Raw genomic sequence first — 210,029 nt, 5'->3', positions numbered from 1 at the left:
CGGAGCGGAGGTTGTTGTCGTAGATGGTGCTCATGGGTGGATTCCTTCTTCTAAGTGGACGTTCCATGTGGCGGTTTCACCGGTTTTGTCTGTGTGCCCGGCGGCATTGGCACGGTCGGCGACGGGGATGCGGGCTGCTGCCTGTCGGTGGCCTTGCTCAATCAAGACGCCCTGCAAGTAGATACCGAGTGGCTGCCCCGCTGACTGAGCGCGGAACTCGTACGCTTTCGCAACTCGGCTGATCTTTGAGCTTGACCAGGTGACACCGACGTCGGCAACAAGTCGTGCGATCTCTGCCCTGAGGGCATGAATGTCCCGCTTCCCGGCGCTCGGTCCGCCGGATGTTGTGGTCGTCATCTACGCCGCACCGCCGTGAGTGGTGGCGGCTTCCTGTTGCTCGATCCACGCCAGGACGCTGGATCGGCGCCACACTCGCCGGCCGTTCAGCTTGAAGCTCTTTGGGCCGGTGCCGATGCTGTCCCAGTAACGATGAGTTCCTTCGGCCGCGCCGGTCAGGGCGGCGACTTCCTTGATTCTGATGATGGGGTCGATGTCTTCCATGTCCGAGTCACCTCTCGTGTGTGTCGTTGGCACGATTTGAGAGTACGCACAAATGCGGAGACTTGTCTACACGTCATGTGATTTCTGCGATACTGTTGGGTCCATGAGCGACTTGGAACAGGTGACCGACCGCAACTTCGCGGCCAACGTAAAGGCGAGACGGGAAGCCATGGGCCTCTCTAAGGCTGAGTTTGTTCGCCGTCTCGCTGACCTGGGGTGGGGTTCCGCTCACCAGACCACGCTGACGCGTATTGAGGACAGCGAACGTCCAGCGAGGCTGGGCGAGGCTCGGCTGATGGCCGCAGCTTTGGATGTGCCTCTAGGGACGCTGATGCAGAAGCCTGAAATCAACGATCTTGCAACCCATCTGGATGAGTCCGAGGAGGCGCTGAAGCGGCGTTCGGTTGAGTTCTCGCACGCGATGTTCGCCTATGAGATTGCCCGCCGCGACCTACTGGAAGCGCGCGAGCGAGCCAAGCAGGCGGGTCTCCCGCTAGCAGACGAACAGATCGGCCTGTCGGAGAGTTTTCCCGGCATGGTCGTGAGGAGCGTGCCATCACGGGTCGACAGGATCATCGACGATCCGAAGTTCCGCGGAGAGCTGTTCGCAGCGCGACACGCTGGCGATGAGATCACCGACGAAGAACGGTGGCTTATCAAGCTCGAGGACCGCCATGCAGACACGTAACCGGCGCTCTGGCGTCGAGGACCGTTGGACCCGCGCCGACGGCGAGCCGACCGCACGCCACGGCAAGGGGCTCCGATGGATGGGCCGCTACGTTGACGACGAAGGCCGCGAGCACACCAGGTCGTTCGCCCGGAAGATCGACGCCAAGACGTGGGTCGATGACCAGTCGGCAGCTCTAGTCAACGGGACGTACGTCGATCCGAAACGCGGCATCATCACCTTCTCCAGCTACTACCGCGAGTGGTCGCAACAGCAGGCTCACTGGACGCACGGGACGCGCGCGGCGATGAACCTCGCGGCGAACGGCGTCACGTTCGGCGACAAGGCATTCGCCAAGCTCGACGAGTCCGACGTGCAGCGATGGGTCAAGTCGATGGCCGACGACGGGCTCGAGGCGAGCACTATCCGCACCCGTTACGCCAACGTGCGAACGGTGATCCGGGCGGCCATGCGGGGACGCAACCGCTGTCTGTCGTTCGATCCGATGGATGATGTGAAACTCCCCCGCGCTACGGGCCGCATTCGGATTCCCACGCCCGCCGAGGTTCGAGCGCTGCTGTCGGCCGCGGGCCCGGAGTTTGAGGCGTTTGTCGCCCTGTGTGGGTTCGCCGGCCTGCGCCTCGGCGAGGCGGCGGCGCTCCGTGTGTCCGACGTGAAGTTTCTCGAGCTGGAGATCCACGTCGAGCAGCAGGTGCAGCGGGCGAACGGGAAGGCCGTCGAGATCCGTGCTCCGAAGTACGACAGCGTCCGCACCGTCGCGACGGACGAGGGCCTGATGCGGATCCTCGCGCGGCATGTCGCCGATCGCGTGCCGGGCAAGGATCCGAATCGGTGGATGTTCCCCGGCGAGGGTGAGCACCCGATGCACCAGAACAGCGTCGGCTACCGGTGGCGGAAAGCCCGTGTCGACGCCGGCCTCGACTGGGCGCCCCACCTGCACGACTTGCGGCACTTCTTCGCGTCCGGGTTGATCGCGTCGGGGTGCGACGTGGTGACGGTGCAGAAGGCGCTGGGCCACAAGTCCGCGTCGGTCACGCTGAACACGTACTCGCACCTCTGGCCGGACGCCTCGGACCGGACCAGGAAAGCGACCAAGACGCTGATGGCATCGGTGTTCGCGGAACGGCCTGCGAAAGCTACTGCGGACTGACTGCGGACTGAGACCCCTTCTACCGGGCCTGACCTGCAGGTCTACACATTGAAGCGGAACTCGACCGCGTTCCGTAAGTGTGTGTCATCATAGTACAGATGTGAGATGCATCACAGTTCATTGACGAGGGCGCGGAGGCTCAGAGTCGCCGGGTGTTTAGCTTCGCTACAGATGTGCGGCAGGGCCGTGAGGCTCGGCCACAGGAGGACGCGAGCCCTGGCGCGAGTCCTGACGCCAAGGACACCTGGTGATCATCACGATGGTGTCCTGCGCGGTGCTCCGCGTGGAGCTCCGCGTGGGTCTGCACGTCCCCATCCACAGGCGTTCTTGGCCTCAGTGCTGGCGGCTGTTCCCGGCAACTGGGAACACGCATCTTTGCAGGCACCGAGGCCGTTTGACGCTGTCGTGGACCGCGGTGTTCCCAGACGCTCTTCCAAGTGGGAACAGGCCCCTCGGGTGCATTCCTGCTGCATAGAGCGATATCTCTCTACGAGATTCCGGTCATGTTCCCACTGTTCCCACTTCTGACGGGTCCCGTGCCCGCGCCCGCGCCCGCGCACAGGCGCGCCTGCGGGGACCGCCGCAAAGTGGGAACAGTGGGAACAGCCCAGCCTCGAGTGCTCGTACCTGCGACGATGCCCTCCGTGGCTGTTCCCACCGAACTGGGTACAACAGCGGAGGAGCGATGCGGCGGCGATGCGAAAGTGCTGAGGCGCGCTGAGGCGCACGGCTTCACGCCGAATTGCGCTCGTCGGTGGCGGGAGGCGCTGAGCCGCGCTACGCTGGAGGCGTCCGCATGGTGAGCACTCGTTCACCATGGGCCACCATCCTTGGCCGCCTCGGACGTTGACCGGGCCGATTCTGGATCGTTCGGCGACGGTGGCTCTGCTGCTGTCCCGGAGTGCGCGACGGAGCACTCCTGCCGCCACTTGACTCGAGGCCGCATGACGGGCGCGACGACCGCGCCGCTGCTGCCGGGCCGGAGGGCCGATTGCCTCCGGGTGCACCATCCTGTGACGGGGTGGTACTGCACCGGAGGACTGTCCCGTGGGTACCAACGACCCGAACCATGCTGACGCCCTGCTGACCCTGCGCGAGGCGTCGGAACTCAACTACGGCGCTCCGTCGACGCTGCGCGCCTACATCGCCAGCGGGAAGCTGCCGGCCGTGAAAATCGGCGGCCGCATCCGCATCCGCCGCGCCGACCTCGAAGCCCTCACCGTCCCCGCCCGCGGCGGTGTGAGCACCGAGGAGGCGATCGCGTCGGCGGCGCGAGCGCTCGTGGCCACGGCGCCGCCCCTGAGCGCTGAGCAGCTCGACACGATCGCGGCCGCCTTCGCTGACGCCGTGGACCGAGAGCTGCACCGTGGGGCGGCGATCGCATGAGCGCAAAGAAAAGCCCCGCTGCTGGTAACAGCGAGGCTTCAAACGAGCATCAGGTGGCGGGCAACCACGTAGACGACTCTACCAGCCCCGGGCTGTCCGAGACGGCTCTGCGCAAGCAGGGGCTGCGCATGTACCTCGAAGGGCAGGACCGCACGGCGCTGCGCAAGCTCGCCCGGCAGGACCCGGACCGGGTGGCCGCCGGCGTGCTCGCCATGCAGAACGAGGTGATCGCCGTGCAGAACGCCCGCCTGCACGCCGGGGAGCGCGGGAGCGTGCACCCGAAGATCGCTCTTCGTAGTGACCTCGGGGTGTTCGAGGTCGTGATGCTCCTGGTGAACCTGCACTACGGGTGCCTGCTGACCGCGGAAGGCAAGGGCAAGCCGCTTCCCGCGATCTATGACGACAACGAGAACTCGAGGACCTACGGCACCTACCGGGTGGCGCCGGATGAGCTGATGGCGCTAGCGACGCGGTACGGCCAGGGCATGGACACGCGCGTGCTGCGGGAGGTCGTGAGCTCCCTCGGTCGTCTCGCCCCGCGGCGCAACGCGCTCACCGCGCCGAACCTGGTCGCGGTGAACAACGGCGTCTTCGACTTCGACACCAAGGTGCTGCACCCGCTCGACCCGGAGCACGTCTTCACGTCCAAGATCGGCGTGGACTACGTGGCGGGCGCGACCAATCCGATCATCGCGGAGCCCGACGGCAGCACGTGGGACGTGGCGTCCTGGATGGACGGGCTGTCGGACGATCCCGAGGTGGTCGACCTGCTCTGGAAGGCCATCGGCGCCCTGGCCCGGCCGCACGTGAAGTGGAACAAGGTCATCTGCTTCTACTCGACGCGGGGCAACAACGGCAAGGGCACGCTGCTCTCGCTGATGCGCACCCTGGTGGGTCCGGGGAACTGGATCAACCTGCCGCTGGTCTCCTTCGGCGCGCAGTTCGGCCTGGCGGAGCTGCTCGACGCCGGACTGCCTCAGGCAGTGTTGACCGATGAGAACCCGGTCGGCGTCTACGTCGAGCGGGCCGACAACCTCAAGGCTGCGATCACGCACGACGCGCTCTCGATTGAGCGCAAAGGCGTCGACAAGCTGTCTGTCGTGTGGAACGGCGTGATGGTCCAGTGCGTCAACGATCTGCCGAAGTTCCGCGACCGGACCGAGTCGCTCGTGCGCCGCATGCTGATGGTGCCCTTCGACAAGTGGTTCGGCAGCGTCGAGAACAAGCGCATCAAGGACGACTACCTCGAGCGCCCGGCGGTGTTGCAGTACGTCCTGCACCGAGTGCTGAACATGGAGCCGTACGACTCGCTCCCGGAGCCCGCAGCGTGCGCGCGGCTGAGGGTCGAGTTCTCGGAGAAGAACAACCCGGTCCTGGACTTCTGGACGGAGCACCTCTATCAGTTCACCTGGGACCTGCTGCCGTTCACGTTCCTGTACGAGATGTACAAGGCGTGGAGCAAGCGGACCAACCCCAGCGGCAAGGTGCTGAGCAGTCGGCAGTTCCGGGACGACCTGCTCAGCGCCATCACCAGCGAGGGCCTCGACGAGGTGTTCGCCTGCCACTCCGACCCTCGTCATAAGTACAGGACCGACGGCCGGATCAGCTGCTGGGCCGAGCCGCTGCTGGGCGCCTACCGGTTGGACTCGTGGATCGACGGTTGGAGCGGTGATCGAGTCCGCCCCGACAAGGTCAAGTCCACCGAGCGCGGGCTGCTGCGGCGTCCCGGGGCTTACATCCCCCACCGTAGAGCTCTTGGGCCGCAGCCCTCCCAGCCAGCGCCGGGCGCCAGCGGGGCGCCCGGATCAGGACCGACGTCACCCGACGACTTCCGGGGGGTGGAGTGATGAACCGCCGTCAGCGTCGGGCTCAGCTTCGTGGGCCGCTGCCCCTCGCCGAGTTCAGCGCCGAGCTGCGTAAGGCGGTCGCCGGGGACCCGAGCGGCGACCTGTCGATCAAGCAGTTCTGGGACGAGTTCAGCGCGGAGCGCGGGATCGCCGCGGCGCTCCCCACGGAGGGCGGGTTGGAGGTGCTCTACCGAGACCGATAGCCGCAGCCAGCAGAGAAGTTCACGACAACGATCATCAGAACCAAGGAGAAGAACATGACCAGCACCACCCGTACCGTGGCCGCCATCGACGCCGAGATCGCCGAGATCGAGGACAAGCGCGCGGCCCTGGCTACCCGGATGACCGCCCTCAAGCGCGAGCGCAAGGTGGCCGTCGAGGCCGAGCGCGTGCAGCGTGAGCGCGACCTGGGCGCGGCCCTGCTCGAGCACGCCGGTGACCGGGCGGCCTTCATGAAGGCCGCCGCGGCCCTGTACGCCGGTGTCGCGGAGAACGACGCCCCGGTGGCTCAGGACGGCCCCGAGCGTGTCGCGGAGAATCCCGCCGCCTGACCCGTCCAGACCCGCACCCCTGTCGCGAACTCCGCGGCAGGGGTGCTGTCGTCTGCGGAGCATTCTCACGACAGCCCGGTGTGCCTCCGACATGTCCTGTGTCCCGAGAATCAGCCTCCGAATAGCTCGGCCGAATAATGCGATTCCACGATTCATCCGTGGGGCCGATGATTCGCGCCTCGAACCGTGCGACCGCGGTCTAACCGATAGTGGTCGCATCAGGAACCGGTACCGGTCGTTTCAAGAACCAGTACCGGTCGGACTGCGGTCCGCAATCGGTCGCCTAGCAGTCGCTTAGCGGTTCTTGAAACGACCACTAACCGACCAGTAGTGGTTAGATACCGGTCGCCTGGATGAATGGCTAATCACAGATTCTCGCCGCCCTTCCCGTGGCTGTGGACGGGTGTGGATCACACGTTCTCGCACCCGCGGGCATCCAGGCCTCGGTGCCGCCTCGGCGCCTCGAGCCCGGCGGCGGCCACGCCGGCCTCCCCTGCGTCCGCTGCGTGGCCGTGGAGCACCGGGCCTGCCGCACGGCCGGCCCGGTGCGTGTACGCGCCGGCCACGGCACGCCGGAGCCGTTCCCCGGCTCAGGACGCTCAGGGCGCTCAGGAGCAGGTCGCTGACCTGCGGCTTCGCGTGCCGCGCTCGCGGTTAACCCTGCGTCACGGCACAGCGGGCCGCGACCTGGGGCTTCGCGGTCGCCGAGCCGCCTCGGCGGCGATCCGCGACCTGGGCGATCAACCGCGCCGCCGCAGGTGGGAGCGGTTTCGCCCGCGAGCAGGGCTGCGAGCGCCTGTGCCGACGGCGTCGGCGCTGGTCGGCGACGCGCTTATAAGGGCGAGTGACGCAGGAGCCCTCGCCCTCCGGCCCGCCGGGCCGCCCCTGGGGGTCCAGGGGGCGCGGAGCGGCCCCCTGGCAAGCCCCCCGCCGTGCGGTGTGTGAGCGGAGCGAACACACTCGCGTTTACGGCGGGGGATGCTTGCCGTCGTTGCGAGGCTCCGAATCAGGACGTAATGTCGTTGTTGATACAACGGGGCAACGGCGAGCGGAGCGAGCATGGCGGCGAAGGCCAGCGGGGACGGAAGGGCGGCGGCAGCCGCTCGTTCCGGCACGCTGTCCGAGGCCGCCACGGCACCGGTGGAGGCCGCGAAGCGATCGGAGCCGGTGCCCTCCGCGACCGTGGTCGCGGAGGCGGTGCGCCGCCGTGCGGCGGGCGAGAGCTTCGCGGCCATCGGCCGCGCGCTCGGGGTGCAGCCGCGGCGCGTCTCGTCCTGGTGCCGCGCAGCGGCGCCCGAGACGGTCGTGCGGCGCCCGCGGGCCACGACCCGCTCGAAGCCTGTGTCGATCCGGCTGCCGCTCGAGCTGCACCGGGCCGTCCTGCAGCGCGCGAGTGATGAAGTGATCACTAAGTCACTACTCGAAGTGATCGAGCTGGGACTACGCCGCTCTCGGGGCGCGGGCGCCGCGGTGCCCGACTCGACGCGACGCGCCCTGTCCGCGGAACTAATCGCTGCGAGTAATGCGGTGTCGTCGTTCGAGTCCCAGCTGCGCGCGGCCGGGCGGCTGCTGAACCAGATCGCGCGGTACCTCGGGACGTACCGCGAGCTGCCGGTCTCGATCACCGACGAGCTGGCCGCGGTGCGCGAGTCGGTGGACAAGCTGGCGGCGGGGATCGCCGAGCTGCGTGCCGCGGTGGACCGGGCGGTGGCGTGACATGGCGATCTTTAACGTCGCGGCCACCGGGGACTCGAACGCCCTCGGGCACTACCTCGACGGCGGCGGCCGGGCCCACGACGGGCACGGCGGCGACGGCAGCGGTCAGCGCAATCTCGCGGTGTCGGTGGTCGGGACCGGCTCGGTGCCGACGTTCCTCCGGGACGTGAAGCAGACCCGGCTGGATTATGGCAAGGACCATCTGAAGGTCGTGACATACCACGGTGTCTTGTCGTTCACGAACGAGGAGCTGGATCCGAGCAACCCCGAGCACGTCGCGCTGGCCCACGGCGTGGCCCGTGAGATCGCGCAACAGGGAGTCCCGGGGCATCAGGCGCGCATCTGGATCGAGGCCGACAATGGCCGAACGGTGATGCGCGGCGGCGTTCCAGTCCGGGAGAAGGGCAAGCTGCACGCTCATTACGAGTTCGCGAATGTCGCGGAGGCGGCCGGCACGATCGAGTGGGTCGACAAAAACGGTGTCGCGCGTTCCAAGAGCTACGAGGCGGGCCGGGCTTTCGACGGCGACATGAAGAACGTTCATCGCCTCCGCGCCGTGGTGGACGCGGTGGTTGCCGAGCGGCTCGGCTACGACAACGCCCGGTTCGTGATTGAGTGCCGCGAAGCAGCGAAGGGTCGCGGCGACCGGCCCGACAGTCGCGACTACGCGGACCGCGCCGACCCGGACGGTCCGGGCTACAGCAGCCACGACGAGGTTCGGGTGAAGCTCCGCGGCGCCCGTGCGCTCGCGACGGACTGGGACGACTACACCGCGCGCCTCGGCGCCGATGCGGTGTCGGTGCAGACCCATGGCAAGGGCGGTGCGAGCTACGCCTGGGTCGGCGACGACGGTGTGGAGCACCGCGCTCGTGCGAGGAAGCTCGGCAACGACTTCACCCGCGCGAGCGTCGAGGATCAGTGTCGCGAGAACAGCGCTGCCATCGCCCGGGGCGAGCAGCTCGTCGCGCCGGACCCGGACCCGCTGCCCGCTCCCCCGGACCCGGCGACGCGACCGCGCCCGGTGTTCCTGACGCCGGACGGTCGCCCGCCGTGGGAGCGCGACGGCGGCCACGAGGACTTCGCCGGGCGGGTGGCGGCTGCCGGCGGCACCTACGAGCAGCGTGCCCGCGCCGGCCTCGATGCGGCGCTCGACGACAGCTTTGTCGTTTCGCGGGACCACCTGATCGCCAAGGCCCCGGACCACGGCGTCGAGGTGGAGGGCCGCACTGGCGAGGTCGAGGTGAGCGTGGCCGCGATCGACGGCCAGGGCGCGGTGAGGTTCGAGGACAGGCAGCTCGGCGCGGGGTACGGCGCCGATGACATGGACGCGTGGATCAAGACGAAGGGCAGGACCAGGAATGACGACAGCCGAGGAACGACTGGCAGCGCTGCAGGCGGGCGATCCGACGACACCGGCGCCGGAGCCGGCGGAGTCGCTGTCAACGACGTTGACAGTGCTGGTGTCGCGGCTCGACGCGCAGCAGCGCTCCATCGAAAAGCTCGTGAGCGTGCAGAACTCGACGACGGACGCCGTGAACCTGTTGGTGGAGGCTCCGGCGCCGGTGGACCCGAGCGCGAAGGTCGCGGAGCTGAGCACGAAGATCGCGGAGCTGAGCAAGGCGGTCGAGGCGCTGGCGGCCAAGCCGGCACCGGAACCCCCCGCCGACGCCGGCTTGTCGGAAACCCAGCTCGAGCGGATAAGGGAAGCCGTCAGATCGGCGACTGAGCCCGTCGTCAGCGAGGACGGTCGGGTGCGCACCCCGGTCCGGACCGACAGCGAGCGCGAGGCGGCCAAGGAGCTGAGGGCGATGCTCGACCGGTCGGATGCGCTGACCCAGCGGGTCGAGGTCGTCACCGAGCGCCTGTCCTGGGACAGCGGCAGCTGGTTCAAGGCGGCGCTGCTGGGGCTGCCGTACGCGGTGGTGCTGGTGATGCTGCTCGCCCTCGTCGTGCCGGTGTCGGCGGTCTTCGGCATCCCCGCGTTGAGCGCGTGGGCGTGGGAGAGCTTCGGGGCCGCCGACTCGGCGTGGGGGCGCGGGGCGATCGTCGTGGCGGTGCTCGCCGTCATCGCCGGTGTGGGGTACGCGGTCTACCGGGGCGGCAAGTGGCTGGCGGGCAAGTACGAGGAGGCGATCCGATGATCGAGGAGTCGGAGTCCGTGAGCGCTCGCCTGGACCGGCTGCGGAACCGGATGCTGTGCAAGCGGTGCTCGAGACCGGCCGCCGCGAAGATCACGCACGGTGGCATCTGGGGCGGGCGGTCGCTGTGGGTACAGAGCCTTGCGTGCGGTGGGTGCTACGAGGCGATGGTCGCGGAGATCCGCCGTGACGACCGCGTTATCGACGTGACTTGGCTCGACCGGAGCTGAGTCGAGATAGAGGAGGTAGGACATGGCGGAACAGCGGGTTGACCCGAAGAAGACGAAAGAAATCCGGCGCTTGATGAACAGCGGCGACAAGGCCGTCGAGCACCGGTACGGGGAGGCGGTGAAGGACTCGCCCGAGTACCGCAAGGCCGCTGGCCAACGAGCGGCCGTGGCGGGCCGTGAGCGCCGGCGCGAGCAGCGCGCAGCCGGACAGGGCGCGCAGGCCCCGGCCAAGCCCTCGGCGCGGGACCGGGTGCTGGCCCAGGAGAAGCAGCGTCAGGAGCAGCGCGCCCGGCAGGGCGCCTCACGCGGCCGGTGACGGCAGAACCGAGCCCCGGTGACCATCACGGTCACCGGGGCTCTCTGCTGTGCTGCGTTAGGCCGCGGCGGGCGTGCTGGTCGCGGTGGCCGTCTTGAACGGGATCGTCGATATGTCGAACAGGTCCACGAGCAGCCCGGCCTCGCTGAGGGCAGGGCCGGTCGAGTCCGGGTGCGAGCCCCGGAGCAGGCGTCCGTGGTCGATGCTGTCGGGGATCAGCTCGGCGCCGTGCATCGTGTCCACGCGCTCGCTGGTCTGCGACTGGTTGCCCTTGTGGTCGACGGTGATCTTCTGCCACTCGCTCTGGCCGTGCGCCCAGGCGGCGGCCTTGAGGATCTCGGGCTCGGTGGTGCCGGTGCCGGCCAGGCACAGGATCGACGGGAACACCGCGCGCAGCTCGACCATCCCGGCCTCCCCGTACCGGCGTGCGAACTGGGTCGTGGACTGGACCGCGACCAGCAGTGCGAGACCCATGGCCCTCGATTCCGTGACGACCGTGGGGAGCTTTGACCAGGGTAAAGTATTGCAAAGTTCGTCAGCCACAACTAGCAATTGCGGAAGTGGAATCTTGCGGGTCTGGCCGCGGCGCCAGTGGTTGGAGATCGCGTCCACGGTGGCCACGGCGGCGCCTGCGGCGACGCCGTCGGCCGGGGCGACCATGAACAGGGTCGCGCACCCCTCCTCGAGCATCTCCGGAAGGAAGGGCACCTCGCCGGGGCGTCCACGGACCGTGGTGCGCAGCCAGGGCACCAGTCCGGTCTTCGCGGTGATCCGGACGGAGTCGCGGAACTTCTCCTCGCCGGTCATCGCCTCCTCGATCTCGTCGGCGAGGTCGTCGGAGCCCATCCTCTCGAGCCGGTCGATCGCATTGATCCAGCAGGGGGTCTCCGTGTCCTCCTCGGTGGGCGGCTGGATGCGCCCGACGGCGGACCGTGCCCACCTCACGCCGTCCTCCCCCGCGGCGCGGAGCACCCCGGCGAGCACCGCGATCGTGGCGCTCTCCCAGAACGAGTCGCCGCCGCTGTCCTTGCCCCCGCCGGACTGTCCCGCGGTGCCCGACTTGAACAGCTCGCCCGCGATGTCGAGCGCGTCGTCGTCATTGGCGATCAGCGCGACGGGGTCCGCGTACACGCGGATCACGCCGGGCGGCAGGACGTCGTCGGGCACCTGGCCGGACATGTCGAGAACGTAGGTCTTGTCGTGGCCGCCCCACTCGAGGCGCCGCTCCAAGCACAGGTCGATCAGGTCGGGCTTGGACGAGATGGCGACGGCGGGGCCGTCCCACATCAATAGCCCGGGTCCTAGTACCCGTCTCGACTTCCCGAGTCCCGTGAGCCCGGTCACCAAGCAGTGCGGGCCCGTCCGCGCGGGGCGGCCGTCGATGAACCCGCCGAACGGCGTCTGCTGCGGCTTGAACGGACCGGAGTCCTTGCGGTACAGGGCCATTGCCTACCCCTTGTCTGGCGGCTGCTCGCCGCCGTGGTGTCGGATCTGCATGGCGCGGCGGCCGGTCTCGGCCCGGCGCTCGCGGTCTGCAGTGGTCACGGCTTCGATGACGGCCTGGATGCCCGGGTCGTCGAGGTGGTCCAGGCCGTAGCGGACCAGGGCCCTCGACAGCAGGCCCGGGCCGATGCCGGCGGCCCCGGCGGACGCGCGGAGCTTCGCGGCGTCGGTCTCGCTAAGGGTGACAGCCACGCGCACTGTCCCCTCGTTCGCTCCTTCGCTCATCGAGCATCGTTCCTCCCTAGTCTCGTTGTATTCGTTACGGGACTATAGTAGCGTTGTATTTATTACCGATCAACCATTTCACACGGAGGTAGCCGCATGGGCAGGGGTCGAGAGAACGGGCGTCGTCGCAGCTCAGCGCTGACGATCAAGGCGGTGGTCGCCGGGCTGCTGTTCGTCGCCGGGCTGGTGCTCGGCGGCGCCGGGCGGGCCACGATCACCGCGCCGCCGTCGTGCGAGACCCCGGACGCGACCGCCCCGGCCGCTGCGGGGGCGATCCGGCATGGCTGATCCGCACAGCACCCGCGAGCGGTCGGCCTGGGTCCTGAGCCGCGCCGGCCGCGACCCCGGCGCGCGCCGCCGGGGCGAGAAGCTCGCCGCCCGCGCGCGGCGCATCACCCGCGACGAGGCCGGTGCAGGGGACGCGGGCGTGGCGGAGGTCGTCACGCGGGGCCGGTTCAGCAGGCGCTGGCACAAGCACGAGGACCGCCGGGTCGCGTGGGCCGTGGCCTACGGCCTGGTCGAGGCCGGGCGCGCGCTCGCCGTCGGCCCCGGCCTGGCGATCGGCTGGGCCGCGTACGGCGTGCTCTACAAGCTGGTGCCGACCCGAGGCCCCCTGCGGTGGCGGCGCCTGGCGGTCGTCGCCGGCGTGGTCGTCCCGCTGGTGCTCCTGGTGGTGCTGTCGATCGGCTGGTTCGGCGGCCCCGTGCCGTTCGCGGCCAAGTACGCCGCGCTGCAGGCGATGGTCGGCGCCGGCCGGGTCGCCTGGCTGGCCCGGGCGTACGGCTGGGAGGCCGTCACGGGCGGCAGCAGCGGCGGTGCGGGCACCGGCCCCGCGCGGCCCGCGCCGATCGTGGTCCGCACCCCGAAGCCGGAGGCGCCTCCCCAGCCTGTGCCGCCCACCGTCGTCGTGATGCGGGAGAAGTCGGACGGCTGATGTGGATGGCGGCGCTCGGCCTCTGGTGGGCCACCAGGGAGGAGGACGGGGATGGAGAGCTGGATGTGGGCGCTGCTGGCCGCGAGCTGCGGCAGCGCGTTGATCGGGATGACCTGGGCCGACGGTCGGTCCAGGCGAGGGAAAGGGAGTGACCGATGAGTGGGAGCAAGGGCGGCCTGAGCCGCACCGACCAGGCGATCGAGCGGTTCTTCGCCGCTATGGAGCGACTGTTCGACCGCGTCGAGGTCCTGCAGGAGCGCGCCACCGAAGCGTTCCGGGAGTTCGTGTATCGGCACCAGTGGGTGGCGGGGCTCATGCTGCTGGGGTTCGTCGGGCTGTACGTGTGGATGTTCTGGTACGGGTTCACGCACGAGCCGCCGGCGCGGCGGCCCGAGGAGGAGTGGCACCTGCCCGACTGGTCGGTCTCGACGTGGACCAGCATCGCGCTGGGCGTCGGCGTCGTAGTCCCGGCGCTGTGGGTCTGGTGGCGGCGGCAGGAGCACGGCAATGACTGATACACCGCAGGTCAGCGTGCACGTCCAGAGCGGCGCGGGCGAGATCGTCAGGCTCGTGGCGACCATGATGCTGGTCGGCGGCGCCATGAGCGTCGCCTGGGCGGTGGCGCGCACCGGATACGCTGAACTCGCAGGCAGCGGCCTCGCGGTGATGCTCGTGACCGCGGCCAAGCTGCTCTGGAAGCGCGGCATGATCGTCGTGCCCGAGCAGTCGGCCAGCGCCGACGGCCTGGCCGAGACCCGGTCGACGATGAAGCGCCTGACGGCCGAGTGGGCCGCGTTCCTGGGCCGGGCCTCGGTGCCCGCGATCGTGCTCCTGAGCATCGCCTACGCGATCGGGTTCCTGGCCCTCCGGGCCGGGGTCATCAAGTGCCTCACGGTCTTCTCGAACCCGTGGATCGCCGGTGGCGTCGGAGCCATCGTGGGTGCGTTCCTAGTGGCGCCCCGGCTGTTCCCCAGCATCGCGGCGGCCATGAAGTCCAAGCCTGCACCCGCCGCACCGGACCCTGCCCCCACTCCACCCACGTCCCCCGCACCGGCGCCTGCTTCGCCCGTGCAGCCGGCGCCGATCGTCGTGCGCCGCAAGACCCCGAAGGAGAACGAGAATGTCTGATCAGCCGCGCTACGTCGATGAGGACGGCAACCCGGTGGACCCGGGTTCGCTCGACGAGTACGAGACGGTGCCCGCGCCCGCCGCGGCGGGGCCTGCCGCACGGCCGGCCACGCCGGTGGGCGCCCCCGCGCCTGCGCGTGGTGGCACCGGCCCGAAGCTGCTCGGCGCGGTGGTCGTGACTGCGCTCGTGCTCGGTGCGGCCGGGGTCGGTGCGTACAAGGCCGGGTGGATCGCCCCCGGCAGCACCGTGGCGGCCGCACCGTCGGCCACGGCGACCAGCTCGGAGCCGTCGTCCGCGGCGGCCACGACGTCGGCCAGCGCGAGCAGCTCGGCACCGTCGAGCACGTCGGAGAACACCGCGCCGGTGGCCGTCGACAGCTCTAGGTACACCGGCGCCAAGTGGCCCTCGACCGCGTTGAGCGCGCCGTCGGTGCGCCTGCGGGTGACGGACTCGGTGAAGCTGCCGAGCAGCAGCGGGCTGTGGAACGCCAACGTGTCGCAGGCATTCGACAGATTCGCTCCGTGGTGCGACATCGCCGCGACCGCCCCGGGCCGGATCACGGTGCAGACCGTGGGCCGGGCGGCCGTGACGAAGCCCTGGGCGGAGTCGACGGTGGACGTCACCGGCGCGCCCAAGGTCGTGGGCGAGAACAGCGGCGAGAACGTCGACGACTCGTCGGAGCTGGTCAACGTGGACGGGAGCCCGGAGGGAGATACCGGCCCGGACAGCGGCAAGCCGGTGACGTACCGGGTGGAGGGCGGCGACGTCCCGGTGGCCGCCAAGGGCAAGCGCAAGAACTCGGTCAAGGTCTCGGTGATCAAGCGGGACGGCGCGACCAAGGACGTCGTGTGGCTGGTAGCCGGTGGGGTGCTGATGCGCGCTGTGGTCGAGGAGGTCGGCGGGAGCAGCGAGCCGAGCGCCGACGAGGGCACCGAGGCCAAGGACACGGAGGGGAACTAGCGCTGATACAGCGGAGCCCGGACCAGCATCGAGCTGGTCCGGGCTCCCTCGTGTTGCGGGCGGCTACGCGTTGCAGACGTCTATAGCGGACGCGGGGTTGAACGCTTGGTTCGCGGTCCCCACGAACAGCCTCCGGTAGGCCCGCTTCCCGTTGCACGTGCCGGGGTCGAACGCGATCAGCTGCACCGGATAGGTCTCGGGCGCACCGTCCATCACCGAGCCCATCGCGTTGTAGCCGGTGCCGCGCCCCTCGGCGCGCTCGCCGCCCCAGCTCGACCAGGCGATCCCGGTGACGCGGCCCGTGATCGAGCCGCCGTTGTAGACCTCCGCCGGACGCTCGGTGCCGTACCCGGTGCCGTTGGACGGCATGGAGCCCAGCACGATCGCCGCGCGGCTGGGCGCCTCGGTCTCCGCGGCCGTGGTAGCCGTGGTGGGCGACGGGGCTGCGCTCCCGGGGCCGGTGAAGGTCTCGGACCGCTCGTTGGACAGGAACACGCCGCTGAGGCTCTTGGTGTTCCAGCAAGTCAGGCCGGTGTAGGCCGACGCGCAGACCCACTCGCCGAAGTAGACGCTCTTCCCGTAGGCGACCGTGGGGATGGCGTAGCCCGTGCTCGGGGTGACGTTCATCCAGCCGGTGGTGCCCTGGGTCGTGCGGACCTCGCCCACGCGGTCGTTGATGAACGGGAACAGCCACTTGCCCTTGCAAACGCCACCCGCGACCGTGGTGCACCCGAACGGGCTGTTGCTCGCGTACTTCCGCACGCCGCACTGGCCCTGGTAGCCGGTGCCGTCGGCGACCTGGAAGTCGCACTTGATCCCGCCCGAGGGCGTGGAGAGGTGCGCGGACTTCACGCCGCCTGCCACGTAGGTCGGCAGCGGCTCAGCGTCCGCAGGCCGCGGCCCACCGGCGCCGGCGTAGGCGCCCGGGACCGGCGCGCCTGCCGGTGCCGCGGTGGTGGACGCTGGGGCCTGCGAGGCCTCCCCCTGGGTCGACTCGGCCGCCGAGACGGTCGCGCCGGCCACGGGCTCGGCTTGGCCGTCGCTGCAGCTCGTCAGGGCGAGGAGCACAGCTGCGAGCAGGGCGAGGACGGCTGCCACCGGGATCCGTGACGGTGCTGCAGCTCGACTCACCGTGCTCACGCCCACTCGAGCTTCATCTCGTAGAACCGCGGGCTCCCCTGCATGAGCCCCCAAGCCTTGAGCGGGTCCCATGCGTCGCCCACGACGGATACCATCGCGATCTTGTTGTCTTGCCCGCCCTTCGCCACGTCGGGCACCTTCTCGCTGCCGACCTCGACGTTGAAGTACCCCGAGCCCGCCTGCGCAGTGTCCTGCATCTGGCGCCTGTCGGTGCAGGTCTCCACCACCCGCACTGTCAGATCCTGTGAGACGAGGGCGCTGCCCTCCTCCGGGTGTCCGTAGACCCCGTCGGTGTAGTGGACGCACGCGTCCTTGCTCGTGAACTGGACGATCGTGCCCTCGCCCGGGTAGCTCATCACGTGCGGATCCGCTGCGACCATGGCCGCGAGCTTCGGGAGCTCAACGGATCGGGTGATGACGAGTTTGAGCCCGGTCTTGGTGTCGCCCTCCCTCCGGAACATGGCCTGCGTGAGGTGCTTGCGGTTGCTGATGGTGATGCCCGCCTCCTGCGGGGTGCGCGCCTTACTGGTCGCCGCGCCGCTGGTCGGGACGCCCGTCGTGGCCACACCGGCACCGGTGCTCTCGGGGGTGTCGTCCTTGGCGACCATCGCGATCACGAGCACCAGGACCAGCACCAGGAGCAGAGCGACGGCGCCGCCGAGGAGCACGACGATGTTCTTGTTGCGACCTGGCTGCTGCGGGGACTGCGGCGGCTGGCCGGGCGGGAACTGCGGTCCGCGCTGGTTCGGGTAGTTCATGGGATCCTCCATTCCACCCGACCAGCGGCAGCGCTGATCGGGCCTGGGTACACGTGGTGTCGACCGCGCACGGGCGGTCGTGAGCAATGGCGCGGCCCGCTCGAGGGCGGGGCGGCGCTAGTTGGTGGGGTGCTGCTCGGCGGCGAGCACGGCGTGATCCTGCTCGGCGCGCTCGTACAGGGCCGACGGGGTGGTGCCCATCGCTGAGGCCAGCTCCCAGAGGGCGTCGGAGCCGATGGCGCCGTCGCCCAGCTCGAGGCGGCTGATCGTCGCCCTGGACGTCGTGCTGGCCGCGGCCAGCTCGCCCTGGGTCATCCCGGCGTCTCGGCGGGCCGCACGGATCGCGCGGCCGAGCGCTGCCCGGCGCACGTCACGCACCGCCCGCTGAGCGGGCGTCAGGCGTGAGTTCGATGCGGGCATCCCCGAATCTTCGCACGTCGATCTTCTCCATGAACCTCCCCAGACTCGATGACGCAGTACTGCGGCAAAGGGTAACCGACGACACCTTCATGCGTTAGTCACATGAGTTATTCGCGCGGCATCCCGTGACGCCGCCGAGTCGGCTACCGGACACCGTCGCCGGGCTCGCGCCCGCGTCGTCATCGACCCTGTGACCAGCACGTTATGGCGGACAGCGTGGGAGCGCAAGGGATTCCGCGGGGTTCGATTTGGAGGCGGCTGCTACCCTCTACATCAGGCACGAACAGCACCTGAGGGTAATCATGGTCACAATTCTGTCGCGTGTCCCAGATGGTGAGAAGAAGAGCCCCGTACCGCGTTGGCGGCACGGGGCTCAGGTCACTCGAACGGGGGCTCGTCGTGCACCTCGGTCACGATACCGAAGGAGTGCAGCAGCTCCTTTGCTCGAGCGAGATCGACTGGGCCGCTTAGGCATCCCACGCACGCCGTGCACCCGTCGCGATCCGTGAGCTGCAACGTCTCGCGCTGGTGCATTGCGCACCAACGGATTTGGTAGATCACGGACGCCTCCTCAGGCCTCATGGAACACGAACACGGTGAACTCCGGCCCGTCGATCACGTTGTAGCCCTGCTCGAGGTCTCGAGCGTAGGCGGTCAGGTCGAAGTAGCCCTTGACCTCGTCGGGGACGTGGTCGAGCAGGCCGGTGCTGGCGAGGTACTCGTCGGCGTAGTCGCGGAAGCTCGACCACTCGCCGGCGTAGGCGTCCTCGAACTCCTTGACCAGCGAGGTCTCGGGATCGGTGATCCAGTCGCGGTCGAGCAGCCATGCATCGAAGGCCTGGCGCTGCCACTCGGGGACCAGCTCGAGGACCTCGGCCCACTCGGTAGCGGTCGCGGGGCTCATCTCGCCCCTGACCGGGATGCCCTCATGGTCCATCACCCACAGCTCCTCGTGTGTCTCGGCGGGGATCGGGCGGCCGTGCAGGGCCGACGTGGTCACGCCTGCGGCGTCGGCGGCCTTGAACCAGTCCCCGATCAGCCGACCCGCGTTGTAGCACTGCAAACAGCCGATCCACACGGCTGGCGCGGTGGACACCTGGCGATCGACCACGGTGATCGGCGTGCCCGTCACGACCTCCGCCGGCGTGAGGTAGCCGTCGTCGCCGGGGGCCAGGGCGTTGGCCTGGTTGTGCTGGTCAGCGGCCTGGGCGCGGGTCATGCCGCGCGCCCCGGGTGCGAGGACACGACGGGCGATCATGCGCTCGATCCACAGCTCGTCATCGGTGAAGGTCATGGCTGGAAGTCCCCCTGCATCGGATGGATGTGTCGTCCATCCACCCGGGCCCGGCTGCGCCGGGTGCAGGTCCTGAGCCTCCTCAGCGTGAACAGCAGGCCCCCAGCCGGTGCGGGTGGCCTGCCGACGTAGGAGGCCGGCCAGCTGCGCCGGGCCGCCCCTGCGAGGATTTGCAAGATAACCAGCACCCCAGAGGTGCGCCAGTTATGCTCACGTAAATAATTGCCAGCAAACAAGGCGGGGACAAATGAGCTTCTGGAAACAATGGAAAGACCTAACCCAACACACGGAAGGGGTAATAATCGCCCTAGGCCGCGAGAGGGAGATCTGGAACGGATTGAAACTAGACGATCCGAGTAACGTTGTTCTAACCGATCGGTCGCGGGGCCGGAATTACCAGACAAGCCTGGGAGAACACCTCGACGCGATCAACGATCGCAGCCTTCTGTACGGATCCATTTTGATTCATTCCTACGCCTTGTGCGAGGCGACCGCGTGCGACGTGTTGGGAATCGACTCGCGCGACGCCGGCGGCGTGGAATCATGGGCCGGGAGCCTGCTTACGGCGAACGGGAGGTCCTGGGAGAATCTCGATCACTTCGTGGACAGTCGTGGCCATGTAGAAAAGTTCGGAGGTAAGGCATTCCTCGTCGAGGCCGCAGTAGCAAGAAATTGCTGCGCGCATAAATCAATGATTTTAGACCAGCGTGCGGTAACTAGACTGAACGATTCAGGAAACACGGCCTATTCTGTGGGCGACGAAATCGGGTTGGACTATGACAGACTGTACGAATATAGAAATATCCTTCGCACTGTAATGCGAGTTGCGAACATTTGATCCCGGGTACAGGAGTTAGTAGCGCCGCAAGCCTTGGCGCCAATCCCTTTATTACTATAAGGGAGCCGAGATGTGACCTGCGTCACCTCGGATGCCTCAGCTCGATCCGCACGGACTCCTTGTCGAACCCCTTGCGCCCCCGCGGTGCCGGCAGCAGTGTGACCGTGATCAGCGCGTCGATGACCCGCCGCTGCAGCTCCAGGCCGCCGGTCAAGAACACGAGGTCCGGCTCCTTCCCGAGGAGCGGCAGCGCAGCGCCATCGGGGCGCCGCTGGGCGAGGCGCTGGCGCTCGAGGTCGTCGATCCGCTGCCGTGCGCCGTCGCGCACTCGTTTGAGGTCCGCGGCCTCGATCAGCTCGGCGCCGTAGTCCCTCTCCGCGCGCGTGATCCGCCCACGCTGCTCCTCGAGCGCGGCCTCGATGCCCGCGGCCTGGGCCGTGGGCCCGTCCCCGGCGGGGACGCCTCCGTGCTTGGAGAGCAGCTCCGCGCACCCGGTGCGCACCAGGGTGTCGATGTCACCGCCCGTGCGGTTCAGGTGACCGTTCGTGCGGCAGCGGTACCCGCGGGCGGTGCCGCGCACCGGCAGCCCGCAGACGCCGCAGAGGTACAGGCCCGAGCCGAGGTGCTTGCGGCCGGTGGTGCCGTGGTTGGTGACCCGCGTGGGGTCGTCGAGCTTCGCCTGCGCGGCCTTCCAGGTGTCCTCGTCGACGAGCGGCTCCCACTGGCCGAGCACGGGCCGGCCGTCCTCGTCCACGACGATCTGGTCCCGCCAGGCCCGGCGCCTGCCGCGCTTGGCGTCCTCCGGCCGCGCGGTGCCGTCCTCAATGCGCTGGCGGCGAGCGGCGTTCGCGGCCACGGCCGCCGAGCGGGCCTTGGTCTCGGTGTAGACCGAGTACCCGGCGTAGCGGGGGTTGCGGAGGATCTCGAGCACGCTCGACTCCGGCCACGCCTGGTCGGCAGGCGGGACCTCGCGGAGCTTCTGCTGCTTCTCCTTCGGGAGCTTGCGGTTCTCCCGGCGGCGGCGCTCGTTGCGCTCGAGGATGAGCGTGCGGCTGTGCCGCGGTGTCTTCGGCACGGCGGCATGGTGCTCGTCCGGCTCGCCGGACAGGGCACGGGCGATGCCGCGCAGCGTGCCCTTCTCGCCCAAGAAGGCGGCGTAGATAGCCCTGACCGCCGCGGCCTCGCTGTCGATCACGTCGCCGGCCAGGTCGTAGCCGATTGGGCGCACGCCCTTCGGAGGGCGGCCCTGACGGGCGCGCTGCTGGTGTGCCGCCTTCTGCCGCGCCGACTTCCGGTCGACCTCGCCGCGGGCCACGGCCGCCTTGATCCGCGCGTACATCCTGCCGCCGTCAGTGCTCAGGTCTGCGTCGCCGTTGGCTGTGACCAGGGCCAGGCCGCGCTCCTCGGCCGCGTCGATCCAGTCCTCGAGCTGCCGGGGCTGACGGGTGAGCCGGTCGAGATCGTAGCAGACGATCGCGGTGAACATGCCGGCGTGGTAGTCGGCGACCATGCGGTCGTACCTGGGCCGGACCTTGGTCTTGTCGGTGGCCGAGCGCGACTGATCGACGTAGGTCTCGACGACCGTCCAGCGTCGGTAGGCCGCGAGTTGTTCGCAGGCTTCACGTTGCCGGTCGATGGCCAGGCCGTCGCCCTCGCGGTCCTGACTGATTCGTAGATAGATGGCGCAGCGCGTTTCCGGCATGGCGCCATACTATCGCCCAGATGACCCCCTGTTACGGAACGCGAATCTACTGCGCTATACCCCGCCGCGGCCGCCCTTGCCGCCCTTCTTCCGAGAGTTCGCTGCTCGACGCGCGAAGGAATCGGAGCGGACCGCCTGCATGTCATAGTGCGCACGTTCACGTTCACGTAACCGGCGTACCGGGTCACGTTCCTCGATTGCCTCGTCGTAGGTCATTTCGGCGAGAGTGTCTACCACGGTAATGACAAGCACCTCGCCTGCAGCGGTGACCACGTGCTTCCCCTCGTCGCTCAGCTCCCAGCGGACTCCAGCCCGGTCGTGCTCCTTGATGAGCTTCACGGGCGTCGGCCGGTCACGTCGTACTCGAAGAGAGCCTTGTTGCTGTTGCGCTTGCGAATGACCTCGATCTTCACGTCGGTGTAGCCGAGTTCGCGGAGCATCGCGGCGTACCACTCGTGCGCGGGCACCTCGTGCTTGTAGAAGGTCGAGTTGCCGATGATGTAAGAGACCGCGCCCCCGGGCTTCACCTGCTTCGTGATGGCCTGGAAGTGCAGCCACATATCGTGGTGATACTTGTGGACGTAGGTCGCGAGCAGCGGACCATTCTTCTCCCCGTCTCGGCGGATACGGTCGCAGACCGCGGACATGGGGTCGTCGACAGGCGTGGCCGTCTCGGGGGTCCACGTGTTGAGTTTGCTGGTTGCTGTCCCCCAAGTCCCGCCGATCGCGCGCCAATCAAGATCGCCGGCGTCACTGGCCTGATCGAGGAATCGCAACCAGTACATGTACGGGCGCAGCTCGCGGATGTACGACATCCGGTTGACGTATGGGGGTGATGTGAGCACAAGATCGGCCGGGGCAAGCGCCGCCACACCGGTGCGCGAGTCACCGCTGTACACGGTCGCGGACCCGACGAGGTCGTAGCGCGCCGACTCCACAAGGGTTGCCACCTCTTCAGCGAACGTAGCGAACGTGCGCTCGGCATCGTCGAAGTCGAAGAGAGCGGGCTCTGCCGGTGAATCCTTGAACGACATGCTCTGGTGGTTGAAGGCTGCGTTCGAGCAGGAGATAAGTGAGCGGCAAAGCGCAACCTCCATCAGGTCTTTCACCTGACCGTCGTACCCGTCGATAGCGCGCCGGAGTGCCTTCAACGCATGCAGCGCGCCGGGCGACCACCACTTCTCGATCTTGAACAGGTTGGGCTGCCAAAGATCGTTGTCCTCGTTGTGCTTCCGTGCATCCGCAAGCACGGCTTGCGCGGCATCGGTGGTGGAGAACAACGTCTCTGCCGAATAGTGTCCAACCTTGGCGTTGCCGAGCCAGATGAGAAAGGGGTTCACGTCGACGCTCTGGCCAATGTGACCGAGTTCGGCCGCGGCCAGCGGAGTCGTCCCGGTACCAGAAAACGGGTCGGTGATGATCGATCCCTGGGGCAGGTCGGCCAGTCGGTCACGCACGACACGGACGCCGTAGGCAGGCGTGAGTCGCAACCAGCCGTGTCGCCCCTTCCCCATGTTGGCGCGGAATGTGAGGTGCTCGTTACGAGCCTGCGCCGCACGGTCGATCGTCATTTGGCCTCCAACAGCGTTCTCAGAACATCCTCGACACCCGCACGCAGGTCATCCGTGTTGCGCCGGAAGAAGCCCGCAAGGTCGTAACCAACGACCTGATCGACGAAGTCGAAGGTGCTTCCGAGGGGATCGTTGTTGCCTACCGTACCCATAAGCACTGACCAGTTCCCGGTGGTGTACCTCAGGCGGACAGCAGCATTGATCTGCGTGGACATGATCGCGAGGACGGGTAGGTACCCATGACCGAGCGCCTGCGCCGCGTTCGCAAGGTCCCCATTCTGACGCTTGCTGTCCGCCGACTTGTACCCCTGACGAACTTCGAAGACCGCACCCTTAAGTGGCGCTGTGATGTCGAGCCGCTGGCGTTGGCGATCGACCCAGGCTGCCACACGGTCGCGCGCGTCCGCGTCCCCAACGTCGGCGAGTTCCACACGACCGTCGAGCGAGAGCTTGCGCGGCTTGACCTTCGCCGGGTCCTGCCCCTCCTTCAGCTCCGGAACGATATCGTACGACCACATAACCTGGTCGGCGCCCAGCCCCAGTCGGTCGCGAAGAACCTGCCGGAAGAGCCTCTCGCACCCGATCCCCAGTTGGCGGTACACGGACGTCATCCCGCCCGCGGCCTTGTGAGCGGCGAACATGAGGGGCGAATCGAGACCCATCCAGTGGTATAGCGGGTCGGCGCCGTAGAGAGCGGTGAACCCGGCCAGATCCACCTCGTCGGAGCCGCCCATCTTGGGGAGGTACTCCGCTGACTTCTGCAGCGGCTCGAGGATCGTGTCGACATACAGGCGGTCATCCGAGTGATTCATGGTGGCGCTCACTTCTTGCTCGCAGATGGCACCCCGCTGCGGAACTCGACCACGTCACCGTCGGACATGACGTAGTCCTTGCCCTCCATGCGGACCTTGCCGGCGGCTTTCGCGGCGGCCATGGTGCCGTTGGCGTCGAGGTCGGCGAAGGAGACGATCTCGGCCTTGATGAAGCCCTTCTCGAAGTCGGTGTGGATCACGCCGGCGGCCTTGGGGGCGGTGTCGCCCTTGCGGATCGTCCAGGCGCGCGACTCCTTGGGGCCGGCGGTGAGGTAGGTCTGCAGGCCCAGGGTGTGGAAGCCGGCGCGGGCGAGCGAGTCGAGGCCCGGCTCGTCCTGGCCGATGGACTCCAGCATCTCGGCCTGGTCCTCGGGGTCGAGCTCCAGCAGCTCGGACTCGATCTTGGCGTCGAGGAAGACGGCGTCGGCGGGGGCGACGGCGGCGACGAGCTCCTCGCGGCGCGCGGCGTCGGTGAGCACGCCCTCGTCGGCGTTGAAGACGTACAGGAAGGGCTTCGCGGTCATCAGGTGCAGCTCGCGGACCGGCGCGGTGTCGAAGCCGGCGCCGAACAGGGTCTTGCCGTCGGTCAGGATCGCCTCCGCGGCCTTCACGGCCTCGAGCGTCTCGACGAGCTCCTTGTTCTTGCGCGCGTCCTTCTCGAGCCGGGGCAGCGCCTTCTCGATGGTCTGCAGGTCGGCGAGGATCAGCTCGGTCGCGACGGTCTCGATGTCGGCGAGCGGGTCGACCTTGCCGGCCACGTGCACGACGTCCTCGTCGGAGAAGACGCGCACCACCTGGCAGATCGCGTCGGCCTCGCGGATGTTGGAGAGGAACTGGTTGCCCATGCCCTCGCCCTCGGAGGCGCCCTTGACGATGCCGGCGATATCGACGAAGGACACGGTGGCGGGCAGGATGCGCTCCGAGCCGAAGATCTCGGCCAGGCGGTTCAGCCGCGGGTCCGGCAGGTTCACCACGCCGACGTTCGGCTCGATGGTGGCGAACGGGTAGTTCGCCGCCTCCACCTCACTGTTGGTGAGGGCGTTGAACAGGGTGGACTTGCCGACGTTGGGCAGTCCGACGATTCCGAGGGTAAGGCTCACGGGGCCTCATTCTACGTGGTCGCACGTGCGCCTCCCGACGGTGCGGGAGGTGCACTTCCCGACGGTGCAGGTCGCCCTCACCCAGGTCCGGCCCGCACCGTCGGAAAGCCCGTCGGTCAGCGGTAGAGGCTGCCCGCGATCTTGGGGTCGTCGACGTTGGTCTTGTCGTACCAGTAGAAGCCGGTGTCGATGGTCTTGGGCAGCGACTCGCCCTTGATCGCCTTCACCGCCGCCGCGACGGTCTCGCGGCCGATGCCCACCGGGTTCTGGGTGATGGCGCCGGCCATCAGGCCCGAGCGGATCGCGTCGATCTGCGCCGCGCCCGAGTCGAAGCCGATGATCTTGATCGCCGGCTTGTTCGCGCGCTGCGCCGCGTTGACGATGCCGGTGGCCGCGCCCTCGTTGGTGCCGTACAGGCCCGCCAGGTTGGGGTACGCCTGCATCATCGTGGCCGCCAGGTCGGCCGCCTTGGCCGGATCGCCGCCGTACTGGATGTCGACGATCCGCACGCCGGGCGCGTTCGCCTTGATCCACTCGGTGAAGCCGTCCCGCCGGTCGACGCCGGTCCGCGACGTCTGATCGTGCGCGACGACGCCGATCTCGCCGTTGCCGCCGATCAGGTCGACCATGCGCTTCGCGGCCTCGGCCGCCGCTGCCTTGTTGTCGGTCGACGCGGTGGTGACGGCGATGTCGCTGTCGACGCCGGAGTCGAAGGCGACGACCGGGATGCCCTTGTCCTTGGCCTGCTGCAGGATCGGCGCGACAGCGGCCGAATCGAGCGCCGCGATCGCGATGGCCGACGGGTTGCGGTCGAGCGCGGTCTGCAGGAGCTGCACCTGCTTCTCGACCTGCGTCTCGTTGTCGGGCCCCTCGAAGGTGATGGTCTTGCCGAGTTCCTTGGCCGCCTCCTCGGCGCCCTTGTTCACGGCCTTCCAGAACTGGTGCTGGTAGCCCTTCGAGATGATGGCGATCTCACCGTCGCCACCCGACGAGCCGCCGCTGGAGCACGCGGTCGCGGTGGTGACCATCGTGACCGCGGCGACGGTGACGGTCGCCGCCCGGAAGATGCGCCGCAGGGGCGTCGAAGCCTTGGTGAACACGCGTTTCTCCTTGGTTGGGTGGGAGGTGGTTACCGACGGGCGTCGGTGACTCAGGGTCGTTTGCGGACGATGTCGATGTAGACGGCGACGAGGATCACCACGCCGACCGCGATGGACTGCCATTCCTGCGGGATCGACATGATCCGCAGGCCGTTCGTGAGAACGCTCATGATGAGGATGCCGATCACCGTGCCGGTGACGGTGCCGCGACCGCCGGCGAGCGACGTGCCGCCGATGACGACGGCCGCGATCGCCTCGAGTTCCAGCCCTTGGCCGCCGGTGGGCTGGGCGGAGTTCAGCCGCGCGGCGGCGAGCACGCCGGCCAGGCCGACGAAGACGCCGGAGAAGGTGTAGACGATGACCTTCCAGTTCTTGACGTTCACGCCGGAGAGCCGGGTCGCCTCCTCGTTGCTACCGATCGCGTAGGCGTAGCGGCCCAGCTTCGTCTTCGCGAGCACGATGCCGGCGATCACCGCCATGAGCGCGAGCAGCACCACACTGAAGGGGATGCGGGCGCCGGGGACCAGCGACTTGTTGGCGATGGCGCTGAACCCCTCGACCGAGGTAAACCGGATCGGCTCGGTGCCCGAGATCACCAGCGACGCACCGATCGTCACCAGCATCATGGCAAGGGTGGCGATGAACGGCGGTATCCCGAGATACGCGACGACGAGGCCGTTGACGAGGCCGACGAAGGCGCCGAAGAGCACGCCGCCGATCACGCCGATCCACAGCGGCAGGTTCCAATGCACGAGGAAGACGCCGGTCATGATGCCCGACAGGATCATCGCCGTGCCGATCGACAGATCGATGCCGCCCGTGATGATCACGATGGTGGTGCCGAGCGCGAGCAGGCCGATCGTCACCGAGGCGACCAGGATGCCCGTGAGGTTGCTGGCGGTCAGGAAGTTCGGGCTCGCGAACGAGAAGAAGATCACGATCACGATCAGGCTGACGAAGGCGAGGAACTGCTGCATCTGCCCTCGGATCCAGGACGTCAGCGCGAACCCGCCGGCACTGTCGCTGTCGGGCGTGGGGGGCGCGGTGGTCGCGGTCATCACTTCACCGCCGTCTCGTGGAAGCGGGTGGCGTTCTCCATGATCGTCTCCTGGGTTGCTTCGTCGCTGTCGAGAATGGTGGCGAGGCGCCCCTCCCCCATCACCGCGATGCGGTGGGAGAGGCGCAGCACCTCGGGCAGGTCACTGGAGATCACCATGATCGCCTTCCCCGACGCCGCCAGTTGTTCGAGGAGCCGGTAGATCTCGTCCTTGGCGCCGACGTCGATGCCGCGGGTGGGCTCGTCCACGATGAGGATGTCGCAGTCGCGGGCCAGCCACTTGCCGATGATGACCTTCTGCTGATTGCCGCCCGACAGGTTGCGCACGGCCTGCCGGATCGACGGCGTCTTGACCCGCAACCGGGACACCATGTCGGTGGCGAGGGTGTTGAGCTCGCCGTCGCGGATCACGCCGAACCGCGAATGGGCGTCGAGCGACGAGAGCGCGATGTTGTCGCGGACCGTCTGGTCGACGACGGCGCCGAATCGCTTGCGGTCCTCCGAGAGGTAGCCGATGCCGAGGGCGGCAGCGGTCGCCGGGGAGTCGATCGTGCGCTCGGTGCCGTTCACCGCGATCCGGCCCGCGGTGATCGGGTCGGCGCCGATGATCGCGCGGGCCAGCTCGGTGCGGCCGGCGCCCATGAGCCCGGCGAAGCCGAGGATCTCCCCGCGGTGCAGTTCGAACGAGATGTCGTGCAGCGGATGCCTGCTGCTGAGCCCGTCGACCTTCAGGACCACCTCGCCGGGCGTCTCCGGCACCGTCGGGCGTTGCTCGTCGGCGACCTCGCGACCGACCATCATCTCGATGATCTCGCGCATCGGCGTCGTCGCCGTGGGCCGCTCGCCCACGTACGTGCCGTCGCGCAGCACGACGATGCGGTCGGAGATGCGGGGCAGTTCGTCCATCCGGTGCGAGATGTAGACGACGCCGGTCCGATCCGTGACGAACCGGCCGATCAGCTCGAACAGGGTCTGCACCTCGGCGTCGTTGAGCGCCGCCGTCGGCTCGTCGAGGATCAGGAGGCGAGCGTCCTCCGAGAGCGCGCGAGCGATCTCCACCATCTGCTGCTTACCCACGGTCAGGTCCCGGACCCGCGCATTGGGGTCGATGACCATGCCGAGCCGTTCGAGCAGGGCGGTGGTGCTGCGGACGGCGCCGCGGCCGTCGACGACGCCGAAGCGCGTGCGTTCCCGACCCAGGGTGATGTTCTGCGCCACAGTGAGATCCGGGACCAGCCCCAGCTCCTGGTGGATGATGCTCACGCCGAGCGACTGCGCCTGCCCGGGCGAGGTCAGCTGCACCGGCGCACCGTCGATCTCGATGGTGCCCTCGTCGGGCGATTCGACCCCGCTGAGCAGCTTCATGAGGGTCGACTTGCCGGCGCCGTTCTCGCCGACGAGCGCGATCCGCTCCCCCGGATACACCTCGAGGTCGACGTGATCGAGCGCGACGACGCCGGGGAAGCGCTTGGTCACGCCGCTCATGCGGATCAGCGGGACGCGTGCGGCCGATGCGCCCGGGCCCTGCGACATCGCTTCCACGCTCATGCACTCACCGCCCGATCCGGCGCCGACAGGCGGCGTCCTTGGTCCTTCGGTCAGGGTGGACAAGCGACCACCCTGTGTGCTGAGTCACATTAGACATCGGATGTTTGCATGTCAATAGTCGGCACACCGGCACGAAACGCGACGAAATGGCGAGCGCAGACGCAAACACATCAGATGTTCTCGTGTCATTGCTCGTCGGACCGCGCGCCGACGCCACCCTTCGCCCGCCCGCACCAACGCGAGCGATTCCGCGACGCCCGCGCCACCCGGATGAAACGATGATCCCTGCGAACCACCACCGTGGCGTAGACATCCAGGAGGCCTCGTGTCAGCTCCCACCGCTCCGTCGACCACGGAGACCGACGGCGACATCACCTACGTCCGGACGGACCCGGACCTGCCGCCCGTCGCCGTGATCGATCGCAGCCCGATCACCACCAAGCACAAGGTGATCTTCGGCGTGATCGCGCTCATCGGCGCCGGCGCGTGGGCGATGATCGCCCTCGCCCGCGGCGAATCCGTGAACGCCGTGTGGTTCGTGCTCGCCGCGATCTGCACCTACGTCGTCGGTTACCGCTTCTACGCCCGCCTCATCGAACTCAAGGTGGTCCGCCCGCGCGACGACCACGCCACGCCCGCGGAGGTGCTGGAGAACGGCACCGACTACCTGCCCACCGACCGGCGCGTGCTGTTCGGGCACCACTTCGCCGCGATCGCCGGCGCCGGGCCGCTCGTGGGCCCCGTACTCGCCGCGCAGATGGGCTACCTCCCGGGCACCATCTGGATCATCGTCGGCGCGCTGGTCGCCGGCTGCGTCCAGGACTACCTCGTGCTGTGGGTCGCGACCCGCCGCCGCGGCCGCTCCCTCGGCCAGATGATCCGCGACGAGCTCGGCCCCGTCGGCGGCGCGGCCGCGATCATCGGCATCGCGGCGATCATGACCATCCTCATCGCGGTGCTCGCGCTCGTCGTGGTGCAGGCGCTGGGCCACAGCCCGTGGGGCGTCTTCTCCATCGCCGCGACCATCCCCATCGCCCTGTTCATGGGCGTCTACCTCCGCTTCCTCCGCCCCGGCCGGGTCTCGGAGGTCTCGCTCATCGGCTGCGTGCTGCTGCTCGCCGCGGTGATCGGCGGCCGCTACGTGGGCGAGAGCAGCTGGGGCAAGGACCTGTTCACGCTCACCCCGGTCCAGCTGAGCTGGGCGATCATCATCTACGGCTTCGCCGCCTCCGTGCTCCCGGTGTGGCTGCTGCTCGCGCCGCGCGACTACCTCTCGACCTTCATGAAGGTCGGCACCATCGTGCTGCTGGCCATCGGCATCCTCATCGCCCGCCCGCTCATGGAGGCGCCCGCCGTCTCCGATTTCGCGACCCGCGGCGACGGTCCGGTCTTCGCCGGGTCCCTGTTCCCGTTCCTGTTCATCACCATCGCGTGCGGCGCCCTCTCCGGCTTCCATTCCCTGGTCAGCTCCGGCACCACGCCGAAGCTGCTGGAGAAGGAGGGGCAGATGCGGCTGATCGGCTACGGCGGCATGCTCACCGAGTCCTTCGTCGCGATCATGGCGCTGATCACCGCGTCGATCATCAACCAGCACTTCTACTTCGCGATGAACGCGCCGATCGCCAAGACGGGCGGCACCGCGGAGACCGCCGCCACCTACGTCAATTCGCTGGGCCTGAGCGGCGATCCGGTCACCGGCCAGCAACTGTCGCAGGCGGCGAAGGACGTCGGCGAGGAGTCCATCGTCTCCCGCACGGGCGGCGCCCCGACGCTGGCCTTCGGCATGTCAGAGGTGCTGCACCAGGTGTTCGGCGGCTCGTCCATGAAGTCCTTCTGGTACCACTTCGCGATCATGTTCGAGGCGCTGTTCATCCTCACCACGGTCGACGCCGGCACCCGAGTCGCCCGGTTCCTCGTCTCGGACGCCCTGAGCAACCTGGGCGGCCCCTTCCAGCGGCTCAAGGACCCGAGCTGGCGCGTCGGCGCGTGGGTCGCCTCGCTGCTCGTCGTGGCCGCATGGGGCAGCATCCTGCTCATGGGCGTGACCGACCCCCTGGGCGGCATCAACACGCTCTTCCCGCTGTTCGGCATCGCCAACCAGCTGCTCGCCGCCATGGCGCTCACGGTGGTCGTCGTGGTGGTGGTCAAGAAGGGCTACTACAAGTGGGTCTGGATACCCGCGATCCCGCTCGTCTGGGACCTCATCGTGACCATGACCGCCTCCTGGCAGAAGATCTTCAGCTCCGATCCGGCGGTCGGCTACTGGAAGCAGCACAGCAACTTCAAGGCCGCCGCCGAAGCCGGCAAGTCCTCGTTCGGCTCCGCCAAGACGCCGGAGGCCATCGACGCGGTGGTGCGCAACACCTTCATCCAGGGCACGCTGTCGATCGTCTTCGCGCTCATGGTGCTCATCGTCGTGATCATGGGCGTGTGGACCGTCTACCGCACGGTCTCCGGCAACGGCCGCCCGCTCACCGAGGAGGAACCGGTGCCCAGCAAGCTGTTCGCGCCGAGCGGCCTCATCCCCACCGCCGCCGAGAGGAAGGTGCAGGAGCAATGGGACGCCCTGGGAGTGACCCGATCATCCGGGCACTGAAGGCGGTCCGCTGGTACGTGGGCTCGGTCATGGGCGACAACCACTACCAGCGGTACGTCGAGCACCGTCGCGCGACGCATCCGGGCGAGCCCGTGATGACGGAACGCGAGTACTGGAAGGCGCGCCACGACGGCGCGACGGTGCAGGCCCGCTGCTGCTGAGCCCACCGCCACGGTGATGTCCGAAAGCCGCTAGCGCGGTCGCCTGTGCAATGCCAGAGTCGAAGGCGTGACCACCAGCTCACCCCACCTCGACTTCGACCGGTGCTACCGGGCGATCGCCGGGCGCGATCCCCGGTTCGACGGCCAGTTCTACACGGCCGTCGCCACCACCGGCATCTACTGCCGCCCGTCGTGCCCCGCGACCACCCCCAAGGCCGCGAACGTGAGCTTCCACCTCACGGCCGCCGCGGCGCAGGCCGCGGGCTACCGGGCGTGCCGGCGCTGCCTTCCCGACGCCGTACCCGGCTCGCCCCGGTGGAACCTCGAATCCGACCTCGCCGCGCGGGCCATGCGCCTCATCGCCGACGGGGTGGTCGACCGGTCCGGGGTGACGGGCCTGGCGGAGCGGCTCGGCTACAGCTCGCGACAGCTCACCCGGGTCCTCACCGCGGAACTCGGCGCCGGCCCACTGGCACTCGCGCGGGCGCACCGCGCCACCACCGCGCGGATCCTCATCACCGGCACGACGCTGCCCTTCTCCGACATCGCCTTCGCCGCCGGCTTCACGTCGATCCGCCAGTTCAACGACACGATCCGTGAGGTCTTCGCACGGACCCCGTCGGAGCTGCGGACGCAGCGCGGCCCCGATCCGGCGGCCCCGTCGACCGGGGAGCTGAGCCTGCGCCTCGCGCTGCGCGGCCCCTACGCCACCGGCTGGGTGCGGTGGTTCCTCGCCGCGCACGCCGTCGCGGGCCTCGAGCACGCCGACGGTGACCGCTACACCCGCGTCCTGAGCCTGCCGGGCGGGAACGGGATCGCCGGCATCGATCTGGGGCCCGCCCCGGACGGGTACGTCCGCGCCACTCTCTCGCTCGCCGCGATGAGCGACCTGTCGACCGCAGTCGCGCGGCTGCGGCACCTGCTGGACCTGGACGCCGACCCCACCGCCGTGGACGAGGCGCTGGCCGCCGATCCGCAGCTGGCGCCGCTCGTCGCCGCGACGCCGGGCATCCGGCTGTTCGGCACCGTCGACCCGGCGGAGCTACTGCTGCGCACCATGATCGGGCAGCAGATCTCCATCGCGGCGGCGGCCACGCACCAGGCCCGGCTCGTCGAGGCGCTCGGGGCGGAGGTCGACGACCCGTCGGGCAGGGTGCGGCGCGCCTTCCCCACCCCGGCCGCCGTCGCCGAGCGGGGCGGCGAGGTGCTCACCGGCCCGCGAACCCGGATCGCCGCGATCCTCAGCGTCGCGACCGAGCTGGCCGAGGGGCGGCTCGTGCTGCACGGCGGCATGCCCAGGGAGGAGGCGCGCGCGGAGCTGCTGCGGCTCAAGGGAGTCGGGCCGTGGACCGCCGACTACGTGGCGATGCGCCTGCTCGCCGACCCCGATACCCTCCTCGCGTCCGACCTCGTCGTGGCGAAGGGCGCGGAAGCCCTCGGGCTCGACATCACCGAGAACCGGTGGAGCCCGTGGGGCAGCTACGTCTCCCTGCACCTGTGGAACCACTCGCTCACCACCGACCGGAGGATCACGCCGTGACCGCCCACTTCGCCACCGTCTCCACGCCCGCCGGGCCCTTCACCGCCGTCGTCGACGCCGACGGGGCCGTCCTCGCCTCGGGCTGGACCGCGGACCCCGGCGACCTGCTGCCCGTCATCCACGCGACGCTGCGGCCCATCGCCGTCGACGAGCGCGCCGAGCTCGGCGCCGTCACCCGGGCCGTCGCGGCCTTCCACACCGGCGAGGTGACCGCGATCGACGACATCGTCGTGCGCCAGCGCTCCGGCGCCTTCGTCGAGCACGCCTGGGACGTGCTGCGCACCGTCGAACCCGGAAAGCCCGTGACGTACACGGAGTACGCCGACCTGTCCGGGCGCCCGGCGGCGGTCCGTGCCGCGGCAATGGCCTGCGCGCGCAACGCGGCGGCGCTGTTCGTGCCCTGCCACCGGGTACTGCGGCTGGACGGCTCCCTCGGCGGATTCCGGTGGGGACTCGCCGTGAAGGAGTGGCTGTTGGACCACGAGGCACATACGATCGCGACGTGAGCGAAGAGACGACGACCCCGCCGCCGGGCAAGAAGACCCGCAGCGAGGTCTACGGCGAGGCCGGCCGCTGGCTGGCCACCTGGAGCTGGCGAACCGTCGCGGTCGCGGCGATGCTGTTCGTACTCAGCTGGATCATCGGCGAGTTCTGGACGATCCTGCTGCCCGTGCTGCTGGCGATCCTGCTGTGCACCGTGCTGTGGCCGCCCGTGCGCTGGCTGCGCAGCAAGGGCCTGCCGCCCGCGCTCGCCACCGCGCTCGTCCTGCTGCTCTCCCTGGGCCTCCTCGGCGGCGTCATCGGCGCCATCGCGCCGTCCATCGGCGGGCAGTCCAAGGAGATCGCCGACCGCGCCGTCGAGGGCGTCGGCAAGGTGCAGAAGTGGGCGCAGGGCCCGCCGCTGAACCTGCAGGACGAGCAGATCAGCAAGTTCGTCACGTCGATCACCAAGAAGCTGCAGGAGAGCGCCGAGACCATCGCGTCGGGCGTCTTCACCGGCGTCAGCGCCGCCGGCTCCTTCGTGGTGGCGATCGTGATGGTCGCGATGCTGACCTTCTTCTTCCTCAAGGACGGCGACAAGTTCATGCCGTGGCTGCGACGCCACTCCGGCACGCCCGTCTCGGAGCACTTCGCCGAACTGCTCAGCCGCATCTGGACCACCCTGGGCGGCTTCATCCGCACGCAGGCGCTGGTCAGCTTCATCGACGCCCTGTTCATCGGCCTCGGCCTGGTGATCCTGCAGGTGCCCCTGGCCGGGGCGCTGGCCGTGATCACCTTCCTCGGCGGCTTCATCCCCATCGTCGGTGCCTTCGTCGCCGGCGCGCTGGCGGTGGTCGTGGCGCTGGTGACCAACGGTCCCGGTACCGCCCTGGCCGTCCTCGCCGTGGTGATCGCCGTGCAGCAGCTCGAGGGCAACGTCCTCTCCCCGATCCTGCAGTCCCGCTCGATGGAGCTGCACCCCGCGATCGTGCTGCTCGCCATCGCCTTCGGCAGCACCCAGTTCGGCATCATCGGCGCCTTCCTCGCGGTGCCCGTCGCCGCGGCCATCGCGGTGCTGTTCCGGTACCTCGGCGAGCTCGTCGACGAACAGACCGGCGAGACGCCACCGCCCGAGGAGGAACCGAAGCCCAGCTTCTGGGACAAGTTCCGGCGCAAGCCCGCGGCACCGGCGGCGGACCCGGCGAAGGACACCCCGGCCGAGACGGCCTGAAACTTGTCAGTGGGGGCGTCCATGCTGACGGCATGGACCTCTCGCATCTGATCGTCGCGCTGCTGGCGCTGCTGGTCGGCGGCGCCGTGGGGATCATCCTGGCCCGGTCCCTACCCGCGCCGCCCGGCCGGTCCGACGGTGCCGGGCCCACCCCCGACGCGGTGGCCGGGCCGGTGAACGCGCTGCTCGCGCCGCTGCGGCAGACCCTGGATTCGCTGGGCCACGAGTTCGCCGTGGCCGAGCGCAGCCGCGTCGCGGCGTTCGCGGGGCTGCGGGAGCAGATCGGCACCGTCGCGCGCACGAGCGAGGCCCTGCGCGCCGAGACCGCGACGCTGCGCTCCGCGATGAAGTCGTCCACGGTGCGCGGCCGCTGGGGCGAGTTGCAGCTGGAACGGGTGGTGGAGCTGGCCGGGCTGAGCCGGCACTGCGACTTCTCCACCCAGGTGGGCGGCACGGTCGGTGACGCGCGGGTCCGGCCCGACGTCGTGGTGCACCTCGCAGGCGGACGCGATCTGGCGGTCGACGCGAAGGTGCCGCTGGACGCGTACCTGCAGCTGCTCGAGGCGCCGCCGGCGCAGCACGCCGCCCTGCTCTCCGACCACGCCCGCCGGTTCCGCTCCCACGTCGTGCAGCTGGCGGGCAAGCGGTACTGGGAGGCCGTCGGCTCGCCGGAGCTCGTGGTGATGTTCGTGCCCGCCGAGGCCTTCCTCGACGCCGCGCTGCAGGCCGACCCCGAGCTGCTCGAATTCGCCCTCGACCGGAATGTGGTGCTCGCCACACCGACCACCCTCGTCGCGATGCTCCGCGCCGTCGCGCTGAGCTGGCGGCAACACGCCCTCGGCGAGGATGCGGCGCGGATCCAGGCCCTCGGCCGCGAACTGAACGAGCGATTCGACGTTCTGAACAGCCACTTCTCCTCACTGGGTACGGCGTTGGGCAGGACCGTCGAGGCGTTCAACGCCACCGTCGGCTCGTACAACTCGCGGGTGGGCGTCACCGCCCGCCGTCTGGCCGATCTGGATTCCATGCCCGACGGTGCGCGCGACGATCCGCTGGAGCTCGACCGCGCGCCGCGGGCCGTCCCCACGGCGGCAGATTCTCGGTTCTCACAGCCTTAACCGGTACGGTTCACCTGTGTCGAAGTTCCCACCGTCCCGCTCCCAGGTGCCCGTCGACGAGCGTTCCGTGCTCGCGACGGTGCCCGGACTGCCGTGGTGGGGCGCCGTCCTGACCATGCTGGTCTTCACCGCGGCGGGCGCCCTCGCCTCGGGGGAGTTCGCGGGCGCGAACGCCGGTGTGCTCGCGATGTCGGTCGGCGCGGTCGTCGCCGTGCTCGCCGTGCGCAACCGCGCGCTGTTCACCGCGATGGTGCAGCCCCCGCTCATCATCGCCACCGCGATCCCGCTGTACCGCTGGTTCTCCCTCCCCAGCCCGCGCAAGACCAGCCAGATCCTCACCGACGTGCTGTTCCCCATGATCTCGCTGTTCCCGTGGATGTTCTGGACCACCGTGATCGTGCTGGTCATCGGCGGCGCGCGCCTGCTGCAGTACCGCTCGCTCACCGCGAACGCCCGCAGCGCACAGCGCGGCGGAGCGACGTCGGGGACGAAGGCCTCGCTCGCCAAGGCCGGCGCCAAGGCGGGCGCCAAGGCGGGCGCCAAAGTCGGATCCAAGGCCGGTGCGGCGAAGCCGGAGACGGCGAAGCCCGCCCTCGCCGGCGCTGCGAAGCCCGCTGCAGGCGCTGGAGCCACGGGTGCCGCGGCCGGCGGGAAACGGCCCGCCGAGTCCGCCGGGCTGCCACTGGGCGAGCGGATCCGTGCGGCGTTCACCCGCCTGCGCCCCGCGCCCGCGGCGGGCGCGGTGGGCGCCGCTGCCCTCGTCGGCGACGGCGCCGACCGCTCGGAGCGGCACCAGAGCCGCTCCACCGAGCACCACTCGAGCCGCGCCGTCCGGGACCGGGCGGATCGGGCCGACCGTCGCGAACCCGCAGAGGCCGACGCCGCGGTCCGGGGCCGCAGCTCGGCCGCGCGCCGCGAGGACCCGCGCCGGGATCTCCGCCGCGACGAGGTGCGGCGCGACGAGCAGCGCCGGGACTCGGCAGCGCGCCTCGCGCGGACCCGCGAAGAGATCGCCGCGCGCGACGCCGGAGCACCCGCGACCCAGATCAACCGTGTCATCCGGCCCGACTCGGGGCAGATCCCGCGACCGCCGATGCCGAGGCGTCCCGGCGAAGACGACCGTCGGGCGGTACCGCGCGGCGCCCGGCCCCGCCCCGCCGTCGCGCAGGGCGACCGGCCGCGGCCCGGGATCCACGACTCACGGGAACTGCGGCACGACGACGAGCGTCGCCGGATCGGTGAGCCCCAGCCCCGGTGGCGCACTCCGCGGGGTCCTGAGGGACGCCCGGACGCCCCCGCCGCGCGCGCGGCGGCCCCCGCCGACTCGCGCGACTACCGGCGCGAGGCCGGCGACATCGACCGCGCCCGCGGCGTGGACCCCGCGGCGCCCCGCGCCGGGCGGGAGCGCTCGCAGATCCCGCGCGACGACTTCGCCTCGCTCCCCCGCATCTCCGGCAGCCGCGCCGCGCAGCCCGACCTCCCCAGCCTGACCGGCGAGGAGCGGACCGCGCGCCGGGGCGAGACACCGTCGAACCCGGGACGCTACGAGCACTACCGGCCCCCGCGCTACCGTCCGCAGAGCGAGGACTCGGCGGTGGAGACCAACTTCCGGGACGACTTCACGGAGCCCGCCGACGAGCCCCGGCAGATCCGCCGGCACCGCTACAAGGACTGACTCCTCCCACAGCACGCGAAAGGGCGCGCCACCGGATCCGGTGGCGCGCCCTTCGTCGTCGCGGGTGCGGTCAGGCCTTGGCGCGGGGACGCAGCTCGCGCGGAAGCGCGAAGACCAGCGTCTCGTTCGCAGTGGTGACAGCCTTGACGTCGTGGAAGCCCTCGCCGTCCAGGTACTCGACGACGCCCTTGACCAGGATCTCGGGCACCGACGCGCCGGAGGTGATGCCGACCGTCTCCACGCCGTCGAGCCAGGCGGGATCGATCTCGCGGGCGAAGTCGATGAGGTACGCGGCGCGGGCGCCGGCCTGCAGCGCCACCTCCACCAGTCGCACCGAGTTCGACGAGTTCCGCGAGCCCACGACGATCACCAGATCGCACTCCGGGGCCATCGCCTTCACCGCGACCTGCCGGTTCTGGGTGGCGTAGCAGATGTCGTCGCTCGGCGGATCCTGCAGCTTGGGGAACTTCTCCCGCAGGCGGCGGACCGTCTCCATGGTCTCGTCGACCGAGAGCGTGGTCTGCGAGAGCCAGACCAGCTTGTCCTCGTCGCGGACGGTGACGTTGTCGACCGCGTCCGGGCCGTCGACGAGCTGCACGTGCTCCGGCGCCTCGCCGGCCGTGCCCTCGACCTCCTCGTGCCCCTCGTGGCCGATGAGCAGGATGTCGAAATCGTCGCGGGCGAAACGCTTGGCCTCCTGGTGCACCTTGGTGACCAGCGGGCACGTCGCGTCGATGGTGCGCAGGCTGCGCTGCGCGGCGCCCTCGTGCACCGCGGGCGAGACGCCGTGCGCGGAGAACACGAGGAGCGAGCCCTCGGGCACCTCGTCGGTCTCGTCGACGAAGATCACACCCTTGTCCTGCAGCGTCTCCACGACGTGCCGGTTGTGCACGATCTCCTTGCGCACGTACACCGGGGCGCCGTGCTTCTCGAGGGCCTTCTCGACCGTTTCCACCGCACGGTCGACGCCCGCGCAGTAGCCACGCGGCTCGGCCAGCAGGACACGCTTGCCAGAACTCATGCCTCCAGGCTACGGCACCTGACGGTGTGCCGGTGAGCGCGATGAGGCACCCTGGACACATGAGCCGTTTACCGTTCGTGGTCCGCGTCGCCGTCGGGGCCGTCGCCCTCGCCGCCGAGAAGGGCCAGGAGTTCGTCGGGGGCGCCGTGAGCGCCCCGCTCACGCTGGGCAGCAAGTCCGCGCAGGCCTTCATCCACGTCCAGCAGGACCTCGCCGACCTCGCCGTCCGCGGCGACCGCGCGCTCGAGAGCGTCTTCCCCGCCAAGGAGGAGGAGCAGGCCGCCTGGGCGACCTTCGACGACGACGAGGACGTCGACGTGGACCTGCCCGCGGCGAAGCCCGCTTACGGCGAGGTGCGGCCGGCCACCGAGCCCGCCCTCTCCCCCGAGGCCGCGCAGGCCGACGCCGCGCAGGCCGACGGTGCCGCGAAGTCCACCTCGGTCGCCACCGCCCCGCCGGCCGCGGACGAGCAGCCGGCCGCCGAGGAGGCACCGTCGGGCGCCGGGCGGTACGCGCTGTACAGCTCCCCCGCCCCGGCACCGTCGGACGCGGCGGCGCCCGCCGAGACCCCCGACGACCTGCCCGCCGCGGTGCTCCGCATCGACTACCCCGAGCTCACCCTGGCGCAGCTGCGCGGCCGGCTGCCCGGCCTGACCACGCCCGAGGTGGAGTCGCTCGTCGAGTACGAGCGCGGCCACAAGGCGCGGCCGCCCTTCCTCACGATGCTCGAGAACCGCATCACGCGGTGACCGGACCGGCTTCCACCAACGCGCCCGCCGGCGGCGCGGGCGGCCCGTCGACCGCGGAGCACCCGTGGCCGGTGCGCGTGGTCTCCATGAAGATCGCGCAGTGGATCGATCGCCTCGGCGAGGTGTGGGTCGAGGGGCAGATCACCCAGCTCAACCGCCGCGGCGGGGGCACCGCCTTCCTCACACTGCGCGACCCGTCGGCGAACGTCTCGGTGCAGGTCACATGCCTGCCGGCGGTCCTCGACCGCTCCGAGGTGCCGCTCACCGAGGGCACGCAGGTCATCGTGCGCGGCAGGTTCACCTACTGGACCGGCCGCGGCAGCCTGTCGCTGCGGATCACCGAGATCCGTGCCGTCGGCGTGGGCGAGCTGCTCGCCCGCATCGAACGGCTCCGGCAGCTGCTGCACGCCGAGGGCCTGTTCGACCCGCGGCTCAAGCGGCCGCTGCCCTTCCTGCCCCGCACCGTCGGGCTGGTGACCGCGCGGGCGAGCGCCGCCGAGCGCGACGTGCGATCGATCGCCGAGGGCCGCTGGCCCGACGTGCGGATCCGCGCCGAGTACGCCACCGTGCAGGGCCCGACCGCGGCCCCCCAGCTGGTGGCGGCCCTGCGCGCCCTCGACGCCGACCCCGAGGTCGACGTGATCATCATGGCCCGCGGCGGCGGCAGCGTGGAGGACCTGCTGCCCTTCTCCGACGAGACGCTGTGCCGCGCCGTGCACGCCGCCCGCACCCCCATCGTCTCCGCGATCGGCCACGAGCCCGACAACCCGCTCTGCGACTTCGCCGCCGACGTGCGCGCCGCGACGCCGACCGACGCCGCGAAGCGCGTGGTGCCCGACGTGGTCGCCGAGCTGGAGCGGATCGCCGAGCTGCGCGGGCGCGCGGCGGCGGCACTGCGCGGGTGGGTGCGCCGGGAGGAGCACACGCTCGACGCGTTGCGGTCGCGACCGGTGTTCGCGCATCCGCTGCGCCTCGTCGACGACCGCGCCGACGATGTCGCGCGCCTGCTGCGCGACGTCCGGCGGGACGTGCGGCGCACCGTCGAACGGGAATCCGAGCGGACCGCGCACCTGGCCGCGCGGCTGACGTCGCTCGGTCCCGCCGCGACGATGGCGCGCGGCTACGCCGTGGTGCAGAAGGTGACGCCGGACGGCGAGAATCCCGTGGTCCGCGGCATCGACGAACTCGCGCCCGGCTCGCAACTGCGGGTCCGGCTGCCCGACGGTGCCGCGACCGCTGCCGTCATGGGCGTGACGAAGCTGGGCGCCACAGCGCCGAAGAAGGGCATGGTCCCGCTGGGCGGAGCCCGGCCCGAACAGGAGGAGAACCGTTGACCGAGCAGACACCGGTGGCCGAGCTGGGCTACGAGCAGGCCCGCGACGAGCTCGCGGTCGTGGTGAAGCTGCTGGAGCAGGGCGGGATCGACCTGGACGAGTCGCTGAACCTGTGGGAGCGCGGCGAGGCGCTCGCCAAGCGCTGCGAGGAGCACCTCGCGGGTGCACGGGAGCGCATCGAGAAGGCGATCGCCGCCGAGGAGTGAGCGGACGGGCCGCGCCGCCTACCGGGGCGGGGCGGGGGCCGGCGCCCCGGACCGCGGCAGCGGCTGCTGCGACTGGACCGCGGCGGCCAGCTCGGTGAACCGCGGCACGGTGCCGCCGCCGAAGACGACGAGGACGGCACCGTCGACCTGGAGGACCCAGGCGCTGCGGTTCTTGTCGTTCGGGCCGTAGACGTCCCAGGTCCGGCCCTCGACGGGGACCGTGCCGGAGGGCTTGGCCTTCGCGCCGTAGACGGACTCGAGCACCACGTCGGCGGGCGATCCGGACTGCGAGAGCTGCAGCGAGTTCTTCTCGGGCGTCACGTAATTGACGGAGAAGACCTTGCCGCCGACCACGTCGTCGTCGCGGGTGGCGGTGGCCTTCCAGCCCTCCGGCACACCGTCGACCACGCCCGCGCCGCCGGGCATCCGCACCGGGAAGCCGAGCGTGTCCGCCGACACCTGGTAGACGCCCTTCGGGTTGATCGGCTCGACGGTCTCGTCCTTGGGGTCGGCGCCGAAGCCCAGCTTGAAGTTGCCGGATGCGAACAGCACGATCAGGCACAGAGCGAGCAGCGGAACCATCGTGAGCACCATGTCGCGACGGTTCTGCAGGATCCGGGGTTTGTCAGCCACGCCGTCCAGTATCCCGCGCGCGACGTCCGGCGGTGGAGGCGGGCATGGCGCGACGGGCCGTGGCCCGACCGGCCCCGTCGCCGACCGGTAGGGCATGGAAGAATCGAGCGAGGCCCGCCGCGCCCACCCGCGCGCATCGAGATCCGGAGGAATCCATGTCCGATACCCACGCTGAGAAGAACCCCATCGCGCCGGACCGGAACCTGGCCATGGAGCTGGTCCGCGTGACCGAGGCCGGCGCGCTCGCCGCGGGCCGCTGGGTGGGGCGCGGCCAGAAGGAGTCGGGCGACGGCGCGGCCGTGGACGCGATGCGCCAGCTGGTCTCGACGGTGTCGATGAGCGGTGTGGTCGTGATCGGCGAGGGCGAGAAGGACGAGGCGCCCATGCTCTACAACGGCGAAGAGGTGGGCAACGGCTTCGGCCCGTCGACCGACGTCGCCGTGGACCCCGTCGACGGCACGACGCTCATGGCCAAGGGCATGCCCGGCTCGATCGCGGTGCTCGCGGTCGCCGAGCGCGGCGCGATGTACGACCCCTCCGCCGTGTTCTACATGAACAAGATCGCCGTCGGCCCCGAGGCGGCCGGCGTCATCGACATCGAAGCCCCGATCGCGGACAACATCGCGAAGGTCGCCAAGGCCAAGGGCATCAAGGTCACCGACGTCACCCTGACGGTGCTGGACCGCCCCCGGCACGAGCAGCTCATCGCCGACATCCGCGCGACCGGCGCGATCGTGCGCCTCATCTCCGACGGTGACGTGGCCGGCGCCATCGCCGCCGCCCGCCCCGAGGCCAAGACCGACATCCTCGTCGGCATCGGCGGCACCCCCGAGGGCATCATCGCCGCGGCCGCACTGCGCTGCATGGGCGGCGAGATCCAGGGCACCCTGGCACCGTCGAACGACGTCGAGAAGCAGCGCCTCGCCGACCTGGGCATCGACCCGACCCAGGTGCTCGGCACCACCGACCTGGTGCGCGGCGAGCACGTCTACTTCGCGGCGACCGGCGTGACCGACGGCGACCTGCTGCGCGGCGTGCGCTACCGCGCCGACGGCGCCACCACGCAGTCGATCGTGATGCGCAGCAAGTCGGGCACCGTCCGCACCGTGGACGCGACCCACCGCCTGACCAAGCTCAAGACCTACGCGCAGATCTTCGACTGAGAGTGATCTTCTCCTCGGGCCCTGGGAACATTCCCGGGGCCCGAGTAGGTTTCTAAGGTATGGCTAACAACGCTGACACCCCGGAGACCGAGTACCGCATCGAGCACGACACCATGGGCGAGGTCCGGGTGCCCGTGAACGCCCTCTGGCGCGCGCAGACGCAGCGCGCCGTGGAGAACTTCCCGATCAGCTTCCGCCCGCTCGAGCGCGCCCAGATCCGCGCGATGGGGCTGCTCAAGGCCGCCGCGGCGCAGGTCAACCAGGACCTGGGGCTGCTGGCGCCGGAGAAGGCCGCCGCGATCATCGCCGCCGCGCAGGAGATCGCCGACGGGCTGCACGACGACCAGTTCCCGATCGACGTCTTCCAGACCGGCTCGGGTACCAGCTCGAACATGAACGCCAACGAGGTGATCGCCTCGCTCGCCGCACGCGCCGGGGTCCAGGTGCACCCCAACGACGACGTGAACATGTCGCAGTCGTCGAACGACACCTTCCCCACGGCGACGCACGTCGCCGCGACCGAGGGCGCCGTCACCACTCTGATCCCCGCGCTGGAGCACCTGCAGGCGGCGCTGGCCACGAAGGCCTCCGCCTGGCGCACGACGGTGAAGTCGGGCCGCACGCACCTCATGGACGCGGTGCCCGTGACGCTGGGCCAGGAGTTCGGCGGCTACGCCCGCCAGGTCGAGGCCGGCGTCGAGCGGGTGCGGGCCACGCTCCCCCGCGCCGGCGAGGTGCCGATCGGCGGCACCGCCGTCGGCACGGGCCTCAACGCGCCGGAGCGCTTCGGTTCGCTCGTGGTGGCGGAGCTGGTGCGGCTCACGGGGGTCGAGGACATCCGGCTGGCGAAGGACAACTTCGAGGCGCAGGCCGCGCGCGACGGGCTCGTCGAACTGTCGGGCGCGCTGCGGACGATCGCGGTGTCGCTCACCAAGATCGCGAACGACGTGCGCTGGATGGGCTCCGGGCCGCTCACCGGGCTCGGCGAGATCGCGCTCCCCGACCTGCAGCCCGGCAGCTCGATCATGCCCGGCAAGGTGAACCCGGTGCTCCCCGAGGCCGTGACGCAGGTGGCCGCGCAGGTGATCGGCAACGACGCCGCGGTGGCGTGGGGCGGCGGCAACGGCGCCTTCGAGCTCAACGTCTACATCCCGATGATGGCGCGCAACGTGCTCGAGTCGATAACACTGCTGGCCAACGTCTCCCGGCTCTTCGCGGACAAGTGCATCGAAGGGCTGGTCGCGCACGAGGACCGGCTGCGGACGCTCGCCGAATCCTCGCCGTCGATCGTGACCCCGCTCAACTCGCTCATCGGCTACGAGGAGGCGGCGGCCGTAGCGAAGCAGGCGCTCAAGGAGGGCAAGACGATCCGGCAGACGGTGATCGACCGCGGCCTGATCGGCGAGAAGCTCACGCTTGAGGAGCTGGACCGCCGGCTCGACGTGCTGGCGATGGCCAACGTCGACCGGGTCAGGTGAGGCTCGCGGCGCCGATGGCGCCGTAGGGCGCCGGGGCGGGCGCGCACTCACCGTCGGTCGCGAGGGCGGAGACGGTGACCGACCGGGCACCGTCGAGCGGGATCGCGATGGTCTGCGGCGCATCGTCGCGCGCGAGGACAGCGGCGAGCTTGGTCGCGCCGTCGACGATGAAGGAGACGCGCACCCGCAGGTCGCGCGGGGTGTGCGGCTGGAGTCCGAGGACGCCCGTGAGCTTGGTGAACTCGCCGCCGAGCCGGTAGACGGCGGTCGCCGCAGTGCCCTCGCAGCCGATCCAGACGCCGGTCGCGCTGCGGTACGTGGTGCCCGCGAGGGTCGCGGTGAGGGCCTGGCCGGTGTCACCGACGGCGCTGGAGCTGGCGAGGCGGGCGTAGAGCGGCGTGCCGGTGGGCGTCGGACTGACGTCCTCCGTCGCCGTGAGCGACGAGGCCGTGGCCGTCTTCGCCTCCACGCTGTGCGAGCCCGGGTGCGCCTCGTTCGGCGGTGCCGCCTGCGCCCCGCAGCCGGCGATGGCGAAGGCGGCTGCACAGGTCGCTGCAGTGAAACTTGTTCTCAATCTCACCCGCTGAGGATAGCCCGTCGCCGGGCCCGTGGAACCGGTCAGCGACGATCGACGAGCACATAGGACGCGCCCGCGGCGGCCGCCGCCACGGCGAGCACCGACGGCCACGCGCCGATCTTCTTCGCCAGCGGATGCGACGCACCGAATCCGCCCAGGTAGACCGCCCCGAGCGCGGCCGCCGTGCCCGCTCCCGACTTCGCGTGCCAGCCCTGGGCCGCCGCGGCACCCGCCGCCGCGAGCACGACGCCGCCGAGCGGGCGGATCCCCGTCTCCCGAGCGATGTAGTAGCCGCCCACGAGACCCGCGGCGGCGATCGGGGCGGTGCCGATCCGGTCGATGATGTCGGTCATTCCTCGACAGTACCCACTACTGGGCGTAGTAGACCCGTGTCGCGCGGCGCACGACCGATTCCCTGCGGGTTTCGGCGACCGAATCGCAGGTCGGCGCCGCCGAAACCGCAGGGAACTGATCGAGGAGCTCTCAGCCGAACAACACCCGCCCGCCGGAGCCTGTCGCGGTAGGTTCTTCGCGGGGAGGTCAGCATGACACTGGTATCGGGCGAGATCTTCGCCGGCTACACGATCGTTCGACAGCTCGGCGCCGGCGGTATGGGCGAGGTCTATCTCGCGCAGCACCCACGATTGCCCCGGCAGGACGCGATCAAAGTCCTGCCCCCGCAGCTCGCCTCCGACGAGGTTTTCCGCCAGCGATTCCTCCGCGAAGCGGACCTCGCCGCGGGCCTGAACCACCCGAACATCGTCAGCGTGCTCGACCGCGGCGAGGATTCGGGCCGGCTGTGGCTGTCGATGCCCTACATCGACGGTATCGATGCGGCGGCCCGCCTCGGCCGGTCACCGAACGGCCTTCCGTTCGACGAGGTGATCGCCATCATCCGCGACACCGCCGCCGCGCTCGACTTCGCCCATCATCGCGGGGTACTTCACCGCGACGTCAAACCCGCGAACATCATGCTCGACGGGTCTCGCGCGCTCCTCACGGACTTCGGCATCGCTCGCGCCGCCGACGACGCGTCGGATCTGACCGCGACGGGCACCACCATCGGCTCCGTTGCGTACTCCGCGCCGGAACAACTCCGTGGGGAACCCATCGGACCTGCGGCCGACACGTACTCGCTCGCCGCCACCGCCTACGCCCTGCTCACCGGCCTCCGCCCGTTCGATCGCAGCAGCCCGGTGGCGGTCGTCGCGGCCGCGCTCGACGGCCAGGTCCCATCGGCGCATGCGGCCCGTCCCGACCTGCCACCGAGCATCGACGCGGTCCTCGCGCGCGGAATGTCCCGCGCGGCGCACGACCGTCCCTCGACGGCGGGCGGATTCGCTGCCGAACTGGCCGCGACGCGCTCTGGCGCGAGCGACTCCACCGTGCTCCGCCCGGCGCCCACGGGCCACCAGTACGACCGCACGATGATCGCGCCCACCCCCACGCCGCCACCGGCGTCGGCGCCGAACATCGCGGGAGCGCCGACGCCCGCAGCGAGTAGTCCACGTCGACGGTGGGCACTACCTGCCGCCGCCACGGCAGTCGTACTGCTCGGAGCAGCCGTCGCCGGAGCGGTACTCCTGACCCGCTCCCCCGAATCCGACATCCCTACCGCCGCTACAAATCCACCACCGAGCGCCACGGTATCGACCACTGCCGGACCGGCCACGGTCACGGCGGCACCGTCCACGGTGACGGTCCAGCCCACCGCGACGACGACGGCGCCGCCGCCGCGGCCCTCGGCGGATCTCGGGCTCGGCAAGCCCGTGAGCACGCCGGCGTGCGACGGCCGGTACATCCTGGCCCTCGTCTCGATCGAGGAGAGCAACCCGTCGCTGCGCGCCCTCGTCACCGCGCGCCTCACCGCCGAGCCCACCGCGCAGTACTTCTACAGCGGAGCCCTCAACTGCGGCTCGATCAACGCGGTCGATGCGAACGGCGAACGTTTCTACACCCCGTACATCGACTACGGCACCGACCTCGGGGCCGCCTGCTATGCGGTGCAGCACAGGAGTGGAGCGTACGTACGCACCCTCCGCAACGGCGTCGCGATCGGCACGAACCCCTGCGGGTAACTTGGACGGTATGAGCACGCCGCGCTGGTTCACGGACACCAAAGAAGGCCACAGCGAGTGGTACATCGAGCGCTTCCGGACGATGGCGCGCGAGGGCGCGGACCTCGCGGGTGAGGGTCGGCTCGTCAACGCGATGGTGGGCCGCGGTTCGCGGATCCTGGACGCCGGGTGCGGGCCGGGCCGGATCGGCGGCTACCTGCACTCGGTGGGCCACGACGTGACCGGAGTGGACGTGGACCCGAAGCTCATCGCCGCGGCGCAGGAGGATCATCCGGGCCCGCGGTGGCTCGTGCAGGACCTCGCGGAACTGGACCTCGACGGCACCTTCGACGCCATCGTCTGTGCGGGGAACGTGTTGGTCTTCGTCGCGGAGGGCACGGAGACGACGGTGCTCGCGAACTTCCGGAAGCATTTGACGCCAGAGGGTTTCGCGGTCGTCGGCTTCCACACCGACCGCGGCCTGAGTCCCGAGCAGCTGGACGCCCACGCCGCCGAAGCCGGCCTGCGGACCGACCTGCGCCTGTCCACCTGGGACGTCAAGCCCTGGCACGACGGCGCCGATTTCGCCGTGACGATCCTCCGCCCGGCCTGACGGAACGAGCGGCGCACCGTCGAACCCGACGGCGGTGCGCCGGACGGCCTACCGCTCCTTCGAGCGCACCCGGATCCCGCTGAGCGGCAAGGCGACCTCACCCGACGGATCGGTGAAGAAGTCGTTGCCCTTGTCGTCGACGACGATGAACGCGGGGAAGTTCTCGACCTCGATCTTCCACACGGCCTCCATGCCGAGCTCGGGGTACTCGATGACCTCCTGCGACTTGATGCAGTCGAGCGCGAGCCGGGCGGCGGGGCCGCCGATGGAGCCGAGGTAGAAGCCGCCGTGCGTGTCGCACGCCTGCGTGACCTGCTTCGACCGGTTCCCCTTCGCCAACATCACGAGAGATCCGCCCGCGGCCTGGAATTCATCGACGTAGCTGTCCATGCGGCCCGCGGTGGTGGGACCGAAGGAGCCGGACGCCATGCCCTCCGGCGTCTTCGCGGGTCCGGCGTAGTACACCGGGTGATCCTTGAGGTACTGCGGCATCGGGGCACCCGAGTCGAGCAGGTCCTTGATCTTGGCGTGCGCGATGTCGCGCGCGACGACCAGCGGTCCGGTCAGCGACAGTCGCGTCTTCACGGGGTACTTCGACAGCTCGGCGAGGATCTCGGACATCGGCCGGTTCAGGTCGATCTCGACGACCGCGCCGCCCTCGATGTCCTCCGCCACACCGGCATCCGGCATGTACTGCGCCGGGTCGGTCTCCAGCTGCTCCAGGAAGACTCCGTCCGCGGTGATCTTGCCGAGCGCCTGGCGGTCCGCGGAGCACGACACCGCGATCGCGACGGGCAGCGAGGCTCCGTGCCGGGGCAGGCGCACGACGCGCACGTCGTGGCAGAAGTACTTGCCGCCGAATTGCGCACCGATGCCGAAGGACTGGGTGAGCTCGAAGACCTTCTCCTCCAGCTCCTTGTCGCGGAAGCCGTGCGCCGAGATCGATCCCGTCTCGGGCAGCTCGTCGAGGTAGTGCGCCGAGGCGTACTTCGCGGTCTTGAGCGCGAACTCGGCGGACGTGCCTCCGATGACGATCGCGAGGTGGTACGGCGGGCAGGCCGCGGTGCCCAGCGAGCGGATCTTCTCGTCGAGGAACTTCAGGATGCGGTCCGGGTTGAGGATCGCCTTCGTCTCCTGGAACAGGAAGGACTTGTTGGCCGAGCCGCCGCCCTTGGCCATGAACAGGAATTTGTACTCCGGACCCTTCGGCCCCTGCTCGGTGGCGTAGATCTCCACCTGGGCCGGCAGGTTGGTGCCGGTGTTCTTCTCCTCGTACATGGTGATCGGCGCGTTCTGCGAGTAGCGCAGGTTGAGCTTGGTGTACGCGTCGTAGACGCCGCGGGAGACCCACTCCCCGTCGTCCACGCCGGTCAGCACGCCCTCGGACTTCTTGCCCATGACGATCGCGGTGCCGGTGTCCTGGCACATCGGCAGCACGCCGCCCGCGGAGATGTTGACGTTCTTGAGCAGGTCGAGCGCCACGAAGCGGTCGTTGCCCGACGCCTCGGGGTCGTCGATGATCTTCCGCAGCTGCTGCAGGTGCGCGGGCCGCAGGTAGTGGCTGATGTCGTGCATCGCCTCCGCGGTCAGCTGCTGCAGCGCCTCGGGCGCGACCTTGAGGAACTTCTGCCCGTCGACCTCGAAGGTCTCCACGCCCTCGGCCGTGACGAGCCGGTAGGGCGTCGTGTCGGGGCCGATGGGCAGCAGGTCGGAATAGATGAATTCGGGGCTGTTCGAAGTCACGTATCGAGAGTATTCCCCGGCGGATCGCCGGTCCGGGTTAGGTTGCCCTACCTGCGGCGACCCGGGCCCGACGGTGCCGTCACCGCAGGGCCGGGACCGCGAGGCCCACGGCGGCCACGACGCTGAGCCACAGCCGCGCCAGGTTCCACGTTCCCCAGGTGCGCGCGAACTCGGCCCATTCGACGGTGCCCGCCATCAGCCGCTGGTTCAAGGGGACGTTCACCGCGATGGTGAACACGAAGGCCGCGACCGCACAGAGCGCCCCCAGCCCGGCGGCGAGGGTCCGGGCGTCGAAGCCCTCCGCGATCACCAGCCAGACGGCGGCGACGACCGGCAGCAGCGCGCCCAGCATGAAGAGCGCGAGGAAGGGCGGCCGCTCGACCGCGACGTTCATCCGGCGCATTGCGTCGGCACCGTCGGGGGCGCCCCGCTCGGCCGTGATCACCGTGGCGTACGCGAAGTAGAAGCCGGCCAGCACCGCGCTGAGCAGGGCGGCCGATCCGAGGAGGAGTTTGAGTGTCATGGATCAAGGATCGCGCCCGAGCGTGGCGCGATCCATGGTTCAGACCCCGGATCGCATACGCATTCGTCTAACCTGACGGGGTGGACCCGCTGTTCCGGATGGTGTCCGGGCTCCGCGCCCAGGGCCTGTTCTCGCTGCGCATCTCGATGGTTCCGCCGTGGTCGGTGGACATCGACGACGGTGCGCCGCTGAGCGTGATCGCGGTCGACCGCGGCGCCGCCTGGATCGCCGGAGCGGACACCCGGATCCGGCTCGAGGCGGGCGCCGTCGCGCTGGTCGCGCACGGGCCGCACTACGTCGTCGCCGACGAGCCGGATCGCCCGCCGACCGTCCGGATCGAGGAGGGCGGCGCGTGCGTGCCGCTCACCGAGTCGATGCGCTCGACCACGCACCGCGGCCTGCTGACGTGGGGCAACCACGACGAGGGCCCGGATCAGCTGTTGGTCGGTACCTACGCCTCGGCCTCCCAGGTGGGCCGGCACCTCGTCGCGCAGCTCCCCGAGTTCACGGTGCTGCCGCCCGGCGAGGTCGACGAAGCGCTGATCGGGCTGATGCGCCGCGAGCTCGCGGATCCGCGCCCCGGCCACAGCTTCGTCATCGACCGGCTCCTCGACGTCGTCGTCTGCGCCGCGATCCGCTCCGCCGCCCGCACCGCCCCGACGGGGTGGCTGTCGGGCACCGTCGACGACGTGGTCGCGGGCGCGCTGGACCTCATCCACGAGTCGCCGGACGAGCCGTGGACGGTGGCCTCCCTGGCCGGCGCGCTGCACGTCTCCCGGGCCGGCCTGGCGGCGCGGTTCCGCGCCGGGGTCGGCGAGCCGCCCGGCCGCTACCTCACGCTGTGGCGGCTCACCCTCGCGGCCGACGCGCTGACCTCGTCGGACGACGGGCTCGAGGCGATCGCCCGGCGCGTGGGCTACGGCTCCGCCTTCGCGCTGAGCGCCGCGTTCAAGCGCCACCACGGCCTGAGCCCGTCGCAGTTCCGCGCCCGCGAGGCCGCCGTCAGCTGAATCCGAAGAGCGGCGGGAAGGCGAGGGCGACGACCGCCGCCCACGCCGCGTACGCGGGCAGCGTGCTCGTCTGCCAGCGCTCGATCGCGGCGAAGTCCCTGCTCCCCCGGACGAATCCGAGCCCCATCCGGGCCGCGCCCGCGAGGATCACCAGCAGCACCAGGTTCAAGCCCAGGACCGCGGCCTTGTTCGGCGACGTGCCGAACTCGGCGGTGCGGGTGACCATCGCGACGAGCACCACGAGGTCGACGGCGATCGCCGCGACGACCAGCGCCACCTGCAGCCGGTCGAAGACGTCCGGCCGGCGCCGCGGGTCACGGGCGGAGACCGCGTACAGCAGCAGCCCGACGACGAGCACGAGGACCACCGTCATCAGCACCAGCAGGTCGCGGTCGGCGCCGATCAGGCCCGGGCGCGACGCGAAGGCGCCGAGCACCACCACGAGCATGACCAGCGTGATCGGGGTGAAGATCCGCGTGAGCACGGGCGCGATGTTCTCGATCACCTCCTGCTTCGCCTGGACCAGCCACGCGGCCACCAGCACCGCGCCGCCGACGCACAGCGGCAGCGCCCACTCGGTGACCGGCGACTCCGCGTCCAGCCCGACGGCGCCCAGCGCCGCGATCGTCAGGCCCGTGATCGCGCCGCCGCCGAGGGCGATGAGCAGGAAGTAGATGACGAACTCGCCGGTGAACCGCACGAAGTCCATCCGCCGGGGCGCCGAACGCCACGCGCCGCCGGTGTAGGCGACGCCCACGCCGAACCACAGCACCACCGGCGCGGCGACGACGGCCAGGACCTCTGTGGAGCCGCCGGACTCGAACGGGTACGCGGCGAGGAGACCCGCCATCACCGCGAAGCCGCCGAGCACCACCGCCACGGCCCGCCGGGGCATCGCGCGCTTCCAGGCGAAGTACCCGACGAGGAAGGGCGCCACCGCGAACCCGACGAAGCGCGGCGCGGACTCACCGAGCAGGTGCAGCACCGCGAGCAGCGACAATCCCGCCGCGCCGCCGAGTGCGAGCACCACCGGCAGCTCGCCGCGCCGTGCGGATTCGTCCTCGGCGCTGCCCAGCACCAGTTGCTTCCACAGCCGCTCGGAGTGCTCGCGGGCGAACTCGTGCGCCACCGCGTCGGCGGCACCCATTCGCTTGACCGCGACGAGGAAGGACTCGTCGCCGTCGAGGCCGCGGGCCTCGAGGTCGGAGATCTGATCCCGCAGATGGGACTCGAGCTCGTCGACCTCGTCGGCCCGCATCCGGCGCCGGCCCTCCAGGTAGCCGCGCCACTGCCGGATCTGCGCGTCGACCGGGCCGGTCATGCGAGCCCCGGCTGCGGCGCACCGTCGGACCAGAGGCCGTCGAGGGCGGCACTCACGACCCGCCACTGGTCCCGACGGTCCGCGAGCGCCTCCCGCCCGGCGGGCGTGATGGCGTAGTGCTTGCGCTTGCGGCCGGTGTCGGCGACGCCCCACCGCGATTCGACGTGCCCGAGCCGCTCGAGGCGGTGCAGCAACGGGTAGAGCATGCCGTCGGACCACTCCAGCCGCCCGCCCGAGAGCTCCCGGATGCGGGTGAGGATCGCGTAGCCGTAGCTGTCGCCGCTGCTGAGGATGCTCAGCACCAGCGGGGTCGCCGACGCGGCGACCAGATCCTTATCGATGTGCATCGACCCTCCATACCTAGAACCACTAGGTACAGATATACCTTGCGGTTCTAGGTATAGCAACGGGGCACGTTCCGAAGCCGGGCTCCTGGGGCCGCACGGCGACGTATTTCCATCGTGGTCGTGCAGGAGGCCGGTTTCGGAACGGGCTACGCGCCGGGGGCGAACTCCTCCAGCATCTCGGTGACCAGGGCCGCGATCGGCGAGCGCTCGGAGCGGGTGAGCGTGACGTGCGCGAACAGCGGGTGGCCCTTGAGCTTCTCGATCACCGCGGCGACGCCGTCGTGCCGGCCGACGCGCAGGTTGTCGCGCTGGGCGACGTCGTGCGTGAGCACCACCCGCGAACCCGAGCCGAGGCGCGAAAGCACGGTGAGCAGCACGTTGCGCTCCAGCGACTGCGCCTCGTCGACGATCACGAAGGAGTCGTGCAGCGAGCGGCCGCGGATGTGCGTGAGCGGCAGCACCTCCAGCATCCCGCGCGACATCACCTCGTCCATCACCTCGGGCGAGGCGAGCCCGTCGAGGGTGTCGTAGACGGCCTGCGCCCACGGCCCCATCTTCTCGTTCTCGGAGCCGGGCAGATAGCCGAGGTCCTGGCCGCCGACCGCGTACAGCGGGCGGAAGACGACCACCTTGCGCTGCGTGCGCTTCTCCAGCACGGCCTCGAGCCCCGCACAGAGCGCCAGCGCGGACTTGCCGGTGCCGGCCTTGCCGCCGAGGGAGACGATCCCCACCGACTCGTCGAGCAGCAGGTCCAGCGCGACGCGCTGTTCCGCGCTGCGCCCGTGCAGCCCGAAGGCCTCCCGATCGCCGCGCACCAGCTGCAGCTGCTTCTCCGCGGTCACGCGGCCGAGCGCGCTGGACGTGCCGCCCAGCAGCCGCACGCCCGTGTTGCACGGCAGCTCCCGCGCGGCGTCGTGATCGACGACCCCGCCCGCGAACAGCGCGTCGATCACCTCGCGCGAGACCTCGAGCTCCTCCATGCCGGTCCAGCCGGAGGTCACCACGTCCTGCGCCCGGTACTCGTCGGCATCCAGCCCCACCGCGCCGGCCTTGACCCGCAGCGGGATGTCCTTCGAGACCAGCACCACGTCGCGGCCCTCGGCGCGCAGGTTCAGCGCGCAGGCGAGGATGCGGGCGTCGTTGGTCTCCGTGCGGAAACCGACCGGCAGCACCGTCGGATCGATGTGGTTGAGCTCGACCTGGACCGTGCCGCCGCCCGGGGTGGGGATCGGCTGGTCGAGTCGGCCGTGCTCGAGCCGCAGGTCGTCGAGCATGCGCAGGGACTCGCGGGCGAACCAGCCGAGTTCGGCGTGGTGACGCTTGCCCTCGAGTTCGCTGATCACCACGAGCGGGAGCACCACGTCGTGCTCGGCGAAGCGGGTGATGGCCCAGGGATCGGACAGCAGGACGGAGGTGTCGAGCACGTACGTGCGGGGGGTCTCACGGAAAGACACGGTGACGCTCCTAGCCTGCGCGGCGCCCACGCAAGCGTGTAGCTGCGGCCGGCCGGTCCAAACGCCCTCGGTGCGCGGTTTACGCCCCGACGACGAGGACCGGGGCCGGCCCTCTCGCGACGATGAGTCGAGTCACGGTTGGAACCTCCCGGGACGAACTGCTTCCCCGCAATCCGTCACCGCCAAACTAACGCCGAACGCGCCGCGCGGCCCGGAGGCTGCGCGGCGCGTTCGTGAACACTTCGTTACGGGCCGGGGACCGTTGTTACAGGGCGAGACCCCAGGTCGCGAGGAGCCCGTTGAGGATCTCGCGATCACGCTCGGGCGAGCTGATGCCGGCCTCGGTGACGATGCGGCGGGCCTCGTCCAAGCCGTCCGCGGTCTCGGCGCCGATCGGCGACGCGACGCGCGCCTGGCTCAGCAGGGCGTCCTTGACGTGGCCCTCGTTGACGTCGAGCGCGACGGTGAGCAGCTCAGTCCAATACTGCTGCTGCACGCGGTCGTCGTTCGCGACCTTGCGCAGGGTGGTGGCCAGGCCGGGCGGCGTGCCCTCGGCGTTCTCGGCGTAATCGGCGAGGCGGTCGAAGTAGTCGGCGGAGAGCGCCTCGTGCACGATCACCATGGCGATCTGCTCGGCGATGTGGATCTCGTCGCGGGTGCCCTCGTACTGCCGGTAGCCGCGGGTCACGGCCTCGAGGCGCCACATCTCCAGCTGCTCGACGTCGCAGGTGCGGCTGACCACGACGTGGTCGCGCAGCGCAATGCCGTGGCGGTTCTCCTCGGCGGTCCAGTGGCCGACGAACTTGCCCCAGTCCGACTCGATGAGGTGGTGCTGCGCCAGCAGGCGGTGGAAGGACGGCAGGTGGTCCTTGGTCAACAGGCCCAGGATGAGGCCGTTGCTGACCACCGCGTCGACCTTGACGTCGGTGGGGACGAAGTCCTCGCCACCGAGGAAGGCGTAGTTGCGGCCGTCGTCCCACGGGATGTAGTCGTGCGGCTGCCAGGCGTCGCCGGCCTCGACGTAGGCCGCGCGGATGTCCGGCAGCGCCTTGTCGATGGCGAGCGTCAGGTCGTCCTCTGAAGTGCTGGAAGTCACCCGGACACTGTAAGGCAGCGCCCACCCGGCCTTCAAACCACGGTGACGACGACCCCCGCGACCGCCACGACGCCGGGCGCGGTCGCGGTCACCTCGACGTAGCGGTCGGTCTGGGTGACCCGGCAGCCGTCCGAGGCGGACGCCGTCTCCTCGTCGGTCAGCCGCACCACCCCGGGCGGGCCGACGACGGTGTAGTCGCTCGCCCTTCCGAGGAGTTGCTCCGACCCGCCGACCTTCATCGTGATGGCCCGGGTGGCCGGGACCCCGTCGGGTCCGGTCGTGGGCGTCGAGGTCGCGCGACTGGTGAGGCCCTGTCCGTAGACGACGGCCGGATGCGCCCCGCTGTAGACGCGACCGCCGCACTCGACGTTCTCGTCGGAGGTGAACCGGGTGACCAGCAACACGACGACCGCCACGGCGGCCACAGCGACCACGGTCGCGATCCCGGCGATCACTCCCGTTCGCTTCATCCGACGGCTCCTCCCCCGGCGACGCCGGTCAGCGCGAGAGCAGGCCCCAGTCCTCGAGGCCCTCGTACAGCGGGACCTCGAGCGCCAGCGCGGAGACGCGGGCGCGCAGCGCGGCGGTGTCGGCGGCCTTGCCCTGCGCGAGCGCGGTGCCGATGATGTCGGCGACCTCGGTGAACTCCTTCTCGCCGAAGCCACGGCTGGCGAGGGCGGCGGTGCCGATCCGGAGGCCGGAGGTGACCATCGGCGGGCGCGGGTCGAAGGGCACGGCGTTGCGGTTGACGGTGATGCCGACCTCGTGGAGGAGGTCCTCGGCCTGCTGGCCGTCGAGGTCGCTGTTGCGCAGGTCGACGAGCACCAGGTGCACGTCGGTGCCGCCGGTCAGCACGGTGATGCCGGCGTCGGCGACGTCCTTGCCGTTCAGCCGGTCGGCGAGGAGCTTGGCACCGTCGAGCGTGCGCTGCTGCTTCTCGCGGAACTCCTCCGTGCCCGCGACCTTGAGCGCGACGGCCTTGGCGGCGATCACATGCATGAGCGGGCCGCCCTGCTGGCCGGGGAAGACGGCGGAGTTGAGCTTCTTCGCCCACTCCTGCTTCGCCAGGATGATGCCGGAGCGGGGGCCGCCGAGGGTCTTGTGGACGGTGGAGCTGACGACGTCGGCGTGCGGCACGGGGCTCGGGTGCAGGCCCGCGGCGACGAGGCCGGCGAAGTGCGCCATGTCGACCCACAGGTGGGCGCCCACCTCGTCGGCGATGGAGCGGAAGGCGGCGAAGTCGAGCTGCCGCGGGTACGCCGACCAGCCGGCGACGATCACCTTGGGCTTGGAGTCGAGGGCGATCTTGCGCACCTCGTCCATATCGACCCGGTGGTCCTCCTTGGAGACGCCGTAGAAGACGTTCTCGTAGAGCTTGCCGGAGAAGTTCAGGCGCATGCCGTGCGTGAGGTGGCCGCCGTGCGCGAGGTCGAGGCCCATCAGGGTCTCGCCCGGCTCCATGAAGGCCTGCAGCACGGCGGCGTTGGCCTGCGCGCCGGAGTGCGGCTGGACGTTGGCGAAGTCGGCGCCGAACAGCTCCTTGGCCCGGTTGCGCGCGAGGTCCTCGACGACGTCGACGTACTCGCAGCCGCCGTAGTAGCGGCGACCCGGGTAGCCCTCGGCGTACTTGTTGGTGAGCACGGAACCCTGCGCCTGCAGCACGGCGCGCGGCACGAAGTTCTCCGAGGCGATCATCTCCAGCGTGTCGCGCTGGCGCGCGAGCTCGCCGTTCATGGCGGCCGCGACCTCGGGATCGAGTTCGGCCAGGGACGCGGAGTTCACGCTGGAATCGCTCATGCGGTCATCCTAAGCCGCGAGCTCCCGCCGCAGCGCAGACGGGGTGAGGGGCTCGTCGAGCAGCCTTCCGAACTGGTCCAGCCGCGCCGGCCCGGAATCGGCGCGATCGAGCCAGGTGCCGAGCAGCGCGTAACCCTCGACGTAGGTGCTGATGTACGCCCGCCACAGCGGCGAGCCGACGAAGCGCAGCGACTGCCGCGCGCTCCGCTCTGCCATGAGGCCCCAGCGCTGCAGGTAGGCGGCCACGTCGTCCTCGCTCGCGGCGCGGTCGTGCAGCAGCAGCGCGGCGTCCTGCCGCACGTGCAGCAGGCCCGACGAGGCCGCCGCGATCCGCTCGGCGAGCTCCCCGTCGAAGGGCAGGCCGAGGTCGGCGTAGATCTCCTGCGCCCAGCGGCCCCAGCCGGGGCCGATCGCGGCGTGCAGCGCGTGGTCGGCCAGGCCCTCCGCCATGAGGCACTGCGGCGTGTTGACCAGGAAGATCGCCTGCTCCGGCTGGTTCTCCCCCGCGACCAGCAGCTGCTCCTTGCGGCAGTGCTCGGTGTGGTGGCCCGGGTAGGCCTCGTGCGCGATGAGGTGCGGCAGCGACGAGAGGTACTGCGGCAGGTCGCCGTTGACCGCGACCCGCGAGGTGTAGTCGCCGAGGTAGTAGTTGAAGCCGGACCAGGGCTTGTCGTGTTCGATCTCGAACCGCACGGTCTCCGCCTCGGGCAGCGGATAGCGCCCCCGCACGACGTCCCGCAGCGCGCCGGCCAGCGCGTCCACCACCTCGGGCACGCGCTCGGCGGGCACCAGGAAGCGATCGCGCTGGGCCTGCATGCGGGGCTGCAGCGGGCCCGTCCCGGGCAGGATCTCGTCGAGCGCGGCGTGCGCCGCCTCGTAGTCGGCGGTGTCGCCCATGGCGATGTCGACGTCGAAGTAGGCCTTCACCTCGTCGACGAAGCCGATCGGCGCACCGTCGAACTTGCGCGCCGAGCACTCGAGCGCGGCGACGTGCCCGGCCAGGAACTCGCGGCGCGGCGCGCTGAGCGCTGTGTCGGCGGCGACGTCGTGCAGCAGGGCGCGGGCCTCCGCGGCGAGGCGGGCGGGTTCGGGGGCGTCCTCGGCCTCCACCGCCCGACGGTGCGCCGGGTCGCCGAAGTAGGCGTCCACGAAACCGGATTCGATGCGGTCGAACCGCAGGCCCAGCCGCAGGTAACGGTCGGTGACGCTCAGCTCCTCCATGCGTGCCAGACTAGAGGGCATGTCTGACGCGGGGTGCCTCGTCCGGTGAGCGAACCGAGCCCGTACATCGAGCTCGACCGCGCTCAGTGGCGCGAGCTCCGGCAGTCGACGCCGCTGTCGCTGACCGAGGCCGACCTGTCCGACCTCCGCGGCCTGGGCGAGCAGATCGACCTGGCCGAGGTCGCCGAGGTCTACCTCCCCGTCTCCCGCCTGATCCACCTGCAGGTGGCGGCGCGGCAGCGGCTCTACGCCGCGACCGCGACCTTCCTCGGCGAGCAGCGGCACAACGCGCAGGTCCCCTTCGTCATCGGCGTCGCCGGCTCGGTGGCGGTCGGCAAGTCGACGACGGCCCGCGTGCTGCAGGCGCTGCTCGCGCGGTGGGACTCGCACCCCCGGGTGGACCTGGTGACCACCGACGGCTTCCTGCACCCGACGGCGGAGCTCGAGCGTCGCGGCATCATGCACCGCAAGGGCTTCCCCGAGTCCTACGACCGCCGGGCCCTCCTGCGCTTCGTGACCACGGTGAAGTCGGGCGCGGAGGACGCGACCGCGCCGATGTACTCGCACCAGCTCTACGACATCGTTCCCGGCGAGTTCATCCACGTGCGCCGGCCCGACATCCTCATCGTGGAGGGGCTCAACGTGCTGCAGACCGGGCCGCGACTCATGGTCTCGGACCTGTTCGACTTCTCCGTCTACGTGGACGCGCGGATCGAGGACATCGAGCGCTGGTACGTCGACCGGTTCCTCTCGATGCGGACCACCTCGTTCGCGGACCCGTCCTCGCACTTCCACCACTACGCCGGGCTCTCCGACACCGAGGCCCGCGACCGCGCGGAGGGCATCTGGGCGGGCATCAACCGCCCGAACCTGGTGCAGAACATCCTGCCGACCCGCCCGCGCGCGACGCTGGTGCTGCGCAAGGACTCCGACCACTCCATCAACCGCGTTCGGCTGCGCAAGCTCTGACGGTCCGCGCCCGGCGGCGCACCGTCGGGCCTACGATCGATCACCATGACCCGTCCCGGGGCCTCGCTGCCCGAACTCCTACTGCAGGCGGGCGCACGCGCGGACGTCGACGACGCCGATGCGCACGTCTACCGGGCCGCCCTGCGCGCACTGAGCCGCAACGGCACCCGTCTCACGACGGTGGAGAAGATCGCTACGGAGGCGGGGATGAGCCGGATGACCCTGTTCCGGAAGTTCGGCTCCAAGGACGAGATCCTGGCGGCGGCGCTGGCGTGGACGCTGGGACGACTGTTCGCCCAGACGGCCGAGGTGGTCGCGACGACCCCCGACGTCCCGACGCGGATCGAGGAGGTCTTCGTGCTGTGCTGTCGGGCGGGGCGCGGCCTCATGCCCTCGGATCCGCGGGAACGCGCGGAGCTGTTCGCAGACGAGCGCCTGGACACGGTGCGGCACGGCATCGGCTTCGTGCGCGCGATGATCGTCCAGGAGCAGGAGGCCGGGACGATGCCCGGGGACGCGACCGACGTCCGCGCCGACGCCCTCGTGCGGCTCACCACGGCGTGCTTCGCCGTCTCCCCCGCACCGTTCGATCTCGAGGACGACGACGCCGCGCGCGCTTACGCGCGCACGGCGCTCGTCCCCCTCGTGCAGTGATCAGCCGAACGGGCAGCCGGCGGACGACGACGTCGCCGTGCGCTCGCGCTGGAAGGCGGTGAAGTCCGTGTTGTCGCGAGCCTTCATCGCCCGCAACGCGCGGGCCTTGCCGCGCGCGTAGTAGGCCAGTGGCGTGTAGCCGACCCGCTCCGGGATCACCTTGTAGGCGTGACGGATCGCGGCGGAGACCGCGCGATAGGAGTACTCCTCGCGCCTGCTCCACGACACGCCGAGGATCTCGCGGACCTCGGGCCGCAGCACCCCGACCGTGAGCAGGTAGATGGCGCGGTTGTTGGCGATCCCGAGAGGCTTGAGCGCCGGCTCGATCGCCCGGAGGAACGGGCCCGCCTCGGGCGGCAGCGGCGGGTTGCCGTGGGCGAAGTCGTCGAGGAACTGCAGCGCGCCGGGATGCGCGACCAGCTTGGTGAGCATGTCCTCGTAGTAGCGGCCGAAGGCTTCCGGCTCCCACGGGACGGCGCCGTCCGGCACCTGGACGATGTCGGCGATCTTGCGGGAGTCGTCGAAGATCTCGAGGACGTCGGCGTCGGTCAGCGGACGACCCAGGCTGCGCGGCAGCGAGTCGATGCCCGTGATCGTTCCGGTGGCGATCACCCAGCCGTAGGCCTCCGGATTGAGCGCACTGATGTGCTTGCCCTCGGCGTTGCGCATCTGCAGCGGCTGGTGCTGCGCGCGGAGCCGGTAGCCCTCCTCGACGGCGGCGTCCTCGCCGAAGTACCAGCGCTGCACCGAGTCCATCGACCGGATCCCGCGCCCCACCGGATCGGTGTACGAGACGCTGAACTCCCCCACGATGTCGCCGATCACGGGATGCATCAGCTGCATCACGAACGCCGCGCCGTTGATCGGCAGGAACGCCCACTGACCGGCGACGGTGCCGCTCATCCCCAGCGGATCGACGAACTGCGATCGCGGCCCGTAGCGCTCGGGTGCACGAACGGTCTCGGTACGGCCCTCGGGCTCCGCCAACTGGGTCATGCCGCCTCCTCGTTGTTACGACTGTTGATTGAATCGTAACAGCATGTGGCGCGCGTCACCAGGGATTGGTGATAGATACTTTGCGATCGCCGCTCATTCGGGCGATCACCGCAGGCGAGGAGGGCCGTCAGGCGCCGAAGCGACGGTGCCGCGCGGCGTAGTCGCGCAGCGCGCGCAGGAAGTCGACGCGGCGGAACTCCGGCCAGTAGGCCTCCGTGAACCAGATCTCGCTGTACGCGCTCTGCCACAACAGGAAGCCGGAGAGCCGCTGCTCCCCCGACGTGCGGATCACCAGGTCCGGATCGGGCTGCCCCTTGGTGTACAGGTGCTGGTCGATCCCCTCGACGGTGACCGCGTCCACCAGTTCCTGGCCCGACATCCCGTCGGCGAGCTCGCTGCGCAGCAGGGACTGCACGGCGTCGACGATCTCCTTGCGCCCCCCGTAGCCGACGGCCACGTTCACGTGGGTGCCGGTGCGCCCCTTCGTGCCCTCGGCGGCGGCCGTGAGCCGGCGCGCGGCGTCGGGCGGCAGCAGGTCCATCGCGCCGACGATCTTCACCGACCAGTTCTTGTCCGGGCCCGAGATCTCCTCGACGACGTCGGTGATGATCTCCAGCAGCGCCGCGAGCTCGTCGGGGTCGCGCTGCAGGTTCTCGGTGGAGAGCAGGTAGATGGTGGCGAGCTCGATGCCGGCCTCGTCGCACCACTCCAGCATCTCGGCGATCTTCTTCGCGCCCATGCGGTAGCCGTGGCTCACGTCGCTGAACCCGGCGGCCCGGGCCCAACGCCGGTTGCCGTCGCAGAGCACCGCCACGTGGCGGGGGCGCTGCGCCCCATCGCGATAGGCGTTGGTGAGCTCGTTCACCAGCCGTCGCTCGTAGAGCGCGTAGGCCGGCGAGACGAGCTTGCGGGCCGCGTCCGTGGGCAGCGACACTGGCAGTTTGGGGGCACTCACCACGCCTGCAACCCTACAACCGGAACCTGAGACCCAGCCTCATTCGCGCGCGGTGGACGGCGCCCGCCGGGCGGGTGCCGTCCCCGGCACGGTCGGCGTCAGTCGTGCGCCGCGTAGATCGCGGCCGCCAGCTCTGTCCGCAGAGCCTGGAACTCGGCGGTCGCGGTGACCGACGGGTCGCGCACGGTGTCCGGCCCGTCGCCCGGCAGCTCGACCTTGCGGTCGATCACCACGCGTCCCGGGCGGGCGCTCATCACCAGCACGCGGGTGCTCAGGAACACCGCCTCCTCCACCGAGTGGGTGATGAAGACGATGGTCTTGCCCGCCTCCCGCCAGATCTTGAGCAGGTCCACCTGCAGCCGCTCGCGGGTCAGCGCGTCGAGCGCGCCGTAGGGCTCGTCCATGAGCACGATCGCGGGATCGTTGACCAGGACGCGGGCGATCTGCGCGCGCTGCTGCATGCCGCCGGAGAGCTCGTAGGGCCGCTTGTCGCCGAAGTCGCCGAGGCCCACGAGGTCCAGCAGCTTCTGCGCCTGCTCACGCCGCTCGGCCTTGCCCACGCCACTCACCTTGGGCCCGAACTCGACGTTGCCGCGCACCGTCAGCCAGGGGTACAGGGTGGGGGCCTGGAAGACCACGCCCCGGTCGGCCGACGGTGCCGTCACCCGCGCGCCGCCGACCTCGACGACGCCCTCGGTCGGGTCCTCGAAGCCGGCGACGAGCCGCAGCAGCGTCGTCTTGCCGCAGCCCGAAGGGCCGACGATGGAGACGAACTCGCCCGGCTCGATCGTGAGGTCCGTCGGCTGCAGCGCGATGGTCTGCCCGCTCGCGGTGTCGTAGGTCTTGCCGACCCCCGTCAGCTCGACGCGTTCGGTCCCGGTCACTTGGAAACCCCCTGTGCGGCGGCGGCGTAGACGCCGTCGGTGTAGTGCTGCGCCGGAGCGACGCCCTGGACCTGGCCCTGCTGGAGCAGGAACTCGGCGGTCCGGCGGATGTCGGCGCCGAGCTGCCCGCCGAGATGGTCGGGGCCGCCCTGCGTCTTCGCGTCGAAGTAGGCGTAGCCCTTGATCTGCGTGAGGACCTGGTCCAGCGGCACGCCGAGCTGGCCCGCGATGTGCTCGGCCGCCTTGTTCGGATCGGTGTTCAGCAGGTTCGCCGCCCAGCCCTGCGCGGCGGTCCAGATCTTGAGGAAGGCCGGGTTGTTCTTCACGAAGTCGCCGCGGGCGCCCTCGAGATCGTAGGTCGGCGCGCCCTGCTCGGCGACCTGGGCGCTCGTGGTGAGCACGGTGCCCTTGAGCTGGCTCAGCGTCGGCTCCCAGATGTACGTGGCGTCGATCTGCCCGCCGCCCCACGCGCCGCGGATGGCGTCCGGGGCCAGGTTGATGACCTGCGCGTCGGTGACGCCCGCCTTGTCCAGGGCGGTGAGCAGGCTGTAGTGCGCGGTCGACGCGAAGGGCACGGCGATGCGCTTGCCCTTGAGGTCGGCGACGGTCTTGATGCCGTCGCCGCGGGCGACGAGCGACTCCGCGGCCCCGATCCGGTCCTGGATCCAGATGACCTTCATGTCGATGTTCAGCGGCGCGCTGAGCGCCTTCGCGGCGGGCGCGCTGCCGAGCAGGCCGACGTCGAGGCTGTTGGCGCCGAACGCCTGGATCACGTCGCCGCCGGAGGCGAACTTGCTCCACACGACGTTCACGTTGGGCAGGCAGGTCTTGAGCAGGCCGGTGTCCTTGACGACGAGGTCGCCGTTCGGGATCTCCTGCCAGCCGATCCGGACGGTGCCCGTCACCGTCGGGTCCGGGTCGACGGGGCACGCCGTGGTCCCGCCGATGGAGCGGGACTGTTCGGCGCGGCCGGATTCGACGATGCAGCCGGTCAGGGTGAGGCCGACGGTGCCGACCACGAGCGCCGTGCGCGCGAGGCGCTTCAGGCGGTTCATGCCTTCCCCTTCCACGGGACGGCCAGCAGGCCGATCCACTTGATGAGCGAGTCCAGCAGCAGCGCGGTGACGCCGATGACGATGATGCAGGCGATCGTCAGCGGGGTGTTGAGCTGCTGGCCGGCGAGGTAGGCGAGGCCGCCGATGCCGGGGATGCCGTTGTTGAGCTCGGCCGCGACGACGGTGGTCCACGCGAAGCCGACGGCGATGCGGATGCCGTTGATGACCTCGGGCAGCGTCGCCGGGACGATGACGCCGCGGATGGTCTGCAGCCGGTTCGCGCCGAGCGCGCGGGCGGCGTTGATCTGATCGATGCTCACGCCCTGCACGCCGTTGACGGTGGAGATCGCGATCGCGGGGAAGGCGGCCAGGAAGAGCAGCCAGATCTTCGACGTGTCGCCGATGCCGAACCACACGATGAGCAGGCCGATGTAGCCCAGTGGCGGCAGCGCGCGCAGGAAGTTCAGGTAGGGCTCGATGATCGTGTTGATCGTCTTCGAGGTGCCCATGGCGAAGCCGAGCAGCGGGCCGATGATGATCGCGGCGCCGACGCCGGCGAAGATCCGCTGCAGGCTGGCGACCAGGTGCTCCCAGAGGAAGTAGTTCTGTTCGCCGAGCACCTCGCGCGGCACGCCCGGCGCCACCTGGTGCCACGTGCTCGCGCGCACCGCGGCGTCCCAGACGGCCTTCGGCGTGGGCAGGAAGGTCTCGTCGATCAGGCGCAGCCCGCTCACCAGCCACCAGGCGGCGACGAAGACGAGCAGCGCGATGATGCGGACGAGCCACGACCTGACCGCCAGCGGCAGCGGTTCGATGACGGCGTTCTTGACCCTCAGTAGCGGGGGCTCCCCGGCCATGAATTCCTCTCCGGCGCCCCAGTGGGCACACGAAAAGGAAACTCTGTCAGGCCGCGGTTCGCATCGGAACCGTTCGAATCGTGGTGATCGTTAGGTGCGGTGCACGTTGCGGGCGGCTATCTGTCGGGAGGCATCGGGGTGGCTCAGACGTTCCTCCGGTGCACATTGCGAGCGGCTACTTGGTCCCGGGGCATGATCTGGATCGAGTCGATGTTCACGTGCGGCGGGCGGGTGACGGTCCAGGTCACGGCGTCGGCGATGTCGTCGGCCGTGAGGTTGTCGACGCCCTCGTAGATCTTGTCGGCCGCGGCCCGGTCGCCGCCGAGCCGGACCACGGAGAACTCGGTCTCCACGAGGCCGGGATCGATCTCGATGACGCGGATCGGCTCGCCCTTGAGCTCGAGGCGCAGCACGCGGGTCACCGCGCGGGCGCCGTGCTTGGCGGCGTTGTAGCCGGCGCCGGTCTCGTAGGCCTCGAGCGCGGCGACGGACCCGATGGTCACGACGCTCGCGGCCGGCGACGCCCGCAGTTTGGGCAGCAGCGCCTGGGTGACGCGCAGGATCGACAGGACGTTGATGTCGTACATGCGGGACCAGTCGGCCTCGTCGGCGGTCTCGATCCGGTCGACGCCGAGCGCGCCGCCGGCGTTGTTGACCAGCACGTCGACCTTCTCGATCGCGTCGGTGAAGGTCTTCACCGAGTCCACGTCGGAGACGTCGAGTGGCAGCGCGGTGACGATCCGCTCGGGGTACTCGGCCTCGAGCTGCCGCTTGAGGTCTTCCAGCCGCTCCACGCGACGGGCTCCGATCACCACGTCGAACCCCGCGCGCACCAGGTGCCGCGCGGTGGCGGCCCCGATCCCGCTGCTCGCTCCGGTGACGACGGCGATTTCAGCCATGCGTGTTCTCCATTCCCACGTCGATGCGGTGGTGTTCCAGGTCGTGCAGGGCGTAGACGGCGAAGGACTCGACGGTGAACGCGGAGCCGTTGGAGCGCAGGCCCGTCCGCGCCCAGTCCTCCTCGCCGACGGTGGCGTAGGCCTGCGCGAACGCCGCCGCCGCGTCCGCGAGCTCGTCGGCGACGGTGCTCGGGTCCTGGGTGTCGTACTCGTCCTCGACCGCGGTCACGTCCTGATCCCAGTTCGCGAAGGTCGCGCCGTCGCGGGCGAGCATGAGGTTCAGCCGTTCGCGCATGATGAGGTGCACGTCGCGCAGGTGGCAGCCGTATTCGAGCACCGACCAGGTCTGCTCGTCGGGCCGGACCCGCGCATCGGGCCGCGCCAGCGCGGCGTCCCAGCCGACGGCCGACCGCGCGATGCGATCGGCGACGTCCTCGCGACGGACCGTCGACGGGTCGAATCCGCAGGCCGGGCAGGCCCGCTCGATGACCCACGTCCAGTCCTTGGTGTCCGGTGTGATCGCCACGGGATTCAATCTACTTCGGCCCCGGTTTCCTGTCGGATCCGCCCGCTATCGTCCGAGAGTGCTCACTGCGTGGGGAGACGAGAGCGGGTCCAGGCCCGACCTTGATCCGGGCGCGTACCTGCTCGCCGCGGCGTTGATCGAAGAGGCCGATCTGCCCGTCGTTCGATCCACGATGCTGGAACAGCAGGGCAACGAGGACAAGGTCCATTGGTACTCCCGGGACGCAGCTCGCCGATCGGAGCTGGTCGAGGTTGTGGCATCGCTGCCCGTCGCAGCCTTCTGCGTCGTCCATGAAGAGATCGGGGCGACCGATCGACGACACCGCCGAAAGTGCTTGGAGTTCCTGCTCCCACATCTCGCCGCGATGCCGTGCGCAGCGATGACCTTCGAATCACGGGCGAATCTGGACGCCAGCGACATCGCGACGCTGCAGCTACTGCGATCACGCCGGGCAATCGAGTCCAATCTGCGGATCAGTCACGTGGTCGGACGAGACGAGCCCGCACTCTGGGTGGCAGACGCAGTTTGTGGCGCGATCGTTCAGAGCCGCATCGGCCAGCCGAAACACCTGACTCGTCTGGGTGGCTCCGTCGAGGTGCACGTGATCTGAGCACGGCATCACATGCGCGAGCCGCAGGCCTCACCATACGGCGAGTAATCCTGCGGCTCACTTCCAACCCCACCGCGATGGGGCGGCTACATCTCCACGATACGACCACCGCGAGCAGCGTGCAACGCCGTTCCAACGGCTCACGATTTCGGGGTCTGCGCAGGTACACCTGCTCTGGCGCACGCGTACCGCGCTAGAACGCGAATTCGTGAGCCATCCCCTCAGCGCAGCGCGGCGGCGAGGTCGTGTAGCACCGAATCGGAGGTGGCGAAGTCCATGCACTTGTCGGTGACGGACTGGCCGTAGACCAGCGGGCCGGGGCCGGGCTGCTGCGCGCCGGCGACGAGGAAGGACTCGAGCATCACGCCGGAGATCCCCTTCTCCCCCGCGGCGAGGCGGCCTGCGATCTCGCGCGCGACCTCGGCCTGACGGACGTGGTCCTTGCCCGAGTTGGCGTGCGAGCAGTCCACCATCACCGACGGGGCGAGGCCGGCCTTCTCCAGCGCGCCGACGGCGGCGGAGACGGAGGCGGCGTCGAAGTTCGGCCCACCGCGGCCGCCGCGCAGGATGACGTGGCAGTTGTCGTTGCCGACGGTCTCGACCACGGCGGCGGCGCCCTCGTCATCGGTGCCGAAGAAGACGTGCCGGGCGGCGGCCGCCTGCACCCCGTCGATCGCGACGGAGACGTTTCCGTCGGTGGCGTTCTTGAAGCCGATCGGCATCGACAGCCCGGACGCGAGCTGGCGGTGCACCTGCGACTCCGTGGTACGAGCGCCGATCGCGCCCCAGGCGACGGTGTCGGCGATGTACTGCGGGCTGGTCGGCTCGAGGAACTCGCAGCCCACGGGCAGGCCGATCTCCAGGATGTCGAGCAGCAGCTGCCGGGCGGTGCGCAGGCCGCGGGGCACGTCGTAGCTCTCGTCCATGCCGGGGTCGTTGATGAGGCCTTTCCACCCGACGGTGGTGCGCGGCTTCTCGAAGTACACGCGCATCACGACGAGCAACTCGTCGGCCAGCTCGTCCGCGATCGGCTTGAGCCGGCGGGCGTAGTCGAGCGCGGCCTCGGGGTCGTGCACGGAGCAGGGGCCGACCACGACGAGGAGCCGCTGGTCACGGCCCGCGATGACGTCGGCGACCGCGGCGCGATCGGCCTCGACCTGCGCGGCCAGACGGGGTGCGAGCGGCAGCTCGTCGCGCAGCTGCGCGGGCGAGGGGATCGCGTGGAACGCCGAAACCCGACGGTTCGATGTCGACGCCGGTGTATCGAGTTCGATGGTCATGAGAAACCTTCCTGGTGGCGGCACCAGATCCCTTCCGGTGCCATAGAAAAAGGCAGCGAGTGATCTCGCTGCCTTCGGCTCCGGGTTCGTACGGTCGGGATTATCCGCGCATGCGCGCATCACCGCCGGCTCCACCCGGAGCCTCGGTAAAGCGCCAATACGCGTTCATACCCACGAGCCGAACATAGCACAGCTATCGCGCGATCTCTGTGGCGAGCGTCTCACCGTCGGTGACCGGCAGGGAGCAGACGGTGCCGTGGCAGACGTACGCCGCGGCCCGACCGTCGACGGGGCCGCGCCCCTCCAGCAGCGGATGCGAATCCTTAGCTCCGGCAATGACTACCGCGCCGCCTGGGGCGAGGCGGCGCGCCTCCGCCACCAGGGCGGCGGCGCCCGTCCCGTCGGCGACGGCGATCTGGAGCCCCGCCGCGGCCTGCTCGGCGACGGCGAGGTGGTGCCCCGCCCCGCGCGGCACCCGGCGGATCAGCTCCCCGGAGCGGGCCCGGGTGGCGGCGGCGAGCGGGGCGTAGCGCTCCCCGAGCAGCGCCTCGGCGTAGGTGAGGGCCTCGGCGACGATGCTCGCGCCGGCGGGGGTGGCGCCGTCCGCGGGGTCGCGCGGGCGGGTCAACAGCGTCTCGCCGTCCGACGGTGCGTCGTACCAGCTCCCGTCCGCCGCGGGGTCGGCGAAGCGCACGATCGCGGCGTCGAGGATCGCGGCTGCCGCTGCGGCCCAATGCGACTCGTCCGTGTCGGCGGCGCCCGCGTGCTGCGCCAGCGCGAGCAGGCCGGTGACGAGGGCGGCGTAGTCCTCCAGCATGCCGTCGGCTTCGCCGACCGCGCCGCCGAGTGAGCTGCGGCGCAGTCGCGCACCGTCCCAATGGGTTCCGAGGACGTAGCGCGCGACGGACGCGGCCTCGTCGACCCGGCCGGCCTCCGCCAGCGCGGTGATCGCGAGGCCGTTCCAGACGGTGACCACCTTGTCGTCGCGGCCGGGCTGCGGGCGCCGTGCCCGGACGTCGTAGAGCCGGCGTCGCACGTCGGCGAGGCGCACCGGGTCGGGCTCGCCCTGCAGCTGCAGCGTGGACGTTCCGTGCTCGAAGGTGCCGCCCGCGGTGACCGCGAAAACCTCGGCGGCCCAGGCGCCGTCGGCTTCGCCGAGCACCTCGACGAGCTGCGCCGGCGTCCACACGTAGGTGGCGCCCTCGACGCCGTGCCCGTCGACGACGGTGTCCGCGTCGAGCGAGGAGGCGAGCCCGCCACCGTCGACGCCGAGGTCGCGGATCAGGAAGTCGGCGGTCTCGTCGGCCACCCGCAGCGCCAGGGGTGAGCCGGTGCGGCGCCCGAGGTGGGCGTAGAAGCGGAGCAGAAGGGCGTTGTCGTACAACATCTTCTCGAAATGCGGCACCACCCAGTCGGCGTCCACGGCGTAGCGGGCGAAGCCGCCGGCGAGCTGGTCGTAGATGCCGCCGCGGGCCATCGCCTCGGCGCACCGCACGGCGACGCCGTAGGAGGCCGGGTCCCCGGTGCGCTCGTGGTGCCGCAGCAGGGCCTCGACGGTGGCCGACGGCGGGAACTTCGGCGCGCGGCCGAAGCCGCCCGACGGGTCCTCGTCGGCGCAGATCGCGCGCACCGCCCCGGCCAGGTCCTCGGCGGAGGGGGCGGCACCGTCGGGCAGGCCGGCGGAGGCCTGCCGCAGGTGCGCGGCCACCTGCCCGGAGACGCGGCTCACCTCGTCGCGCCGGTCGCGCCAGGTGTCGGTGATGGCCTCGAGGAGCTGCGGGAAGCTCGCCTGCCCGTTGCGAGGCTCCGGCGGGTAGTAGGTGCCGCAGTAGAAGGGCTCGCCGGACGGGGTGAGGAAGCAGGTCATGGGCCAGCCGCCCTGGCCGGTCATGGCGACGGTGGCGTTCATGTAGATCGCGTCGAGGTCGGGGCGCTCCTCGCGGTCGACCTTGATGCACACGAAGCCGGCGTTCATCTGCGCCGCGATGGCCTCGTTCTCGAAGGACTCGTGCGCCATCACGTGGCACCAGTGGCACGCGGCGTAGCCGATGGACAACAGGACGGGCACATCCCGCTCCGCCGCCTCCGCCAGCGCGGCCTCGCTCCACTCCTGCCAGTGCACGGGGTTGTCCGCGTGCTGGCGCAGGTAGGGGCTGGTCGACTCGCCGAGACGGTTCATGATTTCCATCATGCCCTCAGGCTCCCCGGAGCCGAACCCCTGCAGCCCCGAGGCCACGGCTCACCCCTTCACCGCGGTCAGCCCCGCCGCCGGACCGCCAGAACCTGACCGGTCCGGGCCACGTGCACTTCCTGATCGGAGTACAGATCGACCTGCACGAAGACGAGCGACTCCCCCTCCTTCGTCACGGACCCTCGCGCGACGAGGAACTCGCCCTTGCCCGCCTTCAAGAAGTACGTCGTCGATTCGACGGTCGTCCACAGATCACCGTCGTTCAAGCTGAGCGCGGCGGTCACCGCTCCGACCACGTCGGATGCGCCCATGATCGCGCCGCCATGCAGCCCGCCTCCCATGGTCGACAACTCCCCGCGATAGGGCAGTCTCGCCTCGACGCTCCCATCGGAGATGGACGTGAACTCCATCCCCAAGGTCCGGGCGAACGGCACCATGTCGAGGATCTGGTCGGACGTGAACTTCATGGTCGAGCTCCTTCGTTGCGGACGATCTCGCCGACGCCTACTCCACCCCCACACCGGTAGGTTTACATCTGTATGCTTACACCTGTCAATGACTCCGACGACCTTATCCACTACGGAGAAGCGCACATGGACACCGACCGGACGCAGCGCCCACGATCACCGCGCGGCGAAGGTGAGAGCCTTCGCGGCGACATCCTCGCCGCCGCCGATGAACTGATCACCGAAGCCGGAAGCGGGTCCGACCTGTCCCTGAGGGCGATCGCTCGACGCACGGGTGTCAGCCCCATGACCCTGTACCGACATTTCGACACGCTCGAAGCGATCGTCGACGAGGTGCAGCGACGGCACTATCTCGAGCTCGTCGAGGTACTGAGGGACCACGTCGAGAACAGCGACGACGGACTGTCGGCGTTCGCTCAAACCTTCGTCGGATACGGGCTGTCGAACCCCGGCCGATTCCGTCTGATGTTCGCGATGCCCCTCAACCCCGAGCGCGTCGTGCCCGACGACAAGCAGATACTCGGAACCCCGGCCCTCGAGCTGTTGGTCGGCACCATGCGCGCTCACCTGACTAAGCATCGACTCGAGCGCGACCCGTGGCGGGCGGCTACCACGCTCTGGGCGACGCTCCACGGCATCGTGCACCTGCGCCTCTCAGTCGGCATGCGCGGCGACTACGCCTGGCCGCCCGTTGAGACTCAGATCGCCGACGCGCTCGCCCCCTTCACCGTCGCCACCGCATGACACCGCAGTCACACTCGTCGAATCCGCGAAGCGACTACCGTCCAAGGTCATGAAGTGCACGACCTCGATCGAGATCGCGCTGCCACTGCAGCAGGTCGCGCAGCTGCTCTCCGACCCGGCGCACCTGCCGATGTGGCTGCGGGGCATGGAGGTCCACGAACCGGTGAGCGGGACGCACGGCGAGGTCGGGACGGTCTCGCGCGTCGTACTGCGGTCGGGGAAGCAGACGATGGAGCTCACCGAGACCATCACCCGCCGTGAACCGGCGGACCTGCGCACGCTCCCCGCAGGGACCGTCGTGCGGTACGAGCGGGAGATCGAGGGCGCGGGGATGTGGAACGCCGCGCGCGAGCGGCTGACGGAGGCCGGCCCGGACCGGACGTTATGGGAGAGCGAGAACGAGTACCGCTTCCGCAATCCCCTGATGCGCCTGATGGCGCTCCTGATTCCCGGCGTCTTCCGCAAGCAGCAACTGCAGCACATGGAGGACTTCAAGGCCTTCGCCGAGCAGGGAACGGACGTCCGCGACCACGGGGCCTGATCGTCAGGTGGGCGGGTAGCGGTCCGCGAGGACGATCGCCCGAGCACGCAGGGCGGCCCGCAACTCCTCGGGCGCGAGAGCCTCGGCGGCGGTGTCCAGCTGCCACACAGCCCACACCGCGTGACGCAGGTCCTCGAAGGAGACGTCGAGGCGGATGCGCCCGTCGGGCTCGGTGACTTCGGCGCGCACCGCGCGCGCGTGGTTCAGCAGTTCGTCGCGCCGCGCCGCCTCGACGCGGACGAGGACCGGAAGGTGGTTCTCGGAGAGGAACTGCGCGCTCCGCTCGGCCCAGATCCGGTCGAGGTCGACCTGCGCCGGTCGCTGCGCGGAGTCCGCGAGCGCCTCGGCCGCGAGCATCCGCGACACCCGGTACGTGCGGTCGTCACCCGCCTTCGCCGCGAGCAGGTACGTGCGCCCGCGCACCGTGACCAGGCCGATCGGATCGACGGTGTGCCACCGCGGTTCCTTCTCCGGCGCGGCGTACCGGAAGCGGAGCACGCGCCCCGCGAGGACGGCGCGACGGACCTCGCCCATGACCGCCGGGTCGAACTCCTCGGCCGCCGCGCGCCGGGACAGCAGGTCCGTCTCGGGCTCGACGAGGAAGCGTGACGCGGCCCGATCCAAGTCCGCGCGGTTCCCCTCCGGCAGCGCGTCGACGACCTTGCGCATCGCTGAGGCGAGGGCAGCGTTGAGGCCGAACACCTTCCGGCCCGTGCCCGACCCGGCGGTGAGCAGAGCGAGGGCCTCGTCGTGGGTCAGGCCCGTCAGCTCGGTACGGAAGCCCGGCAGGAGGGAGTAGCCGCCACGGCGCCCGCGATCGGCGTAGACGGGGACCCCGGCGGTCGAGAGCGCGTCGATGTCGCGCTGCACGGTGCGCGGCGACACCTCCAGCTCCGCGGCCAGTTCGTCTGCCGTCATCCGTCCGCGCCGGCGCAGGAGGAGCACCAGCGAAACCAGTCGATCGGCGCGCATGGCTCGATTGTCTCCGAAAATCACGACATGAGGTGACGTGATTCGCTGCGAGCCTGGTCGTACGGGTATCGACGGATGGCCACGGGGCCGCCGCACGCCCGCCGAACCGAACGGAGAAGTGCCATGGAACGCACGGCGATCAACCCGGTGTCCTGGTCGCAGGAACTCGGATTCAACCAGGGCGAACTGGTCACCGGACAGTCCCGGACCCTGTACGTCTCGGGGCAGACCGCGATGAGCCCCGACGGCCGGCCGAAGCACGAGGACGACGTCGCGGCGCAGCTCGCGCTCGCGGTCGACAACCTCGAGGCCGTGCTCGACGCGGCCGGGATGTCGCTCGCGAACCTGGTGCGCCTGAACGTCTACAGCACCGACATCGACGAGCTGTTCTCGCACTACGGCGTCCTCGCGGCGCGCCTCGGCGCCGCGGGGGTCGCCCCCACCACCACGATGCTCGGGGTGACCCGGCTCGCGATCCCGGGGCAGAAGGTCGAGCTGGAGGGCACCGCCGTCGGTTAGCCCGACGGTGCCGCCCGCGCCGGTCCCACCGGCGCGGGCGCCTGTCCGGCGTGACCGCCGCTCATCTCCCCCGCGGACCGCTCCGGGCCGCGGTTGATTCGGCCCTCGACCGACGTATCCTCGAAGTAGTCGCATTTCATCCGCGAAGGAGGCGCTCGTGACGGAACTTGTCGCGCCGTCGTGGATGCGCTCGCAGATCAGTGCCGAGCAATACGACTCCTGGTCCGAGGAGCAGTGCGCGGGCATCGAGATCGTGGACGGGATGGTCGTCGTGAGCCCGAGCGCATCGAAACGCCACAACCGCCTCGCTCGCCTGTTGGCGAACGCCCTTGATGCCGCGGCGGGCGAGGAGTGGAACGCCGACACTGATTTCGACGTCCGCCTGCAGGACGTACCGCTGACCAATCGGCGCCCCGACGTGATCGTCTACCGCGCGGAGTCGATCGACGTCTCCCCGACCCGGCCCCGTGACGTCCTACTCGTGGTGGAGGTCGTCTCCCCGGGTTCGGAGACAACGGACCGCGTCGTCAAGGCGGATCAGTACGCCAAGGCCGGAATCCGGTTCTACTGGCGCGTCGAGCAGGCCGCCGACGAACCCCCGATCGTGTACACCTACGTGCTCGACCCGGCGGCCCAGGCCTACCGCGACGGAGACGTGTTCACCGGCACGGTGAGCACCGCTGTCCCCTTCCCGGTATCCATCGATCTCCATGCATGACTACGTCACCAACTCGTAGACCGTCGCGCCCCCGACCTTGGTGGCGGTGAAGCTCTTCTCCACCCAGCTCTGGATCTCGGACTTCCCGCCGCCGGGGCGGAAGCCGCCGGAGGAGACGTAGTACGAGATCTTCCCGTCCTTCACCCACTGCTGGAACTGCGCGAGCGTGGGCGCGGGGTCGGAGCCGCTGAACCCGCCGATCGCGATCACCGGCCGCCCGGAGTTCAGCTGCAGCGAACCCTGGCTCTGCGCTCCGTTGACCGCGGCCGCCCACTGCGTGGTGGTGTCCTTGAGCAGGGCGATGAGCTCGGGGTCGGCCTTCTGCTCGCCGGGCCCCTTGCCGGCCTTGATGTCGTCGGCGCTCACGCCCTCCGGGAGCTCCACGCCCGCGGGCAGCTCGACCTTCGCTCCGCCGCCCGACGATGCCTTCCCCTCACGCCCACTCGGCCCGCCGAACATGTCGCCAGACTTCGCGGTCTTCACGGCCGTCGGCACGCCGCCGCTGTGCGCGGTGCTCGACGTCGAGACCGAGAACGCCGCCGTCGCAACGCCACCGGCGAGCAGCGCGAGCACCAGCGCGGCGGCGACCGCCCGACCGGAACCGCGCCGGGTCACGACCAGCGCGACGATCGCCGCCGCCATCAGGACGCCGACGACGATCCCCAGCCATGGCCAGGCATACCCGGCTCGCCACGCGCGGACGATGCCCCAGCCACCAGCGGCCACCACCAGAGAGGCGAGCGCGAGCGTGCCCGGCACCGTCGACCTGCGGCTCCACGCGACGGCGGCGCCGCCGCCCACGAGCACCGCGATCGCCGGGACGAGTGCCACGGTGTAGTACGGGTGCACGGTGCCGCTCATGTACGAGAAGACCACGCCGGTCACCACGAGCCAGGTGCCGAAGACGGTGAGCCCCAGCGCGAGATCACGATCCAAGCGACGCCGCGCCACCAGCACGAGACCGATCACCAGCACCAGCAGCGCAGCCGGCAGCAGCCACGAGATCTCGTTGCCGAACTCGTTGCTGAACAGGCGCGCGAGGCTCGGCGTGCCGCCGAAGGACGTGCCCGTGGCGCCGTTTCCGCCCGGCCCGCCGCCGCCGAAGCCGCCGGAACCGGAGCCGCCGCTGTTCCCGACGATCCGTGCGAGACCGTTGTAGCCGAGCACCAGATCCATGAAGGTGCCGTCCTTCGACCCGCCGATGTACGGCCGCGACGACGCGGGCCACAGCACCGTCAGCAGCACGTACCAGCCGGCCGAAACGACCACGGCGACAACACCCAGCGCCAGATCCCGAGCCCGCCGCAGCCAGGAGGTCTGCGCGAACAACAGGTACGCGAGCCCGAACCCGGGCAGCACCAGCAGGCCCTGCAGCATCTTGGTGAGGAAGGCGAAGCCGAGCAGCGCGCCGCACGCCACGAGCCAGCGCCACGACGCCGCCTGGCATGCCCGCACGGTGCAGTAGGCCGCGGCGGTCATGAGCAGTACCAGCAGCGCATCGGGGTTGTTGAACCGGAAGATCAGCACCGCCGCGGGGGTCAGCGCGCACACGGCGCCCGCCAGCAGCGCCCCTCCGATCGCGATCCGCGACGGAAGCGAGCCGAGGAGCCGGCGGGTCGTCAGGTACACCAGCCCGACGGTGCCGACCCCCATCAGCGCCTGCGGTAGGAGGATCGACCAGGACGAGAGACCGAGGACCCGCACGAACAGGCCGGTCACCCACAGCGCCGCGGGCGGCTTGTCGACGGTGATCACGTTGCCCGGGTCGAGCGAGCCGAACAGCCAGGCCTTCCAGCTCAGCCCGCCGGCCTGCGCCGCGGCGGCGTAGAAGTCGTTGCCGTAGCCGCTGATCGACAGGTTCCAGCAGTACAGCAGCGCCGTGGCGGCGAGCAGTGCGGTCACGGCACAGCGCCGCGGAGTCATGTACTTCACGGAAGCCACCGTCGCGGGCGGAACTGCGCGCCCCCGGCCCTGAGCCTGGGAAGTCGCTGTGAGGTCCCCTACCGGGGCTCGTCGGCCCCGGCACCGTCGGATCCGCCCGACGGTCCGCCGCGTGCGGGGGTGGGCGCGGGGTCGCGCGTGTAGGCCGACCGGTTCATCGGCGCGCCGCCGTCGGGCGCTGCTCCGCAGCGCCCGCACCGAACGGCCCGTAGGTCTCGGCTCCGAGTCGCGCAGCCTCGTCTATGTAGTGCGCGAGCGCCGCTCGTGATCGGGTCAGCGTGCCGATCTGATCGTCCAGGCGGTCCAGTCGGCCTCGCATGGCCTCGATCAGCTCCGGGCAGCCGAAGAGCTGCGGGGCCTCACCCCTGGCGCAAGGCAGGAGGTAGGCGATGTCGTCCGTCGAGAGACCGGCGGCGAGCAGGTGCCGGATCTGCCGCACCGTGACGACGTCGTCCTCGCTGTAGACCCGGTACCCCGCGGCGGTGCGCCCCGGATCCAGCAGTGCCTGCGCCTCGTAGTACCGCAGCTGGTGGGCGTTGACACCCGTTCGGCGACTCAGATCTCCGATGTGCATTCGTCAGCCCCTTGACCTTCAGACCGGCCTCAACGTTCACCATGGTCGCATGAACTCCTACACACCCTCCCCAGGTGACCGGACGCCCGATGAGAACGACGGCTTCGCCGCACTCGTCGCGGCGTACCTCGCGATGTGGAACGAACGCGACCCGCGGGCCCGGCATGCGCTGGCTGCCGCGGTGTTCACGCCCGACGCGTACTACGTGGACCCGAACTCCGCGGCGCGGGGAATCGCTGCCATCGATGCCTACGTGGCTGGCTGGCAGGCCCAGTTCCCCGATTCCGAGTTCACGCGTGGCGCGCTGCACGGCCATCACCACGTCGTGTACTTCGAGTGGAGCTTCGGGTCGCCCGGGAACCCGCCGGCGGGGAACGGCCGCGATGTGGCCGTCGTCGAGAACGGCCGGATCAGCACCGTCTACGGATTCTTCCAGTAGTAGCGGGCGAACCGCCCCGCCGATCCGGCGGCGTGCGTCGAGCTACCGGGGCTCGTCGCCCCCGGCACCGTCAGCACTGTTCGACGGTCCGCCGTCGCCCTTGGTGAGCGAGGCCCCGTCGGCCTCGATCCCCGCGTGGTCGGTGCCGCCGGCCTCGTCGCCCTCGCCGGGCGCCTCGTCGTCGAAGGACTCGGGGAGGTTCTTGACGTGCTTGTTCATCGAGCGGATGAGCAGGAAGGTCACCGCCAGAAGCGCGACGATCACGGCCAGGCCGAGCGGGCCCGACTTGCCGAACTCCGGCCCCTTGGGCTTCTGCGGGTCCTGCGCGAGGATCGCGACGTCGGTGGCGAGCTGCAGTAGCGGTCCCATCACTTCTCGATCCCGCTGAACAGGTCCTTCTCAGGCATCCTGCTGCTCACAGTGGTCTTCGCCAACTCGTACTCCTCGGTCGGCCACAGGCGCTGCTGCCACTCCATCGGCACCGCGAAGAACGGCCCGTTGGGGTCGATCTGGGTGGCGTGCGCGCGCAGCGCGTCATCACGCACGGGGAAGTACTCGCCGCATTCGACCTGCGTGGTCACGCGGGCCATCATGTCGTTCTTCTCGTCCTTCCACCGCGCGAGCCACTCGGTGTAGGGGTTCTCGAGGCCGTTCTTCTCGAACTCGTCCGCGAAGGCCTGGAACTTGCCGCGCAGGAAGCCGTGGCTGTAGTAGACCTTCGAGATCTGCCAGGGCTCGCCGGCGTCGGGGAACTGCGCGGGATCGGCGGCGGCCTCGTAGGCCGCCATCGAGACGGTGTGGGTCATGATGTGGTCGGGGTGCGGGTAGCCGCCGTTCTCGTCGTACGTGATCATCACGTGCGGGCGGAACTCGCGGATCAGGCGCACCAGCGTCTCCGTGGGCACCTCCACCGGCTCCAGCGCGAAGCAGCCGTCCGGGAGCGGGGGCAGCGGGTCGCCCTCGGGCAGCCCCGAGTCGACGAAGCCGAGCCAGCGGTGCTCGACGCCCAGGATGGCGGCGGCCTTGGCCATCTCCTCGCGGCGCACCTCGGGCAGGCGGTCCTTGACGCCCGCGACGTCCATCGCGGGGTTGAGGATGTCGCCCCGTTCGCCGCCCGTGAACGTCGCGACCAGCACGTCGTTCCCCTCGGCCGCGTACCGCGCCATGGTGGCGGCGCCCTTGCTCGACTCGTCGTCCGGGTGCGCGTGAACGGCGAGGAGGCGGTATCCGGTCATGACCCCCAGTGTTCCACGATCGGGCGCGGGCCCGCCGCGCCGGGTGTGCTTCGATGGAAGCATGTCGACCGCCCCTGTCCGCCCCTCCGATCGCTACCCCGACGAGCGCGATCCCGCGCGCACCCGTCGTATCGGACTCATCGGGCTGGTGGTGGTCGTGATCCTCGGCGTGGGCCTCGCGTGGATGGGCTATCAGAAGTTCTCGCGGCAGCCGGTCACCGGCGAGACCGCGGGCTACGAGGTGCTGTCCGATTCGGCGGTGGATGTGCAGGTCACCGTGACCCGCACCGACCCGCAGCAGGCGGTCAGCTGCATCGTCTACGCCAAGAACAAGGCGGGCGACGAGATCGGCCGCCGCGAGTTCTACGTCGCCCCGTCACCGGACCCCGTCGTGGTGGTCAGCAGCGAGGTGCGCACCACGGAACCGCCCGCCGTCGGCGACGTCTTCGGTTGCGGGACGAACGTGCCCGCGTATCTTGACCGTGCGTGAGCACTGACAACTCCCCCACCCCGAAGTCTGGGCAGCCGGCCCGCAACCGCGGTCCGGCCTTCGCCACAGTCAGCAGTTACTACTTCCCCATGCTCGTCGGCCTGTTCGTCGGCGTCATGATCATCAGCAACATCACCGGCACCAAGGCCGTGCTGTTCGCCCCGTCGTTGCACGTCGAGATCCTCGGCCTGCAGATCGACGGCATCGCCACCGACGGCGCCTTCTACCTCTTCCCCCTCGCGTACGTCCTCGGCGACGTGATCTCCGAGGTGTACGGCTTCCGGGCCATGCGTCGCGTGATCCTCACCGGGTTCGCGATCCTCGCGCTCGCGGCGCTGTGCTTCTGGGTGACCACGCTGCTGCCGCCCGCCCCGGGCTGGCCCAACGACGAGGCCTTCAAGACCGTCGCGGGTGTGGTCCCGCGGTTCCTGATCGCCGGCCTCGCGGGCTACCTGGTGGGCGAGTTCATGAACTCCTGGGTCCTGGTGCGCATGAAGGCCTGGACTGGTGAGAAGCACCTGTGGTCGCGGCTGCTCGGCTCCACGGTCGTCGGCGAGTTCTTCGACACCCTGGTCTTCTGCTCCATCGCCGCGCCCGCGCTCGGCTTCACCACCCCGGGTCAGTTCCTCAACTACCTGATCCTGGGATTCGTGTGGAAGACGCTGGTCGAGATCCTCATCATGCCGCTGAGCTACGCGCTGTGCGGCTTCCTCAAACGCCGGGAGCCCACCTACCAGCAGGCGCTCCAGGCCGCCTGATCCGAATACCCGTTTCCGTTTCCCATGCTAGAATCAGCGGATACACGGTTCCGGATGGAGCCGTGTATTGCTGCATTTACGGGCCCCGGGCACCGTTTCGGGGCCGGCCGGCTGTGGGATGGTGAAGCCGCAGCGGGCCGCCGACTACGACGAAGGACGAAGAAATGACGGACACTCAGGTGACGTGGTTGACCCCCGAGTCCCACGAGCGCCTCAAGCACGAGTTGGACGCCTTGATCGCCAACCGCCCCGTCATCGCCGCCGAGATCAATGAGCGTCGCGAAGAGGGCGATCTCAAGGAGAACGGTGGCTACCACGCCGCGCGCGACGAGCAGGGCCAGCAGGAGGCGCGTATCCGCCAGCTGCAGGAGCTCCTCAACAACGCGAAGGTCGGCGAGGCCCCCACGCAGTCCGGCGTGGCGCTCCCCGGCTCGGTCGTGAAGGTCTACTACGACGGCGACGAGAAGGACACCGAGACCTTCCTCATCGCCACGCGCGAGGAGGGCGGGGGCGACGGTGAACTGGAGATCTACTCCCCCAACTCCCCGCTCGGCGCGGCCCTGATCGACGCGAAGGTCGGCGAGACCCGCGAGTACACGATCCCCAGCGGCGCGGTCGTCAAGGTGACCCTGGTCAGCGCGGAGCCGTACCACTCCTGAGCTCCCCGGCACCGTCGAAAGCGGGCCCGCCCCCAGTGGGGACGGGCCCGCTTTCGCGTGTCGGCGTCGCTGCTATCCGGCGCGGCTGCTCTGGAGCTGGCTGACGGTGACGAAGGCGTAGCCCTGGTCGCCGAGCTGCGTCATCATGCGGTCCATCGCCGTCGCCGACGAGACGAAGGTGTCGTGCAGCATCACGATCTGTCCCGGCTTCACCTTCAGCAGCACCTGCGTCAGGCCGTCAGGATCACCCTGGTAGTTGTAGTCCATCGAATCCAGGTCCCAGAGGACCTGGGTGAGGCCCAGCCGCTTGCCGGCGTCCACGACGGACGGCGACGTGTGCCCGCCCATCGGTCGGAACAGCGTGGGCGCGCTTCCCACGGAGCTGCGGATCGCGTCGTTGGTCTGCTGCAACTGCGCGGTGCTGTCGGTCTCGGACAGCGTCGTCATGTCGGGCTGGGTCCAGGTGCCGTTGGCGACCTCGTTCCCGGTGCCGGCGATCGCCGTCATGATGTCGGGGTTGAGGTTGACCTGCGCGCCGGTCACGAAGAACGTGCCCTTGGCGCCGTGATTGTCGAGGATCTGCAGGAACTGCCTGGTCGCGGGCCCGGGGCCGCCGGAGAAGGTGAGCGCGACGCACTTGCTCTTGGCGCAGTCGACGCTGCCGTCCGGCAGGTACACGGGCTTGGTCACCGGCTTCGCCGCCGCCTGCGGGGCGGGCGCGGGGGTCGACGTGCCGCCGCCCTGGCCCGACGGTCCGCCCTCGCCCCGGTTCGCGTCGCCGCCGGCCGCCGTGGCGGGGGCGGGCGGGACCGCGGGCGCAGTGGGTCCGGCGACGGTGGGCTGCGGCTTCGCGGGCGCGTTCGGCGGCGGCACCACCACGGTCATCGTGGCTGGGGCCTGCGGCGACGGGGGCGCGGTGGTCTGCCCCGGCGGCACGGCCCCGGGGTTGACCCCGGCGCTCGGCTTCGAGGAGGCGCCCGACGGGGCCGACGGCAGCGGGTCGAAGGTGAGGCTCGACCCGAGTCGGCTCGTATCGCCGCCGGTCACGCCGCACCCGACCGCGACGGCAGCCGCGATCACGAGGGCACTCCCCGCGACCGCGTAGTTGCGGACCTTCCGGCTCTGCTTCGGCCTCAAGAACTCACTCCAGCCACTTGTGTCATGTTCTACAACAAGAGCCACTTTAGTCCCACGAACCCTGAAGGGGAAGTCGAAGGTTTAGATGGTGACCGAGTCGTTACTCCGGGCGACCACCTGTGCGGTCGCGGATCGGACATCTTTCGAGGCGGCCGCGCCCACCTAAGGCGCGAACAAGGAGCCGACAAGGACGGCAGCGGACCATCGTGCCGTGCATCCGAACTACTTCGAGCCGTGGCATCGGCGCCACCCCGCCGCCTTCGTCGTCCTGACCGTGACGGCGATCGTCCTGGTCATCCTCACGGTGGGCGCCGGCCTGCTCCTCGGACTGGCCGTGCTGTTCGTGCACGCGCTGTCCGACCCGGTCCCCGTCGACGCCCATGACGAGCGCACGGTGCGAGCGCGGTTCAGCATCTACGCCGACGACGTCGACGCGTCGCGCGACGTGTCGGGCATGTGGTGCACGCGGCTGAAGAACGGTGCCGGGAGCACCCGTTGGTTCCCGCCCGGCCCCCGATCCACCGGCGACGTCACCGTCGACGGCGAGGCCGCCACGATGGTCGTGCACTACTCGCCGCAGGGTGTCCCGAGCGACCCGGACGAGGACCCCGTCCGGGCGAAGACGCTGCTGCAGTTCCGCTACGAGTCCGGGATGTGGCGGTACTGCGGCGTCAGCTGAACGCGTTCTCCAGGTCGGCGACCAGGTCGCCGATGTCCTCGATGCCGACGGACAGCCGCACCAGGTCCTCGGGGACCTCGAGCTGCGAGCCGGCGGTGGACGCGTGGGTCATCGCGGCGGGGTGCTCGATGAGCGACTCGATGCCGCCCAGCGACTCGGCGAGCGTGAAGATCTCGGTCCGCGCGCAGAACCGCTGCGCCGCTTCGCGTCCGCCGGCGAGGCGGACGGAGATCATGCCGCCGAAGCGCTTCATCTGCTTGGCCGCGACCGCGTGGTTCGGGTGGCTCTCGAGGCCCGGGTACAGCACCGTCGACACCTCGGGACGGCCGGAGAGGAACTCGACGATCTTCTCCGCGTTGTCGCAGTGCCGGTCCATCCGGACGCCGAGCGTCTTGATGCCGCGCAGGGCGAGGTAGACGTCGAACGGGCCGGGCACCGCGCCCGCGCCGTTCTGCAGGAAGGCGAAGTCGGTGTCGAGCTGCTCGTCGTTGGTCACCAGCGCGCCACCGACGGTGTCGCTGTGCCCGCCGAGGTACTTGGTCACCGAGTGGAGCACCACGTCGGCGCCGAGGGCCAGCGGGGTCTGCAGGTACGGGCTGGCGAAGGTGTTGTCCACCACCAGCTTCGCGCCGCCGGCGTGGGCCACCTCGGCGAGGGCCTCGATGTCGCCGATGTTGAGCAGCGGGTTGGTCGGCGTCTCGATCCACACCAGCTTGGTGTTGGGGCGGATCGCCGCCCGCACGGCGTCGACGTCGGTGACGGGCGCCGGGGTGTGCTCGATCCCCCACTGCGAGAAGACCTTGTCGATGAGACGGAAGGTCCCGCCGTAGGCGTCATCGGGGATGATCAGGTGATCGCCCGGGCGCAGGGTGGCGCGCAGCAGGCAGTCGGTGGCGGCCATGCCGGAGGCGAAGCCGCGGCCGAAGGTGCCCTCCTCGATCGCGGCGAGGTTGGCCTCGTAGGCGCGCCGGGTCGGGTTGCCGGTGCGGGCGTACTCGAAGCCGCCGCGCATGCCGCCGACGCCGTCCTGGGCGAAGGTGGAGCTGGCGTAGATCGGCACGTTGACGGCGCCGGTCAGCGGGTCGGGCTCGTAGCCGGCGTGGATCGCGCGGGTCGAGAAACCCTGCGCCGCATGCTTGTCGATGGCGCTCTTCTGCTCACTCATGTCGCTGGCCCTTCTACTTGCCGTGGGAGAGGAAGTTCAGCACGTCGTGCCGGGTGATCACGCCGACGGGCTTGCCGTCGTCGATGACCATGAGGGCGTCGGACTCCCGCAGCGCCGTATTGGCGGCCGAGATCGGCTCGCCCGCACCGATCAGCGGGAACGCCGGGCCCATGTGCTTGCTCACCGGGTCGGCGAGGTTCGCGCGGCCCTCGAAGACGGCCGAGAGCAGCTCGCGCTCGGTGACGGCGCCCGCCACCTCGCCCGCCATGATCGGGGGCTCGGCGCCGACGACCGGCATCTGCGAGACGTTGTACTCGGCGAGGATCTCGATGGCGTCGCGGATGGTCTCCGACGGGTGCGTGTGCACCAGGTCGGGCAGCTCGCCCTTCTTGCCGCGCAGGATGTCGCCGACGAGGGCCTCCTGCTCGTTGGGGTCGAGCGGGGCGCGCAGGAAGCCGTAGCTCGACATCCACTTGTCGTTGAAGATCTTCGACAGGTAGCCGCGGCCACCGTCGGGCAGCAGCACGACGACAACGGCGTCGGGGTCGCGCTCGGCGACGCGCAGCGCGGCGACGACGGCCATGCCGCACGAGCCGCCGACGAGCAGGCCCTCCTCGCGCGCGAGGCGGCGGGTCATCTCGAAGGAGTCGGCGTCGGAGACGGCGATGATCTCGTCCGGGATGTCGGGGTCGTAGGCGGTGGGCCAGAAGTCCTCGCCCACGCCCTCGACGAGGTACGGGCGGCCGGTGCCGCCGGAGTATACGGAGCCCTCGGGATCGGCGCCGACGACCTTGACCTTCCCGCCGGAGATCTCCTTGAGGTAGCGGCCGGTGCCGGTGATGGTGCCGCCGGTGCCGACGCCCGCCACGAAATGGGTGATCTTGCCCTCGGTGTCGCGCCAGATCTCCGGGCCGGTGGTCTCGTAATGCGAGGCCGGGCCGTTGGGGTTGGAGTACTGGTTCGGCTTCCAGGCGCCGGGGATCTCGCGGGTGAGCCGGTCGGAGACGTTGTAGTACGAGTCCGGGTGCTCGGGCGCGACGGCGGTCGGACACACGACGACCTCGGCGCCGTAGGCCTTGAGCACGTTGCGCTTGTCCTCGCTGACCTTGTCCGGGCAGACGAAGACGCACTTGTAGCCGCGCTGCTGCGCGACGATCGCGAGCCCCACGCCGGTGTTGCCGGACGTCGGCTCGACGATGGTGCCGCCGGGCTTGAGCTCGCCCGACTTCTCCGCGGCGTCGATCATCTTCACCGCGATCCGGTCCTTGCTGGACCCGCCGGGGTTGAGGTACTCGATCTTGGCCGCGACCAGGCCCGATCCGGGCTTCACCACGGAGTTCAGTCGAACCAGTGGGGTGTCGCCGATCAACTCGCTGACGTGTCCTGCGATACGCATGCCTCCATCGTCCCAGAGCGCCCGGTACGCCTCACGCCCGGTCCACGCCAGGCCGTCTAGATTGGTCTCATGGGGTACTCCCGAAACCGGCTCGCCCGTGACGCGCTGTACACCTCGGCCGCCGCCGTCAGCGGCGCCGGAGCCACCTGGGGCGCCTACGCGCTCCTCACCAAGCAGGCGCGCACCGCGCGCACCGTCATCCCCCACCGCACCGACAAGGCACCGTCGAAGGACGGCGTCTACGTCCCCGGCACCACCGTCGTCGAGCGGCCCGGGCCGCATCATCCCGCCGACGTGAGCCTCATGGTCTTCGGGGACTCCACCGCCGCCGGCCTTGGGGTCGACGATGCCGAGCACACGCCCGGCGTGCTGCTCGCGCGCGGCGTCGTGGCGGAGACGGGGCGCACCGTGCGGCTCGCGGTGAAGGCGATCGTGGGCGCGACGTCGAAGGGGCTGGCCGCGCAGATCGAGGCGGCGTTCATCGCGAAGCAGATCCCGGACGTGGCGGTGATCATCGTCGGCGCGAACGACGTGACGGCGCTCAACTCGATCGAGCCCTCCGCGCGGCGCCTCGGCGCTGCCGTGGCCCAGCTGCGCGGCGCGGGCGCCGAGGTGGTCGTCGGCACGTGCCCGGACATCGGCGTCGTGCAGTCCATCCCCCAGCCCCTGCGGTCGGTGATCCGCCGGTACGGGCTGCAGCTGGCGGCGCGGCAGCGCGCGCACGTGCTCGCCGCGGGCGGACACCCCGTGCCCTTCGCCGACACCCTGACGCCGGAGTTCCTGGAGGCGCCCGAGCGGATGTTCTCGCCGGACAACTTCCACCCGTCGGCCGCGGGCTACGAGCTGGCTGCGCGGCTGCTGCTCCCCGAGGTGCTGGCCGCGCTCGGCGAGTGGCACGGGCCGCTCCCGTCGCCGCCCGAGGTGTCCGAGGCGGCCGACGCGAACCGCCTCACGGTGCGCCTGGCCCGGGCCCTGCACCGGGACTGAACCGGCCGCGAACGCCGAACGCCCCGCAGCCGGGGCTGCGGGGCGTTCGGACGGTGGTGACTAGTCGCTGCTGTAGAAGTAGCTCAGCAGGCGCAGGATCTCGACGTACAGCCAGACGAGCGTGACGGTCAGGCCCAGGGCCACGCCCCACGCCGCCTTCGAAGGTGCGCCGGCGCGGATCAGCTGATCCGCCTGGTCGAAGTCCAGCAGGAAGCTGAACGCCGCGATCGCGATGACGACCAGCGAGAAGCCGACCGCGATGACCGGGTTCTCCTGGAAGTTGCGCAGCGGGCCGGGGCCCGATCCGAACATGCCGATGACGGCGCTGCCCAGCATCATGACCAGGACACCGATCATGGCCGCGAAGAGCATGCGGGTGAAGCGCGGGGTCACGCGGATGGCGCCGGTCTTGTAGACCACGAGCATGCCGATGAACACGCCGACCGTGGCGAGCACGGCCTGACCGATGAGGGCGCCGGCGCTGATGCCGCTGACCATGTAGTTCGCGAAGACGAACGAGATGGCACCGACGAACAGACCCTCGAGCGCCGCGTACGACAGCACGATGGCCGGGTTGTCCTGCTTGCGGCCGAAGCTCGCGACCATCACCAGGATGAAGCCGCCGATACCGCCGACGAGCGCCAAGGGCATCGGACCGACGATGCCGCCGGCGACGAGTGCGTACGCCGCGACCGCGAAGGCGATGAGCACGCCGAGCGTGGCACCGGTCTTCGTGACCACGTCGTCGATGGTCATGGTGCCGCCGGTCGTGCCCTGCTGGTACGGGGCCTGCGGCGGCTGCTGGTACTGCTGGAACTGCATGCCCTGGGCGGCGCCTGCGGCACCCATCCCCAGGTTCATGCCCTGCGGGTATCCCTGCTGCTGACCGTAGCCCTGCTGCGGGTAGCCCTGCTGATAGCCGGCGGGCGCCTGCTGGCGGGTCTCCTTGGTCAGCCCGCGGAAGATCGGGTTGCTGCTTTCGCGCACCGTGGGGTCCTTTCCCTGGTCGTGCACCTGTACATACTCTTCAACGCTCGAGCCCGCGGCCGAAGTTCCCAGTTTCGGCAACGTTCTTTACGAACAGCTTAACCGTGTCGCGGCGGACGTGCCGAAACTTATGCCGCGGGACGATCCAGCAGGTCGTAGAGGCGCCGGCGCAGCTCGTCGCGGGGGACGACGGATTCCACCGCGGCCAGGGAGTCGGCGTCGTCGCTGCGCAGCACACCGAGCAGCATGTGGGCGCTCTCGATGCTCCGATCCTTGCGGTGCGCCGCCTCCCGCACGGCGAGCTGCAGCGTCTTCTTCGATTCGGGGTCGAACGGGATGTGGCCGGCGCGGAACTTCTTGCGGATGGGCCGCAGGATGTCGAAGCCGAAGCGCTTCTCGATCGCGTCCGCGACGGCGCCCACGTCGATGCCGATGCCGCGCAGGGCCTCGGCGTCCCTGTCCGTGAGCACGCGGCCGGCGGCGGAGGCGCGGACCGCTTCGGGCGTGAGCCCCACGTCGGTCAGCTCGTGCTGCAGCGGACCGTCGACGGTGCCGAGCACGCCGAGCAGTAGGTGAGTGGGGGTGATCTTGTCGGCGCCGTTCTCCCGCGCCTCCTCCTGGGCGAGCACGACCGCGACGCGGGCGCTCTTGGTGAACCGTTCGAACACAGCAATCCTGTTCCCGGCTTACTTGCCGTACTTCTTGTGCACCGCCTGGCGGCTGACCGCGAGGTGTTCCGCGATGTCCTGCCAGGACCAGCCGAGATTCCTGGCGTTGGACACCTGGACCGCCTCGAGTTGGTCGGCCAGCTTCCGCAGTGCGACGACGGCCCGGAGCCCCTCCGCGGGGTCCTCCGATGCCGCCGATCCGACGAGGGTGGGTGGTGAGCTCACGCATGTCAATCTACGTTGACACACTCGGTCTGTCAACGCATGTTGACAGGCTCGACGGTACGTCGCCGCGCTAGGCTTCCCCACGCGCCCCTATAGCCCAATTGGCAGAGGCAGCGGACTTAAAATCCGCCGAGTGTCGGTTCGAGTCCGACTGGGGGCACCGATCAGCGCAGGACGCGGTAGTGCACGAAATCGACCCCGCAGGAGAAAGATCGGCCGCCCACCCGCTCCAAACCTGTGGCGATCCCCTGCTGCGGGAAGTACGGGATACCGCCGCCCACGAGCACGGGATAGACGCGCACGCGGTACTCATCGACCAGGCCGAGCCGCGCTGCCTCCGCCGCGAGGCCGGCGCCGCCGATGCCGATGTTCCCCTCGCCGGATTCGGCACGCAGTCGCGCGACCTCCTCGGACAGGTCACCGTCGGCGAGGCGGGTGTTGGCGCCCTGAACCTCGCTGAGCGTGGTGGAGAAGACGACCTTGGGCAGGTCCTTCCACAGCGCGGCGAAGACGCGTTCGTCGGCGTCCAGGGGCTGGGTCTCGGCGGCGGTGTCCCAGTAGAGCATCGTCTCGTAGAGCTTCCGCCCCATCAGGTGCACGTCCAGCCCGCGCACCTCGTCGGTGGCGAAGCGGAACACCTCCTCGTCGGGCTGCGACCAGTCGAACGCCCCGTCCGGCCCCACGATGTACCCGTCCGCCGACGTGCTCAGGGAGTAGGTGACACTGCGCATCCGTCCATGATGACCGAATCGTCCGGTCCCCGCGGCACTCCCGGTAGAGACCCAGGTCAGTCCTGCACCCCGGCGGCCACCGGGAGTCCGCTGCGGTAGGGCGGGGCGATGTCGTGCTCGTCGAAGGCCCGCAGGATCCGGCGGCGCAGCTCGCGCTCCACCGCCCACTGCCGGTTCGCGCGCACCCGCACGGTCAGCCGGATACTCACCCGGTCGGCGGTGGCACCGTCGACGCCCAGCATGTCGGGCGCGCCCAGGACGTCCTCGGACAAAGGCTCCTCCGCGACGGCCTCGAGGGCAGCCTCGAGGGCGACGCGGCACGCGAGATCCACGTCGGCGGAGTACGAGATGGGCAGTTGCAGGAAGGCCACCGCGTAGTCCTGGCTGAAGTTGGCGACCCGCATGATCTCGCCGTTGCGGACGTACCAGAGCGTGCCCTGCACGTCGCGCACCGTCGTGATCCGCATGCCCACCGTCTCGACGGTGCCGGTGACCTCCCCGAGGTCCACGACGTCGCCTACGCCGTACTGGTCCTCGATCAGCATGAAGATGCCGGAGATGAAGTCCCGCACCAGATTCTGCGCGCCGAAGCCCAGGGCGACGCCGACGACGCCGGCGGAGGCGATGAGCGGCGCCACGTTCACCCCGACGATCGCGAGCGACTGGATCACCACCCAGATCAGCACCAGGAAGGACACCGCGGACTTGAGCACCGAGCCGATGGTCTCGGCCCGCTGCGCCCGCCGGGCCCGGGCCTCCCGGTCGCGCTGCGCCTTCGCCGGATCGTCGACGGTGCGCCGCCGCACGGCCGGCAGTCGACTACCGTTGAGCCGGCCACCGAGTCTGCCGAGGCCGAATCGCCGTGGGGCCGAATCGCCGTCGCGCCGGTTGCCGCGGACCAGCCGATCGATGCCGCGGTGCAGCAGATATCGGACGACGACGGCGAGGACGACGTAGAGGCCTATCTCCAGGGGCGTGTGGATCAGCCACTGTCGTCCGTTCTCATTGAGCTGGAAGGCTAGATCGGACATGCCTCCGACGGTACGGACGACTGCCACACGCGCAAGTTCCCGAAACCGGGGATGCGCGGCGAACCGGTCAACGAATCACGTCGTAGATCACCTTGAGAACGCCGTTGGGATACGCCTGCGATTCCCGCAGCCGCAGTGCCGTGGCGTCCCGATCCTCGCGGCCGAAGATGCTCTTGCCCGCGCCGAGCAGGTACGGGAAGACCAACAGGTTGTACCGGTCGATGAGGCCGGCGTCGGCGAGGTTGCGCGCGAGCTCGCAACTGCCGTGGATGAAGATCGCGCCGCCGTCGGTCTCCTTGAATGCGGCGACGTCGTCCGCCGACCGCAGGATCGTCGTACCACCCCAGCCGTCGACGAGGTCGCCCTCGCCGATCGTCGTGGAGGCGACGTACTTCGGCAGTTCGCGGTAGGCGGCGTGGTCCTCGGATTGCGGCCACACCGCGCCGAAGGCCTCGTAACTGCGGCGCCCGAAGAGCAGCGCCGTCGTCTCCCCCAGCTCCTCGCCCTTGAGCGAGAAGGCCTCGGGGAGGAAGTCGTGCCGCGCCACCCAGCCGCCGCTGCGATGACCCTCGACGGTCCCGCCGGGCGAGTCAGCCACCCCGTCGAGCGAGATGAATCCCGTGTACACCAGTTCGCGCGTCATGCAGCTCACCCTAGTGCGCGGGTCAGATTCGTCACCGTCACTTGACCATCGAACTCCGTCGAGTACCGTAAGTGGCGTCGCAAAGGACATCCGGACGAGGCGCACCGTACCCGGCGAGCGAAAAGACGGTGCGAACCTGAGGAGGTTCGCATCATGGCATGGATCGTTCTGATCGTTTCCGGCGTTCTCGAGGCCATCTGGGCCACCGCACTCGGCAAGTCCGAGGGCTTCTCCAAGCTCACCCCGTCGATCGTGTTCGGCGTCGCGCTCGTCGCCAGCATGGCCGGCCTGGCCTACGCCATGCGCGATCTGCCCACCGGTACCGCCTACGCGGTCTGGGTCGGCATCGGCGCCACGCTCACCGTGGTCTACGCAATGGCGACCGGCGAGGAGACCGCATCGCTGGTCAAGGTCGTCTGCATCATGGCGATCGTCGGCGGTGTCGTCGGGCTCAAGCTGGCCCACTGACCGTCGCGCGGGCGTGCTCCCGCATCCGGGCGGTGCCGCCGTACGTCGCCACCCGCAGCACCCATTCGACGGGGCCGTACCGGAACCGCCCGGTGTACCAGCGCGCGACGACGAGCTGCAGGACGAAGACGGCCGCGGCGAAGGCGAGCACCGCACCGTCGGACCACCTTCCGGCCTGCGCGAACCCGTAGCCCGTGAAGGCGAGGGCCGCGATCAGCGACTGCGAGAGGTACACCGTGGCGCTGATCCGGCCCGCCGGCGCGAAGATCTCGGACACCACCGGGCGGGCGTGGATGATCCGCAGGAAGGTGGCGGCGTACGCGGCGGCGAGCAGGGGTCCGGAGACGTAGCCGAGAGCCTCGGTGTGCGGGATGTGCAGCAGCACCGGGAGGATCGAGAGCGGTAGGCCGAGTCCGAATCCGATCGCCTGCACCCGCGGCAGGTGCTGGAGGTAGCGGGCCGGGTCCTCGAACAGGCGCACCTTTCCGGCGGCGAGGCCGACGAGGAACAGCGGCAGCACGTTGAGGATCCCGAACGCGACCGTCGGCCCCAAGCGGCCGACCCAGTCGCTCCACCGATAGGCGACGGCCTCGCCCCAGCCCGCGCGGACGGCGTCGAGGGCCGCGGCGTTGTCGGTCGCCGTCTGCGCGGCATCTGCCGGGGACTGGGTGATCCGCGCGACGGTGAGCGCCACGAACAGGAGGAGGCACGCTCCGTACAGGACACCGGCGAGCCGGAGCGCCGACCGCGGCCCCAGCCCTTGCAACGCGAGCAGTGCCAGGCCGATCAGGCCGTAGCCGAAGAGGACGTCGCCCGTGAACAGGAAAACAGTGTGCAACAGCCCGATCGCGAGGAGCGCGAGCAGGCGACGCACGGTGCGAGCCCTGGCGTTCGCACCGTCGCGCTCCGCGGAGCGGAACTGCAGAGTCAGCGAGTACCCGAACAGGAAGGAGAACAGCACGTAGAAGCGGTTGTGCAGGAAGATCTCCTCGAAGGACCGCACCGGGCCCTCCGCGAATCCCGCCGGGTTCGCCATGATCGCGATGTTCACCGCGAAGATGCCCCCGAGCGCGAAGCCGCGCAGGGCGTCGAGCGCCTCGATCCGCGGCACCGACGGGATCGTCGTCGTCATGCGGCAAAGCTATGACGGTTCGACCGGCGCCCGCCTCCGTGAAAGCCCGGATATCCTCCCCTATTCCAGGGGTACGACGGTGCGGGTCAGGCGGCGGAGGCGGCCAGCCGGCCGGCCGGGTCGAGCACGGTGTCAACGACGCCGTGGCGCGCCTCGGCGCGGTCGACGGCCGTCGACCACTGCTCCGGATCGGCGAGGTCCGCCACGAGCGCGTAGACGTCACCGGAGAGCACGGAGACCACATCGCGGAAGTTGGTGCCCACCGCGGTCACCCGGTTCCCTGCCGCGGAGAGCTCAGCGACCAGTCGTGCCGTTGCGTCGGTGCCGTCCAGCACCACGATCACGCATTCGGTTGCCTTCGTCATCATCGACTTCCTTTCGCCGTCTGACGAAGACGTTAGGCTGCGAAACCGCTTCGTGCGCTGCCGAAAGGCTGTGAGTTCGTCAACAGTGCGTTAATTCCCGGGTTCGGCGAGCCCCATGGCCACGCCGTCGAGGATGTCGTGCTCGGAAACGGTGAGCTCGGTCACGCCGATGGCGGCCAGCCGCTCGGCCAGCCGCATCGCCACCAGCGCGCCGCCGCCGATCACGTCCGCGCGACCGGGGTGCATCGGGCCCAGCGCCAGGCGCTCCGCCGAGGTCATCGCGACCAGCCGGCGGCACAGCGCGACGAGATCGCCCAGCGGCACCCGCGAGCCGTGGATCAGTACGGGGTCGTACTCGGTGAGGCCGTGTGCCAGCGCGGCCAACGTCGTGAAGGTCCCGGCCACGCCGATCCAGGTGCGGACGCCGTCCAGCGGCACAGCGGCGGTGGCCTCGTCGAGGGCGGCGTCGATGTGGAAGGTCGCCTCCGCCACCTCGGCGGCGGTCGGCGGGTCCGCGTGCAGCGCACGCTCGGTGATCCGCACACAGCCGATGTCGGCCGAATAGGCGCGCGCGACGGCGCCTCCGGAGCCGACGACGAGCTCCGTCGAGCCTCCGCCGAGGTCGACCACGAGGGCCGGGTCGTCGGCCGACAGCCCGGCGGTGGCGCCGCGGTAGGACAGCTCCGCCTCCTCGGTGCCGGCGATCACCTCGGCGCGCGCACCCGGCGTGATCCGGCCCAGCGCGGCGCCGGTGAGGTCGAGGAACGCATCACGGTTGGACACGTCGCGGGCGGCGGAGGTGGCGACCATGCGAACCCGGGTCGCGCCCAGTTCCAGTGCCGTGGAGACGTAGTCGTCGAGCGCCACCCGGACGCGCTCGAGTGCCTCGGCGGCGAACTCGCCCGTGGCGTCCACGCCCTGACCGAGCCGGACGATCCGCATGTCGCGGTGCAGCTCCACCAGTCCCGCGTCGGAGGCGCGCGCGACGTACAGGCGGATACTGTTGGTACCGCAGTCGATCGCCGCGACGATCAGGGGATTCACTCACCGCCCCAAGGGAACCGGGGCTCCGGCCAGTCGGCCGGGATCGCACTCCCCCGCAGGCCCGCTGCCGCGGCGAGGGCTACGGCCTCGTCGCCCAGCCGGACGACCCCGGGGCCCTCGGCGAGCGCGTAGGCGATGAGCACGTGCAGGCACTTCACCCGGTCCGGCATGCCGCCGCCGGTGAAGTCGGTGCCCAGATCCTCCAGGGCGTTGCGGGATTCGAGGTAATGCCGGTGCGCCGCGCGGTAGTTCTCGGCGATGGCCTCGTCGGAGGCGAGCAGCGCCTCCATCTCGCGCATGACCCCCGCGCTCTCCTGCCGGCTGGCCTCGGCGGTGAGCCGCGGGTCCGTGAGGTAGTAGAGCGTGGGGAAGGGCGTACCGTCGGGCAGCCGCGGCGCGGTCTTGACCACCGCGGGCTCGCCGTCCGGGGTGCGGTAGGCGATGGCGAGCACGCCACGGGGCTCCCGGCCCAGCTGCGCGGCGACCCGGTCCAGATCCTCCTGAGCTACTGCGTCACTCATCAGTGCGGCACCGCGATCGTGCGCCAGACATTGGTGTACCAGGGGTTCTGCTTCGCCTGCTCGGCCTCCACCTGCTCGGGCGTCGGCTTCGGCGCGCCGGGCACCTGTACGCGGTAGGGCGTCTCACCGGGCATCACGTACTGCAGCCGGATCCGGGCCTGCGCCTTGACGTACTCCGGATCGTCCTGCAGGCGCTTCTGCTCCTCGAGCCGCGCGATGTCGGCGAGCAACTGGGCGTGCTCGGCCGCCACCTTCTCCTCGCGTGCCTGCTCGGACATGTACGTCCGGACCGGCACGGCGAGGGTGAGGGCGAGGACGCACAGCACGAGGAACAGCACGACGGTCCGCCCCGCGCTCCGTCCGTCCGCACGGGCATCGCCGCCCGACGGGCTGCGCACGAGGCGGGACCTACTGCTCACTTCGGCTGTGCTCCTTCGACTCTCGATGTACTGCGGGGACTAGCTGGTGAACTCGAAGCGGGGGAAGGCGGTGTCGCCGGCGTACCGTGCGGCGTCGCCCAGTTCCTCCTCGATGCGCAGCAGCTGGTTGTACTTCGCGACCCGCTCACTGCGGGCCGGGGCACCGGTCTTGATCTGCCCCGACCCCACCGCGACCGCCAGGTCGGCGATGGTGGTGTCCTCCGTCTCGCCCGAGCGGTGGCTCATCATGCTCTTGTAGCCGTTGTTGTGCGCCAACGCCACCGCATCCAGCGTCTCCGTCAGCGTGCCGATCTGATTGACCTTCACCAACAGCGCGTTCGCGGCGCCCCGGGCGATGCCATCCTCGAGCCGCTCCGGGTTGGTGACAAACAGGTCGTCGCCGACGAGCTGGATCTTGTCGCCGATCGCGTCGGTCAGGTCGACCCAGCCCTCCCAGTCGTCCTCCGACAGCGGATCCTCGATCGAGACCAGCGGGAACTCACCGATCAGCTTGGCGTAGAACTCACCCATCTGCGCCGCGGTGAGCACCTTGCCCTCGAACTTGTAGCCCTCCGGGCTGTAGAACTCGGTGGCCGCCACATCGAGCGCGAGCGCCACATCGGAGCCGAGCTTAAGGCCCGTCTTGGCGACGGCCTCCGAGATCAGCTCCAGCGCCTCCCGGGTGCCGGCGACCGACGGGGCGAAACCACCCTCATCGCCCAGGCCGGTGTTCAGCCCCTTGCTCTTGAGCACCGACTTGAGCGAGTGGTACACCTCGGTACCCCAGCGCAGCGACTCCTTAAAGGTCTCCGCACCGATCGGCGCGACCATGAACTCCTGCACATCCACACCACTGTCCGCATGCGCGCCGCCGTTGAGGATGTTCATCATCGGCACCGGCAGGATGTGCGCGTTCGGGCCACCCAAGTACCGGAACAGCGGCAGCGCCGCAGACTCGGCGGCGGCCTTCGACGCCGCCAGCGACACACCCAGCAGGGCGTTCGCACCCAGGCGGCTCTTGTCCGGGGTGCCGTCCAGATCCAGCAGGGTCTGGTCGATGATCCGCTGCTCATCGGCGGGGATGCCGATCACCTCGGGCGCGATGACATCCAGCACACCCTCGACGGCCTTCGTGACGCCCTTGCCGCCGTACCGCTCGCCACCGTCGCGCAGCTCCACGGCCTCGTGCTCACCGGTCGACGCACCCGAGGGCACCGCCGCGCGAGCGAAGCTGCCATCGGCCAGAACGATCTCCACCTCCACCGTGGGGTTACCACGGGAGTCGAGGATCTCGCGGGCGCCTACCTGGATGATTTCGGACACGGTCTCTCCTTATGCACTGGCCGAGCTCGGGGGCAACTCAGGAGCCAGCCTAGTGCCCGGCACCCGCGACACGAAGCCCGGCGCGCACGAAGTCCCGATCACACTGATCGGATCCGCTCATACCTGGAGCCGACGGCGCTACCCTGCGGTCATGTCCGTCCCGGTGCTCGACCTCGCCCTCCTCGACACCGACCCCGCGCAGTTCGACGGTGCCGTCCGCGCCGCCGCGCACGACGTCGGCTTCTTCTACCTGACGGGCCACGGCCTGCCGCCGGAACGCATCGACGAGGTGCTCGGCGTCGCCCGCGCCTTCTTCGCGCTGCCCCAGGTCGAGAAGGACGCGATCGCGATGACGAACTCGCCGCACTTCCGCGGCTACACCCGCCTGGGCGGGGAGTTCACCCGCGGCGAGGTCGACTGGCGTGAGCAGATCGACCTGGGTCGGGAGGATGCGGCACCGTCGGGCCCGGGGCCCGACTACCGGAACCTGCTCGGCTCGAACCAGTGGCCGGCGTCCCTGCCTGCGCTGCGCGCGGTGATGGAGCGGTGGGACGCGGACCTGTCGCGGATCTCGCTCGCGCTGCTGCGGGCGTGGGCCCGATCGCTCGGCGCCGATCCGCACGTCTTCGACGAGGCCTTCGCCGACCACCCGGCGACGCTGATCAAGATCGTCCGCTACCCCGCGGGGACGGATTCCGAGCAGGGTGTGGGCGCCCACAAGGACTCGGGCGTGCTGACGCTCCTGCTCGTGGACCCCGCGTCGCAGGGCCTGCAGGTGCTGCCGCCCGGCGCGGCCGAGTGGGTGGACGTGCCGCCGCTGCCCGGCGCCTTCATCGTCAACCTCGGCGAGATGCTGGAGGTGGGCACCGACGGCTACCTGCACGCCACCGAGCACCGGGTGCTGAACCGGAACACCGGCGACGACCGGATCTCGGTGCCCTACTTCTTCAACCCCTCCGTCACGGCGCGGATGCCGCATCTGCCACTCCCCGCGGACCTGCGGACGGGCGTCACCGTCGACCCGGACAATCCGATCTTCGACACCTACGGCGCGAACGCCTGGAAGAGCCGCCTGCGGGCGCACCCGGACGTCGCGGCGCGGCACTACCCGCAATCCGCTTCGTAACCCGACCGGCGTCCCTAGTGTGGGGACCATGACCGGCGCAGCCCCGCTCGTCCTCGTCTACAGCTCCAACGCGCGGCACCGCGCGGAGATCACCGCCGCCCTGGGCTCCCGCCCGGCCCCGGACAGACCCCCGATCACCGTCCTCGAGGTCGCGACCGCGCCCGCCGTCATCGCCCGGCTCGACGAGGGTGGGGTCGCCCTGGTCGTGCTCGACGGTGAAGCCGCCCCCGCGGGCGGGCTGGGCCTGGCCCGGCAGGTGCGCGACGAGATCGAGCCGTGCCCGCCCCTGCTGGTCATCACAGCCCGCCGCGCCGACGGCTGGTTGGCACGGTGGTCCCAGGCCGACGACTGGGTGAGCCATCCGCTGGACCCGTTCGAGTTGGCGGGCGCCGCCGGGCAGCTGCTCGCCACCGCGACGCTCTGAGAAACAGACACGCTCGCCCCAAAAGCCCACCCCGATCAAACGTTGGACATATAGTCGTGATGTAGCTCACAACTTCACTCAGGGGAACCTAACCGGTTCTGCTGACTGGGATTTCGCATACGCCGCGAAGGGAGCACCGCCGTGAACCTGTACGTGCCCATCCTGGTACTCGGGGCGATCGCGGCCGCCTTCGCGGTGTTCTCCGTGGGTGTCGCCCGGTTCGTCGGGCCGCGCCGGATCAATCGAGCGAAGCTCGAGGCCTATGAGTGCGGCATCGACCCGTCGCCCACGCCGGCATCGGGGGGCGGCCGGTTCCCGGTGAAGTTCTACTTGACGGCGATGTTGTTCATCATCTTCGACATCGAGATCGTCTTCCTCTATCCGTGGGCGGTGCACTTCGACGTGCTGGGCACGTACGGCCTGCTCGCGATGGCGCTGTTCCTGGTGAACGTCACGGTCGCCTATGTCTACGAGTGGCGTCGAGGGGGACTGAGTTGGGATTAGAAGACAAGGTTCCCGGCGGGTTCCTACTGACGACGCTCGAGGGGGTGGCGGGCTACGCGCGGAAGGGATCGCTGTGGCCGGCCACGTTCGGCCTGGCCTGCTGCGCCATCGAGATGATGGCCACCACCGGTCCCCGCTTCGACATCGCCCGGTTCGGTATGGAGGCCTTCCGCGCCTCGCCCCGGCAGGCCGACCTGATGATCGTCGCGGGCCGGGTCAGCCAGAAGATGGCGCCGGTGCTGCGGCAGGTGTACGACCAGATGGCGGAGCCGAAATGGGTCCTCGCCATGGGGGTCTGCGCCAGCTCGGGCGGCATGTTCAACAACTACGCCGTGGTGCAGGGCGTCGACCACGTGGTGCCCGTGGACATCTACCTCCCCGGTTGCCCGCCGCGCCCGGAGATGCTGCTCAACGCCCTGCTGGCCCTGCACGAGAAGGTCGCGGAGACGCCGATGGGCGTGAACCGCGAGGCGGCGCGCCGCGCCGCGGAGGAGGCCGCGCTCGCCTCGCGCCCCACCATCGAGTTCAAGGGCCTGCTGCGATGACCGACTCCCCCGAACTGCCCCAGCCCGGCCGGACCGACGAATCCGGCACCGTCGAACCCGCTGCGCCGCAGCAGCCCGACGTCGTGCGCACGCGCACCGGCATGTTCAGCGGCGGCACGGGAGACACTTCCGGCTACGGGCGGATCAGCCGCCCGGTCGCGATGCCCGGGCCGGGCGAGGAGCCCCTGCCCGCGGGTTACGACGGGGTCGTCGCGGTCCTGCGGTCGGCGCTGGATCGGTCCGACGGTGCGTCCTTCGAGGAGGCCCTCCGCGCGGTGGTCGTGTTCCGCGGCGAGGTCACCGTGCGGGTGCCGCGCGAGCACGTGGTGGCGGTGGCGCGACTGCTGCGCGACGAGCCCGCGCTGCGGTTCGAGATGTGTCTGGGCACCTCGGGCGTGCACTTCCCCGAGGACGCCGGCGCGGAGCTGCGCGCGGTCACGCACCTGCAGTCGATCACGCACGGGCGCCGGCTGCGCCTCGAAACCTCCTGCCCCGACGCCGATCCGCACATCCCGTCACTGTTCCCCGTCTACCCGACGACGGATTGGCACGAGCGGGAGACCTACGACTTCTTCGGCATCGTCTTCGACGGGCACCCCTCGCTCACCCGGATCGAGATGCCGGACGACTGGGAGGGTCACCCCCAGCGCAAGGACTACCCGCTGGGCGGGATCGGCGTCGAGTTCCACGGCGCCGAGGTCTCCGCGCCCGACACCCGGAGGTCGTACTCGTGACCACCGACTACACCGAGTTCACCGCCATGGGCTCCGACTGGGACGACATCGCCGCCGAGGCGATCGGCCAGGAGCGGATCGTGGTGAACATGGGCCCGCAGCACCCGTCGACGCACGGGGTGCTGCGCCTGATCCTCGAGCTCGACGGCGAGACGGTGACGGAGGCACGGTGCGGGATCGGCTTCCTGCACACCGGCATCGAGAAGAACCTCGAGTTCCGCACCTGGACGCAGGGCACCACCTTCGTCACCCGGATGGACTACCTGGCACCGCTGTTCAACGAGACCGCCTACTGCCTGGCCGTGGAGAAGCTGCTCGGCATCACCGAGGAGATCCCCGAGCGCGCGACGGTCATCCGCGTGCTCCTCATGGAGCTCAACCGCGTCACGAGTCACCTCGTGGCGCTTGCCACGGGCGGCATGGAACTGGGCGCGGTCTCCCCCATGCTGCGCGGCTTCGAGATCCGCGAGCAGATCCTGGACGTCTTCGAGACCATCACCGGACTGCGGATGAACCACGCCTACATCCGTCCCGGCGGCGTCGCGGCCGACCTGCCGGACGAGGCGATCCCGCAGATCCGCGAGCTGCTGCGGACACTGCCGCCGCAGCTGGCGTCCATGGCGTCGATGCTCACCGAGAACCCGATCTGGATCGCGCGCACCAAGAACATCGGCTACCTCGACCTCACCGGCTGCATGGCGCTGGGCATCACGGGCCCGGTACTGCGGTCGACGGGCCTGCCGCACGACCTGCGCCGCAGCGAACCGTATTGCGGCTACGAGGACTACGAGTTCGACGTGATCACCGACAGCGGGTGCGACTGCTACGGCCGCTACCTGATCCGGGTGCTGGAGATGACGCAGTCGCTGCGCATCGTCGAGCAGTGCCTCGAAAAGCTGACGCCCGGGCCGGTGATGGTCGAGGACGCCCGCCTCGGCTGGCCGGCGGACCTGAAGGTCGGCCCCGACGGTCTCGGCAACTCGCGTACGCACATCGCGGAGATCATGGGCGAGTCCATGGAGTCGCTGATCCACCACTTCAAGCTGGTGACCGAGGGCTTCGCGGTCCCCGCCGGACAGGTGGCCGTCTCCGTCGAGGCGCCGCGGGGCGAGCTCCTGGTGCACGCCGTGAGCGACGGCGGCACCCGCCCGTACCGCGTCCACTTCCGCGATCCGTCGTTCACGAATCTGCAGGCGGTGGCGGCGATGTGCGAGGGCGGCATGGTCTCCGACGTCATCGCGGCCGTGGCCAGCATCGACCCGGTGATGGGAGGGGTGGACCGATGAGCGAGCCCGTCTTCCTCGAGTTCGGCGCGCGGGCGCAGGAGAAGGTGCAGCTGTACCGGCCCGGTGCGCCCACCGCGTACCCCGCGGCCGTCGCGGAGCGCCTCGCCGCCGACGCCGCACAGCTCATCGCCCGGTACCCCGAGAAGCGGTCCGCGCTGCTGCCCCTGCTCCATCTGGTGCAGTCCGAGGACGGCTACATCACCCCCGCCGGCATCGAATTCTGCGCGGGCGCACTGGACCTCACCGCGGCCGAGGTGGTCTCCGTCGCCACCTTCTACTCGATGTACCGGCGCGGACCCACCGGCGAGTACCTGGTCGGCGTCTGCACCACCACCTTGTGCGCGGTCCTCGGCGGCGACGCGATCCTCTCCTCCCTGTGCGATCACCTCGGGATCGCCCCCGGCGGCACCACGGCCGACGGGCGGGTCACCGTCGAGCGGATCGAGTGCAACGCGGCGTGCGACTACGCCCCCGTCGTCATGGTCAACTGGGAGTTCTTCGACGACCAGACGGTGGCGAGCGCCCGCGACCTCGTCGACGCGCTGCGCTCCGGCCGGCCGCCGTCGCCGACGCGGGGCGCACCGCTCGTCTCCTTCCGCGAGACCGCCCGCCTGCTGGCCGGTTTCGACGACGTCCGGCCGGGCGCCGTGTCCGCCTCCGGTGCCGGCGGTGCCCCGACGATGGCCGGCCTGCAGGCCGTGCGGGAGGCGGAGTCATGACCGCGCACCTCACCCCCGTGCTCTCCGCCCGCTGGGGCGACCCCGAGCCCTGGACCCTCGCCTCCTACCGTGCGGCGGGCGGGTACGAGGGTCTCGACCGCGCGCTCGCGATGGCGCCCGACGACGTGATCGGGCTGGTGAAGGACGCGGGCCTGCGGGGCCGCGGCGGCGCCGGCTTCCCGACGGGCCTGAAGTGGAGCTTCATCCCCCAGCTGCGCGACGGCGAGGCCCCCAAGCCCGGCGCCGACAAGCCGCACTACCTCGTGGTGAACGCCGACGAATCCGAGCCCGGCACCTGCAAGGACATGCCGCTGATGTTCGCCACGCCGCACACGCTGATCGAGGGCGTCATCATCGCCTCGTACGCGATCCGAGCACGCCAGGCGTTCATCTACGTCCGCGGCGAGGTGCTGGGCGTGCAGCGACGGCTGCGCGCCGCCGTCGCCGAGGCGTACGCAGCGGGCTACCTCGGCAAGCCGATGGGCCCCAGCGGATTCAGCCTGGACCTCGTCGTCCACGGTGGCGCGGGCGCGTACATCTGTGGCGAGGAGACGGCGCTGCTGGACTCGTTGGAGGGCCGTCGCGGGCAGCCCAGGTTGCGGCCGCCGTTCCCCGCCATCGCGGGCCTCTACGCCTCGCCGACGTGCGTGAACAACGTGGAGTCGATCGCCAGCGTGCCCGCGATCCTCGCCCGCGGCGCCGAGTGGTTCCGCACCATGGGCAGCGAGAAGTCGCCCGGGTTCACGCTGTACTCGGTCTCGGGCCACGTGGTGCGGCCCGGGCAGTACGAGGCGGCGCTCGGGGTCACGCTGCGCGAGATGCTGGAGCTCGCCGGCGGTGTGCGGCCCGGGCACGAGCTGAAGTTCTGGACGCCCGGCGGATCGTCGACGCCGCTGCTCACGGCGGAGCACCTCGACGTGCCGCTCGACTACGAGGGCGTGGCCGGCGCCGGATCGATGCTGGGCACCAAGGCCCTCCAGATCTTCGACGACACCGTCTGCGTCGTCCGGGCGGTGCTGCGCTGGCTCGAGTTCTACGCGCACGAGTCGTGCGGCAAGTGCACCCCGTGCCGCGAGGGCACGTACTGGCTGGTGCGGCTCCTGCGCCGGCTGGAGGAGGGCGAGGGACGCGCGGAGGACCTGGACACGCTCGCTGAGGTGGCCGACGGCGTACTCGGCAAGGCCTTCTGCGCGCTGGGCGACGGTGCCGCCAGCCCCATCCAGAGCTCGCTGCAGTACTTCCGCGAGGAGTACGAACGGCACGTCGCCGAGGGCGGCTGCCCCTTCGACCCCGCGGCCTCGATGCGCGAGGCCCCGGTCCCGGGAGGTGCCCGATGACCGCCCCGGAGCCCGTGAAGGCCACCATCGACGGCATCGAGATCGAGGTCCCGCCGGGCACTCTCGTGATCCGTGCCGCCGAGGACCTCGGCATCGCCATCCCCCGGTTCTGCGATCACCCGCTGCTCGCCCCCGCGGGCGCGTGCCGACAGTGCCTCGTGGACGTGGAGGGCCAGCGCAAGCCGCTGGCCTCGTGCACCACGACGGTGACCGACGGCATGATCGTGCGCACGCAGGCCACCTCCGCCGCCGCTGCCGGCGCGCAGCGCAGCGTGATGGAGCTGCTGCTCGTGAACCACCCGTTGGACTGCCCGGTGTGCGACAAGGGCGGCGAGTGCCCGCTGCAGAACCAGGCCATGTCCGCCGGCCGCGCCACGTCGCGCTTCCCGGCCGCCGACAAGCGCACGTACCCCAAGCCCATCCCGCTCTCGGCGGAGATCGTGCTCGACCGCGAGCGCTGCGTGCTGTGCGCCCGGTGCACCCGCTTCTCCGACGAGATCGCCGGCGACGACTTCATCGAGCTTATGGATCGCGGTGCGCTGCAACAGGTGGGCGTCGCGGGCGACCAGCCGCTCGACTCCTACTTCTCCGGCAACACGGTGCAGATCTGCCCCGTCGGCGCGCTCACCAACACCTCGTACCGGTTCCGGGCGCGCCCCTTCGACCTGACCTCCACCCCGTCGGCGTGTGAGCACTGCGCGAGCGGCTGCGGCCTGCGGGTGGACCACCGCCGCGGGGAGGTGCTGCGCCGCCTCGCCGGCGACGATCCCGCGGTCAACGAGGAGTGGAGCTGCGACAAGGGTCGCTGGGCCTTCGCCTACGCCGCGGCGCCGGATCGCCTGACCACGCCGCTGGTCCGCGGGGCCGACGGCACCCTCGTCCCCGCCTCGTGGCCGGAGGCGATCGCCGCCGCCGCAGAGGGGCTGACCGGCCGGGGCGCTGGCGTGCTCGCCGGCGGGCGCGGCACCGTCGAGGATCTCTACGCCTATTCGGCCTTCGCGCGCATCGCGCTGCGCACCAACGACATCGACTTCCGGGTCCGGCCGCACAGCGCGGAGGAGGCGGCGTTCCTGGCCTCCGGCGTGGTGGGCGGGGTGACCTACGCCGATCTCGAGGCGGCGCCGGTCGTGCTGCTCGCGGGCTTCGAGCCCGAGGAGGAGTCGCCCATCGTGCACCTGCGGCTGCGGAAGTCGGTGCGCGCCGGCGGCACCCGGGTGCTGTCGATCGCCCCGTTCGCCTCCCGCGGCCTGGGTCGCCTCGACGGCACCCTCCTCGCGTGCGCCCCCGGCGCCGAGTCCACCGCCCTCGCCGACCCCGCGCTGGCGCAGCAGCTCTCCGTGCCCGGAGCGGTGATCCTCGTCGGCGAGCGACTGGCCGAGACCCCCGAAGCGCTCGCCGCGGCGGCGGCGCTCGCGGGCACCGCCGGTGCCCGGCTGGCGTGGATCCCGCGCCGCGCGGGCGAGCCCGGCGCGATCGCGGCGGGGGCGCTGGCCGGGATGCTGCCCGGCGGCCGCCTCACCGCGAACTACGCCCACCGCATGGAGGTCGAGGCGCTGTGGGGCGTCCCCCTTCCCGACGGCCCCGGCCGCGACACCGCCGGAATCCTCGCCGCCGCCGCGTCCGGCGACCTGCCCGCCCTGGTGTGCGGCGCGGTCGACATCGGCGATCTGCCCGACCCCGACGCCGCGCGCCGCGCCCTCGACGCCGCCTTCGTGGTGAGCCTCGAGCAGCGGGAGTCCGAGGTCACCGCCCGCGCCGACGTGGTGCTCCCCGTCGCCACCGTGACGCAGCGCGCGGGCACCTTCCGCAACTGGGAGGGCCGCGACCGCTCCTTCGCCGCGGCGCTCCCCTCGCCCGGCGCCCTCGCGGACGCGCGGGTCCTCGCCGTCCTCGCGCAGTCGATGCGCGCCGACCTCGGCTTCACCGACGCAGACGGTGCCGCCGCCGCGCTCCGCACGCTGGGCTCGGTCCGGCCGCCGCGCCGCCCCGTCGCCGGGCGCCCCGGCACCGTCGCCGTCCCGGGCGACGGCGAGGCCCTGCTCGCGACGTGGCGACAGCTGCTCGACCTGGGTCGCGGACAGGACGGCGAGCCCGATCTCGCGGCGACGGCGCGGCGGCCCGTCGCGCGGATGTCGGCGGCCACCGCGACCGGGATCCTCGCCGCGGACGGCGCCGACGTGTCGATCTCGACCGACCGCGGCACGATCACCCTGCCGCTCCAGGTGACCGACATGCCCGACGGCGTGGTGTGGGTGCCCCGGAACTCGCCCGGCAGCACCGTCGGCGAGACGCTGGGGGTCGGCTGGGGCGCCGTGGTCGGGATCGGGGTGGCCCGATGATGCTCGCCCTCGGACCGCACGACCCCGTCGACCTCTCCGCGTTCGGCCGGGACCCGTGGTGGTTGATCCTGATCAAGGCCGTCGCGGTCTTCGCCTTCCTGGTCGTGACGGTGCTCGCCGCGATCCTCATCGAGCGCAAGGTGATGGCTCGGATGCAGCACCGGTACGGGCCGAACAGGGTGGGGCCCTTCGGCATCCTGCAGTCCCTCGCGGACGGCATCAAGCTGGCGCTCAAGGAGGGGATCACGCCCGCGGGCGTCGACAAGCCCGTGTACCTGCTGGCGCCGATCATCGCCACCATCCCAGCGTTCATGGCCTTCGCCGTGATCCCGTTCGGGCCGCAGGTGTCGGTGTTCGGGACGTGGACGCCGCTGCAGCTCACCGATCTTCCCGTCGCGGTGCTGTACGTCCTCGCGATCACCAGCATCGGCGTGTACGGCATCGTGCTGGCCGGCTGGTCCTCCGGCTCCACGTACCCGTTGCTCGGCGGCCTGCGTTCCACGGCCCAGGTGATCAGCTACGAGGTCGCGATGGGCCTGAGCTTCGCCGCCGTCTTCCTGTACGCGGGCACGATGGCCACGTCGGGCATCGTCGCGCGGCAGGAGGGCACCTGGTACGTCTTCCTGCTGCTGCCCTCGTTCGTCGTGTACGTGGTCTCGATGGTCGGCGAGACGAACCGCGCGCCCTTCGACCTTCCCGAGGCCGAGGGCGAGCTGGTGGGCGGCTTCCACACCGAGTACAGCTCGCTGAAGTTCGCGATGTTCATGCTCGCGGAGTACGTGAACATGACCACGGTCTCGGCGCTCGCCACCACCCTGTTCCTCGGCGGCTGGCACGCGCCGTGGCCGCTGAACATGTGGGAGGGCGCGAATTCCGGCTGGTGGCCGGTGATCTGGTTCGTGGGCAAGGTGTGGTGTTTCCTGTTCGCCTTCATCTGGCTGCGCACCACGCTGCCGCGGCTGCGCTACGACCAGTTCATGCGGTTCGGCTGGCAGCTGCTGATCCCGACCGCGCTGGCCTGGGTGCTGGTCGCCGGCGCGGTGCAGGCGTGGGCCCTCGCCGGGCACTCGGCGACGGTGCTGGCGCCCGTCGTCTCGCTGCTCTTCACCCTCGCGGTGCTCGCCGTCCTGGTGGCGCGGCACCGTCGGCAGAAGGCCCCCGAGCCCGGCCCCGATCCCGAGACCTTCTCGCTGCCCTTCGATCCGATGGCCGGCGGCTTCCCCGTGCCGCCCATGCCGGGCCAGTACCTGTCCGAGCCCGCCCGACGTGCCCTGCCGCGCGAGGCCGAAGCGAAGGAGGCGTCCCATGGCTGATCCCCTCGGCCTCGCCGGATTCGGCGTGACCCTACGGACCATGTTCACCAAGCCGGTCACGGAGAACTACCCGGAGGAGCCCTCGCCCACCGCCGGCCGGTATCACGGGCGGCACCAACTGAACCGGTACGCCGACGGGCTGGAGAAGTGCATCGGCTGCGAGCTGTGCGCGTGGAGCTGCCCCGCGGACGCGATCTACGTGGAGGGCGCCGACAACACCGAGGAGGAGCGGTACTCCCCCGGCGAGCGCTACGGCCGGACCTATCAGATCAACTACCTGCGGTGCATCGGCTGCGGCCTGTGCGTGGAGGCCTGCCCGACGCGCGCGCTCACCATGACGAACGACTACGAGATGGCCGACCGCGATCGCGGCGCGCTGATCTACGACAAGGACGATCTGCTCGCCCCGCTGCACGAGGGTGAGGTGCCGCCGCCGCACGCGATGCGCGAGGGCCTCACCGCCACCGACTACTACAAGGGGGCGGTGGACGAATGACCGGGGAGGAGTGGGCGTTCTGGATCGTCGCGGTGCCCGCCGTGGTCTTCGCCCTGGGCGTCGTGCTGGCCTCCAAGGCCGTCTACTCGGCGCTCTGCCTCGCCGCCACCATGATCCTCCTCGCGATCCTCTACATCTCCCAGGGCGCGACCTTCCTCGGCGTCGTGCAGATCGTGGTCTACACCGGCGCCGTGATGATGCTCTTCCTCTTCGTGGTCATGCTGGTGGGCGTCGACTCCTCCGACTCCCTCGTCGAGACCCTGCGCGGGCACCGGATCGGCGCCGCCGTCGCGGGTCTCGCCTTCGGAATGCTGCTCATCGGCCTCGTGGCCCGGGCCTCGCTCCGGGACTTCGGCGCCGGGCCCGCGCGGGGAGCAGGATCGGGCGAGTACCCGCCGAACTCCGTGGAGGCCCTGGCCGACACCGTCTTCGTCCGCTACCTGTGGGCCTTCGAGCTCACCGCCGCGCTGCTGATCACCGCCACGCTGGGCGCGATGATCCTCGCCCACCGGGAGAAGCTCGCCACCGCGCTCAGCCAGCGCGAGCAGTCGATCCGCCGGTTCCGCGAGGGCCGCCGCGCCACGCCGCTGCCCAACCCCGGCGTGTACGCGCTGGGCAACGCCGTCGACCTGCCCGGTCGGCTGCCCGACGGGTCGCCCGCGCTCGACTCCGTGAACCACACGCTGACACCGCGCGTGCCGGGCGAGCGGCGGGCGCTCCCCGACCGCTCCCCGTCGCTCGACGACGACGTTCCGCACGCGCTCCGCGACGAGGAGGTGACGCCGTGAACCCGCACCTCTACCTGTACCTCGCCGCGCTGCTGTTCGCGATCGGCTCCGCCGGGGTGCTGCTGCGCCGCAACGCCATCGTGGTCTTCATGTGCGTGGAGCTGATGCTCAACGCCGCGAACCTCGCGCTCGTCACCGCGGGCCGCATGCACGCCGTGCCGCACGGACAGGTCCTCGCCTTCTTCACCATGGTGGTGGCAGCCGCTGAGGTGGTGGTGGGCCTGGCGATCATCATCGCGATCTTCCGGGTCCGCAAGTCCGTGTCCGTCGACGAGCCGCACCTGCTGAGGCGGTGACCGGTGACCGTACTCATCGCGGCTCTGCCGCTGATCCCCCTCGCCGGAGCGGCGGTGCTGCTGCTCGGCGGGCGCCGGACGAACGCCTGGGGGCACCTGTTCGGCACCGCGGTCGCGGCGCTGTCCTTCGTGGTCTCGGCCGTCGCCTTCGGCCTGCTCCTGGCCCGGGACGGCGCGGACAGATCGGTGGGCACCGTTCTCTACCACTGGTTCTCGGGCGGCGACCTCTCGGTGGACCTGGCCTTCCGGCTGGACCAGCTGTCGGTGTGCTTCGCGCTGCTGATCACGGGCGTCGGCACGCTGATCCACGTCTACTCGATCGGCTACATGGAGGCCGATCCGGGCCGGCGACGGTTCTTCGGCTACCTCAACCTGTTCCTCGGCGCGATGCTGGTGCTGGTCCTCGCGGACGACCTCGTGGTGCTCTACCTCGGCTGGGAGGGCGTGGGTCTCGCGTCCTACCTGCTCATCGGCTTCTGGCAGCACAAGCCCTCAGCCGCGACCGCTGCGCGGAAGGCCTTCATCGTCAACCGCGTCGGCGACATGGGCCTCGCGCTCGCGGTCGCGGTCACCCTCATGACCTTCGGCACCACCACCTTCGGTGAGTTCCTCCCCCGCGCCGATGACGCCGGCGAGGGCGTGCTCACCTGGCTCGGACTGCTGCTCCTGCTGGCGGCCTGCGCCAAATCGGCGCAGGTACCGCTGCAGAGCTGGCTCGGCGACGCGATGGAGGGCCCCACCCCCGTCTCCGCCCTCATCCACGCCGCGACGATGGTCACCGCGGGCGTCTACCTGATCGTGCGCACCGGCCCCGTCTTCGAGGCGGCACCGGTGGCGCAGGGCGTCGTGCTCGCCGTCGGCGCGGTGACGCTGCTCTTCGGCGCCGTGATCGGCTGCGCGAAGGACGACATCAAGAAGGCCCTCGCAGCGTCGACCATGAGCCAGATCGGCTACATGGTGCTCGCCGCCGGGCTCGGTCCCGCGGGTTACGCCCTGGCGATCGCGCACCTGTTGGCGCACGGCTGCTTCAAGGCCGGCCTGTTCCTGGGCGCGGGCTCGGTGATGCACGGGATGAACGATGAGACGGACATGCGCCGGTACGGCGGCCTGGCGAAGGTCATGCCGGTCACCGCGGTCACCTTCGGCCTTGGCTACCTCGCGATCATCGGCGTCCCGCCGCTGTCGGGCTTCTTCACCAAGGACGGGATCATCGAGGCCGCGCTGGGCCGCGGCGGATTCCAGGGCGCCGTGCTGGGCGGCGCCGCGATCCTCGGCGCGGGGATCACGGGCTTCTACATGACGAGGGTGATGGTGCTGACCTTCTTCGGCGCGCGCCGCTGGCGCGAGGGCACGCATCCGCACGAGTCGCCGCGGGTGATGACGGCGCCCATGGTCGTGCTGGCGCTGGGCAGCGTCGGCGCGGGCGCGCTCCTGGTGATCGGGGGCACGCTGTCCGACTTCCTCGCCCCCGCCGTCGGATCCGCGCCCGAGGCGCACCACGCGATCCCCGCCTGGGCGGTCACGCTGCTGGTCCTCGGTGCCGTCGCGATCGGCGTCGCGGTGGCGCTCCGCCTAACGCGGACGGTGCCCGTGCAGGCACCGTCGGCGGTGAGCGCCCTGACCCGCGCGGCCCGGCAGGACCTGTACGGCGACGCCCTCAACGAGGCCGTCTTCATGCGCCCCGGACAGGCCGCCACGGAGGCGCTGCTCGTGGCCGAGCGCAAGGGCATCGACGGTGCGGTCGACGCGATCCCCGCCGGAGTGCACCTCGGCTCGCTCCTGCTGCGGCGCTCGCAGACCGGGTACGCGCGCAGCTACGCGCTGGCCATGCTGGCCGGGACGGCGGTGCTCATCGGCGCCGCGGCGGTGTGGCTCTCATGAGCGGGCCGTGGCTGACGCTGCTGTGGGCGGCGCCCGCGGTCGGTGCCGTCGCCGCCGCGGCCGTGCCCCGCGCCGCGCGGTGGATCGGGCTGGCGGCCGCGCTCGTAGCGCTGCTGATCGGCATCGGTCTGGCGTTCGCCTTCGACCCAGCGGGCGGCTTCCAGTTCGTCGAATCGCAGTCCTGGATACCGTCCTTCGGCGCGGGCTACCGCCTCGGGCTCGACGGCACCGGGCTGGTGCTGGTTCTGCTCACCGCCGCCCTGCTACCTGTCCTGCTGCTCGCCGCCTGGCGCGAGACCGCGCCGGAGAGCGAACGCGCCGGCACCTACGTCGCGCTCACGCTCGCGGTCGAGGCGATGGTGCTCGTCAGCTTCGTCACCACCGACGTGCTGCTGTTCTACCTGGTCTTCGAGGCCATGCTGATCCCGCTGTACTTCCTCCTGGCCGGGTTCGGCGGCACGGGAAGCGATTCGGCGGTCCGCACCCACGCGGCCGTGAAGTTCCTGCTCTACAACCTCGCCGGCGGGCTCGTGATGCTGGCCGCGGTCGTCGGGCTGTACGCCGCGTCCGGCACCTTCGACCTGCGCGCCCTGCTCGACGGTGCGCGGCCCGGCCCCGGCATCGCGCAGGACCTGATGTTCCTGGGATTCCTGTTCGCCTTCGCGGTGAAGGCGCCGCTGTGGCCGCTGCACACCTGGCTGCCGGGCGCGGCGGTGAAGACGAATCCGCCGACGGCCGTGCTGATGATGGCGATCGTCGACAAGGTGGGCACCTTCGCGATGCTGCGCTACTGCCTGACGCTGTTCCCCGACGCGGCGGCCCGCTTCGCGCCGTGGGTCGCGGCGCTCGCGGTGATCGGCATCGTCTACGGCGCGATCCTCGCGATCGGGCAGTCCGACGTGATGTCGCTCATCGCGTACACGTCGATCAGCCACTTCGGCTTCATCATCCTCGGCGTCTTCGCGCGCACCGGCGACTCGCAGGCCGGTTCGGTGCTCTACATGGTCAACCACGGCGTCGCGACGGCGGCGCTGTTCCTCACCGCCGGGGTCCTGGTCGCACGCCGTGGGAGCCGCCGGATCGGCGACTTCGGCGGCGCCTGGTCGCGGGCGCCGAAGCTGGGCGCGATCTTCCTCATCGCGGGCCTGGCGACCCTCTCGCTGCCGGGCCTCGGCCCCTTCGTCTCCGAGCTCCTGGTGGTGGTCGGCACCTACCCGCGGTGGGCGGTCGCCGCGATCGTCGCGGTGGTCGCGCTGGTGCTGTCGGCGATGTACGTGCTGTGGACCTACCAGCGCATGTTCACGGGCCCCGTGCCGGAGGAGGTGGAGCGCACCGTCGACGACGCACGGCCGCGCGAACTGCTCGTGCTCGTGCCGATGGTCGTCGCCCTGTTCGTGCTGGGCTTCTTCCCCGCTCCCGCGCTGGACGCGATCAACCCGTCGGTCTCGCCCACGGTCGCGGAGGTCGCCCGATGAACCCGTCGATCGAGTACGCGCAGATCGCGCCGGCGCTCATCGTCTTCGTGGCCGCGATCGTCGGCGTGGTGGTCGAGTCGTTCGCGCCCGCGGCGCTCCGCGCCCGGGTGCACGCGGTGCTCGGCGGGGGCGCCGTGCTGGCTGCGCTGATCGCGGTGGCGGTGCTCGCGGACACCGGCGAACGCCCGCGCGCGGTACTGGCGGGCGCGGTCGCGGACGACGGCCTCTCCCTCGCGCTGCAGGGGCTGCTCCTGCTCTCGACGCTCCCGGCGCTCGCGCTGATGGTGGCGCGCTACGACTCGCTGACGCACACCGAGGCGGTGCCGCTGACGCTGTTCGCGTTGGGCGGCATGCTGGCCTTCGTCTCGGCGCAGGACTGGCTGACGCTGTTCGTCGCGCTCGAGGTCTTCTCGCTGCCGCTGTACCTGCTGTGCGCGTTGGCGAAACGGCGCGGGCTGCTGCCGCTCGAGGCGGCGCTGAAGTACTTCCTGCTGGGCGCGTTCAGCTCGGCGATCCTCCTGTTCGGCATCGCCCTGCGCTTCGCGGCGACGGGCTCCACGTCGATCGCGGCGGTCCCGCAGGACGCGGTGTTCGGCACCCTCGGAGCCGCGCTGATCGGCGTGGGCCTGCTGTTCAAGGCCGGCGCCGTGCCCTTCCACTCGTGGGTGCCCGACGTCTACCAGGGCGCGCCGACGCCCGTGACCGCGTTCATGGCGGCGGCGACGAAGATCGCGGCGTTCGGCGTGATCGTGCGGCTCACCCTGGTCGCCTTCCGGGACGTGCCGTGGCGTCCGGTGATCGCGGCGGTCGCCGTGGTCACCGTCGTCGTGGGTTCGGTCATCGCGGTCACGCAGTCGGACGTCAAGCGCCTGCTCGCCTATTCGGCGATCGCGCACACGGGCTTCCTGCTCATCGGCGTCTTCGCGGGGACGGTCCGCGGCACGGGCGCGGTCTGCTTCTACCTCGCGGTGTACGGGCTCAGCACGGTCGGCGGGTTCGCGGTGGCCGCCGCCGTCCGCGAGACGCGGGCCGACGGCACGACCGCGGAGGTGGCCGACCTGGACCGGTGGGCCGGGCTGGGCCGGACCCGCCCGCTCCTCGCGGGTGCCATGGCCCTGTTCCTGCTCTCCTTCGCCGGAATCCCCCTGACCGGCGGTTTCGCGGGCAAGTTCGCGGTGTTCACGGCGGCCGCACAGCGCGGCGGAGGATGGCTGGTCGTGGTCGGCGTGCTCGCCAGCGCGCTGGCCGCGGTCTTCTACATCCGGGTCCTGATGACGATGTACTTCGCGCCCGCCGACGAGTTCGCGCCCGACGTTCCCCGGGTGGATCCGCTCACCGGTTTCGCGATCGCGCTCGGCGTGGTGGCCGTGGTCGCGCTGGGCGTCTTCCCACAGCCCCTGCTGGACCTGTTCGCCGATCTCACGGTGTTCACCGGGCGGTAAGTAGAATCGTCACTCATGAGTGACAAGCCGCTTCCGTTCAGCAACGGCCTGCAGTTGAAGCCGATGGGTGCCGTCCTGCTGCTGGTGCTCGGCGTACTGATCTGGCGGCTGACCGATGCCACCACGACGACGGCACGGGTGCTGTACGTCGCGGCCATCGTCTTCGAGCTGCTGTTCTTCGTGGGCCTGATCTTCGCGAGCCGGTTCATCAAGAAGCAGCACGACCGGGCCGAGGCCGCGTACCGGGCGCAGGTGGCCGCGCAGGCCGAGGCCGCGCGCAAGCCCGCCGACGACGCCGACGATGCCGCGCCCGAGCCCGGCGCGACGGACACACCGTGACCTCCTCCGCCAAGCCGAATCGCGCGCCCGGCGCGCCGGCGCGGAAGCGGATGCCCGCGGCCGAGCGCCGCAACCAGCTGGTCGACACCGCGCGCTCGGTGTTCGCCGACCGCGGCTACGAGGCGGCGACCATCGAGGAGGTCGCGTCGAAGGCCGGCGTCTCCAAGCCCGTTGTCTACGAGCACTTCGGCGGCAAGGAGGGCCTCTACGCGGTGGTCGTGGACCGCGAGATGGAGATGGTCCTCGAGGTCTTCTCCCGGGCACTGCTCGAGGACCGCTCCAAGACGCGGATCGAGCAGATCACCCTCGCACTGCTCACGTACGTCGAGGAGCGGGCCGACGGTTTCCGGATCCTCACCCGTAACAGCTCGGCGGAGCACACCGGCGGCTACTCGACGCTGCTCAACGACCTGGTCAGCCAGGTCGAGATCCACCTCGAGAGCGAGTTCGAGAACAAGAACCTCGACCCCGAGCTGGCCCCGCTCTACGCGCAGGCACTCGTCGGCATGGTCGCCATGACCGCGCAGTGGTGGCTGGAGGTGCGCAACCCGCCCAAGGAGGCGGTGGCCGCCCACATCGTGAACCTCTCCTGGTACGGCCTCATCGGCCTCAAGGAGAACCCCGTCGCCATCGAGCCGAGCCAGCTGGGCGAGCCCGACGGCACCGTCGAGCCCGCCCCCGGCGACTGACTACCGGGGCCCGGCCCCGATCGGCGCGCCGACCAGCGAGGCGAGGACGGTACCGATCGCCTGGCCGAAGGTGCCGATCGCCGCGGGCTCGAGCCCGCTGCTGAAGACGTTCCGGATGTCGCAGCCCGACGGTGCCGGCCCGGTCGAGTCCATCCGCTGCTTGAGCCAGTCGAAGGCGCCGCCCGCGCCGGTCACCACGACGGTGCCGTGGGTCGTCATGAGCTGCTTGACCGGGTTCGGCGGGAACTCCTCGCGGCGGTAGGTCACGGACGCGCCGCCCTTGCAGTACGAGTCCACGAGCTTGTCGGTCCCCGTGATCGGGGCGACCTCCTCGGTGATGCCGTTGTAGACGTACGCGGGCACCGTCGGGACCCGGCCGCTCACGCCGCGCTCGCGAATGGTCTTGGCGATGACCGGGATCCGCAGCACCTCGTCGACCGGCTTGGTGAGCATGCGGTTGTAGTCGAACCACAGGTTGGCCACCACGTTCTGCGGCATGCAGTGCCGACGGGTCTCGTTCACGCGTGCCCGGCCCTCGGGGGTGAGCACCTTGTCGAGGGCGCCGCGGAACTCCTCGGAGTCCTTGCCGAGCGCGGAGAGGGCGAGCGGGATGAGGCCCGCGAGCAGCGAGGTGTTCACGGCCTTGAGCGAGGCCGCGAGGTCGCGCTCCGGCGCACCGAAGGCGGCGCCGCGGATGTTGAGCTCGGGCGCGTAGGTCGGGTGCTCCTCGATGGTCCAGCTGCTGGCGATCGCGCCGCCCGAGTAGCCCCACAGCGTGACGGGGGTCTTCGCGTTCAGCCCGAGGCGGGAGAAGTTCTCCACCGCCCGGATGCCGTCCAGCACCGCCCACCCCGGCTGGCGCGGGGTGAGGAAGCGGTCGTCGCCGCCGCCGTGGTCAGGCATAGCGACGGCCCAGCCCTCCTGCACGCCGAGGCCGGCGAACAGCAGCTCCGCGGCGGGCATACCGAACGTGAGCGGGCCCTCCTTCGCGGCCAGGTCGATGGGGCCGCCCTTGGTGGTCGAGTACGAGGACTGGCAGATGCGCAGCGTCGAGTCCGCAGCCGCCTGGTAGGAGAGCAGCTTGGTGGGCTTCTTGCCGCGCGGCACCATCACGGTGGTGACGCTGAGGTCGGGCTCGCCGTTCATGCCCGTGGTCCGGTAGGCGAGCTGCCAGGCGTCCACGTTGAGGGGCATCACCTGCAGCGAGCGGATCGACGTGGTGCGGGTGCGCACGATCTCGCCGGGCTTCAGCGACGCCAGGTCCGCGGGGCGGTCGTAGAAGGCGTCGGCGGGCGGTGCCGGTTCGACGAGGGGCGGCAGCGCCCGGGCGCTCGGGGCCGTCGCGATCCCGGTCGCGATCACGAGGACGGCGCCGATCAGCGCCGCGAGGACACGCGATCCTATCCGGAACGCTGATGTTTCATTCACCATAAGAAGGAACTTAAAGTGACCCCCGTCACCTGTCAAGGGGTGCTGTGACTCAGCTCAGGCGGCGCTCGAGGTGGACCGTGATCACGTCGCCCTCCTCCTTGCCGATCTCGCGGCGGATCTTCGCGGCGACCGGGAGCTTGTGCGTCCCGTCGCCCAGTGCCATGAAGGAGCTGGTGAACGGGACCCCGTCCATGGTCCCGGAGACCTTGACGAGGCCACGAGTGCCGAAGAACTCGGCGGACCCGTCGAGCACGACGTACGTCCACCCGCCCTTCGCCTCGCTCCGCCAGAGCACGGCGGTGAAGGTGGTGTCGAGCGGACCTGCAGTGGCGGACATGGCGTTTCCCTTCGATCAGTGGAGAAGGCCCAGCGCGACGGCGATGAGCACGAGCTTGAGGAGCCAGTCGCCCGCGTGGATCGCCGCGGTCTGCCACGGCACGCGCTCCCAGATGATCGATCCGGTGAGCAACACGACGGGGAACGCGACCCAGAGCACGAGGGCGAGCGAGAGGGAGGCCGGGAGGGAGAGGAGACCGGCCCGGTCGGCGACCCAGGCGAATCCCGCCGCGACCACGGCCGTGCGGACAAGTTCCGCGGCGACCTTCGCCGGCCCGGGCTTCCCGCGGTCGAGCGCCCGCTCCCCGAGCGCCCGCTGCTCCACCGGAGAGAGGAGCACGTAGTAGACGGAGCTGAGCACGAATGCCGCGAACGCGGCGACGGCGATACCTGCGACGATCATGACGTCCTCCTTTTAGTACTAATGAGTACCCTACGCCCGCATCTGAGTACTGTCCAGTACTATTTCGGCATGAACACCGCACAGGGCACACCCCGGCTCCGCGGCCGCCCGGGCGGCCGCAGCGGCGCCGACCTACTCGCCGTCGCGCGGGACCTGCTCCTCGACCGCGGCTTCGCGGGCACGACGATGGACGCCGTCGCCGCCGGTGCCCGCATCTCCAAACAGACGCTGTACCGGCAGTACCCGTCGAAGGACGACCTGTACGCGGCCGTCGTCCGGGATTGGGTGGACCGCGGCCGCGACGCGATGCGGCCGCACCTCGACGCACTCATCGCGACCGACGACGCCGCCCGCGGGCTGCGCGCCCTCGCCGGCATGCTGCAGGCGGGCGTCCTCAGCGGCCCCGTCCTGCGGATGCGCGCCCTGGTCGCGGCCGAGGCGGAGCGCTTCCCCGAGGTCGCCGACGACTACGTGCGGCGCAGCTGGGATCGCAATCAGGAGCTCCTCGCCGACGCCTTCGCACGCCTGGCCGCCCGCGGCCTGCTGCGCATCGACGATCCCGCCGCCGCGGCCGAGCAGTTCACCTGGCTCGTCCTGGCGGCGCCGCTCAACCGGCTCACCCTCACCGGCGGCCGGTCGCGCCCTACGCAGCAGGAATCGGACGCCGTCGCCGACGAGGCGGTCGCTACGTTCCTGGCCCGCCACGCGCCGGCCGGCGCCGGTGCCTGAGCGGGCGCTCGGGCCCGTCGGCGCGTGTCGGACCGCGCCAATACACTGGATCGGTGCCTGACGCCGCCCCCTCCCCCGTCCCCGCCCTCGCCGGACTGACCAGGGCGGTCGCCGCCGATCCGGACATCGCCGCCTTCGCGGAGGCGGCGGGCAGGCCCGACCTCACCGTCACCGCGGTCGACGGTGCGCGTCCCTTCCTCGTCTCGGCGCTCGCCGACCGCGCGCCCGTCCTCGTCGTCACGGCCACCGGGCGCGAGGCCGACGACCTGACCTCCGAGCTGCGGGAGATGCTGGGCGACGGTGCCGTGGCGCAGTTCCCCAGTTGGGAGACGCTGCCGCACGAACGGCTCTCGCCGGGCGCCGACACCGTCGGCAAGCGGCTGCAGGTGCTGCGCCGCCTGGCCCACCCCGACGACGCGCAGTACGGCGTCCCGCTGCGGGCCGTCGTCGCAACCGTCCGCTCCCTGGTGCAGCCGATGGCGCCCGGGCTGGGCGACGCCCCGTCGATCACGCTGCGCGAGGGCGTCGAGCACGACTTCGACCAGCTCATCGAGACCCTCGTGGAGCTCGCGTACACCCGGGTCGACATGGTGGGCAAGCGCGGCGAGTTCGCCGTGCGCGGCGGCATCCTCGACGTCTTCCCCACCACCACGGATCTGCCCGTGCGCGTGGAGTTCTGGGGCGACGAGATCACCGACCTTCGCGCCTTCTCCGTCGCCGACCAGCGCTCCCAGCCCGAGGTCGAGGTGGGCACCGTGCACGTCTACCCGTGCCGCGAGCTGCTGCTCACCGCCGAGGTCCGCGAGCGCGCGGCCGCGCTCAAGGCCGATCATCAGAACGACGCCGCCCTCCTCGAGATGCTGGAGAAGCTCTCGCAGGGCATCCCGGTGGAGGGCATGGAGGCGCTGATCCCCGCGCTCATCCCGGGCGAACTGCAGCTGCTCACCGACGTGCTGCCCGCGGGCGCCCACACCCTGCTGCTGGACCCCGAGAAGATCCGCACCCGCGCAGCGGATCTCGGCCGCACCGGCCAGGAATTCCTCGAGGCGTCGTGGACCGCCGCCGCGCTCGGCTCGGCCGCGCCGCTGGACCCGTCCGGGATGAACCTGGGCGCCAGCGCCTACCGCCCACTCGACGAGGTGCACGCCTCCGTCTCGGACGCCGGGCGTCCGTGGTGGACCGTCTCGCCGCTGGCGACGGGGCCGGACGAGGGCCCCGACCACCTCACCGTCCACGCCGAACACGCGCCCGCGCCACGGGGATCCGACGCCGAGGCGGAGAAGCTCTTCGCGACGCTGCGCGCCCACGCCGCATCCGGCGGCACGGGGGTGATCGTGGTCGCCGGCCAGGGCACCCGCGCCCGCATCCTGGAGCGGCTGCGCGACGCCGAGGTCCCCGCGACGGAGCTGGACGCGGGCGCCGCCCCGAAGCCCGGCACCGTCGGCGTGCTGCGCGGCAGCCTGCAGACGGGCCTGACGGTGCCGGCCGAGAAGCTCGTGCTGCTCGCCGAGCCCGATCTCACGGGCAACCGGGTCGCGGGCGTCGGCGACGGCAGGCGGCTTCCGGCCAAGCGCCGCAACCAGGTCGACCCGCTGGCCCTGACCGCCGGCGACCTCGTGGTGCACGACGAGCACGGCATCGGCAAGTTCGTCGAGATGATCGAGCGCACCGTCGCGGGCGCCCGCCGCGAGTACCTGGTGATCGAGTACGCACCGGGCAAGCGCGGCCAGCCGGGCGACAAGCTGTTCGTCCCGATGGAGTCGCTGGACCAGCTCTCCCGCTACGTGGGCGGCGAGATGCCGGCACTGTCGAAGATGGGCGGCAGCGACTGGCAGAACACCAAACGCAAGGCGCGCAAGGCCGTCCGCGAGATCGCGGGCGAGCTGGTGCAGCTCTACGCGGCCCGCAACGCCGCGCCCGGCCACGCCTTCGCGCCGGACTCCCCGTGGCAGCGCGAGATGGAGGACGCCTTCCCGTTCACCGAGACCGTCGACCAGATGACGGTGATCGGCGACGTGAAGGGCGACATGGAGAAGCCCGTCCCGATGGACCGCGTCGTGATCGGCGACGTCGGCTACGGCAAGACCGAGATCGCCGTCCGCGCCGCCTTCAAGGCCGTCCAGGACGGCAAGCAGGTCGCGGTGCTCGTGCCGACGACGCTGCTCGCGCAACAGCATCTGAAGACCTTCGAGGAGCGGATGCAGGGCTTCCCGGTCACGGTCAAGGGCCTGTCCCGGTTCACCGACAAGCTGGAGACGCGGGCCGTGCTCGAGGGCCTCGCCGACGGCAGCGTCGACGTGGTGGTGGGCACGCACCGGCTGCTGCAGACCGGCGTGCGCTGGAAGGACCTGGGCCTCGTGATCGTCGACGAGGAGCAGCGCTTCGGCGTCGAGCACAAGGAGCACATCAAGGCGCTGCGCACCAACGTCGACGTGCTCACCATGAGCGCCACCCCGATCCCCCGCACACTGGAGATGAGCATGGCGGGCATCCGGGAGATGTCCACCATCCTCACCCCGCCCGAGGAGCGCCACCCGGTGCTCACCTACGTGGGCGCGTACGACGACAAGCAGGTGGCCGCCGCCATCCGCCGCGAGCTGCTGCGCGACGGCCAGGTCTTCTACGTGCACAACCGCGTCAGCTCGATCGACCGGGCCGCCAAGCACATCCGCGACATGGTGCCCGAGGCCCGGGTCGTGGTGGCGCACGGGCAGATGGGCGAGGAGGCCCTGGAGAGCACCGTGCAGGGCTTCTGGAACCGCGAGTTCGACGTGCTGGTGTGCACCACCATCGTCGAGACCGGCCTGGACATCTCCAACGCCAACACCCTCATCGTGGAGCGCGCCGAGAACCTCGGCCTCTCGCAGCTGCACCAGCTGCGCGGGCGCGTGGGCCGCTCCCGCGAGCGCGGCTACGCCTACTTCCTCTACCCCTCGGAGAAGCCGCTCACCGAGACCGCCTACGACCGGTTGGCGACCATCGCGCAGAACAACGACCTCGGCGCCGGCATGGCCGTCGCGATGAAGGACCTCGAGATCCGCGGCGCCGGCAACGTTCTCGGCGCGGAGCAGTCCGGCCACGTCGCCGGCGTCGGCTTCGACCTGTACGTGCGGCTCGTCGGCGAGGCGGTGGAGGCCTACCGCGCCGCCGCCGACGGCAAGCCGATCACGGTGCCGGAGGAGCAGAAGGAGGTGCGCATCGACCTGCCGGTGGACGCGCACATCCCGCCGGACTACGTCACCAGCGACCGGCTGCGCCTGGAGGCGTACCGCAAACTTGCGGCGGCGCACGACGATACGGCCGTCGCCGAGGTGCTCACCGAGCTCACCGACCGCTACGGCCCGCCGCCGGTGGAGGTGGACCGCCTCGCCGCGATCGCCCGGCTCCGGTCGCTCGCGCGGAACGCCGGCGTCACCGAGATCACCGTGACCGGAACCAATCTGCGCATCGCGCCGATGGAACTGCTGGACTCGCAGCAGATGCGCCTCAAGCGGCTCTACCCGGGCGGCTCCTATCGCGCCGCGACCCGCACCATCACCTTCCCGCTTCCGCGGGTGGGAGGGGGCGGTGTCGGCAGCGAGCGGGTGCGCGACATCGACGTGCTGCAGGCCGTCGCCGACTTCCTCGCCGCGATGGACGGCAAGGGCGCCGGCTACTGGCGGCTCGACCAGCCGCCCCGCGCCGTCGCTGCCACGGAGGCCCCGTGAGCGAGCCCCGCGGCACCGTCGTGCTGCTCGACCCCGCGCTGCCCACCCTGCTGCCCGTCGCGGCGCTCGCCCGGCTCACCGGCCCCGTGCACTACACGGAGGAGCTGCCGGTGAGGCTCGCGTGGCACCTGCCCCACGGGCACCCCGTGCTCGGCGCGGAGGCCCCCGCGGGCGCGACGCTGCTGACCTCCGACGAGACGCACCCGGCCGCAGCCGCGCTGCGGGCCGCGGGCGCCGACGTCATCGCCTCGCCCCGGCCCGCCGGGCTGGCGGTGCTCGACACCGTCGAACTCATCGACCGGCTGCGGCGGGAGGGCCCGTGGGAGTCCGAGCAGACGCACGCGAGCCTGCTGCGCTACCTGGTGGAGGAGACCTACGAGGTGGCCGACGCCGTGGCGGCGCTCGACGACCCGGAGGGCGGGGCCGCCGCCGCGGCCGAGCTGCGCAGCGAGCTCGGCGACCTGCTGCTGCAGGTGGTCTTCCACTCGCGGATCGCCGAGGAGGGACCGCACCCGTTCGGCATCGACGACGTGGCCCGCACCCTCTCCGCCAAGGTCCGCCGGCGCACGCCCCACCTGGCCGACGGTGCCGAGGTCGACGTGGCGACGCAGGCCGAGAACTGGGAACGGCAGAAGCGGCTCGAGCGCGGCGAGCGCGCCTCCGTCCTCGACTCGATCTCGCTCGGCCAGCCCGCGTTGGCGCTGGTCGCGAAGGTCTTCGAGCGGCTGCGCACCGTCGACTTCCCCACCGAGCTGGTCCCGGACGACGTGCGCACCGTCACCGTCGACCCGGCGGAACCGGACGCGGCTTTCGAGCTGGACTACCGCCGACGGGTGCTCGCGTTCATGGACCGGGTGCGCGAGGCCGAGGCCGTGATGGCCTCCAACGGGGTAGAATCGTGGGTCACCGCCTGGGGCGACGGTCACGCCGGGAACCCCGAGGCACAGCCCGGACGTTGAGATCGCGTCCCCAGTTTCCGGCGAGAGAGTTCACGGCGAGGTCATGGTCAGTTCCCGCATGCGCGCGGCGTTCGTCGTCGGCGTCGCGACGACGGTGCTCGCCGGCTGCGGCGCGATCGACCCGCGCCCCGAGATCCCGCAGGGCATCCCGCCCGGCGCGGGCGCTCCCGTGCCGCTGATCAACGTGAACGGACCGGGCCGCACCTCGGACCTGCTCCGCGACTGGGCCACGCCCATCAGCGTGGCCACCGGCATCCCGGTGATCTCGCTGGAGGCCTACGGCAACGCGGCCGAGGCGCTGCGGCAGCGCACGCCCGAGTGCGGGATCGCGTGGACCACCCTGGCCGGGATCGCCTTCATCGAGAGCAAGCACGGCACCTACCACGGCGCGACGATCGCGCCCGACGGCAAGGTCTCGCCGCCCATCCGCGGCGTGCCGCTCGACGGGACCAACGGGAACATGGAGATCCGCGCGACGGGGACCGACCCGCACCGCCCGAACGCGAAGTTCGACGCGGCGATGGGGCCGTTCCAGTTCATCCCCGAGACCTGGCAGCGCTTCGGCGTGGACGCCAACGGCGACGGCAAGGCCGACCCGGACAACATCGACGACGCCGCGATGACCGCGGCGCGGTACCTGTGCGTCTCGGGCAAGGACCTGACCACCGCGAAGGGCTGGGAGAAGGCCGTGATGGTCTACAACCAGTCCCGCAAGTACGTCCTGGACGTGCGCGACGCCGCGGCCGCGTACTCGGTGAACGTGCAGCCGTAGCCGCTAGTCGGCGCCGGCGCGGCAGGCGTCGAGTTCCGACCGCAGCGCCGCGCACTCGTCCTCCAGGACCAGAATGCGCTCCACCCCCGGGAGATTGATCCCGGTGGCGACGAGTTCCGTGATCCGCCGGATCCGCGCGATGTCGTCCTCGCTGTACCGGCGGGTTCCACCCGAGGTGCGCTGCGGCCGGATCAGGTGCCGCCGCTCGTAGAGGCGGAGCGTCTGGAGGCCGACCTGCGACAGCTCGGACGCCACCGAAATGCTGTAAACGCCGAGGTCGGAACGCACGCGATGCGACTGCGTCATCGCACTCCTCCTTCGAGCCCTTCCTCACCTCGCCCGCACTGCTGCGTCGCTCGGCTACGAAAACCTGATCCGTCCACTGTAGATCCCGCCGCGCGGCGAATGTGGGACCACCCGCCGTCCCCGCGGATCCGCTCCGCGGGGACGGTCAGGCGTGCGGGAACTCGGCCAGGGGCGGCAGATCGCCGACGGCGGCGTCGTAGGCGTCGATCAGCCACGCCGCGGAACGGTCGGCGATCAGGACGGCCGCGCCGTCGCCCAGGGCACCGTCGAAGAAGCGGACCCGCCACGGCGCTCCGGCGTCCTCGTCGGCGAGGCCGGTGACGGCGTCCGTGTTCGTCGCGAGCAGGTAGCGCCCGAGCTCGAAGTCGACGCGCAGCGCGTACTGACCGTCGAGGTTCTCGACCCGGGCGCTCCGCTGCGTCGACACCTCCAGCGCGTGCAGCGCGTCGGTGTACCGCCCGGTGAACTCTGGCCTGCGGGGCACGGCGTCTCGATTCTCGTCGACCTACCGCGGCCGCGATCCGGGCCGGGCGGCCCACGTTACGCGACGCGCGAACGCTTCCTCTCCGCCACGGCGGCGGACGCCTCGTCCCGCAGCGCGTGGAGCCGGTCGCCCGCCGCGTCGACGAGGCCGGACGCGGCCTCCGCAGCGTCGGCCAGGACCGGTCGCGCGCGATCCACGACGTCGTCGAGGACGGGGCGCGCGCGCTCCACCGCATCGTCGACGACCGGCTTCACCTTCTCCGCCGCATCGGTGATCGCGGGCTTCGCCTTCTCGACGGCGCCGGCCACTGCCGGCTTCGCCTTGCCGATCGCGGTCGCGCCGTACTCCTGCGCCGCGTGAGCCCTGTCCCGCCAGGCGTTCCCGTCGTCGTGATGCCCGGGCGTGATGGCGGAGACGGTGTCGGAGACCCGTTCGGACGCGCGCTCGGCGGCGCGGCGGGCGCGCCAGGTGACCCCGGGCTTTCCCTCGGTGTCGAAGCCGGCGATCAGCAGGCCGCCGAGCAGCGACAGGTTCTTCACGAAGTGCAGCTGTTGCTCGCGCCGGGCTTCGGGGTCCGCCTCCGCCCAGAACGGGTGGTCGACGACCGTCGCGGGCACCAGGGTGCCCGCGAGGGCCAGCGACGCGGCCCGCGGAGCCCGCCCGGTGGCGAGCAGCAGGCCGCCGCCGAGCTGGACGCCCGCGTTGATCCGCACCCAACTCCGGGCGCTCGTCGGGATCGCCGTCGAATCGGGCAGGGCCTCAGTGGCCTTCTCGACCAGCGGGGCGACGGTGTCCGCCTTCCGCCCCGGGTCGCTCGTCAGGCCGGTGTACCCGGTGTAGACGAAGATCGATCCCAGTAGTGGTCGTGCGATCCGTCGAATCATGTCCAGCTCCCATCGTCGTCGGATATCGGGCGGATCACTTGCCCGAGAGCTTGTCCTTCACCTCGTCGACGCCCTCCTTGACCTTGTCGGCAGCGCCGGCGATCTTGTCCTTGATGGAGGCCTCGGCCTGGTCGCCACGGCCCTCCTCCTTGAGCTGCGGGTCGTCGAACGCGGTGCCGACGGTCTCCTTGGCCCGGCCCTTGATGTCCTGTGCCTTGTTCTTGGCGTCATCGGCGAAGCTCATCGTGCTCTCCTTCATGTCGGGGATTGCCTGTGCTGCTCGACGGCCGGATCAGCCGATCGGGGCGGCTGCCGTGTACAGGACGAGGGGAACCATCAGTCCCAGCGTCAGTAGCAGCAGCGCCACGATCACGACCCCACCGCGAGGGTGGACGACCAGCGGCTGAGCCGCCTCGACGAGGTGGCGCGGGACTCGTGCCGGGGTGGCTCGGAGGTCGTTCATCTCGCGCTCCCATCTGAAAATCTATGTCGTGTCGAACAGATGTCACGTTATGAGCGATGTCTATTCCTGTCAACGGTCACGCTAGAAAAGAAGCTCGAAACCGGAGGAAACAGGACGCCACCTGCACGTTCCCCGCACTGTGCGGCTCGTCACATTCGTCACGTGTGCGGCCTCGACCCCCGACGATCCAGCCCTTCCCGGCCGCGCCGTCCGGCGACGATTCGGGGGGTAAAGGCCGCTTGGGAGAACCGGCAGCGAAGGCCCACCCGGCTGACACCGAGCACCCAGGTTCGGGGCGCACCGTCGAACCATGACCATCAGCCGAAAGACCCTCGCCGCAGCCGGATTCCTCGCGATCTCAGCCCTCGCCCTCAGTCCTGCCGTCGCCTCCGCCGACACTCCATCGATGTACGACACGTGCTCCGCCGCACAACAGGGACGGGACATCACAACCGCCGACGGCGACACCCTCCGGTGCGTGAACATCGACTCGGGCTCCGGCTACTACTGGGAGGAACCCAACTGACCTGATCGCCGCGCTCCCCTCACCCGGCGCGCGTGATCCCGCGAAGGCGCGGGCCGCTAGACCTCGAGTCCGGCGGCCCGCGCCTGCTGCTTGATGCGGCTCATCTCGGAGACGTTGCCGATGATCGCGATCCAGTTGTAGACCAGCAGGGAGATCAGGCCCCACCAACCGGCGAGCAGGTTGTGCGTCTGCGCCGCTCGGTAGGCGGCCCGGATCTGCTGGTAGTCGCCGGTGGCGTAGGAGTCCTGCCACTGCGCCACGATGAGCAGCCCGGTGTGCTTGCGGAACTTCGCCTGGAAGACGGGGCCCTGCGGGTAGGGCTGCGGCGCATACCCCTGCTGGGCGTAGGGCTGCTGGGCGTAGGGCCGGCCGGCGGGCTGCTGCGCCGGGTCGTACGGGTTCGGATTCATGGACTCATCACGCCACTACGCGCTTGCGGTCGCCTTGCGCCGGGGTTGTTGCGCGGGACATTTCGGGCGAACCGGCACCGGTGCTCGCACCCATTGCGGGCCGGATAGCGTGGAGCCATGCGCATCTGGTCCGTCCATCCCCGCTACCTCGACCGGCAGGCACTCATCGCGTGCTGGCGCGAGACACTGCTCGCGCAGGCGGTGCTCGCGGGCCGCACCAAGGGCTACACGCGACACCCGCAGCTGGAGCGCTTCCGCGCGACGCCGGATCCGCTCGCCGCGGTCGGCGCGTATCTGGCCGCCCTCGCCGACGAGGCCGACGCCCGCGGCTACAACTTCGACCGCACCCGCATCGACGAGCCGGACGCGACCGTCGCGCCCATCGACGTGACCGACGGGCAGCTGGACCTGGAGTGGGCGCACCTGACGGCCAAACTGAAGACGCGGAGCCCCGAGGTGGCGGAGCGGTGGACTGCCGTCGAATCACCGGAACAGCACCGCAGCTTCCGGACGGTGCCGGGTCCCGTCGAGCCGTGGGAGCGCGCGCAGAAGGCGTGATTCCGCGTACTGCTCTCCCGCCAGACTCGAACCTGTTCCTGACGCGCTCCGAACCGGAAGACGACCCACATCGCCACGACGTCGCGTCGAGTGGGACGACTGCCGCGCACCTGTGAAGCCGGCGCGGGTCTATCGACAACCCTCAACCCGACGTCGGACCTGACCTAGTCGTGCTCGGGTAGATCCTTGAGTTGATGCTCGGCGGCGTTGAGCGCCTCGATCAGCAGACGTCGCACGTGCCCTCCACGCACCCGGTAGAGCAACCGGCGGCCGTCACGCCGATGCGCGACCAGGCCGGCGAGCTGAAGCTTGGCCAGGTGCTGCGAGACCGCAGGCCGCGCCTGGCCGACCTGCTCCGTGATCGTGGTGACGTCGAGCTCCCCCGCCCCACTGAGCGCCCAGAGGATCTTCATCCGAGACGGCACCGACAACATCTTCAACGCCAGGCAGGTCGCCTCGATCTGCCCGTCGGGCGGAGTCCGATCCCACTCGGACGTGACGTCATGTGCGTACACGGTCACAGGATAGCCGGTCGGCAGTTCGCCCCCATGGTTATTATGTGCGTACACAGGCACATGTGCATGGGTGGTCGGCGGGAGGTGGGACGTGACGTCGCTGTTCAGGATCCGTGACTACCGGCACCTGTTCGGTGCGCAGGTGGTGGCCCTGTTCGGCACGGGAATGACCACGGTCGCGCTGGGCCTCCTCGCGTACGATCTCGCGGGCACCGGGGCTGCCGCGGTGCTCGCGACGGCGCTGACCATCAAGATGGTCGCGTACGTGCTGATCGCGCCGCTGGCGACTGCGTACGTCGATCGGATGCCGCGCCGGCTACTGCTCGTCGGCCTCGACGTTCTTCGAGCGTCGGTCGTGCTCGCGTTGCCGTGGGTCGATCAGGTGTGGCAGATCTACGCGCTCATCACGATCCTGCAGTCCGCGTCAGCGGCGTTCACGCCCACCTTCCAGGCGGTGATCCCCGACATCGTGTCCGACGAAGCCGAGTACACGCGAGCACTGTCGGCCTCGCAGCTGGCATCGACGATGGAGTCGCTCCTGAGCCCCGTGCTCGCCGCGGTCGCGCTCGCGGTGATGAGTTACCACTGGTTGTTCGGGTTCACCGTCATCGGCTTCGCGTTGTCGGCGGCGCTGGTGGTGTCGACGTCGATTCCGGACGCGACGCGCAGCGCTCGAACGGGTGTCTTCGACCGGACCTTCGCGGGGATCCGGATTTTCGCAGCGACGCCGCGGCTGCGCGGGGTCCTCGGGCTGGATCTCGCGGTCGCGGGGGCAGGGGCGATCGTGATGGTCAGCACGGTCAACATGGTGCGAGACCACCTCGGCGGGTCGCAGGCGGGAGTGGCATGGCTGCTGGCAGCGTCGGGAATCGGGACGATGATCGTCGCAATGACGCTGCCGCGCGTACTCGACCGGGTCCCGGAGCGACCGGTCATGTTCGCCGGCGGCGGCCTCCTGGGCGCCGCAGCCGCATCGTCGGCAGTGATGGTCTCGGTGCCGGGTGCGCTCACGTGGCCGTCTGCGCTCATGGTGTGGTCGGCGATCGGGGTAGGGATGAGCCTGGTCCTCACACCCGTCGGGCAGGTGCTGCGCCGCTCGTCAGCACCCGCGGACCGGGCCGCGGTGTTCGCCGCGCAGTTCTCCCTCTCGCACCTGTGCTGGTTGATCGCCTACCCGATAGCAGGCTGGCTCGGCACCTCTGCCGGGTTCGGTCCCACGTTCGCGGTACTCAGTGGGCTGTCCCTGATCGGTCTGGCGGTGGCGGTGCGGGTGTGGCCCCGCTGCGATCCTGCAGAGCTCGAGCACCACCACTTCGCGGGCGACACGGCTCCTGAGCATCTCGCCGACGCGGCCGCCGTGGGCGGCGGCGTGTACCAGCATCGGCATCGCTTCGTGATCGACACCGAGCACGTCCACTGGCCCACCTGAGTCGCGGCCTCCCCGGCCGGCCGCAGAACGCCAGCCAACGCGTAGGCCTTGCTCTCCCGCCAGGACTCGAACGTGTTCCTGAAAACGCGTTGACCAGGGAAAAGGACTCAAATCGCCACGACGCCGCACCGAGTGAGGCGAGGGCCACGACCAGGCGAAACCGGCGCGACGGGTTGATATCAACAACCCTCAACCTGTCAGGTCAGTCGCTGCTCGCGCTCTGAGGTTCGATCGTCAATGCGGTGTAGGTGACCTTCACCGCCCCGCCGCGGCTAACGTCGGACGCCTTGATCGCATCGATCCGGACCACCCGGGGATGTCACTGAGTCCGCTGGATGATGCCGCCCTGGCCAACGAGGGGAAGTAGGATTGAAATGAGCAATCGAACATTTGTCGCAGTTCCAGGCGCAACCATTGTACTGTTGTGCTCGTTGGTTGCTGGGTGTGGCACCAACGGTGGGGGAGGAAGTGCAGCCTCGCCTTCAGCGGCGATTCAGCCGGTGTCGTGTGTGATTAATGCGGACTACGTCATCGACCGCAATGATAAGAGGCGAGTCGCGGGGTATGCGAAAGGCATTTTCGTCGGTAGGGTCGCAATGAAGGTGAGGGAGGTCACCGACGGTGCGTCTAGCAAGACGATATTTCGATTCGATGTCCTCCGGACAATGAAGGGGGAGGTTGATCGTTCGGTAGAGATTGACCAGGCGGGAACCTCCGCGTGTCCCCAGGTCGACGAAAAGCTGCTTGAGGTTGGTCGCTACTACGTGTTAGCGATCGGCGCAGGTACTCCCCCGCTGGGGCTCGTTCAGTCCTACCCAGTCTCGCAGGCGGCCGCCCAAGCCGCTGAGCGAGACCTTTCGAAGGCCGACGGTGCGATCCAGGAAGTCGCTGAAGCCATCGCCAACCCGATCCCGTTCCCATAGCCTGAATCCACAACTGCATAGGGCGCGCGTCGCATCGCGCCACATCGCTGAAGCTGCCCCTCGACTCTCAACCAGTCGAGGGGCCGCTTTCGTCGCTGATCTGCGCCCGCGCTCTGACTATTGCCGGGGACCGCTCACCGCCGCACCTCGACAAGGGCTGCCCCGCTTCGCTCGGTCGCCGAGCGAACGTCTTTGAAGTCGGCGAGCCGGCAAGTGCCTACCGCTGGAATAGACACAGAGTCCTCGGGATACATCTCCACTGTCGCGGACAGTCCGGTATTGCCGCGCTGGATGCCGCAGGAGACCATCACTGATCGACCGTCGTTCTCGCCGACGATTCGCGCCGACAGGTTCAGGCCATCTCGGTTCAACTGACGTTCCATCGGGATGTCGTAGTCCGTAGACCCCTTACGGAGCTTGGAGATCTCGGCCTTGCGCTCTGCGCTGTCGGGCGAGAGGTTGTAGCCGCCTCCGCCTGAGGCTTTGGTGCCAATTACCGCGATCTTCTTGCCGTTCTCGACGCGAATGTCCGAAAGGATGATCGACAGCCGCCATCCGATGAACGTCGAGGCCACGGAGTCGCCGCCGAGATACTGGTACACGCGAAATCCGAATTGATCCCCGTTGGAGAATTTCGCGGTCATATCCGCCCAGGTTCGCCCTGATTTGTTCTCGCCCGAGTTTTTGACCTGAAGCTGGACCTTGCCGCCTTGACTTGTGTGAAGCTCTGCGACCTCTACGGAGGATCCGACAGGCACGTCGGACATGCTCATAGGGACCGCACCAACACTGACGGAACTCCCTGCAGTTGGAGCGGCGGGATCGCCGCTCGGCGTGCACGCTCCGATGAGCATCAGCCCTGCAAGTGAGCATCCTGCAGTAACGAATTTTGCGCGCATGTCAGCACTGCCTTTCGAATGCGGTCGAGATTGGGGCGGAGATGGCAATGTCTGAGAATGAATGATTGATCTGCTCTTTTGGAATCCAAATCTCGCCGCCTCGGTCGGCCGGGTTGCCGGGGCCCCAAGGGTTCACAACCCACACTCCATCTGGAGTAGCTTTGGTAACCGCGTACTGGTGCATTCCTAGGGTCTTGACCGTCTCATCTCTCGACAAGCTCCCGTTCCGCATGACATCCGTAGTGAACGTCATGTCCTTCATGGTACCCAGCACGACGGACCTGCCCTCGGCAATCAGGGCGTTCGTCTTCTCGTGATCCTGCGTGACCTGATCTCTGACCTTGTTGCCAGGGGAGGCAACGAGATGGTGCTCACTCTCGCCGCCAGTGATGATCTGCTGTGACATGAAGGCGAAGCCGCCAACGCACATTAGGTACGCGGCCGCGCCGCCCCCTGTCTGGCTGTACGCCGACTCAAGAATCGAGATCGCGCCCTGGTTGCCGGCGAACCGTGCCCCTTCTCCGTAGACCTTGTCGACGTGGAAGGGCTTGCAGTTGGATCCGAACTTGACGTCGTAGCCGCCTCCGGCGGACGGCGTGATCATTTTCGCAAGGCCTTCTCGACCCTTTTCGCTGGCTTGAAATCCGAGGAATGATGCCAGCACCCAGCAGTCTCCGAGCCCGCCCTGTTCTGCCGTGTCGATCCGAGGGATGCCGCCGTTCATGAGACCCGACTGCACAGCCTCGTCAGGCTTCGCAGCATCGCAGTCAATCAGGCGGCGCGCGATCCTCTTGGGAGGGTTCTGGTCGCTCTGATTCTGTACCCCGTCCTGTGCAGGTTGCCCGCTCTGTGGTTCCGTAGGCGCCGGAGCTTGAGTGGCCGGCGGCGCTGGGGCCTGCGTCGGTTCGCAGTTCAGGATGCAACTGTTTGGCGGGGCGGTCACTGTGGGCATCGGCATCACTGTGCCCTGCAGCGCTGGGGTATTGCCGGAGCCTTGTGTGGGCGCTGGCGTCTCCGGCGGGGTGTACCCGGGAACGGTGGTGTTTGGAGCCTGCGGCGCGGTGGTGGGCACCTGGTTGCCCTGCGTCGGCTGCGGGCCCTGGGTTGGCTGTGGGCCGCACGTCTGTGAACCGTCTGGACACGGCAGCGCCTGTGCCGGGGCGACGCTCACGGCGATTGCCGCGACCAGCGTGGGTAAGAGTGCGGCTAGCGCCACCCGCCGGTCTCGACTACTCGGCCTGCCGCGGTAGCAGGCGGAAGCGAAACGAAACCTCGGGCGGAAAGACTCTTCTTGCATAGTGTGCACCTTGAGGTAGGCAACCTGAATGTGCTGGAAGCTATCACAGATTTGCTTAACTCATGAGGAAAGCGAATAGGCGCTGACGTTTCGGTTGCGACCCTCCGACCTGGCCTTGCGTTGCTCTCCCGCCAGGACTCGAACCTGAAATGTCTGAACCAAAATCAGAAGTGTTGCCGATTACACCACGGGAGACCGGGCCCGGGCGGGTGCCCGGAACCGTCGTCCAGCATTGTGCCACGGACGCTCCACCGCGGCGGTTCTCGTAGGATTGCGCCGACTCTCGACGCGAACGCACGACACGGACGACACCTCAGGAGAAGCGATGGCGAACGGAACAGCGGTGGTGATCCTCGCCGCGGGCGCGGGAACGCGGATGCGGTCGAAGATCCCGAAGGTGCTGCACGCGATCGCGGGCCGCACCCTGCTGGGCCACGCGCTGCACGCCGCCGCGGGCACGAAGCCGGAGCATCTGGTGGTGGTGGTCGGGCACGATCGGGACCGGGTCTCCGAGGCCGCCCTCGCGACGGCCGGCGAGCTGGATCACGAGATCCTCGTCGCCGTGCAGGAACAGCAGCGGGGCACCGGCGACGCCGTGCAGGCGGGCCTGAGCGCTCTCCCCGCCGACTTCGCCGGCACCGTCGTCGTGACGGCCGCCGACGTCCCCCTCCTCGATGCCGCGACGCTGCGGGAGCTCCTCGCCACGCACACCGGCGGCCACGGCGCCGCGGTCACCGTGCTGACCACCGCCGTCGCCGACCCGTCCGGGTACGGCCGCGTGCTGCGCACGCAGGACGGGCAGGTCACGCAGATCGTCGAGCAGAAGGACGCGACGCCCGAGCAGCTCGCGATCACGGAGATCAACTCCGGCGTGTACGCCTTCGACCACGCGCAGCTCGTCGCCGCGCTCGCCCAACTGCGGCCCGACAACTCGCAGGGCGAGCTGTACCTGACCGACGTGATCGGCATCGCCCGCGCGGCCGGCCAGCTGGTGCGCGGCGACCACGTCGACGACGAGATGCTGGTGGCCGGCTGCAACGACCGCATCCAGCTGTCCCAGCTCGGCCGCGAGCTGAACCGGCGGATCGTCGAGCGGCACCAGCTGAACGGGGTCACCGTCGTCGACCCTGCGAGCACGTACATCGACGTGGACGTCGAGATCGCGCCCGACGTCGTGATCCAGCCGGGCACGCACCTGCGCGGCGCGACCGTCGTCGCCGAGGACGCGGTGATCGGACCCGACACCACGCTGGTCGACACCGAGGTGGGCGCCGGCGCGACGGTGCTGCGCAGCGAAGTGCACCTGTCGGTGATCCGCGAGAACGCGACCGTCGGGCCGTTCAGCTACCTGCGGCCGAACACCGACCTCGGCCCGAAGGGCAAGATCGGCGCCTTCGCCGAGACCAAGAACGCGCAGATCGGAGCGGGCAGCAAGATCCCGCACCTGAGCTACATCGGCGACGCCACCATCGGCGAGGGCAGCAACATCGGCTGCGCGACGGTGACGGTGAATTACGACGGGGTGAACAAACACCGAACGGTGATCGGCGACCACGTGCGCATCGGATCCGACACGATGCTCATCGCGCCGGTGGAGGTCGGCGACGGCGCGTACAGCGGAGCGGGTACCGTGATCAAGCGCGACGTGCCGCCGGGAGCCCTGGCGGTCTCCGCCGCGGATCAGCGGAACATCGAGGAATGGGTCCTGCACCGGCGTCCGGGCACGAGCTCGGCCGAGGCGGCCCAGCAGGCTATCGCGAGGATTGACGAGCAGTGAGCAACTGGATCGATAACCAGAAGAACCTGATGCTGTTCTCGGGGCGTGCCCACCCCGAGCTGGCGCAGCAGGTCGCCGACGAGCTCGGTGTGCAGGTCACCCCGCAGACGGCTCGCGATTTCGCCAACGGCGAGATCTTCGTGCGCTTCGAGGAGTCGGTGCGCGGCAGCGACGCCTTCGTCCTGCAGAGCGCCCCGTACCCGGTCAATCAGTGGATCATGGAGACGCTGATCATGATCGACGCGCTCAAGCGCGGCTCGGCGAAGCGGATCACGGCGGTCCTGCCGTTCTACCCGTACGCCCGCCAGGACAAGAAGCATCGCGGCCGCGAGCCGATCTCGGCGCGCCTGGTCGCCGATCTGTTCAAGACCGCGGGCGCGGACCGGATCATCACGGTCGACCTGCACACCGACCAGATCCAGGGCTTCTTCGACGGGCCCGTCGACCACATGCACGCGCAGACCATGCTCGCCGAGTACGTGCGCGAGCACTACGGCACCGAGAACATGGTGGTCGTCTCCCCCGACGCCGGCCGCGTCAAGGTGGGCGAGAAGTGGGCCGACGCCCTCGACGGCGCGCCCCTGGCCTTCGTGCACAAGACCCGCGATCCCAACGTCGCGAACCAGGTCAAGAGCAACCGCGTCGTCGGTGACGTCGCCGGCCGCACCTGCGTGCTGATCGACGACATGATCGACACCGGCGGCACCATCGCGGGCGCGGTGGGCGTGCTCAAGGAGGCCGGCGCGAAGGACGTGATCATCGCGACCACGCACGGCGTCTTCTCCGAGCCGGCCACCGAGCGCCTCGCCAACTGCGGCGCACGCGAGGTGATCGCCACGAACACGCTGCCGATCCCGCCGGAGAAGCACTTCGACAACCTCACCGTGCTCCCCATCGCGCCGCTGCTCGCGCGCACCATCCGCGAGGTCTTCGAGAACGGCTCGGTGACGAGCCTGTTCAACGGCAACGCGTAGCCACGCCGTGCCGGGCGTGCGGGGCGACTTCCGGGCCGAGATCTGGCTCGCGGAATCGACCGGCGCCTGGCACTTCGTCTCGCTCCCGAACCACCTGGCCGACGAGATCGCCGACACCGTCGACGGCTCGAAGCCCGGGTTCGGGAGCGTTCGCGTCTCGGTGACCGTCGGCGCGACCACGTGGGCGACGTCGATCTTCCCCGACGCCAAGCGCGGCACCTACGTGCTCCCGGTGAAGAAGGCCGTCCGCGCCGCGGAGGGCGTGGAGGCCGGCGACACCGTCGCGGTTTCCCTCGCCGTGACGGACTAGATTGGCCGGTATGGACGCGACGATCTATCACAACCCCCGCTGCACCAAGTCCCGCCAGGCGCTGGCCCGGCTGGAGGAGGCCGGCGCGACGGTGACGGTGGTCAAGTACCTCGACCAGGTGCCGTCGAAGGCGGAGCTGACGAAGCTGATCGCCGACGCCGGGCTCACCGTCCGGCAGGCCGTGCGCACCCGCGAGGCGGAGTACAAGGACCTCGGCCTCGCCGACGCGACCGACGACGCCCTGCTCGACGCGATGATCGCGCACCCGAAGCTCATCGAGCGCCCCTTCGTGGTGACCGCCAAGGGAACGCGCATGGCGCGCCCCACCGAGGCCGTCGACGAGATCCTGTAGCGGAGGGCGATGCTCTTCCGTCAGCTCGAGTACTTCGTCGCCCTCGCGCGCGAGCAGCACTTCGCGCGCGCGGCCAGCGCCTGCTACGTGTCACAGCCGGCGCTGTCCGAAGCGATCCGCAAGCTCGAGCGCGAGCTCAAGGTGCCGCTCGTGCTCCGCGGCTCCTCCTTCGAGGGCCTCACGCCCGAGGGCGAGCGGCTGGTGCCGTGGGCGCGCCGGATCCTCGCCGACCGCGACGCCCTCGAACACGAGGTCACGGCCCTGCGCACGGGCCTCACCGGCGAGCTCAGCCTCGGCGTGATCCCCGCGGCCGCCACCTCCGCCGCGCTGCTCACCGACCCGTTCTGCGCCGCCCACCCGCTGGTCCGGGTCCGGGTGTGGGCGGGCCTGCGCTCCGCAGACGTGGTGGAGCGGATCCGCCGGTTCGAGCTGGACGCCGGCATCGTCTACCCCGGGGGCGTGGACGTCGACGGCCTGGCCGTGACGCCGCTCTACACCGACCGGCTCGCCCTCATCGCGCGCGAGGACCTCCTGCCCGACGGCGACGGGCCTTGTCCGTGGGCGGACGCCGCGCAGCTGCCGATGTGCCTGCTCCACGAGGGCATGCACGGGCGCGACCTCGTCGACGCGGCGGCGCGGGCGCACGGGGTGCGGCTCTCGCCGCGGCTCGAGGCGGACTCGGTGGCGACGCTCCTCGCCATGGTGGGGGCCGGTCGCTGGGCGTCGATCGTGCCGCGCGCGTGGATCGCGACGTACCGCGCACCGTCGGGCACGCGGACCGTCGAACTGGAGGGCACGGAGGATCTCGCCACCTCCGTGGCCCTCGTGCGGGGCGCCGGGGAGCCGGAGTCGCCGCTGGCCCGCGCCCTCGCGGAGAGCGCGCACCGCGCCGGCTGAGTCCCTGCCTGCGGTGATCGGCGGCGCCTATCGGGCGAGCGGATCCCCGTATTGGACGCGGCGTCCGGGACGCGCGAAGGTAGTTGCAGAGGGACGAAATCAATTCTCCCCCTCAATTATTCGAGGAGTTATCATGGCGAAGATCCTGTGTGTCCTGTACCCCGACCCGGTGACGGGCTACCCGCCCGAGTACGCCCGCGATTCCATCCCGCTGATCGAGGCCTACCCCGGCGGTCAGACCATCCCCTCCCCCGCCGCGATCGACTTCACGCCGGGCGAGCTGCTCGGCTGCGTCTCAGGCGAGCTGGGCCTGCGGAAGTACCTCGAGGCCGCCGGCCACGAGCTGATCGTGACCTCGGAGAAGGACGGCCCCGAGTTCGAGCGCCACCTGGCCGAGGCCGAGGTCGTCATCTCGCAGCCCTTCTGGCCCGCCTACCTCTCGGCGGAGCGCATCGCGAAGGCCCCGAACCTCAAGCTGGCGCTCACCGCCGGCATCGGCTCCGACCACGTCGACCTGGACGCCGCGATCAAGGCCGGCATCACCGTCGCCGAGGTCACCTACAGCAATTCGATCAGCGTCGCCGAGCACGCCGTGATGCAGATCCTCACGCTGGTCCGCAACTTCGTGCCCTCGTACAAGTGGGTCGTCGAGGGCGGCTGGAACATCGCCGACTGCGTCGAGCGCGCCTACGACCTCGAGGGCATGGACGTGGGCATCATCGCGGCCGGCCGCATCGGCCAGGCCGTGATGCGCCGCCTCGCCCCGTTCGGCGTGCGGCTGCACTACTTCGACACCCGCCGGCTGCCGCTGGAGCTCGAGCAGGAGCTGAACCTGACCTACCACGATTCGGTGGAGTCGCTGGTGCGCTCGGTGGACGTCGTCGACATCCACGCCCCGCTGCACCCGAAGACCTATCACATGTTCGACGCCGAGCTGCTGTCGACGATGCGCCGCGGCTCCTACATCGTCAACACCGCGCGCGCCGAGATCGTGGTCCGCGACGACGTCGTCGCCGCGCTCGAGTCCGGGCAGCTGGCGGGCTACGCCGGCGACGTCTGGTTCCCGCAGCCGCCGGCCGTCGACCACCCGTGGCGCACCATGCCGCACCACGCGATGACCCCGCACGTCTCCGGCACCACGCTCTCCGCGCAGGCCCGGTACGCCGCGGGCACCCGCGAGATCCTCGAGGACTTCTTCGCGGGCTCGGCCATCCGCGACGAGTACCTCATCGTCGACGGCGGAGCGCTGGCCGGCGTGGGCGCGAGCTCGTACACGTCCGACGGTTCCGCCAGCCCGGGCGCGCACGTCTGATCGCCGACGGTGCGCGGCCCCGGCCCGGGCGGCGACTCAGCCGCGCCGCTCGGCCGGGCTGCGCACCAGGAGCGCGACGGCGACGCCCACCACCACGCCGATCACCGTGTCGACCCCGCGGTAGAGCAGCATCCGCACCGGATCCGTCGGATCCGCCAGCTCGGTCATCAGCATGATCAGCGGGGTGAAGAAGCCGATCGCGACGGCGTAGTGCCGGGCCGTGTAGAGCTCCGTCGGGAACAGCAGCGCGATCGCCACGAGTGCCAGCGCCGTGGGCCCGGGGTCCAGCGCCAACAGCGCCGCGGCCACCGCGAGCCCCACGAAGGTCCCGATGGTGCGGTGCGTCGCGCGGGTGATCACCAGCCCCGTCTCCGCGTCGGAGGGCCGGCCCGCGTCGATCACCGCGAGCGGGACGGCGGCGGCGGCCATCGCCCAATTGGCGTGGTCGACGCCGATCAGCACGCCCGCGGTGCCCGCGATGCCGACGGCGAGGGCGTAGCGCAGCGCGTGGATGCCCACCCCGGGGGCGGGGCGCCGGACGACCATCGCGATGCCGTCCCACCAGGGGCGGCCGCGGAACGGATCGGGTCGCCCGACCGCGCCGACCACGATGGCGAAGACCACCGTCGCGGCGCAGATCGCGAGCGCCTGCCAGGGCGGGGCGAGCCCCGCCGGCAGCGTCGCGGTCGCGCCCATCGCGAACAGGAAGAAGAACGGCCCGGCGGGGCGCAGCCGCACCGCATCGGACAGGACGGAGCAGACGGTGGCGAAGACGACGCCGACCGCCACGAGCACCCAGGGCGGTGCCTGATGGTGCGCCAGGGTGATCCCGAGCGCCTCACCCGCAATGAGCAGGCCGCCGGCCTGCACCTGGTGCACGATCCGCGGGCGGCCCTGCTCGCCCCGCCCGTACATGCCGGCGAAGGCGCCGAACTCGGCGTAGATCAGCAGCTCCGGACGGCCCCAGGCGATGAGCACCAGGCCCGGGACGAGGAGCGCTATCGCGACGCGGAGCGCGTGGCCGCCGTCGCGCAGGTCGGGCCGGTAGCGCTCGGGGAGGTTCATCCCCACCGGACGCCGCACGCGGGGTCAGGCGTACGCGGCGAACACCGCGGCGAGGATCGCGCACACGGCGGCGCCGCTGACCGCGCCGGCGGCGAGCAGCGCGTTGGTCGTGTAGGTGGCGTCCGAGGCGGGACGGCGCGGCGTGGAGACCACGCACGCGGCGACGACGCCCGCGAGCGCTCCGAGTGCCAGCACCACCACTACGATCCACGTCATCTTCGACTCCCTCCGGTCCTGTGAACAACACCCAATACCGTCGAAACGGAACCGACGACGGTGCACGGACCATCATCGCACGCGCGGCTTTTCGCGTCCCGCTGCGCCGATCGTTCTTCCCCACCGCACCGTCCAGACCTGAGTTAGGGTGAAAATCGTGGTCCCGAATCAAGTAGTGATCTCGCCGTTGACCCAAGCCGCGATGTTCGTCGTGGTGACGATCGAGCAGGGCCGCGAGGACCACGTCCACGACGCCCTCGACAACCTCTCCGGGCTCACCCGCTCGGTCGGCTTCCGGCACCCCGAGAAGCTTCTCTCGCTCACCACCTCGTTCGGCTCCGACGCCTGGGACCGGCTGTTCTCCGGGCCCAGGCCGCGGGGGCTGCACCCGTTCACCCCGCTCGACGGTCCGCGGCACCGCGCACCGTCGACCCCCGGCGACGTGCTGTTCCACGTCAAGGCGAGCACCCTCGACATGTGCTTCGAGCTGTCCTGGCGGATCCTCGAGGCGCTCGGCGACGCCGTGACGGTGGTCGACGAGGTGCACGGCTTCCGGTTCTTCGACGACCGCGACCTGCTCGGCTTCGTCGACGGCACCGAGAACCCCGCGGGCGCAGCGGCGGTGGCCGCCACCGCGATCGGCGACGAGGATCCCGACTTCGCCGGCGGCAGTTACGTGCACGTGCAGAAGTACCTGCACGACATGGGCGCGTGGCGCGCTCTGTCCGTCGAGGAGCAGGAGCGCGTGATCGGGCGGAGCAAGCTCGAGGACATCGAGATGTCCGACGATGTGAAGCCCACGAACGCCCACATCGCGCTCAACGTGATCGAGGACGAGAACGGTGAGCAGCTGCAGATCATGCGGCAGAACATGCCCTTCGGCGAGCTCGGCAAGGGCGAGTTCGGCACGTACTTCATCGGCTACTCCCGCGACCCCGGCGTCACGGAGCAGATGCTGCACAACATGTTCATCGGCTGTCCGGCGGGCAACACCGACCGGATCCTCGACTTCTCGACCGCGCACACGGGCTGCCTGTTCTTCACCCCGTCGGGCGACTGGCTGGACGCCCCGCCCGACCTCCCCGCCGACGGCGCACCGTCGGCGGAACCGACCGCAACGACCCCGCCCGCCCGCGCCGAGGGCTCACTCGGCATCGGCGGCCTCAAGGAAGGCACGCAATGAACAACCTGCACCGTCACCTCGCACCCGTCACCCCCGAGGCCTGGGAGGAGATCGAGACCGAGGCCTCCCGCACGTTCAAGCGGAACATCGCCGGCCGCCGCGTCGTCGACGTCACCGGCCCCGACGGGCCCGAGGCGGCCGCGGTCGGCACCGGACGCCTCCTCCCGGTCGACGGCCCCGCCGAGGGCGTGCAGGCGCAGCTGCGCGAGAGCCGCCCGCTGGTGCGGCTGCGCGTCCCCTTCACCGTCTCCCGCGACGCCGTCGACTCGGTGGAACGCGGCGCGCAGGACGCGGACTGGGATCCGGTGAAGGCCGCGGCGAAGCAGCTCGCCTACGCCGAGGACCGCGCGGTCTTCGAGGGCTACGCCGCCGCATCGATCGCCGGCCTGCGCGCGTCCTCGTCGAACGCCGCCATCGCCCTGCCGAGCGACCCGATCGACGTCCCCGACGCCGTCGCGGGCGCCCTCGAGGACCTGCGGCTCGCGGGCGTCGACGGGCCGTACTCGGTCCTGCTCTCGGCCGACGTCTACACCTCGATCAGCGAGACCACCGACCACGGCTACCCGATCCGCGAGCAGCTCAAGCGGTTGGTGGACGGCGAGATCATCTGGGCGCCTGCGATCGACGGCGGCTTCGTGCTGACCACCCGCGGCGGCGACTACGAGCTGCGGCTGGGCACCGACGTGGAGATCGGCTACCTCAGCCACGACGCGACGACCGTACAGCTGTACCTGCAGGAGACGTTCACGTTCCTGGCCTACACCGCGGAGGCTTCGGTCCCGCTGACCTCCTAGAACACCGCTCCACCCTCCCCTCCGATAACCGAAGAAAGGCATCCCCATGAGCGAACTCGACGGCGTTTTCGACGACATCTTCCAGCGGTTCTTCGGCAATTCGGTGGGCCGGCCCGCGACGGCGCGGGTGGACCTGAACCGCCTCCTCAACGAACAGGCGAAGTCCCTGCTCGCCGAGGCCCAGGTGGCGGCGTCCGACTGGGACAACCCGGAGATCACCCCCGAGCACCTGCTCTACGCGGCCGCGATGAACGAGCCCACGCGGGACGTGCTCGTCCGGCTGAAGCTGGACCCGGACAAGGTGGCCGCCGCGATGCAGGCCGCCGCGCAGGCGAGCGCGAACCCGGCCGCGATGGACGGCGCGCCGTCGCTGAGCCCCGCGTCGCGGCGCGCGCTGCGGGTGGCGCAGCAGCACGCCGCGCAGAACGGGCAGTCCTACGTCGGGCCCGAGCACATCCTGCTCGGCATCGCCGACAACCCCGACACCGTTGCCGCACAGGCGCTCTCCGGTGGCGGCATGGCCGCCGGCCAGACTCCGGGCAAGCCCGGCAAGGCGGGGAAGCCCGGCAAGGCCGGCACCGTCCGGCAGGCACCGCAGCAGGAGAGCACGACCCCGACGCTCGACGAGTACGGTCGCGACCTCACCGCCGAGGCCCGCGCGGGCAAGGTCGATCCGGTGGTCGGTCGCGCCGAGGAGATCGAGCAGACCATCGAGATCCTCTCCCGCCGCCGCAAGAACAATCCGGTGCTCATCGGCGACCCCGGCGTCGGCAAGACGGCCATCGTCGAGGGCCTGGCGCAGCGGATCATCAACGACGACGTGCCGAAGACGCTCGCCGGGCGGCGCGTGATCGCGCTGGACGTGAGCTCCATGGTCGCGGGCAGCAAGTACCGCGGCGAGTTCGAGGAACGGCTGACCAAGGTGCTCGACGAGGTGCGCGAGCATTCGGACGAGCTGGTGGTGTTCATCGACGAGCTGCACACGATCATCGGCGCCGGCGGTGGCGGCGAGGGCTCCATGGACGCCGGCAACATGCTCAAGCCCGCGCTGGCGCGCGGCGAGCTGCACGCGATCGGCGCCACCACGATCGACGAGTACCGCAAGTACATCGAGAAGGACGCCGCCCTCGAACGCCGCTTCCAGCCCGTGATGGTCAGCGAGCCCTCGGTGGACGACACCATCGAGATCCTGCGCGGCCTCATCGACGTCTACGAGGAGCACCACCAGGTGCGCTATGAGGACGCGGCGCTCGTCGCGGCCGCGGAGCTCTCCGACCGGTACATCACGGACCGGTTCATGCCGGACAAGGCGATCGACCTCGTCGACCAGGCCGGCGCACGGGTCCGCCTGCGCACCAAGACCCCCGACGCCGACACCCGTTCGATCGAGGACGAGCTCGGCGCGCTGCGCCGCGAGAAGGACAGCGCCGTCGAGGGCGAGGACTACAAGGCCGCCGACGAGCTCAAGGAGAAGATCTCCGACGCCGAGGAGCGCCTCGCGGCGGCGGGCGGCGGCGAGGCCGAGCCGGAGGTCACCGTCGTCGACATCGCGGAGGTCGTCTCGCGGCGCACGGGGATCCCCGTCGCGGACCTGACCTCCGAGGAGCGGGAGAAGCTGCTCCGCCTCGAGGACGACCTGCACGACCGCGTGATCGGCCAGGACGAGGCGGTGCTCGCCGTCTCCGAGGCCGTGCGCCGCGCCCGCGCCGGGCTCAAGGACCCGGGCCGGCCCATCGGCTCGTTCCTGTTCCTCGGCCCGACGGGCGTCGGCAAGACCGAGCTCGCGAAGGCGCTGGCCGCCACCGTCTTCGGCGACGAGGACCGACTGATCCGGTTCGACATGAGCGAGTTCCAGGAGAAGCACACGGTCTCGCGGCTGGTGGGTGCCCCTCCCGGCTACGTGGGCTACGAGGAGGCCGGGCAGCTCACCGACAAGGTGCGGCGCCAACCCTACTCGGTGATCCTGTTCGACGAGGTCGAGAAGGCCCATCCGGACGTCTTCAACGTGTTGCTGCAGCTGCTCGACGACGGCCGCGTGACCGACGCGCAGGGCCGCACCGTCGACTTCAAGAACACGATCGTGATCCTGACGTCGAACATCGGCGCCGACCTGATCCTGGACGCGCCGGAGGACGACTTCGAGTCGGTCATCCCCCAGGTCAAGGACCGGCTGCGGACGCACTTCCGGCCGGAGTTCCTCAACCGCATCGACGACACGGTGATCTTCCACCGCCTGGACAAGGCGCAGCTGCGCAACATCGTCGAGCTGATCCTCGACGGTACGCGGCGCCTGCTGCGCGCCCAGGACGTGGAGCTGGACGTGACCACCAAGGCGGAGGACTGGCTCGCCGACGAGGGCTTCCAGCCCCAGTTCGGCGCGCGCCCGCTGCGCCGCACGGTGCAGAAGGAACTCGACAACCGGCTGTCGTCGATGTTGCTGCGCGGCGACGTCCGCGCCGGCGACACGGTCCGCGTGGACGCCGACGACGACGGCCTCGTGCTGTCGGTGGTGGAGAAGCACGCCGACGGTTCCGTGTCCGAGGGCTCCCTGCCCGCGGGCGACGAGCCGGACGCCCCGGAGAAGGAGAAGGTATGAGCGACAAGAACACCCGCGAAGAAGAGATCGAGCACGAGCAGAAGCGCAAGCAGGAGGAGCGCGACCGACTCGAGCGAGAGGAACAGGAGCGACTGGAATGAGCGATTCGAACGAGACGGACCTCTCCGCCCTGGCGGAGACTCCCGCCCAGGCTGCTGCCGAGGCGCAGCAGGCGGAGCTCGACGCCCGCGAGGCGGTGGGCGCGGACCTCGATGACGACGGTGAGAACGTCCTCGCCGAGGAGGAGGGCATCTCCTAGCGGTGACCTGGTTCGGGGACTGGTGGCAGCACGAGGTGATCGGCGCCCAGAAGGGCCCGCTGCTGCTGAGCTTCGTCGCGTTCGTGGTCACCTTCGTCGCGACGCGGTCCGTCACACGGATGATCCGCTCCGGCCACGGACCCTTCCACGACGTCAGCGCGGGCGGGGTGCACCTGCACCACTCGACACCCGGCCTGCTCCTGCTGGTGGCGGGCGCGTTCACGGCGGTCGGCGCCGCCGGGCGCGCGCCGTGGGCCTACCTCGCGGCGCTGCTCGTCGGCGTGGGCGCCTCGCTCGTCCTCGACGAGTTCGCGATGATCTTCCACCTCAAGGACGTGTACTGGTCGCAGGAGGGGCAGCTGTCCGTCTCCGTGGTGACGCTGGCGGCGGCCTGCGTCGGGCTGGCCGTGGTCGGGGTCTCCCCCGCGAACGTCCCCGGACTGGGCGACACCGAGCGGTGGGTACGGGGCGGCGTCGCCACGCTGCTCGTGGCGCACCTGCTGCTCGTCGCCGTGACCGCGCTCAAGGGCAAGTACCCGACGGCCCTCGTCGGGCTGTTCGCCTGGCCGGTGGCGTGGGTCGCCGCCGCCCGGATCGCCCGCCCGACCGCGCCCTGGGCCCGGTGGTTCTACTCCCCCGCGAAGACGGACCGGGCCCGGCGGCGTGACCGGGAGTTCGCCGCGCGCTGGGGTCCCGTCCGGCAACGCTGGGACGACCTCATCGGCGGGCGGCCGTCGAGCTAGGCCGAGGGATGGTCCTCGCGATGGACGGTCGTGCGGCCGCCACCCGACTCCTTGCTCCGGCGGAGGGCACCGTCCGCCGACTCGATGACCGAGACGACGAACCGGCTCCGATCGTCGAAGGTCCGCAAGACCGCGGGCTCCGGGAGCTCCACCGAGGCGATGCCCGCGCTGAACGACATCCGCTCGCCGCCCGCCAGCATGGGCAGTCGCTCCTGGACGTCGTGCAGGACCGCCGCCACGGCGGGCGCACTCAGAGGCGACACGACGGCGAATTCGTCCCCGCCGACTCTGGCGACCAACGACTCCCGGAGCGCCGACCGCTGCAGCGCGACCGCCACCGCCCGGAGCGCGGCATCGCCCGCCAGATGCCCATAGGCGTCGTTGACGTGCTTGAACCGGTCGACGTCGAGCATGCACACCGAGAACCGCCCGACCGTCGACCGCATCAGCTCGTCGACCGAATCCCGGAACCCCGTCCGATTGAGCAGTCCGGTCATCGCATCGGTCGACGAGGCCGTCAGGCTCGCCCTGATCAGTTGCTTGAGCTGCCAGGTGTACAGGTAGTTGAGGATCACGACACCGCCGATCCCGAGGATGCTGACCGCGACCTGGGCGCTCACGGCGAGCGGGGTCGCGCCGTACACCTGGATCACCCGGATCCCCAGATAGACGATGACGATGCTGGAGACGACGAGATGCAGCGCCAGGGCGCGCGTCGTCAGGAAATGCGCCGCGTACGCGCCGACGGTCGCGAACAGCACGGTTCCCGCCAGCGCCGCGGCCGGGCTCTCGTACAGGACCAGAATGCTGGAGACCACGACGTCCGCGTACAGAACGAACAGCCTGCTGATCAGCTTGCGGCGCGGGCACGGATTCCACCACAGCGACGTGATCGGAAAGCGACTGACGGCGACGGCGGCCGGGACCCCCGACACACACAGGAGGGACAGCGCGATCGTGCGGGCAGCGGAGTCCCCGGCCCCCTCGGGGGTGAAGATCATGACGGCGCCGAAGATCCCGACGCACAGGGTGAAGCCGGCGACCGAGTACCGCCAGACGACGTCGCTGACGACCGCATGACGCCTCAATCGATTGAACGCCAGGCCGAGTTCGTCGCCGTTGCGGTCGGGGTGGCTACCGGTGATCTCCATGATGGCGCCGAGACTAGCAATAGTAAATGCTTGGTAATGACACGCAAAAGTTCTCTTGACCGTTATGGGAAGATCGGTCTGAGCTGCGCGAACGCACCCCGTAGCCCTCGTCGGCGCCCGGCTCGATGAGTCAGGACGCAGGGAGCAGGGTGTCGCGGAAGAGCTGGATGACGTCGTCGAGGGCCTGACGGGTGGGCTGGCCGGGCTCGTCGATGAGGTGCTCGGTGAGCACCGAATGCGGCGGCGTCGGCGCGTCCGGGTTCGCGTCCGCACCGTCGATCTCGACGGCGATGAAGGCGTCGCCCAGCTGCTCCCGGAGGAAGTCGAAGCGCTCGCCGGGCACCAGCTTGTCCGTCGTGAACCGCAGGCCCAGCACCTTGAGCCCCTGCTTGGCGCACCGCACCTTGACGGTCTCGAGGTCCTCCGGCGAGATGTCGATGTTCCGGCGCCGGCCCGGCGTGATCCCCAGGGGCATCGATGGCTGGCTGAGCACGGGCGCGAGCAGCACGTCGTCGACCGCCATACCGAGCGCGAAACCGCCGGTGAAGCACATGCCGACCGCGCCGACGCCCTTGCCGCCGCAGCGCTCGTGTTCGTGCCGGGCGAGCGCGCGCAGCCAGGAGACGACCGGCGAGGACTTACCCACCGCGAGGATGGTGAACTCCTTGCTCACGCACAGCGGCGCGATCGAGGCGCCCGCCATCGCGGCGCCCTTGAGTCCGGTGTTCTTCGGGTTGGCGTCGAGCCCCGGGATACCGAACAGCTGGGGCACGACCGCGGTGAAGCCCGCGGCCACCACCTTCCGGGCGAACTCCAGGACCTTCGGCGTGATCCCGGGGATCTCTGCCATGACGATCACGGCCGGGCCCTCGCCCTTCCGGTACACGTCACGGGTCGCCCCGTCGGCCGTGAACGACTCCTTCGCGAAGTCGGTGAGGTTGGCGGCGGCTTCTGCTCTCAGGTCCACCGCACCATCGTGCCCGACCGTCAGAGAAGGCGCTGCGCGACGGCCTCGAGCGCGGGCCACGGATCGTCGTCGAGCGCCTGCACCGCGACGTGGTCCGCGCCCGCGTCGAGGTGCGCCCGCACACCCGCGGCGACGGCGTCCCCGTCGCCGTGCACGGCCAGCACGTCGACGAGGCGATCGCTCCCGGGCTTCTCGACGTCGGCCTCGTCGAAGCCGAGGCGCCGCAGGTTGGCCACGTAGTTCTGCAGGCCGAGATAGAACTTCACCGTCCTACGCCCCAGCTCGCGGCCGCGGGCGTCGTCCTCGTCGAGCACCACCTTCTGCTCCGGCGCGAGCAGCACCCCGTCGCCGAGGATCTCGCGCGCGCTGCGGGTGTGGTCGGGCGAGGTCAGGTAGGGATGCGCGCCGGCGGTGCGGTCGGCGGCGAGGCGGAGGACCTTGGGGCCGAGGGCGGCGAGCACCGTCTGCGCCCTCGGCACGCCCTCCGCGGCGAGCACGTCCAGGTAGTCGACGAGCGCCTGGTAGGGCGTGCGGTAGTCGGCGCTGGCCTCGCGGTGCCCGGCGCCGATGCCGAGCACGAACCGGCCCGGGTACTTCGTCTCGATGCGATGGAAGGCGGCGGCCGCGGACCGCGCGTCGTCCTGCCAGATGTTGAGGATGCCCGTCGCGACGACCAGGTTCTCGGTCGCGTCGAGGAGCGGGTCGACCACCGCGAGGTCGCCGCCGGGCGAACCGCCCAGCCAGAGCGTGCCGTAGCCCAGCTCCTCGGCCCGTGCCGCGAAGGCACCGTCGACCAGTGTCGCGCCGCGCCAGATCCCCAACGTGCCCAGAGTCGTCATGGCCGGTGCAACACCGCCCGCGGCTGGATCCATTCCCGCTCGGATCACCGCGAGTCAGATCACGGCGCGCGGCAGGGTGGGCCTGGCGGGCGCGTAGAAGACGCCGGCGACGGCGCGCGCTCCGGCGCGGGCGACCGCGCGCACGTCCGCCTCGTCGCGCCAGGCGACGATGCGACCACCGTCGACCTCGAAGGTGCCCCGGACCTGGAACTGCACGCGCAACGGCCCGTAGACGAGGGCCGTGACGCGCTCGGTGACGGCCACGGTGCAGCCGGACTGCTCGGACGCCAGCAGGACCGCCTGCATCGCGACGCGGGTGCGCGCGTGCCAGCGGAAATGGCGCGCGATCGCGGCCCGGCCGCGCAGGGGCCGGCCGCCGGTACGCCGGTACACGACGTCCTTCGCCAGCAGCTGCTCGGCGATGTCGTAGTCACCGCTGCCGAGGGCGTCGACGAAGCGCTCGGCGACGTCCTGCGGCGACCACAGCGGGGAGTTGTTCACGTTATCGATGGTGCCGATGTGGCGTGGACGCCGCGCGAACTGGACATGACGGAATGGCGAAGCTTCGATTTCGCTCCTGAGCGGGCGATTCGGTAGACTGTGCGGCGACCTTCTCGGCGAGGGCGGCCCCGGCCGCCGTGATCGACGCGAACGGCACTTCTCCCGCGGATCCGCAGGGCGCAGTGCGGGCCGCCTCGGACGCCGGGGCCGCATCACCGCACCGAAGGAGTCTCATGTCCGAGACCAACAAGCTCGTCGCCACCGTCCGCACCGAGTTCGGCAAGGGCGCCGCGCGTCGCGCCCGTCGCGACGGCCTCGTGCCCGTCGTGCTCTACGGCCACGGCACCGAGCCGCAGCACTTCACCGTCGTCGCCCGCGACTTCGCCACCATCCTGCGTAAGGACGGCACCAACGCCGTGCTGAACCTGGACATCGACGGCAAGGAGCAGCTCGCGCTGACCAAGCAGGTCGTCGTGCACCCGCTGCGCAACTACATCGAGCACACCGACCTCCTCGTGATCAAGAAGGGCGAGAAGGTCACCGTCTCCGTGCCCGTCGTCGTCGAGGGCGAGCCCGCCGGCGGCACCCAGGTCGCGCAGGACCTCAACGAGGTCGAGATCGAGGCCGACGCGCTGAACATCCCCGAGAACATCGTGGTCAACGTCCACAACCTCGAGGCCGGCACCCAGATCACCGCGGGCCAACTCGACGTCCCCGCGGGCGCCACCATCGTCACCGACGCCGAGGCGCTGATCATCAACATCACCGAGATCGCCGCGGCCCAGACCGACGAGGACGAGGCCGAGGCCGCCGACGAGGCTGCCGAGTAACTGAAATGACCGACCGGCCACTCATCGTCGTGGGGCTGGGTAACCCCGGCGAGAAGTACGCCGGAACCCGGCACAACATCGGCTTCGACGTGGTCGACGAGCTCGCATCGCGCGCCCGCACCTCCTTCTCCCGGCACAAGAAGTCGGGGGCGGAGGTCGCGGGCGCGCGGCTCGTCGGCCGCCAGGTGTACCTGGCGAAGCCGCAATCCTTCATGAACCTCTCGGGCGAGCCCGTGGGCGCGCTCGCGCGGTTCTACTCGGTGGAGCCCACCGACGTGATCGCCGTGCACGACGAGCTGGACATCGACTTCGGTCTCGTCCGGCTCAAGCGCGGCGGCGGCGAGGGCGGCCACAACGGGCTCAAGTCCCTCACGCAGCACCTCGGTACGCGCGACTACCTGCGCGTCCGGGCCGGGATCGGCCGACCGCCCGGCCGGCAGGACCCGGCCGACTACGTGCTCAAGCCCTTCGCCAAGACGGAGAAGCCCGAGGTGCCGCTGCTGATCGCCAACGCCGCGGACGCGGTCGAGCTGCTGATCCGCGACGGTCTCGAGCCCGCCCAGAACACGGTGCACACCTGGTGATCGCCTTCCGCCGGGTCACGCGCGAGGACTTCCCCCTCCTCGCGTCGTGGCTCGGCGAGCCGCACAACCGGCGGTGGTGGCACCACGAGACCTCACCCGAGGCGATCGAGCGCGACTTCGGGCCGTCGGTCGACGGTGCCGAGCCCTCGCTCGACTTCCTCGCGCTGGGCGCCGGGAGCGGAGCGAGCGGGCCCGATCAGACCGACGAGGCCGGGCGCCCGTTCGGCCTGATCCAGCGGCAGCGGTGGATCGACTACGCGGACGAGCCGGAGACCGCGGCGGTCGCCGCACTGGTGGATCTCGGGCCCGCCGACTACGGCGTCGACTACCTGATCGGCTCGCCGTCGGCCACCGGGCGGGGCCTCGGCACGGCCATGATCGCCGCGATGTGCTCGGTGATCTTCGCCGAGCTCGGCGGCGAGCGGGTCGTGGTCGCGGTCGCGGCGGGCAACCGTCGCTCCTGGCGAGCGCTGGAGCGCGCCGGCTTCGCCCTCGTCGGCCACGTCGACATCCCGCCCGACAACCCCGTCGACCCGCCGGACCACGTGGTCTACGCGCTTTCGCGCCCCGCCTGACCGCGACACGATCTACCTGCGCGAACAGGTAGACTGGCTCCCCGTGAGTTCCATTGCCGACGAGGTCTCCCGCCGCCGCACCTTCGCCATCATCAGCCACCCCGACGCGGGTAAGTCCACGATGACGGAGGCCCTGGCGCTGCACGCCCGGGTGATCAACGAGGCCGGCGCTATCCACGGCAAGGCCGGCCGCAAGTCCACCGTCTCCGACTGGATGGAGATGGAGAAGGCGCGCGGCATCTCCGTCAGCTCCACGGCGCTGCAGTTCAACTACACCTCCTCCGGCGCCGGCGCGGGGGCCGAGCCGTCGGTCATCAACCTGGTGGACACCCCGGGTCACGCCGACTTCTCCGAGGACACCTACCGCGTGCTGACGGCCGTCGACGCGGCGGTCATGCTCATCGACGCCGCGAAGGGCCTGGAGCCGCAGACGCTCAAGCTGTTCCAGGTGTGCCGCCACCGCGGGATCCCCGTGATCACGGTCATCAACAAGTGGGACCGGCCGGGCCGCACCCCGCTGGAGCTGCTCGACGAGATCTCCGAGCGCATCGGCCTGACCCCCACTCCCCTGTTCTGGCCGGTCGGCATCGCGGGCGACTTCCGCGGCCTGCGCGACGTGCGCAAGGACGAGTACGTGCACTTCACCCGCACTGCGGGTGGCGCGAAGATCGCTCCCGAGGAACACCTTTCGACCGACGCCGCGCTCGATCGCGAGGGCGAGGTGTGGACCGAAGCGGTCGAGGAGACCGAGCTCATGACCGAGATGGGGCAGGGCCACGACCAGGAGATGTTCCTGGCGGGTCAGACCTCGCCCGTGATCTTCACCTCGGCGATCCTCAACTTCGGTGTGCGGCAGCTGCTGGAGGCCCTCGTCGAGCTGGCGCCCGCCCCGCATTCGCGCACCGCGATCGACGAGTCCGAGCGGGAGGTCACCGATCCGTTCAGCGCCGTGGTCTTCAAGGTGCAGGCCGGCATGGACTCCGCGCACCGGGATCGCCTGGCGTTCATGCGGATCGTCTCCGGCGAGTTCGAGCGCGGCATGGTCGTGCAACACGCGCAGACCGGCAAGCCCTTCGCCACCAAGTACGCGATGACGGTGGTCGGCCGCGACCGCGAGACCGTCGAGACCGCCTACCCCGGCGACGTCGTGGGCCTGGTCAACGCCAACGCGCTCGCCCCGGGCGACACCCTGTACGACGGTGCCAAGGTCCAGTTCCCGCCGATCCCCTCGTTCGCGCCGGAGCACTTCGCGGTGGTCCGCGCCGACTCCGCGGGCAAGTACAAGCAGTTCCGCAAGGGCATCGAGCAGCTCGGCACCGAGGGCGTGGTCCAGTTGCTGCGCAACGACGTTCGCGGCGACGCCTCGCCCGTCATGGCCGCGGTCGGCCCTATGCAGTTCGAGGTCGTCGTCGCCCGGATGAAGACGGAGTTCAACGTCGACGTCCAGGTCGAGAACCTCGGCTACTCGGTGGCGCGCCGCACGGACGCCGCCAGCGCGGATGAGCTCAACCGGCAGCGCGGCGTCGAGGTCTTCGAGCGCAACGACGGCGCGCTGCTCGCCCTGTTCTCGGACAAGTGGCGGCTGCAGTACATCGAGAAGGAGCACCCCGCCCTCTCGCTCGAGCCGCTGGTCGCCGCGGCCGACTGACCCTCGGCTCACAGAGTTGTGTTCTACAACTCAGTGCGCGGCCCGGCGACCGGGACGAGGATGGATCACGTCACGACTTCGAGAGTGAGGATCCGTTCATGACCGACATCCGCAAGGTCACCGTGCTCGGCACCGGCGTACTCGGCGCGCAGATCGCCTTCCAGACCGCGTACAGCGGCTTCGAGGTGACCGCGTACGACATCGACGACGCCGCCCTCGAGCGCGGCCGTGCCACCTTCGCCGGGCTCGTCGCCACGTACGAGCGAGAGGTCGACGGGGCCGCGGACGGCAGGGCCGCCGCCGCCCTGGGCCGGCTGACCCTGACCGCGGATCTGGCCGCCGCGGCGCGCGAGGCGGACCTGATCATCGAGGCGATCCCCGAGATCCTGGAGCTCAAGCGCGAGACCTTCGGGAAGCTGAACTCGCTCGCGCCGGAGGCGACGATCTTCGCGACCAACTCCTCGTCGTTGCTCCCGAGCGCGATCGCGGACGCGACGGGCCGCCCGGATCGGTTCCTCGCCCTGCACTTCGCGAATCGCATCTGGACGTCGAACACCGCCGAGGTGATGGGGACGCCGGCGACCTCGCCGGACGTCTTCGACACCGTCGTCGAGTTCGCCGGCGAGATCGGCATGGTGCCGATCCCCATCCACAAGGAGAAGGCGGGTTACGTCCTCAACTCGCTCCTCATCCCGTTCCTCAACGCCGGCGTCGAGCTCGCCGCGGACGGCTACGCGACGCCGCAGGACGTCGACAAGGTGTGGCGGATCGGCACCGGCTCGCCGATGGGCCCCTTCCAGATCCTCGACATCATCGGGCTGAACACGCCGTACAACATCATGTCGGCCGGCGACGAGCGCAATCGCGGCTTCGCCGCCTGGATCAAGGAGAACTACCTCGACCGGGGCCGCACGGGCCTGGCCGCGGGCAAGGGCTTCTACGACTACGAGTAGTCCGCTGCCGGGCCCGGCGCCCCCTCAGAACCGGGGGCTGTCGGCGCCCGGCGCGTCGCGGGGATGATCCCCCGGGTCGATGGGCGTCGCGGAGCTCGGCCCCGCATCGCGGGCCGATCCCGAATCCGAGTCCGGATTCATGTTTCCGGGCCACAACGCGGACCCCGGCGGCACGTTCGAGTGATTGGCGCCGCCGCCGGGCGCACCGCCGGGAGCGACCGCCGACGGGCTCACGACATGGTCTCTGGGCTGCGCGGCGGCAGGCCCGGCCGCGAGGAGGGCGGCGCCGGCTCCGGCGGCGACCAGTCCGACGGCGAGCCGTCGTGCGAGGGGCTGGACTGCGGGATTCCGTTTCTCGTTCATACTTCGACCGTACCGACGGATTTCACGAAACCGACTGGCTGAATACAGCTTTCACGAAGCCGACACAAACGGACGAACGTCACGGAACCGACGGTGGGACCGTCGCGATTCCTTCACATCACCGTGCGTGGCGTGCGCCACGGTCAGCGGGAGACGGCGAGGTTCGCGGCACAGCGAGCGCGGACTTCGCCGATGAGGCGGTCGGCCTCGGCGGCGTCGATCAGGCCGCGGGCGGCGAGGGCGAGCAGCCCGTTGATGCCGGCCCAGCACTGGATCACCTCGCTGCGCGCCGCGTCGGCCGGGTCGCCGACGGCGACGATCACCGCGTCCAGCGCCGTCGCGAGGTAGCCGCGCACCTCCGCCCGGGCGGCGCGCACCACCTCCGAGTCCTCACCGTGCACGTCGGTGAGGCCCAGGAGCCGGAAGGCGATCGGCTCGCGGCGGTGGAAGTCGAGGTACTCGTCGAAGGCCCTGCGCGCGGCCTCCTCCCCCGCGCTTCCCGCGACCGCTGCCCCCATCGCCGCGACGTGCTCGCTGCCGACCCGGCAGGCCAGCACCGCGTAGAGGTCCGCCTTCCCGCCCGGGAAGTTCGAATAGATGCTGGTCAACGCGACGTCCGCGGCGGCGGCCAGCTCGTCGACGGAGGTGCCCCGATAGCCCTGCGGCCGCCCGTACAGGTCCCGCGCCGCGTCCAGCAGCGCGGCACGCGTGCGGCGGCGGCGCTTGTCCGCGGGTTCCGTCAGGAGCGATTCCATGGCACTATCCTAGTCATACTTCGTTTTCATAGTCAGACTAGGAGAACTTCGATGACCGTCTCGCCCGATCAGCTCGACGCCGGCGCCGCCGACGGCTCCGAGATCATGCGGCAGTTCGTGCCCGCGTCGCCCTTCGTCGCTCTGCTCGGGGTGCAGCTGGAGGAGATCTCCGACGGCGCCGCCACGCTCCTCGTGCCCTACCGGCCCGATCTGACGACGGTCGGCACGATGATGCACGGCGGCCTCATCGCGGCGGCCGCGGACATCGGCGTGATGGTCGCGGCGTGGGCGGGCCGCCCGGTGCCGGACAAGCTGCGCGGCGTCACCGCGTCGCTGTCGCTGAACTTCATCGCCCCGTTGATCGCGGACGGCCTCCGGGTGCGGGCGCACCGCCTGTCCACGGGCCGGAAGACCAGCCACGTGCGGTGCGACATGTACTCGCAGACGGGCGACGTGTTGGTCGCGAGCGCTACGGGCACGTACCAGGTGGGCTGACGCCGGCACTCACACGCGGGCGCGCTGCGGGACCTCGCGGGCGAGGAGCAGCGCGACGGCGCCGAGCAGCGTGCCCGTGATCCGGCGCTGCCACGCCGCCCACGTCGGGCGCCGCGCGATGAGCGCCGCCACCGCACCCGCGGCGATCACGATCGCGGCGTTGACCAGCATCGACACCGTGATCTGGATACCCCCGAGGAGGAAGCCCTGCGCGGCGACGTGCCCGCGGGAGGGGTCGACGAACTGCGGGATCAGAGCGAGGTACATGATCGCCGCCTTGGGGTTGAGCAGGTTGGTGAGGAGCCCCATCCGGAAGAGCTTCGCGCTCGAGTCGCGCGGCAGGTCGGTGGTCTCGAACAGCCCGCGGCCGCCCGGACGCAGCGCCTGCCACGCGAGACAACCCAGATACAGCGCGCCGGCGGCCTTGAAGCCCATGAAGAGCCACGGCACCGCCACGAAGACGACGGCCAGCCCCACGTTCGCGAGGGTGAGGTAGACGAGGAAGCCCGCCCCGGTGCCGGCCAGCGAGATCAGTCCGGCCGCGCGGCCCTGGCCGATGCTGCGGGAGACGAGGTAGATCATGTTCGGCCCGGGCGTGAGCACCATCGCCAACGCCGTCACCACCATTCCCGCCACCGCGGTCCACGAAACGATCATGAGACCCATCCTCGTGAGCAACTGGCATCGGAGTACATATCCAGTCGAGTGTGACTGGCATCCGCGTGAACGCGGGCGCGACGTCGCACCCCCCGAGTTCCGGACACTATGAAATCGTGACCGCCAGTGACACCCGGAACCACGACATATCCGGTGTGTCACTGGCGGTCACGATGTCATAGCCGTTCGAGCTCACAGAGCGGCTCACGCGTTGCGAGCCGGTCCGCAGTCAGTGCGACGCGGGGAGCGGGCCGGCGCCGACGCCGACGCTCACGCGATCGCCGTCCGATGCGTGGCGACGGTCCGCGATCGCGAGCGCGATGATCGCCGCGGGGACGAGGATGTCGACGATGAGGATGCCGCCGGTGTTGCCGGGCTGGTGGTCACCGTGCGCGAACCACTGGTCGAGATGCCCGAACGCCGCGCCCCACAGGAAGATCGCGTAGCCGACGCCGTAGGCGAGCCGGAATCCCCGATGCCGGAAGACCAGGACGAAGGCCATCGCCGCGAAGCCCAGATTGGTGAAGGCGATCTCGAATTGGAAGGGATTCCCGGCGGGGAATCCGATCTCGTTCGCCATCACGTCCGGAGCGAGGAGGAAGAAGACGCCCACCCACGCCGCGCCCAGGCCGGCGGCGACGAGCATCGCCCGCTGCCAGATCTCGAGACGCTCGCCGGGCCGGCGGGAGGAGCGGACAGCGGCCCAGATCGCCGCGGCGATCGGGAAGATCAGCGGGGTGGACGTGTGGATGAGGTACTGCGTCGATGCGTTCATAACTCAGTCTTAACACGTTAATATTAACGGGTCAAGACTCCTGTAGCCTGGAGACATGAACGAACCCGACGAGGGCCTGGGCGACGTGCTCAACCACATCACGATGCTGCTCGGTGTCGTGACGCGCGAGTACGGAGCCCCCGGCGCGCTGAGCTACAGCCGGATGCGGCTCCTGGGCACCCTCGAGGAGGTGCAGCCCGCGACGCAGCACGAGCTGGCGCAAGCGATGCTCGTCTCCGACGCGGCCGTCAGCCGCATGCTGACCGCGCTCGCGCCGGAGGGGCTGGTCACCGTCGAACCCGATCCCGAGCACGCCCGCCGGCGCCTGGTGCGCCTGACGGACAAGGGTGCGGAGCAGTTCCACGCGTCGAGCACCGACTACGCGGCCCAGCTCGAAAAGGCCCTCACCGCACAGGACTTCCCGTACGAGCGCTATCTCCGCGACAGCATCGTGCTGCGCGACTTCCTCGCGACCGCTGCCGGCCGCGGCTGATCCGCGAGCGGATCAGTTGCCGATGATCGCCTCGATCTCGCGCTCCTCGACGTCGCTGACCGACGCGGGCGAGAACTTCGGGTCGCGCGTCTTGTCGACGAGCACCGCGCGGATCCCCTCGACGAAGTCGGGGCGGCGGACCAGGCGGGCGCCCACGACGGCCTCCTCGGCGAGGCACTGTGCCAGGGTCCGGTTGCGCGACTCCTGAATCAGGTCGAAGGTGACGAAGACCGAGGTGGGGCAGGCCGTGGAGAGCTGCTCGCGGGCAGTGTCGGCCCAGGCGCCGGACGTCGTGGCGAGGCCCGCGAGGATCTCGGTCACCGAGTCGCGACCGAAGACGTCGGCGATCTCGTCGAGCGGCAGGGTCGAGGCGGGGGCGGTGTCGCCGAAGCGCGCGAGGACACCGTCGAGCTCCTCCCCGGCGAGGAGGGCGGCCTTGACGTCGGGCATGGCCGACGAGGGCACGAAGTGCGTCGCGAGCCCGACGGCGAGCGCGTCGCCGGCGCCGATCCGGGCGGCGGTCATGCCCATGAGCTCGCCGAAGCCCTTCGGGAGGCGGCCGAGGATGTGCGTGGCGCCCACGTCGGGGAGGAAGCCGATCGCGACCTCGGGCATGGCGATGAGCGCCTTCTCCGAGACGACGCGGTGCGAGCCGTGGATCGAGACGCCCACGCCGCCGCCCATGTTCACGCCGTCGATGAGGGCGATCACGGGCTTGGGGAACTCCGCGAGGCGCAGGTTCATGTCGTACTCGTCGCGGAAGAACGGGGTGAAGTCCTCCCCCGCCACCACCTGGTCGCGGATGGCGCGGATGTCTCCGCCGGCGCAGTAGGCCTTGGGCGAGGCGGAGGTGAGGAGCACGCGGGTCACGGCGTCGTCGGACTCCCAGGCCTGCAGCGCCGCGTCGATCGCGTGCACCATGTCCATGGTGAGCGCGTTGAGCGCCTTCGGACGATTCAGCTCGATGTGGCCGGTGCCCCCGGCCACGGTGGTGACGATCTCGGCGTCGCTCACAGCCCACTCCTCGCGATTAGTCGCATATCCAACTAAATCAGTATGGCAGGTGCCCGCGTAACCTGGACGCGCGATGGCGAATCTTCTCGGCGCGGATGCGCTGCACCTCGAGTACCCGACCAAGACGGTCTTCGATTCGGTCTCCCTCGGCGTCAACGAGGGTGACCGGATCGGCATCGTCGGCCGCAACGGCGACGGCAAGTCCAGCCTGCTCGGCCTGCTGGCCGGCACCCGCGAGCCCGATTCCGGCCGCGTCACCCGACGCGGCGGCGTCCGGGTGGGCGTGCTCACCCAGACCGACCTCTTCGACGACGAGGACACCGTCGGCCACTCCGTGGTGGGCGACACCCCCGAGCACGTCTGGGCGGGCGACCCGAAGGTACGCGATATCCTCGCCGGCCTGCTCACGGACCTGCCGTGGGACGCGCGCCTCGGCGAGCTCTCCGGTGGGCAGCGTCGCCGGGTGCAACTGGCGCAGCTCCTCGCGGGCGAGCACGACGTGCTGATCCTCGACGAGCCGACGAACCACCTGGACGTCGAGGCCATCGAGTGGCTCGCCGGCCACCTCAAGACCCGCTGGCCCGCGAACCAGGGCGGCCTGCTCATGGTGACCCACGACCGGTGGATCCTCGACGAGGTCTGCACCGCGACGTGGGAGGTGCACGACCGCATCGTCGAGCCCTTCGAGGGCGGTTACGCCGCGTACATCCTGCAGCGCGTCGAGCGCGACCGGCAGGCGGCGTCGATCGAGCAGAAGCGGCAGAACCTCGCGCGCAAGGAGCTGGCCTGGCTGCGCCGCGGCGCCCCCGCCCGCACCAGCAAGCCCAAGTTCCGGATCGACGCGGCGAACGCGCTCATCTCCGACGTCCCCGAGATCCGCGACAAGACCGAGCTGCAGTCGCTCGCGGTCTCGCGGCTCGGCAAGGACGTCGTCGACATCCTCGACGTCGGCGTGGCGTACGGCGACAAGCAGGTGCTCAGCGACATCGAGTGGCGCGTCGCGCCCGGCGAGCGCACCGGCATCCTCGGCGTCAACGGGGCGGGCAAGTCGACGCTGCTCGGCCTCATCGACGGTGCCGTCCAGCCCACGACCGGCACCGTCAAGCGCGGCAAGACCGTCAAGGTGCAGACGCTGACGCAGCGGCTCGACGAGCTCGAGCAGCACTGGGAGGATCCGGTCCGGGTGGTGCTGGCGAACCTGGCCACCAGCTTCACCGTGGGCAGCGGCTCCAAGGCGCAGGACCTGACCCCCTCGCAGCTGCTGGAGCGGCTGGGCTTCGCGAGCGCGCAGCTCTCGACGCCGGTCAAGGACCTCTCCGGCGGACAGAAGCGGCGCCTGCAGCTGCTGCTCATCCTGCTCGACTCGCCGAACGTGCTGATCCTCGACGAGCCGACCAACGACCTGGACACCGACATGCTGGCCGCGATGGAGGACCTCCTCGACTCGTGGCCGGGCACGCTCATCGTGGTCTCGCACGACCGCTACTTCCTCGAGCGCGTCACCGACCAGCAGTACGCGATCCTCGAGCGCCGCCTGCGGCACCTGCCCGGCGGCGTCGAGGAGTACCTCGCCCTGCGGCGCGCCCAGCACGGCTCGGGCTCCGGATCCGGTTCCGGCCGTGCGGGTTCGACGGTGACCGACGCCCCCGCCGAGTCCGGGCTCAGCGGCGCCGAGCTGCGGGCCGCGCAGAAGGAGGTCACGGCCGTCGAGCGCCGGATGACCAAGCTGACGGAGCAGGTCGAGAAGGCGAAACTCGCGCTGGCCGAGCACGATCAGGGCGACTACGCCGGCCTCGCGGACGAGATGAAGAAGATCTCCGCGCTGGAGGACGAGCTGGCGGAGCAGGAACTGCGGTGGCTCGAGCTGTCGGAGGCGCTGGAGAGCTGAGCGGCACCGCCTGCCTCCGCCCGCAAAGATCTCCGTTCGCCGTGCCGAACCGATCCGCGGCTCAGCACAGGGCTACTCTATGAGGCCGATCGCCCTTGCATAATTCCCCAGCTTTGTCAGAACGTAATTTGCAATCTCTGCTCGACCCGTTGTAGTACGCCACATAACTGGCTCTTCCCGTTTCAGAGTGCGTTGACGCGGTCGGCGAGCTGGCCGGAGTGCAGTAGTGACCGCAAGATGTAGTGCTCGAGGTTGCGGAATCCGAGGGCGATGCCGCGCAGGTGCTCGAGTCGGCCGTTGATCGCTTCGACAGGGCCGTTGCTGGCGTCGGTGTCGAAGTAGGCCAGCACCTGGGCACGCTTGCGCCACAACGTCCTGCCGAGCTGCGCCAGCTCGCCCAGGCCGGGCGGCAGACCGCCTCGGATCTTCTCGAGCAGTGTGAGCATCAGCTTTTTGCCGGTGGCCCGGTTGGGCTGCTGGTAGGCGTCGATGAGCTGCAGATACACCTGCCGAGTCACGTCGACCGCCACGTGCATCTCGTCGGCGGCGAGCCCGGCATCGAGTCGGGTCTGCTGCTTGTCGGTGAGCAGCGCGGGGCGGGTGAGCACCAGCCGGCGGATCCCGTAGAGCGGATCCCCCTTGCGGCCGCGGTGCCCGCAGGTGAGCTGCTGGATCCGCTGCCGGCACACGGTCAGTTTGTCCGCCGCGAGGTGCACCACGTGGAACGGGTCCATCACCGTCACCGCCTGCGGGAGTTCGGCTTCGGCGGCGGTGCGGTAGCCGGTGAACCCATCCATCGCCACCACCTTCACCCGGTCCCGAAACGCCTGGTCGCGGGCTTTGAGCCAGCCTGCGAACGCAGCCTGCGAGCGGCCGGGAACCATGTCCAACAGCCGCGCTGGGCCGGTGCCATCGAGCACCGGCGTCAGGTCGACGATCACCGTCACTGACGACGGATCCCCCTGGCCTTGGACGTGTTTCCACGTGTGCTCATCAACGCCGATTACCCGCACGCCGTCGAGGTGATCGCCGTCGTAGACCAGGCTGCGGCACGCGGACAACGCGAGTGAGTTGACCGTGTTCCAGCCGACCCCAAGCACCTTGCCGACCGCGGAGATGCTCATCTTGTCGCACACCAGACGCTGCAGGATCCACCGCGTGACTCGGTGGGTGCATGAAGCGCGCCGCGCGGCGACCTGGTCGATACCTGCCCGGAACACCTTCACCGCGCACCCCGCGCGCTCGCAGTGCAGCCGCGGAACGCGCAGGTGAAGTCGGGTCGGAAGGCCCGCCAGCGGGAGATCCGTCAGCGACCGCACCACCCGATCCCGCAGCCGGCCCTCTGTGCCGCAGCCTGGGCAATGGAGATCCGGTGCGAGAACTTCGGCGAGCAGGTGCGTGAGCTGCGGTTCCGCAGCCGCGCCGGTGATCGTCACCCCCAACTCCACGGTCCGGCAGATCGTGTCCGCGACAGCAGAGGCAACAGCAGCAGTAGGCTCAGTCATGGGTCCTGTGGGTGCTCGGCAAGGCGTGTAGGAACCCTCATCGAAACACCCCAGGACCCCCTACATCTTGCGGCTCGCCGCGTCAGACCCGAACCCGGTCATGCACTCCCGATCGGGAAGAGCCACATAACTTCCACGCGAGTTGGCTCCCCGTCTCGCATGACGTACAGATCCGAATCGTATCGCAACGTAGTGCCGAGCGGCTTCTCAGCCTCAAATGAGGCCACAAGACCGGACGACAATAGACCCTCACCAATTGCGCGATTGAGCAGTCCGTCATCATTTCGAGCGATTCGCGCGAGCCCTTCGAAGGCGGTCTTCGTGTTGCCGCCGGGTTTGATACCTCGCCGTCGCGTCCCCAAGGACTTGCCTGCCATGATCAACCCTAGCTCAGAGCTCATTAGCCTGGAATCCGCCTGTCGATCTTTACTCACCGACATACCCTCCGCCTTCATGAGCTCCCGAAGCTTTTCGTTAGCATGCTGCCGCGCAATTGCTAGGGCAGTGAATACGTCGAGATGAATGACCTTCACATCGAGCACGGTTCCGAGAATCCCGAGATCGTCAGGGCGCTTCTTGAGCTCCTGCACGATGTTCGCCCCGGTCGAATTGATCAACCGGTCAATGTCGGCATACGCAAACCCTCCGCGTGTGAGTGCCGCAACGTCGCCCTCTACATCGTTTCCTGCGACGACGACTACCCAGAGACGGAATTGCTCGACCTTTAGAAGCTTCTTCACCTTGGCGTCATTCCGGAGCAATTCTCGCCGAATTGCGCCTAAGTAGTCACCGATCGTAGCTTCTCGCAAAGCGATCTCTCGTGCTCGTTCTTCCGAAATCCCGAGCGCCGACAGTGAGGCACCGTCGTTCAGGGCGGCAATTGTACGCTCTGCAATCTGCGTGAACGCAGACTGCGGTGGACCGACAAATCGCAGAACCCCGCCGTCGTGACCCATAAGAGCCTTTCCACCTAGACGAGTCCCCAACTCCACAAGTGATTTCATGAGCGGGTCGGTGTTAGTTGGCCAAACGACGAGCGTATCAGCACCCTGCGAGCTCCGAACGAAGGTATTGATCGCGTGCATCGATGCCTCCAGCGCAGGCTCTGTGACATCAAGCAGCGCTTCTCGACCTTCAATGACGATCACGCGGGCGTTCTCCGATGCGCCAATCCTCCGCAAGCGCTCCGCGATGTCCTCCTCTTGGGCAACCCTTTCCGTCACAACCCCTTCGCGGAAGAGGTGGACTGTGTCGAGGAAGGTGGATTTTCCGGCACCGGGCTCGCCGCGAAGCACGACGAACCCACCACGACGGGCGGCTCTCAGATCGACAAATCGCTCGTCCAGGGCTTCCAAGGACTCATCGACGGGCGAGATCAGCGACCTCAGAGTTCCTGTGCCCGACGATCGGATCATCTCGAATCGGTCGGGGACGTTGAGGTCCTCACGATCAGGAGTTGGCTCAGTTCCGCTCACGATCTCAAGTTCGTGCCCTACGGGCGCGGAAGCGGTTGAATCCGACACAAGCTTCGTGTCTGAGCTACCGATCATTGCCGCAAACAGCACATCGTTGGTGTTCCTCATAGTTGCAACGCCTCTGCCGCCTCATACAGCTGCGCACGGGCACTCGCCGATCGCGCCGGGACAGTCTCGCAGCGCAGACGCACACGTCGCCGCACTGGAGGACGAGCTCGCCGAGCAGGAGCTGCGCTGGCTGGAGCTCTCGGAGGCGCTCGTGTAGGCGGTCGCTCACGAATTTCCACTCCTCGTGGCAGGCGCGACGCAGATGTCCGCGGCCGGCCGCTGAGTTGGAATTCGTAGACGCGATCATGCCGAAGCGCCGGCCGAGGCGCGGTTGACCCGCGCGCCGACCGGCGCTTCCTCGCTCGGCTCAAGCGACGTTCGCCGCGTACTTCGCCGGGTCCGAGTCGAACTTCGGGGCGCACGAGGGGCAGCAGAAGAAGTACCGCTCGCCGTCGAAGTCGCGGAACAGTCCGCGCGCCTCGGCGGTGGACTTCACCACCGGGTTGCCGACCATGACGGGGCAGGTGGTGTTCTCGTCCGCCGCCTGCGCGGTGTTCGCGGGCGCGACGCTCAGCCGGATGTCCTCGGGCTGCGAGGAGTTCGTGCTGCAGCAGCTCATGTCGGTGGTGTCCTCTCGATCGGTGGAAGGGATCCGGTCTCCGGGGCGATCGGCCGGAGCCCGCCCCGCCGCGCTGCGGAATCCACGCAGGCGCAAGCTGTTCCCGACGACGAAGACGCTGGAGAAGGCCATCGCCGCGCCGGCGAGCATCGGATTGAGCATGCCGAGCGCCGCCACCGGGATCGCCGCGACGTTGTAGGCGAAGGCCCAGAACAGGTTCGTCTTGATCGTCCGGAGGGTGGTGCGCGACAGGCGGATCGCGTCGACGGCGGCCCGCAGGTCCCCGCGGACCAGGGTGATGTCCGCCGCCTCGATCGCGACGTCGGTGCCCGTGCCCATCGCGAGTCCCAGGTCGGCGGCGGCGAGCGCGGGGGCGTCGTTGACCCCGTCGCCGACCATCGCCACGACGCGGCCCTCGGCCTGCAGGCGGGTCACCACGGCGACCTTGTCCTGCGGCATGACCTCGGCGATCACCTCGTCGATGCCGACCTCCGCCGCGATCTTCCGGGCGGCGGCCTCGTTGTCGCCGGTGAGCAGCACGGGCGTCAGACCCAGTGCCCGCAGCTCCCGGATCGCCTCCGCGCTGGTGGGCTTCACGACGTCGGAGACCACGAGGATCCCCCGCGCCGCGCCGTCCCAGCCGACCGCGACGACCGTCGCGCCCTGCGCCTCGGCGTCCGCCTTGGCTGCGACGAGCCCGTCGGACAGGTGCAGCGCCCAGTCGGCGAGCAGCGACTCGCGACCCACGATCACGCCGTGGCCGTCGACGACACCCTGCACACCCTGCCCCTCGACGTTCGCGAAACCGTCAACGGGAGAGAGGATTCCGACCTTCTCCGCCGCGCCCTTGGCGATCGCCTGGGCGATCGGGTGCTCGGAGGCGTCCTCGAGGGCGCCGGCGTAGCGCAGCACGTCGAGCTGGTCGACGCCCTGCTCGGTGATCACGTCGACCAGGGTCATCCGGCCGGTGGTCACGGTGCCGGTCTTGTCGAGCACGACGGTGTCGACGCGGCGGGTCGATTCGAGGACCTCGGGCCCCTTGATGAGGATGCCCAGCTGGGCGCCCCGGCCGGTGCCGACGAGCAGCGCCGTCGGCGTGGCGAGGCCCAGCGCGCAGGGGCAGGCGATGACGAGGACGGCGACCGCGGCGGTGAACGCCGCCGAGACCGGGAAGCCCGCGCCGAGCCAGCCACCCAGGGCGACCGCGGCGATGGCGATGACGATCGGCACGAAGACGCCGGAGATCCGGTCGGCGAGGCGTTGCACCTCGGCCTTGCCGGTCTGCGCCTCCTCCACGAGCCGCGCCATCTGCGCGAGCTGCGTGTCCGCGCCGACGCGGGTGGCGCGCACCACGAGTCGTCCGCCCGCGTTGACCGTGGCGCCGGTGATCGCGTCACCCGGTCCGACCTCGACGGGCACCGATTCGCCGGTGAGCATCGAGGCGTCGACCGCGGACGTCCCGGAGACGACCACGCCGTCGGTGGCGATCTTCTCGCCGGGCCGCACGATGAACTCGTCGTCCGCCCGCAGCTCGTCGACGCCGATCTTCACCTCGGCCCCGTCGCGCAGGACGGAGACCTCCTTGGCGCCGAGCTCGAGCAACGCGCGCAGCGCCGCCCCGGCCCGCCGCTTGGAGCGCTTCTCGAAGTAGCGCCCGGCGAGGATGAACATGGTGACGCCGGCGGCCACCTCGAGGTAGATGTTCGCGGCACCGTCGGACGGCGCGAGCGTGAGGGAGAACGGGTGCGTCATCCCCGGCTCCCCCGCGGTGCCGAGGAAGAGGGCGTACAGCGACCACAGGAACGCCGACAGTGTGCCCATGGAGATGAGCGTGTCCATCGTGGCCGTGCCGTGCTTGAGGTTCGCCCACGCCGCCTTGTGGAAGGGCCATGCGCCCCACAGGATCACGGGCGAGGCCAGCGCCAGCGAGGCCCACTGCCAGTAGGTGAACTGCCACGCGGGGATCATCGCCATGGCGATGACGGGCACGCTGAGCACGACGGCGCCGATGAGCCGGGTGCGGAGCGAGGCCAGCTCGACGTCCGCGGGGGTGCTCTCCTCGCCGCCCGGCCCCGACGGTGCCGCCGCCCCGGACAGCGTGGCGCTGTAGCCGGTGCCGACGACCTCGTCGATGATGCGCTGCGGGTCGACGCCCTCGGGCGCGACGACCTTCGCCTTCTCGGTGGCGTAGTTGACGGTGGCGCTCACGCCGTCGATCTTGTTGAGGCGCCGCTCGATCCGATTGGCGCACGAGGCGCAGGTCATGCCACCGATATCCAGCTCGATGTGCGCGCCGCCGGTGGTACTGCCGGGTGTGCTCATGGTCGATTCCTCCTCTTCTGTGGTGGTCAGTGCCCGCCGTGGCCGTCGGCCGGAGCGGGGGCGGATGGGGTCGTGGGGTTCGGCGGCGCCGCGGACGCGGCCGCGTCGACGACGAAGCTCGCGGTGCGCACCACCCCGTCGACCTGGAAGTCCAGGTACAGCAGGTAGCGCCCCTCGGTGGGGGCCTGCGTCTGGAAGGCGATGGCGGGCCCGCCGGTGTCCCCCGGCTTCGGCTCGGCACCCTCGGGGTGCACGTGCAGGAAGGCGAGATCGCCCTGGCGGAGCGCGACGAGGTGGCCGAAGGCGCCGAGGTAGGGCTGCAGCGCGGTGACGGGCGCGCCGTCGCGGCTCACGCGCAGCGTGACGGGGCTCGAGGCACCGGCGACGAGGTCACCGTCGAGCTGGACGGTGAAGCCGTCCACCTGAGCCGTGCGCGACGGGGCCGGGTCGGCGGGTGCGTAGCCGCCGGCGACCTCGACGGTGCGCGTGAGCGTGACGGCGGACCCGGTCGCGGGCGCGAAGTCGGCGTAGAGGCGGTAGGTGCCCGCCTCGGCCCAGCTCCACGGCAGCGACCAGACGCCGGTGGCGCGGTCGAGCGTGGGATGGACGTGGCGGAACAGGCTGCCGTCGGTGCGGACCACGATGAGGTGCAGGTCCTTCTCGTGCGTGGTCGTGTACGCCGTCACGGGTGCGCCGGCGGCGTCCTCGATGCGGAAGCTCAGGGCGCCGGCCTCCCCGACCGCGCGCGGCGCGGCGACGGGGGCGAAGGTGAGCCCCTCGGCGCTGAGCGAGACGCCCTTGAGCGCGGTCGGCGCCGCGGGGGCGGCTGCGGCCGGGGCGGCGTGCCCGCCGTGGCCCTGGTCCGCCTGCGCGTTCCACTGGGCGACGGTGCCGTCCGGCACCACCGCGCCGGCGATGCCGTAGGCGCCGCCGAAGGCGATCACGAGGCCGGCGCCGTAGACCGCCAGCTTGGCCGCCGGATTCATCGAGCGCCGCGTCGTCTCCCGGCCGTCCATGGTTCCTCCTCGATCAGGGGTACCCCCAGTGGGTATCTGATTCGAACCATATACCCCTAGGGGGTATGTCGCAAGGAGTTGTCCGTCATTCATCCGAGAGGGTGGGGTGAGGCGCGCGGCGGCGCGAGGGGGCGTGCGCCTACGGCACGACGGTGGCGCCCGGCACCGGGCCCGAGGCGACGCGCACCGTCCGGCAGACACCGGCGCCCGCGAGCTCGGTGCCCACGTCGACGGCGTCGTCGGCGCTCGCGCAGAGGAACGCACAGGTGGGGCCGCTGCCGGAGACGATGCCGGCGAGCGCGCCCGCCTCGATGCCGGCGCGCAGCGTGCGCCGTAGTCCCGGCTGCAACGAGAGCGCGGCCGCCTGCAGATCGTTGGTGAGCAGCGGCGCCAGGCGGTGCGGATCGCCGGATGCCACGGCGGCGAGCAGCGCGTCGGGACTGCCTGCGCGCGGCGGATCGCCGGCCTCGCGCAGCCGGTCGAGCTCGCGGTACACGGCGGGGGTACTCAGGCCCTCGCGGGCCAGCGCGAGCGTCCAGTGGAATTCGCCGCGGGCCAGCGCGGGGATCAGCCGCTCGCCGCGGCCGGTGCCGAGCGCGGTGTGACCGTGCAGCGAGAAGGGCACGTCGGAGCCGAGCGTCGCGGCCACCTCGTCGAGGTCGTCGCGGCCGATCTCGAGGCCCCAGAGGGTGGCGGCGCCGAGCAGCGCGGCGGCCGCGTCCGCGGATCCGCCGGCCATCCCGCCCGCCACGGGGATGCCCTTGGCGATGTCGATGCGCATGTTCGGGTCCCGGCCGTACCGCTCCGCGAGCGCGACGACGGCGCGCGCCGCCAGGTTGGTGGGGTCGGTCGGCACGTCGCGGACGCCCTCGCCGGTCACATGCAGGGTCAGCGCGTCGGACGGGGTGAGGGTCACGTCGTCGTGCAGGGAGAGCGCCTGGAAGACGGTGACCAGCTCGTGGAAGCCGTCGGGCCGCACGTCGCCCACCCCGAGGTGGAGGTTCACCTTGGCGGGCGCCCGCACGGTCAGGGGGGTCGGTACCACGGAAAGCACGCGGTCCAGACTACGGGGCGGCGTCGGCGGGCCGAGCGGCGGCGAGGGCGGCGAACTGCTCGACCGACAGCTTCTCGCCGCGCTCGCGCGGGTCGATACCCGCCGCGACCAGCAGCTCCTCCGCCGCGGCGGGCGATCCCGCCCAGGTCGCGAGGGCGGCGCGCAGGGTCTTGCGGCGCTGCGCGAAGGCCGCGTCGACGGCCGCCCACAGGCGGACCCGGTCCACGTCGGGCCGGCCGCCGGGGCCGTGCAGGTCGATCCGGACCAGGCCGGACTCCACGTTGGGCTCGGGCCAGAACACCGCCCGCCCGACGGTGCCGGCCTTGCGCACGCGCCCGTAGTACGCCGCCTTCACCGACGGGACGCCGTAGACTCGCGAACCCGGGGGCGCGGCGAGCCGGTCGGCGACCTCCAGCTGCACCATGACCAGCACGGTCCGCAGCGTGGGGACCTCGGCCAGCAGGTGCAGCAGCACCGGCACCGAGACGTTGTACGGGAGGTTCGCGACGAGCACCGTCGGCGATCCTGCGACGGACACCTGCGCACCGGAGACCTTGAGCGCGTCCTCGCCGATCACCGTGAGGTTCCCCGCGAGTTCCGGCGCACGTTTGGCCACCGTCTTCGGGAGCTGTTCCGCGAGAACGGGATCGATCTCAATGGCGGTGACGGAGGCGGCGGCGTCGAGCAGCGCGAGGGTGAGGGAGCCGAGGCCGGGCCCCACCTCGAGCGCGACGTCGTCGGGGCGCACGTCGGCGGCGGCGACGATCTTGCGGACCGTGTTCGGGTCGTGCACGAAGTTCTGCCCCAACGTCTTGGTGGGACGAACGGACAACTGCCCGGCCAGCGCGCGGATCTCCGCGGGGCCGAGCAGTCGTGCTTGATTCTTGAACTCGGCGCCGGTCACAACGGCTGAGTCTACTTACTCCGAGTTGCCGGACAGGCCCAGCTTCGACGAGCACGAGGGCCATGCGCCCCAGCCCTGGCCGCGGAGGGTCTTGCGGGCGATGTCGATCTGCTCCTCGCGGGTCGCGAGATCGGCGCGGGGCGCGTACTTGCCGCCGCCGAACGCGATCCACGTCTGCTGCGTGAACTGGACGCCGCCGTAGAAGCCGTTGCCGGTGTTGATGGCCCAGTTGCCGGTGGCCTCGCACTGCACCAGGCGGTCCCACACGGAGCCCGGTGCCACGTAGGGCGCGCCCGGGGCGGTGCCGACGGCGGTGACGCCGGCGATGCCCGCGTCGAGGACCTTGGAGCCGATCCGCTCGCGGGAGACGACCTTGCCGTCCACCACGTGCTCGCGGTACTGGACCTCCTGCTTGCCCGGCTTGCCCGGGTTCGTGACCTGCGTCTTGCCGTTGGTCAGCTTCGGGTCGTCGACCTTCTTCGGCGGCGCCGTGTACGGCTCGGTGACCGTCACGGTGGCCGTCCGGTTCCGGTTGACCGAGATGGTCATGCCGGGGGTGACGGGGGTGTTGGCGCTCGGCTTGACGGCGTCCTGCTGGATCAGCGGGACACCCATCTTGGCCAGGTACTCGCCGACGGTGCGCCCGGCGGCGTTGGCGACGACCTTGCCGCCCGCGTCGAGCACGGTGGCGGTGACGGGCGTGACCACCGAGACGGCAGCACCGTCGAGCGGCACCTGCGCGTCGAGCGGGAGGGAGACGAAGTTCTTCGCGTCGCCGAGGCCGGCCGAGGCCAGGGCGGCGCCCAGCGTCAGGTCGGTGGTCTTGACAGTGCGGACCTTGCCGTTGACGTTGACCGCGATGTCGCGGTCGTGCTGCACGGTGATCTGCTGACCGGGCTTGACCGACTCGCCGAGGCCGGGGCTCACCCGGTCCGAGGCGTCGGCGTCGATGCCGGCGGAGCCGAGGATCGACTTCACCGAGCGGCTCATCGTGGAGACCTCGTGGGTCTGCCCGTCGACGGTGACCGTGAAGTCCTGGTACAGCGCGGCGGCGGTGCCGCCGGAGGCCATCAGGGCGACCAGCATGGCGCCGGTGACGGCGCGGACCGGGGTGTTCTCGAGCTTCGCCGACAGGCCGTCGAGGATTCCGGGCTTGTCGTCGTCGGACGCGGTCTCCGCGGCGGGCTCGAGGGCGTCGTCGGCCTCGGTGTCGAGGACGGCGGGCTCGGGGAGCGCCTCGGCCTGCGGGTGCTCCGCGTTGTACTTCTCCTCGGCCTCGAGGGCCAGGCTCTCGGCCTCCGCGACGGCGTCGTCGCCGTAGACCTCGGCCTCGAGGTCGATGATCTCGCGGTCCGCCTCGGGATCGAGGGGCCGGCCCTCGATGTCGGTGAACCGGGCGAAGACCTGGGTCACGTCGAACTCGGCGGTGCGCTCCCGGGTGGAACCGAAGGCGCCGCGGCGCGGGTGCGAGGTGGGCTGATCCACCGTGGTGGTGTTGTCGTCTGCGTCGAGCTCAGGCACTGGTGACTTCCCATGGGTGGACTGCAGGTGTGGCGCTCGGCGACGTTTCGGTCGCCGTTACATCACAGTACGGTAACGGAGAAGTGGGAGGCGTGCCAGCTTCTGTTCATTTCGCGCCCGCGAATGTGGCCCCGAACACACGCTCCGCCGTCGCGGTGGTGGCCGCCGCGATCTCCTCGGGAGCGACTCCGCGCAGGTCAGCGAGGTAGCGCGCGGTATACGGGATGCAGTACGACTCGTTGGGCGTACCCCGGTACGGGTGGGGTGTGAGATACGGCGCGTCGGTCTCGACGAGCAGTTGATCGTCCGGAACGAGGCGCGCGGCCTCCTGCAGCTCCGTCGCGTTCGTGAACGTCACGGTGCCCGAGAAGCTCAGGACGTAGCCGCGGTCCACGCACTCGCGCGCCATCGCCGCGTCGCCGGAGAAGCAGTGGAAGATCACCGTCTCCGGGGCGCCGAAGCGCTCGAGGTCCGTGAGGATGTCGGCGTCCGCCTCACGGTTGTGGATCATCAGCGGCTTGCCCAGTCGCTTCGCCAGGTCGATGTGCCACTCGAAGGCCGCGTGCTGCTGCGCCGGCGTCGCGACGTCCTCCCGCTTGCCGAGCCAGTACCAGTCGAGGCCCGTCTCGCCGATCGCCACGCACCGCGGGTCGGCGGCCAGGCGCTCGAGCTCCGCCGGCGCACCGTCGACCTCGAGCTGGTGCGCGTCGGTCGGGTGCAGGGCCACGGCGGCGAAGACCCGCTCGTCCCAGCGGCTCGCCTCGATGACGTACCGCGCCTGGTCGAGATCACAGGCGACGGTGACCACACGGTCGACGCCGACGGACGCCGACCGGTCGACCAGCTCCCGCACGGCCTCGGGCGTGCGGGCGCGGCATCCGTCGAGGTGCGTGTGCGCGTCGACGAGGCCGGGCAGCGGCGCGGGCAGCGGAGGCGGCGGCTTCTTCTTCCCCATGCGCTCCATTGTCCCGGTACCGCTCCGGGGCCCCGTCCTCGGACCATGTTTAATCCGACGTTAAGCAGCCGCGAAGCCGTGCCTGGTGTGCTCCGTGCGGTGTCCGACCGAGGAGAACGAATGAAGAAGTCCGTCCTGTCCGCCGCTGTCATCGGCGGTGCCGCGTTGCTCGCCGCCTGCAACACGACCGGCGGGGAGCCCGTCGCGGCCCCGTCGTCGGGATCGCCGGCCGTCTCGTCGTCGGCGGCGCCCGGCGCGCCCGCCGGGACGACGGTGCCGGTCCCCGCCGGCCTGGACTACGGCGCGCACCCGACGAAGGCCCGCACGATCACCGCCTCGGAGAACCGGTCGTGGGTGGCCGAGGGCAATCGGATGGGCGACGAGGCGCTCATCCAGGCCAACGAGGTCGACCCGCGCCTGATCCTGGGCGGCGCAGGGCTGCGCTCGTACCCCGTGCTCGTCGGCGACGGCCTCCGCAGCCGCGTGCCCGACGCCACCGCCCGGGCCTTCCAGGCCAACAAGATGCGGGTGGGCATGACGACCACGCGCGGCGACGCGCTCGACAAGCCGACCGTCGCGGTGCGGATCGGCCTCTACCGCTTCGAGACCCCCGACGCCGCGAAAGCGGCCCTCGACGCCATCCGCACCGCCACCGCGTCCGCACCGAAGGTCCGCGTCACCGTCGACGGTGCGCCCGACGTGCTGGCCTCCGAGTTCAAGCCCGGCACCGTCGACGCCTACGTCGTGCAGGGGCCCTTCGTCGTGAACGTCAGCGGCACGGGGCCGACCACGGACCAGGGCGCGCAGTTCGTGACCAAGGCCTACGGTCTGGAGCTGCCGAAGCTCAAGGCGTTCACGCCGACCGCCGTCGACCAGATCCGCAAGCTCGACCTCGACAAGGACGGCATCCTGTCCAGGACGCTCCCCGCGCCCGACGCGCAGGATCCGACCCTCTTCGAGAACTGGTACACGTGGAACGGGCAGCTGCACCGAATCCAGGACATCACCAGGACCGAGACCTATCTCGCCGCCGGCATCGACCTGATCGGCAACACGGGCGCCGGCAGCGTCGTCTATCGCACGCGCGATGCCGCGGCCGCGACCACGATGGTGCAGACCGCCGCCGCCAAGAACCCCGCCGTGCCGGGCATCCCCCAGCTCCCGTCGGTGAAGTGCATGACTGGCGGCAGCCTCACGTACTGCTGGGTGCCCGTCGGGCGCTACGTCGGATCGGTCCAGGACAGCAACGCGGCGCTCGCGCGGCAGAAGGCGGCCGCCCAGTTCTCCATCCTCGCGACCACGCCGTAGGCCCGCCGGCCGGGCGCGGGAGACCGCGTCCGGCCGAGGTACCGCGGCTACTCGGCCTCGGGCTCGACGTACCGGGGGAAGACGCCCTGCGGCTTGGGGAGCGCGGTGCCCGCGGCCAGTCGGGTGCCGACGGCCTCGAACGTGCGCCGGTCCTTCGGCTGCTCGAGCAGGGTCAGCAGTTCCTCCGCCGACTCCGGCATCACCGGCTGCAGCAGCAGCGCGACCTGGCGGACGACCTCGGCGGTCGTGTAGAGCACCGTCCCCATGCGCTCGGGGTCGCTCGCCTTGAGCTTCCACGGCTCCTGCGCCGAGAAGTACCGGTTGGTCTCGGCGAGGACCTCCCAGATCGCCTCGAGGTACAGGTGCAGCGCCTGGTCGCCGACGTGCCGGCGGACCGTCGACAGCAGGCCGTCGGCCCGGGCGAGGAGCGCCTCGTCGGCGGGCGTGAACGGGCCCGGCGTGGGGACCGTGCCCGCGCAGTTCTTGTTGATCATCGACAGCGAGCGCTGCGCCAGGTTGCCCAGCTCGTTGGCGAGGTCGGCGTTGATCCGGCCGACGATCGCCTCGTGGCTGTAGCTGCCGTCCTGGCCGAAGGAGACCTCGCGGAGCAGGAAGAAGCGCAGCGCGTCGAGGCCGTACTCGGCGATGAGGGCGTGCGGGTCGACGACGTTGCCGACCGACTTGCTCATCTTCTCGCCCTTGTTGAACAGGAAGCCGTGGGCGAAGACCCGCTCGGGCAGCTCGATCCCGGCGCTCATGAGGAACGCCGGCCAGTACACGGCGTGGAACCGGATGATGTCCTTGCCGATGATCTGCAGCTTCGGCGGCCAGAACGTCTGGAACTGCGCCGACCCCGTGTCGGGGTAGCCGGCGCCGGTGAGGTAGTTGGTCAGCGCGTCGACCCACACGTACATGACGTGATCCGGGTCGCCGGGGACGGGCACGCCCCAGTCGAAGGTGTCGCGGCTGATCGAGAGGTCCCGGAGTCCGCCCTTGATGAAGCTGACGATCTCGTTGCGCCGCGTCGCGGGCTCGAGGTAGCCGCCCTCGCGGTCGAGCAGGGCGAGCAGCCGGTCCTGGTAGGCGGACAGCTTGAAGAAGTACGACGCCTCCTCGGTCCACTCGACCTCGGTGCCGGTGTCGGTGGAGACGCGGGTGCCGTCCTCGGTGACCGTGGTCTCGTCCTCGGCGTAGTAGGCCTCGTCGCGCACGGAGTACCAGCCCGAGTACTTGCCCAGGTAGATGTCGCCCGCGTCGACCATCTTCTGCCAGATGGCCTTCGACGCCTCGTAATGATCGGCATCGGTGGTGCGGATGAACCGGTCGAAGGTCGAGCCCACGGCGCGCTGCAGCGCCTCGAAAGCGGCGGCGTTGCGATCCGCGAGCGCCTTGACCTCGATGCCCTCCTTGGCGGCGGTCTGCTGCATCTTGATGCCGTGCTCGTCCGTGCCGGTGAGGAAGAAGACCTCGTGGCCGTCGAGTCGCTGGAACCGCGCGATCACGTCGGTGGCGATGTACTCGTAGGCGTGCCCGATGTGGGGCACGCCGTTCGGGTAGGCGATCGCCGTGGTGATGTAGAAAGCCTTGTCTGCAGCCATGGTGCGCCCAGCTTATCGGTGCATCGCAAGCGTGTTCCGGGCGGAATCGCGAAGTGGATCGACGGGGCCCGGCGCCGTCCGGGACGGACGTCAGCCGGCGAGGGCGCAGGCGGGAACCGCATCCAGCGCGACGACGGCGCCGGACTCGTCCAGCCGGAAGCGGGCGATGTCCCGGCCGTAGCGGACGTAGACCACGTCGTAGTCCACGCCGATGACCTCGGTGTCGACGGTCGGAACCGCGGCGGCGGTACCCGCGTACTCGCCCTCCGCGTAGAACCGGACCTGGCTGCGCTCGCCGTGGGCGACGTGCACCCAGGCCAGTCGCTCGCCGAGGGCCGTACCGCCGTCGATCACCGGGTTCATCGCTCCTCCTCGTGAGTTGGGGTGGCGGGCGGATCGGGTGGGTGGGAGAGATCCGCCGGCCGAGACCCACTCTTCCGGCCCGCGCCCTCCGCGCACATCCGGTGAAACCCCCATTCCTCCCCGAGATCGCGCGGCGGCGCCGTGACAGGATGGCGCGGTGCAACCGGTCGACATGCTGCGGGCGCTCCGCGAGCGCGGCCACCGGCCCGCCGCGCTGTTCGGCGCGTGGGGCGGCTTCCGCGCCGTGATCGCGCCCGCGCCGCAGCTCGATCCGGGCATCGCGCCCGACGGTGCGCCGTGGCTCGGGATCGTCGGCTACCCGGACACGACCGGCGAGCCCCGCCTCGTCCCGGCGGTCATCGGCGGCGATCCGGGCCCGCTGCTCCTGCTCGACGCCGACGGCCGTTGGGCCTGCACCGATCCCGCGTTCCCGATCCCCGACGCCGCGCCCGCCCCGCGCCCGTGGGCGGCCGCGTGGACCCCACCCGACCGGGGCGATCATCGCGCAGCCGTGCTCGCGTGCCAGGAGGCGATCCGCGCGGGCGACGTCTACCAGGTGAACGTGTGCACCCGCTTCGGCGGCGACCTCACCGGCGACCCGCTGGACCTGTTCGCCGACATCGCCGCCGCCACCCGCCCCGCCAAGGCCGCCTACCTCGAGGGCGACTGGGGCGCGGTCGCCTCGTTCTCCCCCGAGACCTTCCTCACCGAGCGCGACGGCCTGCTCACGGAGCGGCCCATCAAGGGCACGCTGCCGCTGACCAGGCCGGCGGAGGACCTCCGCGCCAGCGTCAAGGACGTCGCGGAGAACGTGATGATCGTGGACCTGGTGCGCAACGACCTCAGCCGCGTCGCCGCGACCGGGACCGTCCGCACGCCGGAGCTGCTGCGCGTCGAGCCCGCCCCCGGCGTCTGGCACCTGGTCTCGACGGTCACCGCGCGGCAGCGGCCCGGCACCACCCGCGCGCAGATGCTCGACGCGACCTTCCCGCCGGCGTCGGTCACGGGCACCCCGAAGCTCTCCGCCCGCGAGCGGATCACCGCATGGGAGCGGCACACCCGCGGCAGCTACTGCGGCGCGATCGGCATCGACCATCCGCTGACCGGGTTGGACCTCAACGTCGCGATCCGCACCGTCGAGGCGCGCGACGGTGCGCTGCGGCTCGGCGTGGGCGGCGGCATCACCATCGACTCCGAACCCGACGCGGAGTGGCGCGAGTGCCTCGACAAGGCGGCGTCGATCGTCGGCCATCGCGGATCTCCCCCGCACGGGTGACGACGCCCCGCGTCGCGGCCCGCGACACTGGCCGCATGATCGACCTCCACGCCCCCGCGTTCCGTCGCTTCCTCCTGGTCCTGGCGGTGGCCTTCGCCGCCGGGCTCGCCTTCGGCGGGTACCTCTACACCCAGCGCGATCCCGTCGTCGCCGGCTTCGTCCCGTGGACCGCCGCCTGGCCGCAGCACGCGGTGGTGGCCGTGATCGGGGCGCTGCTCGTGCTCGGGATCCGGGCCCGACGGTGGCCGCCCCGCACGCCCGCCCTCACACCGGCGCGGCTGGCGCTCGCGGCGCCGCTGCTGTTCCTGCTGGTCTTCGCCGCCTTCCGGGCGGGCGTGCAGGTGCTGGCCGGGTTGGACCCGAACTTCACGGTGAACGCGTGGGGCGGCCCGACGTACCTCGGCGCGATGGCCTGCCACTACCTCGATCTCGCGGTGGGCGGCATCGTCGTGGTCGGGGCGCTCCGGCTGATCCTCACGCGCCGGGCGTCAGCGGCGGGCGCGAGCGGGGTTCCGCGCGCGGCGGCCGCCTGACGTTCCGGTACCGGGTCAGTCGTCGGAATCCGAGCGCCGCTGCGCGAGCGACGTCTCGTAGAGGTCGCGCTTGGAGGCGCCGGTCTCCGCGGCGACGGCGGCGCAGGCGTCCTTGAGCCGCTCCCCCGCGTCGACGCGGCGCAGCACGGCGGCGACGTGGTCCTCGGGGTCGGCGGAGACCGGATCGGCGCCGGAGACCACGACGGTGATCTCGCCGCGCACCCCGTCGGCGGCCCACGCCGCGAGCTCGCCCAGCGTGCCCCGGCGGACCTCCTCGTAGGTCTTGGTGAGCTCGCGACACACCGCGGCGCGCCGCTCGGTTCCGAGCACTTCGGCGGCGTCGGCGAGGGTGTCGGCGAGGCGGTGCGGCGACTCGAAGAAGACCGCCGCGCGACGTTCCGTCACCAGCTCGGTGAGCCATGACCGGCGGGCACCGGACTTGCGCGGGGCGAAACCGTCGAACAGGAACCGCTCGACGGGCAGCCCCGACAGGGCCAGCGCCGTGGTCACGGCCGACGGCCCGGGCAGGCACGTGACCCGGTGCCCCGCCTCGACGACGGCCGCGACCAGGCGGTATCCGGGGTCGGAGACCGACGGCATGCCGGCGTCGGTGATGAGCAGGACGGTCTCGCCGGCGTCGAGCGCGGCGAGCAGTTGCGGGATGCGGCCGGCCTCGTTGTGGTCGTAGAAGCTGAGCACGCGCCCGGCGATCTCCACCTCCAGCGACGCCGCCAGCGACCGGGCCCGGCGCGTGTCCTCGGCGGCGATCACGTCGGCGGATCCGAGCGCCGCGATCAGCCGCGCGGTGGCGTCACCCGGGTTGCCCATCGGCACTCCGGCGACGATCAGTGCCCCGCGCGCGTCCTCTGTTCCCACGGGTCACACCCTACGATGGTTCGCGTGACAGCTGTGGCGATGCCCGAGGGGCGTAGCGAGGACCGCGAGATGGTGAGCCCCGGCCCGAGGCTCCCGCCCGCGGTGTTCGGCGCGACGGACCGCGCCTTCGGCTGGACCGTGACGCTGGTGCTCACCGCCGTGGCGGCGGCCACGCGGTTCTTCAACCTGGGCTACCCGAGCAACACCGGCTTCATCGGCAGCACGCCGGTGCAGACGCCGGTCTTCGACGAGAAGCACTACGCGCCGCAGGGCTGGCAGGTGCTCTCGGGTGGGCAGTGGATCGAGGACAACCCCGGCTTCGGGCTGATCGTCCACCCGCCGGTGGGCAAGTGGATGATCGCGATCGGCGAGTGGCTGTTCGGCTACAGCCCGCTGGGCTGGCGGTTCATGTCCGCCGTGTGCGGCACCCTGCTCGTCTTCCTGGTGATCCGCGCCGCGCGGCGGCTCGCGCGGTCGACGCTGATCGGCGGCCTCGCGGGCCTCTTCCTGATCTGCGACGGCCTGACGATGGTCTCCTCGCGCGTCGCGCTGCTCGACATCTTCCTCGTCGTCTTCGGCTTCGCCGCGTTCTCGATGATCCTGGTGGACCGCGACCAGATGCGGGAGCGGCTGCACCGCGCGGCCGTCGAGGGCCGGATCACCGATTCGCTGTACGGGCCGCGGCTGGGTTTCCGCTGGTGGCGCTTCTCCGCCGCGATCATGGTGGGCCTGGCCTGCGGCGTGAAGTGGTCAGGCGCCTACTTCCTCATCGGCGTCCTGGTGCTGTCGCTGGCCTTCGACGTGGCGAACCGGCGCCAGTACGGTGTGCTGCGCCCGTGGCGCGGGGTGCTGCTGCGCGACCTGATCCCGTCGGGCATGTCGCTCGGGGTGGTCCCGGTGCTGGTGTACCTGGGCACCTTCTGGCCGTGGTTCTCGTCGGAGACGTCGGTCTACCGGTACGCGGTGGGCAACCAGGTCGGCGAGGGCGGACCGTTCAGCTGGGTGCCCGCGGCGCTGCGCTCCCTGTTCTTCTACGAGACCACGATCCTCGATTTCCACGACGGCCTGACCAACTCGGCCGGCAACCACCACCCGTGGGAGTCCAAGCCGTGGACCTGGCCGATGGGCCTGCGGCCGATGCTCTACCACTACACCGCGGACCAGTCCGGGGGCATGTGCGGCGACGGGCCGTGCGTGCGCGCGGTGATGGCGGTCGGCACGCCGGCGCTCACATGGATCGCCGTGCCCGTGGTGCTGTGGGCGCTGTGGAAGATGTTCGTCAAGCGGGACTGGGCCTACGCCGCGCCCGTGACCATGTACTTCGCGACCTACCTGCCCTGGTTCCTCAACCTGGACCGGCAGATGTACTACTTCTACGCGCTCACCCTGATGCCCTTCCTGTGCATCATGATCGCGCTGATCTGCCGAGAAGTCCTCGGCCTCGACGGTCGCGCCCGGTACTTCGGCTTCGAGCGGCTGCAGCTCGGCCGCTGGCTGGTGGTGCTCTACGCGACGATCGTGGTCCTCAACTTCGCCTGGCTGTGGCCGATCCTCACCGCCACGCCGATCCCGATGTGGTGGTGGCGTCTGGAGCTCTGGCTGCCCAGCTGGCAGTAGGGCCCGGAGGGCGGGACGTCGGCCCGGCAGGCCGGGGCGAAGGTCCCCGTTCACGCTGCGACGAGACTCTCGAATTCTGTCCGGTTCGGACACGGTGTCCGAAGCGGACAGAATCCGAGAGTCGTCGATGCGGTGCACGTCGCCGACCACGACGGGGGTGCGTCCGTAGGCGCGCACGGGCGGGCGCCGCGCTCAGACCGTCGCGGCGACGCGGGTCTCGCGCGCCAGCATCCATACGAACGCGGCGACCACGCACAGCGCGGCCGTGATGGCGAAGGCCCACGTGAAGCCGAGGTACTGGGCGATGGCGCCGGCGAGCAGCGGGCCGGAGATGGTGCCCGCGTCCTGCGCCATCTGATACGCCGAGAGGGCGCCGCCGCTGCGGCCCTTGCCCTGCAGGACGTCGGCGAGGGAGGCCTGCATGGTCGGGGCGACGAGGCCCGTCCCGATCCCGGCGACGACGGTGACGAGGAACGCGACCAGCACCGAATCGGTGAAGCCCAGCGCCAGCGTGCCCGCGGCGATGACGAGCATGCCGACCACGATGAAGGGGCGACGGCCGTAGCGGTCGGAGGCGCGGCCCGCGGGGAACATGGCGAGCACGTCGCCCGCGGCGTAGGCGGCCAGCGCGTAGCCGGCGATTGCGGCGGGCTGATCGAGCACCGCGGCGAAGAACAGCGGCAGCAGCGAGACCCGCATCGAGTACACCCAGCCGAACACCACCGACGTGAAGAGCGCGGCCCGGTAGGCGGAGTCCGCGAGGGCCTCGCGCACCGTCGTGCCCGGTTCGGAGGAGGCCTCCTCCCGGCCCGCGAGGGTGCTGCCGCGCAGCGCGATCCCCACGACGAGCGTGGCGACGACGAGCGCGATGGCGTAGACGACGAACGGCACCCGCAGGCCGAAACCGACGAGCGCGCCGCCCAGGAGCGGGCCGCAGATGCCGCCGAGCACGAAGCTCGACGAGTACACGCCGCTGACCCTGCCGCGGATCTCGGCGGGCGCGATCCGGATCATCAGGCCCATCGCCGAGACGGTGAACATCACCGATCCGACGCCGCCCAGCCCGCGGAAGAGCATGAGCTGCCAGTAGCTCTGCGCGAAGGCGACGGCGAGCGTCGAGGCGGCGACGATCAGGAGCCCCGTCATGTAGATCCAGCGTTCGCCGAAGGCCTTCACCAACGGGCCGGTGGCGGGCGCGAAGGCCAGCCGCATGATCGCGAAGGCGCTCACGACCGCGGAGGCGGCGCCGATGCCCACGTCGAAGGTGCGGGCGAAGGCGGGCAGCGCGGGCGCGACGACGCCGTACCCGAGGGCGATCACGAAGCTCGCCGCGACGAGGACCCAGACCTCCGGCGGTACCCGCTGCGGTGCGGGCGCGGAAGCTGCTGAGTTCACCGAAACATCATCCGCTAAGAACGCGTCAAGACCCGCATCGGGGGCGTTAACGCGGCCTTGATCCGGCCCCGAACGGTGGTCGAGTGGAGCGCATGGACATCTCCAACGCGCTGGCTCTGGCGGCCACGATCCTCACCCTGGCGTACCTGCTGTACGCCCTGCTGCGCCCGGAGCGCTTCTGATGAGCGGCACCCTCTCCGGCCTGCTGACGATCGGCACCCTGGTCGCGGCGCTGGCCATCGCGTACCGCCCGCTCGGCGACTACCTGGCGCACGTGGTCACCACGCCGAAGCACTGGCGAGTCGAGCGCGTCGTCTACCGCCTCGTGGGCGCCGACCCCGAGGCCGAGCAAGGCTACCGGGTCTACGCGCTGGCCGCGCTCGCGTTCAGCGCCGTCAGCATCGTCGCGCTCACGATCCTGCTGCTCGTGCAGGGCTGGCTGCCCGGCGTCGAGCCGAAGCAGTGGCGCTTCGACGAGGCCCTCAACACCGCGATCTCGTTCGTCACCAACACCAACTGGCAGTGGTACTCGGGCGAGAGCGCCATGAACCTCATCGCGCAGGCGATCGGCCTCGCGGTGCAGAACTTCGTCTCCGCGGCCGTCGGCATCGCCGTCGCCGTCGCGCTGATCCGCGGCTTCGTCCGCTCCCGCACCGACCGGCTCGGCAACTTCTGGGTGGACCTCACCCGCATCACGCTGCGCGTCCTGCTGCCGATCGCCGCGATCGGCGCCGTGATCCTCATGGCGCAGGGCGTGGTGCAGACGCTGTGGCAGCGGCACGAGATCGTCGGGCTCGACGGGCAGAAGCAGGTGCTCACCGGCGGCCTCGTCGCGAGCCAGGAGGTCATCAAACTCCTCGGCACCAACGGCGGCGGCTACTTCAACGCCAACTCCGCGCACGCCTTCGAGAACCCGACGGCCGCGACCAACCTGTTCCAGATCTTCCTCATCCTGCTCATCCCCGTGGCGCTGCCCCGCATGCTGGGCAACCTCGTCGGCAACCACCGGCAGGGCTACGCGATCCTCGGCTCGATGACCGTGATCTTCGCCGTCTCCACCGCGATCTCCATCGGCGCGCAGCTGGGCAACCAGGGCACGGCCGGCAGGGCCGCGGGCGCCGCGCTCGAGGGCCAGGAGCTGCGGATCGGCCAGTGGGGCACCGGCCTGTTCGCCACCGCCACCACCAGCACGTCGACGGGCGCCGTGAACGCCGCGCACGACAGCCTCACCCCCGGCGCCGGCGGCGCCGCGCTGGTGAACATGCTGCTCGGCGAGATCAGCCCCGGCGGCGTGGGATCCGGCCTCTACGGCATGCTCGTCATCGCCGTCCTCACCGTCTTCCTCTGCGGCCTCATGGTGGGCCGCACCCCCGAGTACCTCGGCAAGAAGATCGGCCGCACCGAGATCACCCTCGCCGCGCTGTACATCCTGGTGATGCCCGCGCTGGTGCTGGTCGGCACCGCCGCCACCGTGGTCCAGGAGCAGGGCGTCGCCGCCATGACCAACGACGGTGCTCACGGCCTCTCCGAGGTCCTCTACGCCTACGCCTCGGCCGCGAACAACAACGGCAGCGCCTTCGCCGGCCTCGCCGTCGACACCCCGTGGTTCAACTACACCCTCGGCGCGGCGATGCTCCTCGGCCGATTCGCGCCCATGGTCGCGATCCTGGCCCTGGCCGGCGCGCTCGCCAAGCAGCACCCCGTGCCCGCCACCGCGGGCACCATCCCCACCCACCGCCCGCTGTTCGTGGGCCTCACCGTGGGCGTCGTGGTCCTGGTGGCCGGATTGACCTTCGTCCCCGCCCTCGCGCTCGCACCGATCTCGGAGGTCACCCAGTGACGAACACGCTGACCGACACCACCCCGTCGGACCCGAAGGCCGTCACCCAGGCACCGAAGCGGCGCTCCGCGTTCTCGCTCGCCGAACTCAAGTCGGCGCTGCCCCGCGCGGCCGCGAAGCTGGACCCGCGCACGCAGATCCGGCAGCCCGTCGTCTTCGTGGTGTGGATCGCCTCGGTGTACACCACCGCGCTGGCGATCGTGAACCCGTCCGTGTTCGCGTGGTCCGTGGCCGTCTTCCTCTGGGCGACGGTGCTCTTCGCGAACCTCGCCGAGGCCGTCGCCGAGGGCCGCGGCCGCGCGCAAGCCGATTCGCTGCGCAAGGCCAAGACGGAGACGATCGCGCGGCGCAGGACCGCGTCCGGCGAGGAGCACGTCCCCGGATCGCAGCTGCACGTCGGCGACCTCGTGATCGTCGAGGCCGGCGAGGTCATCCCCGGCGACGGCGACGTCGTCGAGGGCATGGCGACCGTCGACGAGTCGGCGATCACCGGCGAGTCCGCCCCCGTCGTGCGCGAGTCCGGCGGCGACCGCTGCGCCGTCACCGGCGGCACCCGCGTGCTGTCCGACCGCATCGTCGTCGAGATCAAGACCGAGCCCGGCAAGAGCTTCATCGACCGGATGATCGGCCTCGTCGAGGGAGCCAACCGGCAGAAGACGCCGAACGAGATCGCCCTGAACATCCTGCTCACGGTGCTCACGATCATCTTCCTGCTGGCTGTCGCAACGCTGCAGCCGATGGCGATCTACTCGGGCGGCGCGGTCGACGTGGTGGTGCTCGTGGCGCTGCTCGTGTGCCTCATCCCCACGACGATCGGCGCGCTGCTCTCCGCGATCGGCATCGCCGGCATGGACCGGCTGGTGCAGCGCAACGTCATCGCCAAGTCGGGCCGCGCCGTGGAGGCCGCGGGCGACGTCTCGACGCTGCTGCTCGACAAGACCGGCACCATCACCTACGGCAACCGGCGCGCCACGTCGTTCCACCCCGTCGCGGGCGTCGACGAGCACACCCTCGCCGGGCACGCGCTGCTCGCCTCGCTCGCCGACGAGACGCCCGAGGGGCGCTCCATCGTCGACCTGGCGACGGAGCACGGCCACGAGGTCCCGACGGTCCGCCTCGGCACCGTCGTGCCCTTCACGGCGCAGACCCGCATGTCGGGCGTCGACCTGCCCGACGGCACCCGCATCCGCAAGGGCGCCTCGGCGGCCGTGCTGGCGTGGGTCGCCGCGGAGCACCGGGTCGACGGGCCCGGCGAGACCCTCGGCGAGGCCGTCTCCGAGGCGCTCGGCGCCGTCGACGTGCGGCTGGCCGTCGACGAGATCTCCGGGACCGGCGGCACCCCGCTGGTCGTCGCGTACGCCGAGCCCGGCGCCGCCCCGACCCTGCAGGGCGTCGTGCACCTCAAGGACGTGGTCAAGGCGGGCATGCGCGAGCGCTTCGCGCAGCTGCGCGCGATGGGCATCCGCACCGTCATGATCACCGGCGACAACCCCCTGACCGCGAAGGCCATCGCCGCGGAGGCGGGCGTCGACGACTACCTCGCCGAGGCCACCCCCGAGGACAAGCTGGCGCTGATCAAGCAGCAGCAGGAGGGCGGCCGCCTCGTCGCGATGACCGGCGACGGCACCAACGATGCGCCCGCGCTCGCGCAGGCCGACGTGGGCGTCGCGATGAACACTGGCACCTCCGCCGCGAAGGAGGCCGGGAACATGATCGACCTGGACTCCGACCCGACGAAGCTCATCGACATCGTGGAGATCGGCAAGCAGCTGCTCATCACCCGCGGCGCGCTGACCACGTTCTCCATCGCCAACGACATCGCGAAGTACTTCGCGATCATCCCCGCGATGTTCGTGCCCCTGGCCCCCGGCCTCGACGTGCTCAACGTGATGCGGCTGCACAGCCCGCAGTCGGCGATCCTCTCGGCGGTGATCTTCAACGCGCTCATCATCGTCGCGCTGATCCCGCTCGCGATGCGGGGCGTGAAGTACACCGCCAAGTCGGCCGACAAGCTGCTCGCGCGCAACCTCACCATCTACGGCCTCGGCGGCATCGTCGTCCCCTTCCTCGGCATCAAGCTGATCGACCTCGTCGTCCAGCTCATCCCCGGCCTCTCCTGATCGTCCCGAAAGGCACTGACATGTTGAGTTCCACACCGCGCCAGCTCCTCGCCGGCCTGCGCATGCTGATCGTCATGACCGTCGTCCTCGGCGCGCTGTTCCCGCTGGCGATCTGGGGCGTCGGGCAGGTCGCCTTCAGCGCGAAGGCGAACGGCTCGCAGGTCGAGCAGAACGGCACCGTCGTCGGGTCCGAACTGCTGGCCCAGAAGTTCGACGGTCCGCAGTGGTTCCATCCGCGCCCGTCCGCCGGCGAGTACGACACCCTCGCCTCCGGCGGCACCAACCTCGGACCGAACAGCGAGAAGCTGGTCGCGCTCATCGCGGAGCGCCGCGCGAAGGTCGCCGCGGAGGACGGGGTGGCACCGTCGGACGTGCCGACCGACGCCGTCACGGCGAGCTTCTCCGGCCTGGACCCGCACATCTCCCCCGCGTACGCGCGGCAGCAGGTGGCGCGCGTCGCGAAGGCCCGGGGCCTGGCGCCGGAGCGGGTGACCGCGCTGGTGGCCGCGCACACCGACGCCCGACAGCTCGGCTACCTGGGCGAGGAGCGGGTTAACGTGGTGAATCTGAACCTCGCGCTCACCGACCTCGCCGCCGCGGCGAAGTAGCCCGGGCGGAGGAGGAGGGGAGACATGCCGAAGGGGCTTCTTCGCGTCTACCTGGGCGCCGCGCCGGGCGTGGGCAAGACCTACGCCATGCTCACCGAGGGCGTGCGCCGCGCCTCGCGCGGGACGTCGGTGGTCGTCGGCTACGTCGAGACCCACGGCCGGCCCCAGACGGAGGCCCAAGTCCAGGGGCTGCAGGTGATCCCCCGCCGGAAGGTCGAGTACCGCGGCGCGGTGCTCGAGGAGATGGACGTCGACGCGGTGATCGCCGCGCACCCGACGGTGGTCCTCGTCGACGAGCTCGCCCACACCAACGCCCCCGGCTCGAAGAACGAGAAGCGCTGGCAGGACATCGCCGAGCTGCTCGACGCCGGCATCACCGTGATCACCACGGTCAACATCCAGCACCTCGAGTCCCTCGGCGACGTCGTCGAGTCGATCACCGGCGTCCGGCAGCGCGAGACGATCCCCGACGGGGTGGTCCGCCGCGCCGAGCAGGTGCAGCTCGTCGACATGACGCCCGAGGCCCTCCGGCGGCGCATGGCGCACGGCAACATCTACGCGCCCGACAAGGTGGACGCCGCGCTCTCGCACTTCTTCCGCATCGGGAACCTCACGGCGCTGCGGGAACTCGCGCTGCTGTGGCTGGCCGACCGCGTGGACGAGCGGCTCGAGCAGTACCGCTCCGAGCAGGGCATCTCGGCCGCCTGGCCCACCCGTGACCGCACCGTCGTCGCGCTCACCGGCGGCCCCGAGGGCGGGACGCTGCTGCGCCGCGGCGCCCGGATCGCGGCGAAGGGCGCGGGCGGCGAGCTGCGCGCGGTGTACGTCGCGCGCAGCGACGGCCTCTCGGGGGCCTCCCCCGCCTCGCTGGCGCAGCTGCGGCAGCTCACGGAATCGCTGGGCGGCACCTTCCAGATCGTCACCGGCGACGACGTGGCCGCCGCGATCCTGCAGTACGCGACCTCGGTGAACGCGTCGCGGATCATCCTCGGCAAGTCGCGACACCGGGCGCTGACCTCGGTGGTGCGCTGGCCCGTCTCGGACGCGGTGATCGAGGGCTCCGGCGACATCGACGTGCAGGTGGTCACGCACGAGCGGGCCGCGGGCGCGGGCCGTCGCCGGCTGCTCCCCCGCATCGACGGCCCCGACCCCGTGCTGCTGGGCAAGCGACGCACCATCGCCGGCTGGGTGCTGGCGATCGCGGGGCCGGTGCTCCTCACGGCGCTGCTCGCGCAGACCCGGCAGTGGCACTCGCTGCCCACCGAGTTGATGCTCTTCCTCATGCTGACGGTGGCCGTCGCCCTGGTCGGCGGCATCCGGCCGGCGGTGCCCGCGGCGATCCTCGGATCGGTGCTGCTCAACTACTACTTCGCGCCGCCGCTGTACACGTTCACGGTGGCGTCGGGCGAGAACGTCTTCGCCGTCGCCATGTTCGTGCTGACGGCGATCGCGGTCGCGTCGGTGGTCTCCCTGGCCGCCCGGCAGACCGCCCGGGCCGCCCGCGCCCGCGCCGAGGCCGACGTGCTCAGCGGCCTCGCCGACACCCTGCTGGCGACCGAGAACACCGATGACGAGATACCCGCCCTACTCGACGAGGCCATCGTGACCTTCGGGCTGCGCGGCGCCTCCCTGCTGCGGCGCGACGACGCCGACTCCCCCTGGCAGCTGGTCGCGGGGCGGCGCGAGTCGCCGCTCAGCCCGGACGACGGCACCGACGCGGCGATGGTCGGCGACAACGTGGCCCTGGTGGTCAACGGCGATCCGCTCAGCGCCTCCGAGCACGGGCTGCTCGTCGCCTTCGCCGCGCACGCGGCGGCCCGGCTGGACCGGGAGGCGCTCAGCGCCGAGGCCAAGCAGGCCCGGACGCTGGCCGAGGGCAACCGCGCGCGGACGGCGCTGCTCAGCGCGGTCTCGCACGACCTGCGGACCCCGCTGGCCGGGATCAAGGCCGCCGTCTCGTCGCTGCGCAGCGACGACGTGGAGTGGTCCGACGAGGACGAGGCCGAGCTGCTCGCGACCATCGAGGAGAGCGCCGACCGGCTGGACTCGCTGGTGGGGAACCTGCTCGACATGTCGCGGCTGCAGTCCGATTCGCTGACGCTGCTCACCCGCGAGGTGGGGATCGAGGAGGTCCTGCCCGCCATCTGGACCGCGCTCCCCGACGCCGACCTGGCCTTCGACTTCGCCTGCGCCGACACCGACGCGCCGCCCACCGCCCTGGCGGATCCCGGGCTGCTGGAGCGGGTGCTGGCGAACCTCGTGGAGAACGCCGTGCGGCACTCGCGGGGCGGGCCGGTCACCGTCGGCGTCTCCGGCGTGCACACCCCCGACGGGGACCGCCTGCAGGTGCACGTCCGCGACCACGGCCCTGGTGTGCCGCAGGAGCAGCGCGAGGCCATGTTCAAGCCCTTCCAGCGGATGGGCGACGCCCCGGCCGGCAACGGCGTCGGGCTCGGGCTCGCGGTGGCCCGCGGGCTCACCGAGGCGATGGGCGGCACGCTCACCGCGGAGGACACCCCCGGCGGCGGCCTGACCATGATCGTGGACCTGCCCGCCGCGCAGCCGGTGTCGAGTGATGAGGTGGTCTCGTGACGTTCGTTCTGGTGGTCGACGATGAGCCCGCGATCCTGCGCACCCTGCGGATCAACCTCAAGGCCCGCGGCTACGAGGTGGAGACGGCGTCCGACGGCCGGTCGGCCCTGCAGATCGCGCGCGAGCGGACGCCCGACGTGGTGGTGCTCGACCTCGGCCTGCCCGACCTCGACGGCACCGCGGTGCTGGCGAAGCTGCGGGAGTTCTGCACCTCCCCGGTGATCGTGCTCTCCGCGCGGCACGGCAGCGACGACAAGGTGGAGTCGCTGGACATCGGCGCCGACGACTACGTGACCAAGCCCTTCGCGATGGATGAGTTCCTCGCCCGCGTGCGCGCGCAGGTGCGGCGGACCGGCCTGGTGGACGCGCCGGCGCCGGCGAAAACCGAGGCCTTCGAGGTGAACTTCGAGGCGCGGACGGTGACCCGCGACGGCGCGACGGTGCGCCTCACCCCCACCGAGTGGAAGATCGTGGACGTGCTGGTCCGCAACGCGGATCGGCTGGTCTCCCAGCAGACGCTGCTGCACGAGGTGTGGGGCCCGTCGTACTCGCGCGAGACCAACTACCTGCGCGTGTACATGGCGCAGCTGCGGCGCAAGCTGGAGCCGGACCCCGCGCACCCGCGGTACTTCGTCACCGAGCCCGGGATGGGCTACCGCTTCATCCCGTAGCGCTCGGACGGCGCCGGTTCGGGAGCGCGGCGTACCTCCCGCCGGGTGCGACGGTGCTCCTGCCGCGCGGCTCTCGGATTCTGTCCGGAACGGACACGACGGTGCCGAGCACGTCGAACGCGCGGGCGCGGGCCGCGGCCAGGTCGGCCTCAGCGGACGATGCGATGGCGGCCAACCCGTTTCCACGTGCGGCACGGGCCTGCGCGGAACTGTGGTTCGCGGCGCGGTGGTTCGCGGCACGGTGGTGGGCGACGCCGAGGTCGCCGACCAGCGGCTCGAGCGTTCGCGCGACCGCGCTGAAGGCGGCGGCCGCGGCGGCTCCTCCGGTCGCGTCGAGGTCGAAGACGCGGGCGAGGGTCCGGCCCAGCGAGTCCGCCCACGTCGCCTCCGCGAGTGCGAGCCATGCCGCGATCTCCCTCCGCTCCTCTCGCAGGTCGCGCATCCAGGGCAGGTTCGCCGCCCACCCGGTCGCGACGAGGTGGCCGGTGAGCACGGAGTGGAGGTCGTGGAGGAGATCGCGGAGGGCGATCGGTGTCGGCGAGGCGTGGGCGAGACCGCCGAGCGGATCGTCGATGCCGGCGTCGGTGAAGAACGCGGCGTCCGGCCACGTGTCGTCGGTGCGCCCGTCCTCGCAGTCGCATCCGGCCGGGCGGTCCCGCGGATCGCGCTCCGGCACGCCGCCCTCGCACCGGCAGTCGTCGGCGATGGTGGACGCCGCCTCGGCCGCGGGGCCGCTCGGCCACACCGGCCCCTCGGTGCGCCGCGGGCGCGGGGCGAGGACGACGCGCACGGCGTCGGCCGGCTCCGGCAGCCACCACGGCGTGGCGAAGAGTAGCCGCGCGGTGCCGCCGTACTTGCGCCGCAGGGTCCGCTCGGACACGCGCTCCCCGCTCGGAAGGCGCAGGCGGCGCGCGACTTCCGTCAGGGTCGCGCTGTCCAGCCCCTCGACCGCGACGAGCTCGAGCGCGGCCCGGACCGCCGCCTCGTGCAGCGCCCGATCGCGGATCGGCATGGTTCGTTCCTGGAAGTTGTGCATGGCTCCCCCCGAAGCTCACGTATCCCGACGTCGACGCTACGACGACCGCGCGCCGCCCGGGCGAGGACCGCGAAAACAGCGGCGAGTGGGGGCGGATGCAGCGCGGCCGGGCACGGCCCTGTGCATTGCACTGCAGCGATCTCGGGACTCTCGATTTCTGTCCGGTTCGGACGACGAGTCCATAACGGACAGAATCCGAGAGTCGGCGGGAAGGCAGCCTGCAGGCTCCCGCCTCCGGGCGCGCCGCCGCGAGACTCAGCCGGCGGGCGCGGTGAGCGGGCGGTCGAGGGCGGTGGCGGTGTAGAGGCCGGTGAGGCAGCGGGTGCCGTCGAGGGAGTCGGTGAAGACGTCCGCGGCGGCGATCATGGTGCGGCCGGGGGGGCCGACGAGGCAGCCGACGGCGACGAGCCGCTCCCCGCGCGCCGGGCGGAGGTTGTGGGAGTTCATGGCGGTGGTCGCGGCGACGCGGCCGGAGTCGTGGATCGCGGCGAACGCCGCCCCGACCGCGGCGATGTCGGCCAGCATGGCGACGATGCCGCCGTGGCAGTGCACGCCGTCGAAGGTGACGTCGGGGACGACCGGCATCGAGAGGACGGCGCGGTCGGGTGTGACATCGTCGACCGAGAGCTGGAGCCAGCGGGCGACGGGCATGGAGTCGAGGACGCGGGTGAGGACGTGATCCAGGGTCGTCATGGCCGAAACATATCACTGATACGATTGCCGAGGAAGATGCCGAGACAGAGAACCAGGACGCCCGAGGTCGCGGACGGGATCGCCGCCGCCGCACTGGAGATCGTCCGCGCCGAGGGCGCGGACGGGCTCACGACCCGACGCGCCGCGGCCGCCGCGGGCACGAACATCGCCGCGCTGGGCCAGCTCTTCGGGAACCGCGACGGCCTCGTGAACGCGGTCGCGCTGCGCGGCTTCGCCCTGCTCGTCGAGACCCTGCCGCAGGCGGAGGGTCCGCCCCGCGAGGTGCTCGCCGCCTGGGCCGACGCCTACCGCCGCTTCGCCGCCCAGGAGCCCGCGCTGGTCGACGTGATGTTCGCCCGCCCGCTCATCGGCCCGATCCCACCCGAGCACCCGGTGCACGAGTGCCGGCAGGTCCTCGTCGAGGCCTTCGGCGCACTCACGGGCAGCGCCGACCGGGCGGACGTCGAGGCGATCGCGCTCGGCTTCGGCGCCCTCCTCGAGGGCCTGGCGACGAAGGACCGGCACGGACTGCTCGGCCCCACCGTCGACGCGCGGAACCGGGCCTGGCGCCTCGCCGTGGCCGCCTACGCCGACGGCGCCGCCCGCTGATTCAGCGCAGTTCGGCCGGCAGCCCGGCGAGCGCGAACAGGTCCGCGGGATCGAGGAACGCGGAGACGTGGGTGAGCTCGCCGTCGGTGAAGGTCAGTACGTCCAGCTGGAAGGGCAGCCAGACGTCGCCGCCCGCCCCGTCCGCCGCCGGCGAGCGCAGGTACATCGCTGCGGCGGGCAGGCCGTTGCACACCGTCGGGACCATCCGCAGGTCCCCGGCGACCTGCGCGGGGCACTGCGTCCGCGACAGCTCGCCGATGGCCTCGGCGCCGCGGTACCAGCCCGGGATCGGGGGCATCTCCCAGGTGGCGTCGGCGGCGAGGATTCGCACGACGCCGTCGATGTCGTGCCGCTCGAAGGCCGCGCAGAACTCGTCCCATACCTGCTTCTCGTGGTCGGACAGCTCGGCGGCCCTGCGGCCCTCCTGGGCGGCACCGTCGCCGATGGAGGCCCGCGCCCGCTGCAGGGCGCTGTTCGCCGACGCGACGGAGGTCTCGAGAGCCGCGGCCGTCTCGGCGGCGGAGAACTCGAGGACGTCGCGCAGGATCAGCGCGGCCCGCTGCTTGGCCGGCAGCACCTGCAGCGCCGCGACCATCGCCAGCCCGATGCCCTCCCGCGCCACCGCCGCCTCCCCCGGATCGCCGAGCGCGCGGTCCGGGAGGGGCTGCAGCCACAGCACCTCCGTCGACGGCACCACCGGCTCCAGCGGATTCGACGGCTCGCCGCCCAGCCCGACGGGCAGCACCCGCCGGGCCGTGGCGGCCGTGAGGCAGACGTTGGTAGCGATGGAGTACATCCACGTCCGCACCGACGACCGGCCCTCGAAGCGGTGGAAGGCCTTCCACGCGCGCAGGTAGGTCTCCTGCACCAGGTCCTCCGCGTCGGACGCGGAGCCCGACATGCGGTAGCAGTGCGCGAGGAGCTCGGCGCGCAGCGGCGCGGTGGCGGAGTCGAAGCCGGCGTCGACGACGGTCACGTCAGCCCTGCGCGGCCTCGGGCCCGCCCGCGGCGGCGGCCGGGTCCATCCACATGATCTCCCAGGTATGGCCGTCGGGATCGTCGAAGGAGCGGCCGTACATGAAGCCGTGATCCTCGGAGCGTCCCTCCGTGCCGCCGGCGGCGACGGCGCGGTTCACCACCTCGTCGACCTCCTCGCGGCTCTCCGCGCTGAGCGCGATGAGGGTCTCCTTCACGCCGGGCGCCGCCGTCGTGGCCTCGTGGAAGGTGCCGAAGAAGTCGGTCTTGAGCAGCATCGCCACGATGTTCTCGCCCAGCTCCACCGAGATGGCGTTCTCGTCACTGAACTGCTCGTTGATGGTGTAGCCCACGGCGGTGAAGAAGTCGCGCGAGCGCTGGACGTCGGCGATGGGCAGGTTCACGAAGATCATCTTGTGCATGGCGTCGCTCCTTGGTCCGCGGCGTTCGCTCTCGAACACCGTCACATGGTTAGACGGGCCTCGTCGCCGGAACTCATCGGCCCGCGCGGATATATTTTCCGGTGGCCGATGAGCTACCCCTGCAACGCGGAATCGAGGATCTCCAGGCCCGCGTCGATCTCGGCGTCCGACGCCGTGAGCGGTGGCGCGATGCGGAAGATCGAGCCCATGCCGGGCAGCTGCACCACGTTCATGTGCAGGCCGCGCTCGTAGCAGCGCTCCGTCACCAGCTTGCCCAGCTCGTTCGCGGGTTCCTTGGAGTCCCGGTCGCGCACCAGCTCGATGCCCTGCATCAGGCCGCGCCCGCGCACGTCGCCGATGGCCTCGTGGCGCAGCGCCAGCTCGTCGAGCCCCGCGCGCAGCCGCGCCCCGCGCGCCGCGACCGAGGCCGCGACACCGTCGCCCAGGACGTCCAGCACCGTCGTCGCGACGGCGGCGACCATCGGGTCGCTGACGTGCGTGGTGAAGAACAGGAAGCCCCGCTCGTGGCAGACGCGCTCGATCTCCGCGGAGGTCACCACCGCCGCGATCGGCAGGCCCGCGCCGAGCGTCTTCGAGAGGGTCAGGATGTCGGGCACGATGCCGTCGCGCTCGAAGGCGTACGCGGCGCCCGTGCGCCAGAGGCCGGTCTGCGCCTCGTCGACGATGAGCAGCATGCCCCGCTCCTCGCACTTGCGCTTCAGCGCCGCGAGGTAACCGACGGGCACGTCGATGATGCCGCCCGACGACAGGATCGGCTCCACCAGGCACGCGGCCAGCGAGCCCGTCGACTGCGCGTCGATGAGCTCGAAGCCGAAGTCCAGCTCCGACTCCCAGTCGTACTTGCCCGCGGCGTCCACGAACCGCGAGCGGTAGGCGTTCGGCGTCGGCAGGGCGAAGTTGCCGGGGGCGGTGGGCCCGTAGCCCTTGTGTCCCGACGAGTAGGTCGCCGCGGCGGCGCCGGCGGTCATGCCGTGCCAGGACTTCGAGAAGCTGACGATCTCGTGCTTGCCCGTGTACAGCTTGGCCATCCGCAGCGCGGCCTCGTTGGACTCCGCGCCCGTGGTCAGCTGCAGGACGTGGCTCAGCGGCTCCGGCAGGGTGGCCGCGAGCCGCTCGGCCAGCGTCACGACCTGCGGCGAGAGCATGCCGGAGAACAGGTGGTCGAGTGTCGCGATCTCCCGCTGCACGGTCGCCACGATGGCCGGATGGCTGTGCCCCAGAATGGCGCTCATCTGGCCGGAGGTGAAGTCGAGCCACCGCCGCTCCCCCGAGTACACGTAGGTGCCCGCGGCACGGTCGATGGGCAGGGGCGCGAAGGTGCCGCCGTAGCGCACGACGTGCGCGGCGACCGATTCCGAGAAGCTCACGCGCTCACAGTAGCCGCCCGGCCAGGTACGCCTGCGCCAGTTCGACGGTGCCGTCGGCGAATCCGGGATCCGCCTCCAGTGCATGTCCGTGCGTGCCGAGCCAGCCGAGCAGTTGCAGTCGCCGCAGCAGCACGAAGTCGGGCAGGAGCGCGGCGTGCGCGTCGGGCAGTGCCCGACGGTGGCGGTACGCCGCGGCCCAGGCGGCCGCCCACTCCGGCAGCCGCGGGTCCGTCTCGACGAAGGACGCGGCGGCCGCGAATTCGAAGAGGTGCCAGCCGAACCCGGCGTCGTCGAAGTCGATCACGGTGAATCCCGCGCCCGGCGTGATGAGGTTCGCGGCGCGCAGGTCGCCGTGGATCAGCCCGAATCGGTCGGCGGTGCGGCCGAAGGCGTCGATCCGTTCCGCCGCGCGGTCGGCCGCCGGCGCGATCGCCCGACGGTGCGCCTCCCCCACTGCGAGCCCGTCGCGCCAGGAGCCCCAGCGGGGCCGCGGCCCGATCGTCTCCTCCACGCCCCAGGTGAAGCGCGTGAAATCGGCGGGCCGTCGCCAGGACTCGGCGTGCCCGTGGAAGACCGCGGCGATCTCGCCGAGCGCCGCGAAGTGCGCGACGTCGAGCGCCTCGTCGGGCACGGGGCCGCCGGGCAGCTCCGCGAACAGCACCGCGCGGCGGCCCGTCGGGCCATCGATCAGGACGTCGCTCAGCGGCTCGACCACGGGCACCGTCGTATCGCGGCGGAGGGCGGCGATCCACGCCAGCTCGGAGGCGATCGCCGCGTCGCCGACGTACCCGGGCCGGTGCAGTCGCAGCACCGCCGGCCGCGGCCCGCCGCGCACGCGGAAGGTGGCGTTCTCGCTGACCAGCAGCGGTTCGACGGTGCCGCCGGGCCACGCATCCTCGGCGATGCGCTGCGCGACGAGGGAATCGGCCTCCGCGGAGCTCACTTGACCACCTTCATCGTCATGCGGGAGTCCACGCGCACGATCGCCGGGTCGCCCATGAGGTGCGTGGTGACCCAGCGCTCGTACGTCGCGAGATCCGCGACGCGCACGCGGATCAGGTAGTCGGGCAGGCCGAACATGCGGCGCACCTCGATGACCTCGTCGAACGAGGCGATCCGCGCCTCGAAGGCCTCCACCGACGCGCGGTCGTTGGCCCCGAGGTCGGCGTTGATCATGACCTCGAAGCCGCGGCCCAGGGCCGCCGGGTCGAGCACGGCGGTGTAGCCGGTGATCACCCCGTCGGTCTCCAGCCGCCGCACGCGGCGCAGGCACGGCGCGGGCGTGAGGCCCACGCGCTGCGCCAGCTCCTGGTTGGTGAGCCGCCCGTCGTGCACCAACTCGTCGATGATTGCTCGATCGAGTGCATCCACGTCGGAGATATTGCCACAGCGAGCCCCGATCGAACTATTTTCGCAAGCACATTGCGCGGGATGCGAAATAGAATTGTTCCCCATGGGAGTTCCGTCGAAGGTCGCCGTGGTGCAGCTGGGCCTGTTCGTGCTCGGCATCGGCCTCGGCGTGGTGGTCACGGGCAACGGCCTGCCGTGGTGGATCGCGCCGGTGCTGTCGATGGCGGTGTACGCGGGGTCCGTCGAGTTCCTGCTCGCCGGCCTCCTGGCCGCGGCGACGCCGCTCGCCGCGATCGCCGCCACGACGTTCCTCGTGAACTCGCGACACCTGTTCTACGGCCTCACCTTCCCGCTCGACCGGATCCGCAGCCGCGTCGGGAAGGCGTACGGCGTCTACGCCCTCACCGACGAGGCCTACGCCCTGGTGAGCACGGCACCGTCGGCCACGATGACGGGGAAGATGATCCTGCGCACCCAGATCGGCCTGCACGTGGCGTGGGTCGCGGGCTCGCTGGTGGGCGGGCTCGCGGGCGGCGCCTTCCTGCGCGACGTGCCGGGCGTCGACTTCGTGCTCACCGCGTTGTTCGTGGTGCTCGCGATGGACGCGCACCCGGACCGCACGACGCTCGCGCTCGCGCTGGCCGCCTGCGCGGTCGCGCTCGCCGCGGCGCCGGGCGCGATGCTGCTGGTCGCGATGGGCGGCTTCGCCGGGCTGCTGGTGGTCCGGCACGTCGTGGCCCGCCGGAACGCGAAGGAGGCGGCGCATGCCTAGCACCGGATACCTGCTCGCGGGCATCGCGATCGCGGCCGCGGTCACCGTCGCGCTGCGGCTGGCACCGTTCGGCCTGGCCTCGGTACTGCGCGATTCGCCGCTCCTCGCCGACTTCGGACGGTGGATGCCCGCGGGCGCCGTGGTGGTGCTGGCCGTGTACTGCATGGCGCAGGTCGACTACGCCGCGCCGGCGCACGGGATCCCGCAGATCGCGGGCGTGGCGGCGACGGCGCTGGCGCACCGGTGGCGGCGCAACGCGGTGCTGAGCATCGTCGCGGGCACCGGGGTGTGCGTCGCGCTGAGTTACGCCTTGGCGTGATGGCACCATGAGCTGATGCGCGAGGAGATCGTCACCACCGGCGACGTGCGCCTGGCGGTGCAGCACCGCCGCGTGCCGGATCCGACGGGCCCGCCGGTGCTGCTCATCCACGGCATGGCCGCGGACCACCGCACCTGGCGGCGCACCGTCCGCGCCCTGCACGCCGCCGGCCGCGACACCGTGACGTACGACCAGCGCGGCCATGGGCGCAGCGACCACAGCCCCGAGTACCTGCTCGACGAGCTCGCCGCAGACGCCGAGCGGGTGGCGCGGCACGCGGGCCTGGAGACCTTCGACGTGGTCGGGCACTCCCTCGGGGGCCAGGCCGCGCTGCGGCTCGCGTGGCGCCTGCCCGACGGTGTCCGCCGCCTCGTCCTCGAGGAGATGCCGCCCGTGGCGCTCGAACCCGAGCAGGTCGCGGAGTCGATGGACGTGCCGCTGACGCCCCGCCGGGTGTGGCTGGGCGTCAAGCAGGTCGTGCAGACGCCGGGCGCCCTCTCGCGGTTCGACAAGACGATGATGGACTCGGTCTCGCCGCAGTTCCACCCCGATCCGGCGTGGTGGGAGCGACTCGCGGCGACCGACCAGGAGACGCTGGTGATCTCCGGCGGCCCCCGCGACTTCCTCCGCCCCGAGTACCTGCGGCTCGTCGCCGACGCGCTGCCCCACGGCGAGTTCGTCGAGCTGCGCGGCGGGCACACGGTGCACCGCGAGTCCTCCGCCGCGTTCGCCCGCGCGGTCCTCGAGTTCCTGCGGTGACCGGCTACGCCCCGTCGTCCACGGAGCGGAGCGCGTCGAGGACGGCGCGCGTGCGCCGGTCGCGCCGGGCGAGCAGGCGCTCGTAGTTCTCCTGCCCGGTGCCGTACGCCGCGTCGACCTTCTCGATGAGCGCCTCCGTCGATTCGGGGGTGTTCGACGGGGTGCCGAGCGGGATCTTGCCGACCTCGGCGCCGATCCCGGTGAACAGGTGCCGCGCACCCTCGGGCCCGCCGCCCAGCGCGTTGCCCTCGAAGAGCCCTGTGGCCGCCCAGCGCAGGCCGAGTGAATTGCTCAGCGCGACGTCGAGGTCCTCGACGCTCACCACGCCGTTCTCGACGAGGTAGCGGGCCTCGCGGCTGATCGCCACCTGCAGCCGGTTCGCGACGAAACCCTGGATCTCCTTGCGCAGCACCACCGGCGACCGGCCGAGCTCCCGGTACAGCGCGACGGCCCGCTGCGTCGTCTCCTCCGACGTGCGCTCGCCGGGAACCACCTCGACCAGCGGCATGAGCGCGGGCGGGTTGAACGGGTGCCCGACGATCACCCGCGAGGGGTCGTCGAGGTCCGCGGCGATCGGCGTCGCGGGGATCGAGGAGCTCGACGTGGCGAGCACCGCGTGGGATGGAGCCGCGGCGACGATCTGCGCGAACAGATCCTGCTTGATCGGCAGCCGCTCGGGACCGTTCTCCTGGACGAGGTCCGCGCCCACCACCGCGGCGGCGAGGTCCGCGGCGACCTCCACCTGCGCATCGCCGGGGAACTCCGCCGCGACCAGCTCGGCGAGGTCGGGCCGGGGATCAGAGAACGCGACGCGCCAGCCGTGTGCGCGGGCGAGTTCCGCCCACGACAGGCCGATGACTCCCGCTCCGATGATCGCGATCTTCCGTGCCTGCGCTGCGGCGTCCATCGTGTGCGTCCTACCTCGCCGCTACGGCGTCTTCGGCGCCACTGCGCCGCCCGAGATGGAGCGGTACGCGTTGATCAGCACGAGCGAGGCGACGGGCGCCGCGACGAGCAGGCCGACGCCGCACAGTGCGCCGCCGATGGCCAGGATCACCACGGTGACGATGTAGACGAGGATCGAGTTGCCCACGTCCTTCTGGAAGACGGCGAAACCCTGCTTGAAGGCCTCGCCCACGCCCAGCCCGCGGTCCACGACGGTCGGGAGGATGTACATCGTGACCAGGCCGACGACGATCGAGCCGATGTAGCCCACGTACGGGATGGCCGAAATCAGGCTGGCGACGATCGCCAGGAGCAGCGCGGTGAGCATGGACGGGCCGGCGTTGCGCGGCGCGAAGAACGAGCCGATGCTCACCGGCTTGCCGTCGGCGATGTCCAGCAGGCCCGACGTGTACGCGACGAGGCAGATGTACAGGATGAGCGCGCCGACGAAGGAGAAGATCACCGTGGCCACGGAGCCCGCGGTGGTGAGATCGACGGTGGTCGAGCCGTCCGACTCCTCGATCACATCACCGACACCGAACTGGCTGATGAGGAGGTACGCCAGCGCGGAGGCGGCGACCAGCGCGATCGCGTAGACGATGATGGGGACGATCAGCGCGGCGGCGTTCTTGGTGAACTTGTTCCACGACCAGGAGATCGCGTCCCCCAGGTTGAAGTGCGCCTGCGGCGCAGGCGGGTACTGGCCGAATCCGGGCTGCCCGTAGCCCTGCGGCGGCACCGGCGGCGGGAAGCCCTGCCCGGGCTGCGGGGGTACGGCGCCCTGCGGCGGAACGCCGGGCTGATCGCCTGTCGGATCGTTCGGTGGTTGCGTCACGGAAACCTCCCCTGGGTCGGGAGCTCGGCGCTCCCGTTTTGCGGTCGCACTCATTTAACGACACAAACCGAGGGCCCGCCCACCGTTCGGTGAGCGGGCCCTGGTTCGGCTTCCGTGAGGACGGTTTCCCTAGGGGGTGGGCGGAGCCACCTGGCCGCCGGAGAGGCGACGGTAGGCGTACACCTGGACCAGGGCCGCGAGCGGGCCGGTGACGAGGACACCGACGTAGCAGAGCGCGGTGCCGAGGCCGCCGACGATGCCCGCCAGCAGCGTGGTGAGGATCGAGTTCCCGGCATTGCCCTTGACCGTCTCGAAGCTGGCCTTCAGCGCATCCGGGCCGCTCAGCCCGCGGTCCACCGCGAAGTGACCCGCGTACGCGAGCAGGAAGGCCGCCGCGATCCCCGGCACGATGCAGAGGATGTAGCCGACGGTGACGGCGAGCGCCACGAGCAGCGCCGCGACGGCGGCCGCGCCGAAGTTGCGCGGCTTGAAGAACGATCCGATGGCCACCTCGCGACCGTCGGCGATGTCCAGGAGGCCGGAGAGGTACGCCGACTGCACCAGCATCGCGAGGAACACGATCAGTCCGATTCCCAGGATCGCCACGACCCACGTCAGGCCCGTCGGCTGACCGGTGATCTCGGCGGAGGTTCCGTAGTCGTACTGCGTGGTGCTGACCGTGGTCTCGGACAGCGTCGCGGTGAACAGGAAGCCGAACAGTGCGCCGGCGATGCCGAGCACGACGGCGTACGCCAGCATCGGGACGATCAGCGCCGCAGCGTTCTTGGTGAACTTGTTCCAAGCCCAGGAGAAGGCGTCACCGACGTTGAAGGGCTGCTGGCCGCCGAACTGCGGCGCGCCGTAGCCGCCGCCGGGAGGAGGCGGGAAGCCGCCCTGCGGCGGAGGCGGAAAACCCTGGCCACCCTGCGGAGGCGGGAAGCCCTGGCCGCCCTGGCCGTACCCCGGGTCCTGCGGCGGCGGGAAGCCTCCCGCGGGCGGGGGCGGGAAGCCGCCCTGCCCGTACCCCGGCTGCTGCGGGGGCTGCTGCGGGTAGCCACCCTGCTGGTATCCGCCCTGCTGCGGATCCTGCGGGTTCTGCGGGTAGCCGCCCTGGTTGTCACCAGGGTAGTTAGGCGGCTGCGTCATGGGTCTCCTCCACTTGCTCATGAACGAACAGGGAGAACCTACCAACCGCAGGTGGTGCACACCATAGGTGGCGGCTCAGCCCTCGCTCGCCCGACGCTTCGCCTCGCGCTTGGCCTTCCGGAGCGCGAACTCCTCCTGCTCGAGCCGCAGCGCCTCGTCGGGCGGCGGAGCGCCGCCGCCGAGCCTGGCCGGCACCCAGTCCTCGCCCGCCGGGGCGGGGAATCCGCGCTGCGCGTCCAGCAGCGTCTCCCCCATGGCGGCGCGCAGCCGGGCGGTCAGGGCGACGGGGTCGTCACCGTCGGGATGGAGGGCGGGACCGACCTCCACGACGACGGGGAAGCGATGCCGGCCGATGCGGCGCTGCGTGCCCTTGGACCAGATGCGTTGCGTACCCCAGACGGCCATCGGCACGATCGGCACGTCGGCCTCGATGGACATGCGGGCGGCGCCGGACTTGAGCTCCTTGAGCTCGAAACTGCGGCTGATGGTGGCCTCGGGGTACAGGAGGATCACCTCGCCGCGCTCGAGGGCGGCCTCGGCCTCGTGGTAGCTCTCGGCGCCGTGCTCGCGGTCGACGCCGATGGCCCCGCAGTGCTTGATGATGAAGGCCATGATCTTCACCTTGCGGAGCTCGGCCTTGACCATGTACCGCGGCCACCGGCCCGTGCGCTTGATCGCGAGGCCCGATTCGAGGAAGTCGACGTAGCTGGTGTGGTTGACCGCGACGATCACGCCGCCGGTAGCAGGGATGTTCTCCAGGCCGCGGTACTCCACCCGCAGCCCCTGTGCGCCCACAATGCTTTTCGCGAGCATCAGGACCACCTGATAGACGGGTTCGCGCCGCGCCATCACACCCCCTGCAGTTGGTTCCTGCAGCGAGGATACGACGGCGCGGCGCGGGCCGCGTCGGATCAGTAGGCGACCGAGAACCGCTCCCGCTCGTGCGCGGGGGTGAGGATCTCGTCGACGAACGCGATCGCGTAGTCGGCGCCGGAGATCTCGGAGTTGCCGTCGGCGTCGGTGAGCAGCAGGTCGCCGCTCGTGCGGAAGGTGCCGCGCTTCTCGCCGGGGTTGAAGGAGCCGTAGCTCGCGGCGGGGCTGAGGTAGAACCAGTCCACGTCGTCGACGGTGCGCAGGTAGTCCAGCGCGCGGTCGTGCTCCTGGGCGATCGGCTTGACCTCGTCGGGGAACGACGGGGTGTCGACCAGCTTGGGTCCGCCCTCGGCGACGAGCAGGCTGCCGGCGCCGCCGACCACGCCGAGGCGGGCGCCGGTGCTGCGTGCGGCGGCGACCAGTCCCTCCACAGCGGTGCGCAGCTCGGTGCCGTCGCCCGACGGTGCCGCGGTCGGCAGGGCGGAGACGATGACGGCCGCGCCCTCGACCGCGCGGGCCACGAAGGCCGCGTCGGTCACGTCGCCGGCCTCGGCGGTGGCGCCGGCCGGGACCTTGGCGACGTCGCGGGCGACGCCGACGACCTCGATGCCGCGGCTCAGGGCCTCAGTGGTGATGTGGCCGCCGGAGTAGCCGGACGCGCCGAAGACGGTGATCCTCACTTGGCGCCCTCCAGCTTCTTCTTGAGCAGCAGCGCGTCGACGCCCAGCGAGGTCTGCGGGACGGCGGCGACGGCGAGCAGGCCGGCGATCAGCACGAGCGGCAGCTCGATGCCGCCACCGGTGGCGAAGAAGCCGTTGTCGATGTGCACCGTGAAGATGGCGCCGAGCATGTCGATGATCAGCACGATCGCGACGATCGGGACGGCGAAGCCGACGATGAGGAGAGCACCGCCCAGCAGCTCGGCGAGACCGGCGAACCAGGCCGACAGGGTGGGCGCCGGGACGCCCATCTTCTCGAAGGCGCCGGCGGTGCCGCTGAGGCCGTTGGTGACGACCTTCTGCCAGCCGTGGGCGAAGAAGACGACGCCGAGGATGACCCGGGCGAGCGTGAGAAGCGTGAACTGGGTGGCGACCAGTTTCTTGACCATGAGATCTCCTAAGATGGTTGAAGCTTCAAGCGTTTGTCGCTACCATGGAAGCACAGACGAAACGTAAGCGCAATAATTCCGTACGTGTAAGGTTTTCCGCCATGGCTGATTTCGACGTCTTCGCCAAGGACTGCCCCTCGCGAGAGGTGTTCGCCCACGTCACCGGACGGTGGGGCGCGCTCGTCCTCGGGCGCCTGCGCTCGGAGCCGCAACGCTTCAGCGAGATCCGCCGCCAGGTCGAGGGCATCAGCGACCGGATGCTCACCCAGACCCTGCGGGACCTCGTCGGCGACGGGCTGGTGAGCCGCTACTCCGCCGGCACCAATCCCCCGCACACCGAGTACCGACTCACCCCCGCGGGAGCCGGCGTGGCCGACGCCGTACTACGGCTCGCCGAGTCCGTGCAGACGGCGATGGCCGCGCCGCGGCTGCCCTGACACTCCTCGACCCCTCCGGGAGGGAACTCATGACCACCATGCCCGCGCTGTTCCTCAGCCACGGCGCACCGCCGCTCGTCGACGACGAGCGATGGGTCGCGCAGCTGCAGCGCCTCGCCGCCGACCTGCCTCGTCCGGAGCAGATCCTCGTGGTCTCCGCGCACTGGGAGGCCGCGCCGCTCACCGTGGGCGCCACCGATTCCCGTGTCCCGCTCACCTACGACTTCGGCGGCTTCCCCGAGCGGTACTACCGCACCGTCTACCCCTCCCCCGGCGCGCCCGACCTGGCGGACCGGGTCGCGGCCATGGCGCCCGACGACCAACCCGTGCACCGGGACTCGCAGCGCCGGCTGGACCACGGCGCGTACGTGCCGCTCACGGTGATGTACCCGGACGCCGACATCCCGACGCTGCAGGTCTCGCTCCCCACGCTCGAGCCGGAGGCGCTGTTCGGGCTGGGTCGGCGGCTCGCGGAGCTCCGCGAGGAGGGCGTGATGATCATCGGCTCCGGGTTCACCACCCACGGCCTGCCCTTCCTCACCGACCCGAGCGCCGACGCCGTCGCGCCCGGCTGGTCGGTCGAGTTCGACGCGTGGGCGCACGAGCGGTTCGCCGCCGGGGATGTGGACGGGCTCATGCGGTTCCGCGAGGAGGCGCCGGGGATGCCCTACGCGCACCCGCGGATCGAGCACTTCTCACCGCTGTTCGTCACGCTCGGCGCGGCGACGGATCCCGAGGCCGCGCCCGAAGAGCCGATCGACGGCTTCTGGATGGGGCTGGCCAAGCGCAGCATCGTCGCGGCCTGACGAGCGTCAGGCCCCGTCGGCCGCCCCGTCGGCCGCCCCGGCGACGTAGGCCAGGAGGGCGGCATCGTCGGACTCGAGGCGGTCGACGATCTCGCCACCGTCGCAGCGCAGCAGGGCGACGACGGCCCTCTCATCGGTGCGGCGCAGGACCGTCCAGGTGCCGCCGGAGTCCTCCCAGCGCCGCAGCTGCTCGAGCGGGGTCATCGTCGACGGTGCGCCGTCAGGCGACGGCCTTCGCGACCAGGGCCGCGATCCGCGCCTCGGTCTCGGCGTCGAGGGCGGTGATGTTCCAGACGATGGGGTGCATGGTGGCGCCCTCCTCGAAGGCGGGGTTCACCGTCTCGCCGAATCCGAAGGCCACGTACGTGTCTCCGGGCTTGATGTAGCAGACGTCCTCGCCGCCGCCGACGTAGAACGGCAGGCCCCAGCGCACGACGGGCTCCAACCCGGGCGCATTCTCGCGGATGATGGCGTGCACGCGCTCCCCGATCTCGGCGTACGGCGCGGGCATGGCGCGGAGCTTCGCGAGAACGGCGGCGTCGCCCTTCTTGGTGAACATGACGGTGGGCCTCCTCGGCGTGGATCGACGACTCACGGTACCCCGCACGAGGTGATCGGGCGGGGCCGAATGCACCGGCCCCGCCCGACTCACGTCTCCCCGACTCGGACGTCGCTATCCGCCGGTCGCGGGTCGGCGCTCCGCGAACGGATTGCCGCGCAGCTCCTCGAGCGCCCGGCCGACGGCGAAGACGGTGTCGTCGTCGTACGGATGCCCGACGACCTGCACGCCCGTGGGCATGCCGTTGGCGGCGAAGCCGCTGGGCATCGCGAGCACCGGGCAGCGGTTGTTGACGTTGAACGGCATGGTCAACAGGCCCTCGGTCCAGGGGACGACGGTGCCGTTGATCTCGATTCCGTCGGCCATGGTGTCGCCGGCGGGAAAGCCCACGGCTGCGCTCGTGGGGCAGATCAAGGCGTCGTAGCCGTCCATCGCGTCGGCGAGACCCTGCATGAGGTTGTACTCGGCGCGGACGGCGTCGAACATCGTCATGTGCTCGCGGGCGATGCTCGCCAGATCGAGGAAGTTGCGGGCGTAGTCGTTCATCAGCGCGGTCCGGTCGCCGACGATGCTGTTCATCAGCGACGCGACCATCTGCGCGAAGTGGCCGGCGGTGCCGACCCGCAGATCGTCGATGTTCCAGCCGAATCGAACCTCCTCAACGATCGCGCCGGCCTCGGCGAGCGCGTTCGCGGTGGCCCGAGCGTTCGCGACGACCTCGGGGTCGACGGCGAAACCACCGAGGTCCGGTGAGAACGCGATCCGCATGCCGCGCACGTCACGATCGTCGGAGATGGTCACCGTCGGCAACGACGTCTGGTCCAGGCGATGCTGCCCGACGACGAGGTTCGTCGCCAGCAGCGTGTCGGCCACCGTGCGGCCCATGACGCCGTCGCCGCGGTAGTAGTCGAGCGTCATGGGGCCGGCGCCCGGCACGCGGCCGTAGGGCGCCTTGTATCCGACTGCAGCGCTGAAACAGGCCGGGCCGCGGGTGGATCCGCCGATGTCGGAGACGGTGGCCAGCGTGGTGAAACCGGCCGCGACCGCGGCCCCCGCACCGCCGGACGAGCCGCCGGGCGAGAAGTCCGGGTTCCACGGGTTGCGGGTGATGCCCCACTTCTTGGTGTGGGTGTACGTCGCGATGGAGAACTCCGGCGTGGAGGTGCGGGCGTGGAACACGGCGCCGGCGGCGCGGAGCCGCTCGATCACGGGATGGTCCTCGGGCGCGGAGTAGCCCTCCCACGCGAGCGACCCTTCGGTCACCCGGTAACCGGCGATGGCGTGCTTCTCCTTGGTGGCCACGGTGATCCCGTCCAACGGCAGAGCGGTCCCGTCGGCGTACCGTCGTTCGGATTCGCAGGCGCGCTCCAACGCCCAGTCGTCCATGCGCTCGACCAGGGAGCAGAGGAGGGCGTCGCCCTCGTCGGCCCGCTCGAGCTGGGCGCGGAGCACCTCGACCGGGGACACCTCGCGCGAGCGGAACAACTCGAGGAGTTCGGTGGCGGGCAGGTAGCAGAGGTCGCGGTTCACTTGGCGAGGTCCTTTCCGGGAACAACATCAGTGGCTGGAGCGTGGTAGAGCAGGGACGAGGGGACGCGGGCCCGGAACGCCTCGGCGTTGCGGGGAGCGGCGTAGGCGGCGATCACGGAGACCACCGCGCCGAGGCCGAGGAACATCCAGGCCGCGGTCCAGCCGGAGTTCTGCGCGAGGAAGCCGACGATCGTGGGTGAGAGCACACCCGCGATCATGCCGCCGAGCAGGATCATCCCGGCGGCGATGCCGGTGACCTTCGGGTCGAGCTGCTTGATCGGGATGCTGAACGATCCGATGTAGGCAGAGGACGCGAGGCCGACGATGAGCGTGGTCGCGGCGACGTAGGTGAAGACGTTAGGCATGAAGGGCAGACTGATCACCAGCAGGCCGGCGATCGTCATGCCGGGCACGATGAGCCGGATCGGGTTGCCGCCGATCCGGTCCGAGTAGCGGCCCGCCAGCACGATCATCAACGCGGCGGCCAGGCCCGGCGGCAGGGCCAGCAGCGCCGAGGCCGACGGGGAGAGCGCGAACTCCTCCTGCAGATACGTCGCGGTCCAGGCGTTCCAGCCCCAGATCAGGATGTCGTAGCCGAAGAAGGCCAGGGCGAACCACCACATGGCGGGGGTGCGGAGCAACGCGGCGGTGCGGCCCTTGGCGACGTCGTTCGCGGGCACGTCGTGCATCGGGGCGGGCATGCCCTTGATGAAGACGAAAGTGATGACGATGCCGAAGATCGAGATGACGAGGAACATGCCGCGCCAGCCGACGAGCGGCAGCAGGATCGCGGCCACGATCATCGCCATCACGACGCCGATCGCATTGGAGCTGTTGACCCAGCCGTTGGCGGTCATCCGCTCATCGGGCAGCGATCGCTCCGCGAGCAACTTCATCGCCGCGCCGGGGAAGATCCCCTGCGCCAGACCGAACAGGATCCGGATCGCGATCAGGGTGACGAAAGAGGTCGCCAGCGCCGTGAGGCCGGTGAAGATCGACCAGGCGATGAGCCCGATCACGGCTATCCGCATCGCGCCGAACTTGTCGGCCAGCATGCCGCCGGGGAGCTGCGCCGCGGCGTAGGCGAGGAAGAAGACCGAGATCACGAGGCCGAGCTGGCCCTTCTCCAGGCCGAGATCCTTGCCGATCAGCGGCAGCGCGACGCCGATCACCGATCGGTCGATGTAGTCGATGCACCAGACCGTGAACAGCAGGATCACGGTAGTGCGAGTGATGGGGTGCAAATCGGTCTCCCGGTTCAGGTCCGGCGTGTGATCGCCGTCATACTCAGTGGGTGGAGCAGAGCGTATGGAGCGGAGCGATCGATCGAGTCGCCGCGCTGATATACGGCGCAGACGGCCCGGTCGTGGCGAATTCCGGTCACGACGTGCTCGCGGACGACGATCAATTACTGGTAGCGGAGCTCCAGGCCAGGCCACGCGCCCCCTGGACGGACATCGGAGGCGCGCTCGGCATCAGCGGCACCACGGCGTCGCGGCGCTGGAATCGTCTGGTCACCGACGGGTACGCCTGGATCACTGCGTATCCCGCGCAACTGCTTCCGGTGACGGGATACGTCTGGATCACTGTTTCCCCGCGCCGACGGCGGCACGTCGGGGCCACGATCACCGCGCATCCCGCGACCTACTGGGTCGACCAGCTCGACGGCGAACGGACCTTCCTCGCCGGCGTCGCCGCGACGTCGCTCCGCGGGATCGAGGCGACCGCCACCGAGATCGCCGAGATCGACGGGGTGATGGACGTCCACCTCCAGCTCTGCCGATCAGTCATGCACGACGGGACCGTGTGGCAACCCAAACTGGCCGGCCCCGTCGACCAGGAGCACCCGACGATCTGGCGCGCACGCGAGACGGGCGATGTCGCGCGGCCGTCCGAGACGGACATCCGACTGTTCCGCGCTCTCATGCGCGACGGGCGCGCGACCTACACGGAACTGGCCACCGCGACAGGGCTCTCCGACCGGACGGTGCGCCGCCGCCTTCCGGAACTGCTCGAGAACCGGATGCTCAGCACCCGCTGCGACGTGAGCCGCGAGACTCTCGGCATGGAATCGGGTTTCTTCCTGTCGATCCGGTGGACCGCCCGCTGGCGCAGCCTGATCGGAGTCGCCTGCCGGATGCCGGGCGCCCGGCTCGTGGCGGGTGTCAGTGGGGCGAGCCCGTTCCTGCTCCAGTTCTGGGGACGGTCGATCGCGGACGCCGACATGGTGGTCGCGCGTCTCGAGGCCGCCGTCCCGGATCTGCACATCGACCGCATCGACTACTCCGTGCGCTCCCTCAAGCGGTTCGGGCGCTACCTCGGGCCCGACGGGCGGGTCGCCGACGACGCCCTGGCTCCCGACGTCGACCTCTTCGACTACGCCCACCTGGCCGACCGCCCGACGTGACCGACCGCGGATACGAAAGAACCCCTCCGACCGTGGTCGGAGGGGTTCTCCCTCTGTGGAGCTAAGGGGAATCGAACCCCTGACCTCCTCGATGCGAACGAGGCGCGCTACCAACTGCGCTATAGCCCCTTGCGGAACTCGAATACCTTAGCAAGCCCCGCGGCGAAACTGTTAACCGACCTTGCGCTCGTACGGTTCCCGCACGTCAGCGGGCCGATCGGCGGGGCGATCGAGGAAGTCGAACTCCTCGGCGCGGTAGCGCGGCAGGTGGTCGAAGGCGGGGTCCTCGTCGTCGATCTCCATGACGATGCAGCCGCCGCGGCGCAGGTGCGCCGGCACGCCGTCGCGCACCTCGGCCTCGCGGGCGCGCTCGCGGCGGGCCCGCTCCAGCCGGGCCATCCGGCGCCGACGGATCTCGGTCTCGATCCGCACCGTCCGGCGCAGGTAGGCGAGGTAGGCCACCAGCGCGAGCACGACGGCGCCGAGGCCGTACCAGGCGAAGGGCACGTTCATCAGGCCCGCGCCGAGCGCGACCACGGCGAGCACGCCCAGGACCAGCGTGACCCGCTGGCGGAACCGGAACCGCGCCTCGGTGATCCGGGCGTCGTTCTCGGGGTCGTAGCCGCCGCGGCGGCGGCGCGGCTCGGCGTCGCGGGCCTCGTCGGCGTACTCGCCCTCGTACTCGGCGTCGTCCAGCTCGTCGTCGGCGTCCTCGGCCACCGGGCGGGAGACCGGGGCGATCTCCTCCGTCAGCTGCTCGTCCGCGGCCACGTCATCGACGTCGTCGTACTCCGCGGCCTCGTCGGCCTCGATGTCGGCTTCGACGTCGATGTCGGCGTCCGCGTCGATGTCGGCCTCGGGCTCGACGACTGCCTCGGCGGCGGGTGCGGTCACGCGGCGGACGATCGGCGCGGCCTCGGGCGCGGCGGCCTCGTCGGTCGCCTCGGGGGCGTCGACGTCGAGGTGGTCGAGGTCGACGACCTTCGTGCGCTTGGCCATCGCGGCCCGCTCGACGGTGTGGATCGGGGTGGTGTCGCCGTCCATCGGGCTGGATCCGTGCAGATCGTCGACGTCGGAGTCGACGTAGGCGTGCGCCTCCGCGTCCTCGTCGCCGGTGTCCTCGGCCGCGGAGTCGGAGGTCTTGCCGAGCACGATCCGGCCGTCCTCGACGATCTCGTCGTCCCCGAGCTCGGCGTCCGCGTCGGCCTCGCCGCGCGGCTCCTCGACGACGGTGGCCGCCGGGCGGATGCGGCGCCGCACAGCGCGGCCGGCGGAACCGCCGCGGTGCAGCAGCCGGGTCTTCAGTGTCGCGTCGGACACCTGGTTCACCTTGGGGTGCCGCGCCGCGAGCATCGGAACGAGCACCACCAGCCACGCGACGATCAGCCCCACCCAGAGCAGTGTCTGCGGGATCATGTCGGCTCCCTCCGGCAATCAGCGAGCACGGATCACATCCGTGTAAGTCGCCTTGAAGGCTATTTCACCGTGGTGAATCAGCGCGCCCGACGCGCCGTAGCCAAACCCCAAAAATCTCAAACAGTCACTTCAGTCACACGAGTCAGAACCGGGCACGCCCCGACCGGACCACCCGCGCGACCATCGAATCCGCGACCTCCTCGGCCGTGATCGCGACCAGCAGATGGTCGCGCCAGGCACCGTCGACGTGCAGGTACCGGCGCAGCAGGCCCTCCTCGCGGAAGCCCGAATTCCGCAGCACGGCGCGCGATCCGGCGTTCTCCGGGCGCACCGTCGCGTCCACGCGATGCAGGCGCAGCGCGCCGAAGCAGTGGTCGACGGCGAGCGCGACCGCGGCCGTGGCCACCCCGCGGCCGGTCACCCGCCGATCCACCCAGTACCCGACCCACGCGCTCTGCAGCTGCCCGCGCGTGATGTTCCCGATGGTGATCTGGCCGGCGTAGGCACCGTCGACCTCGATGACGAGCGGGACGATCGTCCCGGACCTGGCCTGCGAGCGCAGGGAGGCGCACAGCGGCGTCCACTGCGAGGCCGCGTGCCGCCGTTGCCAGTTCACCTCGCCCGACGGTTCCCAGGGCTCCAGTTCCGCCCGGTTCAGCAGCCGCAGCCGCGACCACTGCCGGCCGTCGCGGGCGCGGATGGGCCGCAGCCGCACGACGCCCGCGGGGGTGGTGAGGGGCCCGAGTTCGACCTGCCAGCTCGCTCCGAACACCGACGTCAGCCGCGCTGGGCGAGGAAGGCGACGACCACGTCGTCGCCCGCCCGGACCTCGGTGACCTCCGGGTCCACGACGATGAGGCAGTTCGCCTCGGCCAGGCTCACCAACAGGTGGGAGCCGTTGTCGGGGATCGGGGCGACCATGAACTCGCCGCTGTCCTCGTCGCGCATGAGCTGGCCGCGCACGTACTCGCGGCGGCCGGCCGGCGACTGGTGGGACGCGGCGCTCTTGGCCGTCACCAGGCGCCGCATCGGCTGCCGCTTGCCGAGCGCGATGCGGATCAGCGGCCGCACCATCACCTCGAAGGCGACGAGCGCGCTCATCGGGTTCGAGGGCAGCAGGAAGGTGGGCACCTGATCGTCGCCGAGAGTGCCGAAGCCCTGGACCGACGCGGGGTGCATCGCGATGCGCTCCACCGCGAGGTCGCCGAGCTCGGCCAGGGCGGCTGTGATGTCGTCGGAGGCGCTGCCGCCGAGCGCGGAGGTCACGATCACGACCTCGGAGCGCTGCAGCTGCGCCTCGACGGCCTCGCGCACCCCGTCGGTGGTGACGATGCCGACGCGGTGCACCTCGGCGCCGCAGTCGCGGGCGGCGGCGGCCAGCGCGTAGGAGGCCACGTCGTAGACCTGGCCGGCACCGGTGTCGCGGTCGACGTCGACGAGCTCGCGGCCCACGGAGATCACGGCGACACGGGGCCGCGGGTGCACGGAGACCTTGTCGCGCCCGACGGCGGCGAGCAGGCCCACCTGCGCGGGCCCCACGACGGTGCCGCGGCGCACGGCTACGTCGCCCGGCTGCACGTCGTCGCCCGTGCGACGGACGTACTGCCCGGACCGGACCGCATGTCCGACACGGACTTTCGACAGGCCACCGTCGGTCCACTTGTCGGGCAGGACGGCGTCGGCGAGCGTGGGCAGCGGCGCGCCGGTCTCGACCTTGACGGCCTGGCCCGGCTGCAGCCGGATCGGCTGGCGGTTGCCCGCGCGGACCTCGCCGACGACCGGCAGCGAGACGACGATCTGCTCGCCGGTCTCCTCGTCGGTCTCGCCGGCGCTCGCCACGTCGACGGAGCGCACGGCGTACCCGTCGATCGCGGCCTGGTCGAACGCGGGGAGGGCGTTCTCGACGACCACTTCCTCCGCGCACATCAGGCCCTGCGCCTCGGAGATACCCACGCGCACCGGCCGCGGCGCCACCGCCGCCGCCGTGACCCGTGCCAGATGGTCCTCCACGGAGCGCATGCTCTCGGCCTCCTACAGCGTCAGTCTCGGTTCAGGCGATCCTGCAGCCAGTCGCGCAGGTCGGGACCGTAGTCGTCGCGGTCCAACGCCAAGTCAACCGCAGCCTTGAGGTAGCCCCCGGGATTTCCGAGGTCGTGTCGGGTTCCGCGGTGCACGACCACGTGCACCGGATGCCCCTCGCTGATGAGCAGCGCGATGGCGTCGGTCAGCTGGATCTCGCCGCCGGCGCCCTTGTCGATGCGGCGCAGCGCGTCGAAGATCGCCCGGTCCAGCAGGTATCGGCCGGCCGCCGCGTAGTTCGACGGGGCGTCCTCGGCCTTGGGCTTCTCGACCATGCCGTTGACCTTGAGCACGTCCGGGTTGGCGGCGTCGGGCACGATCTCGACGTCGAAGGCGCCGTAGCTGCTGATCTGCTCCGGGCTGACCTCGATCGCGCACAGCACGGAGCCGCCGCGCTTCTCGCGGACCTTCGCCATCGTCGTGAGCACGCCGATGGGCAGCACCAGGTCGTCGGGTAGCAGGACGGCGACGGCGTCCTCGTCGTCGTCGAGGACCGGCTCGACGCAGGACACGGCGTGCCCCAGGCCCAGCGGCTTCTCCTGGATGACGGCCTCGGCGTGGATCAGGTTCGGGGCGCGGCGCACCTTGTCGAGCATCGCGGTCTTGCCGCGCTTCTCCAGCGTGCCCTCGAGGACGAGGTCCTCGACGAAGTGGGCGACCACGCCGTCCTTACCGGGGCTGGTGACGATGCAGAGCCGCTCCGCACCGGCGGCCGCGGCCTCCTCGGCCACCAGCTCGATGCCGGGGGTGTCGACCACCGGGAGCAGCTCCTTCGGCACCGTCTTCGTCGCGGGGAGGAAACGGGTACCGAGGCCTGCAGCGGGGACGATCGCGGTCTTCGGAATGGACGGCGCGTTGCTCATTCCCTCACCTTAGGCTAGGTCACGTGACGGTAACGATCCGAGTGGCTGTGAGTTCGCCGCATGAGCACTGAGTCCAAGACCGCGTGGCGCGCGCGATTCCGGCGCGGTCGCGCCGCTCTGACGGACGCTCAGCGGGCGGAGGCCGCGGCGGCGTTGACGTCCGTTCTGGCCGCATTGGACCTGGGTGAGACGGTCGCGGCGTACGTGCCGGTGGGTTCCGAGCCCGGCTTCGTCCTCGACAGGAGGGTGCTGCTGCCGGTGACCCCGCCGGAGCCGGGCCCGCTCGACTGGGCGTGGTCGGGCTCACTCGTCCCCGGCCCCTTCGGACTCCTCGAACCGGCGGGGCCGCGGCTGGGCGCCGATGCCGTGGCCTCTGCGGCGACGGTGCTGCTGCCGGCGTTGGGCTGCTCGCGGGAGGGGGTACGACTCGGGCGGGGAGCCGGCTACTACGACCGCTCCCTGCGGCCCGGCCCACGGCTGATCGCGGTGGTCTACGACGACGAGCTGGTGGACTCGCTGCCGTCGGAGCCCACGGATGTGCCGGTGCACGCGGCGCTGACCCCGTCGGGGTTGGTCGACTTCGCGTCGTGAATCCACGGCTGAGAGCGTCAGGAGGCCGAATCCGGCTTCGTGACGCTGTGAGCCGTGGATTCACGGCGCCGGTCACACCAGCAGGCGGGAGATGTACTTCTCGCCGTAGACGCGCAGGGCGGCGGTGTCGCTGATGTCCAGGCCGGTGGGCGAGTTGGACAGCAGCGACCCCGTGATCCGCAGCATCAGGTCCACGACGGAGCAGAGCTCGGCGTAGTCCTGCTCGGCGCCGGTGTTGCGCAGGCGGATCACGATGCCCTGGATGAGCAGGTCCCACACGCCGCGCGGGATGCGCAGGAAGTACTCGGGCTCGGCGGCCAGCACCTTGGACACGGCCATGTTCGACTCGGCCTGTTCGATGCTGAGCACGAACACCTCGACCAGCGTCTGCTGCGGCGTGTACCCGACGATGGTCTTGTCGAGCTTGCGGCGCAGGGTGCGGATCTCGATCGCGACGACGCGGGCGATCAGCTGGTCGCGGTTGGGGAAGATCCGGTACAGCGTGCTGCGGGACACGTGCGCCTGCTTGGCCACCTGGTCCATGCTGACGCCGGGGATGCCGTTCGCGGCGATCACCTCACGTGCCGCGTCCACGATCCGCCGCGCAGGTGAGGGAACCGTCATAGCGGTATCGTATCCGCTCACATCCTTGGCACTCGAATCGCAGGAGTGCTAAATCGAGGGGTAGAATCGCGAGGTGCCTACCTATTCGTATCAGTGCAAGGAGTGCGGCGAGGCCTTCGACGCCGTCCAGTCCTTCTCCGACGATCCGTTGACCGTGTGCCCCAACTGCGGCGGCCCGCTCCGGAAGCTGTTCAACTCCGTGGGCGTCGTCTTCAAGGGCAGCGGCTTCTACCGCACCGATTCCCGCAGCTCCAAGGCCGATACGACGGCCAAGCCGGAGAAGAAGTCGGACACGGCGGCGAAGGTCGACAAGGCCACCAGCTCGTGACGCACGTCTTCGACGAGGCGACGGCCGTCGAGCCGATCGCCGGCGGTTTCCGCGCGCAGACGCACCCGGCCTACAACAACATGGTCGGCCCGTTCGGCGGGATCACCGCCGCCACCGTCGTCGCGGCGCTGCAGGCGCACCCCGAGGCGCAGGGCCACCCGCTGAGCCTCACGCTCAACTTCGCCGCGCCCATCAAGGACGGCGCCTGGGACGTCGCGATCACCGTGCTCCGCACGAACCGCACCAACCAGCACTTCACGTACGTAATCAGCCAGGACGACGGTGCCGTCGCCTCCGGTACCGCGGTGTTCGGCACCCGCCGCGACACCTGGAGCGACACCGAGACGCCCTTCCCCGAGGTCGGGGCGCCGGAGGACCACGCCGAGCTGTCCATGCCGGAGTTCGTCGAGTGGGCGAAGAATTACGAGACCCGCTTCGTCGCGGGCAGCCTGGAGATGGACGGCCCGCAGGACGCGTCGACGACCACCATGTGGCTGCGCGACAAGCCGGCGCGCGCCCTGGACTACCCGGCGCTGGCCTC

226 protein-coding genes, 3 tRNA genes and 1 riboswitch (1 of these 230 cut by a window edge) are annotated in these 210,029 nt (G+C 70.6%); of the genes, 112 read left to right on the top strand and 117 right to left on the bottom strand.

From position 1 onward, the window contains the following. Nucleotides 1-357: 357 nt before the first annotated feature. Entirely contained in the window at nucleotides 358-561 is a 204-nt protein-coding gene (locus tag WFK95_RS05780) for a helix-turn-helix transcriptional regulator (RefSeq protein ID WP_336670124.1), read from the bottom strand. A gap of 103 nt (nucleotides 562-664) precedes the next feature. Here WFK95_RS05780 and WFK95_RS05775 point away from each other — a divergent pair, with 103 nt between their 5' ends. From WFK95_RS05775 to WFK95_RS05725, 11 genes are all read left to right on the top strand, one after another. Next, on the top strand, nucleotides 665-1,249 hold the full coding sequence (locus WFK95_RS05775; RefSeq protein WP_336670123.1) for a helix-turn-helix domain-containing protein: 585 nt from the start codon (nucleotides 665-667) through the stop codon (nucleotides 1,247-1,249). Then, nucleotides 1,236-2,399, top strand: a complete 1,164-nt coding sequence (locus tag WFK95_RS05770; protein WP_336670122.1) for a tyrosine-type recombinase/integrase — start codon at nucleotides 1,236-1,238, stop codon at nucleotides 2,397-2,399. The genes WFK95_RS05775 and WFK95_RS05770 overlap by 14 nt, the downstream gene beginning before the upstream one ends. A gap of 1,047 nt (nucleotides 2,400-3,446) precedes the next feature. Then, a complete protein-coding gene (locus WFK95_RS05765) occupies nucleotides 3,447-3,785 on the top strand; it encodes a helix-turn-helix domain-containing protein (protein ID WP_336670121.1) in 339 nt (112 codons plus the stop codon). Between the two features lie 53 nt (nucleotides 3,786-3,838). Continuing rightward, complete coding sequence (locus tag WFK95_RS05760; RefSeq protein WP_336670120.1) at nucleotides 3,839-5,632, top strand: DNA primase family protein; 1,794 nt, start codon at nucleotides 3,839-3,841, stop codon at nucleotides 5,630-5,632. Further along, complete coding sequence (locus WFK95_RS05755) at nucleotides 5,632-5,835, top strand: hypothetical protein (protein WP_336670119.1); 204 nt, start codon at nucleotides 5,632-5,634, stop codon at nucleotides 5,833-5,835. Before WFK95_RS05760 ends, WFK95_RS05755 begins: the two co-directional genes overlap by 1 nt. Nucleotides 5,836-5,889: 54 nt before the next feature. Beyond that, nucleotides 5,890-6,183, top strand: coding sequence for a hypothetical protein (locus WFK95_RS05750; RefSeq protein WP_336670118.1), 294 nt, complete (start codon nucleotides 5,890-5,892; stop codon nucleotides 6,181-6,183). A 1,059-nt stretch (nucleotides 6,184-7,242) separates the two neighbouring features. Then, nucleotides 7,243-7,899 carry a hypothetical protein gene (locus tag WFK95_RS05745; protein ID WP_336670117.1) on the top strand — a complete coding sequence of 219 codons (657 nt, stop codon included), beginning with the start codon at nucleotides 7,243-7,245 and terminating at the stop codon, nucleotides 7,897-7,899. Nucleotide 7,900: 1 nt separating this feature from the next. After that, the gene (locus tag WFK95_RS05740) at nucleotides 7,901-9,625 is read left to right on the top strand and encodes a hypothetical protein (protein WP_336670116.1); all 1,725 of its coding nucleotides are present in this window, start codon (nucleotides 7,901-7,903) and stop codon (nucleotides 9,623-9,625) included. A 25-nt stretch (nucleotides 9,626-9,650) separates the two neighbouring features. Then, nucleotides 9,651-10,040, top strand: a complete 390-nt coding sequence (locus tag WFK95_RS05735) for a hypothetical protein (protein ID WP_336670115.1) — start codon at nucleotides 9,651-9,653, stop codon at nucleotides 10,038-10,040. After that, nucleotides 10,037-10,267, top strand: coding sequence for a hypothetical protein (locus WFK95_RS05730; RefSeq protein WP_336670114.1), 231 nt, complete (start codon nucleotides 10,037-10,039; stop codon nucleotides 10,265-10,267). Before WFK95_RS05735 ends, WFK95_RS05730 begins: the two co-directional genes overlap by 4 nt. Nucleotides 10,268-10,340: 73 nt before the next feature. Further along, nucleotides 10,341-10,583 carry a hypothetical protein gene (locus WFK95_RS05725; protein WP_336670113.1) on the top strand — a complete coding sequence of 81 codons (243 nt, stop codon included), beginning with the start codon at nucleotides 10,341-10,343 and terminating at the stop codon, nucleotides 10,581-10,583. A gap of 57 nt (nucleotides 10,584-10,640) precedes the next feature. On the opposite strand, the gene WFK95_RS05720 is transcribed toward WFK95_RS05725, so the two are convergent. Together WFK95_RS05720 and WFK95_RS05715 are read right to left on the bottom strand one after the other, a co-directional pair. Continuing rightward, entirely contained in the window at nucleotides 10,641-12,029 is a 1,389-nt protein-coding gene (locus WFK95_RS05720; RefSeq protein ID WP_336670112.1) for a TraM recognition domain-containing protein, read from the bottom strand. A 3-nt stretch (nucleotides 12,030-12,032) separates the two neighbouring features. Then, nucleotides 12,033-12,278 carry a hypothetical protein gene (locus WFK95_RS05715; RefSeq protein WP_336670111.1) on the bottom strand — a complete coding sequence of 82 codons (246 nt, stop codon included), beginning with the start codon at nucleotides 12,276-12,278 and terminating at the stop codon, nucleotides 12,033-12,035. A 129-nt stretch (nucleotides 12,279-12,407) separates the two neighbouring features. Here WFK95_RS05715 and WFK95_RS05710 point away from each other — a divergent pair, with 129 nt between their 5' ends. The 5 genes from WFK95_RS05710 (at nucleotide 12,408) to WFK95_RS05690 (ending at nucleotide 15,334) form a co-directional block, all read left to right on the top strand. Further along, a complete protein-coding gene (locus tag WFK95_RS05710; protein WP_336670110.1) occupies nucleotides 12,408-12,599 on the top strand; it encodes a hypothetical protein in 192 nt (63 codons plus the stop codon). Next, nucleotides 12,592-13,245, top strand: a complete 654-nt coding sequence (locus tag WFK95_RS05705; protein WP_336670109.1) for a hypothetical protein — start codon at nucleotides 12,592-12,594, stop codon at nucleotides 13,243-13,245. Before WFK95_RS05710 ends, WFK95_RS05705 begins: the two co-directional genes overlap by 8 nt. 155 nt (nucleotides 13,246-13,400) lie before the next feature. Next, nucleotides 13,401-13,760 (top strand): hypothetical protein, encoded by a 360-nt coding sequence (locus WFK95_RS05700; RefSeq protein ID WP_336670108.1) that lies wholly within the window; start codon nucleotides 13,401-13,403, stop codon nucleotides 13,758-13,760. Next, the gene (locus WFK95_RS05695; RefSeq protein ID WP_336670107.1) at nucleotides 13,753-14,373 is read left to right on the top strand and encodes a hypothetical protein; all 621 of its coding nucleotides are present in this window, start codon (nucleotides 13,753-13,755) and stop codon (nucleotides 14,371-14,373) included. Before WFK95_RS05700 ends, WFK95_RS05695 begins: the two co-directional genes overlap by 8 nt. After that, nucleotides 14,366-15,334: a hypothetical protein gene (locus WFK95_RS05690; RefSeq protein WP_336670106.1), complete on the top strand. Its 969-nt coding sequence runs from the start codon at nucleotides 14,366-14,368 to the stop codon at nucleotides 15,332-15,334. The genes WFK95_RS05695 and WFK95_RS05690 overlap by 8 nt, the downstream gene beginning before the upstream one ends. Before the next feature lie 63 nt (nucleotides 15,335-15,397). On the opposite strand, the gene WFK95_RS05685 is transcribed toward WFK95_RS05690, so the two are convergent. From WFK95_RS05685 to WFK95_RS05670, 4 genes are all read right to left on the bottom strand, one after another. Continuing rightward, the gene (locus WFK95_RS05685; protein WP_336670105.1) at nucleotides 15,398-16,432 is read right to left on the bottom strand and encodes a hypothetical protein; all 1,035 of its coding nucleotides are present in this window, start codon (nucleotides 16,430-16,432) and stop codon (nucleotides 15,398-15,400) included. A gap of 38 nt (nucleotides 16,433-16,470) precedes the next feature. Next, nucleotides 16,471-17,232 (bottom strand): hypothetical protein, encoded by a 762-nt coding sequence (locus WFK95_RS05680; protein WP_336670104.1) that lies wholly within the window; start codon nucleotides 17,230-17,232, stop codon nucleotides 16,471-16,473. A gap of 117 nt (nucleotides 17,233-17,349) precedes the next feature. Next, nucleotides 17,350-17,652: a helix-turn-helix domain-containing protein gene (locus WFK95_RS05675; RefSeq protein WP_336670103.1), complete on the bottom strand. Its 303-nt coding sequence runs from the start codon at nucleotides 17,650-17,652 to the stop codon at nucleotides 17,350-17,352. Nucleotides 17,653-18,223: 571 nt separating this feature from the next. Further along, nucleotides 18,224-18,946, bottom strand: coding sequence for an antirestriction protein ArdA (locus tag WFK95_RS05670; RefSeq protein ID WP_336670102.1), 723 nt, complete (start codon nucleotides 18,944-18,946; stop codon nucleotides 18,224-18,226). 247 nt (nucleotides 18,947-19,193) lie between these two features. Here WFK95_RS05670 and WFK95_RS05665 point away from each other — a divergent pair, with 247 nt between their 5' ends. Continuing rightward, nucleotides 19,194-19,784 (top strand): hypothetical protein, encoded by a 591-nt coding sequence (locus tag WFK95_RS05665; protein ID WP_336670101.1) that lies wholly within the window; start codon nucleotides 19,194-19,196, stop codon nucleotides 19,782-19,784. 82 nt (nucleotides 19,785-19,866) lie between these two features. Here the strand turns inward: WFK95_RS05665 and WFK95_RS05660 are convergent, their stop codons facing one another. The 8 genes from WFK95_RS05660 to WFK95_RS05625 form a co-directional block, all read right to left on the bottom strand. Continuing rightward, complete coding sequence (locus WFK95_RS05660; RefSeq protein WP_336670100.1) at nucleotides 19,867-21,486, bottom strand: recombinase family protein; 1,620 nt, start codon at nucleotides 21,484-21,486, stop codon at nucleotides 19,867-19,869. A 54-nt stretch (nucleotides 21,487-21,540) separates the two neighbouring features. After that, nucleotides 21,541-21,825 (bottom strand): hypothetical protein, encoded by a 285-nt coding sequence (locus WFK95_RS05655; protein ID WP_336670099.1) that lies wholly within the window; start codon nucleotides 21,823-21,825, stop codon nucleotides 21,541-21,543. Further along, nucleotides 21,822-23,057, bottom strand: coding sequence for a hypothetical protein (locus tag WFK95_RS05650; RefSeq protein ID WP_336670098.1), 1,236 nt, complete (start codon nucleotides 23,055-23,057; stop codon nucleotides 21,822-21,824). The genes WFK95_RS05655 and WFK95_RS05650 overlap by 4 nt, the downstream gene beginning before the upstream one ends. Then, nucleotides 23,054-23,881, bottom strand: coding sequence for a hypothetical protein (locus WFK95_RS05645; RefSeq protein WP_336670097.1), 828 nt, complete (start codon nucleotides 23,879-23,881; stop codon nucleotides 23,054-23,056). Before WFK95_RS05645 ends, WFK95_RS05650 begins: the two co-directional genes overlap by 4 nt. Beyond that, nucleotides 23,878-24,969: a redox-regulated ATPase YchF gene (ychF, locus tag WFK95_RS05640; RefSeq protein WP_336670096.1), complete on the bottom strand. Its 1,092-nt coding sequence runs from the start codon at nucleotides 24,967-24,969 to the stop codon at nucleotides 23,878-23,880. The genes WFK95_RS05645 and ychF overlap by 4 nt, the downstream gene beginning before the upstream one ends. A gap of 116 nt (nucleotides 24,970-25,085) precedes the next feature. Beyond that, on the bottom strand, nucleotides 25,086-26,069 hold the full coding sequence (locus WFK95_RS05635; RefSeq protein WP_336670095.1) for an ABC transporter substrate-binding protein: 984 nt from the start codon (nucleotides 26,067-26,069) through the stop codon (nucleotides 25,086-25,088). A gap of 50 nt (nucleotides 26,070-26,119) precedes the next feature. Then, nucleotides 26,120-27,127 (bottom strand): ABC transporter permease, encoded by a 1,008-nt coding sequence (locus tag WFK95_RS05630; protein ID WP_336670094.1) that lies wholly within the window; start codon nucleotides 27,125-27,127, stop codon nucleotides 26,120-26,122. Further along, the gene (locus WFK95_RS05625) at nucleotides 27,127-28,674 is read right to left on the bottom strand and encodes a sugar ABC transporter ATP-binding protein (protein WP_336670093.1); all 1,548 of its coding nucleotides are present in this window, start codon (nucleotides 28,672-28,674) and stop codon (nucleotides 27,127-27,129) included. The genes WFK95_RS05630 and WFK95_RS05625 overlap by 1 nt, the downstream gene beginning before the upstream one ends. A 325-nt stretch (nucleotides 28,675-28,999) precedes the next feature. On the opposite strand from WFK95_RS05625, the gene WFK95_RS05620 reads away from it, so the two are divergent. The 7 genes from WFK95_RS05620 to WFK95_RS05590 all read left to right on the top strand — a co-directional run bounded on the left by WFK95_RS05620 (nucleotide 29,000) and on the right by WFK95_RS05590 (nucleotide 37,475). After that, nucleotides 29,000-31,270 (top strand): carbon starvation CstA family protein, encoded by a 2,271-nt coding sequence (locus WFK95_RS05620; protein ID WP_336670092.1) that lies wholly within the window; start codon nucleotides 29,000-29,002, stop codon nucleotides 31,268-31,270. Continuing rightward, complete coding sequence (locus tag WFK95_RS05615; RefSeq protein WP_336670091.1) at nucleotides 31,231-31,431, top strand: YbdD/YjiX family protein; 201 nt, start codon at nucleotides 31,231-31,233, stop codon at nucleotides 31,429-31,431. Before WFK95_RS05620 ends, WFK95_RS05615 begins: the two co-directional genes overlap by 40 nt. Before the next feature lie 67 nt (nucleotides 31,432-31,498). Continuing rightward, nucleotides 31,499-32,971, top strand: coding sequence for an AlkA N-terminal domain-containing protein (locus tag WFK95_RS05610; protein ID WP_336670090.1), 1,473 nt, complete (start codon nucleotides 31,499-31,501; stop codon nucleotides 32,969-32,971). Then, nucleotides 32,968-33,477 (top strand): methylated-DNA--[protein]-cysteine S-methyltransferase, encoded by a 510-nt coding sequence (locus WFK95_RS05605; protein ID WP_224645880.1) that lies wholly within the window; start codon nucleotides 32,968-32,970, stop codon nucleotides 33,475-33,477. The genes WFK95_RS05610 and WFK95_RS05605 overlap by 4 nt, the downstream gene beginning before the upstream one ends. Next, nucleotides 33,474-34,682, top strand: a complete 1,209-nt coding sequence (locus tag WFK95_RS05600; protein ID WP_224645879.1) for an AI-2E family transporter — start codon at nucleotides 33,474-33,476, stop codon at nucleotides 34,680-34,682. The genes WFK95_RS05605 and WFK95_RS05600 overlap by 4 nt, the downstream gene beginning before the upstream one ends. 32 nt (nucleotides 34,683-34,714) lie before the next feature. Continuing rightward, nucleotides 34,715-35,800, top strand: coding sequence for a DNA recombination protein RmuC (locus WFK95_RS05595; RefSeq protein ID WP_224645878.1), 1,086 nt, complete (start codon nucleotides 34,715-34,717; stop codon nucleotides 35,798-35,800). A 16-nt stretch (nucleotides 35,801-35,816) separates the two neighbouring features. Then, nucleotides 35,817-37,475 carry a DUF6542 domain-containing protein gene (locus tag WFK95_RS05590; RefSeq protein WP_336670089.1) on the top strand — a complete coding sequence of 553 codons (1,659 nt, stop codon included), beginning with the start codon at nucleotides 35,817-35,819 and terminating at the stop codon, nucleotides 37,473-37,475. A gap of 70 nt (nucleotides 37,476-37,545) precedes the next feature. Here the strand turns inward: WFK95_RS05590 and WFK95_RS05585 are convergent, their stop codons facing one another. After that, on the bottom strand, nucleotides 37,546-38,496 hold the full coding sequence (locus tag WFK95_RS05585; RefSeq protein WP_224645876.1) for a 4-hydroxy-3-methylbut-2-enyl diphosphate reductase: 951 nt from the start codon (nucleotides 38,494-38,496) through the stop codon (nucleotides 37,546-37,548). A 59-nt stretch (nucleotides 38,497-38,555) separates the two neighbouring features. On the opposite strand from WFK95_RS05585, the gene WFK95_RS05580 reads away from it, so the two are divergent. Genes WFK95_RS05580 through WFK95_RS05570 form a run of 3 tightly spaced genes read left to right on the top strand, consistent with a single transcriptional unit; the run spans nucleotide 38,556 to nucleotide 40,785 of the window. Further along, entirely contained in the window at nucleotides 38,556-39,245 is a 690-nt protein-coding gene (locus WFK95_RS05580; protein ID WP_224645875.1) for a lipid droplet-associated protein, read from the top strand. After that, the gene (gene xseA, locus WFK95_RS05575; RefSeq protein WP_224645874.1) at nucleotides 39,242-40,579 is read left to right on the top strand and encodes an exodeoxyribonuclease VII large subunit; all 1,338 of its coding nucleotides are present in this window, start codon (nucleotides 39,242-39,244) and stop codon (nucleotides 40,577-40,579) included. The genes WFK95_RS05580 and xseA overlap by 4 nt, the downstream gene beginning before the upstream one ends. Next, on the top strand, nucleotides 40,576-40,785 hold the full coding sequence (locus WFK95_RS05570) for an exodeoxyribonuclease VII small subunit (RefSeq protein ID WP_224645873.1): 210 nt from the start codon (nucleotides 40,576-40,578) through the stop codon (nucleotides 40,783-40,785). The genes xseA and WFK95_RS05570 overlap by 4 nt, the downstream gene beginning before the upstream one ends. Before the next feature lie 18 nt (nucleotides 40,786-40,803). Here the strand turns inward: WFK95_RS05570 and WFK95_RS05565 are convergent, their stop codons facing one another. Beyond that, the gene (locus WFK95_RS05565; protein WP_224645872.1) at nucleotides 40,804-41,418 is read right to left on the bottom strand and encodes a DUF4245 domain-containing protein; all 615 of its coding nucleotides are present in this window, start codon (nucleotides 41,416-41,418) and stop codon (nucleotides 40,804-40,806) included. A gap of 155 nt (nucleotides 41,419-41,573) precedes the next feature. On the opposite strand from WFK95_RS05565, the gene glpX reads away from it, so the two are divergent. After that, nucleotides 41,574-42,581 (top strand): class II fructose-bisphosphatase, encoded by a 1,008-nt coding sequence (gene glpX, locus WFK95_RS05560; protein ID WP_259140637.1) that lies wholly within the window; start codon nucleotides 41,574-41,576, stop codon nucleotides 42,579-42,581. A 59-nt stretch (nucleotides 42,582-42,640) separates the two neighbouring features. Next, on the top strand, nucleotides 42,641-44,059 hold the full coding sequence (locus WFK95_RS05555; protein WP_336670088.1) for a class II fumarate hydratase: 1,419 nt from the start codon (nucleotides 42,641-42,643) through the stop codon (nucleotides 44,057-44,059). Here WFK95_RS05555 and WFK95_RS05550 read toward each other — a convergent pair. Then, nucleotides 44,052-44,639 (bottom strand): NPCBM/NEW2 domain-containing protein, encoded by a 588-nt coding sequence (locus tag WFK95_RS05550; RefSeq protein ID WP_336670087.1) that lies wholly within the window; start codon nucleotides 44,637-44,639, stop codon nucleotides 44,052-44,054. The two genes, WFK95_RS05555 and WFK95_RS05550, sit on opposite strands and share 8 nt — an antisense overlap. Before the next feature lie 38 nt (nucleotides 44,640-44,677). Next, nucleotides 44,678-44,989, bottom strand: a complete 312-nt coding sequence (locus WFK95_RS05545; RefSeq protein ID WP_224645868.1) for a hypothetical protein — start codon at nucleotides 44,987-44,989, stop codon at nucleotides 44,678-44,680. Nucleotides 44,990-45,181: 192 nt separating this feature from the next. On the opposite strand from WFK95_RS05545, the gene WFK95_RS05540 reads away from it, so the two are divergent. Continuing rightward, entirely contained in the window at nucleotides 45,182-46,714 is a 1,533-nt protein-coding gene (locus tag WFK95_RS05540) for a serine/threonine-protein kinase (RefSeq protein WP_224645867.1), read from the top strand. A 10-nt stretch (nucleotides 46,715-46,724) separates the two neighbouring features. Next, entirely contained in the window at nucleotides 46,725-47,306 is a 582-nt protein-coding gene (locus WFK95_RS05535; protein WP_224645866.1) for a class I SAM-dependent methyltransferase, read from the top strand. Nucleotides 47,307-47,354: 48 nt separating this feature from the next. On the opposite strand, the gene WFK95_RS05530 is transcribed toward WFK95_RS05535, so the two are convergent. Then, nucleotides 47,355-49,049 carry a fumarate hydratase gene (locus WFK95_RS05530; protein ID WP_224645865.1) on the bottom strand — a complete coding sequence of 565 codons (1,695 nt, stop codon included), beginning with the start codon at nucleotides 49,047-49,049 and terminating at the stop codon, nucleotides 47,355-47,357. A 79-nt stretch (nucleotides 49,050-49,128) separates the two neighbouring features. Then, a complete protein-coding gene (locus WFK95_RS05525; protein WP_224645864.1) occupies nucleotides 49,129-49,572 on the bottom strand; it encodes an anthrone oxygenase family protein in 444 nt (147 codons plus the stop codon). 80 nt (nucleotides 49,573-49,652) lie between these two features. Between WFK95_RS05525 and WFK95_RS05520 the strand changes: the two genes are divergently transcribed. Next, on the top strand, nucleotides 49,653-50,582 hold the full coding sequence (locus tag WFK95_RS05520; RefSeq protein WP_224645863.1) for an AraC family transcriptional regulator: 930 nt from the start codon (nucleotides 49,653-49,655) through the stop codon (nucleotides 50,580-50,582). On the opposite strand, the gene WFK95_RS05515 is transcribed toward WFK95_RS05520, so the two are convergent. The 7 genes from WFK95_RS05515 to WFK95_RS05485 all read right to left on the bottom strand — a co-directional run bounded on the left by WFK95_RS05515 (nucleotide 50,575) and on the right by WFK95_RS05485 (nucleotide 57,818). Continuing rightward, a complete protein-coding gene (locus tag WFK95_RS05515) occupies nucleotides 50,575-51,903 on the bottom strand; it encodes a permease prefix domain 1-containing protein (protein WP_336670086.1) in 1,329 nt (442 codons plus the stop codon). The genes WFK95_RS05520 and WFK95_RS05515 overlap by 8 nt on opposite strands. Further along, the gene (locus WFK95_RS05510) at nucleotides 51,900-52,250 is read right to left on the bottom strand and encodes a PadR family transcriptional regulator (protein WP_224645861.1); all 351 of its coding nucleotides are present in this window, start codon (nucleotides 52,248-52,250) and stop codon (nucleotides 51,900-51,902) included. The genes WFK95_RS05515 and WFK95_RS05510 overlap by 4 nt, the downstream gene beginning before the upstream one ends. A gap of 146 nt (nucleotides 52,251-52,396) precedes the next feature. Continuing rightward, the gene (locus WFK95_RS05505; RefSeq protein ID WP_224645860.1) at nucleotides 52,397-53,704 is read right to left on the bottom strand and encodes a PhoH family protein; all 1,308 of its coding nucleotides are present in this window, start codon (nucleotides 53,702-53,704) and stop codon (nucleotides 52,397-52,399) included. A gap of 265 nt (nucleotides 53,705-53,969) precedes the next feature. Beyond that, nucleotides 53,970-54,800, bottom strand: coding sequence for an acyl-ACP desaturase (locus tag WFK95_RS05500; protein WP_224645859.1), 831 nt, complete (start codon nucleotides 54,798-54,800; stop codon nucleotides 53,970-53,972). Between the two features lie 32 nt (nucleotides 54,801-54,832). Beyond that, entirely contained in the window at nucleotides 54,833-55,270 is a 438-nt protein-coding gene (locus WFK95_RS05495; RefSeq protein ID WP_224645858.1) for a hypothetical protein, read from the bottom strand. Nucleotides 55,271-55,298: 28 nt separating this feature from the next. Next, entirely contained in the window at nucleotides 55,299-56,597 is a 1,299-nt protein-coding gene (gene glyA, locus WFK95_RS05490) for a serine hydroxymethyltransferase (RefSeq protein ID WP_336670085.1), read from the bottom strand. 9 nt (nucleotides 56,598-56,606) lie between these two features. Beyond that, the gene (locus WFK95_RS05485; protein WP_224645856.1) at nucleotides 56,607-57,818 is read right to left on the bottom strand and encodes a DUF885 domain-containing protein; all 1,212 of its coding nucleotides are present in this window, start codon (nucleotides 57,816-57,818) and stop codon (nucleotides 56,607-56,609) included. 33 nt (nucleotides 57,819-57,851) lie between these two features. Between WFK95_RS05485 and coaA the strand changes: the two genes are divergently transcribed. Next, nucleotides 57,852-58,787, top strand: a complete 936-nt coding sequence (gene coaA, locus WFK95_RS05480; protein WP_224645855.1) for a type I pantothenate kinase — start codon at nucleotides 57,852-57,854, stop codon at nucleotides 58,785-58,787. A gap of 45 nt (nucleotides 58,788-58,832) precedes the next feature. Continuing rightward, the gene (locus tag WFK95_RS05475; RefSeq protein WP_336670084.1) at nucleotides 58,833-59,441 is read left to right on the top strand and encodes a TetR/AcrR family transcriptional regulator; all 609 of its coding nucleotides are present in this window, start codon (nucleotides 58,833-58,835) and stop codon (nucleotides 59,439-59,441) included. Here the strand turns inward: WFK95_RS05475 and WFK95_RS05470 are convergent, their stop codons facing one another. The 7 genes from WFK95_RS05470 to WFK95_RS05440 form a co-directional block, all read right to left on the bottom strand. Then, on the bottom strand, nucleotides 59,442-60,437 hold the full coding sequence (locus tag WFK95_RS05470) for an oxygenase MpaB family protein (RefSeq protein ID WP_336670083.1): 996 nt from the start codon (nucleotides 60,435-60,437) through the stop codon (nucleotides 59,442-59,444). Between the two features lie 127 nt (nucleotides 60,438-60,564). Further along, nucleotides 60,565-61,365: an isoprenyl transferase gene (locus tag WFK95_RS05465; RefSeq protein WP_224645925.1), complete on the bottom strand. Its 801-nt coding sequence runs from the start codon at nucleotides 61,363-61,365 to the stop codon at nucleotides 60,565-60,567. A 125-nt stretch (nucleotides 61,366-61,490) separates the two neighbouring features. Beyond that, a complete protein-coding gene (locus WFK95_RS05460) occupies nucleotides 61,491-62,276 on the bottom strand; it encodes an ABC transporter ATP-binding protein (RefSeq protein ID WP_224645850.1) in 786 nt (261 codons plus the stop codon). Next, on the bottom strand, nucleotides 62,273-63,331 hold the full coding sequence (locus WFK95_RS05455) for a taurine ABC transporter substrate-binding protein (RefSeq protein ID WP_224645849.1): 1,059 nt from the start codon (nucleotides 63,329-63,331) through the stop codon (nucleotides 62,273-62,275). Before WFK95_RS05455 ends, WFK95_RS05460 begins: the two co-directional genes overlap by 4 nt. Continuing rightward, nucleotides 63,328-64,188: an ABC transporter permease gene (locus WFK95_RS05450; protein ID WP_224645848.1), complete on the bottom strand. Its 861-nt coding sequence runs from the start codon at nucleotides 64,186-64,188 to the stop codon at nucleotides 63,328-63,330. The genes WFK95_RS05455 and WFK95_RS05450 overlap by 4 nt, the downstream gene beginning before the upstream one ends. A gap of 143 nt (nucleotides 64,189-64,331) precedes the next feature. Beyond that, entirely contained in the window at nucleotides 64,332-65,087 is a 756-nt protein-coding gene (locus tag WFK95_RS05445) for an SDR family NAD(P)-dependent oxidoreductase (RefSeq protein WP_224645847.1), read from the bottom strand. Then, on the bottom strand, nucleotides 65,080-65,613 hold the full coding sequence (locus WFK95_RS05440; RefSeq protein WP_224645846.1) for a DinB family protein: 534 nt from the start codon (nucleotides 65,611-65,613) through the stop codon (nucleotides 65,080-65,082). The genes WFK95_RS05445 and WFK95_RS05440 overlap by 8 nt, the downstream gene beginning before the upstream one ends. A 58-nt stretch (nucleotides 65,614-65,671) precedes the next feature. On the opposite strand from WFK95_RS05440, the gene WFK95_RS05435 reads away from it, so the two are divergent. Continuing rightward, nucleotides 65,672-66,223, top strand: coding sequence for a hypothetical protein (locus WFK95_RS05435; RefSeq protein WP_224645845.1), 552 nt, complete (start codon nucleotides 65,672-65,674; stop codon nucleotides 66,221-66,223). Between the two features lie 221 nt (nucleotides 66,224-66,444). Here WFK95_RS05435 and WFK95_RS05430 read toward each other — a convergent pair whose 3' ends face one another. The 3 genes from WFK95_RS05430 to WFK95_RS05420 form a co-directional block, all read right to left on the bottom strand. Beyond that, nucleotides 66,445-67,503, bottom strand: coding sequence for a 3-deoxy-7-phosphoheptulonate synthase (locus tag WFK95_RS05430; RefSeq protein ID WP_224645844.1), 1,059 nt, complete (start codon nucleotides 67,501-67,503; stop codon nucleotides 66,445-66,447). Between the two features lie 193 nt (nucleotides 67,504-67,696). Then, complete coding sequence (locus WFK95_RS05425) at nucleotides 67,697-69,682, bottom strand: thioredoxin domain-containing protein (RefSeq protein WP_336670082.1); 1,986 nt, start codon at nucleotides 69,680-69,682, stop codon at nucleotides 67,697-67,699. Nucleotides 69,683-69,759: 77 nt separating this feature from the next. Beyond that, on the bottom strand, nucleotides 69,760-70,161 hold the full coding sequence (locus WFK95_RS05420) for a PaaI family thioesterase (protein ID WP_224645843.1): 402 nt from the start codon (nucleotides 70,159-70,161) through the stop codon (nucleotides 69,760-69,762). A 126-nt stretch (nucleotides 70,162-70,287) separates the two neighbouring features. Here WFK95_RS05420 and WFK95_RS05415 point away from each other — a divergent pair, with 126 nt between their 5' ends. Then, a complete protein-coding gene (locus WFK95_RS05415) occupies nucleotides 70,288-70,905 on the top strand; it encodes a TetR/AcrR family transcriptional regulator (RefSeq protein WP_224645842.1) in 618 nt (205 codons plus the stop codon). 49 nt (nucleotides 70,906-70,954) lie between these two features. Then, nucleotides 70,955-71,446, top strand: a complete 492-nt coding sequence (locus WFK95_RS05410) for an SRPBCC family protein (RefSeq protein WP_336670081.1) — start codon at nucleotides 70,955-70,957, stop codon at nucleotides 71,444-71,446. Between the two features lie 3 nt (nucleotides 71,447-71,449). Here WFK95_RS05410 and WFK95_RS05405 read toward each other — a convergent pair whose 3' ends face one another. Beyond that, the gene (locus tag WFK95_RS05405; RefSeq protein WP_224645840.1) at nucleotides 71,450-72,418 is read right to left on the bottom strand and encodes a helix-turn-helix transcriptional regulator; all 969 of its coding nucleotides are present in this window, start codon (nucleotides 72,416-72,418) and stop codon (nucleotides 71,450-71,452) included. A 123-nt stretch (nucleotides 72,419-72,541) separates the two neighbouring features. On the opposite strand from WFK95_RS05405, the gene WFK95_RS05400 reads away from it, so the two are divergent. Together WFK95_RS05400 and WFK95_RS05395 are read left to right on the top strand one after the other, a co-directional pair. Then, a complete protein-coding gene (locus WFK95_RS05400) occupies nucleotides 72,542-72,937 on the top strand; it encodes a RidA family protein (protein WP_336670080.1) in 396 nt (131 codons plus the stop codon). Nucleotides 72,938-73,094: 157 nt separating this feature from the next. Further along, nucleotides 73,095-73,655 (top strand): Uma2 family endonuclease, encoded by a 561-nt coding sequence (locus tag WFK95_RS05395; protein WP_224645838.1) that lies wholly within the window; start codon nucleotides 73,095-73,097, stop codon nucleotides 73,653-73,655. Here WFK95_RS05395 and WFK95_RS05390 read toward each other — a convergent pair whose 3' ends face one another. Then, nucleotides 73,656-75,557 (bottom strand): ArnT family glycosyltransferase, encoded by a 1,902-nt coding sequence (locus tag WFK95_RS05390; RefSeq protein WP_336670079.1) that lies wholly within the window; start codon nucleotides 75,555-75,557, stop codon nucleotides 73,656-73,658. Between the two features lie 193 nt (nucleotides 75,558-75,750). Then, nucleotides 75,751-76,170: a MerR family transcriptional regulator gene (locus tag WFK95_RS05385; protein WP_224645837.1), complete on the bottom strand. Its 420-nt coding sequence runs from the start codon at nucleotides 76,168-76,170 to the stop codon at nucleotides 75,751-75,753. A gap of 49 nt (nucleotides 76,171-76,219) precedes the next feature. Here WFK95_RS05385 and WFK95_RS05380 point away from each other — a divergent pair, with 49 nt between their 5' ends. Then, complete coding sequence (locus tag WFK95_RS05380; RefSeq protein ID WP_224645836.1) at nucleotides 76,220-76,609, top strand: nuclear transport factor 2 family protein; 390 nt, start codon at nucleotides 76,220-76,222, stop codon at nucleotides 76,607-76,609. Between the two features lie 42 nt (nucleotides 76,610-76,651). Here WFK95_RS05380 and WFK95_RS05375 read toward each other — a convergent pair whose 3' ends face one another. Then, nucleotides 76,652-76,978 carry a hypothetical protein gene (locus WFK95_RS05375; RefSeq protein WP_224645835.1) on the bottom strand — a complete coding sequence of 109 codons (327 nt, stop codon included), beginning with the start codon at nucleotides 76,976-76,978 and terminating at the stop codon, nucleotides 76,652-76,654. Continuing rightward, the gene (mca, locus tag WFK95_RS05370) at nucleotides 76,978-77,844 is read right to left on the bottom strand and encodes a mycothiol conjugate amidase Mca (RefSeq protein WP_224645834.1); all 867 of its coding nucleotides are present in this window, start codon (nucleotides 77,842-77,844) and stop codon (nucleotides 76,978-76,980) included. Before mca ends, WFK95_RS05375 begins: the two co-directional genes overlap by 1 nt. Before the next feature lie 61 nt (nucleotides 77,845-77,905). Here mca and WFK95_RS05365 point away from each other — a divergent pair, with 61 nt between their 5' ends. The 3 genes from WFK95_RS05365 (at nucleotide 77,906) to greA (ending at nucleotide 79,751) form a co-directional block, all read left to right on the top strand. Beyond that, nucleotides 77,906-78,334 carry a DUF4307 domain-containing protein gene (locus WFK95_RS05365; RefSeq protein WP_224645833.1) on the top strand — a complete coding sequence of 143 codons (429 nt, stop codon included), beginning with the start codon at nucleotides 77,906-77,908 and terminating at the stop codon, nucleotides 78,332-78,334. A gap of 89 nt (nucleotides 78,335-78,423) precedes the next feature. Then, complete coding sequence (locus tag WFK95_RS05360) at nucleotides 78,424-79,092, top strand: queuosine precursor transporter (protein WP_374201280.1); 669 nt, start codon at nucleotides 78,424-78,426, stop codon at nucleotides 79,090-79,092. Between the two features lie 164 nt (nucleotides 79,093-79,256). After that, the gene (gene greA, locus WFK95_RS05355; protein ID WP_068524412.1) at nucleotides 79,257-79,751 is read left to right on the top strand and encodes a transcription elongation factor GreA; all 495 of its coding nucleotides are present in this window, start codon (nucleotides 79,257-79,259) and stop codon (nucleotides 79,749-79,751) included. Nucleotides 79,752-79,823: 72 nt separating this feature from the next. On the opposite strand, the gene WFK95_RS05350 is transcribed toward greA, so the two are convergent. After that, the gene (locus WFK95_RS05350; RefSeq protein ID WP_336670078.1) at nucleotides 79,824-80,888 is read right to left on the bottom strand and encodes a polysaccharide deacetylase family protein; all 1,065 of its coding nucleotides are present in this window, start codon (nucleotides 80,886-80,888) and stop codon (nucleotides 79,824-79,826) included. Nucleotides 80,889-81,099: 211 nt separating this feature from the next. Between WFK95_RS05350 and WFK95_RS05345 the strand changes: the two genes are divergently transcribed. Next, a complete protein-coding gene (locus tag WFK95_RS05345) occupies nucleotides 81,100-81,567 on the top strand; it encodes a hypothetical protein (RefSeq protein ID WP_224645830.1) in 468 nt (155 codons plus the stop codon). Here the strand turns inward: WFK95_RS05345 and WFK95_RS05340 are convergent. Both WFK95_RS05340 and WFK95_RS05335 read right to left on the bottom strand, forming a co-directional pair. Continuing rightward, complete coding sequence (locus WFK95_RS05340) at nucleotides 81,560-82,732, bottom strand: cystathionine gamma-synthase (RefSeq protein ID WP_224645829.1); 1,173 nt, start codon at nucleotides 82,730-82,732, stop codon at nucleotides 81,560-81,562. The two genes, WFK95_RS05345 and WFK95_RS05340, sit on opposite strands and share 8 nt — an antisense overlap. Before the next feature lie 13 nt (nucleotides 82,733-82,745). Next, nucleotides 82,746-84,128: a cystathionine beta-synthase gene (locus WFK95_RS05335; RefSeq protein ID WP_224645828.1), complete on the bottom strand. Its 1,383-nt coding sequence runs from the start codon at nucleotides 84,126-84,128 to the stop codon at nucleotides 82,746-82,748. Nucleotides 84,129-84,197: 69 nt separating this feature from the next. Between WFK95_RS05335 and WFK95_RS05330 the strand changes: the two genes are divergently transcribed. Further along, nucleotides 84,198-85,115 (top strand): SGNH/GDSL hydrolase family protein, encoded by a 918-nt coding sequence (locus WFK95_RS05330; RefSeq protein WP_224645827.1) that lies wholly within the window; start codon nucleotides 84,198-84,200, stop codon nucleotides 85,113-85,115. Nucleotides 85,116-85,175: 60 nt separating this feature from the next. Here WFK95_RS05330 and WFK95_RS05325 read toward each other — a convergent pair whose 3' ends face one another. The 3 genes from WFK95_RS05325 to WFK95_RS05315 form a co-directional block, all read right to left on the bottom strand. After that, nucleotides 85,176-86,102: a Bax inhibitor-1/YccA family protein gene (locus WFK95_RS05325; protein WP_224645922.1), complete on the bottom strand. Its 927-nt coding sequence runs from the start codon at nucleotides 86,100-86,102 to the stop codon at nucleotides 85,176-85,178. Between the two features lie 128 nt (nucleotides 86,103-86,230). Further along, entirely contained in the window at nucleotides 86,231-86,770 is a 540-nt protein-coding gene (locus WFK95_RS05320; protein WP_224645826.1) for a Clp protease N-terminal domain-containing protein, read from the bottom strand. A gap of 18 nt (nucleotides 86,771-86,788) precedes the next feature. Further along, the gene (locus WFK95_RS05315; RefSeq protein WP_068524404.1) at nucleotides 86,789-86,995 is read right to left on the bottom strand and encodes an RNA polymerase subunit sigma-70; all 207 of its coding nucleotides are present in this window, start codon (nucleotides 86,993-86,995) and stop codon (nucleotides 86,789-86,791) included. An 86-nt stretch (nucleotides 86,996-87,081) separates the two neighbouring features. On the opposite strand from WFK95_RS05315, the gene WFK95_RS05310 reads away from it, so the two are divergent. Beyond that, nucleotides 87,082-87,155: transfer RNA gene (locus WFK95_RS05310), tRNA-Leu, on the top strand. Nucleotides 87,156-87,159: 4 nt separating this feature from the next. Here WFK95_RS05310 and WFK95_RS05305 read toward each other — a convergent pair. The 3 genes from WFK95_RS05305 to WFK95_RS05295 all read right to left on the bottom strand — a co-directional run bounded on the left by WFK95_RS05305 (nucleotide 87,160) and on the right by WFK95_RS05295 (nucleotide 89,400). After that, nucleotides 87,160-87,726 carry a dihydrofolate reductase family protein gene (locus tag WFK95_RS05305; RefSeq protein WP_336670077.1) on the bottom strand — a complete coding sequence of 189 codons (567 nt, stop codon included), beginning with the start codon at nucleotides 87,724-87,726 and terminating at the stop codon, nucleotides 87,160-87,162. A gap of 56 nt (nucleotides 87,727-87,782) precedes the next feature. Further along, nucleotides 87,783-88,757, bottom strand: coding sequence for a mechanosensitive ion channel family protein (locus WFK95_RS05300; protein ID WP_224645824.1), 975 nt, complete (start codon nucleotides 88,755-88,757; stop codon nucleotides 87,783-87,785). Between the two features lie 67 nt (nucleotides 88,758-88,824). Next, on the bottom strand, nucleotides 88,825-89,400 hold the full coding sequence (locus tag WFK95_RS05295; protein WP_336670076.1) for a dihydrofolate reductase family protein: 576 nt from the start codon (nucleotides 89,398-89,400) through the stop codon (nucleotides 88,825-88,827). A gap of 71 nt (nucleotides 89,401-89,471) precedes the next feature. Next, nucleotides 89,472-89,535: riboswitch (guanidine-III (ykkC-III) riboswitch) on the top strand. Nucleotides 89,536-89,553: 18 nt separating this feature from the next. Between WFK95_RS05295 and WFK95_RS05290 the strand changes: the two genes are divergently transcribed. Continuing rightward, complete coding sequence (locus tag WFK95_RS05290) at nucleotides 89,554-89,868, top strand: DMT family transporter (protein WP_224645822.1); 315 nt, start codon at nucleotides 89,554-89,556, stop codon at nucleotides 89,866-89,868. Here the strand turns inward: WFK95_RS05290 and WFK95_RS05285 are convergent. The 6 genes from WFK95_RS05285 to eno form a co-directional block, all read right to left on the bottom strand. Further along, complete coding sequence (locus tag WFK95_RS05285) at nucleotides 89,852-91,000, bottom strand: DUF418 domain-containing protein (protein WP_336670075.1); 1,149 nt, start codon at nucleotides 90,998-91,000, stop codon at nucleotides 89,852-89,854. The genes WFK95_RS05290 and WFK95_RS05285 overlap by 17 nt on opposite strands. 86 nt (nucleotides 91,001-91,086) lie before the next feature. Further along, entirely contained in the window at nucleotides 91,087-91,365 is a 279-nt protein-coding gene (locus WFK95_RS05280; RefSeq protein WP_336670074.1) for a hypothetical protein, read from the bottom strand. Nucleotides 91,366-91,455: 90 nt separating this feature from the next. Further along, the gene (locus tag WFK95_RS05275) at nucleotides 91,456-92,409 is read right to left on the bottom strand and encodes a Ppx/GppA phosphatase family protein (protein WP_336670073.1); all 954 of its coding nucleotides are present in this window, start codon (nucleotides 92,407-92,409) and stop codon (nucleotides 91,456-91,458) included. Continuing rightward, on the bottom strand, nucleotides 92,406-92,930 hold the full coding sequence (locus WFK95_RS05270; protein WP_224645818.1) for a DUF501 domain-containing protein: 525 nt from the start codon (nucleotides 92,928-92,930) through the stop codon (nucleotides 92,406-92,408). The genes WFK95_RS05275 and WFK95_RS05270 overlap by 4 nt, the downstream gene beginning before the upstream one ends. After that, nucleotides 92,930-93,349 (bottom strand): FtsB family cell division protein, encoded by a 420-nt coding sequence (locus WFK95_RS05265; protein ID WP_224645817.1) that lies wholly within the window; start codon nucleotides 93,347-93,349, stop codon nucleotides 92,930-92,932. The genes WFK95_RS05270 and WFK95_RS05265 overlap by 1 nt, the downstream gene beginning before the upstream one ends. Before the next feature lie 39 nt (nucleotides 93,350-93,388). Then, on the bottom strand, nucleotides 93,389-94,672 hold the full coding sequence (gene eno / locus WFK95_RS05260; protein WP_336670072.1) for a phosphopyruvate hydratase: 1,284 nt from the start codon (nucleotides 94,670-94,672) through the stop codon (nucleotides 93,389-93,391). 151 nt (nucleotides 94,673-94,823) lie between these two features. On the opposite strand from eno, the gene WFK95_RS05255 reads away from it, so the two are divergent. The 18 genes from WFK95_RS05255 (at nucleotide 94,824) to WFK95_RS05170 (ending at nucleotide 112,405) form a co-directional block, all read left to right on the top strand. Further along, the gene (locus WFK95_RS05255) at nucleotides 94,824-95,798 is read left to right on the top strand and encodes an isopenicillin N synthase family dioxygenase (RefSeq protein WP_336670071.1); all 975 of its coding nucleotides are present in this window, start codon (nucleotides 94,824-94,826) and stop codon (nucleotides 95,796-95,798) included. A 28-nt stretch (nucleotides 95,799-95,826) separates the two neighbouring features. Next, nucleotides 95,827-96,222 (top strand): hypothetical protein, encoded by a 396-nt coding sequence (locus WFK95_RS05250; RefSeq protein ID WP_224645814.1) that lies wholly within the window; start codon nucleotides 95,827-95,829, stop codon nucleotides 96,220-96,222. 141 nt (nucleotides 96,223-96,363) lie between these two features. After that, nucleotides 96,364-96,726: an NADH-quinone oxidoreductase subunit A gene (locus WFK95_RS05245; RefSeq protein WP_068524392.1), complete on the top strand. Its 363-nt coding sequence runs from the start codon at nucleotides 96,364-96,366 to the stop codon at nucleotides 96,724-96,726. Continuing rightward, a complete protein-coding gene (locus tag WFK95_RS05240; protein WP_336670070.1) occupies nucleotides 96,717-97,271 on the top strand; it encodes a NuoB/complex I 20 kDa subunit family protein in 555 nt (184 codons plus the stop codon). Before WFK95_RS05245 ends, WFK95_RS05240 begins: the two co-directional genes overlap by 10 nt. After that, complete coding sequence (locus WFK95_RS05235) at nucleotides 97,268-98,005, top strand: NADH-quinone oxidoreductase subunit C (protein ID WP_336670069.1); 738 nt, start codon at nucleotides 97,268-97,270, stop codon at nucleotides 98,003-98,005. The genes WFK95_RS05240 and WFK95_RS05235 overlap by 4 nt, the downstream gene beginning before the upstream one ends. A 26-nt stretch (nucleotides 98,006-98,031) precedes the next feature. Next, complete coding sequence (locus tag WFK95_RS05230) at nucleotides 98,032-99,291, top strand: NADH-quinone oxidoreductase subunit D (RefSeq protein WP_336670146.1); 1,260 nt, start codon at nucleotides 98,032-98,034, stop codon at nucleotides 99,289-99,291. Next, nucleotides 99,288-100,010: an NADH-quinone oxidoreductase subunit NuoE gene (gene nuoE / locus WFK95_RS05225; RefSeq protein WP_336670068.1), complete on the top strand. Its 723-nt coding sequence runs from the start codon at nucleotides 99,288-99,290 to the stop codon at nucleotides 100,008-100,010. Before WFK95_RS05230 ends, nuoE begins: the two co-directional genes overlap by 4 nt. Continuing rightward, nucleotides 100,007-101,347 (top strand): NADH-quinone oxidoreductase subunit NuoF, encoded by a 1,341-nt coding sequence (gene nuoF, locus WFK95_RS05220; protein WP_336670067.1) that lies wholly within the window; start codon nucleotides 100,007-100,009, stop codon nucleotides 101,345-101,347. The genes nuoE and nuoF overlap by 4 nt, the downstream gene beginning before the upstream one ends. Continuing rightward, nucleotides 101,344-103,686: an NADH-quinone oxidoreductase subunit G gene (locus tag WFK95_RS05215; RefSeq protein WP_336670066.1), complete on the top strand. Its 2,343-nt coding sequence runs from the start codon at nucleotides 101,344-101,346 to the stop codon at nucleotides 103,684-103,686. Before nuoF ends, WFK95_RS05215 begins: the two co-directional genes overlap by 4 nt. Further along, the gene (nuoH, locus tag WFK95_RS05210; RefSeq protein ID WP_336670065.1) at nucleotides 103,683-104,999 is read left to right on the top strand and encodes an NADH-quinone oxidoreductase subunit NuoH; all 1,317 of its coding nucleotides are present in this window, start codon (nucleotides 103,683-103,685) and stop codon (nucleotides 104,997-104,999) included. The genes WFK95_RS05215 and nuoH overlap by 4 nt, the downstream gene beginning before the upstream one ends. Further along, nucleotides 104,992-105,495: an NADH-quinone oxidoreductase subunit NuoI gene (gene nuoI / locus WFK95_RS05205; protein ID WP_224645807.1), complete on the top strand. Its 504-nt coding sequence runs from the start codon at nucleotides 104,992-104,994 to the stop codon at nucleotides 105,493-105,495. The genes nuoH and nuoI overlap by 8 nt, the downstream gene beginning before the upstream one ends. Then, nucleotides 105,492-106,283, top strand: coding sequence for an NADH-quinone oxidoreductase subunit J (locus WFK95_RS05200; protein WP_336670064.1), 792 nt, complete (start codon nucleotides 105,492-105,494; stop codon nucleotides 106,281-106,283). Before nuoI ends, WFK95_RS05200 begins: the two co-directional genes overlap by 4 nt. Continuing rightward, a complete protein-coding gene (gene nuoK / locus WFK95_RS05195) occupies nucleotides 106,280-106,579 on the top strand; it encodes an NADH-quinone oxidoreductase subunit NuoK (protein ID WP_068741024.1) in 300 nt (99 codons plus the stop codon). The genes WFK95_RS05200 and nuoK overlap by 4 nt, the downstream gene beginning before the upstream one ends. A gap of 3 nt (nucleotides 106,580-106,582) precedes the next feature. After that, nucleotides 106,583-108,460 (top strand): NADH-quinone oxidoreductase subunit L, encoded by a 1,878-nt coding sequence (gene nuoL, locus WFK95_RS05190; RefSeq protein ID WP_336670063.1) that lies wholly within the window; start codon nucleotides 106,583-106,585, stop codon nucleotides 108,458-108,460. Continuing rightward, entirely contained in the window at nucleotides 108,457-109,935 is a 1,479-nt protein-coding gene (locus WFK95_RS05185) for an NADH-quinone oxidoreductase subunit M (protein ID WP_336670062.1), read from the top strand. The genes nuoL and WFK95_RS05185 overlap by 4 nt, the downstream gene beginning before the upstream one ends. Next, complete coding sequence (gene nuoN, locus WFK95_RS05180; protein ID WP_336670061.1) at nucleotides 109,932-111,377, top strand: NADH-quinone oxidoreductase subunit NuoN; 1,446 nt, start codon at nucleotides 109,932-109,934, stop codon at nucleotides 111,375-111,377. Before WFK95_RS05185 ends, nuoN begins: the two co-directional genes overlap by 4 nt. 15 nt (nucleotides 111,378-111,392) lie before the next feature. Continuing rightward, nucleotides 111,393-111,716 carry a hypothetical protein gene (locus WFK95_RS05175; RefSeq protein ID WP_224645802.1) on the top strand — a complete coding sequence of 108 codons (324 nt, stop codon included), beginning with the start codon at nucleotides 111,393-111,395 and terminating at the stop codon, nucleotides 111,714-111,716. Beyond that, the gene (locus WFK95_RS05170; RefSeq protein WP_374201278.1) at nucleotides 111,713-112,405 is read left to right on the top strand and encodes a TetR family transcriptional regulator; all 693 of its coding nucleotides are present in this window, start codon (nucleotides 111,713-111,715) and stop codon (nucleotides 112,403-112,405) included. Before WFK95_RS05175 ends, WFK95_RS05170 begins: the two co-directional genes overlap by 4 nt. Here the strand turns inward: WFK95_RS05170 and WFK95_RS05165 are convergent, their stop codons facing one another. Genes WFK95_RS05165 through WFK95_RS05155 form a run of 3 tightly spaced genes read right to left on the bottom strand, consistent with a single transcriptional unit; the run spans nucleotide 112,406 to nucleotide 114,575 of the window. After that, a complete protein-coding gene (locus WFK95_RS05165) occupies nucleotides 112,406-113,836 on the bottom strand; it encodes a lipase family protein (protein ID WP_336670060.1) in 1,431 nt (476 codons plus the stop codon). 49 nt (nucleotides 113,837-113,885) lie between these two features. Continuing rightward, entirely contained in the window at nucleotides 113,886-114,173 is a 288-nt protein-coding gene (locus tag WFK95_RS05160) for a DUF1905 domain-containing protein (protein WP_336670059.1), read from the bottom strand. A gap of 15 nt (nucleotides 114,174-114,188) precedes the next feature. Next, nucleotides 114,189-114,575: a DUF1761 domain-containing protein gene (locus WFK95_RS05155; protein WP_336670058.1), complete on the bottom strand. Its 387-nt coding sequence runs from the start codon at nucleotides 114,573-114,575 to the stop codon at nucleotides 114,189-114,191. 69 nt (nucleotides 114,576-114,644) lie between these two features. Between WFK95_RS05155 and WFK95_RS05150 the strand changes: the two genes are divergently transcribed. The 4 genes from WFK95_RS05150 (at nucleotide 114,645) to WFK95_RS05135 (ending at nucleotide 120,742) form a co-directional block, all read left to right on the top strand. Beyond that, nucleotides 114,645-115,304 carry a TetR/AcrR family transcriptional regulator gene (locus tag WFK95_RS05150; protein ID WP_336670057.1) on the top strand — a complete coding sequence of 220 codons (660 nt, stop codon included), beginning with the start codon at nucleotides 114,645-114,647 and terminating at the stop codon, nucleotides 115,302-115,304. 125 nt (nucleotides 115,305-115,429) lie between these two features. Next, nucleotides 115,430-119,011, top strand: coding sequence for a transcription-repair coupling factor (mfd, locus tag WFK95_RS05145; RefSeq protein WP_336670145.1), 3,582 nt, complete (start codon nucleotides 115,430-115,432; stop codon nucleotides 119,009-119,011). Beyond that, nucleotides 119,008-119,970: a MazG family protein gene (locus tag WFK95_RS05140; RefSeq protein WP_336670056.1), complete on the top strand. Its 963-nt coding sequence runs from the start codon at nucleotides 119,008-119,010 to the stop codon at nucleotides 119,968-119,970. Before mfd ends, WFK95_RS05140 begins: the two co-directional genes overlap by 4 nt. Before the next feature lie 43 nt (nucleotides 119,971-120,013). Continuing rightward, nucleotides 120,014-120,742, top strand: a complete 729-nt coding sequence (locus WFK95_RS05135; protein WP_224651582.1) for a lytic transglycosylase domain-containing protein — start codon at nucleotides 120,014-120,016, stop codon at nucleotides 120,740-120,742. Nucleotides 120,743-120,745: 3 nt separating this feature from the next. Here the strand turns inward: WFK95_RS05135 and WFK95_RS05130 are convergent, their stop codons facing one another. From WFK95_RS05130 to WFK95_RS05110, 5 genes are all read right to left on the bottom strand, one after another. Further along, nucleotides 120,746-121,048: a MerR family transcriptional regulator gene (locus WFK95_RS05130; protein WP_336670055.1), complete on the bottom strand. Its 303-nt coding sequence runs from the start codon at nucleotides 121,046-121,048 to the stop codon at nucleotides 120,746-120,748. Between the two features lie 145 nt (nucleotides 121,049-121,193). Beyond that, nucleotides 121,194-121,532: a hypothetical protein gene (locus WFK95_RS05125; protein ID WP_336670054.1), complete on the bottom strand. Its 339-nt coding sequence runs from the start codon at nucleotides 121,530-121,532 to the stop codon at nucleotides 121,194-121,196. 56 nt (nucleotides 121,533-121,588) lie between these two features. Beyond that, on the bottom strand, nucleotides 121,589-122,416 hold the full coding sequence (locus WFK95_RS05120) for a DoxX family protein (RefSeq protein ID WP_336670053.1): 828 nt from the start codon (nucleotides 122,414-122,416) through the stop codon (nucleotides 121,589-121,591). A 34-nt stretch (nucleotides 122,417-122,450) separates the two neighbouring features. After that, nucleotides 122,451-122,660 carry a CsbD family protein gene (locus WFK95_RS05115; RefSeq protein ID WP_224651589.1) on the bottom strand — a complete coding sequence of 70 codons (210 nt, stop codon included), beginning with the start codon at nucleotides 122,658-122,660 and terminating at the stop codon, nucleotides 122,451-122,453. A 48-nt stretch (nucleotides 122,661-122,708) separates the two neighbouring features. After that, nucleotides 122,709-122,879: a hypothetical protein gene (locus WFK95_RS05110; protein ID WP_336670052.1), complete on the bottom strand. Its 171-nt coding sequence runs from the start codon at nucleotides 122,877-122,879 to the stop codon at nucleotides 122,709-122,711. 310 nt (nucleotides 122,880-123,189) lie between these two features. On the opposite strand from WFK95_RS05110, the gene WFK95_RS05105 reads away from it, so the two are divergent. Beyond that, nucleotides 123,190-123,405 carry a hypothetical protein gene (locus tag WFK95_RS05105; RefSeq protein ID WP_336670051.1) on the top strand — a complete coding sequence of 72 codons (216 nt, stop codon included), beginning with the start codon at nucleotides 123,190-123,192 and terminating at the stop codon, nucleotides 123,403-123,405. 56 nt (nucleotides 123,406-123,461) lie between these two features. On the opposite strand, the gene WFK95_RS05100 is transcribed toward WFK95_RS05105, so the two are convergent. Next, complete coding sequence (locus WFK95_RS05100; RefSeq protein ID WP_336670050.1) at nucleotides 123,462-123,815, bottom strand: hypothetical protein; 354 nt, start codon at nucleotides 123,813-123,815, stop codon at nucleotides 123,462-123,464. A gap of 117 nt (nucleotides 123,816-123,932) precedes the next feature. On the opposite strand from WFK95_RS05100, the gene WFK95_RS05095 reads away from it, so the two are divergent. Further along, nucleotides 123,933-124,373 (top strand): pyrimidine dimer DNA glycosylase/endonuclease V, encoded by a 441-nt coding sequence (locus WFK95_RS05095; RefSeq protein ID WP_336670049.1) that lies wholly within the window; start codon nucleotides 123,933-123,935, stop codon nucleotides 124,371-124,373. Nucleotides 124,374-124,537: 164 nt separating this feature from the next. Here the strand turns inward: WFK95_RS05095 and WFK95_RS05090 are convergent, their stop codons facing one another. Next, nucleotides 124,538-124,888: an ArsR/SmtB family transcription factor gene (locus tag WFK95_RS05090; protein WP_336670048.1), complete on the bottom strand. Its 351-nt coding sequence runs from the start codon at nucleotides 124,886-124,888 to the stop codon at nucleotides 124,538-124,540. Between the two features lie 91 nt (nucleotides 124,889-124,979). On the opposite strand from WFK95_RS05090, the gene WFK95_RS05085 reads away from it, so the two are divergent. Further along, nucleotides 124,980-126,317 (top strand): MFS transporter, encoded by a 1,338-nt coding sequence (locus WFK95_RS05085; RefSeq protein WP_336670047.1) that lies wholly within the window; start codon nucleotides 124,980-124,982, stop codon nucleotides 126,315-126,317. A 374-nt stretch (nucleotides 126,318-126,691) separates the two neighbouring features. Continuing rightward, nucleotides 126,692-127,240 (top strand): hypothetical protein, encoded by a 549-nt coding sequence (locus WFK95_RS05080; RefSeq protein WP_336670046.1) that lies wholly within the window; start codon nucleotides 126,692-126,694, stop codon nucleotides 127,238-127,240. Between the two features lie 134 nt (nucleotides 127,241-127,374). Here the strand turns inward: WFK95_RS05080 and WFK95_RS05075 are convergent, their stop codons facing one another. The 3 genes from WFK95_RS05075 to WFK95_RS05065 form a co-directional block, all read right to left on the bottom strand. Beyond that, nucleotides 127,375-128,013, bottom strand: coding sequence for a hypothetical protein (locus WFK95_RS05075; RefSeq protein WP_336670045.1), 639 nt, complete (start codon nucleotides 128,011-128,013; stop codon nucleotides 127,375-127,377). A 127-nt stretch (nucleotides 128,014-128,140) separates the two neighbouring features. Next, nucleotides 128,141-128,863, bottom strand: a complete 723-nt coding sequence (locus WFK95_RS05070; RefSeq protein ID WP_336670044.1) for a hypothetical protein — start codon at nucleotides 128,861-128,863, stop codon at nucleotides 128,141-128,143. Between the two features lie 696 nt (nucleotides 128,864-129,559). Further along, nucleotides 129,560-129,631: transfer RNA gene (locus WFK95_RS05065), tRNA-Gln, on the bottom strand. A gap of 130 nt (nucleotides 129,632-129,761) precedes the next feature. Here WFK95_RS05065 and glmU point away from each other — a divergent pair. The 6 genes from glmU to WFK95_RS05035 all read left to right on the top strand — a co-directional run bounded on the left by glmU (nucleotide 129,762) and on the right by WFK95_RS05035 (nucleotide 135,058). Then, complete coding sequence (gene glmU / locus WFK95_RS05060; protein ID WP_336670043.1) at nucleotides 129,762-131,213, top strand: bifunctional UDP-N-acetylglucosamine diphosphorylase/glucosamine-1-phosphate N-acetyltransferase GlmU; 1,452 nt, start codon at nucleotides 129,762-129,764, stop codon at nucleotides 131,211-131,213. Then, complete coding sequence (locus tag WFK95_RS05055) at nucleotides 131,210-132,187, top strand: ribose-phosphate diphosphokinase (RefSeq protein WP_224651601.1); 978 nt, start codon at nucleotides 131,210-131,212, stop codon at nucleotides 132,185-132,187. The genes glmU and WFK95_RS05055 overlap by 4 nt, the downstream gene beginning before the upstream one ends. Nucleotides 132,188-132,194: 7 nt before the next feature. After that, a complete protein-coding gene (locus WFK95_RS05050) occupies nucleotides 132,195-132,497 on the top strand; it encodes a DUF1905 domain-containing protein (protein WP_224651603.1) in 303 nt (100 codons plus the stop codon). 10 nt (nucleotides 132,498-132,507) lie between these two features. After that, a complete protein-coding gene (arsC, locus tag WFK95_RS05045) occupies nucleotides 132,508-132,849 on the top strand; it encodes an arsenate reductase (glutaredoxin) (protein ID WP_224651605.1) in 342 nt (113 codons plus the stop codon). Nucleotides 132,850-132,858: 9 nt separating this feature from the next. Further along, complete coding sequence (locus WFK95_RS05040; protein WP_336670042.1) at nucleotides 132,859-133,746, top strand: LysR family transcriptional regulator; 888 nt, start codon at nucleotides 132,859-132,861, stop codon at nucleotides 133,744-133,746. Between the two features lie 133 nt (nucleotides 133,747-133,879). Further along, complete coding sequence (locus WFK95_RS05035; protein ID WP_336670041.1) at nucleotides 133,880-135,058, top strand: NAD-dependent formate dehydrogenase; 1,179 nt, start codon at nucleotides 133,880-133,882, stop codon at nucleotides 135,056-135,058. 36 nt (nucleotides 135,059-135,094) lie between these two features. Here WFK95_RS05035 and WFK95_RS05030 read toward each other — a convergent pair whose 3' ends face one another. Continuing rightward, nucleotides 135,095-136,123 (bottom strand): FUSC family protein, encoded by a 1,029-nt coding sequence (locus WFK95_RS05030; RefSeq protein WP_336670040.1) that lies wholly within the window; start codon nucleotides 136,121-136,123, stop codon nucleotides 135,095-135,097. A 24-nt stretch (nucleotides 136,124-136,147) separates the two neighbouring features. Beyond that, a complete protein-coding gene (locus WFK95_RS05025; RefSeq protein WP_224651611.1) occupies nucleotides 136,148-136,339 on the bottom strand; it encodes a hypothetical protein in 192 nt (63 codons plus the stop codon). A gap of 202 nt (nucleotides 136,340-136,541) precedes the next feature. Between WFK95_RS05025 and WFK95_RS05020 the strand changes: the two genes are divergently transcribed. From WFK95_RS05020 to WFK95_RS05000, 5 genes are all read left to right on the top strand, one after another. After that, on the top strand, nucleotides 136,542-137,522 hold the full coding sequence (locus WFK95_RS05020; protein ID WP_443081525.1) for a Dyp-type peroxidase: 981 nt from the start codon (nucleotides 136,542-136,544) through the stop codon (nucleotides 137,520-137,522). Beyond that, complete coding sequence (locus tag WFK95_RS05015; protein ID WP_336670038.1) at nucleotides 137,519-138,316, top strand: family 1 encapsulin nanocompartment shell protein; 798 nt, start codon at nucleotides 137,519-137,521, stop codon at nucleotides 138,314-138,316. Before WFK95_RS05020 ends, WFK95_RS05015 begins: the two co-directional genes overlap by 4 nt. Before the next feature lie 46 nt (nucleotides 138,317-138,362). Beyond that, entirely contained in the window at nucleotides 138,363-140,912 is a 2,550-nt protein-coding gene (locus WFK95_RS05010) for an ATP-dependent Clp protease ATP-binding subunit (protein WP_336670037.1), read from the top strand. Between the two features lie 97 nt (nucleotides 140,913-141,009). After that, a complete protein-coding gene (locus WFK95_RS05005; protein ID WP_224651619.1) occupies nucleotides 141,010-141,171 on the top strand; it encodes a hypothetical protein in 162 nt (53 codons plus the stop codon). 2 nt (nucleotides 141,172-141,173) lie between these two features. Continuing rightward, the gene (locus WFK95_RS05000; RefSeq protein WP_336670036.1) at nucleotides 141,174-141,914 is read left to right on the top strand and encodes a hypothetical protein; all 741 of its coding nucleotides are present in this window, start codon (nucleotides 141,174-141,176) and stop codon (nucleotides 141,912-141,914) included. Here WFK95_RS05000 and WFK95_RS04995 read toward each other — a convergent pair. The 4 genes from WFK95_RS04995 to WFK95_RS04980 form a co-directional block, all read right to left on the bottom strand. Then, entirely contained in the window at nucleotides 141,911-143,065 is a 1,155-nt protein-coding gene (locus WFK95_RS04995; RefSeq protein ID WP_336670035.1) for a GGDEF domain-containing protein, read from the bottom strand. The genes WFK95_RS05000 and WFK95_RS04995 overlap by 4 nt on opposite strands. Nucleotides 143,066-143,195: 130 nt before the next feature. Beyond that, nucleotides 143,196-144,026 carry a dienelactone hydrolase family protein gene (locus WFK95_RS04990; protein ID WP_336670144.1) on the bottom strand — a complete coding sequence of 277 codons (831 nt, stop codon included), beginning with the start codon at nucleotides 144,024-144,026 and terminating at the stop codon, nucleotides 143,196-143,198. A 26-nt stretch (nucleotides 144,027-144,052) separates the two neighbouring features. Further along, nucleotides 144,053-144,871, bottom strand: a complete 819-nt coding sequence (locus tag WFK95_RS04985) for an LLM class F420-dependent oxidoreductase (RefSeq protein WP_336670034.1) — start codon at nucleotides 144,869-144,871, stop codon at nucleotides 144,053-144,055. Nucleotides 144,872-144,925: 54 nt separating this feature from the next. After that, nucleotides 144,926-145,372: a limonene-1,2-epoxide hydrolase family protein gene (locus WFK95_RS04980; RefSeq protein ID WP_336670033.1), complete on the bottom strand. Its 447-nt coding sequence runs from the start codon at nucleotides 145,370-145,372 to the stop codon at nucleotides 144,926-144,928. A 233-nt stretch (nucleotides 145,373-145,605) separates the two neighbouring features. Here WFK95_RS04980 and WFK95_RS04975 point away from each other — a divergent pair, with 233 nt between their 5' ends. The 5 genes from WFK95_RS04975 (at nucleotide 145,606) to WFK95_RS04955 (ending at nucleotide 149,962) form a co-directional block, all read left to right on the top strand. After that, complete coding sequence (locus WFK95_RS04975; RefSeq protein WP_336670032.1) at nucleotides 145,606-146,202, top strand: 50S ribosomal protein L25/general stress protein Ctc; 597 nt, start codon at nucleotides 145,606-145,608, stop codon at nucleotides 146,200-146,202. Nucleotides 146,203-146,207: 5 nt separating this feature from the next. Continuing rightward, on the top strand, nucleotides 146,208-146,786 hold the full coding sequence (pth, locus tag WFK95_RS04970; RefSeq protein ID WP_336670031.1) for an aminoacyl-tRNA hydrolase: 579 nt from the start codon (nucleotides 146,208-146,210) through the stop codon (nucleotides 146,784-146,786). Further along, entirely contained in the window at nucleotides 146,783-147,361 is a 579-nt protein-coding gene (locus tag WFK95_RS04965; protein WP_336670030.1) for a GNAT family N-acetyltransferase, read from the top strand. Before pth ends, WFK95_RS04965 begins: the two co-directional genes overlap by 4 nt. A 43-nt stretch (nucleotides 147,362-147,404) precedes the next feature. Then, complete coding sequence (locus WFK95_RS04960; RefSeq protein ID WP_336670029.1) at nucleotides 147,405-149,009, top strand: peptide chain release factor 3; 1,605 nt, start codon at nucleotides 147,405-147,407, stop codon at nucleotides 149,007-149,009. 98 nt (nucleotides 149,010-149,107) lie between these two features. Continuing rightward, the gene (locus WFK95_RS04955) at nucleotides 149,108-149,962 is read left to right on the top strand and encodes a 3-hydroxyacyl-CoA dehydrogenase (RefSeq protein ID WP_224646951.1); all 855 of its coding nucleotides are present in this window, start codon (nucleotides 149,108-149,110) and stop codon (nucleotides 149,960-149,962) included. Nucleotides 149,963-149,986: 24 nt separating this feature from the next. Here the strand turns inward: WFK95_RS04955 and WFK95_RS04950 are convergent, their stop codons facing one another. Then, nucleotides 149,987-150,325, bottom strand: coding sequence for a hypothetical protein (locus WFK95_RS04950; protein ID WP_336670028.1), 339 nt, complete (start codon nucleotides 150,323-150,325; stop codon nucleotides 149,987-149,989). Between the two features lie 143 nt (nucleotides 150,326-150,468). Next, nucleotides 150,469-151,080 carry a TetR/AcrR family transcriptional regulator gene (locus tag WFK95_RS04945; protein WP_224646953.1) on the bottom strand — a complete coding sequence of 204 codons (612 nt, stop codon included), beginning with the start codon at nucleotides 151,078-151,080 and terminating at the stop codon, nucleotides 150,469-150,471. A gap of 51 nt (nucleotides 151,081-151,131) precedes the next feature. On the opposite strand from WFK95_RS04945, the gene WFK95_RS04940 reads away from it, so the two are divergent. Then, nucleotides 151,132-151,575 carry a PaaI family thioesterase gene (locus WFK95_RS04940; protein ID WP_224646954.1) on the top strand — a complete coding sequence of 148 codons (444 nt, stop codon included), beginning with the start codon at nucleotides 151,132-151,134 and terminating at the stop codon, nucleotides 151,573-151,575. 9 nt (nucleotides 151,576-151,584) lie between these two features. On the opposite strand, the gene WFK95_RS04935 is transcribed toward WFK95_RS04940, so the two are convergent. Further along, a complete protein-coding gene (locus tag WFK95_RS04935) occupies nucleotides 151,585-152,232 on the bottom strand; it encodes a LysE family translocator (protein WP_255603366.1) in 648 nt (215 codons plus the stop codon). Nucleotides 152,233-152,461: 229 nt separating this feature from the next. Then, nucleotides 152,462-153,007 carry a DUF6790 family protein gene (locus WFK95_RS04930; protein ID WP_336670027.1) on the bottom strand — a complete coding sequence of 182 codons (546 nt, stop codon included), beginning with the start codon at nucleotides 153,005-153,007 and terminating at the stop codon, nucleotides 152,462-152,464. 55 nt (nucleotides 153,008-153,062) lie between these two features. Between WFK95_RS04930 and WFK95_RS04925 the strand changes: the two genes are divergently transcribed. After that, the gene (locus tag WFK95_RS04925) at nucleotides 153,063-153,500 is read left to right on the top strand and encodes a MarR family winged helix-turn-helix transcriptional regulator (RefSeq protein ID WP_336670026.1); all 438 of its coding nucleotides are present in this window, start codon (nucleotides 153,063-153,065) and stop codon (nucleotides 153,498-153,500) included. 12 nt (nucleotides 153,501-153,512) lie between these two features. Here the strand turns inward: WFK95_RS04925 and WFK95_RS04920 are convergent, their stop codons facing one another. Beyond that, nucleotides 153,513-154,514, bottom strand: coding sequence for an enoyl-CoA hydratase/isomerase family protein (locus WFK95_RS04920; RefSeq protein ID WP_336670025.1), 1,002 nt, complete (start codon nucleotides 154,512-154,514; stop codon nucleotides 153,513-153,515). Between the two features lie 73 nt (nucleotides 154,515-154,587). Between WFK95_RS04920 and WFK95_RS04915 the strand changes: the two genes are divergently transcribed. Next, entirely contained in the window at nucleotides 154,588-156,402 is a 1,815-nt protein-coding gene (locus tag WFK95_RS04915) for an ABC-F family ATP-binding cassette domain-containing protein (protein WP_336670024.1), read from the top strand. A gap of 182 nt (nucleotides 156,403-156,584) precedes the next feature. Here the strand turns inward: WFK95_RS04915 and WFK95_RS04910 are convergent, their stop codons facing one another. The 8 genes from WFK95_RS04910 to WFK95_RS04875 all read right to left on the bottom strand — a co-directional run bounded on the left by WFK95_RS04910 (nucleotide 156,585) and on the right by WFK95_RS04875 (nucleotide 167,821). Further along, entirely contained in the window at nucleotides 156,585-157,907 is a 1,323-nt protein-coding gene (locus WFK95_RS04910; RefSeq protein WP_336670023.1) for an ISL3 family transposase, read from the bottom strand. A gap of 98 nt (nucleotides 157,908-158,005) precedes the next feature. Beyond that, complete coding sequence (locus WFK95_RS04905) at nucleotides 158,006-159,490, bottom strand: hypothetical protein (protein WP_336670022.1); 1,485 nt, start codon at nucleotides 159,488-159,490, stop codon at nucleotides 158,006-158,008. A gap of 307 nt (nucleotides 159,491-159,797) precedes the next feature. Next, on the bottom strand, nucleotides 159,798-162,371 hold the full coding sequence (locus tag WFK95_RS04900; protein WP_336670021.1) for a heavy metal translocating P-type ATPase: 2,574 nt from the start codon (nucleotides 162,369-162,371) through the stop codon (nucleotides 159,798-159,800). Between the two features lie 26 nt (nucleotides 162,372-162,397). Continuing rightward, nucleotides 162,398-163,357 (bottom strand): heavy-metal-associated domain-containing protein, encoded by a 960-nt coding sequence (locus tag WFK95_RS04895; protein WP_443081524.1) that lies wholly within the window; start codon nucleotides 163,355-163,357, stop codon nucleotides 162,398-162,400. 169 nt (nucleotides 163,358-163,526) lie between these two features. Beyond that, nucleotides 163,527-164,441 (bottom strand): 4-(cytidine 5'-diphospho)-2-C-methyl-D-erythritol kinase, encoded by a 915-nt coding sequence (locus WFK95_RS04890; protein WP_224646961.1) that lies wholly within the window; start codon nucleotides 164,439-164,441, stop codon nucleotides 163,527-163,529. Between the two features lie 10 nt (nucleotides 164,442-164,451). Then, nucleotides 164,452-165,345 (bottom strand): 16S rRNA (adenine(1518)-N(6)/adenine(1519)-N(6))-dimethyltransferase RsmA, encoded by an 894-nt coding sequence (gene rsmA / locus WFK95_RS04885; RefSeq protein ID WP_336670019.1) that lies wholly within the window; start codon nucleotides 165,343-165,345, stop codon nucleotides 164,452-164,454. A 15-nt stretch (nucleotides 165,346-165,360) separates the two neighbouring features. Beyond that, nucleotides 165,361-166,866, bottom strand: a complete 1,506-nt coding sequence (locus WFK95_RS04880) for a transglycosylase family protein (protein ID WP_336670018.1) — start codon at nucleotides 166,864-166,866, stop codon at nucleotides 165,361-165,363. Between the two features lie 106 nt (nucleotides 166,867-166,972). Next, the gene (locus WFK95_RS04875) at nucleotides 166,973-167,821 is read right to left on the bottom strand and encodes a TatD family hydrolase (RefSeq protein WP_336670017.1); all 849 of its coding nucleotides are present in this window, start codon (nucleotides 167,819-167,821) and stop codon (nucleotides 166,973-166,975) included. Between the two features lie 120 nt (nucleotides 167,822-167,941). On the opposite strand from WFK95_RS04875, the gene WFK95_RS04870 reads away from it, so the two are divergent. Further along, nucleotides 167,942-169,129, top strand: a complete 1,188-nt coding sequence (locus tag WFK95_RS04870; protein ID WP_336670016.1) for a DUF7373 family lipoprotein — start codon at nucleotides 167,942-167,944, stop codon at nucleotides 169,127-169,129. A gap of 47 nt (nucleotides 169,130-169,176) precedes the next feature. On the opposite strand, the gene metG is transcribed toward WFK95_RS04870, so the two are convergent. Together metG and WFK95_RS04860 are read right to left on the bottom strand one after the other, a co-directional pair. Next, nucleotides 169,177-170,727, bottom strand: a complete 1,551-nt coding sequence (metG, locus tag WFK95_RS04865; RefSeq protein WP_336670015.1) for a methionine--tRNA ligase — start codon at nucleotides 170,725-170,727, stop codon at nucleotides 169,177-169,179. A gap of 90 nt (nucleotides 170,728-170,817) precedes the next feature. Beyond that, a complete protein-coding gene (locus WFK95_RS04860) occupies nucleotides 170,818-171,090 on the bottom strand; it encodes a hypothetical protein (RefSeq protein ID WP_336670014.1) in 273 nt (90 codons plus the stop codon). Between the two features lie 157 nt (nucleotides 171,091-171,247). Here WFK95_RS04860 and WFK95_RS04855 point away from each other — a divergent pair, with 157 nt between their 5' ends. After that, nucleotides 171,248-172,366 (top strand): aminodeoxychorismate synthase component I, encoded by a 1,119-nt coding sequence (locus WFK95_RS04855; protein WP_336670013.1) that lies wholly within the window; start codon nucleotides 171,248-171,250, stop codon nucleotides 172,364-172,366. A gap of 35 nt (nucleotides 172,367-172,401) precedes the next feature. Continuing rightward, nucleotides 172,402-172,899, top strand: coding sequence for a hypothetical protein (locus tag WFK95_RS04850; RefSeq protein ID WP_336670012.1), 498 nt, complete (start codon nucleotides 172,402-172,404; stop codon nucleotides 172,897-172,899). Between the two features lie 15 nt (nucleotides 172,900-172,914). Here WFK95_RS04850 and rsmI read toward each other — a convergent pair whose 3' ends face one another. Then, entirely contained in the window at nucleotides 172,915-173,775 is an 861-nt protein-coding gene (gene rsmI, locus WFK95_RS04845; RefSeq protein ID WP_336670011.1) for a 16S rRNA (cytidine(1402)-2'-O)-methyltransferase, read from the bottom strand. Nucleotides 173,776-173,790: 15 nt separating this feature from the next. On the opposite strand from rsmI, the gene WFK95_RS04840 reads away from it, so the two are divergent. After that, entirely contained in the window at nucleotides 173,791-175,392 is a 1,602-nt protein-coding gene (locus tag WFK95_RS04840; RefSeq protein WP_336670010.1) for a dolichyl-phosphate-mannose--protein mannosyltransferase, read from the top strand. Nucleotides 175,393-175,584: 192 nt separating this feature from the next. Here WFK95_RS04840 and WFK95_RS04835 read toward each other — a convergent pair whose 3' ends face one another. Then, nucleotides 175,585-176,787, bottom strand: a complete 1,203-nt coding sequence (locus tag WFK95_RS04835) for an MFS transporter (protein ID WP_336670009.1) — start codon at nucleotides 176,785-176,787, stop codon at nucleotides 175,585-175,587. Nucleotides 176,788-176,879: 92 nt separating this feature from the next. Here WFK95_RS04835 and WFK95_RS04830 point away from each other — a divergent pair, with 92 nt between their 5' ends. From WFK95_RS04830 to WFK95_RS04805, 6 genes are read left to right on the top strand one after another with little or no spacing between them, the layout of a single operon-like run. After that, nucleotides 176,880-176,969: a potassium-transporting ATPase subunit F gene (locus WFK95_RS04830; RefSeq protein ID WP_074850389.1), complete on the top strand. Its 90-nt coding sequence runs from the start codon at nucleotides 176,880-176,882 to the stop codon at nucleotides 176,967-176,969. Continuing rightward, nucleotides 176,969-178,627 carry a potassium-transporting ATPase subunit KdpA gene (gene kdpA, locus WFK95_RS04825; protein ID WP_336670008.1) on the top strand — a complete coding sequence of 553 codons (1,659 nt, stop codon included), beginning with the start codon at nucleotides 176,969-176,971 and terminating at the stop codon, nucleotides 178,625-178,627. Before WFK95_RS04830 ends, kdpA begins: the two co-directional genes overlap by 1 nt. Next, complete coding sequence (gene kdpB, locus WFK95_RS04820) at nucleotides 178,624-180,747, top strand: potassium-transporting ATPase subunit KdpB (RefSeq protein WP_443081518.1); 2,124 nt, start codon at nucleotides 178,624-178,626, stop codon at nucleotides 180,745-180,747. The genes kdpA and kdpB overlap by 4 nt, the downstream gene beginning before the upstream one ends. A 20-nt stretch (nucleotides 180,748-180,767) precedes the next feature. Continuing rightward, entirely contained in the window at nucleotides 180,768-181,355 is a 588-nt protein-coding gene (gene kdpC / locus WFK95_RS04815; RefSeq protein ID WP_336670007.1) for a potassium-transporting ATPase subunit KdpC, read from the top strand. Nucleotides 181,356-181,379: 24 nt separating this feature from the next. Beyond that, complete coding sequence (locus tag WFK95_RS04810; RefSeq protein ID WP_336670006.1) at nucleotides 181,380-183,947, top strand: ATP-binding protein; 2,568 nt, start codon at nucleotides 181,380-181,382, stop codon at nucleotides 183,945-183,947. Next, a complete protein-coding gene (locus WFK95_RS04805; protein ID WP_224646983.1) occupies nucleotides 183,944-184,618 on the top strand; it encodes a response regulator in 675 nt (224 codons plus the stop codon). The genes WFK95_RS04810 and WFK95_RS04805 overlap by 4 nt, the downstream gene beginning before the upstream one ends. On the opposite strand, the gene WFK95_RS04800 is transcribed toward WFK95_RS04805, so the two are convergent. Together WFK95_RS04800 and WFK95_RS04795 are read right to left on the bottom strand one after the other, a co-directional pair. Further along, the gene (locus WFK95_RS04800; protein ID WP_224646984.1) at nucleotides 184,608-185,630 is read right to left on the bottom strand and encodes a hypothetical protein; all 1,023 of its coding nucleotides are present in this window, start codon (nucleotides 185,628-185,630) and stop codon (nucleotides 184,608-184,610) included. The genes WFK95_RS04805 and WFK95_RS04800 overlap by 11 nt on opposite strands. A gap of 279 nt (nucleotides 185,631-185,909) precedes the next feature. Then, nucleotides 185,910-186,347 carry a PaaI family thioesterase gene (locus WFK95_RS04795; RefSeq protein ID WP_336670005.1) on the bottom strand — a complete coding sequence of 146 codons (438 nt, stop codon included), beginning with the start codon at nucleotides 186,345-186,347 and terminating at the stop codon, nucleotides 185,910-185,912. 36 nt (nucleotides 186,348-186,383) lie between these two features. On the opposite strand from WFK95_RS04795, the gene WFK95_RS04790 reads away from it, so the two are divergent. Then, a complete protein-coding gene (locus WFK95_RS04790; protein ID WP_224646988.1) occupies nucleotides 186,384-186,956 on the top strand; it encodes a TetR/AcrR family transcriptional regulator in 573 nt (190 codons plus the stop codon). Nucleotide 186,957: 1 nt separating this feature from the next. On the opposite strand, the gene WFK95_RS04785 is transcribed toward WFK95_RS04790, so the two are convergent. The 5 genes from WFK95_RS04785 to WFK95_RS04765 all read right to left on the bottom strand — a co-directional run bounded on the left by WFK95_RS04785 (nucleotide 186,958) and on the right by WFK95_RS04765 (nucleotide 191,112). Further along, the gene (locus WFK95_RS04785; RefSeq protein WP_224646990.1) at nucleotides 186,958-187,932 is read right to left on the bottom strand and encodes an RNA polymerase subunit sigma-70; all 975 of its coding nucleotides are present in this window, start codon (nucleotides 187,930-187,932) and stop codon (nucleotides 186,958-186,960) included. Nucleotide 187,933: 1 nt separating this feature from the next. Beyond that, a complete protein-coding gene (locus WFK95_RS04780; protein WP_224646991.1) occupies nucleotides 187,934-188,353 on the bottom strand; it encodes a VOC family protein in 420 nt (139 codons plus the stop codon). 113 nt (nucleotides 188,354-188,466) lie between these two features. Beyond that, nucleotides 188,467-189,741: an aspartate aminotransferase family protein gene (locus WFK95_RS04775; protein WP_224646993.1), complete on the bottom strand. Its 1,275-nt coding sequence runs from the start codon at nucleotides 189,739-189,741 to the stop codon at nucleotides 188,467-188,469. A 4-nt stretch (nucleotides 189,742-189,745) separates the two neighbouring features. Then, nucleotides 189,746-190,684, bottom strand: a complete 939-nt coding sequence (locus WFK95_RS04770; RefSeq protein WP_224646995.1) for a phosphotransferase enzyme family protein — start codon at nucleotides 190,682-190,684, stop codon at nucleotides 189,746-189,748. Next, the gene (locus WFK95_RS04765; RefSeq protein ID WP_224646997.1) at nucleotides 190,681-191,112 is read right to left on the bottom strand and encodes an Lrp/AsnC family transcriptional regulator; all 432 of its coding nucleotides are present in this window, start codon (nucleotides 191,110-191,112) and stop codon (nucleotides 190,681-190,683) included. The genes WFK95_RS04770 and WFK95_RS04765 overlap by 4 nt, the downstream gene beginning before the upstream one ends. Before the next feature lie 82 nt (nucleotides 191,113-191,194). Here WFK95_RS04765 and WFK95_RS04760 point away from each other — a divergent pair, with 82 nt between their 5' ends. The 3 genes from WFK95_RS04760 to WFK95_RS04750 are packed head-to-tail and all read left to right on the top strand — an operon-like array spanning nucleotide 191,195 to nucleotide 192,941. Next, nucleotides 191,195-191,863 carry an AzlC family ABC transporter permease gene (locus tag WFK95_RS04760; protein WP_224646999.1) on the top strand — a complete coding sequence of 223 codons (669 nt, stop codon included), beginning with the start codon at nucleotides 191,195-191,197 and terminating at the stop codon, nucleotides 191,861-191,863. After that, nucleotides 191,856-192,182, top strand: coding sequence for a branched-chain amino acid transporter permease (locus WFK95_RS04755; protein WP_224647000.1), 327 nt, complete (start codon nucleotides 191,856-191,858; stop codon nucleotides 192,180-192,182). Before WFK95_RS04760 ends, WFK95_RS04755 begins: the two co-directional genes overlap by 8 nt. A 15-nt stretch (nucleotides 192,183-192,197) precedes the next feature. Then, nucleotides 192,198-192,941 (top strand): alpha/beta fold hydrolase, encoded by a 744-nt coding sequence (locus tag WFK95_RS04750; RefSeq protein WP_224647002.1) that lies wholly within the window; start codon nucleotides 192,198-192,200, stop codon nucleotides 192,939-192,941. A gap of 4 nt (nucleotides 192,942-192,945) precedes the next feature. Here the strand turns inward: WFK95_RS04750 and WFK95_RS04745 are convergent, their stop codons facing one another. From WFK95_RS04745 to WFK95_RS04720, 6 genes are all read right to left on the bottom strand, one after another. After that, nucleotides 192,946-193,848 (bottom strand): 3-hydroxyacyl-CoA dehydrogenase NAD-binding domain-containing protein, encoded by a 903-nt coding sequence (locus WFK95_RS04745; RefSeq protein WP_224647003.1) that lies wholly within the window; start codon nucleotides 193,846-193,848, stop codon nucleotides 192,946-192,948. A gap of 21 nt (nucleotides 193,849-193,869) precedes the next feature. Further along, nucleotides 193,870-194,721 carry a hypothetical protein gene (locus tag WFK95_RS04740; RefSeq protein WP_224647004.1) on the bottom strand — a complete coding sequence of 284 codons (852 nt, stop codon included), beginning with the start codon at nucleotides 194,719-194,721 and terminating at the stop codon, nucleotides 193,870-193,872. A gap of 129 nt (nucleotides 194,722-194,850) precedes the next feature. Next, the gene (locus WFK95_RS04735; protein ID WP_224647005.1) at nucleotides 194,851-195,867 is read right to left on the bottom strand and encodes a hypothetical protein; all 1,017 of its coding nucleotides are present in this window, start codon (nucleotides 195,865-195,867) and stop codon (nucleotides 194,851-194,853) included. 75 nt (nucleotides 195,868-195,942) lie between these two features. Next, a complete protein-coding gene (locus WFK95_RS04730) occupies nucleotides 195,943-196,716 on the bottom strand; it encodes a lysophospholipid acyltransferase family protein (protein WP_224647007.1) in 774 nt (257 codons plus the stop codon). 62 nt (nucleotides 196,717-196,778) lie between these two features. After that, a complete protein-coding gene (locus WFK95_RS04725) occupies nucleotides 196,779-197,420 on the bottom strand; it encodes an NAD(P)-dependent oxidoreductase (RefSeq protein WP_224647009.1) in 642 nt (213 codons plus the stop codon). Beyond that, nucleotides 197,417-197,848: a DoxX family protein gene (locus WFK95_RS04720; RefSeq protein ID WP_224647011.1), complete on the bottom strand. Its 432-nt coding sequence runs from the start codon at nucleotides 197,846-197,848 to the stop codon at nucleotides 197,417-197,419. The genes WFK95_RS04725 and WFK95_RS04720 overlap by 4 nt, the downstream gene beginning before the upstream one ends. Before the next feature lie 101 nt (nucleotides 197,849-197,949). On the opposite strand from WFK95_RS04720, the gene WFK95_RS04715 reads away from it, so the two are divergent. Both WFK95_RS04715 and WFK95_RS04710 read left to right on the top strand, forming a co-directional pair. Next, a complete protein-coding gene (locus tag WFK95_RS04715; RefSeq protein ID WP_336670004.1) occupies nucleotides 197,950-198,285 on the top strand; it encodes a winged helix-turn-helix transcriptional regulator in 336 nt (111 codons plus the stop codon). Nucleotides 198,286-198,314: 29 nt separating this feature from the next. Further along, on the top strand, nucleotides 198,315-199,091 hold the full coding sequence (locus tag WFK95_RS04710) for a dioxygenase family protein (protein WP_336670003.1): 777 nt from the start codon (nucleotides 198,315-198,317) through the stop codon (nucleotides 199,089-199,091). A gap of 6 nt (nucleotides 199,092-199,097) precedes the next feature. Here the strand turns inward: WFK95_RS04710 and WFK95_RS04705 are convergent, their stop codons facing one another. The 4 genes from WFK95_RS04705 to WFK95_RS04690 form a co-directional block, all read right to left on the bottom strand. Beyond that, on the bottom strand, nucleotides 199,098-199,295 hold the full coding sequence (locus WFK95_RS04705) for a hypothetical protein (protein ID WP_336670002.1): 198 nt from the start codon (nucleotides 199,293-199,295) through the stop codon (nucleotides 199,098-199,100). A 16-nt stretch (nucleotides 199,296-199,311) separates the two neighbouring features. Then, on the bottom strand, nucleotides 199,312-199,650 hold the full coding sequence (locus WFK95_RS04700) for a DUF1801 domain-containing protein (protein ID WP_336670001.1): 339 nt from the start codon (nucleotides 199,648-199,650) through the stop codon (nucleotides 199,312-199,314). Between the two features lie 114 nt (nucleotides 199,651-199,764). Further along, nucleotides 199,765-201,180, bottom strand: a complete 1,416-nt coding sequence (locus tag WFK95_RS04695; RefSeq protein ID WP_224647020.1) for an amidase — start codon at nucleotides 201,178-201,180, stop codon at nucleotides 199,765-199,767. Beyond that, nucleotides 201,177-202,400 carry an MFS transporter gene (locus WFK95_RS04690; RefSeq protein WP_336670000.1) on the bottom strand — a complete coding sequence of 408 codons (1,224 nt, stop codon included), beginning with the start codon at nucleotides 202,398-202,400 and terminating at the stop codon, nucleotides 201,177-201,179. Before WFK95_RS04690 ends, WFK95_RS04695 begins: the two co-directional genes overlap by 4 nt. Before the next feature lie 146 nt (nucleotides 202,401-202,546). Between WFK95_RS04690 and WFK95_RS04685 the strand changes: the two genes are divergently transcribed. After that, a complete protein-coding gene (locus tag WFK95_RS04685) occupies nucleotides 202,547-203,587 on the top strand; it encodes an Lrp/AsnC family transcriptional regulator (protein WP_336669999.1) in 1,041 nt (346 codons plus the stop codon). A gap of 56 nt (nucleotides 203,588-203,643) precedes the next feature. Here the strand turns inward: WFK95_RS04685 and WFK95_RS04680 are convergent. The 5 genes from WFK95_RS04680 to WFK95_RS04660 all read right to left on the bottom strand — a co-directional run bounded on the left by WFK95_RS04680 (nucleotide 203,644) and on the right by WFK95_RS04660 (nucleotide 207,945). Then, a tRNA-Ala gene (locus WFK95_RS04680) sits at nucleotides 203,644-203,716 on the bottom strand. 42 nt (nucleotides 203,717-203,758) lie between these two features. After that, nucleotides 203,759-205,003, bottom strand: a complete 1,245-nt coding sequence (gene sepX / locus WFK95_RS04675) for a divisome protein SepX/GlpR (protein WP_336669998.1) — start codon at nucleotides 205,001-205,003, stop codon at nucleotides 203,759-203,761. Between the two features lie 142 nt (nucleotides 205,004-205,145). Next, nucleotides 205,146-205,775 (bottom strand): GNAT family N-acetyltransferase, encoded by a 630-nt coding sequence (locus tag WFK95_RS04670; protein ID WP_336669997.1) that lies wholly within the window; start codon nucleotides 205,773-205,775, stop codon nucleotides 205,146-205,148. A gap of 5 nt (nucleotides 205,776-205,780) precedes the next feature. Further along, nucleotides 205,781-207,022 (bottom strand): molybdotransferase-like divisome protein Glp, encoded by a 1,242-nt coding sequence (glp, locus tag WFK95_RS04665; protein WP_224647030.1) that lies wholly within the window; start codon nucleotides 207,020-207,022, stop codon nucleotides 205,781-205,783. A gap of 20 nt (nucleotides 207,023-207,042) precedes the next feature. Beyond that, entirely contained in the window at nucleotides 207,043-207,945 is a 903-nt protein-coding gene (locus WFK95_RS04660) for a UTP--glucose-1-phosphate uridylyltransferase (RefSeq protein WP_224647032.1), read from the bottom strand. Nucleotides 207,946-208,005: 60 nt separating this feature from the next. On the opposite strand from WFK95_RS04660, the gene WFK95_RS04655 reads away from it, so the two are divergent. Next, nucleotides 208,006-208,536 (top strand): 5-formyltetrahydrofolate cyclo-ligase, encoded by a 531-nt coding sequence (locus tag WFK95_RS04655; protein ID WP_336669996.1) that lies wholly within the window; start codon nucleotides 208,006-208,008, stop codon nucleotides 208,534-208,536. Nucleotides 208,537-208,608: 72 nt separating this feature from the next. Here WFK95_RS04655 and WFK95_RS04650 read toward each other — a convergent pair whose 3' ends face one another. Further along, entirely contained in the window at nucleotides 208,609-209,160 is a 552-nt protein-coding gene (locus tag WFK95_RS04650; RefSeq protein WP_224647035.1) for a TetR/AcrR family transcriptional regulator, read from the bottom strand. A gap of 73 nt (nucleotides 209,161-209,233) precedes the next feature. Here WFK95_RS04650 and WFK95_RS04645 point away from each other — a divergent pair, with 73 nt between their 5' ends. Beyond that, nucleotides 209,234-209,488, top strand: coding sequence for an FmdB family zinc ribbon protein (locus WFK95_RS04645; RefSeq protein WP_224647037.1), 255 nt, complete (start codon nucleotides 209,234-209,236; stop codon nucleotides 209,486-209,488). After that, on the top strand, nucleotides 209,485-210,029 hold the 5' portion of the coding sequence (locus WFK95_RS04640; protein WP_336669995.1) for an acyl-CoA thioesterase. 259 nt of this gene lie beyond the right edge of the window; only the first 545 of its 804 coding nucleotides appear in the window; it begins with the start codon at nucleotides 209,485-209,487; its stop codon lies off the right edge, out of view. The genes WFK95_RS04645 and WFK95_RS04640 overlap by 4 nt, the downstream gene beginning before the upstream one ends.

This window comes from Tsukamurella sp. USMM236 (assembly GCF_037148755.1).
Classification (GTDB): Bacteria; Actinomycetota; Actinomycetes; order Mycobacteriales; family Mycobacteriaceae; genus Tsukamurella.
The sequence above is the reverse complement of the archived record's forward strand: the minus strand, read 5'-3'. Positions and strand labels throughout refer to the sequence as shown.

Coding starts and splice junctions, on each gene's coding strand:
- WFK95_RS05380 (WP_224645836.1), top strand. CDS start 76,220: ATGAACTCCTACACACCCTCCCCAGGTGACCGGACGCCCGATGAGAAC.
- WFK95_RS05770 (WP_336670122.1), top strand. CDS start 1,236: ATGCAGACACGTAACCGGCGCTCTGGCGTCGAGGACCGTTGGACCCGC.
- WFK95_RS05295 (WP_336670076.1), bottom strand. CDS start 89,400: ATGACGCGCGAACTGGTGTACACGGGATTCATCTCGCTCGACGGGGTG.
- WFK95_RS05755 (WP_336670119.1), top strand. CDS start 5,632: ATGAACCGCCGTCAGCGTCGGGCTCAGCTTCGTGGGCCGCTGCCCCTC.
- nuoH (WP_336670065.1), top strand. CDS start 103,683: ATGATGCTCGCCCTCGGACCGCACGACCCCGTCGACCTCTCCGCGTTC.
- WFK95_RS05020 (WP_443081525.1), top strand. CDS start 136,542: ATGTTCGTCGTGGTGACGATCGAGCAGGGCCGCGAGGACCACGTCCAC.
- WFK95_RS05695 (WP_336670107.1), top strand. CDS start 13,753: ATGACTGATACACCGCAGGTCAGCGTGCACGTCCAGAGCGGCGCGGGC.
- WFK95_RS05285 (WP_336670075.1), bottom strand. CDS start 91,000: ATGACGACGACGATCCCGTCGGTGCCGCGGATCGAGGCGCTCGACGCC.
- WFK95_RS05625 (WP_336670093.1), bottom strand. CDS start 28,674: ATGAGCGTGGAAGCGATGTCGCAGGGCCCGGGCGCATCGGCCGCACGC.
- WFK95_RS05595 (WP_224645878.1), top strand. CDS start 34,715: ATGGACCTCTCGCATCTGATCGTCGCGCTGCTGGCGCTGCTGGTCGGC.
- WFK95_RS05250 (WP_224645814.1), top strand. CDS start 95,827: ATGACCGGCGCAGCCCCGCTCGTCCTCGTCTACAGCTCCAACGCGCGG.
- WFK95_RS05630 (WP_336670094.1), bottom strand. CDS start 27,127: ATGACCGCGACCACCGCGCCCCCCACGCCCGACAGCGACAGTGCCGGC.
- glpX (WP_259140637.1), top strand. CDS start 41,574: ATGTCCGATACCCACGCTGAGAAGAACCCCATCGCGCCGGACCGGAAC.
- WFK95_RS05420 (WP_224645843.1), bottom strand. CDS start 70,161: ATGAAGTTCACGTCCGACCAGATCCTCGACATGGTGCCGTTCGCCCGG.
- WFK95_RS04910 (WP_336670023.1), bottom strand. CDS start 157,907: ATGACTGAGCCTACTGCTGCTGTTGCCTCTGCTGTCGCGGACACGATC.
- WFK95_RS05080 (WP_336670046.1), top strand. CDS start 126,692: ATGAGCAATCGAACATTTGTCGCAGTTCCAGGCGCAACCATTGTACTG.
- WFK95_RS04700 (WP_336670001.1), bottom strand. CDS start 199,650: ATGTTCACCAAGAAGGGCGACGCCGCCGTTCTCGCGAAGCTCCGCGCC.
- WFK95_RS05330 (WP_224645827.1), top strand. CDS start 84,198: ATGGGGTACTCCCGAAACCGGCTCGCCCGTGACGCGCTGTACACCTCG.
- WFK95_RS05075 (WP_336670045.1), bottom strand. CDS start 128,013: ATGAGCATGTCCGACGTGCCTGTCGGATCCTCCGTAGAGGTCGCAGAG.
- WFK95_RS05750 (WP_336670118.1), top strand. CDS start 5,890: ATGACCAGCACCACCCGTACCGTGGCCGCCATCGACGCCGAGATCGCC.
- glyA (WP_336670085.1), bottom strand. CDS start 56,597: ATGAGCGATTCCAGCGTGAACTCCGCGTCCCTGGCCGAACTCGATCCC.
- WFK95_RS04840 (WP_336670010.1), top strand. CDS start 173,791: ATGGTTCGCGTGACAGCTGTGGCGATGCCCGAGGGGCGTAGCGAGGAC.
- nuoN (WP_336670061.1), top strand. CDS start 109,932: ATGAACCCGTCGATCGAGTACGCGCAGATCGCGCCGGCGCTCATCGTC.
- WFK95_RS05660 (WP_336670100.1), bottom strand. CDS start 21,486: ATGCCGGAAACGCGCTGCGCCATCTATCTACGAATCAGTCAGGACCGC.
- WFK95_RS05540 (WP_224645867.1), top strand. CDS start 45,182: ATGACACTGGTATCGGGCGAGATCTTCGCCGGCTACACGATCGTTCGA.
- WFK95_RS04915 (WP_336670024.1), top strand. CDS start 154,588: ATGGCGAATCTTCTCGGCGCGGATGCGCTGCACCTCGAGTACCCGACC.
- WFK95_RS04705 (WP_336670002.1), bottom strand. CDS start 199,295: ATGACCCCGCTCGAGCAGCTGCGGCGCTGGGAGGACTCCGGCGGCACC.
- WFK95_RS05115 (WP_224651589.1), bottom strand. CDS start 122,660: ATGAGCTTCGCCGATGACGCCAAGAACAAGGCACAGGACATCAAGGGC.
- WFK95_RS05230 (WP_336670146.1), top strand. CDS start 98,032: ATGGGCTCCGACTGGGACGACATCGCCGCCGAGGCGATCGGCCAGGAG.
- WFK95_RS04710 (WP_336670003.1), top strand. CDS start 198,315: ATGACCACCATGCCCGCGCTGTTCCTCAGCCACGGCGCACCGCCGCTC.
- mca (WP_224645834.1), bottom strand. CDS start 77,844: ATGACCGGATACCGCCTCCTCGCCGTTCACGCGCACCCGGACGACGAG.
- WFK95_RS05290 (WP_224645822.1), top strand. CDS start 89,554: ATGGCATGGATCGTTCTGATCGTTTCCGGCGTTCTCGAGGCCATCTGG.
- WFK95_RS04900 (WP_336670021.1), bottom strand. CDS start 162,371: ATGAGCACACCCGGCAGTACCACCGGCGGCGCGCACATCGAGCTGGAT.
- WFK95_RS04730 (WP_224647007.1), bottom strand. CDS start 196,716: ATGGCGCGGCGCGAACCCGTCTATCAGGTGGTCCTGATGCTCGCGAAA.
- WFK95_RS04930 (WP_336670027.1), bottom strand. CDS start 153,007: ATGAACGCATCGACGCAGTACCTCATCCACACGTCCACCCCGCTGATC.
- WFK95_RS04895 (WP_443081524.1), bottom strand. CDS start 163,357: ATGAATCCGGCGGCCAAGCTGGCGGTCTACGGCGCCGGCCTCGTGATC.
- WFK95_RS05515 (WP_336670086.1), bottom strand. CDS start 51,903: ATGACCGGCCCGGTCGACGCGCAGATCCGGCAGTGGCGCGGCTACCTG.
- WFK95_RS05485 (WP_224645856.1), bottom strand. CDS start 57,818: ATGGAGGAGCTGAGCGTCACCGACCGTTACCTGCGGCTGGGCCTGCGG.
- WFK95_RS04850 (WP_336670012.1), top strand. CDS start 172,402: ATGATCGACCTCCACGCCCCCGCGTTCCGTCGCTTCCTCCTGGTCCTG.
- WFK95_RS05040 (WP_336670042.1), top strand. CDS start 132,859: ATGCTCTTCCGTCAGCTCGAGTACTTCGTCGCCCTCGCGCGCGAGCAG.
- WFK95_RS05185 (WP_336670062.1), top strand. CDS start 108,457: ATGAGCGGGCCGTGGCTGACGCTGCTGTGGGCGGCGCCCGCGGTCGGT.
- WFK95_RS05385 (WP_224645837.1), bottom strand. CDS start 76,170: ATGCACATCGGAGATCTGAGTCGCCGAACGGGTGTCAACGCCCACCAG.
- WFK95_RS04810 (WP_336670006.1), top strand. CDS start 181,380: ATGCCGAAGGGGCTTCTTCGCGTCTACCTGGGCGCCGCGCCGGGCGTG.
- WFK95_RS04875 (WP_336670017.1), bottom strand. CDS start 167,821: ATGGGGAAGAAGAAGCCGCCGCCTCCGCTGCCCGCGCCGCTGCCCGGC.
- WFK95_RS05035 (WP_336670041.1), top strand. CDS start 133,880: ATGGCGAAGATCCTGTGTGTCCTGTACCCCGACCCGGTGACGGGCTAC.
- WFK95_RS04800 (WP_224646984.1), bottom strand. CDS start 185,630: ATGCCGATCCGCGATCGGGCGCTGCACGAGGCGGCGGTCCGGGCCGCG.
- WFK95_RS04995 (WP_336670035.1), bottom strand. CDS start 143,065: ATGGAGATCACCGGTAGCCACCCCGACCGCAACGGCGACGAACTCGGC.
- WFK95_RS05100 (WP_336670050.1), bottom strand. CDS start 123,815: ATGAATCCGAACCCGTACGACCCGGCGCAGCAGCCCGCCGGCCGGCCC.
- pth (WP_336670031.1), top strand. CDS start 146,208: ATGACCGACCGGCCACTCATCGTCGTGGGGCTGGGTAACCCCGGCGAG.
- WFK95_RS05095 (WP_336670049.1), top strand. CDS start 123,933: ATGCGCATCTGGTCCGTCCATCCCCGCTACCTCGACCGGCAGGCACTC.
- WFK95_RS05110 (WP_336670052.1), bottom strand. CDS start 122,879: ATGAACGACCTCCGAGCCACCCCGGCACGAGTCCCGCGCCACCTCGTC.
- glmU (WP_336670043.1), top strand. CDS start 129,762: ATGGCGAACGGAACAGCGGTGGTGATCCTCGCCGCGGGCGCGGGAACG.
- WFK95_RS05105 (WP_336670051.1), top strand. CDS start 123,190: ATGACCATCAGCCGAAAGACCCTCGCCGCAGCCGGATTCCTCGCGATC.
- WFK95_RS04755 (WP_224647000.1), top strand. CDS start 191,856: ATGCCTAGCACCGGATACCTGCTCGCGGGCATCGCGATCGCGGCCGCG.
- sepX (WP_336669998.1), bottom strand. CDS start 205,003: ATGATCCCGCAGACACTGCTCTGGGTGGGGCTGATCGTCGCGTGGCTG.
- WFK95_RS05015 (WP_336670038.1), top strand. CDS start 137,519: ATGAACAACCTGCACCGTCACCTCGCACCCGTCACCCCCGAGGCCTGG.
- WFK95_RS04780 (WP_224646991.1), bottom strand. CDS start 188,353: ATGCACAAGATGATCTTCGTGAACCTGCCCATCGCCGACGTCCAGCGC.
- WFK95_RS05445 (WP_224645847.1), bottom strand. CDS start 65,087: ATGGCTGAAATCGCCGTCGTCACCGGAGCGAGCAGCGGGATCGGGGCC.
- WFK95_RS05780 (WP_336670124.1), bottom strand. CDS start 561: ATGGAAGACATCGACCCCATCATCAGAATCAAGGAAGTCGCCGCCCTG.
- WFK95_RS05670 (WP_336670102.1), bottom strand. CDS start 18,946: ATGACCTTCACCGATGACGAGCTGTGGATCGAGCGCATGATCGCCCGT.
- WFK95_RS04750 (WP_224647002.1), top strand. CDS start 192,198: ATGCGCGAGGAGATCGTCACCACCGGCGACGTGCGCCTGGCGGTGCAG.
- WFK95_RS05010 (WP_336670037.1), top strand. CDS start 138,363: ATGAGCGAACTCGACGGCGTTTTCGACGACATCTTCCAGCGGTTCTTC.
- WFK95_RS04655 (WP_336669996.1), top strand. CDS start 208,006: ATGAGCACTGAGTCCAAGACCGCGTGGCGCGCGCGATTCCGGCGCGGT.
- WFK95_RS04950 (WP_336670028.1), bottom strand. CDS start 150,325: ATGAACGAGAAACGGAATCCCGCAGTCCAGCCCCTCGCACGACGGCTC.
- WFK95_RS05400 (WP_336670080.1), top strand. CDS start 72,542: ATGGAACGCACGGCGATCAACCCGGTGTCCTGGTCGCAGGAACTCGGA.
- WFK95_RS05375 (WP_224645835.1), bottom strand. CDS start 76,978: ATGGGACCGCTACTGCAGCTCGCCACCGACGTCGCGATCCTCGCGCAG.
- WFK95_RS05165 (WP_336670060.1), bottom strand. CDS start 113,836: ATGGTGAATGAAACATCAGCGTTCCGGATAGGATCGCGTGTCCTCGCG.
- WFK95_RS05335 (WP_224645828.1), bottom strand. CDS start 84,128: ATGCGTATCGCAGGACACGTCAGCGAGTTGATCGGCGACACCCCACTG.
- WFK95_RS05405 (WP_224645840.1), bottom strand. CDS start 72,418: ATGCGCGCCGATCGACTGGTTTCGCTGGTGCTCCTCCTGCGCCGGCGC.
- WFK95_RS05130 (WP_336670055.1), bottom strand. CDS start 121,048: ATGACGCAGTCGCATCGCGTGCGTTCCGACCTCGGCGTTTACAGCATT.
- WFK95_RS04790 (WP_224646988.1), top strand. CDS start 186,384: ATGCCGAGACAGAGAACCAGGACGCCCGAGGTCGCGGACGGGATCGCC.
- WFK95_RS05425 (WP_336670082.1), bottom strand. CDS start 69,682: ATGAACCGTCTCGGCGAGTCGACCAGCCCCTACCTGCGCCAGCACGCG.
- WFK95_RS05510 (WP_224645861.1), bottom strand. CDS start 52,250: ATGCACATCGATAAGGATCTGGTCGCCGCGTCGGCGACCCCGCTGGTG.
- WFK95_RS05710 (WP_336670110.1), top strand. CDS start 12,408: ATGGGCAGGGGTCGAGAGAACGGGCGTCGTCGCAGCTCAGCGCTGACG.
- WFK95_RS04735 (WP_224647005.1), bottom strand. CDS start 195,867: ATGACGCAGCCGCCTAACTACCCTGGTGACAACCAGGGCGGCTACCCG.
- WFK95_RS05665 (WP_336670101.1), top strand. CDS start 19,194: ATGAGCTTCTGGAAACAATGGAAAGACCTAACCCAACACACGGAAGGG.
- WFK95_RS04795 (WP_336670005.1), bottom strand. CDS start 186,347: ATGACGACCCTGGATCACGTCCTCACCCGCGTCCTCGACTCCATGCCC.
- WFK95_RS04905 (WP_336670022.1), bottom strand. CDS start 159,490: ATGAGGAACACCAACGATGTGCTGTTTGCGGCAATGATCGGTAGCTCA.
- WFK95_RS05155 (WP_336670058.1), bottom strand. CDS start 114,575: ATGATCGTCGCAGGTATCGCCGTCGCCGCGTTCGCGGCATTCGTGCTC.
- WFK95_RS05730 (WP_336670114.1), top strand. CDS start 10,037: ATGATCGAGGAGTCGGAGTCCGTGAGCGCTCGCCTGGACCGGCTGCGG.
- WFK95_RS05690 (WP_336670106.1), top strand. CDS start 14,366: ATGTCTGATCAGCCGCGCTACGTCGATGAGGACGGCAACCCGGTGGAC.
- WFK95_RS05280 (WP_336670074.1), bottom strand. CDS start 91,365: ATGACGAAGGCAACCGAATGCGTGATCGTGGTGCTGGACGGCACCGAC.
- WFK95_RS04650 (WP_224647035.1), bottom strand. CDS start 209,160: ATGACGGTTCCCTCACCTGCGCGGCGGATCGTGGACGCGGCACGTGAG.
- WFK95_RS05450 (WP_224645848.1), bottom strand. CDS start 64,188: ATGGCCGGGGAGCCCCCGCTACTGAGGGTCAAGAACGCCGTCATCGAA.
- WFK95_RS05270 (WP_224645818.1), bottom strand. CDS start 92,930: ATGAGTGACGCAGTAGCTCAGGAGGATCTGGACCGGGTCGCCGCGCAG.
- greA (WP_068524412.1), top strand. CDS start 79,257: ATGACGGACACTCAGGTGACGTGGTTGACCCCCGAGTCCCACGAGCGC.
- WFK95_RS05495 (WP_224645858.1), bottom strand. CDS start 55,270: ATGAAGCGAACGGGAGTGATCGCCGGGATCGCGACCGTGGTCGCTGTG.
- WFK95_RS05475 (WP_336670084.1), top strand. CDS start 58,833: ATGACCCGTCCCGGGGCCTCGCTGCCCGAACTCCTACTGCAGGCGGGC.
- WFK95_RS05745 (WP_336670117.1), top strand. CDS start 7,243: ATGGCGGCGAAGGCCAGCGGGGACGGAAGGGCGGCGGCAGCCGCTCGT.
- WFK95_RS05415 (WP_224645842.1), top strand. CDS start 70,288: ATGGACACCGACCGGACGCAGCGCCCACGATCACCGCGCGGCGAAGGT.
- WFK95_RS05305 (WP_336670077.1), bottom strand. CDS start 87,726: ATGCGCAGTGTCACCTACTCCCTGAGCACGTCGGCGGACGGGTACATC.
- WFK95_RS05160 (WP_336670059.1), bottom strand. CDS start 114,173: ATGTCCGCCACTGCAGGTCCGCTCGACACCACCTTCACCGCCGTGCTC.
- WFK95_RS05300 (WP_224645824.1), bottom strand. CDS start 88,757: ATGTCCGATCTAGCCTTCCAGCTCAATGAGAACGGACGACAGTGGCTG.
- WFK95_RS05580 (WP_224645875.1), top strand. CDS start 38,556: ATGAGCCGTTTACCGTTCGTGGTCCGCGTCGCCGTCGGGGCCGTCGCC.
- WFK95_RS05365 (WP_224645833.1), top strand. CDS start 77,906: ATGTCGACCGCCCCTGTCCGCCCCTCCGATCGCTACCCCGACGAGCGC.
- WFK95_RS05700 (WP_336670108.1), top strand. CDS start 13,401: ATGAGTGGGAGCAAGGGCGGCCTGAGCCGCACCGACCAGGCGATCGAG.
- WFK95_RS04975 (WP_336670032.1), top strand. CDS start 145,606: ATGTCCGAGACCAACAAGCTCGTCGCCACCGTCCGCACCGAGTTCGGC.
- WFK95_RS05410 (WP_336670081.1), top strand. CDS start 70,955: ATGAAGTGCACGACCTCGATCGAGATCGCGCTGCCACTGCAGCAGGTC.
- WFK95_RS04715 (WP_336670004.1), top strand. CDS start 197,950: ATGGCTGATTTCGACGTCTTCGCCAAGGACTGCCCCTCGCGAGAGGTG.
- WFK95_RS05705 (WP_336670109.1), top strand. CDS start 12,592: ATGGCTGATCCGCACAGCACCCGCGAGCGGTCGGCCTGGGTCCTGAGC.
- WFK95_RS05120 (WP_336670053.1), bottom strand. CDS start 122,416: ATGATTCGACGGATCGCACGACCACTACTGGGATCGATCTTCGTCTAC.
- WFK95_RS05740 (WP_336670116.1), top strand. CDS start 7,901: ATGGCGATCTTTAACGTCGCGGCCACCGGGGACTCGAACGCCCTCGGG.
- WFK95_RS04925 (WP_336670026.1), top strand. CDS start 153,063: ATGAACGAACCCGACGAGGGCCTGGGCGACGTGCTCAACCACATCACG.
- WFK95_RS04945 (WP_224646953.1), bottom strand. CDS start 151,080: ATGGAATCGCTCCTGACGGAACCCGCGGACAAGCGCCGCCGCCGCACG.
- WFK95_RS04955 (WP_224646951.1), top strand. CDS start 149,108: ATGACCGACATCCGCAAGGTCACCGTGCTCGGCACCGGCGTACTCGGC.
- WFK95_RS05135 (WP_224651582.1), top strand. CDS start 120,014: ATGGTCAGTTCCCGCATGCGCGCGGCGTTCGTCGTCGGCGTCGCGACG.
- WFK95_RS05455 (WP_224645849.1), bottom strand. CDS start 63,331: ATGAACCGCCTGAAGCGCCTCGCGCGCACGGCGCTCGTGGTCGGCACC.
- WFK95_RS05720 (WP_336670112.1), bottom strand. CDS start 12,029: ATGGCCCTGTACCGCAAGGACTCCGGTCCGTTCAAGCCGCAGCAGACG.
- WFK95_RS05200 (WP_336670064.1), top strand. CDS start 105,492: ATGACCGGGGAGGAGTGGGCGTTCTGGATCGTCGCGGTGCCCGCCGTG.
- WFK95_RS05150 (WP_336670057.1), top strand. CDS start 114,645: ATGAACACCGCACAGGGCACACCCCGGCTCCGCGGCCGCCCGGGCGGC.
- WFK95_RS05235 (WP_336670069.1), top strand. CDS start 97,268: ATGACCGACTCCCCCGAACTGCCCCAGCCCGGCCGGACCGACGAATCC.
- WFK95_RS05650 (WP_336670098.1), bottom strand. CDS start 23,057: ATGACGATCGACCGTGCGGCGCAGGCTCGTAACGAGCACCTCACATTC.
- WFK95_RS05340 (WP_224645829.1), bottom strand. CDS start 82,732: ATGAGTGAGCAGAAGAGCGCCATCGACAAGCATGCGGCGCAGGGTTTC.
- WFK95_RS04660 (WP_224647032.1), bottom strand. CDS start 207,945: ATGAGCAACGCGCCGTCCATTCCGAAGACCGCGATCGTCCCCGCTGCA.
- glp (WP_224647030.1), bottom strand. CDS start 207,022: ATGCGCTCCGTGGAGGACCATCTGGCACGGGTCACGGCGGCGGCGGTG.
- WFK95_RS05470 (WP_336670083.1), bottom strand. CDS start 60,437: ATGACCCAGTTGGCGGAGCCCGAGGGCCGTACCGAGACCGTTCGTGCA.
- WFK95_RS04745 (WP_224647003.1), bottom strand. CDS start 193,848: ATGGACGCCGCAGCGCAGGCACGGAAGATCGCGATCATCGGAGCGGGA.
- WFK95_RS04935 (WP_255603366.1), bottom strand. CDS start 152,232: ATGATCGTTTCGTGGACCGCGGTGGCGGGAATGGTGGTGACGGCGTTG.
- WFK95_RS05680 (WP_336670104.1), bottom strand. CDS start 17,232: ATGAACTACCCGAACCAGCGCGGACCGCAGTTCCCGCCCGGCCAGCCG.
- nuoE (WP_336670068.1), top strand. CDS start 99,288: ATGAGCGAGCCCGTCTTCCTCGAGTTCGGCGCGCGGGCGCAGGAGAAG.
- WFK95_RS05675 (WP_336670103.1), bottom strand. CDS start 17,652: ATGCCCGCATCGAACTCACGCCTGACGCCCGCTCAGCGGGCGGTGCGT.
- nuoI (WP_224645807.1), top strand. CDS start 104,992: ATGGCTGATCCCCTCGGCCTCGCCGGATTCGGCGTGACCCTACGGACC.
- WFK95_RS05525 (WP_224645864.1), bottom strand. CDS start 49,572: ATGACACTCAAACTCCTCCTCGGATCGGCCGCCCTGCTCAGCGCGGTG.
- WFK95_RS05555 (WP_336670088.1), top strand. CDS start 42,641: ATGGCTAACAACGCTGACACCCCGGAGACCGAGTACCGCATCGAGCAC.
- WFK95_RS04870 (WP_336670016.1), top strand. CDS start 167,942: ATGAAGAAGTCCGTCCTGTCCGCCGCTGTCATCGGCGGTGCCGCGTTG.
- WFK95_RS05005 (WP_224651619.1), top strand. CDS start 141,010: ATGAGCGATTCGAACGAGACGGACCTCTCCGCCCTGGCGGAGACTCCC.
- WFK95_RS04830 (WP_074850389.1), top strand. CDS start 176,880: ATGGACATCTCCAACGCGCTGGCTCTGGCGGCCACGATCCTCACCCTG.
- metG (WP_336670015.1), bottom strand. CDS start 170,727: ATGGCTGCAGACAAGGCTTTCTACATCACCACGGCGATCGCCTACCCG.
- WFK95_RS05725 (WP_336670113.1), top strand. CDS start 10,341: ATGAACAGCGGCGACAAGGCCGTCGAGCACCGGTACGGGGAGGCGGTG.
- WFK95_RS04940 (WP_224646954.1), top strand. CDS start 151,132: ATGACCGTCTCGCCCGATCAGCTCGACGCCGGCGCCGCCGACGGCTCC.
- WFK95_RS05535 (WP_224645866.1), top strand. CDS start 46,725: ATGAGCACGCCGCGCTGGTTCACGGACACCAAAGAAGGCCACAGCGAG.
- WFK95_RS05545 (WP_224645868.1), bottom strand. CDS start 44,989: ATGACCGACATCATCGACCGGATCGGCACCGCCCCGATCGCCGCCGCG.
- WFK95_RS05360 (WP_374201280.1), top strand. CDS start 78,424: ATGCTCGTCGGCCTGTTCGTCGGCGTCATGATCATCAGCAACATCACC.
- WFK95_RS05070 (WP_336670044.1), bottom strand. CDS start 128,863: ATGAACGGCGGCATCCCTCGGATCGACACGGCAGAACAGGGCGGGCTC.
- nuoF (WP_336670067.1), top strand. CDS start 100,007: ATGACCGCGCACCTCACCCCCGTGCTCTCCGCCCGCTGGGGCGACCCC.
- WFK95_RS04760 (WP_224646999.1), top strand. CDS start 191,195: ATGGGAGTTCCGTCGAAGGTCGCCGTGGTGCAGCTGGGCCTGTTCGTG.
- WFK95_RS05030 (WP_336670040.1), bottom strand. CDS start 136,123: ATGAACCTCCCCGAGCGCTACCGGCCCGACCTGCGCGACGGCGGCCAC.
- WFK95_RS05175 (WP_224645802.1), top strand. CDS start 111,393: ATGAGTGACAAGCCGCTTCCGTTCAGCAACGGCCTGCAGTTGAAGCCG.
- WFK95_RS04985 (WP_336670034.1), bottom strand. CDS start 144,871: ATGACGACTCTGGGCACGTTGGGGATCTGGCGCGGCGCGACACTGGTC.
- WFK95_RS05775 (WP_336670123.1), top strand. CDS start 665: ATGAGCGACTTGGAACAGGTGACCGACCGCAACTTCGCGGCCAACGTA.
- WFK95_RS05585 (WP_224645876.1), bottom strand. CDS start 38,496: ATGAGTTCTGGCAAGCGTGTCCTGCTGGCCGAGCCGCGTGGCTACTGC.
- WFK95_RS04720 (WP_224647011.1), bottom strand. CDS start 197,848: ATGGTCAAGAAACTGGTCGCCACCCAGTTCACGCTTCTCACGCTCGCC.
- WFK95_RS05615 (WP_336670091.1), top strand. CDS start 31,231: ATGGGACGCCCTGGGAGTGACCCGATCATCCGGGCACTGAAGGCGGTC.
- WFK95_RS04860 (WP_336670014.1), bottom strand. CDS start 171,090: ATGAACCCGGTGATCGACGGCGGTACGGCCCTCGGCGAGCGACTGGCC.
- WFK95_RS05255 (WP_336670071.1), top strand. CDS start 94,824: ATGTCCGTCCCGGTGCTCGACCTCGCCCTCCTCGACACCGACCCCGCG.
- WFK95_RS05025 (WP_224651611.1), bottom strand. CDS start 136,339: ATGACGTGGATCGTAGTGGTGGTGCTGGCACTCGGAGCGCTCGCGGGC.
- kdpA (WP_336670008.1), top strand. CDS start 176,969: ATGAGCGGCACCCTCTCCGGCCTGCTGACGATCGGCACCCTGGTCGCG.
- kdpC (WP_336670007.1), top strand. CDS start 180,768: ATGTTGAGTTCCACACCGCGCCAGCTCCTCGCCGGCCTGCGCATGCTG.
- WFK95_RS05215 (WP_336670066.1), top strand. CDS start 101,344: ATGACCGCCCCGGAGCCCGTGAAGGCCACCATCGACGGCATCGAGATC.
- arsC (WP_224651605.1), top strand. CDS start 132,508: ATGGACGCGACGATCTATCACAACCCCCGCTGCACCAAGTCCCGCCAG.
- WFK95_RS05430 (WP_224645844.1), bottom strand. CDS start 67,503: ATGACCATCGAACTCGATACACCGGCGTCGACATCGAACCGTCGGGTT.